The 230,686-nt window shown below is 46.9% G+C and carries 242 protein-coding genes, 1 pseudogene, 1 riboswitch and 1 other annotated feature (2 of these 245 cut by a window edge); of the genes and pseudogenes, 217 read left to right on the top strand and 26 right to left on the bottom strand.

Going from position 1 to position 230,686, the window contains the following annotated elements:
* A protein-coding gene (locus AC3ITG_RS21750; protein ID WP_163755094.1) for a YitT family protein crosses the window boundary here: on the top strand, positions 1-173 show its 3' portion. 550 nt of this gene lie to the left of the window's left edge; the window shows 173 of its 723 coding nt (coding positions 551-723); its start codon lies beyond the left edge, outside the window; the stop codon is at positions 171-173.
* Between the two features lie 189 nt (positions 174-362).
* Here AC3ITG_RS21750 and AC3ITG_RS21745 read toward each other — a convergent pair whose 3' ends face one another.
* Entirely contained in the window at positions 363-836 is a 474-nt protein-coding gene (locus AC3ITG_RS21745) for a DUF2188 domain-containing protein (protein ID WP_489251332.1), read from the bottom strand.
* A gap of 227 nt (positions 837-1,063) precedes the next feature.
* Here AC3ITG_RS21745 and AC3ITG_RS21740 point away from each other — a divergent pair, with 227 nt between their 5' ends.
* Positions 1,064-1,864, top strand: a complete 801-nt coding sequence (locus AC3ITG_RS21740) for a lipid II flippase Amj family protein (RefSeq protein ID WP_163755090.1) — start codon at positions 1,064-1,066, stop codon at positions 1,862-1,864.
* A 320-nt stretch (positions 1,865-2,184) separates the two neighbouring features.
* Here the strand turns inward: AC3ITG_RS21740 and msrA are convergent, their stop codons facing one another.
* Both msrA and AC3ITG_RS21730 read right to left on the bottom strand, forming a co-directional pair.
* Complete coding sequence (gene msrA / locus AC3ITG_RS21735; RefSeq protein WP_163755087.1) at positions 2,185-3,147, bottom strand: peptide-methionine (S)-S-oxide reductase MsrA; 963 nt, start codon at positions 3,145-3,147, stop codon at positions 2,185-2,187.
* Positions 3,148-3,275: 128 nt separating this feature from the next.
* Positions 3,276-3,887 carry a TVP38/TMEM64 family protein gene (locus tag AC3ITG_RS21730; RefSeq protein ID WP_489251331.1) on the bottom strand — a complete coding sequence of 204 codons (612 nt, stop codon included), beginning with the start codon at positions 3,885-3,887 and terminating at the stop codon, positions 3,276-3,278.
* Between the two features lie 200 nt (positions 3,888-4,087).
* Here AC3ITG_RS21730 and AC3ITG_RS21725 point away from each other — a divergent pair, with 200 nt between their 5' ends.
* Together AC3ITG_RS21725 and AC3ITG_RS21720 are read left to right on the top strand one after the other, a co-directional pair.
* Positions 4,088-5,026, top strand: a complete 939-nt coding sequence (locus tag AC3ITG_RS21725) for a Gfo/Idh/MocA family protein (protein WP_489251330.1) — start codon at positions 4,088-4,090, stop codon at positions 5,024-5,026.
* A gap of 83 nt (positions 5,027-5,109) precedes the next feature.
* Positions 5,110-5,424, top strand: coding sequence for a hypothetical protein (locus AC3ITG_RS21720; RefSeq protein WP_379441304.1), 315 nt, complete (start codon positions 5,110-5,112; stop codon positions 5,422-5,424).
* A 41-nt stretch (positions 5,425-5,465) separates the two neighbouring features.
* Here the strand turns inward: AC3ITG_RS21720 and AC3ITG_RS21715 are convergent, their stop codons facing one another.
* Positions 5,466-6,284: an AraC family transcriptional regulator gene (locus AC3ITG_RS21715; protein WP_489251329.1), complete on the bottom strand. Its 819-nt coding sequence runs from the start codon at positions 6,282-6,284 to the stop codon at positions 5,466-5,468.
* Positions 6,285-6,472: 188 nt separating this feature from the next.
* Here AC3ITG_RS21715 and AC3ITG_RS21710 point away from each other — a divergent pair, with 188 nt between their 5' ends.
* The 8 genes from AC3ITG_RS21710 to AC3ITG_RS21675 all read left to right on the top strand — a co-directional run bounded on the left by AC3ITG_RS21710 (position 6,473) and on the right by AC3ITG_RS21675 (position 13,780).
* On the top strand, positions 6,473-7,585 hold the full coding sequence (locus AC3ITG_RS21710; protein WP_489251328.1) for a Gfo/Idh/MocA family protein: 1,113 nt from the start codon (positions 6,473-6,475) through the stop codon (positions 7,583-7,585).
* Between the two features lie 27 nt (positions 7,586-7,612).
* A complete protein-coding gene (locus AC3ITG_RS21705; protein WP_413372446.1) occupies positions 7,613-8,377 on the top strand; it encodes a sugar phosphate isomerase/epimerase family protein in 765 nt (254 codons plus the stop codon).
* Entirely contained in the window at positions 8,370-9,452 is a 1,083-nt protein-coding gene (locus tag AC3ITG_RS21700; RefSeq protein WP_489251327.1) for a Gfo/Idh/MocA family protein, read from the top strand. The genes AC3ITG_RS21705 and AC3ITG_RS21700 overlap by 8 nt, the downstream gene beginning before the upstream one ends.
* 180 nt (positions 9,453-9,632) lie before the next feature.
* Positions 9,633-10,601, top strand: a complete 969-nt coding sequence (locus AC3ITG_RS21695) for a sugar phosphate isomerase/epimerase family protein (protein ID WP_024631039.1) — start codon at positions 9,633-9,635, stop codon at positions 10,599-10,601.
* A 24-nt stretch (positions 10,602-10,625) separates the two neighbouring features.
* Positions 10,626-11,354 (top strand): ThuA domain-containing protein, encoded by a 729-nt coding sequence (locus tag AC3ITG_RS21690; RefSeq protein ID WP_091001546.1) that lies wholly within the window; start codon positions 10,626-10,628, stop codon positions 11,352-11,354.
* A 319-nt stretch (positions 11,355-11,673) separates the two neighbouring features.
* The gene (locus AC3ITG_RS21685; protein ID WP_148661829.1) at positions 11,674-11,970 is read left to right on the top strand and encodes a winged helix-turn-helix transcriptional regulator; all 297 of its coding nucleotides are present in this window, start codon (positions 11,674-11,676) and stop codon (positions 11,968-11,970) included.
* A 167-nt stretch (positions 11,971-12,137) separates the two neighbouring features.
* Positions 12,138-12,869 carry a hypothetical protein gene (locus AC3ITG_RS21680; RefSeq protein WP_489251326.1) on the top strand — a complete coding sequence of 244 codons (732 nt, stop codon included), beginning with the start codon at positions 12,138-12,140 and terminating at the stop codon, positions 12,867-12,869.
* Positions 12,870-13,066: 197 nt separating this feature from the next.
* Positions 13,067-13,780 (top strand): hypothetical protein, encoded by a 714-nt coding sequence (locus AC3ITG_RS21675; protein ID WP_063565665.1) that lies wholly within the window; start codon positions 13,067-13,069, stop codon positions 13,778-13,780.
* Between the two features lie 80 nt (positions 13,781-13,860).
* Here AC3ITG_RS21675 and AC3ITG_RS21670 read toward each other — a convergent pair whose 3' ends face one another.
* The gene (locus AC3ITG_RS21670; protein ID WP_076291848.1) at positions 13,861-14,577 is read right to left on the bottom strand and encodes a Crp/Fnr family transcriptional regulator; all 717 of its coding nucleotides are present in this window, start codon (positions 14,575-14,577) and stop codon (positions 13,861-13,863) included.
* A 430-nt stretch (positions 14,578-15,007) separates the two neighbouring features.
* Here AC3ITG_RS21670 and adhE point away from each other — a divergent pair, with 430 nt between their 5' ends.
* The 17 genes from adhE to AC3ITG_RS21585 all read left to right on the top strand — a co-directional run bounded on the left by adhE (position 15,008) and on the right by AC3ITG_RS21585 (position 40,176).
* Positions 15,008-17,620, top strand: coding sequence for a bifunctional acetaldehyde-CoA/alcohol dehydrogenase (gene adhE / locus AC3ITG_RS21665; protein WP_489251325.1), 2,613 nt, complete (start codon positions 15,008-15,010; stop codon positions 17,618-17,620).
* Positions 17,621-18,392: 772 nt separating this feature from the next.
* Positions 18,393-20,651, top strand: coding sequence for a formate C-acetyltransferase (pflB, locus tag AC3ITG_RS21660; RefSeq protein ID WP_489251324.1), 2,259 nt, complete (start codon positions 18,393-18,395; stop codon positions 20,649-20,651).
* A gap of 90 nt (positions 20,652-20,741) precedes the next feature.
* Positions 20,742-21,491 carry a pyruvate formate-lyase-activating protein gene (pflA, locus tag AC3ITG_RS21655; RefSeq protein ID WP_489251323.1) on the top strand — a complete coding sequence of 250 codons (750 nt, stop codon included), beginning with the start codon at positions 20,742-20,744 and terminating at the stop codon, positions 21,489-21,491.
* Between the two features lie 413 nt (positions 21,492-21,904).
* The gene (locus AC3ITG_RS21650) at positions 21,905-23,269 is read left to right on the top strand and encodes an extracellular solute-binding protein (protein WP_489251322.1); all 1,365 of its coding nucleotides are present in this window, start codon (positions 21,905-21,907) and stop codon (positions 23,267-23,269) included.
* Positions 23,270-23,432: 163 nt separating this feature from the next.
* Positions 23,433-24,317 carry a carbohydrate ABC transporter permease gene (locus tag AC3ITG_RS21645; protein ID WP_489251321.1) on the top strand — a complete coding sequence of 295 codons (885 nt, stop codon included), beginning with the start codon at positions 23,433-23,435 and terminating at the stop codon, positions 24,315-24,317.
* The gene (locus tag AC3ITG_RS21640; protein WP_413372438.1) at positions 24,317-25,147 is read left to right on the top strand and encodes a carbohydrate ABC transporter permease; all 831 of its coding nucleotides are present in this window, start codon (positions 24,317-24,319) and stop codon (positions 25,145-25,147) included. Before AC3ITG_RS21645 ends, AC3ITG_RS21640 begins: the two co-directional genes overlap by 1 nt.
* Positions 25,148-25,178: 31 nt before the next feature.
* Positions 25,179-27,020, top strand: a complete 1,842-nt coding sequence (locus AC3ITG_RS21635; protein WP_489251320.1) for a cache domain-containing sensor histidine kinase — start codon at positions 25,179-25,181, stop codon at positions 27,018-27,020.
* On the top strand, positions 27,017-28,651 hold the full coding sequence (locus AC3ITG_RS21630; RefSeq protein WP_489251319.1) for a response regulator: 1,635 nt from the start codon (positions 27,017-27,019) through the stop codon (positions 28,649-28,651). Before AC3ITG_RS21635 ends, AC3ITG_RS21630 begins: the two co-directional genes overlap by 4 nt.
* Before the next feature lie 13 nt (positions 28,652-28,664).
* Positions 28,665-30,326 (top strand): beta-N-acetylhexosaminidase, encoded by a 1,662-nt coding sequence (gene nagZ, locus AC3ITG_RS21625; protein ID WP_489251318.1) that lies wholly within the window; start codon positions 28,665-28,667, stop codon positions 30,324-30,326.
* A 286-nt stretch (positions 30,327-30,612) separates the two neighbouring features.
* A complete protein-coding gene (locus AC3ITG_RS21620) occupies positions 30,613-32,874 on the top strand; it encodes a stalk domain-containing protein (RefSeq protein WP_489251317.1) in 2,262 nt (753 codons plus the stop codon).
* A gap of 389 nt (positions 32,875-33,263) precedes the next feature.
* A complete protein-coding gene (locus AC3ITG_RS21615) occupies positions 33,264-33,728 on the top strand; it encodes a Fur family transcriptional regulator (RefSeq protein WP_063565677.1) in 465 nt (154 codons plus the stop codon).
* A 2-nt stretch (positions 33,729-33,730) separates the two neighbouring features.
* On the top strand, positions 33,731-33,982 hold the full coding sequence (gene yidD, locus AC3ITG_RS21610) for a membrane protein insertion efficiency factor YidD (RefSeq protein ID WP_024631022.1): 252 nt from the start codon (positions 33,731-33,733) through the stop codon (positions 33,980-33,982).
* 391 nt (positions 33,983-34,373) lie between these two features.
* Positions 34,374-36,443, top strand: a complete 2,070-nt coding sequence (gene metG, locus AC3ITG_RS21605) for a methionine--tRNA ligase (RefSeq protein WP_489251316.1) — start codon at positions 34,374-34,376, stop codon at positions 36,441-36,443.
* Between the two features lie 313 nt (positions 36,444-36,756).
* Positions 36,757-37,746 (top strand): metal ABC transporter solute-binding protein, Zn/Mn family, encoded by a 990-nt coding sequence (locus AC3ITG_RS21600; RefSeq protein WP_413372431.1) that lies wholly within the window; start codon positions 36,757-36,759, stop codon positions 37,744-37,746.
* A gap of 55 nt (positions 37,747-37,801) precedes the next feature.
* On the top strand, positions 37,802-38,560 hold the full coding sequence (locus tag AC3ITG_RS21595) for a metal ABC transporter ATP-binding protein (protein ID WP_053784393.1): 759 nt from the start codon (positions 37,802-37,804) through the stop codon (positions 38,558-38,560).
* 50 nt (positions 38,561-38,610) lie between these two features.
* Positions 38,611-39,414 carry a metal ABC transporter permease gene (locus AC3ITG_RS21590; RefSeq protein WP_489251315.1) on the top strand — a complete coding sequence of 268 codons (804 nt, stop codon included), beginning with the start codon at positions 38,611-38,613 and terminating at the stop codon, positions 39,412-39,414.
* A 48-nt stretch (positions 39,415-39,462) separates the two neighbouring features.
* Positions 39,463-40,176, top strand: coding sequence for a cytochrome c biogenesis CcdA family protein (locus AC3ITG_RS21585; protein WP_024631017.1), 714 nt, complete (start codon positions 39,463-39,465; stop codon positions 40,174-40,176).
* Positions 40,177-40,319: 143 nt separating this feature from the next.
* On the opposite strand, the gene splB is transcribed toward AC3ITG_RS21585, so the two are convergent.
* A complete protein-coding gene (gene splB / locus AC3ITG_RS21580; protein WP_413372429.1) occupies positions 40,320-41,390 on the bottom strand; it encodes a spore photoproduct lyase in 1,071 nt (356 codons plus the stop codon).
* A gap of 231 nt (positions 41,391-41,621) precedes the next feature.
* Between splB and mntR the strand changes: the two genes are divergently transcribed.
* The 3 genes from mntR to AC3ITG_RS21565 all read left to right on the top strand — a co-directional run bounded on the left by mntR (position 41,622) and on the right by AC3ITG_RS21565 (position 44,941).
* A complete protein-coding gene (mntR, locus tag AC3ITG_RS21575) occupies positions 41,622-42,050 on the top strand; it encodes a transcriptional regulator MntR (protein WP_063565683.1) in 429 nt (142 codons plus the stop codon).
* A 207-nt stretch (positions 42,051-42,257) separates the two neighbouring features.
* Entirely contained in the window at positions 42,258-43,856 is a 1,599-nt protein-coding gene (locus AC3ITG_RS21570) for a family 10 glycosylhydrolase (protein ID WP_413372428.1), read from the top strand.
* A gap of 83 nt (positions 43,857-43,939) precedes the next feature.
* Entirely contained in the window at positions 43,940-44,941 is a 1,002-nt protein-coding gene (locus tag AC3ITG_RS21565) for a patatin-like phospholipase family protein (protein WP_413372426.1), read from the top strand.
* A 68-nt stretch (positions 44,942-45,009) separates the two neighbouring features.
* Here AC3ITG_RS21565 and AC3ITG_RS21560 read toward each other — a convergent pair whose 3' ends face one another.
* Entirely contained in the window at positions 45,010-45,342 is a 333-nt protein-coding gene (locus tag AC3ITG_RS21560; RefSeq protein WP_413372425.1) for a hypothetical protein, read from the bottom strand.
* Positions 45,343-45,347: 5 nt separating this feature from the next.
* Entirely contained in the window at positions 45,348-46,340 is a 993-nt protein-coding gene (locus AC3ITG_RS21555) for a DUF1385 domain-containing protein (protein ID WP_413372424.1), read from the bottom strand.
* A gap of 215 nt (positions 46,341-46,555) precedes the next feature.
* On the opposite strand from AC3ITG_RS21555, the gene AC3ITG_RS21550 reads away from it, so the two are divergent.
* The 5 genes from AC3ITG_RS21550 to AC3ITG_RS21530 all read left to right on the top strand — a co-directional run bounded on the left by AC3ITG_RS21550 (position 46,556) and on the right by AC3ITG_RS21530 (position 51,010).
* A complete protein-coding gene (locus AC3ITG_RS21550) occupies positions 46,556-47,134 on the top strand; it encodes a YqhR family membrane protein (protein ID WP_489251314.1) in 579 nt (192 codons plus the stop codon).
* 77 nt (positions 47,135-47,211) lie between these two features.
* Complete coding sequence (gene aroQ / locus AC3ITG_RS21545; RefSeq protein WP_076291868.1) at positions 47,212-47,655, top strand: type II 3-dehydroquinate dehydratase; 444 nt, start codon at positions 47,212-47,214, stop codon at positions 47,653-47,655.
* Between the two features lie 39 nt (positions 47,656-47,694).
* Positions 47,695-48,768 (top strand): M24 family metallopeptidase, encoded by a 1,074-nt coding sequence (locus AC3ITG_RS21540; protein ID WP_413372422.1) that lies wholly within the window; start codon positions 47,695-47,697, stop codon positions 48,766-48,768.
* Positions 48,769-49,006: 238 nt separating this feature from the next.
* Complete coding sequence (gene efp / locus AC3ITG_RS21535) at positions 49,007-49,564, top strand: elongation factor P (protein WP_053784402.1); 558 nt, start codon at positions 49,007-49,009, stop codon at positions 49,562-49,564.
* Between the two features lie 192 nt (positions 49,565-49,756).
* Positions 49,757-51,010 (top strand): aspartate kinase, encoded by a 1,254-nt coding sequence (locus AC3ITG_RS21530; protein ID WP_489251313.1) that lies wholly within the window; start codon positions 49,757-49,759, stop codon positions 51,008-51,010.
* Between the two features lie 79 nt (positions 51,011-51,089).
* Here the strand turns inward: AC3ITG_RS21530 and AC3ITG_RS21525 are convergent, their stop codons facing one another.
* Positions 51,090-51,839, bottom strand: a complete 750-nt coding sequence (locus AC3ITG_RS21525) for a 2-phosphosulfolactate phosphatase (protein WP_413372419.1) — start codon at positions 51,837-51,839, stop codon at positions 51,090-51,092.
* Positions 51,840-52,115: 276 nt separating this feature from the next.
* Here AC3ITG_RS21525 and spoIIIAA point away from each other — a divergent pair, with 276 nt between their 5' ends.
* The 26 genes from spoIIIAA to AC3ITG_RS21395 all read left to right on the top strand — a co-directional run bounded on the left by spoIIIAA (position 52,116) and on the right by AC3ITG_RS21395 (position 75,350).
* Positions 52,116-53,120, top strand: coding sequence for a stage III sporulation protein AA (gene spoIIIAA / locus AC3ITG_RS21520; RefSeq protein WP_413372417.1), 1,005 nt, complete (start codon positions 52,116-52,118; stop codon positions 53,118-53,120).
* Positions 53,113-53,631: a stage III sporulation protein SpoIIIAB gene (gene spoIIIAB / locus AC3ITG_RS21515; protein WP_063565694.1), complete on the top strand. Its 519-nt coding sequence runs from the start codon at positions 53,113-53,115 to the stop codon at positions 53,629-53,631. The genes spoIIIAA and spoIIIAB overlap by 8 nt, the downstream gene beginning before the upstream one ends.
* A gap of 29 nt (positions 53,632-53,660) precedes the next feature.
* A complete protein-coding gene (gene spoIIIAC / locus AC3ITG_RS21510) occupies positions 53,661-53,864 on the top strand; it encodes a stage III sporulation protein AC (RefSeq protein ID WP_017687585.1) in 204 nt (67 codons plus the stop codon).
* Positions 53,865-53,896: 32 nt separating this feature from the next.
* A complete protein-coding gene (gene spoIIIAD / locus AC3ITG_RS21505) occupies positions 53,897-54,286 on the top strand; it encodes a stage III sporulation protein AD (RefSeq protein WP_017687586.1) in 390 nt (129 codons plus the stop codon).
* 21 nt (positions 54,287-54,307) lie between these two features.
* The gene (gene spoIIIAE, locus AC3ITG_RS21500) at positions 54,308-55,498 is read left to right on the top strand and encodes a stage III sporulation protein AE (protein WP_489251312.1); all 1,191 of its coding nucleotides are present in this window, start codon (positions 54,308-54,310) and stop codon (positions 55,496-55,498) included.
* Between the two features lie 30 nt (positions 55,499-55,528).
* Entirely contained in the window at positions 55,529-56,407 is an 879-nt protein-coding gene (gene spoIIIAF / locus AC3ITG_RS21495; protein ID WP_489251311.1) for a stage III sporulation protein AF, read from the top strand.
* Positions 56,408-56,422: 15 nt separating this feature from the next.
* Positions 56,423-57,061 (top strand): stage III sporulation protein AG, encoded by a 639-nt coding sequence (spoIIIAG, locus tag AC3ITG_RS21490; RefSeq protein WP_109998546.1) that lies wholly within the window; start codon positions 56,423-56,425, stop codon positions 57,059-57,061.
* A gap of 66 nt (positions 57,062-57,127) precedes the next feature.
* Positions 57,128-57,967 carry a SpoIIIAH-like family protein gene (locus tag AC3ITG_RS21485; RefSeq protein ID WP_489251310.1) on the top strand — a complete coding sequence of 280 codons (840 nt, stop codon included), beginning with the start codon at positions 57,128-57,130 and terminating at the stop codon, positions 57,965-57,967.
* A 139-nt stretch (positions 57,968-58,106) separates the two neighbouring features.
* A complete protein-coding gene (gene accB, locus AC3ITG_RS21480) occupies positions 58,107-58,571 on the top strand; it encodes an acetyl-CoA carboxylase biotin carboxyl carrier protein (RefSeq protein WP_024630998.1) in 465 nt (154 codons plus the stop codon).
* Between the two features lie 55 nt (positions 58,572-58,626).
* Positions 58,627-59,970: an acetyl-CoA carboxylase biotin carboxylase subunit gene (accC, locus tag AC3ITG_RS21475; protein WP_064636739.1), complete on the top strand. Its 1,344-nt coding sequence runs from the start codon at positions 58,627-58,629 to the stop codon at positions 59,968-59,970.
* Positions 59,971-60,196: 226 nt separating this feature from the next.
* Positions 60,197-60,607 (top strand): Asp23/Gls24 family envelope stress response protein, encoded by a 411-nt coding sequence (locus tag AC3ITG_RS21470; protein WP_024630996.1) that lies wholly within the window; start codon positions 60,197-60,199, stop codon positions 60,605-60,607.
* Positions 60,608-60,754: 147 nt separating this feature from the next.
* Positions 60,755-61,294 (top strand): alkaline shock response membrane anchor protein AmaP, encoded by a 540-nt coding sequence (amaP, locus tag AC3ITG_RS21465; RefSeq protein WP_076291879.1) that lies wholly within the window; start codon positions 60,755-60,757, stop codon positions 61,292-61,294.
* A 14-nt stretch (positions 61,295-61,308) separates the two neighbouring features.
* Entirely contained in the window at positions 61,309-61,542 is a 234-nt protein-coding gene (locus AC3ITG_RS21460) for a DUF2273 domain-containing protein (RefSeq protein ID WP_053784412.1), read from the top strand.
* A 195-nt stretch (positions 61,543-61,737) separates the two neighbouring features.
* The gene (nusB, locus tag AC3ITG_RS21455) at positions 61,738-62,190 is read left to right on the top strand and encodes a transcription antitermination factor NusB (RefSeq protein ID WP_063565701.1); all 453 of its coding nucleotides are present in this window, start codon (positions 61,738-61,740) and stop codon (positions 62,188-62,190) included.
* A 48-nt stretch (positions 62,191-62,238) separates the two neighbouring features.
* Complete coding sequence (gene folD / locus AC3ITG_RS21450; RefSeq protein WP_053784414.1) at positions 62,239-63,096, top strand: bifunctional methylenetetrahydrofolate dehydrogenase/methenyltetrahydrofolate cyclohydrolase FolD; 858 nt, start codon at positions 62,239-62,241, stop codon at positions 63,094-63,096.
* A gap of 10 nt (positions 63,097-63,106) precedes the next feature.
* A complete protein-coding gene (xseA, locus tag AC3ITG_RS21445; RefSeq protein ID WP_413372409.1) occupies positions 63,107-64,471 on the top strand; it encodes an exodeoxyribonuclease VII large subunit in 1,365 nt (454 codons plus the stop codon).
* Entirely contained in the window at positions 64,461-64,718 is a 258-nt protein-coding gene (gene xseB / locus AC3ITG_RS21440; RefSeq protein WP_063565703.1) for an exodeoxyribonuclease VII small subunit, read from the top strand. The genes xseA and xseB overlap by 11 nt, the downstream gene beginning before the upstream one ends.
* The gene (locus tag AC3ITG_RS21435) at positions 64,711-65,616 is read left to right on the top strand and encodes a polyprenyl synthetase family protein (protein ID WP_489251309.1); all 906 of its coding nucleotides are present in this window, start codon (positions 64,711-64,713) and stop codon (positions 65,614-65,616) included. The genes xseB and AC3ITG_RS21435 overlap by 8 nt, the downstream gene beginning before the upstream one ends.
* A 281-nt stretch (positions 65,617-65,897) precedes the next feature.
* Entirely contained in the window at positions 65,898-67,805 is a 1,908-nt protein-coding gene (dxs, locus tag AC3ITG_RS21430) for a 1-deoxy-D-xylulose-5-phosphate synthase (RefSeq protein ID WP_489251308.1), read from the top strand.
* Between the two features lie 68 nt (positions 67,806-67,873).
* A complete protein-coding gene (locus tag AC3ITG_RS21425) occupies positions 67,874-68,719 on the top strand; it encodes a TlyA family RNA methyltransferase (RefSeq protein WP_413372406.1) in 846 nt (281 codons plus the stop codon).
* An 81-nt stretch (positions 68,720-68,800) separates the two neighbouring features.
* Positions 68,801-69,289, top strand: coding sequence for a hypothetical protein (locus AC3ITG_RS21420; RefSeq protein WP_413372405.1), 489 nt, complete (start codon positions 68,801-68,803; stop codon positions 69,287-69,289).
* A 125-nt stretch (positions 69,290-69,414) separates the two neighbouring features.
* Positions 69,415-69,864, top strand: coding sequence for a transcriptional regulator AhrC/ArgR (gene ahrC / locus AC3ITG_RS21415; protein WP_489251307.1), 450 nt, complete (start codon positions 69,415-69,417; stop codon positions 69,862-69,864).
* Between the two features lie 57 nt (positions 69,865-69,921).
* Entirely contained in the window at positions 69,922-71,640 is a 1,719-nt protein-coding gene (gene recN / locus AC3ITG_RS21410) for a DNA repair protein RecN (RefSeq protein ID WP_489251306.1), read from the top strand.
* Positions 71,641-71,760: 120 nt separating this feature from the next.
* Positions 71,761-73,092 carry a SpoIVB peptidase gene (spoIVB, locus tag AC3ITG_RS21405; RefSeq protein WP_489251305.1) on the top strand — a complete coding sequence of 444 codons (1,332 nt, stop codon included), beginning with the start codon at positions 71,761-71,763 and terminating at the stop codon, positions 73,090-73,092.
* Positions 73,093-73,284: 192 nt separating this feature from the next.
* Positions 73,285-74,094 (top strand): sporulation transcription factor Spo0A, encoded by an 810-nt coding sequence (spo0A, locus tag AC3ITG_RS21400; RefSeq protein ID WP_489251304.1) that lies wholly within the window; start codon positions 73,285-73,287, stop codon positions 74,092-74,094.
* A gap of 308 nt (positions 74,095-74,402) precedes the next feature.
* The gene (locus tag AC3ITG_RS21395) at positions 74,403-75,350 is read left to right on the top strand and encodes a tyrosine-type recombinase/integrase (protein ID WP_489251303.1); all 948 of its coding nucleotides are present in this window, start codon (positions 74,403-74,405) and stop codon (positions 75,348-75,350) included.
* 520 nt (positions 75,351-75,870) lie between these two features.
* Here the strand turns inward: AC3ITG_RS21395 and AC3ITG_RS21390 are convergent.
* Positions 75,871-76,350, bottom strand: a complete 480-nt coding sequence (locus tag AC3ITG_RS21390; protein WP_489251302.1) for a DUF3102 domain-containing protein — start codon at positions 76,348-76,350, stop codon at positions 75,871-75,873.
* 133 nt (positions 76,351-76,483) lie between these two features.
* Here AC3ITG_RS21390 and AC3ITG_RS21385 point away from each other — a divergent pair, with 133 nt between their 5' ends.
* The 3 genes from AC3ITG_RS21385 to AC3ITG_RS21375 all read left to right on the top strand — a co-directional run bounded on the left by AC3ITG_RS21385 (position 76,484) and on the right by AC3ITG_RS21375 (position 78,462).
* Positions 76,484-77,116 carry a hypothetical protein gene (locus tag AC3ITG_RS21385; protein ID WP_489251301.1) on the top strand — a complete coding sequence of 211 codons (633 nt, stop codon included), beginning with the start codon at positions 76,484-76,486 and terminating at the stop codon, positions 77,114-77,116.
* A 50-nt stretch (positions 77,117-77,166) separates the two neighbouring features.
* The gene (locus AC3ITG_RS21380; RefSeq protein WP_489251300.1) at positions 77,167-77,727 is read left to right on the top strand and encodes a hypothetical protein; all 561 of its coding nucleotides are present in this window, start codon (positions 77,167-77,169) and stop codon (positions 77,725-77,727) included.
* A 348-nt stretch (positions 77,728-78,075) separates the two neighbouring features.
* The gene (locus tag AC3ITG_RS21375; RefSeq protein WP_489251299.1) at positions 78,076-78,462 is read left to right on the top strand and encodes a YhjD family protein; all 387 of its coding nucleotides are present in this window, start codon (positions 78,076-78,078) and stop codon (positions 78,460-78,462) included.
* 54 nt (positions 78,463-78,516) lie between these two features.
* Here AC3ITG_RS21375 and AC3ITG_RS21370 read toward each other — a convergent pair whose 3' ends face one another.
* Positions 78,517-79,641, bottom strand: coding sequence for a DUF4062 domain-containing protein (locus AC3ITG_RS21370; RefSeq protein ID WP_489251298.1), 1,125 nt, complete (start codon positions 79,639-79,641; stop codon positions 78,517-78,519).
* Between the two features lie 75 nt (positions 79,642-79,716).
* The gene (locus AC3ITG_RS21365) at positions 79,717-79,944 is read right to left on the bottom strand and encodes a helix-turn-helix domain-containing protein (protein ID WP_489251297.1); all 228 of its coding nucleotides are present in this window, start codon (positions 79,942-79,944) and stop codon (positions 79,717-79,719) included.
* Between the two features lie 190 nt (positions 79,945-80,134).
* Between AC3ITG_RS21365 and AC3ITG_RS21360 the strand changes: the two genes are divergently transcribed.
* The 37 genes from AC3ITG_RS21360 (at position 80,135) to AC3ITG_RS21180 (ending at position 109,304) form a co-directional block, all read left to right on the top strand.
* Positions 80,135-80,437, top strand: a complete 303-nt coding sequence (locus AC3ITG_RS21360; protein ID WP_489251296.1) for a hypothetical protein — start codon at positions 80,135-80,137, stop codon at positions 80,435-80,437.
* A 111-nt stretch (positions 80,438-80,548) separates the two neighbouring features.
* On the top strand, positions 80,549-80,761 hold the full coding sequence (locus tag AC3ITG_RS21355; RefSeq protein ID WP_489251295.1) for a hypothetical protein: 213 nt from the start codon (positions 80,549-80,551) through the stop codon (positions 80,759-80,761).
* On the top strand, positions 80,761-81,141 hold the full coding sequence (locus AC3ITG_RS21350; RefSeq protein ID WP_489251294.1) for a hypothetical protein: 381 nt from the start codon (positions 80,761-80,763) through the stop codon (positions 81,139-81,141). The genes AC3ITG_RS21355 and AC3ITG_RS21350 overlap by 1 nt, the downstream gene beginning before the upstream one ends.
* Entirely contained in the window at positions 81,134-81,466 is a 333-nt protein-coding gene (locus tag AC3ITG_RS21345) for a hypothetical protein (protein ID WP_489251293.1), read from the top strand. The genes AC3ITG_RS21350 and AC3ITG_RS21345 overlap by 8 nt, the downstream gene beginning before the upstream one ends.
* Positions 81,467-81,628: 162 nt before the next feature.
* Positions 81,629-81,964, top strand: a complete 336-nt coding sequence (locus tag AC3ITG_RS21340) for a hypothetical protein (protein ID WP_489251292.1) — start codon at positions 81,629-81,631, stop codon at positions 81,962-81,964.
* Positions 81,965-82,633: 669 nt separating this feature from the next.
* Entirely contained in the window at positions 82,634-83,143 is a 510-nt protein-coding gene (locus AC3ITG_RS21335; RefSeq protein WP_489251291.1) for a hypothetical protein, read from the top strand.
* A gap of 245 nt (positions 83,144-83,388) precedes the next feature.
* Complete coding sequence (locus tag AC3ITG_RS21330; protein ID WP_489251290.1) at positions 83,389-84,363, top strand: BRO family protein; 975 nt, start codon at positions 83,389-83,391, stop codon at positions 84,361-84,363.
* 64 nt (positions 84,364-84,427) lie between these two features.
* Positions 84,428-85,423, top strand: a complete 996-nt coding sequence (locus tag AC3ITG_RS21325; protein ID WP_489251289.1) for a hypothetical protein — start codon at positions 84,428-84,430, stop codon at positions 85,421-85,423.
* 320 nt (positions 85,424-85,743) lie between these two features.
* Entirely contained in the window at positions 85,744-86,244 is a 501-nt protein-coding gene (locus tag AC3ITG_RS21320) for a hypothetical protein (RefSeq protein ID WP_489251288.1), read from the top strand.
* The gene (locus AC3ITG_RS21315) at positions 86,237-86,458 is read left to right on the top strand and encodes a DUF5659 domain-containing protein (RefSeq protein ID WP_489251287.1); all 222 of its coding nucleotides are present in this window, start codon (positions 86,237-86,239) and stop codon (positions 86,456-86,458) included. The genes AC3ITG_RS21320 and AC3ITG_RS21315 overlap by 8 nt, the downstream gene beginning before the upstream one ends.
* On the top strand, positions 86,421-86,894 hold the full coding sequence (locus tag AC3ITG_RS21310; protein ID WP_489251286.1) for a helix-turn-helix domain-containing protein: 474 nt from the start codon (positions 86,421-86,423) through the stop codon (positions 86,892-86,894). Before AC3ITG_RS21315 ends, AC3ITG_RS21310 begins: the two co-directional genes overlap by 38 nt.
* Positions 86,895-87,278: 384 nt before the next feature.
* Entirely contained in the window at positions 87,279-87,665 is a 387-nt protein-coding gene (locus AC3ITG_RS21305; RefSeq protein ID WP_489251285.1) for a hypothetical protein, read from the top strand.
* 739 nt (positions 87,666-88,404) lie between these two features.
* A complete protein-coding gene (gene terL / locus AC3ITG_RS21300; RefSeq protein WP_489251284.1) occupies positions 88,405-90,177 on the top strand; it encodes a phage terminase large subunit in 1,773 nt (590 codons plus the stop codon).
* Complete coding sequence (locus tag AC3ITG_RS21295) at positions 90,140-91,642, top strand: phage portal protein (protein ID WP_489251283.1); 1,503 nt, start codon at positions 90,140-90,142, stop codon at positions 91,640-91,642. The genes terL and AC3ITG_RS21295 overlap by 38 nt, the downstream gene beginning before the upstream one ends.
* Positions 91,642-92,463: a phage minor capsid protein gene (locus AC3ITG_RS21290; protein ID WP_489251282.1), complete on the top strand. Its 822-nt coding sequence runs from the start codon at positions 91,642-91,644 to the stop codon at positions 92,461-92,463. The genes AC3ITG_RS21295 and AC3ITG_RS21290 overlap by 1 nt, the downstream gene beginning before the upstream one ends.
* An 82-nt stretch (positions 92,464-92,545) precedes the next feature.
* Complete coding sequence (locus tag AC3ITG_RS21285) at positions 92,546-93,154, top strand: scaffolding protein (RefSeq protein WP_489251281.1); 609 nt, start codon at positions 92,546-92,548, stop codon at positions 93,152-93,154.
* A 54-nt stretch (positions 93,155-93,208) separates the two neighbouring features.
* The gene (locus AC3ITG_RS21280) at positions 93,209-94,135 is read left to right on the top strand and encodes a major capsid protein (protein WP_489251280.1); all 927 of its coding nucleotides are present in this window, start codon (positions 93,209-93,211) and stop codon (positions 94,133-94,135) included.
* A gap of 18 nt (positions 94,136-94,153) precedes the next feature.
* Complete coding sequence (locus tag AC3ITG_RS21275; RefSeq protein ID WP_489251279.1) at positions 94,154-94,378, top strand: hypothetical protein; 225 nt, start codon at positions 94,154-94,156, stop codon at positions 94,376-94,378.
* A gap of 16 nt (positions 94,379-94,394) precedes the next feature.
* Entirely contained in the window at positions 94,395-94,778 is a 384-nt protein-coding gene (locus AC3ITG_RS21270; protein ID WP_489251278.1) for a hypothetical protein, read from the top strand.
* A complete protein-coding gene (locus AC3ITG_RS21265; RefSeq protein ID WP_405153130.1) occupies positions 94,778-95,098 on the top strand; it encodes a hypothetical protein in 321 nt (106 codons plus the stop codon). Before AC3ITG_RS21270 ends, AC3ITG_RS21265 begins: the two co-directional genes overlap by 1 nt.
* On the top strand, positions 95,098-95,502 hold the full coding sequence (locus tag AC3ITG_RS21260; RefSeq protein ID WP_489251277.1) for a hypothetical protein: 405 nt from the start codon (positions 95,098-95,100) through the stop codon (positions 95,500-95,502). Before AC3ITG_RS21265 ends, AC3ITG_RS21260 begins: the two co-directional genes overlap by 1 nt.
* Positions 95,502-95,876 (top strand): minor capsid protein, encoded by a 375-nt coding sequence (locus AC3ITG_RS21255; protein ID WP_489251276.1) that lies wholly within the window; start codon positions 95,502-95,504, stop codon positions 95,874-95,876. Before AC3ITG_RS21260 ends, AC3ITG_RS21255 begins: the two co-directional genes overlap by 1 nt.
* A gap of 57 nt (positions 95,877-95,933) precedes the next feature.
* Positions 95,934-96,464 carry a hypothetical protein gene (locus AC3ITG_RS21250; protein WP_489251275.1) on the top strand — a complete coding sequence of 177 codons (531 nt, stop codon included), beginning with the start codon at positions 95,934-95,936 and terminating at the stop codon, positions 96,462-96,464.
* 59 nt (positions 96,465-96,523) lie between these two features.
* The gene (locus AC3ITG_RS21245; protein WP_489251274.1) at positions 96,524-96,919 is read left to right on the top strand and encodes a hypothetical protein; all 396 of its coding nucleotides are present in this window, start codon (positions 96,524-96,526) and stop codon (positions 96,917-96,919) included.
* Between the two features lie 77 nt (positions 96,920-96,996).
* Complete coding sequence (locus AC3ITG_RS21240; protein WP_489251273.1) at positions 96,997-97,206, top strand: hypothetical protein; 210 nt, start codon at positions 96,997-96,999, stop codon at positions 97,204-97,206.
* A 444-nt stretch (positions 97,207-97,650) separates the two neighbouring features.
* Positions 97,651-98,340: a phage tail tape measure protein gene (locus tag AC3ITG_RS21235; RefSeq protein WP_489251272.1), complete on the top strand. Its 690-nt coding sequence runs from the start codon at positions 97,651-97,653 to the stop codon at positions 98,338-98,340.
* Positions 98,341-98,389: 49 nt separating this feature from the next.
* A complete protein-coding gene (locus AC3ITG_RS21230; RefSeq protein ID WP_489251271.1) occupies positions 98,390-99,169 on the top strand; it encodes a PDDEXK family nuclease in 780 nt (259 codons plus the stop codon).
* A 178-nt stretch (positions 99,170-99,347) separates the two neighbouring features.
* Positions 99,348-102,848 (top strand): phage tail tape measure protein, encoded by a 3,501-nt coding sequence (locus tag AC3ITG_RS21225; RefSeq protein ID WP_489251270.1) that lies wholly within the window; start codon positions 99,348-99,350, stop codon positions 102,846-102,848.
* Positions 102,848-103,633, top strand: coding sequence for a phage tail domain-containing protein (locus tag AC3ITG_RS21220; protein WP_489251269.1), 786 nt, complete (start codon positions 102,848-102,850; stop codon positions 103,631-103,633). Before AC3ITG_RS21225 ends, AC3ITG_RS21220 begins: the two co-directional genes overlap by 1 nt.
* Before the next feature lie 17 nt (positions 103,634-103,650).
* Positions 103,651-104,793, top strand: coding sequence for a hypothetical protein (locus AC3ITG_RS21215; protein ID WP_489251268.1), 1,143 nt, complete (start codon positions 103,651-103,653; stop codon positions 104,791-104,793).
* Positions 104,794-104,805: 12 nt separating this feature from the next.
* Positions 104,806-105,036, top strand: coding sequence for a hypothetical protein (locus tag AC3ITG_RS21210; protein WP_489251267.1), 231 nt, complete (start codon positions 104,806-104,808; stop codon positions 105,034-105,036).
* Positions 105,037-105,066: 30 nt separating this feature from the next.
* The gene (locus AC3ITG_RS21205) at positions 105,067-107,214 is read left to right on the top strand and encodes a phage tail protein (protein WP_489254509.1); all 2,148 of its coding nucleotides are present in this window, start codon (positions 105,067-105,069) and stop codon (positions 107,212-107,214) included.
* Between the two features lie 51 nt (positions 107,215-107,265).
* A complete protein-coding gene (locus AC3ITG_RS21200) occupies positions 107,266-107,820 on the top strand; it encodes a stalk domain-containing protein (RefSeq protein ID WP_489251266.1) in 555 nt (184 codons plus the stop codon).
* 66 nt (positions 107,821-107,886) lie between these two features.
* Positions 107,887-108,069 carry a hypothetical protein gene (locus AC3ITG_RS21195; protein WP_489251265.1) on the top strand — a complete coding sequence of 61 codons (183 nt, stop codon included), beginning with the start codon at positions 107,887-107,889 and terminating at the stop codon, positions 108,067-108,069.
* 3 nt (positions 108,070-108,072) lie between these two features.
* Positions 108,073-108,381: a BhlA/UviB family holin-like peptide gene (locus AC3ITG_RS21190; RefSeq protein ID WP_489251264.1), complete on the top strand. Its 309-nt coding sequence runs from the start codon at positions 108,073-108,075 to the stop codon at positions 108,379-108,381.
* A gap of 1 nt (position 108,382) precedes the next feature.
* A complete protein-coding gene (locus tag AC3ITG_RS21185; protein ID WP_489251263.1) occupies positions 108,383-109,069 on the top strand; it encodes an N-acetylmuramoyl-L-alanine amidase in 687 nt (228 codons plus the stop codon).
* A gap of 1 nt (position 109,070) precedes the next feature.
* On the top strand, positions 109,071-109,304 hold the full coding sequence (locus AC3ITG_RS21180; RefSeq protein ID WP_489251262.1) for a hypothetical protein: 234 nt from the start codon (positions 109,071-109,073) through the stop codon (positions 109,302-109,304).
* 89 nt (positions 109,305-109,393) lie between these two features.
* Here the strand turns inward: AC3ITG_RS21180 and AC3ITG_RS21175 are convergent, their stop codons facing one another.
* Both AC3ITG_RS21175 and AC3ITG_RS21170 read right to left on the bottom strand, forming a co-directional pair.
* Positions 109,394-110,326 (bottom strand): hypothetical protein, encoded by a 933-nt coding sequence (locus AC3ITG_RS21175; protein ID WP_489251261.1) that lies wholly within the window; start codon positions 110,324-110,326, stop codon positions 109,394-109,396.
* 74 nt (positions 110,327-110,400) lie between these two features.
* Positions 110,401-111,432 carry a tyrosine-type recombinase/integrase gene (locus AC3ITG_RS21170; RefSeq protein WP_489251260.1) on the bottom strand — a complete coding sequence of 344 codons (1,032 nt, stop codon included), beginning with the start codon at positions 111,430-111,432 and terminating at the stop codon, positions 110,401-110,403.
* 141 nt (positions 111,433-111,573) lie between these two features.
* Here AC3ITG_RS21170 and AC3ITG_RS21165 point away from each other — a divergent pair.
* Positions 111,574-111,789, top strand: a pseudogene (locus tag AC3ITG_RS21165) (sporulation initiation factor Spo0A C-terminal domain-containing protein); the annotation flags it as partial.
* 498 nt (positions 111,790-112,287) lie between these two features.
* On the opposite strand, the gene AC3ITG_RS21160 reads toward AC3ITG_RS21165, so the two are convergent.
* Complete coding sequence (locus tag AC3ITG_RS21160; RefSeq protein ID WP_489251259.1) at positions 112,288-113,094, bottom strand: hypothetical protein; 807 nt, start codon at positions 113,092-113,094, stop codon at positions 112,288-112,290.
* Between the two features lie 194 nt (positions 113,095-113,288).
* On the opposite strand from AC3ITG_RS21160, the gene AC3ITG_RS21155 reads away from it, so the two are divergent.
* From AC3ITG_RS21155 to AC3ITG_RS21135, 5 genes are all read left to right on the top strand, one after another.
* Entirely contained in the window at positions 113,289-115,247 is a 1,959-nt protein-coding gene (locus AC3ITG_RS21155; protein WP_489251258.1) for an ABC transporter substrate-binding protein, read from the top strand.
* Positions 115,248-115,434: 187 nt separating this feature from the next.
* Positions 115,435-117,414, top strand: a complete 1,980-nt coding sequence (locus AC3ITG_RS21150) for an AraC family transcriptional regulator (RefSeq protein ID WP_489251257.1) — start codon at positions 115,435-115,437, stop codon at positions 117,412-117,414.
* A gap of 155 nt (positions 117,415-117,569) precedes the next feature.
* Positions 117,570-118,607, top strand: a complete 1,038-nt coding sequence (locus AC3ITG_RS21145) for an NAD(P)/FAD-dependent oxidoreductase (RefSeq protein ID WP_489251256.1) — start codon at positions 117,570-117,572, stop codon at positions 118,605-118,607.
* A 228-nt stretch (positions 118,608-118,835) separates the two neighbouring features.
* The gene (locus AC3ITG_RS21140) at positions 118,836-119,480 is read left to right on the top strand and encodes a hypothetical protein (RefSeq protein ID WP_489251255.1); all 645 of its coding nucleotides are present in this window, start codon (positions 118,836-118,838) and stop codon (positions 119,478-119,480) included.
* A gap of 537 nt (positions 119,481-120,017) precedes the next feature.
* The gene (locus AC3ITG_RS21135) at positions 120,018-120,494 is read left to right on the top strand and encodes a hypothetical protein (RefSeq protein ID WP_024630975.1); all 477 of its coding nucleotides are present in this window, start codon (positions 120,018-120,020) and stop codon (positions 120,492-120,494) included.
* 223 nt (positions 120,495-120,717) lie between these two features.
* On the opposite strand, the gene AC3ITG_RS21130 is transcribed toward AC3ITG_RS21135, so the two are convergent.
* Positions 120,718-121,311, bottom strand: coding sequence for a thymidine kinase (locus AC3ITG_RS21130; RefSeq protein ID WP_413372395.1), 594 nt, complete (start codon positions 121,309-121,311; stop codon positions 120,718-120,720).
* Between the two features lie 184 nt (positions 121,312-121,495).
* Between AC3ITG_RS21130 and AC3ITG_RS21125 the strand changes: the two genes are divergently transcribed.
* The gene (locus AC3ITG_RS21125) at positions 121,496-121,708 is read left to right on the top strand and encodes a hypothetical protein (protein WP_064636776.1); all 213 of its coding nucleotides are present in this window, start codon (positions 121,496-121,498) and stop codon (positions 121,706-121,708) included.
* 8 nt (positions 121,709-121,716) lie between these two features.
* Here the strand turns inward: AC3ITG_RS21125 and AC3ITG_RS21120 are convergent, their stop codons facing one another.
* Positions 121,717-122,064, bottom strand: coding sequence for a potassium channel family protein (locus AC3ITG_RS21120; RefSeq protein ID WP_024630972.1), 348 nt, complete (start codon positions 122,062-122,064; stop codon positions 121,717-121,719).
* Positions 122,065-122,249: 185 nt separating this feature from the next.
* Positions 122,250-122,573 carry a DUF2627 domain-containing protein gene (locus AC3ITG_RS21115; protein WP_063565720.1) on the bottom strand — a complete coding sequence of 108 codons (324 nt, stop codon included), beginning with the start codon at positions 122,571-122,573 and terminating at the stop codon, positions 122,250-122,252.
* A gap of 244 nt (positions 122,574-122,817) precedes the next feature.
* Here AC3ITG_RS21115 and lpdA point away from each other — a divergent pair, with 244 nt between their 5' ends.
* The 5 genes from lpdA (at position 122,818) to lipB (ending at position 129,044) form a co-directional block, all read left to right on the top strand.
* Positions 122,818-124,242, top strand: coding sequence for a dihydrolipoyl dehydrogenase (lpdA, locus tag AC3ITG_RS21110; protein WP_489251254.1), 1,425 nt, complete (start codon positions 122,818-122,820; stop codon positions 124,240-124,242).
* A gap of 140 nt (positions 124,243-124,382) precedes the next feature.
* Positions 124,383-125,411 (top strand): thiamine pyrophosphate-dependent dehydrogenase E1 component subunit alpha, encoded by a 1,029-nt coding sequence (locus AC3ITG_RS21105; protein WP_413372393.1) that lies wholly within the window; start codon positions 124,383-124,385, stop codon positions 125,409-125,411.
* Between the two features lie 2 nt (positions 125,412-125,413).
* Positions 125,414-126,400: an alpha-ketoacid dehydrogenase subunit beta gene (locus AC3ITG_RS21100; RefSeq protein ID WP_024630968.1), complete on the top strand. Its 987-nt coding sequence runs from the start codon at positions 125,414-125,416 to the stop codon at positions 126,398-126,400.
* Between the two features lie 316 nt (positions 126,401-126,716).
* Positions 126,717-128,171, top strand: a complete 1,455-nt coding sequence (locus AC3ITG_RS21095) for a dihydrolipoamide acetyltransferase family protein (protein ID WP_489251253.1) — start codon at positions 126,717-126,719, stop codon at positions 128,169-128,171.
* A gap of 165 nt (positions 128,172-128,336) precedes the next feature.
* Complete coding sequence (lipB, locus tag AC3ITG_RS21090; protein WP_413372391.1) at positions 128,337-129,044, top strand: lipoyl(octanoyl) transferase LipB; 708 nt, start codon at positions 128,337-128,339, stop codon at positions 129,042-129,044.
* 27 nt (positions 129,045-129,071) lie between these two features.
* On the opposite strand, the gene prli42 is transcribed toward lipB, so the two are convergent.
* Positions 129,072-129,173, bottom strand: coding sequence for a stressosome-associated protein Prli42 (gene prli42 / locus AC3ITG_RS21085; protein WP_090810668.1), 102 nt, complete (start codon positions 129,171-129,173; stop codon positions 129,072-129,074).
* An 83-nt stretch (positions 129,174-129,256) separates the two neighbouring features.
* Here prli42 and AC3ITG_RS21080 point away from each other — a divergent pair, with 83 nt between their 5' ends.
* The gene (locus AC3ITG_RS21080; protein ID WP_489251252.1) at positions 129,257-130,390 is read left to right on the top strand and encodes a M20/M25/M40 family metallo-hydrolase; all 1,134 of its coding nucleotides are present in this window, start codon (positions 129,257-129,259) and stop codon (positions 130,388-130,390) included.
* Between the two features lie 127 nt (positions 130,391-130,517).
* Here AC3ITG_RS21080 and AC3ITG_RS21075 read toward each other — a convergent pair whose 3' ends face one another.
* A complete protein-coding gene (locus AC3ITG_RS21075) occupies positions 130,518-130,652 on the bottom strand; it encodes a Z-ring formation inhibitor MciZ (protein WP_090810664.1) in 135 nt (44 codons plus the stop codon).
* Positions 130,653-130,773: 121 nt separating this feature from the next.
* Between AC3ITG_RS21075 and AC3ITG_RS21070 the strand changes: the two genes are divergently transcribed.
* From AC3ITG_RS21070 to sigF, 11 genes are all read left to right on the top strand, one after another.
* Entirely contained in the window at positions 130,774-131,349 is a 576-nt protein-coding gene (locus tag AC3ITG_RS21070; RefSeq protein WP_489251251.1) for an NUDIX hydrolase, read from the top strand.
* A complete protein-coding gene (locus AC3ITG_RS21065; RefSeq protein WP_489251250.1) occupies positions 131,349-132,569 on the top strand; it encodes an endonuclease Q family protein in 1,221 nt (406 codons plus the stop codon). Before AC3ITG_RS21070 ends, AC3ITG_RS21065 begins: the two co-directional genes overlap by 1 nt.
* 190 nt (positions 132,570-132,759) lie before the next feature.
* Positions 132,760-133,389, top strand: coding sequence for a stage II sporulation protein M (spoIIM, locus tag AC3ITG_RS21060; RefSeq protein ID WP_076291903.1), 630 nt, complete (start codon positions 132,760-132,762; stop codon positions 133,387-133,389).
* A 108-nt stretch (positions 133,390-133,497) separates the two neighbouring features.
* Positions 133,498-133,965 (top strand): ferric iron uptake transcriptional regulator, encoded by a 468-nt coding sequence (gene fur / locus AC3ITG_RS21055; RefSeq protein ID WP_063565729.1) that lies wholly within the window; start codon positions 133,498-133,500, stop codon positions 133,963-133,965.
* A gap of 157 nt (positions 133,966-134,122) precedes the next feature.
* Positions 134,123-134,365, top strand: coding sequence for a DUF4227 family protein (locus AC3ITG_RS21050; protein WP_024630960.1), 243 nt, complete (start codon positions 134,123-134,125; stop codon positions 134,363-134,365).
* A 74-nt stretch (positions 134,366-134,439) separates the two neighbouring features.
* Complete coding sequence (locus AC3ITG_RS21045; protein ID WP_489251249.1) at positions 134,440-135,330, top strand: tyrosine recombinase; 891 nt, start codon at positions 134,440-134,442, stop codon at positions 135,328-135,330.
* A 178-nt stretch (positions 135,331-135,508) separates the two neighbouring features.
* A complete protein-coding gene (locus AC3ITG_RS21040; RefSeq protein ID WP_489251248.1) occupies positions 135,509-136,333 on the top strand; it encodes a purine-nucleoside phosphorylase in 825 nt (274 codons plus the stop codon).
* Between the two features lie 304 nt (positions 136,334-136,637).
* Positions 136,638-137,759, top strand: a complete 1,122-nt coding sequence (locus AC3ITG_RS21035; protein WP_489254508.1) for a D-alanyl-D-alanine carboxypeptidase family protein — start codon at positions 136,638-136,640, stop codon at positions 137,757-137,759.
* A gap of 143 nt (positions 137,760-137,902) precedes the next feature.
* The gene (gene spoIIAA, locus AC3ITG_RS21030) at positions 137,903-138,256 is read left to right on the top strand and encodes an anti-sigma F factor antagonist (protein ID WP_036663380.1); all 354 of its coding nucleotides are present in this window, start codon (positions 137,903-137,905) and stop codon (positions 138,254-138,256) included.
* Entirely contained in the window at positions 138,253-138,708 is a 456-nt protein-coding gene (gene spoIIAB / locus AC3ITG_RS21025) for an anti-sigma F factor (RefSeq protein ID WP_053784445.1), read from the top strand. The genes spoIIAA and spoIIAB overlap by 4 nt, the downstream gene beginning before the upstream one ends.
* A gap of 14 nt (positions 138,709-138,722) precedes the next feature.
* The gene (sigF, locus tag AC3ITG_RS21020) at positions 138,723-139,478 is read left to right on the top strand and encodes an RNA polymerase sporulation sigma factor SigF (protein ID WP_024630954.1); all 756 of its coding nucleotides are present in this window, start codon (positions 138,723-138,725) and stop codon (positions 139,476-139,478) included.
* 88 nt (positions 139,479-139,566) lie between these two features.
* Here the strand turns inward: sigF and AC3ITG_RS21015 are convergent, their stop codons facing one another.
* Positions 139,567-140,499 (bottom strand): DMT family transporter, encoded by a 933-nt coding sequence (locus AC3ITG_RS21015; protein WP_413372386.1) that lies wholly within the window; start codon positions 140,497-140,499, stop codon positions 139,567-139,569.
* 110 nt (positions 140,500-140,609) lie between these two features.
* On the opposite strand from AC3ITG_RS21015, the gene AC3ITG_RS21010 reads away from it, so the two are divergent.
* The 26 genes from AC3ITG_RS21010 (at position 140,610) to AC3ITG_RS20885 (ending at position 171,233) form a co-directional block, all read left to right on the top strand.
* A complete protein-coding gene (locus AC3ITG_RS21010; protein ID WP_489251247.1) occupies positions 140,610-141,521 on the top strand; it encodes an AraC family transcriptional regulator in 912 nt (303 codons plus the stop codon).
* 413 nt (positions 141,522-141,934) lie between these two features.
* On the top strand, positions 141,935-143,113 hold the full coding sequence (locus AC3ITG_RS21005; protein ID WP_489251246.1) for an IS110 family RNA-guided transposase: 1,179 nt from the start codon (positions 141,935-141,937) through the stop codon (positions 143,111-143,113).
* Between the two features lie 626 nt (positions 143,114-143,739).
* Positions 143,740-144,396, top strand: coding sequence for a stage V sporulation protein AA (locus AC3ITG_RS21000; RefSeq protein ID WP_413372384.1), 657 nt, complete (start codon positions 143,740-143,742; stop codon positions 144,394-144,396).
* On the top strand, positions 144,383-144,805 hold the full coding sequence (locus AC3ITG_RS20995; RefSeq protein ID WP_489251245.1) for a stage V sporulation protein AB: 423 nt from the start codon (positions 144,383-144,385) through the stop codon (positions 144,803-144,805). The genes AC3ITG_RS21000 and AC3ITG_RS20995 overlap by 14 nt, the downstream gene beginning before the upstream one ends.
* An 82-nt stretch (positions 144,806-144,887) precedes the next feature.
* Positions 144,888-146,498, top strand: a complete 1,611-nt coding sequence (locus tag AC3ITG_RS20990; RefSeq protein ID WP_413379739.1) for a spore germination protein — start codon at positions 144,888-144,890, stop codon at positions 146,496-146,498.
* A gap of 104 nt (positions 146,499-146,602) precedes the next feature.
* Complete coding sequence (lysA, locus tag AC3ITG_RS20985; RefSeq protein WP_063565739.1) at positions 146,603-147,934, top strand: diaminopimelate decarboxylase; 1,332 nt, start codon at positions 146,603-146,605, stop codon at positions 147,932-147,934.
* A 222-nt stretch (positions 147,935-148,156) separates the two neighbouring features.
* Positions 148,157-148,588 carry a peptidylprolyl isomerase gene (locus tag AC3ITG_RS20980; RefSeq protein WP_301246431.1) on the top strand — a complete coding sequence of 144 codons (432 nt, stop codon included), beginning with the start codon at positions 148,157-148,159 and terminating at the stop codon, positions 148,586-148,588.
* 147 nt (positions 148,589-148,735) lie between these two features.
* A riboswitch (FMN riboswitch) is annotated at positions 148,736-148,899 on the top strand.
* Positions 148,900-149,257: 358 nt separating this feature from the next.
* Positions 149,258-150,361 (top strand): bifunctional diaminohydroxyphosphoribosylaminopyrimidine deaminase/5-amino-6-(5-phosphoribosylamino)uracil reductase RibD, encoded by a 1,104-nt coding sequence (ribD, locus tag AC3ITG_RS20975; protein WP_063565740.1) that lies wholly within the window; start codon positions 149,258-149,260, stop codon positions 150,359-150,361.
* A 40-nt stretch (positions 150,362-150,401) separates the two neighbouring features.
* On the top strand, positions 150,402-151,070 hold the full coding sequence (ribE, locus tag AC3ITG_RS20970) for a riboflavin synthase (protein WP_413372382.1): 669 nt from the start codon (positions 150,402-150,404) through the stop codon (positions 151,068-151,070).
* Between the two features lie 51 nt (positions 151,071-151,121).
* Entirely contained in the window at positions 151,122-152,363 is a 1,242-nt protein-coding gene (locus tag AC3ITG_RS20965) for a bifunctional 3,4-dihydroxy-2-butanone-4-phosphate synthase/GTP cyclohydrolase II (protein ID WP_413372381.1), read from the top strand.
* 86 nt (positions 152,364-152,449) lie between these two features.
* Positions 152,450-152,917, top strand: a complete 468-nt coding sequence (gene ribH / locus AC3ITG_RS20960; protein WP_062324408.1) for a 6,7-dimethyl-8-ribityllumazine synthase — start codon at positions 152,450-152,452, stop codon at positions 152,915-152,917.
* Between the two features lie 102 nt (positions 152,918-153,019).
* Positions 153,020-153,820 carry a segregation and condensation protein A gene (locus AC3ITG_RS20955; RefSeq protein ID WP_024630942.1) on the top strand — a complete coding sequence of 267 codons (801 nt, stop codon included), beginning with the start codon at positions 153,020-153,022 and terminating at the stop codon, positions 153,818-153,820.
* Positions 153,789-154,451, top strand: coding sequence for an SMC-Scp complex subunit ScpB (gene scpB, locus AC3ITG_RS20950; protein WP_489251244.1), 663 nt, complete (start codon positions 153,789-153,791; stop codon positions 154,449-154,451). The genes AC3ITG_RS20955 and scpB overlap by 32 nt, the downstream gene beginning before the upstream one ends.
* A gap of 187 nt (positions 154,452-154,638) precedes the next feature.
* Positions 154,639-155,370, top strand: a complete 732-nt coding sequence (locus AC3ITG_RS20945) for a DUF2953 domain-containing protein (protein WP_489251243.1) — start codon at positions 154,639-154,641, stop codon at positions 155,368-155,370.
* A gap of 278 nt (positions 155,371-155,648) precedes the next feature.
* Positions 155,649-156,134, top strand: coding sequence for a GerW family sporulation protein (gene ytfJ / locus AC3ITG_RS20940; RefSeq protein ID WP_413372378.1), 486 nt, complete (start codon positions 155,649-155,651; stop codon positions 156,132-156,134).
* A gap of 130 nt (positions 156,135-156,264) precedes the next feature.
* Positions 156,265-157,452: a D-alanyl-D-alanine carboxypeptidase family protein gene (locus AC3ITG_RS20935; protein WP_489251242.1), complete on the top strand. Its 1,188-nt coding sequence runs from the start codon at positions 156,265-156,267 to the stop codon at positions 157,450-157,452.
* Between the two features lie 18 nt (positions 157,453-157,470).
* On the top strand, positions 157,471-158,097 hold the full coding sequence (locus tag AC3ITG_RS20930) for a nucleoside recognition domain-containing protein (protein ID WP_489251241.1): 627 nt from the start codon (positions 157,471-157,473) through the stop codon (positions 158,095-158,097).
* Between the two features lie 6 nt (positions 158,098-158,103).
* A complete protein-coding gene (locus tag AC3ITG_RS20925; protein WP_063568317.1) occupies positions 158,104-158,637 on the top strand; it encodes a spore maturation protein in 534 nt (177 codons plus the stop codon).
* A 65-nt stretch (positions 158,638-158,702) separates the two neighbouring features.
* Complete coding sequence (locus AC3ITG_RS20920; RefSeq protein WP_489251240.1) at positions 158,703-159,521, top strand: S1 family peptidase; 819 nt, start codon at positions 158,703-158,705, stop codon at positions 159,519-159,521.
* Between the two features lie 221 nt (positions 159,522-159,742).
* Positions 159,743-160,492: a pseudouridine synthase gene (locus AC3ITG_RS20915; RefSeq protein ID WP_489251239.1), complete on the top strand. Its 750-nt coding sequence runs from the start codon at positions 159,743-159,745 to the stop codon at positions 160,490-160,492.
* Between the two features lie 131 nt (positions 160,493-160,623).
* Positions 160,624-161,151 (top strand): redoxin domain-containing protein, encoded by a 528-nt coding sequence (locus AC3ITG_RS20910; RefSeq protein WP_063568320.1) that lies wholly within the window; start codon positions 160,624-160,626, stop codon positions 161,149-161,151.
* 14 nt (positions 161,152-161,165) lie between these two features.
* Positions 161,166-162,839, top strand: coding sequence for a cytochrome c biogenesis protein ResB (resB, locus tag AC3ITG_RS20905; RefSeq protein WP_489251238.1), 1,674 nt, complete (start codon positions 161,166-161,168; stop codon positions 162,837-162,839).
* Positions 162,836-164,098, top strand: a complete 1,263-nt coding sequence (gene ccsA / locus AC3ITG_RS20900) for a cytochrome c biogenesis protein CcsA (protein ID WP_489251237.1) — start codon at positions 162,836-162,838, stop codon at positions 164,096-164,098. The genes resB and ccsA overlap by 4 nt, the downstream gene beginning before the upstream one ends.
* Positions 164,099-164,241: 143 nt before the next feature.
* A complete protein-coding gene (locus AC3ITG_RS20895; RefSeq protein ID WP_017687664.1) occupies positions 164,242-164,958 on the top strand; it encodes a response regulator transcription factor in 717 nt (238 codons plus the stop codon).
* On the top strand, positions 164,927-166,411 hold the full coding sequence (locus AC3ITG_RS20890; RefSeq protein ID WP_489251236.1) for an ATP-binding protein: 1,485 nt from the start codon (positions 164,927-164,929) through the stop codon (positions 166,409-166,411). The genes AC3ITG_RS20895 and AC3ITG_RS20890 overlap by 32 nt, the downstream gene beginning before the upstream one ends.
* A gap of 196 nt (positions 166,412-166,607) precedes the next feature.
* On the top strand, positions 166,608-171,233 hold the full coding sequence (locus AC3ITG_RS20885; RefSeq protein ID WP_489251235.1) for a BclA C-terminal domain-containing protein: 4,626 nt from the start codon (positions 166,608-166,610) through the stop codon (positions 171,231-171,233).
* Between the two features lie 102 nt (positions 171,234-171,335).
* Here the strand turns inward: AC3ITG_RS20885 and serA are convergent, their stop codons facing one another.
* A complete protein-coding gene (gene serA / locus AC3ITG_RS20880) occupies positions 171,336-172,931 on the bottom strand; it encodes a phosphoglycerate dehydrogenase (protein WP_413372370.1) in 1,596 nt (531 codons plus the stop codon).
* A 200-nt stretch (positions 172,932-173,131) separates the two neighbouring features.
* Positions 173,132-173,362, bottom strand: a binding site (T-box leader).
* A gap of 346 nt (positions 173,363-173,708) precedes the next feature.
* On the opposite strand from serA, the gene AC3ITG_RS20875 reads away from it, so the two are divergent.
* From AC3ITG_RS20875 to AC3ITG_RS20865, 3 genes are read left to right on the top strand one after another with little or no spacing between them, the layout of a single operon-like run.
* Positions 173,709-174,302 (top strand): CPBP family intramembrane glutamic endopeptidase, encoded by a 594-nt coding sequence (locus AC3ITG_RS20875; RefSeq protein ID WP_064636826.1) that lies wholly within the window; start codon positions 173,709-173,711, stop codon positions 174,300-174,302.
* A complete protein-coding gene (locus AC3ITG_RS20870) occupies positions 174,299-174,751 on the top strand; it encodes a hypothetical protein (protein WP_413372369.1) in 453 nt (150 codons plus the stop codon). Before AC3ITG_RS20875 ends, AC3ITG_RS20870 begins: the two co-directional genes overlap by 4 nt.
* Positions 174,739-175,548, top strand: a complete 810-nt coding sequence (locus tag AC3ITG_RS20865) for a metallophosphoesterase (RefSeq protein WP_413372368.1) — start codon at positions 174,739-174,741, stop codon at positions 175,546-175,548. Before AC3ITG_RS20870 ends, AC3ITG_RS20865 begins: the two co-directional genes overlap by 13 nt.
* 122 nt (positions 175,549-175,670) lie before the next feature.
* On the opposite strand, the gene AC3ITG_RS20860 is transcribed toward AC3ITG_RS20865, so the two are convergent.
* Positions 175,671-176,606 carry a polysaccharide deacetylase family protein gene (locus AC3ITG_RS20860; RefSeq protein WP_413372367.1) on the bottom strand — a complete coding sequence of 312 codons (936 nt, stop codon included), beginning with the start codon at positions 176,604-176,606 and terminating at the stop codon, positions 175,671-175,673.
* 94 nt (positions 176,607-176,700) lie between these two features.
* Between AC3ITG_RS20860 and AC3ITG_RS20855 the strand changes: the two genes are divergently transcribed.
* The 18 genes from AC3ITG_RS20855 (at position 176,701) to AC3ITG_RS20770 (ending at position 190,000) form a co-directional block, all read left to right on the top strand.
* Positions 176,701-177,057, top strand: coding sequence for a hypothetical protein (locus AC3ITG_RS20855; protein ID WP_413372366.1), 357 nt, complete (start codon positions 176,701-176,703; stop codon positions 177,055-177,057).
* Positions 177,058-177,243: 186 nt separating this feature from the next.
* Entirely contained in the window at positions 177,244-177,858 is a 615-nt protein-coding gene (locus AC3ITG_RS20850) for a genetic competence negative regulator (protein WP_413372365.1), read from the top strand.
* Positions 177,859-177,901: 43 nt separating this feature from the next.
* Complete coding sequence (prsW, locus tag AC3ITG_RS20845) at positions 177,902-178,597, top strand: glutamic-type intramembrane protease PrsW (protein ID WP_413372364.1); 696 nt, start codon at positions 177,902-177,904, stop codon at positions 178,595-178,597.
* 117 nt (positions 178,598-178,714) lie between these two features.
* A complete protein-coding gene (locus AC3ITG_RS20840) occupies positions 178,715-178,885 on the top strand; it encodes a hypothetical protein (protein ID WP_167666101.1) in 171 nt (56 codons plus the stop codon).
* A gap of 121 nt (positions 178,886-179,006) precedes the next feature.
* The gene (ypeB, locus tag AC3ITG_RS20835; protein WP_489251234.1) at positions 179,007-180,353 is read left to right on the top strand and encodes a germination protein YpeB; all 1,347 of its coding nucleotides are present in this window, start codon (positions 179,007-179,009) and stop codon (positions 180,351-180,353) included.
* 155 nt (positions 180,354-180,508) lie between these two features.
* A complete protein-coding gene (locus tag AC3ITG_RS20830; protein ID WP_413372362.1) occupies positions 180,509-181,162 on the top strand; it encodes a flagellar brake protein in 654 nt (217 codons plus the stop codon).
* Positions 181,163-181,231: 69 nt separating this feature from the next.
* Positions 181,232-181,447 carry a hypothetical protein gene (locus tag AC3ITG_RS20825; protein ID WP_489251233.1) on the top strand — a complete coding sequence of 72 codons (216 nt, stop codon included), beginning with the start codon at positions 181,232-181,234 and terminating at the stop codon, positions 181,445-181,447.
* A 112-nt stretch (positions 181,448-181,559) separates the two neighbouring features.
* Complete coding sequence (gene cmk, locus AC3ITG_RS20820) at positions 181,560-182,264, top strand: (d)CMP kinase (protein WP_063566751.1); 705 nt, start codon at positions 181,560-181,562, stop codon at positions 182,262-182,264.
* The gene (locus tag AC3ITG_RS20815; protein WP_090807401.1) at positions 182,261-182,848 is read left to right on the top strand and encodes a lysophospholipid acyltransferase family protein; all 588 of its coding nucleotides are present in this window, start codon (positions 182,261-182,263) and stop codon (positions 182,846-182,848) included. The genes cmk and AC3ITG_RS20815 overlap by 4 nt, the downstream gene beginning before the upstream one ends.
* Positions 182,849-182,992: 144 nt before the next feature.
* The gene (rpsA, locus tag AC3ITG_RS20810) at positions 182,993-184,207 is read left to right on the top strand and encodes a 30S ribosomal protein S1 (protein WP_413372360.1); all 1,215 of its coding nucleotides are present in this window, start codon (positions 182,993-182,995) and stop codon (positions 184,205-184,207) included.
* Positions 184,208-184,391: 184 nt separating this feature from the next.
* On the top strand, positions 184,392-185,714 hold the full coding sequence (gene der, locus AC3ITG_RS20805) for a ribosome biogenesis GTPase Der (RefSeq protein ID WP_063566754.1): 1,323 nt from the start codon (positions 184,392-184,394) through the stop codon (positions 185,712-185,714).
* 11 nt (positions 185,715-185,725) lie between these two features.
* Positions 185,726-186,349: a glycerol-3-phosphate 1-O-acyltransferase PlsY gene (gene plsY / locus AC3ITG_RS20800; protein WP_076288925.1), complete on the top strand. Its 624-nt coding sequence runs from the start codon at positions 185,726-185,728 to the stop codon at positions 186,347-186,349.
* On the top strand, positions 186,342-187,382 hold the full coding sequence (locus AC3ITG_RS20795) for an NAD(P)H-dependent glycerol-3-phosphate dehydrogenase (RefSeq protein WP_489251232.1): 1,041 nt from the start codon (positions 186,342-186,344) through the stop codon (positions 187,380-187,382). The genes plsY and AC3ITG_RS20795 overlap by 8 nt, the downstream gene beginning before the upstream one ends.
* A 99-nt stretch (positions 187,383-187,481) precedes the next feature.
* Positions 187,482-187,757 (top strand): stage VI sporulation protein F, encoded by a 276-nt coding sequence (locus tag AC3ITG_RS20790; protein ID WP_301246466.1) that lies wholly within the window; start codon positions 187,482-187,484, stop codon positions 187,755-187,757.
* A 171-nt stretch (positions 187,758-187,928) separates the two neighbouring features.
* Positions 187,929-188,108 (top strand): DUF2768 family protein, encoded by a 180-nt coding sequence (locus AC3ITG_RS20785; protein WP_053780676.1) that lies wholly within the window; start codon positions 187,929-187,931, stop codon positions 188,106-188,108.
* Between the two features lie 83 nt (positions 188,109-188,191).
* Positions 188,192-188,809, top strand: coding sequence for a hypothetical protein (locus AC3ITG_RS20780; protein ID WP_489251231.1), 618 nt, complete (start codon positions 188,192-188,194; stop codon positions 188,807-188,809).
* 16 nt (positions 188,810-188,825) lie between these two features.
* A complete protein-coding gene (locus AC3ITG_RS20775) occupies positions 188,826-189,179 on the top strand; it encodes a 2Fe-2S iron-sulfur cluster-binding protein (protein WP_489251230.1) in 354 nt (117 codons plus the stop codon).
* Between the two features lie 35 nt (positions 189,180-189,214).
* Positions 189,215-190,000: a hypothetical protein gene (locus AC3ITG_RS20770; protein WP_489251229.1), complete on the top strand. Its 786-nt coding sequence runs from the start codon at positions 189,215-189,217 to the stop codon at positions 189,998-190,000.
* A gap of 138 nt (positions 190,001-190,138) precedes the next feature.
* Here the strand turns inward: AC3ITG_RS20770 and AC3ITG_RS20765 are convergent, their stop codons facing one another.
* Positions 190,139-190,528, bottom strand: coding sequence for a tautomerase family protein (locus AC3ITG_RS20765; protein ID WP_413372353.1), 390 nt, complete (start codon positions 190,526-190,528; stop codon positions 190,139-190,141).
* A 456-nt stretch (positions 190,529-190,984) separates the two neighbouring features.
* On the opposite strand from AC3ITG_RS20765, the gene spoIVA reads away from it, so the two are divergent.
* The 5 genes from spoIVA (at position 190,985) to AC3ITG_RS20740 (ending at position 196,881) form a co-directional block, all read left to right on the top strand.
* Positions 190,985-192,463, top strand: a complete 1,479-nt coding sequence (spoIVA, locus tag AC3ITG_RS20760; protein ID WP_489251228.1) for a stage IV sporulation protein A — start codon at positions 190,985-190,987, stop codon at positions 192,461-192,463.
* A gap of 217 nt (positions 192,464-192,680) precedes the next feature.
* A complete protein-coding gene (locus tag AC3ITG_RS20755; protein WP_489251227.1) occupies positions 192,681-193,778 on the top strand; it encodes a sugar ABC transporter substrate-binding protein in 1,098 nt (365 codons plus the stop codon).
* Positions 193,779-193,887: 109 nt separating this feature from the next.
* The gene (locus AC3ITG_RS20750; RefSeq protein WP_489251226.1) at positions 193,888-195,405 is read left to right on the top strand and encodes a sugar ABC transporter ATP-binding protein; all 1,518 of its coding nucleotides are present in this window, start codon (positions 193,888-193,890) and stop codon (positions 195,403-195,405) included.
* The gene (locus AC3ITG_RS20745) at positions 195,402-196,388 is read left to right on the top strand and encodes an ABC transporter permease (protein ID WP_024630671.1); all 987 of its coding nucleotides are present in this window, start codon (positions 195,402-195,404) and stop codon (positions 196,386-196,388) included. Before AC3ITG_RS20750 ends, AC3ITG_RS20745 begins: the two co-directional genes overlap by 4 nt.
* Positions 196,389-196,608: 220 nt before the next feature.
* Positions 196,609-196,881 carry an HU family DNA-binding protein gene (locus AC3ITG_RS20740; protein ID WP_413372348.1) on the top strand — a complete coding sequence of 91 codons (273 nt, stop codon included), beginning with the start codon at positions 196,609-196,611 and terminating at the stop codon, positions 196,879-196,881.
* 66 nt (positions 196,882-196,947) lie between these two features.
* On the opposite strand, the gene AC3ITG_RS20735 is transcribed toward AC3ITG_RS20740, so the two are convergent.
* Positions 196,948-197,109, bottom strand: coding sequence for a hypothetical protein (locus AC3ITG_RS20735; protein ID WP_413372347.1), 162 nt, complete (start codon positions 197,107-197,109; stop codon positions 196,948-196,950).
* Positions 197,110-197,256: 147 nt separating this feature from the next.
* Between AC3ITG_RS20735 and mtrB the strand changes: the two genes are divergently transcribed.
* The 32 genes from mtrB to AC3ITG_RS20575 all read left to right on the top strand — a co-directional run bounded on the left by mtrB (position 197,257) and on the right by AC3ITG_RS20575 (position 225,468).
* Positions 197,257-197,478, top strand: a complete 222-nt coding sequence (gene mtrB / locus AC3ITG_RS20730; RefSeq protein ID WP_024630669.1) for a trp RNA-binding attenuation protein MtrB — start codon at positions 197,257-197,259, stop codon at positions 197,476-197,478.
* A gap of 98 nt (positions 197,479-197,576) precedes the next feature.
* Positions 197,577-198,128 (top strand): hypothetical protein, encoded by a 552-nt coding sequence (locus AC3ITG_RS20725; RefSeq protein ID WP_413372346.1) that lies wholly within the window; start codon positions 197,577-197,579, stop codon positions 198,126-198,128.
* A gap of 101 nt (positions 198,129-198,229) precedes the next feature.
* Positions 198,230-199,093 carry a heptaprenyl diphosphate synthase component 1 gene (locus AC3ITG_RS20720; protein WP_413372345.1) on the top strand — a complete coding sequence of 288 codons (864 nt, stop codon included), beginning with the start codon at positions 198,230-198,232 and terminating at the stop codon, positions 199,091-199,093.
* 15 nt (positions 199,094-199,108) lie between these two features.
* On the top strand, positions 199,109-199,837 hold the full coding sequence (locus tag AC3ITG_RS20715; protein WP_489251225.1) for a demethylmenaquinone methyltransferase: 729 nt from the start codon (positions 199,109-199,111) through the stop codon (positions 199,835-199,837).
* Positions 199,830-200,696, top strand: coding sequence for a UbiA-like polyprenyltransferase (locus AC3ITG_RS20710; RefSeq protein ID WP_413372343.1), 867 nt, complete (start codon positions 199,830-199,832; stop codon positions 200,694-200,696). Before AC3ITG_RS20715 ends, AC3ITG_RS20710 begins: the two co-directional genes overlap by 8 nt.
* 2 nt (positions 200,697-200,698) lie before the next feature.
* Complete coding sequence (locus tag AC3ITG_RS20705) at positions 200,699-201,316, top strand: UbiX family flavin prenyltransferase (RefSeq protein ID WP_489251224.1); 618 nt, start codon at positions 200,699-200,701, stop codon at positions 201,314-201,316.
* Positions 201,317-201,655: 339 nt separating this feature from the next.
* The gene (locus tag AC3ITG_RS20700) at positions 201,656-202,630 is read left to right on the top strand and encodes a polyprenyl synthetase family protein (RefSeq protein ID WP_053780687.1); all 975 of its coding nucleotides are present in this window, start codon (positions 201,656-201,658) and stop codon (positions 202,628-202,630) included.
* Between the two features lie 191 nt (positions 202,631-202,821).
* Positions 202,822-203,265, top strand: a complete 444-nt coding sequence (gene ndk, locus AC3ITG_RS20695) for a nucleoside-diphosphate kinase (RefSeq protein ID WP_489251223.1) — start codon at positions 202,822-202,824, stop codon at positions 203,263-203,265.
* A gap of 23 nt (positions 203,266-203,288) precedes the next feature.
* Positions 203,289-204,083 carry a CheR family methyltransferase gene (locus AC3ITG_RS20690; RefSeq protein WP_489251222.1) on the top strand — a complete coding sequence of 265 codons (795 nt, stop codon included), beginning with the start codon at positions 203,289-203,291 and terminating at the stop codon, positions 204,081-204,083.
* A gap of 246 nt (positions 204,084-204,329) precedes the next feature.
* Entirely contained in the window at positions 204,330-205,499 is a 1,170-nt protein-coding gene (gene aroC, locus AC3ITG_RS20685) for a chorismate synthase (protein WP_489251221.1), read from the top strand.
* A gap of 1 nt (position 205,500) precedes the next feature.
* Complete coding sequence (gene aroB / locus AC3ITG_RS20680) at positions 205,501-206,595, top strand: 3-dehydroquinate synthase (protein ID WP_489251220.1); 1,095 nt, start codon at positions 205,501-205,503, stop codon at positions 206,593-206,595.
* A 5-nt stretch (positions 206,596-206,600) separates the two neighbouring features.
* The gene (aroH, locus tag AC3ITG_RS20675) at positions 206,601-206,978 is read left to right on the top strand and encodes a chorismate mutase (RefSeq protein WP_053780692.1); all 378 of its coding nucleotides are present in this window, start codon (positions 206,601-206,603) and stop codon (positions 206,976-206,978) included.
* A gap of 514 nt (positions 206,979-207,492) precedes the next feature.
* Complete coding sequence (gene trpE / locus AC3ITG_RS20670) at positions 207,493-209,064, top strand: anthranilate synthase component I (protein ID WP_489251219.1); 1,572 nt, start codon at positions 207,493-207,495, stop codon at positions 209,062-209,064.
* 86 nt (positions 209,065-209,150) lie between these two features.
* Complete coding sequence (trpD, locus tag AC3ITG_RS20665) at positions 209,151-210,173, top strand: anthranilate phosphoribosyltransferase (RefSeq protein ID WP_489254507.1); 1,023 nt, start codon at positions 209,151-209,153, stop codon at positions 210,171-210,173.
* A complete protein-coding gene (gene trpC, locus AC3ITG_RS20660) occupies positions 210,163-210,954 on the top strand; it encodes an indole-3-glycerol phosphate synthase TrpC (RefSeq protein WP_413372336.1) in 792 nt (263 codons plus the stop codon). Before trpD ends, trpC begins: the two co-directional genes overlap by 11 nt.
* On the top strand, positions 210,951-211,688 hold the full coding sequence (locus AC3ITG_RS20655; RefSeq protein WP_489251218.1) for a phosphoribosylanthranilate isomerase: 738 nt from the start codon (positions 210,951-210,953) through the stop codon (positions 211,686-211,688). Before trpC ends, AC3ITG_RS20655 begins: the two co-directional genes overlap by 4 nt.
* On the top strand, positions 211,685-212,884 hold the full coding sequence (gene trpB, locus AC3ITG_RS20650; RefSeq protein WP_063566776.1) for a tryptophan synthase subunit beta: 1,200 nt from the start codon (positions 211,685-211,687) through the stop codon (positions 212,882-212,884). Before AC3ITG_RS20655 ends, trpB begins: the two co-directional genes overlap by 4 nt.
* Positions 212,881-213,687, top strand: coding sequence for a tryptophan synthase subunit alpha (gene trpA / locus AC3ITG_RS20645; RefSeq protein ID WP_489251217.1), 807 nt, complete (start codon positions 212,881-212,883; stop codon positions 213,685-213,687). Before trpB ends, trpA begins: the two co-directional genes overlap by 4 nt.
* Before the next feature lie 86 nt (positions 213,688-213,773).
* Positions 213,774-214,874, top strand: a complete 1,101-nt coding sequence (gene hisC / locus AC3ITG_RS20640) for a histidinol-phosphate transaminase (protein ID WP_489251216.1) — start codon at positions 213,774-213,776, stop codon at positions 214,872-214,874.
* Between the two features lie 27 nt (positions 214,875-214,901).
* On the top strand, positions 214,902-215,996 hold the full coding sequence (locus AC3ITG_RS20635) for a prephenate dehydrogenase/arogenate dehydrogenase family protein (protein ID WP_489251215.1): 1,095 nt from the start codon (positions 214,902-214,904) through the stop codon (positions 215,994-215,996).
* Between the two features lie 730 nt (positions 215,997-216,726).
* Positions 216,727-217,320, top strand: coding sequence for an RNA polymerase sigma factor (locus AC3ITG_RS20630; RefSeq protein WP_489251214.1), 594 nt, complete (start codon positions 216,727-216,729; stop codon positions 217,318-217,320).
* Positions 217,317-217,952, top strand: coding sequence for an anti-sigma factor family protein (locus AC3ITG_RS20625; RefSeq protein WP_489251213.1), 636 nt, complete (start codon positions 217,317-217,319; stop codon positions 217,950-217,952). The genes AC3ITG_RS20630 and AC3ITG_RS20625 overlap by 4 nt, the downstream gene beginning before the upstream one ends.
* A 40-nt stretch (positions 217,953-217,992) precedes the next feature.
* Positions 217,993-218,592 (top strand): histidine phosphatase family protein, encoded by a 600-nt coding sequence (locus tag AC3ITG_RS20620; protein WP_489251212.1) that lies wholly within the window; start codon positions 217,993-217,995, stop codon positions 218,590-218,592.
* 416 nt (positions 218,593-219,008) lie between these two features.
* The gene (locus AC3ITG_RS20615) at positions 219,009-220,127 is read left to right on the top strand and encodes a hypothetical protein (RefSeq protein WP_489251211.1); all 1,119 of its coding nucleotides are present in this window, start codon (positions 219,009-219,011) and stop codon (positions 220,125-220,127) included.
* A gap of 44 nt (positions 220,128-220,171) precedes the next feature.
* Positions 220,172-220,678, top strand: a complete 507-nt coding sequence (locus AC3ITG_RS20610) for a gamma carbonic anhydrase family protein (protein ID WP_489251210.1) — start codon at positions 220,172-220,174, stop codon at positions 220,676-220,678.
* 23 nt (positions 220,679-220,701) lie between these two features.
* Positions 220,702-220,881 (top strand): IDEAL domain-containing protein, encoded by a 180-nt coding sequence (locus AC3ITG_RS20605; protein ID WP_024630643.1) that lies wholly within the window; start codon positions 220,702-220,704, stop codon positions 220,879-220,881.
* Positions 220,882-221,044: 163 nt separating this feature from the next.
* The gene (locus AC3ITG_RS20600; protein ID WP_413372322.1) at positions 221,045-221,467 is read left to right on the top strand and encodes a DUF2487 family protein; all 423 of its coding nucleotides are present in this window, start codon (positions 221,045-221,047) and stop codon (positions 221,465-221,467) included.
* A 193-nt stretch (positions 221,468-221,660) separates the two neighbouring features.
* Positions 221,661-222,203: a QcrA and Rieske domain-containing protein gene (locus AC3ITG_RS20595; protein WP_063566786.1), complete on the top strand. Its 543-nt coding sequence runs from the start codon at positions 221,661-221,663 to the stop codon at positions 222,201-222,203.
* A gap of 15 nt (positions 222,204-222,218) precedes the next feature.
* Positions 222,219-222,890, top strand: coding sequence for a menaquinol-cytochrome c reductase cytochrome b subunit (qcrB, locus tag AC3ITG_RS20590; protein WP_017687726.1), 672 nt, complete (start codon positions 222,219-222,221; stop codon positions 222,888-222,890).
* A gap of 21 nt (positions 222,891-222,911) precedes the next feature.
* Positions 222,912-223,793: a c-type cytochrome gene (locus AC3ITG_RS20585; RefSeq protein WP_489251209.1), complete on the top strand. Its 882-nt coding sequence runs from the start codon at positions 222,912-222,914 to the stop codon at positions 223,791-223,793.
* A gap of 112 nt (positions 223,794-223,905) precedes the next feature.
* Complete coding sequence (locus AC3ITG_RS20580) at positions 223,906-224,532, top strand: DUF1405 domain-containing protein (protein ID WP_064640765.1); 627 nt, start codon at positions 223,906-223,908, stop codon at positions 224,530-224,532.
* A 66-nt stretch (positions 224,533-224,598) separates the two neighbouring features.
* The gene (locus AC3ITG_RS20575) at positions 224,599-225,468 is read left to right on the top strand and encodes a sporulation protein YpjB (RefSeq protein ID WP_489251208.1); all 870 of its coding nucleotides are present in this window, start codon (positions 224,599-224,601) and stop codon (positions 225,466-225,468) included.
* Between the two features lie 107 nt (positions 225,469-225,575).
* Here the strand turns inward: AC3ITG_RS20575 and AC3ITG_RS20570 are convergent, their stop codons facing one another.
* Positions 225,576-226,445 (bottom strand): YitT family protein, encoded by an 870-nt coding sequence (locus AC3ITG_RS20570; protein ID WP_063566789.1) that lies wholly within the window; start codon positions 226,443-226,445, stop codon positions 225,576-225,578.
* 173 nt (positions 226,446-226,618) lie between these two features.
* Here AC3ITG_RS20570 and AC3ITG_RS20565 point away from each other — a divergent pair, with 173 nt between their 5' ends.
* The 6 genes from AC3ITG_RS20565 to bshA all read left to right on the top strand — a co-directional run.
* Positions 226,619-226,948 carry a nucleotide pyrophosphohydrolase gene (locus AC3ITG_RS20565; protein WP_024630636.1) on the top strand — a complete coding sequence of 110 codons (330 nt, stop codon included), beginning with the start codon at positions 226,619-226,621 and terminating at the stop codon, positions 226,946-226,948.
* Positions 226,949-227,000: 52 nt separating this feature from the next.
* Positions 227,001-227,525 carry a tetratricopeptide repeat protein gene (locus AC3ITG_RS20560; RefSeq protein ID WP_236703321.1) on the top strand — a complete coding sequence of 175 codons (525 nt, stop codon included), beginning with the start codon at positions 227,001-227,003 and terminating at the stop codon, positions 227,523-227,525.
* Positions 227,526-227,613: 88 nt separating this feature from the next.
* Complete coding sequence (gene dapB, locus AC3ITG_RS20555) at positions 227,614-228,417, top strand: 4-hydroxy-tetrahydrodipicolinate reductase (RefSeq protein ID WP_053780709.1); 804 nt, start codon at positions 227,614-227,616, stop codon at positions 228,415-228,417.
* An 11-nt stretch (positions 228,418-228,428) separates the two neighbouring features.
* A complete protein-coding gene (mgsA, locus tag AC3ITG_RS20550) occupies positions 228,429-228,869 on the top strand; it encodes a methylglyoxal synthase (RefSeq protein ID WP_024630633.1) in 441 nt (146 codons plus the stop codon).
* Positions 228,866-229,567 carry a bacillithiol biosynthesis deacetylase BshB1 gene (gene bshB1 / locus AC3ITG_RS20545; RefSeq protein ID WP_489251207.1) on the top strand — a complete coding sequence of 234 codons (702 nt, stop codon included), beginning with the start codon at positions 228,866-228,868 and terminating at the stop codon, positions 229,565-229,567. The genes mgsA and bshB1 overlap by 4 nt, the downstream gene beginning before the upstream one ends.
* 96 nt (positions 229,568-229,663) lie before the next feature.
* A protein-coding gene (bshA, locus tag AC3ITG_RS20540; RefSeq protein ID WP_413372314.1) for an N-acetyl-alpha-D-glucosaminyl L-malate synthase BshA crosses the window boundary here: on the top strand, positions 229,664-230,686 show its 5' portion. It continues 138 nt past the right edge of the window; 1,023 of the gene's 1,161 nt are visible here — the first part of the coding sequence; the start codon lies at positions 229,664-229,666; the stop codon falls past the right edge of the window.

Raw genomic sequence — 230,686 nt, 5'->3', positions numbered from 1 at the left:
TATATACCATTCTGGCCGTATGGATTGCCAGTAAGGTGATTACGTACATGGTCAGTTTCCCGGCTCGCCGGACGGTTACGACCTCAGCTGTGAAACTGCCCGTGTCGACTGCAGCCAAAGTAGTCAGCGGTGCTACACAACGAGCTCCGGTGGCTAGAGGTGTTTCGCATTAAACGTAACGACCACCCTATTCGAAATGAATGTTGTTTGAATAAGGTGGGCTGGCCTCATACCAAACACAAAGCCCTTTTGCATGCTTGATGGGAATCATTCCATTAGCGGCGAAAGGGCTTTTTTGCTTGCCTTCATTAAAAAAATAACGTAATACATTCACGATATATCCTATTTTAGAACAGATTCACTTAAGGCTTAAGGGAAGAGGCAATTTGCCCATCTTCATTATGGATAATAGCCCGAATGTTCTGTTTTTCACTCTTTTCTTTGGCAGCATCCACAGCTTCGGCTTTGGTTCGGAACGTAGCTAGAGATTTGGATTGACCTTCTTCCTTGATGGCCCAGCCGGAGTCAGTAGGAACGACATGAATGTTATCATGGCTTTTGGAAGAAGAGACGGGCTCGGAATGACGGCGTGGAGAGGAAGACTTTCCATGCTCCGATTTGCTGTCTGATGAAGTATGTTTTGTAGCCTGCTTCGAATTCTTCGATGGGGGATGATTCTCATCCCATTCTTCCGCTTTGGCAGTCGCGATTGCAATGGAGCGTCCTTCCTCATAACCGTCGTCCAGCAATGCATTGGCAATCTCAATGGCCTTATGTCTGACACGAGGCTCCAGATTTTTCATAGAAACGGGATAATCCTGTTTGTTCCACGGCATATTGATTCCCTCCTGTACAATATAAGTTATTGTATATTACCCTTTACCTGGTTGAATAAACGATTATTGTGGAGAACCTTGAAGCATATCATGTAGTTTTGGTGCATTTTACTGTTCAGCTTCTCTGCCCTTTCTATACTTTTATGTGGATGAGGAGTATAATGCTTCCATACTTGAAATTACAATAGAAGCATAATGAGAAAAAGAAAAGATAAGGAGATTTACATATGTTTAGTTTGAGCCTAGCCATTCCTATGTTGTTTACGATGCTTATTCATGCGGCTGACAGTCTGTCCTATGCGCTACGCCTTGGAGGATTACGTACTCGCAGAATAGCGCTGGCCTTATCTCTGTCTGGAATTTTGCTACTGGTGTCGCGTACCTCCAATATGGCCCAAGGGCCGATGGTAGGTAATCTCGTGGATACTGCGACGAATGGAGGGAATCCCCACTTTGCAGCACAACTGCACTGGCTAATGGGTGCGGCTACGGTAGGAACAGCCCTGGCTATTCTAAGTTTTCCAACGATGGTCAAACTCGCTTCCCGAATGGTCGTTCATTTTGAGGCGGCAGGATCGATTCCATCCATGGTTCGAGGTCTAATGAAGCGCAGCAAGCTCAAAAACGCGATGTATTATATTACCCCGCCATCATGGAAAATGGCAAAGTTATTGGTACACAACGGAATGCCCAGACGTCTAATGACGTTGAACATAGCGGTGACAGCAATCTATACGACAGGAGTTCTATCCAGTCTGTACGCTGCTTATCTTTATCCGGGGCAGGCTGTAGCTGCTTCGCAATCCACCGGACTCATTAATGGAGTAGCAACCATTCTGTTAACCATCCTGATTGATCCTCGTATTTCGTTGCTTAGCGACAAATCTCTGCGTGGTGAAATCCGGCTGGATCGAATGAATCAGATCTATGGCTGTATGCTTGTATCCCGTTTATTTGGCACATTGTTAGCGCAGTTGTTATTGATTCCATTTGCTTACTGGATCGGCTGGATTGTGAGTACGATGTAAGCTAATTCCAATCTATATACAAAAAAAAGAAAGGGGACTTCCCATGCGTCATGAAGATGACGGGAAGTCCCTTTTTTAGTCTTAATTAATGTCTAACGAACGGAGCACAAGTTAATAGCTTCAATTGCCTCAAGTTTGTAATGTAACGAATCGGAGAGACGTTATTTCATCGCTTTACACGCTGCTTCAGGCTGTTCCGCAGTTTTCACCGGAATAACGTGACTGAAATTCTTTAAAATTAGCATTTCAAGTGAATTGTCCTCTTAAGAGGCGGTCGATTCGCTAGCGCTTCTTAAATACGTACTTCAATGAACCATTACTTAATTAAACAGTACGGCGTATTCGGCATATCCTTCTTTTTCAAGATCTTCTTTGGGTACAAAACGAAGGGCTGCGGAATTGATGCAATAACGCATTCCACCAGCTTCGGCAGGGCCGTCGTTGAACAGGTGACCCAGATGGGAATCCCCTTCACGACTTCTCACTTCGGTACGAATCATGAAGTGGCTGAGATCCGTTTTTTCCTTCACATTGTAGTCACGTAGTGGACGGGTGAAGCTTGGCCAGCCGCAGCCTGAATCGTATTTGTCGGTGGAACTGAACAATGGCTCACCGGATACGATGTCCACGTAAATTCCGTCACCGTGGTGATCCCAGAACTCGTTATGGAACGCTGGTTCGGTTGCGTTGTTTTGGGTAACTTCATATTGCAGCGGCGTCAGACGCTCCTTCAGGCCGTCTTTATCCACTTTGCCGGACCAGTTACGTTCGATAAAGTCTTCACGTCCAGAACCTTTACGGTACCGTTTGTAGTGCGCAGGGTTTTTGTGATGGTAACCTTGGTGATGCTCCTCTGCTTCATAGAACGTTTTCGCTGGCAAAATCGGTGTGAAGATTGGTTTGTCAAAACGTCCGCTTTGTGCCAAAGCTGCTTTGGAAGCTTCTGCGATCTGGCGTTGTTCTTCACTATGATAGAAGATGGCTGTCTGATAAGATGATCCACGGTCATGGAATTGTCCACCCGTATCTGTTGGGTCGATCTGTTGCCAGAACAATTCAACGAGTTTCTCATATGGGAAGATGGCAGGGTCGAACGTAATTTGAACGGCCTCTACGTGACCTGTCGTTTCCGAGCAGACCTCCTCATATGTTGGATTCTCCGTATGTCCTCCTGTATATCCCGATACAATCTTATGAATACCGGGTAGTTCCTCGAAGGGGGATACCATACACCAGAAGCACCCGCCTGCAAAAGTTGCTTTTTCACTAGTATGTTGTTCCATGCTATAGTCACTCCATTTCTGATGAAGAATGATATTTTGGCTTACTCTTCTATTATATCCCGAATTGGCAAGCCAACCAAGCAGGATCGTAAAGAGGATGAGTCTGAAATGTTTCTGACTGTTCCGACTTAGACTTTTTTACGAGAGCGTAAGCGAAACAAGAGCAATATTATCGTCATGAACACCAGATAACCGGCAAGGATTAGCAGGCTCACCCAGATTGATGTTTCTGCTTGTGCACCCGCATAGGCAAAAACAAAAATCGCAGGCAGTTTGCCAATCGCCGTCGCAACCATGAAGATCCAGAATGGGGTGTAGGTAATGCCCGCATAGATATTAACCGCCATTTGGGGAACGATGGGCAGCAGTCGCATAGACACGATACCCATGAAGGGATGAGCCTCCATCCATGTTGTAAACCGATTCAAACCCCGAATGCGTTCGAGATAGGATCTGGCCTGATTTCGGAATATCGTTCTTGCTCCGGTGTATACCAGCAGTGCAGCAATCGTGGTCCCAAGCCAGCATATCCAGGCTGCTGTTGCGGTACCGTAACTATAGCCAAAGGCAATAATGACGATTTTGTACGGAATTACGGGTATAAGAGCAAACAACGTCGCCATAGCGAGTAGAATTGGAATGGACTGATGCAGATCGGTCCAGGCCAGTAGTTCATATCTGTAAATAAACGTGACTCCGGCAAGTAAAACATATAAGAGGAGCCATACCCATTTTCGCAAAATCCCAAACGCTCCTTTCAGACCAGGAAGGTCTTACTGTATCCCAATCCGTATTGCTTTCTCTCTAAAGTTTACCACGTTCAACCAAAGGATGGACAATTCGTGCCGGTTCTAGCTGCAATCACTGGCATGTTGCTGTCTGAAGGGTTACACTATAGGACGTAGAAATATAGAACTCATCTGAAGGTGGAATGATCATAATGGAAACAACCAAGCGAACCCGTGCTGCGATCATCGGACTCGGGGATATTGCACGTAAAGTATATTTGCCGCTGTTGACTGCCCACTCGAACGTGGAAATTGCGGGGATTATGAACCGTTCTCCCGAGCCGGTCAAGGAAATACAGCATACCTATAGATTAAACAATGGAACAACGGATATGAAAGAATTGTTGTCCTGGGATCTGGATGCGGTGTTTGTACATACAGCGACAGAAGCTCATTTTGACATTGTTATGCAATGTTTGGAGCGCGGGCTGGCAGTATACGTGGACAAACCTCTGTCCTATACGTTGCGGGAGTCGGAGGAAATGACCGCTTTTGCGGAAGCACAGGGTCTTCTTTTGGCGGTAGGTTTTAACCGGAGATTTGCACCGTTGTATCAAAACGCGAAGGAATGGATGCAGGCGGGACAAGGATTTGAATCGCTGACAGTTACTAAGCATCGGACTGGTATTCAGGATCGTCCTGCTGCGGAAACCATCTATGATGATCTGATTCATATTCTTGACCTGATGTTATGGTATTCGGATCACAATGTGCAGTTGCTCCATCAATGGATACGTAAAAATGACTTGGACCGACTGTTGCATGCGGCTGGATCAGCCAAGCTGGGCAGAACGGCATTTGGCAGATTCGATATGGTACGCCAAGCAGGAGCGGATTTGGAGAAGCTTGAGCTGTATGGCGGAGGAAGATCGGTAGAAGTGCTGAACATGGAAATAGCGAAGTATGAGGAACGCGGTGCACAGGAACGCAAGGAAACCTTTGGCAGCTGGGAAAGTATTTTGACCCGAAGAGGATTCACGGGAGCGATTGATCAATTTTTGGGAAATCTTGAAACCCCGGATGACTGTGCCATAAGTGCAAGTCACGTCATGGACAGTCATGACCTGGCCGAACAGCTTATTCGCGGTTAATCTTGCAGAAGGTCGTGCGGGAGTGTAAATGAAGCCTTCCGCACCAATGATTCATTAAACGATATTGGAGGAAGAATAATACCATGGATGAATATGAAAAAGAACGGAACAAACAAATTGAGGAAGCTGTAATTGAGACGTATAAACAGGAAGAGGAAATGATGATTCTGGTATTTGCCCAGTGGTGTGTCAATCATGGACTGGATCCGGAAGAGATGTACCGGCAAGCCTACCCGGAACAACTGAGCAATGAGCGTTTGCAGCAGGTGCTGAAGCTAGTTGTATCCAAGGAGGAAGCCGGTGACATTCCTGACGACACTGTATTGGGTGTGCTATCCATGTTTGGTAATGAAGACCTGGCTATGGTTGTATCCGAGGCGATTGCCGCGCGCAAATAGGTTTCGGTTACGAATAATACGTATACGTATTAATGAAGCGATTACATCTGTTCCCGGTGAATGACGCGGAATTCTTTGGGCGACATGCCGAACCGGGAGCGGAATACCCGGTGGAAATACGTATAATTGTTAAAGCCGGAAGATTCGGCTACATGTTCAAGTGTCATTGGACTGAAAATGATCCGTTCCCTGGCCATGTTCAGTCGTACATCCAGTGTATATTGCATAATACTTTTACCGAACGCTTCTTTGAAGAGATGAACTCCCCGTGAGACACTGATTCCAATATGGGTAGCTATATCTTCAAGCTTGAATAGAGAAGAAGCGTTCTCCTCGATGTAACTTTTAATCTCATATGCCACATAGTTGGTATTGGTATTCGTCGGATGCTCCGAGAGCATACGATCCACTTCAAGACAAAGAATTCGCATATAATAACTGGCGATTTCAGGGTAAGGATTGGAAATACGGCGCTGCTCCAGTACGAGCTGTCGAAACAGGGTAAGCAGGCTTTCGGTCAGCTGCACCTTGATCCGGTTCGGCCTCTTGTGATGTTTCCACCACTCATCCACCCAGTCCCCATTGAAGAAAATATGGTAATCACCACTCTCCACTAGTCGTTCGCCCATCGGATTTTGCTCTTTGTCTATTCTCAGTTCATATGGCTCATCCGGACTAAACAGAAGCAGATCACCCGCATCAACAAGCGACATGGTGCCGTCTACACGGGCTCGGCAACGTCCGTCCGTCTGGAGCCTCATCAGGTAATTCTTTACTCCCTCAGGATGCAAGCCTATATAAGGTTTGCGATGAAACGAGAAGCCTGCTGTAAGAACCTGGCAGGAATAATCAGTCGGCATTGGCATACTCCTTGCAATTTGAAAATTATGACCAGATAGTTCATGTTTCGATCATATTATTCATTTTAATTGAAGCCGAAACGGAATACCATAGTATTAAATTCAAGTGCAACAATTAAGCGCAAAACCTTCAATTACAAATATGCAAGTTACAGGTTCTCACCACTCATAAGGAGATGAACACCACTGTGGAGAAAATGAAAGCGGGCATTATTGGTTGCGGTAACATTAGCGCCATTTATCTGGAAAATTTCAAGGATAATCCTCTCATTGAAGTGGTGGCTGTTGCGGATTTGATCCGTGAACGGGCACAAGAACGAGCTGATGAATTCAATATCGCAAACGTTTACAATGTAGATGAGTTGCTGCAAGATAACGAGATTGAGCTTGTGCTAAACCTCACGGTTCCTGGCAGTCATGCCATGACTGATCTGGCTGTGCTTGAAGCAGGCAAACATGTGTATGCCGAGAAACCACTGGCAATCTCTCTTGAGGATGGTCGCAAGGTAATTGAACTGGCTGAGGAAAAAGGGTTGTATGTCGGTTCAGCACCGGATACCTTCCTTGGATCGGGCATTCAGACTGCGCGCAAGGCCATTGAAGAAGGACAGATCGGCAAGCCGATTGCAGCAACTTCATTCTTCATGGGTGGAGGGCCGGAGGCTTGGCATCCGAATCCGGAGTTCTTTTATGTCGCTGGTGGCGGACCGATGTTCGATATGGGCCCTTACTATTTGACAGCTCTGATTACCCTCCTTGGACCGATTCGCAGAATTAGTTCCTCAGCAGGTGTACAGATCACAGATCGCGTTATTGGTTCCGGACCGAAGGAAGGTACACCTCTTGAGGTACAGACACCAACACATCTGGCAGGAACGATTGATTTTGAGGAAGGTGCCATTGCAACAATGATCACCAGCTTCGATATCCGGGGCGCTTCGGATTTGCCACGAATTGAAATTTACGGTACCGAAGGCACATTGAGTATACCGGACCCGAACTTTTTTAATGGGGAAGTGAAGCTGCGCAGATTCGGTCAGGACACATGGGAGACTGTGACGCCTGCTTTTGAAAGCAGACAGAACGAGCGTGGAATCGGCGTTACCGAAATGGTTGAATCCATTCGAGCCGGACGCGAACACAAGGCCAGCGGTAAGCTCGCCTACCATGTGCTTGAAGCTATGCATGCGTTCCAGCGCTCCTCGCTTGAGGGCAAACACATCCAGCTGGAGAGCACTTATCAAGCAGGAGCAGAAAACAATACAGATGAAAATCAGTCAGAGGCTGTACAGTCACACTAATTGATTTCGGATGAGGTGAACCGGTAAATGTTGAAGGTTGGATTACAGCTATATACGGTACGTGATGAACTGGAGCGCGATTTCAAAGGTACACTCGCCAAGGTTGCAGAGCTTGGATATCAAGGCGTAGAGTTCCACAACTTTTACGGGCATAGCCCGGAAGAAGTAAGGGCCATTCTGGATGAATTCGGTCTGGAGATCGTGGGTACCCATGTTCAGTACAATAGTCTGCTTGAGGATCTCGATGGCGTGATCGCTTATCACAAAGCCATCGGAAACAAAAACCTGATTGTCCCTTATCTGTCGGAAGAACAACGGCAATGGGATAACGTATTTGCTTCCCTGAATGAGATTGGTGAGAAATGTGCAGCGCAGGACATGGTGTTAATGTATCACAATCATGATTTTGAATTTACAGAGCAGGTTGAGGGTCAGCCGGCGTTATACGCGATGTATGATACCGTAACCGCTTCCCACCTGCAAGTGGAGCTGGATTCGTGTTGGGCTCACGCCGCAGGATACCCGCCAACTGAAGTCATCGCGAAGTATGCGGGACGTCTGCCACTGGTCCACTGGAAAGACATGCGTCGTTCAGAAGGTCAAGTCCTGACAGTGGAATTTGGCCAAGGCGAGGTAGATCTGGGGGCTGTAGCTACAGCGTCAGATCAGGCGGGAGCCGAGTGGCTTGTTGTGGAACAGGATGTATGTCAGAATCCTCCACTGCAAAGCATCGAGAGCAGTATGAACTGGATTAGAAAATATGCCGCTAATGGAGGACTTGTTCATGTCTAAAGTACTTAATATCGCCATCGTAGGTTGTGGCGGAATCGCCAAAGGTAAACATATGCCCAGCCTGTCCAAACAATCTCAGGGCCGTATGGTCGCTTTCTGTGACATTGTGAAAGAACGTGCGGAGGAGGCAGCAGCCGAATTCGGTGCTGAGGGAGCCAAAGTATATACGGATTATCACGAGATGCTGAAGGATGAGAGCATTGATGTGGTGCACGTGTGTACACCAAACGACTCCCATTCCGTGATTACAGTCGCTTCTCTTGAGGCGGGCAAACATGTAATGTGTGAAAAGCCAATGGCGAAGACGTCTGCACAAGCGCAGGCTATGCTGGAAGCCGCACAACGTACAGGCAAAAAGTTGTCCATTGCGTATCAGAACCGATTCCGCAATGACAGCCAATACCTGAAACAAATGTGTGAAGAAGGCGAGCTGGGCGATATTTATTTCGGTAAGGCGATTGCACTTCGCCGCCGTGCTGTACCTACCTGGGGGGTGTTCCTTGATGAGGAAAAGCAGGGCGGAGGACCGTTGATTGATATCGGTACGCATGCATTGGACCTGACTCTTTGGCTGATGGATAATTACAAGCCGAAGAGTGTAATGGGCTCAACTTTCCACAAGCTGGGTCAACGTGAGAATGCGGCCAATGCTTTTGGTCCGTGGGACCCGGAACAATTCAAGGTAGAGGATTCCGCATTCGGCTTTGTGACGATGGAGAATGGGGCTACAATTATCATCGAGTCCAGCTGGGCGCTAAATGTAGCTGAGTTCGGCGAAGCGAAATCACTGCTTTGCGGAACAGAAGGTGGCGCGGATATGCAGGATGGTCTGCGTATCAATGGAGAGAAACGCAGCCGTCTGTTTGAAACTAAGGTAGATCTGGACGCAGGCGGGGTTGCTTTTTATTCCGGTAGTGCAGAAAATGAAGCGGATCGTGAAGCTAGAATGTGGCTTGAAGCGATCATAGAAGACAAAGATCCAGTTGTAAAACCTGAACAAGCCATCGTGGTTACTCAGATCCTTGAAGCGATCTACGAGTCTGCTCAGACAGGCAAAGCGGTTTATTTCGACTAAACCGACCGGATGTCATTTTCAATGAAATAACCAGTATTCTTACGTTTATTTTCAGGATAGAAAAGCTCTTGATTTTCCACAATAATGATACAATCATGTGATCTGAACGGTATATTTATGCAGTTCATGGTTCATAAAACCAGCAATTAATATGATATTTAATCTAGGGAGGAATCGCACTTGAAACTCGGCGTATTTTTGGTACTATTCGGAGGACGTAAATTGGAGGATGCACTCGACTATGTTGCATCCAAAGGCTTGAAAGCAGTAGAAATCGGAACTGGTGGACATCCAGGGAATGCTCATTGTAAACCGGATGAGCTTCTGAGTAATCCGACAGCATTGAAAAACTTCAAAAATGCAGTAGAATCCCGTGGTCTGACTATCAGCGCATTGAGCTGCCACGGTAACCCGCTCCATCCACAAAAGGATATTGCGAAAGGATTCCACGATGATTTTGTTAAGACGGTAGAACTGGCTGAGAAACTGGAAGTGCCTGTTGTAAACACATTCTCCGGTTGTCCAGGAGACCATGAGGATGCCAAATATCCAAACTGGCCTGTTGCACCATGGCCAAATGACTTCCAAGAAGTTCTTAAATGGCAATGGGACAACAAAGTTATCCCTTACTGGACAGAGTGGGGCAAGTTCGCTGCAGATCACAATGTGAAAGTGGGACTGGAGCTGCACGGTGGATTCTCGGTGCATACACCAGCTACCTTGCTGAGACTGCGTGAAGCAGCAGGCGAAGTGATTGGCGCCAACCTTGACCCAAGCCACATGTGGTGGCAAGGTATTGATCCGGTACAAGCGATCCACATTTTGGGACGTGAAGGCGCGATTCATCACTTCCATGCGAAAGATACAACTATTGATCCAATTAACGTGAACAAATATGGTGTAACAGATATGCAGGATTATACAAACATGCTTGATCGTGCTTGGCAATTCCGCTCGGTCGGTTATGGTCACGATAACAAGACTTGGGCTGATATTATTAGCGCTCTGCGTCTGGTTGGATATGATTATGTCGTAAGTATTGAACACGAAGATGGTCTGATGTCGGTAGAAGAAGGATTCTCTAAAGCTGTGCAAAATCTCCAACAAGTATTGATTGAAGAGCCGCTGGGAGATATGTGGTGGGTTTAGAGTTACACTAGGGGGAAATTGAATATGATTAACGTCACCATTTGGAATGAATTTGTCCATGAGAAAATTCACGATGAAGTAAAAGAAGTCTACCCAGACGGTTTGCACATGGCGTTGGCAAACGGACTGGGAGGCGAAGGCTTTGCCATTCGCACTGCAACACTGGATCAGCCTGAGCATGGATTAAGTGATGAGGTGCTGAATTCTACAGATGTGCTTATATGGTGGGGACATATGGCGCATGATCGCGTGAGCGACGAGATTTCACAGAAGGTTGCACAGCGGGTCCTGGATGGTATGGGGTTGATTGTGCTGCACTCCGGTCACTTCTCCAAGCCATTCAAAGCGCTGATGGGCACAAGTTGTGATCTGAAATGGCGTGAAGCTAATGAGCAGGAGATTATCTGGTGTGTGAATCCATCCCATCCGATTGCCGAGGGCATCAATAGCAAGATTATTCTGGAAAAAGAAGAAATGTACGGGGAATTCTTCGATATTCCAGTGCCGGATGAGCTGGTGTTTGTAAGCAACTTCCAAGGCGGAGAGGTATTCCGGAGCGGATGTACGTTCCTCCGCGGTTCAGGCAAAATCTTCTATTTCCGTCCAGGTCATGAAACATACCCGACCTTCTACAATCCGGAAATTTTAAAAGTGATCAGCAATGGAGTGAAGTGGGCATATCCTACGCGCAACGTTAAGCCGGAATTTGGCTTCAGCGAACCTGTAAGATCACTTGGTAACGTGCTGGTTTAAGCTGCAAATTGGCTGTGTGAACGCATAAAATAAGCGATATACCAGAGAACCCTTCTCCAAGTCAAGTATGACTGTGGCAGATGGGTTCTTTTTGGGTAAGATAGCTACATGGGAGTTAGACGATATTTTCCCATGGTTCCGTTGTCCCATGTGATGTATACTGAGTTGTATCATCGAAGTTGAGTTATGCCTCTAAAATTTTAACTTTTTAGCGGCAGACGTTTTCTTTGAGACTTAAATATGTTATTATGAAATATACTAACTAAACGTAAGTTGGATCTCTAAAGAGGTGATTAATGTGGAAGGCCAAGATCTGCGGATGTGTCCGCGCTTTGAGACGGCGTTTTCTTTTCTGGGTAAGCGCTGGAACGGTCTGATTATTCAAACGTTGATGAGTGGTTCGAAGCGATTCAAGGATATCTCGAACCTGATTCCATCGATGAGTGATAAGATGTTGTCAGAACGGATGAAAGATCTGGAAAGCGAAGGAATTCTGATCCGTCATGTCTATCCGGAGACGCCAGTTCGTATTGAATATGAACTGACAGAGAAAGGCAAGGCGCTACAGCCCGTTATGAATCAAATTCAAGACTGGGCAGAGCAGTGGGTTGAGTAGTAACAGCTTCCCCGGCTCAAACTAAGTGAACTGATGGGATAAAGGCTCTTGATTTCCAGTGGAAATCAGGAGTTTTTGTCTTAAGGGTCCTGCACATGTTGTCGCGAGTTGTAGTATAATTGTAAATAAAATGGCCGCAGGCGGCCGGAGCGAGGAGGCCACTTGTCATGAGAGAAGAAAGCTTATCCCGTGAAGTACGCTACGGCAAGCAAGATATTGCAGAACTTGAGAGCGCATCCATCCAGGTACATTTAATCTACAAAAAAGCTGCGGAGCTATTTAAACGAACCTCATATTCCCCGTCGGTTAAGGATGATGTTGCAGGAGGGAAGACTCATTCCACGAATAGCAATGGTCAGGTAATGGCTCCGGCGGTACTGCAAAAATGGATTCAGACAGCAAGAGGCTGGAAATGTATTGGATGTGAACTGAGACAACCCGATTCCATCGGGGTTCAGGCCGAAGCCAACTTTCATGAAGAACGAGTGTATCTGGATGTGGGCGAAGGGCGTTTTGTTCAAGCGGAGATGCTGATTCAGGCGATTGTATGGTCACAATATGAGAAGATCCGCATGTTCGCGCCTTGGCTGGGTGATGACACCTTCTACACTGTACAAGAGCTGGATGTGATTGCGCGTTATATTGTACCTACCTATTTCTCTGAACGGCCGCTGCACGAGCAGGGCAAGGTATCCAAGGTACACCATTCATCTGGTCAAATTCCGCTCTACCAGGAATATGTGGATGCACCTTCGTTCTGTGTACAGGTGGACGGTGGATTACTTGAAGGGCGTTTGCTGACAGGCGTTTATGTGTCGGAGGAACAGTTCTTTGGGCTCAACCCGTATCTGAAGGATGGAGACGGAGGCCGTACCTACATGCAGGCTTGTGTTCAGTAACCATGCTACTTAATAGACCTTAATGATAATTAGGAGCCAAAGGGCCTGCTTGCAGGCTCTTTGTGTTGTACAAACCAGTTATGGACGCTGCTGGATGAAAAGTAACGGCATTGACACTTTTTTTGCATGAATTTTGTGCCATAATAGAGGTTATGGACAACAGGGTGAATGATTTTACGCAGGGTGGTGTTACCTACATGAAGAAGAGAATCCCCGGTTACATAGGTATATGTCTGCTTATTCTGGTTATATTAGCCGGGTGTAGCGAGACACAGCCTTCCGAACAGCCAATCGTCAAAGAGACCGAATCGCAGAATACTATTACTGTGGCAGTGGATGGCAGTACTTTTTTGCCTGACGCAACGAAGTCCATTAAGAGAGATTTTAGTGAAGGTCTGACGCTCAAGAAAGCACTATTGAACAGTGGACTTGTCGATTTTACAGCAGATGGCAAGCGGATCCAATCCGTGGGGGAAGTTTCTCTGGACTCCTCACTTAGCTGGGCGGTCAAACTGAATGGCAAGGATATTGACCCGGAAAATTGGGACATGGAGCTTCATGTCAAAGATGAAGTGATCATATATGTAAAAGCCGCTGACAGTGGGGGAGACGATGTTGTTTACCAAACAACATTACTCAAGGTGAGCGGTGGAAATATTATGCCAAATCTCAATCGTCAATATGCCGGGGTGTATGTACAGGAATGTACTGTGCGTGATGTATTGAAGTCCAGTGGGATTGTAAGAATGTCGGAGAACAACAAATTCGTTGTTTCCGTTGAAAATGTAATTCCCCGGATGAACCAACGCTGGATGATCATGGTGAATGACAAGGAACTGATGGAAAACGGTTTGGACATGAAGTTGAATCCACGTGATGCAGTAAAGCTCGAGTTGACTACTGTATCTTAAGTATAATAAAAGCCCAATCTTCATTACAGAAGATGGGCTTTTTCATTTGCATTTTAAGTGATTACAAGACTGGGAAAGCGTCAGATTCGGCAAATCTCGTTAGGACACAATTCGCAGTGGCAGATGCCCTGCAGCATGTGCAGATCCTTGATGACAATCATGCCGTTATCGTATTCAATGGCGTCTTTTTTACGCAGATCGCTTAACATTCGGTTGACACTTTCACGGGTCGCTCCAATCATATTGGACAGATCCGTGTGTGTTATTTTTTTATGAATCATAACATGCTCTCCATGAGGCTCGCCATAGGAATTGGACAATCGAATTAGCGTGGAGCAGAGTGCGCCTGGTTTGCCATATAACATCAGATCACGGAATTTGGTCTGGGTCAAACGGTGATGGATACCCATCCATTTCATAAAGTCGATCGCAAAGTCACAATGTTGGCAGATCAGCATCTCCAGGTCTTTATGCTCCAGTACACCGATTTCACTATCCTCAAGCACTTCCGCCGAAAAGCTGTGTTTCGATCCGAAGAACGGATCAGCCTGCCCAATCATATCACCGGATTGATACATGTACATGATCAGTTCCTTGCCTTCATCCGTGGATTTGGTGATCTGGGCACGGCCTCGTTTCATATAATAAAGTTTGTCTGAGACATCTCCTTCCCAATACAGATGGGTTCCCTCCGGATAGGTTCTGTCCTTCATCGTTACGAGCAGATGGTTGAAATTCGCTTCCGAGAAACAGTTGGTATTTCCGCGTTTTTCCAGTACACTCAGTTGTTCTCTCATAAGTCTATCTCCCCTTTGTGTCCATCGGACGGCCTTCTGCAGCTTGGACTGGCCCCCGTGGTTCGCCGCAAACCGTTGCCGTCCTGATCAGGGTCATCTCTCGGCCGGGAAGGACGGTACAAATTGCGGTGGTTCAATTTTTAAGTTCAGTATATACCTTATCTTGCCGTTTGAGGGGCGTGGAAAGGGGGCAAAAATGACGAAATTTCAAACATTGTGATTAAATTCACTTTCGAAAGGAGAGGATGAATTTTACAGCCCTACAGTTTAAATAGGAAGTGTAAATGGCTAAGTGAGTGACACTAAAAAACTTAAATTAAATTTGTTATACTTTGTGAAAAAAATCACATAATTAACTCTTTCCCCATGGTACGATGTGAATGTAAAGAAGAGAGACAAACCAATACGAACCTTTAGGAGGATGAGGGAGATGGCTGTAAAGAACGAAGTCGCCCCAGTAAAAGAACCGACAGCAGGTCAGTATATTCAAACGTTAATTGACAAAGCGAATAAAGCACATGCAGCATTCATGTCCATGGATCAGAAACAGATTGACCGCATCGTGCAAGCGATGGCGCTGGCAGGTCTGGACAAACATATGATGCTCGCCAAGATGGCCGTAGAAGAAACAGGCCGGGGTGTGTATGAGGATAAAATCACCAAAAATATATTTGCAACAGAATATGTATATCATAGCATCAAATATGATAAAACAGTAGGTGTTATTGAAGATAATGAGTACGAAAGCTTCCAGAAAATTGCGGAGCCTGTCGGTATCATCATGGGGATTACCCCAGTAACGAATCCGACTTCCACCACAATGTTCAAAGCATTAATTTCCATCAAAACGCGTAACCCAATCATCTTCGGTTTCCACCCATCTGCACAGAACTGTAGCCGGGAAGCTGCCAAAATCCTGCTTGATGCTGCAGTGAAGCATGGTGCTCCAGCGGATTGTATCCAGTGGATTGATGATCCTTCCATGGATCGCACGAACGCACTGATGAATCATAACGATGTGGCGCTCATTCTGGCAACAGGCGGATCAGGCATGGTGCGGGCCGCTTACAGCTGTGGTAAACCGGCACTGGGCGTAGGGCCAGGGAACGTACCTTGCTTTATTGAGAAAAGTGCAGATATCAACCAAGCGGTAACGGATCTGATTTTGTCCAAATCGTTCGATAACGGCATGATTTGTGCTTCCGAGCAAGCAGTCATCATCGAAGAACCGATCTTCGATCAAGTGAAAAAGAAAATGATCGCGAACGGCTGTTACTTCGTCAACAAGGATGAGGCAGCCAAACTAACCGCAGGTGCGATTAATGCTGAGAAATGTGCAGTAAACCCGGCAATTGTTGGTCAATCAGCAGTCAGCATTGCGCAAATGTGCGGTATCGAGGTCCCTGCTAACACCAAAATTCTCGTAGCCGAGATTGAAGGGGTAGGTACAAAATTCCCGTTGTCGGCTGAAAAACTAAGCCCGGTACTGGCTTGTTACAAAGTGAAAACGGCAGCTGAAGGGATTGAGCGTGCAGCAGAAGTGGTTGCTTTTGGCGGCATGGGTCACTCCTCTGTTATTCATTCGACGAACGAAGAAGTCATTGGAAAATTCGCAGATCGCCTGCAAACCGGACGGATTATCGTGAATTCGCCATCCACACACGGCGCCATCGGTGACATCTACAACACCAACATGCCGTCACTGACATTGGGCTGCGGATCGTATGGACGTAACTCGACTTCTTCCAACGTAACCGCTGTAAACTTAATCAACGTGAAAAGGGTGGCTCGCCGTACCGTGAATATGCAGTGGTTCAAAGTGCCGAACAAAGTCTATTTCGAAAAAGGTGCAACACAGTATCTTGCCAAAATGCCGGACATCACACGCGTAGCCATTATTACAGATGCGATGATGGTCAAACTCGGTTATGTGGAAAAAGTAGAGCACTATCTGCGTCAACGCCAAATGCCGGTAGCCATTGAAGTGTTCTCTGATGTAGAACCCGATCCGTCCACAACAACGGTAGACCGCGGTACGGAAATGATGCGCCGCTTCCAGCCAGACTGCATTATTGCACTCGGCGGGGGATCACCGATGGATGCTGCCAAAGCGATGTGGCTGTTCTATGAATATCCTGACACGGATTTCAATGACTTGAAACAAAAATTCATGGATATCCGCAAACGGATCTACAAATATCCACGTCTCGGCGTGAAAGCGAAATTCGTAGCGATCCCGACAACCTCGGGCACAGGTTCGGAAGTAACATCGTTCGCAGTTATTACAGATAAAAATCAAGGCAATACGAAATATCCACTGGCAGACTACGAGTTAACACCAGACGTGGCGATCGTCGACCCTGAGTTTGTATACACGCTGCCTAAAACAGCTGTCGCAGACACAGGTATGGACGTACTGACGCATGCGATCGAAGCGTATGTATCCGTTATGGCGAATGATTACACGGATGGTCTGGCGATCAAAGCGATTCAACTGGTATTCCAATACCTCGAGCAATCTGCGCTGCAAGGTGACAAATTGGCTCGTGAGAAAATGCATAATGCTTCGACGATTGCCGGTATGGCTTTTGCCAACGCATTCCTGGGCATTAACCACAGCTTGGCACACAAATGGGGCGGTCAGTACCATACAGCACACGGACGTACCAATGCGATCCTGATGCCGCACGTCATTCGCTACAATGCGAAAAAACCGACCAAATTTGCATCGTTCCCGAAATATTCGCACTTTGTTGCAGATGAGCGTTATGCCGAAATTGCCCGCATTCTGGGATTGCCTGCACGTACGACAGAAGAAGGGGTTACCAGCCTCATCAATGCCATTCGCAAACTGAACAAAACATTGGGTATTGAAGAGTCGTTCCAGGAAATCGGATTCGACGCCAAAGACTTTGAGGCACATGTGGATTATCTGGCAGACCGCGCATTCGAGGACCAATGTACAACAGCCAATCCAAAACTGCCGCTGGTGACTGAGCTGGCAGATGTGTATCGCAATGCATTCTACGGCAAGTTTGAATAACAACTAAAGCAACAGCAGGATTTAGGCAGATATAGTCAGGGTTCCCCGTGAGGGGAGCCCCGATTGCCGTCTTTCCTGTAAAAAAGGTATAACGTAATCTTTGAAGTTGTCTTTTCTAAAAGAGGTTACACGGAATCCGTGATGTTACTTTTTGAACCAGGTATTCACACCATAACGAAGAGGGAAGAAAAAAACTGAAGAAGCGAAGTGTTCTCTTTCAAGCACGATTTCAACCTTCTATGCTATATAGTTTGAATCATAAATGTACACGATAAGGGAGAGGAGAGAAAAAACCTGAAGAAGCGATAGCGCTCGCCTTTATCCCCGGATTTTCCCTTTTTAAAAGGGAATCAAAAAAATCTGGGGGTAACAGCGATCGGAAGGTTGTTCTATCCTTGGAGTGGCCAGTGTACATATCCTTTCGTTCAAATTATATTGTTCAATTGGGGAAATCGGGTTTGAACATTGATCGGAAGTTGTTCTGTCCGCGCAGTGGCTAAATGTGAATAGTTATAAGGTTCACTTTGACACAGCACAGGTGAAGTGAGGATGGTCACAAACTTTGTGATAAAAATCACAGATGATGAAAGAACGAAGACGTATACTGAAAATGTAAGAAAAACATTCATCCGCGGTTCCGGTTCCCAAGTAGAGAGAACATGTTCCGGCTTACATGTGAAATTTATCACATTAATCGCGGCTCTGGGCACAGATGAGACGAGTGAAGCATCCTGTCATGTGTCCGGAAATCCAAATTTGTGGAGGGATTACTATGTCGGTGATCGAAAAAGATGTCAAACAACAAACAGGTTGGAGAAACTTTACCAAAGGAACATGGACGAAATCCGTAGATGTGAATGATTTTCTAGTACGCAACTTATCACCTTACTATGGCGACGAAGCATTTCTTGCAGGTGCAACTCAGAATACGAAAGAATTATGGGATATCGTATCCGATCTGACAAAAAAAGAGCGCGATAACGGCGGGGTACTCGATGTTGACGTAAACACGCCAGCAACGATTGTTTCTCACCAACCAGGTTATCTGGATAAATCCAAAGAACAGATTGTTGGTGTTCAAACGGATGCTCCATTCAAACGTTCCATTCAGCCATTCGGTGGAATTCGCATGATGATTGATGCTTGTGAAGCTTATGGTTTTGAAATGCCTCAAGGCGTCATTGATATATTTACGAACATCCGTAAAACACATAACCAGGGCGTATTTGATGCTTACACATCTGAAATGCGTGCAGCACGTAAAGCAGGGATTATTACCGGTCTGCCTGATGCTTACGGCCGTGGCCGGATCATCGGTGACTATCGCCGGGTAGCTCTGTATGGCGTGGACTTCCTGATTCGGAATAAAAAAGGTGAACTGAATGCACTTGAAGTCGATGTGATTGATGAAGATGTCATTCGCCTGCGTGAAGAACTGTCCGAGCAGATTCGTGCATTGCAAGAATTGAAACAACTGGGCGAAATGCACGGTTTCGATATTTCCTTGCCAGCCACAACCGCAAAAGAAGCGTTCCAATGGCTCTACTTCGGTTACCTGGCTGCGATCAAAGAGCAAAATGGTGCAGCAATGTCGCTTGGACGTGTTTCTTCTTTCCTTGATATTTACATTGAACGTGACTTGCAAGAAGGCTTGCTAACTGAAGAACAGGCTCAAGAACTGGTTGACCATTTTGTTATGAAACTGCGGATCGTCAAATTCCTGCGTACGCCGGATTATAATGAATTGTTCAGTGGAGACCCAACATGGGTAACTGAATCCATCGGGGGCATGTCCGTAAATGGAGAAACCCGTGTTACGAAAAATAGCTTCCGTTTCCTGCACACTCTAAACAACCTTGGCCCTGCACCTGAGCCGAACCTGACTGTACTCTGGTCCACCAAGCTTCCGAAAGGTTTCAAACAATACTGTACGAAAGTATCCATCGAAACGAGCTCCATCCAGTATGAAAATGATGATCTGATGCGTCCGATCTACGGAGACGATTATGGTATTGCTTGCTGCGTATCTGCGATGAAGATCGGGAAACAAATGCAGTTCTTCGGCGCTCGTGCGAACCTGGCAAAAGCATTGCTGTATGCAATCAACGGCGGTCGTGATGAGAAATCGGGAGCACAAGTTGGACCGGAGTATCCGGCGATCACAAGCGAAGTGCTGGAGTACAATGAAGTTATGAAACGTTTCAAACCGATGATGGAATGGCTCGCCAAACTGTATATGAACTCACTCAACGTCATTCACTACATGCATGACAAATACAGCTATGAGCGTATTGAAATGGCCCTGCATGACCGTGACATCGTACGTACGATGGCTTGTGGTATTGCTGGTCTCTCGGTTGCAGCAGATTCTCTGAGCGCAATCAAGTATGCGAAAGTCAAACCGATCCGCAACGAACAAGGCATCGCAATTGATTTTGAAATTGAAGGCGACTTCCCTTGTTACGGTAACAATGAAGACAGTGTCGATAGCATTGCAGTTGAACTGGTGGAGAGCTTCATGGGCATGATTCGCAAACACAAAGCGTATCGTAATGCGATCCCAACACAGTCTGTACTGACGATCACATCGAACGTAGTGTATGGCAAAAAAACAGGTACAACACCGGATGGCCGTAAAGCAGGCGAACCGTTTGCACCAGGAGCGAACCCAATGCATGGTCGGGACAAAAAAGGTGCACTGGCATCCCTTGGCTCAGTAGCCAAACTGCCATATGAACACAGCCTTGACGGGATCTCTAACACATTCTCCATCGTGCCTAAAGCACTGGGAAAAGAGTCAGACACACGTAAATCAAATCTGGTTGCCATGATGGACGGTTATTTTGGTCAAGGGGCACACCATCTGAACGTGAACGTATTTGATCGCCAGCAGTTGATTGACGCGATGGATCACCCGGAAAACTATCCGCAGCTGACAGTACGGGTATCCGGTTACGCGGTTAACTTCATCAAACTGACACGTGAGCAACAACTCGATGTCATTAACCGGACCTTCCACGGTTCGATGTAACTCGGGCTTAGCTCAACAGTTCATAGGAGATAGGAGTAGAACCTCCATATTAAACGCACAGCGGATGCGATACAGGAAGGAAGAGGCAGCATGGTTAATGGACATATTCACTCACTCGAAACTTTCGGGACGGTTGACGGCCCAGGCATCCGCTTCGTGCTTTTTATGCAGGGATGTCTGCTCAAATGCCAGTATTGTCACAATCCGGATACATGGGCACTGGATGGTGGCAGGGAAATGAGCGTGGAGGAGGTACTGGCTGAAATTGAGCCGTACTTGTCCTACTACCGCAGTTCCGGCGGAGGACTTACGGTATCCGGCGGGGAGCCAACATTACAGGCTCATTTTGTAGCCGAAGTTTTCAAAGAAGCGAAACGCCGCTGGGGATTGCATACTACGCTGGACAGCAACGGTTTCAATGAACCGGATCGAATTCATGATTTGTTAGATAACACAGACCTGGTTTTGTTGGATCTGAAGCACATCAATGATGAGAAACATATCAAGCTGACAGGCAAATCCAACGAGAGAACATTGCGCACCGCACAATGGTTATCGGACAATGGACGAAAAATGTGGATTCGCCACGTATATGTGCCAGGGATTCACAATGAGGAAGAAGACTTGCTTAATCTGGGGCGGTTTATTGGAACGCTAAATGGAGTCGAGAAGTTCGAAATCCTGCCTTATCATCAGATGGGTATTTACAAATGGCAGGCGCTGGGGAAAGCCTATCCGCTTGAAGGTGTTCCTTCTCCGAGTGATGAGGAAGTAGAACGAGCGTATCGTTTGATTGAACAAGGTCGTACGGAAACAGCGGGCATGACTTGCTCCAAATAAGTAACAACAGTTATGTACATGACCCAAATAAATTGAACTAACTATTTACACGAGAACGTAGAGGACAGAAATAAGCTGGAGAAGCGGAGCGTTCGCCTTTATCCCCAGATTTTCACCTTTGTAAAAGTGAATCAAAAAAATCGGGGGATAACAGCGATCGGAAGGTTGTTCTGTCATCGGAGTGGCAAGTGTAAATATTCTTTAGTTCAACTTATTTCCAACCAAGCAGTCTTTGCGAACATGTTTCGCAGGGGCTGTTTTTTTGCTGTTATCAATTGTAAATGCAAGATTATTTGTCCAGTGAAGGATTTTATCCCTCTATTGATGAATTGTCATCCTTACGATGTAAGCTACAACTTTTTATAATCAGAGTGTAAAGCCAAATGCTCAATATCTTGAGGGGGGTCATACGAATGAAAAAAGGAATGACATTACTGCTTTCATTATTGCTTATCGCATCATGGACATTGGCAGGTTGTTCGAGCTCAACTAACGAACCACAACAGGGAGCAGGCAATACGCCTGCGGAGCCAAGCAAGGAACCGGTTGAGATGCTTCTCCGTCACACTCAGGTGGGTGCCGACAAACAAAAAAGGCTGGCCATTCTGCAGGACGTTGTGGCCAAAGTGGAGAGCGAAGTACCTAACCTGACCTTTACACTGGACGGAGTTGAATCCGATGTAAACCGTAAGGAGAAGCTTCGTGGTGAGATGGCAGCAGGCAATCCGCCGGATATCTTCGAATTGTTCGGTAGTCCGGACTCCAAAGTATATGCCAAGGAAGGCATGTTGTTAGATCTCACGCCAATCTTGCAAGAGCTGGGCATCCAGGACCAATTTTCATCACTTGAACCATTCACCTATGAAGGTAAAGTGTACGGACTGCCTATTGGCGGATCGGGTGAAGGATTCTTCTACAATAAAGAGTACTTTACGCAAAAAGGTTGGAAAGCGCCTTCAACAATGGCTGAGCTGGATAATATGCTCGCTGAGATCAAGGCTGATGGCAAGGTGCCACTTGCTTCTGCTTCCAAAGCAGGCTGGGTTCCACTCATGTTAACGAACCATCTGTGGTCCCGTTACGCTGGACCTGATATTACGGCGAAGTTTGCTACAGGCGAAGCCAAGTGGACTGATCCAGGCGTTGTCGCAGGATTCGCGAAGCATAAGGAATGGGTGGATAAAGGTTACTTCAAAAAAGGCGAACTTGGTTATGAATATGCTGAATATACGACTCAATTTACGAGCGGTGAAGCGATTCTGATGTATGACGGAACGTGGAAATCGTCTGTATTCAAGGAAGGACAGAGCGGGGAGTCGCTCATTGGCAAAGTTGGTTTCTTCAATATGCCTCCGGTAGAGAACGGTGTAGGAGATCAGACAGCCCTGATGCGTGACGTCAATAATGGATACGGTTTCTCTGCAGCGGCTGCGGATGACCCGCAGAAACTGGCGGCTGTTAAAGCCTTTATCAAAAACTTCTACAACGAAGATATGCAAGTACGTGGGCTCGTAGAAGACGGTGTGTTACCAGCGATGAAACTGGATGAAAAAGTGCTGACTGACAGCATCACCGACGATTTGATGAAAGAAATCGTAGCTGTTCTGAATGCATCGCAGACTTCGTTCCCGGCATTTGATGCACTCGTTCAAGCTGATGTTACGACAGAGATCGGCAACCTGCAAATTCAGAAGCTGGTTGGTGGACAGACGACACCAGAGAAAATGGCCGAAGAATTGCAAAAGGTTCAGGAAGAGGCTAATGCTTCAGTAGAATAACGATCTTTCAAGCAAAGAAGAGTACCTGCTAACACCATGCTGGTTTACCCCGGTTGGAACACTGCCGGGGTAAAACCCTTGGTCCTATCTAAAGAATTACACTGCTAAGGAATCTGCTCTATATATGAGCATAAGAAGTTGAAGTCACTGAAGGAGGTAGATCATGAATACTTCACTCCGCAGCCCGCTGATCTATACGTTGTTTGTGTTGCCGGCACTGACCTTGTTTATCATGTTTTTCCTGTATCCCATCGGCAGTTCACTCTATTACAGTCTGACCAGTTGGAACGGTGTATCCGCAGAGCCGCGTTTTGTGGGACTGTCCAATTATGCTAAGGCATTGACAGATGAACGTTTTTGGATTTCTACTCGCAATAACGGTTTCTTTATCGCATTTTCTGTTTTGATCCAGGTACCTCTCATTGTGCTGTTTTCCCTGCTCATTGCGAACGTAAAGAAATTGAAGGGATTGTACAAAACAGCCGTCTTTTTGCCGTCCATTATGTCAACGGCCGTCATCGGTATTCTGTGGGGATTCATCTACGAGCCTAACATCGGCCTGTTGAATCAGTTACTTGAAACCGTAGGTATTTCGCCGGTCTATTGGCTGTCCGATAATCGATTCGCAATGATATCCATTCTCGTAACCAATGCTTGGCAGTGGACCGGATTCTATATTGTCATGGTTTTGGCGGCCATTCTGGCTATTCCCAAGGATCTGGATGAAGCGGCAGCCATTGATGGAGCAACAGCCGTACAAAGAGCATTCAAAATTACATTGCCACTAATCAGACCTATCATTTCCGTCGTCATCATGTTGTCCATTGCCGGTGCGATGAAGGCAGCAGATATTGTTCTGGTTATGACCAAAGGTGGACCCGCAGGCTCTACCGAAGTGCTTGCCACGTATATGATCAAATATGCGATTACCAATTTTAAATACGGTTATGGCAATACGATTGCGGTTCTGATCTTTGCTCTGACGCTTGTGCTCACCGCGGTATATCAGTTGCTGGTGGCGAGACGCAACGAAAGGGTGGAATATTGATGGCAAAGAACATAAAAGGCAGTATACCTCATGTTTTGTTGATGTTGTATCTACTTGCGATTCTGTTTCCCTTTTTATTCGTAATCTTTTCTTCATTTAAGCAGGATAACAACGAGATTGCACTGAATCCGTTCGGTCTGCCTTCCACTTGGGTGTTTAATAACTACGTGGAGGCCTGGGTAAATGCCAAGATTGGAACGTATTTCTGGAATAGTATGTACATTTCGGTCTTGTCCTCAGTCGGAACCATTGTGCTTGGTGCCATGTTTGCCTTTGCTATAACACGGATGAGACACCGCAAATGGAGCATGTTGCTGTACAGTCTCATTCTGGCGGGAATGCTGATTCCAAACAATGCGCTCATGCTGCCGATTTATTTACTCGTCCGCAAGCTTGGCATTTTGGATACTCATTTGGCGCTGATCATTCCTTATGTTGCGAATGCAATTCCGTTCACGATTATTATTTTGGCTGCTTTTATGCGGTCGCTCCCTGGAGAAATTGAGGAAGCCGCGGTTATGGATGGGTTGAGGGCTCCGGGTATCTTTGCTAGAATAGTGATACCCCTTACAGTTCCAGCCATTGTTACGGTGTTTATCGTAAATTTCCTCGGTAACTGGAACGAATTTTTACTCGCCAATTATTTCTTATCCACCGATAAACTGCGTACACTGCCTGTCGGCATGGTCCAGTTTCGTGATCAGTATCAAATGAATTATGCCCAGATGTCAGCAGGCATTGTATACAGTGTTGTACCGGTTGTTGTGATCTACGCCATATTGCAGGAGAAAATTATTGAAGGCGTAACAGCAGGTAGTGTTAAAGGTTAATTAACGATGCGTTATATAGGGAGAACGGGAAATGAACTTGCGGATGAAGCTGGCCATGGCATTTCTGTTGCTCATCATTGTACCGATGTGCACGCTTGGAATCGGCATGTTCTTGGTCACATCACATACGATTGAGAAAAAATACAACCAGCAGTCTGAATATGCACTTCAGGCGATTAGCTATAATATCGAGAATGTCTTTCAGCAGATCAACAATGTCACGGACAACGGCATTGCCACATCGGTATTCCAGATGGCTTTGAACGCCAAAGATCCGAGCAAACAGGATCTTGGAATCGGTAATCAATTGTCGCTGAATGCCAGCCAGCGTAATTTCCGTTCCCTTTTATACAACTACCCGTTCATCAGTTATGCCTTCTTGTATGATTTGCGTCCGCGTTCGTCTCAGGATAACCAGATTGTTTCTATATTTACGAAAGAAAATTTTCAAGCGCTTCCTTTTCAACAATTTAAAGTTCATCCAATATTCAAAGAAATCAAGGAACTCAACGGCGTGCCCAAATGGCTGGCTCCTCTAGAATATCCTGAACTGACGGGGGGAGAGCCTGTCTTTACTCAGATTCGGTTAGTTAAGGAACTCAGTTATTTTCAGAATATTGGGGTCCTTGTCGTTCAGATTAAAAAAGGGGAGATGGACCGCATCTTCCGCCATCTGCAGATAAGTGATCCTGCACAGGATACTTCGTTCCTGCTGATCAATGAAGAGGGTCTGATCGTATACGATCCTTCCGGACGCTACAGCGGAGAGAAGATGGAGAATCTGGGTGTGCGTTCTGGAATTTACGGACCAGGGTTCAGCAGCACCAGAGCAATGTTCGATGGCAGTGAAAGCATCATTTCACAATATCATCTGAAAAACTATAACTGGAGTCTGGTCAGTGTCGCTTCATGGGAAGCGTTATCGGCAGAGACGAATGTGTTCGCAGGCTGGTCGATTATTATCATTCTGCTGTGTCTGCTTGCTGCGATGGTTTTCAATGTGTTCTTCATGAACCGGATTACCGGCAATATCGCGGTACTCGTGCGATTCATGAGGCGTGTAGATGACGGGGATTTTAATGCCCGGGTCGAAGGAAGTGGCTTTGACGAGATGCAATTACTCGCCCAAGGATTCAATGAATTGCTGGATCGGATCGGTGGTCTGTTCCGACGTGTGCGTGCTGAGCAGGAACAGAAGGCTAAGGCAGAACTGCGCGTGCTTCAAGCCCAGATCAAACCTCATTTTCTATTTAATACGCTGGAATCCATTAACGGACTAGCCATGAGGGGAGAAGGGCGTAAAGTAAGTGAAATGGTGACACGTCTTGGCAATATGTTGCGGATCAGTATTCAGGATCAGGAGGAGATTTCGCTCAGTGAGGAGTTAAGGCACTTGCAGAGTTATCTTGAGATCCAGCATTACAGGTTCAGTGATTTGTTCCGGTATGAGATCGACATTCCATCTCATCTGTACAACTCATCCATACTCAAGCTTACCCTCCAACCTCTTGTGGAAAATAGTATTCAGCACGGGTTTGAGGGAATTGAATATCAGGGTGTACTTCGGATCAGTGCATTTGTGGAAAGGAATAACCTGATGCTGCGAGTTGAGGATAATGGGATCGGTATTCCCCAGGAAATGTTGGCTCGATTCGAATACATGGCAGAAGACCCGCCTGAATACATCATGGCTGAGGGAACGAAGCCACTGTCTTCAATGGCAGAGCGTCGAGGGCTGGGTTTAAGAAGTGTTGCAGATCGGATAAGGATTCAATATGGGGCCGGATACGGGGTGTTTATATGTTCATCTCCGGGGCATGGCACTATCATTCAATGTATTATTCCACAATATGAGCAGGGGGAAGATGAATGAATCTAACCGCGTTGCTGGTTGACGATGAGCTGCCGATTTTGGAGAATTTGAGTTTTATTTTGCCATGGGAAGACATGGGCATTGAAATTGTGGGTACGGCTAGAAGTGGGTCAGAAGCACTGGATAAAGTTGCAGAATGCCACCCTGACATCATGTTATGTGATATTCGTATGCCCTCCATGGATGGTCTGGAACTGATTCGAATATTGCGGGAACAAGGTGAAACTTGCGAGATTATTTTGCTGACAGGATATCAGCAGTTCGAGTATGCCCGTACGGCCATTCGTTACAATGTCCATGAATACATATGCAAGCCAATCGATTACCTGGATCTGGAACATAAATTGCGTGGGCTTGCTAGTCAGATTCAGAAGAAACGGTTGGAAGTGGAGGCTGAACGCCACCGCAAATCGGAGATGGAAGTATGGGTAAAGCACAAACATATCATTGACCTGATGCGAAAAGAGGAGGACTCGTTATTTTCTTTTCCTCCTTCTTCCCCGGAACAACATGCATCCTCGTTACGGTATATCCTGCTGCTTATCGATGTTTCGGGGTATTTTAAGCATTCGATTGGATGGTCAGGGGCACGGCACCAAAGCTGGCATGGAATGATCCGTTCTAGGCTTAGGGAGATTACAGACCGGATCTGTGAAGGAACTCTTCTGATTTCGGCCCGTAAGGGAGAATGGTGCATGTTGGTGGAGGCATCAGATGAATGGAGACTGCGGGCAGATGCATTGGCTCAACAGGTTCAGTTGGAATTAGATGCGACATTTGAGCCCGGTTCAGGTATGAAGACAAGGGTCATTCAGGATGTTATGCCTGTGAAACTGGACGATGAGATGGCTGAGCGATACCGGCACTGTCAGCGATTGCTGATCATGAATGATTCTAATCAGCGCAGCGATGAGCTGGGAAAAGATTCTGCTGATCACTTAATAGAGTCATCTAAAGAACCTTCCAGAAGGGCAACGATGTGGATTACAAAAGAGGATTTGGACTTGATCACCCGCTGGATCAGACAGGGAAATAAACAGGGATTGATTGACCTGCTCGTTATGCTCAAACATCGGATGAGCGAGCATAAGAGTGCGCTGGATGGCGTAGCCGAAAACAGCCTGCGTTTTCTGCTTGTACATATGCTTCGTGAATTGCGCGAAGTACATGTCATGGCTGAACAAGACGAAATGCACTTCTGGAGTGCATTGCACTCAGCAACCTCCATCAAGGAATTAATCGAACTGGCGGAGGCACTTGCTTATGTTTGTCATGATAAGAAAAGTGTGCCTCGCCCTTCTGTGTCTGAGCTGATCAGTTCTGCGTGCGAGTATATGAACGCCAGACTGGAATGTGATCTGGGTATTGATGAGGTAGCTGATTGGCTGGGCATCAGTCCGGGTTACTTTTGTCAGCTGTTCAAAAACCAGATGGGCGTAACCTTTGTTGAATATATGACCCATAAGCGGATGGAGAGCGCAGCCTTATTATTAAGTACAACGGAATGGAGTATTACAGCCATTGGAGAAGCGACGGGGTACAAGGAGCGGCGATATTTCTCCAAAGTGTTCCATAAACATTTTCAAATGAAACCATCAGAATTCAGGTCAAACCAAAGAGCAGGTTCATAATGGGGAGGAAAGCATGCGTATGAATTCGATCGATCAGCTTTCGTTGGAACAGCGGGTAGGACAGATGTTTATGTGTGGATTCCATGGACAGCATGCGGATGAACAGGTCAATCGACTGATCCGTGATTATCATGTCGGAGGCGTCATTTATTTCAGACGGAATGTGGAAAGTGTAGACCAGATCAATCGACTGTCTGCCGACTTGCAAGCAATTGCCGCTGAAGCCGGGGATTTACCTCTGATGATCTCCGTGGATCAGGAGGGCGGGATGGTGGCCCGGATTGACAAAGAGGGAGTGACCCAGGTACCTGGAAACATGGCGCTTGGAGCAACGGGTAATCCGGACTATACCCTTGAATGCGCACAGATTCTAGGTCAAGAGTTAAAAAGCATCGGTATCGATATGAACCTCGCTCCAGTGTTGGATGTGAATAATAACGCTCTTAACCCGGTCATCGGCGTGCGCTCCTATGGCGAGAATGCGGAGAGCGTAGCTTCTCACGGTGCAGCAGCCATCAAAGGATATCAATCCCGAGGCGTTGCTGCAACAGCCAAACATTTTCCCGGACATGGAGATACAGCGGTGGATTCACATCTCGGTATGGTCACTGTACCTCATGAACGTAACAGGCTGGATCAGGTGGAACTTCTGCCGTTCCATCGCGCTATTGAGGCCGGAGTGGATGCCATCATGACTGCTCACGTCATCTTCCCGGCGATTGAACCGGAGCCGATTCCAGCTACATTGTCCCGTAAAGTGTTGACGGGGCTGTTACGCGAAGAAATGGGCTTTGACGGCATTATTATTACAGACTGTCTGGAAATGCATGCGATATCCAAGCCATATGGTGTGGCCGAAGCAGCCATTCGTGCCGTGGAGGCAGGTGCTGATCTAATTCTGGTCAGTCACACACTGCAAGATCAAATCTCTGCTGTGGAAGCCGTTGTGGAAGCCGTTCGCACTGGGCGAATTGAAGAAGCTACCATTAATCAGGCATTGGAACGTATTATTTCTTGGAAGACAGCGCGTTGTGGTCAGTGGGTGCATACGTTTGTTTCCATGGAAGAAGATGATGCTGGACCTGATGGATCTGATGAGGATGGGAGCACTTTCCCAACAAAAGAGAAGGATGAGTTATCAAGGTCGCTGGCCTCCATCGAATCCAAGTTGGATGAGATTGCCTCCAATAGCATTACTGTGGTTCAGAATGATGGGTTGCTTCCCTTAGACCCTGAGAAGAATGTCTATGTCATCTGGCCTGAAGTTGTGCAACGGACAGAAGTGGATGAACCATGGTCTCACACAGATTCACTTGGCGTGGCGTTATCGAAGCTTAGAGCCGGAGTTCGGGAGCACAAAATAACGACACAGCCGTCTTATGATGAAGCGGACGAGATACTGAAGAATGTGTCGGAGGAAGATCAAATCATCGTATGTACTTACACTTCGGCAGGCCATCTTCCGAAAGGGCAACATCATTTGGTTCAAAAACTTAGTGAGAAGTACTCCCTGATTGTAGTTGCTCTGCGTAATCCATATGATCTATTGGAGATTTCGACGCCGGGAAGTTATATATGTACGTACGAGAACACTCCTGCAGTGGTTCGTGCATTGTCTCTCGTCTTAACAGGTGAATTGCAGCCAACAGGACGCTTGCCCGTCAGTTTGCGTTAAGCAAATTCGAAAACTCTATATCTCTAAATCTCTCTGTGGCATGGTGCTTATTCAACCATGTCTTGGAGGGATTTTTTTATTGTGATTTGCGGCGGATTTTAATACAGCTTGCACTCCAAGTCGAAGGTGTAATAGATAACTATTTTCATAGTATTTTCGCTCTATTAAATGTTTACAATTCTTATCAAATATTTTTAGCAACTTTTCCCGGTAGTAAGCGTCTAATAGTATGACTTTTTGAGGGGGATATTTATAAAATGGGAGCAGAAGGAGCCAAAGACAAAGAATGAATTTGAAGAAGAAATTATCCATACTTACCGCTTTAGCTGTATTCCAAGCGTTTGCAGCGATTCCAGCGAATGCACTAGCAGCCGATCAAAGTGATACAACAACAACAACAAATACAGCCAATGTTAAATCCGTGGAGGTTTTGAAGAAAGAACAAACGATCGCGGAATCGGATGTAAAGTCCGGGTCAGATACAAAACAGCCTGATAATAATGCAGTCGAAGGAACAAACCCGGTAACAGATGAACCTACAGGTACAGATGTTACTCCGGTTGACCCTAATACAGACCCTGCTGATGAAGAGGATGCAGGCGAGGAAACAACAGTTCCAACGGCTCCAGTTGAGGTTGAGCAACCATCTACAAGCGGTCAATCTATAGCCGGAAGTAAAGGCGGAGATCTGACACTTTATATGAACAGCAACAAAATGGTGCAAGACGGCAAAACATATCTTGCCGGACAGCCGATGGCTGTTAAAAATGGCGTATCTTATGTAGCGATCCGCGCACTGGTTGATCGGGTTGGTTATGAAGTGAAATATGACAATACAACCAAAGAAACCATTATTATTAGTGGCGAAGATGAGCTTCGCTTCAAAACGAATAGTAGCATTTACACTGTTAACGGTGAATCCAGAACGATGAAGGGCCCTGCCTATCAACAAAAAAATACGTTCATGGTGCCACTGACGTCGATTACTCAGGCACTCAACATTACTTATAAAGTTAATCAGTCTGCCAAGACTGTTGTACTGAACTTGAATACCAAACCGGTAGCCAGCTTCACGGTGCAAAAAGAGATTTTTGCAGGAGACACGGTGACATACAACACTAAATCCAGCTCTCCCAAGGGACTGGACATCGTAGATGAGCGTTGGACTGGCCGTCAGGATTCGTTTGACCAACCAGGTACATATACGGTTACGTATGCTGTCCAGGATTCGAGCGGACAATGGAGTGACCCTTACTCTGTAACGATTCAGGTACAAAAACCAAATCTCCCTCCTGTAGCGATGTTTACGACAGACAAGGAAGAGTACAAAATGGGTGAAAAGATCACGTACATTGATCAAAGCACCGATGATGAAAATGCCATTGTGAAAACCGAATGGGAAAACAATGCTCTGGCATTCTTTGTTCCAGGACCAAAGACAGTAACGATTACCGTTACGGACAAACATGGTGCTAGTAACAGCTATACCAAGAATGTCAATATCACAAATGAAACACTGTATACTATCTCTGATTTTAATCAGTTGTTCACGCCGGTAGGTGATAAGTTCAGCTTCAACGGCAGTGAAGTTCCTGCCATTGAGAAAGTTCCGTACACTTATTACGATGAGCAAAGTGTGCTGATTCGCAGTAACAGCCCGGAAACCGTTAATTCGGAAGGGATTGTGTATAAAGAATCTTCAATCGGTCAGACCCGTTTCATGATTCACCATGTAAATAACACCGGCAAAAACGTGAAAATGTACGTTGTTGCTACGAATAATAATATGTACGCAGCAACATTAGAGCAGCAAAATATGGGCTTCGCGGGTCCTTCGCCATTCGCAACAGTAGCCGGAAGGTTATCAATTGAGCGTTGGTTCCAGTCCATGCAAGATGGCACTGGAAAGTTGAATGTTGTGCTGCAGCCAGGAGAGAGCAAATTGATTCTTACTGAACTCAATGCTCTTCCTATGAAGCAAGGGCAAGTTATTTCACTGTATTCTGATGCTTTCAGCGACTACAGGCTGGATTACAACATTATCATGATCGAAGAAAATAAAGATCCGATGGCTGTATGGTCCACACTGCCTGTTCTGGATCGTGATGGTGTGCACAACCGTGGTACGTATCCGAATGCAACACGTGTCATTACGTATGACCAAGAAGTAGGTTCGAAGCCTGCTCGTCTGCCACTTGGGGATAATGCAAGTGACCCGAATCTGGTCGGCACAGACCCTATGGCCTATACGGAAGCTTCTAACGCGGGTAACTTCGGCGTACTTTACAAAATTACACTGAACAATGTGGCTCCGCGCACGCTGATCTCATTCAACCCTCGTGGGGGTAGATACTCGGGTGTGGCACTCGTTAATGGTCAAGTTGTGCAGATTTCGAATGGCAGCAAATCGTTAAGTGCACCAAATGAACAAAGTGTACTCTATCGCACAGGTTCGTACGGCGAAGCTGTAACGATTGTGTTCTCGGCGGCACCTGGAAGCAATCTTCCTGTCAACTTGCTGTTCACACCGCTTCCGACAGAGAAGTAATTGTTTCACCTGTCACCTGGAACGGACGGTTTGGTGTGAAGTTATATGGTATTATCCTGTCACCCCCAAAGTCGCCCGAAGGATTGATCATCTGAACCGTCAGAAGATGGAGTTGTCCCCAAGTCATGCAATTGACGGGGACAGCTCTTTTTTTGTCCAGCTTGTAATTAGCGGTATCCAAGCGCTTTCGTTGACTATGAACTTCATTTGAGGCATTATTAGTAGTATATAAATCAAGCATAAGTATCAGCATTTTGCATAATTTGATCCACAGGCTAACGGGTACAATACCTAGACGAATAAAACCATTTCGATCTAAGTATTGCTGAATTGAAGTCGCTCTTTGGGATTTATGCAGAATGCTCGAATGACAGGAGGTGCTTTAGATCATGCTGTCGACAGAACAGATTATTACTACCATGTCCTCGCAGGGGCTCCGCATTACGGATCAGCGGAAGACACTGGCCCGGTTATTTGCCGAATCCCCTGGGTATTTGACACCCAAGGACGTCTATGAATATATGGGTAAAACTTACAGCGGACTGAGTTTTGACACGGTGTACCGGAATTTGCGTGTCATGCAAGAATTGGGTGTGCTGGAGCAGGTCATCTTTGAAGATGGGGTGAAGTTCAGAGCACATTGCAGCGAGGATCACCATCACCATCATATGATTTGTCTGAAATGCCAGAAGACATATCCAATCGTTTTTTGCCCAATGCAGCTTGCAGATGCGCCTGAGCAATTCCAGGTCGTCGATCATAAATTTGAAGTTTTCGGGTACTGTAAGGACTGTGCCGAACATGTGCCAGCCAAAGTGTCATCCGGACATCAGCACACTCACGGGAAGCACTGACGATGAAGTTATCTCGCAGACTGGTTCAGGCTCCCATTCGGGTGTATCGCAGCTATATCTCTCCATTGAAGCCGCCGACATGTCGTTTCTATCCTACATGCTCGGCGTATGCGATGGAGGCGATTGAGGTGCACGGTGCGTTCAAAGGATCGCTGCTTGCGGCAAAACGTATTGCGAAATGTCATCCGTTTCATCCAGGCGGAGTGGATCTGGTGCCACCGAAGGCTGAAAAGTCTGTCATGGTATCCGATTAACGATCCAATGGTCGTTTTTGCCGGTTTGAGTTGATTTAAGATTGCTGTCCACTTGACAAAGGAGGCAGTATTTCAGTATATTTTTCGTATAATGATTTCCAGTGAAGGGATAAGTACAGACACACCCCCAGTGCAGAGAGCCGGATGAGCTGAGAACCGGTCTGGGAGGAGGATGGAATATGGTCCCGGAGGAACCTCTTTCGAGCGTGCAGACGTTGATTAGAACGGCTGTCGTAAGGCTGAGGCGTGATCCAGCGTTAATGGGCGGTCGAAGGACCGGCAGAGCCTGTGGTTTGTGAAAAGCACGGGGAATTTGGGTGGTAACACGTGAGAGCAACTCTCGTCCCATATAGGGACGGGAGTTTTTTGTGTTCTTTTTTAGACAAATGCAATGAAAAAGCAAGACCATATGAAGGAGGAGAAGTCATCTATGGCTGATCAAAAAACATTTTATCTGACAACACCGATTTATTATCCGAGTGACAAACTGCATATCGGGCACGCGTACACGACTGTGGCGGGTGATGCCATGGTTCGTTACAAACGTCTGCGTGGTTATGCTGTTCACTATCTGACAGGAACCGATGAACATGGGCAGAAGATTGAGCGCAAGGCACAAGAGAAAGGGCAGTCACCGCAGGCTTTTATAGACGACATCGTTGTTGGAATCAAGGAACTGTGGAACAAACTGGACATTTCCAATGATGACTTCATTCGTACGACGGAGGAGCGCCACAAAACGGTGGTTCAGGATATCTTTGACCGTTTGCTGAAACAAGGGGATATCTACAAGGGTGAGTACGAAGGCTGGTACAGTATCCCGGATGAGACCTATTACACGGAAACCCAGCTGGTTGATGTGGAGAAGAATGACAAAGGCGAGATTATCTCGGCTAAAAGTCCGGATAGCGGGCATCCGGTGGAACTGGTAAAAGAAGAATCCTATTTCTTCCGGATGAGCAAGTATGCTGATCGTTTGCTGAAATATTACGAAGAAAATCCCGGTTTTATTCAGCCGGAGTCCCGCAAAAATGAAATGATCAACAACTTCATCAAGCCAGGTCTGGAAGATTTGGCCGTATCGCGGACAACTTTCGAATGGGGCGTCAAAGTTAAAGGCGATCCGAAACACGTTATATACGTATGGATTGATGCGTTGTCTAACTATATTACAGCTCTGGGCTATGGATCATCCGACGAATCGCTTTACAACAAATTCTGGCCTGCGGACGTGCATCTGGTAGGGAAAGAAATTGTTCGATTCCATACGATTTACTGGCCGATTATGCTGATGGCGCTGGACCTGCCTTTACCGAAGAAAGTGTTCGCTCACGGTTGGCTGTTGATGAAAGACGGCAAAATGTCCAAATCAAAAGGCAATGTCGTTGACCCGGTAACCTTGATTGACCGTTATGGTCTGGATGCACTGCGTTATTACCTGCTCCGTGAAGTTCCATTTGGTTCAGATGGTACATTTACTCCAGAAAGCTTTGTAGAACGTGTGAACTCCGACCTGGCAAATGACCTTGGAAACCTGTTGAACCGTACGGTAGCCATGGTGGACAAATATTTCGAAGGCAAAGCGCCTGAGTTTACTTCTGGTGTGACCGAATTTGATGCATCTCTTGAAGAAGCGGGTCTTGCTGCTGTGGAGAAAGTGGAGCAGGCAATGGAAAATCTGCAATTTTCCGTAGCGTTGACAGCGATCAGTCAGTTTGTTAGCCGCAGTAACAAATACATTGACGAGACTCAGCCTTGGGCTCTGGCTCGTGATGAAGCGAAACGCAACGAACTGGCATCGGTAATGTCGCATCTGATTGAAAGCTTGCGGATTGCTTCCATCCTCTTGCAACCGTTCCTAACACGCGCTCCGCGCAAAATCTGGGAACAACTCGGCATTCAGGAAGGTGAACTGACGGCTTGGGATTCAGCGAAGCAATGGGGTGTTATTCCGGCTGGCAACGCTTTGCAGAAGGGTGATCCGATCTTCCCACGTCTGGACTCTGAACAGGAGATTGCTTATATTGCTGAAGCGATGACTGGAGGCAAAAAAGCTGAAGCGCAGCCTGAGGCAGCTCAAGCTGATGCTGGAGGCTCTTCTGAAGCCGCTCAACCCGTCTCAGCCCCAGAAGGCAAAGAAGAGATCGGTATTGATGATTTCGCCAAAGTGGAATTGCGTGTCGCTCAAGTTATTGCCTGTGAACCGGTCAAGAAAGCCGATAAATTGCTGAAGTTGCAGCTGGATCTGGGCTATGAGCAACGTCAGGTTGTATCGGGAATCGCGAAGTTTTATTCACCTGAAGATATGGTTGGACGCAAAGTCATCTGTGTTACTAACCTCAAGCCTGTGAAATTGCGCGGTGAACTGTCCCAGGGCATGATCCTTGCAGCATCCCATGGCGACCAGCTTACACTGGCAACGGTACCGGATAATATGCCTAATGGTGCACAAGTGAAATAAGACTTTGAACGTGCAACCAAGGATTTGATTTATATAGTTGTAATAGAAGGTGGCTCGATGAGAATCGGGTCACTTTTTATTTTGGGATGAAATCGGATCTGATGTGAAGAAAACAAGCATATATTGTTATGAACTCCGTGCTCAAGGAAAGAATGAATAGGACAGAGTGGCTTGACAAGTTCGAGCAGGTTACCTATAATTCTTTCAGTAATGTTTACGATTAAGAGATGCGGAGTGAATACTAGTGAAACTTTATAATGGAAGAAATCTAGACCAGGTAAACCGGACTCTAGCGACAAGTAGAAGAAGGCATATGAAATTGTTGCTAAGCGGTCTGCTTGTTCTTAGTTTGCTCATATTGTCGGCATGCGGTCAGAATAATTCGGAGAGTGCCAAGCTGGTGGAAGGCAAAGTGAATGTGATTACGAGCTTCTATCCTGTCTATGCTTTTACTTCGACAATTGGCGGGGAAGATGCGAATGTCATTAATTTGCTGCCAACAGGTGTTGAACCACATGACTGGACGCCGAAGAGCCAAGATATTGTGAATACATCCAAAGCGCAGTTGTTTCTATACAATGGTGCAGGTCTGGAAGGATGGGTCCCCAACTTCTTGAAGTCACTGAATAGTGATACCAAGGTGAAGTCGGTTGCAGTAAGCGAAGGGGTTACTCTATTGACTGCTGAAGGTGATGATGGACACGGTCATGGTGAAGAACAGGTGGATGAACATAGCGACGAACATGCAGATGAAGCTAACGTAGAGGACATCGCAGACCATCATGTGGACCCTCATACGTGGGTAAGTCCAAAATCGGCAATGGTAATGGCTGAGAATATCAAAAACAGTCTGGTTGAAGTAGACCCTGCACATAAAGAAGGATATGAACAACGTTACGAAGAGCTACGGACCAAGCTGGAAACACTGGATCAGCACTTTACGGATGAATTGTCCAATGTACCCAACAAGGAAATTGTCGTATCACACCAAGCCTTTGGGTACCTTGCACGTGATTATGGGTTGACCCAGCATGCCATTATGGGACTTTCTCCAGATGCGGAGCCTACAGGTCAAGATATTGTGAAGTTGGCCAAGTTGGTGAAGGATGAAGGGATTAAATACATCTTCTTCGAAGAGCTGGTATCTGACAAACTGGCGAAAACCCTTGCCAATGAGGCGGGTGTAGAGACTATGGTCCTGAATCCGGTAGAAGGTTTAACCAAAGAACAGGCTACCAACGGGGATGATTATTTCACCCTGATGGAGAAAAATTTGCAAAATCTGCTGATCGCATTAAAATAAGATAGACTGAAGGATTCGTTTGCAATCCTTATATATAATGAAGGGCGGCTTTGCCATGCAGCAAATCATGCCATTGTGTCATGATCCAATCATAGAGATCGAGAAACTATCATTTTCCTACGGTGACCAGCGAGTAATTGAAAATCTCGATTTTATGGTCCAGGAAAGGGATTTTGTCGGAATTATCGGTTCAAACGGGGCGGGCAAAACGACATTGCTACGGATGTTGGTTGGACTCTTGCCTCCAGCCGAGGGAGATATCAAGCTATTCGGACAATCGATCCGCCGATTCAAGGATTGGGAACGGATTGGTTATGTTCCGCAAAAAAATGCGTTCAACCCATTGTTCCCTGCGACGGTACGGGAAGTCGTGATGTCCGGCTTGTACAATAACAAGAATATGTTCCGCCGAATGTCTCGTAAATGTCAGCAGCAGTGCACAGATGCCCTACAAGTGATGCGGATTGAGGATCTGGCGAACAAACGGATCGGACAACTGTCCGGCGGACAGCAACAGCGTGTGTTTTTGGCACGGGCGCTTATTAATCACCCTGATCTGTTGATTCTGGATGAACCGACGGTGGGTATCGACGCTGAATCCCAGGCCAGTTTTTTCGAACTGATTACCCATATGCATGAACACCACCGGATGACATTCCTGATGGTATCACATGATATGGACCGGATGGAGAGTTATCTCGGTTCCAAAGCAGCGGTGACAAACGGAAAAATTCATTTCCATGTCCGTCATTCCCATGAGGTGGAAGATTGTGCAGAGACTAATTTGCAGCATACCACCACCCAGGTACGTTAGACGCGAGTGCGCAACCAGATTAGAGCAAGGCCGAAGGAGTCGTGTGTGTTTTGGAAATTTTAATGAGTGATTTTTTTCAGCGGGCGCTGGCGGGGGGATTACTAATCGGCATCACCGCACCGTTGATCGGATTGTTTCTGGTGCTGCGCCGTTTATCCATGATCGGGGATACCCTGTCTCATGTGACTATTGCCGGGGTTGCACTCGGATTCCTGATTGAAGTTTATCCGATTGCGGTGGGGCTTATTTTCGCCGTGCTCGCATCATTTGCGATAGAGAAATTACGTAAGGCGTACAAGAGTTACGCCGAGTTATCGATCGCGATCATCATGTCCGGTGGAGTAGCGCTGGCTTCGTTGTTCTTTACGCTGGGCAAAGGATATAATACAGATGTTATGAGTTACCTGTTCGGCAGTATTTATACACTGGACTCTACGGATTTGAAGCTGGTTGGTGTGGTCACGTTGATCGTGGTCATCGTTGTAGCGCTGTTACATAAGGAGTTTTTCCTGCTCAGCTTTGAAGAGGATGCCGCAGCGGTTACAGGGTTGCCTGTGAAATTGCTTAACATGCTGATTACGGTGATGACAGCCCTTGTCATTAGTACGGCGATCAAAATCGTGGGCGCATTGCTGGTATCGGCATTGCTTACCATTCCGGTAGCTGTAAGCTTGCTGATGGCACGAAGTTTCAAATCGGCGATTATATTGTCCGTGGTGGTTGGCGAAATTGCCGTGGTCATTGGACTGGTTGTGGCCGGGATATGGAACCTTGCACCAGGAGCAACAATTGTACTTTTGCTTATCATGATGCTGATTCTTACGATGATTGGAAAAAAAGGGTTCCGAGCCTAAGTCTGAACGTGAGCAAGTGAGCCCCCAGGGAAGGGAGACATCCGCTTCATGCCTGATGTTAATGTGTGGCTGGCTTTTGTAGCAGGATTAGCTTCGTTTATATCACCATGCTGTCTTCCGCTGTATCCTTCGTATCTTTCCTACATTACGGGGATGACGGTACAACGGTTGAAGGATGAACGCAATCAGCGTGAAGTTCGCTTCAAGACATTGACTCATACGCTGGCGTTTATTTTGGGCTTCTCGGCTGTGTTTTATTCGCTCGGGCTGGGAGCCGGATTGTTTGGCCAATTTTTCAATGATAACCGTGATCTCATTCGTCAATTATCCGCGATCTTGATTATGTTAATGGGTTTATTCTTGCTTGGTTTGTTCAAACCTCAGTTTCTGATGAAAGAGCGCAAGATGGATATGAAATGGAAACCAGCGGGTTACTTGGGCTCATTTATTTTTGGTATTGGTTTCTCGGCAGGTTGGTCGCCTTGTATTGGACCGATTTTGACAGCCATCATCGCGATGGCTGCGAGCGAACCAACAACCTGGTTGGCTTTGATTACAGGCTACACGGCCGGATTTGCGTTACCGTTTTTCATTCTGGCCTTTTTTATCGGTTCTACACGATGGATTTTACGTTATTCCAATATCATGATGAAAGCCGGGGGCGCATTAATGTTGTTCCTCGGAGTGCTGTTATTCACAGATCAAATGACGAAAATTACGATCTGGCTACAGCAAATTACACCAGACTGGATGATTATATAGCACAGCAACGAAGCTTTTTGTTTTACTCAAGGGTTATTTTAAATAAGAACAAAGCAGGCTACATGGAAACCAGAATGATTCTGGGCTCATGTAACCTGCTTTTTTAATCAATGGCTCTTTAATATAAGGTGTCATCCCTACGCTTAAGTGAAGTAATCAATGTTGGCTAGTGGGAAATGCTCAAAAATGCGCTCAGTAATAAACTCGCGCAGGGCATCCTGCTGATCATCCTTATACACATATTTGTACTGGCCCCAGCGGCCCCATTTCATTTTCCGCTTTTCGATATCCATCTCCAGCTTGGTTTTGGGGTAGCGCTTCTCAATGGTGGCTTTTGCCGTTTTGGTAAAACGGTGCTGGATCATTTCAAAGGTTAGATTCTTGGTTGCTTCTTCAGGAAGTGTATCGGCAAGCTTGTGTAAAAGCTCGCTATATCCTTCTTCCCATCCGTCGTACCACATAATTGGGGCAATAATGAATCCGAGCGGATATCCGGCATGAGCTATTTTGCCTGCGGCTTCAATACGCTCTTCAAACCGTGAGGTGGCTGGCTCAAAATTTTTGATCACATAATCGGAATTCACGCTGAAACGGATACGAGTGTGTCCGTTATGCTTGATGTTTAATAAAGGATCTACATGATGGTATTTGGTAACAAAGCGAAGTCGTCCGTGCTCCTCATCCGCCATAAAACGAATTAGGTCACCGAGATTTCCTGTAATATGCTCCAGACCTACGGGATCAGATGTACAGGCTGCTTCAAAACGGGTAAGTTCAGGTGCACGTTCCTCAATGTATCCCTTGGCGGCCTGAATGATTTCTTCGGTGTTTACATATACACGGACATAAGGCTTGGCCCCAAGTGTCGTTTGAAGATAACAATAATGACAGTGGCCCATACAGCCCGTGGAGATAGGAATGGCATATTCGGCCGAAGGCTTCGATTGGTCAAACTTGAGTGTTTTACGCACGCCGACGACAAGGGTACGCTTGGCCATTCGGTATTTTTCCTGTTCTGTTTCACCAGGGAGATTGGTGATTCGATTATGGGATGTCGTCATCTGATATGGAATATCCCTAGAGGTAACCCATTCCATAATCTGTTTACCTTTCTCATATTCCAACGCACCGGGTTCAAAATACACCAAATCGGGAATAAAAGGTTTAGTGCCTTTTGCTTTGCGAACGGGTGGATGTGCGACACTTGTACTCACGTAATCACTCCTTTCATACGGAACCATGCTTAGTTTGCCTCGTTTCGGGATAAGTCACCATTGCCAATACTTGCGTAATGGAAATGGTATTTGAGCCCGGAGAAGTGTTTTATGGAGAGTAAATAGTGAATGAATTGTGCAGGACTTGCCAATGCGTATTGATAACATGTATCATTATAAGATAGGGATCAGGCAAGAATATTGCCGGTCAGAGAGAAGAGAGGGAAGCAGATGCCAACGCCCAGTATGGAAGATTATTTGGAGCGTATATACAAATTAATTGATGAAAAGGGCTATGCTCGTGTGTCTGATATAGCTGAAGGTTTGGAAGTACATCCTTCATCGGTGACGAAGATGATCCAAAAGCTGGACAAAGACGAGTACCTGATCTATGAAAAGTACCGCGGGCTGGTGCTTACGCCAAAAGGCAAAAAGATGGGCAAACGATTGATGGAGCGCCATCATCTGCTTGAACAATTTTTGACGACGATTGGTGTTCAGGAAGAAAATATTTACCAGGATGTTGAAGGGATTGAACACCATTTGAGCTGGGATTCCATTACCTGCATCGAATCTTTGGTTGAATATTTCCGCCAGGATGAGAATCGATTGCGTGATCTTAAAAGTATACAAGATGTCATGAGCAATACAGAATCTTAAGTTTTCAAAGCCAGACTCACCTGAAAAATTACAATGAATATCCATTCAAAATCAGAGGATGCACCTGCCGCTAAAACGGTAGGGAGCGTCCTTTTTCTTTTTTTGACCAAAATTTGGCGATTATTCGCAACTTAACAATCATTAGGAGCGTCTATTAAACTAGCAGAATTTGCCGCGAATTTATAATTATTTTGGAGGATTGCACTGATGAAGCTTCGTAAAGGATTCATCCTGCTGCTCATTTTTGTTCTGGGTTTACAAACATCAGGACTGACGGCGCAGGCAGCTAGTCAAAAGGAAATTGTTATTTATTTGGATGGTCAGCTTTTGGAGTCGGATGTTTCACCTTACATTTTGCCCAAAGTAAATGTAACGATGGTCCCCCTACGTGTCATTAGCGAAGGACTGGGGGCATCTGTGCTTTGGTCACAGGCTACACGCACGGTTACAATCAAGAAATCCGATTCAGTCATTACAATGACGAGTGGACGCCAGCAGGCAACGGTGGATAGTGCCGTGGTTGATCTTGATGCATCGGTAGAACTGAAGCAAGGCCGTGTCATGGTACCGATTCGATTCGTCAGTGAGAACTTGGGTATCCAGGTCACCTGGAACCAGTCTGAGCAGACGATTAATCTGACCACTGGTAATGCCCCTAATCCTACTCCAGTGACACCAGCAGAACCTGGAGGAACGGGAACTACGCCAAATACGGATGAGATGCGAGGAGCCTGGATTTCGACCGTAAACGGAGACTGGCCTTCATCTAGTGCCAAAGGAAATGTAGAAAAACAAAAGTTGGAGTTCATTCAGCAGCTTGATACGTTGAAGGATATGGGTATCAACGCCGTATTTGTTCAAGTGCGAGCCAGCGGTGATGCAATCTATCCATCAGGTCTTGTACCGTGGAATAGTGTGCTGACAGGTACACAGGGGAAAGATCCCGGGTATGATCCACTTGCATTTATGATCGAGGAAGCTCACAAACGTGGCCTTGAGTTCCATGCCTGGTTCAACCCGTTCCGGGCTACCAATTCGGCAACTACAACCGGGCTTGCAGCCAATCATGTATCCAAGCTTCATCCGGACTGGATTGTTAATGCATCAGGCAAACTGTATATTAATCCAGGCATTCCGGAAGCGAGACAGCATATTATTGATTCCATCATGGAAGTGGTTAATCAGTATGATGTTGATGGGGTACATTTGGATGATTACTTCTATCCTTCCAATGTAACGTTTAATGATGATGCGGCTTTCAAAGCATACAATACGTTGAATACGAGTGACCGTGCAGAATGGCGCCGGGACAACATCAATCAATTCGTCAAGCAGCTCGGAGAGAGCATCCACAAGGTAAAAGCTGGCGTTCAATATGGCATTAGCCCATTTGGTGTATGGCGTAACAAATCGGTTGATATGACAGGTTCTGATACAAAAGCCGGAGTAACCGCTTATGACAGCATGAATGCGGATGTGCGGACGTGGATCAAGCAGGAGTGGATTGACTATGTTGCACCCCAAGTGTACTGGAGCATGACACTAAGCGCAGCACGATATGACAAGGTGGTTGACTGGTGGGCCAATGAAGTGGCTAATACTGATGTGAAATTGTACATTGGTCACTCGCCTTATAAGCTTGGCACACCGGAAATTGGGTGGCAGACATCCCAGGAGATCATTGATCAGCTTATATATAATGAGAAATATGATACGGTGAAAGGGGATATTTTCTTCAGCTCACAATACCTGACGAAAAACCCGCTTGGCTTGATTGCCAAATTAAAAGCCTATTATGGACTGTAAACATTTTAACGTAATATGACCAACCCCTGTTCTCATACAGTGGCAGTAGTAGCATGGACTGCCTGGAGAACGGGGGTTTTATTGTGTTGATTAATGGAGTATTTGAAGGTGGCGGCGTAAAGGGAATTTCGCTTGCTGGCGCCGTAAAGGGTGCAGAGGATCACGGTGTTGAGTTCAATCGCGTGGCGGGCACGTCATCGGGTTCCATCGTAGCTGCTTTGCTGGCCGCGGGCTATTCGGCGGAAGAGATGAAAGGCATTATCGAGAATACGCCATTTGCTTCGTTGCTGCGACGTTCTCCCATATTTGATACCAAGTGGATTGGACCCGCAGCAAGGCTATTTTTGAAGAAAGGACTATATTCCGGGGAAGCGCTGGAATGCTGGATTCGGGATATGCTGAAAAAAAAAGGGGTGCGGACGTTTGCTGATCTGCCTCCAGGTAAGTTGCTAATCATTGCATCCGACATTTCCAATGGCACCATTTTGGTGCTTCCAGACGATATCAAACGATTCGGAATTGATCCTTCGAAACTGGAAGTAGCCAAGGCCGTACGTATGAGTTGCAGTATCCCCTATTTCTTCGACCCGGTTGCCATTCGCAAATCCCCGATCCTGTCCAAAGGATTACGTTTTGCGGACCAGTTTGTTTACATCGTCGATGGAGCATTGCTGAGCAATTTTCCGCTCTGGTTGTTTGATGGAGAGCGTACAGAACGTGGAGGAGATCTCATCCCTGTAGTCGGTTTTAAAATGGTTGGAAAAACCGAAGGAGAGCCAGCTAGAATCAGAGGGCCTCTAAGTATGCTTCAGGCATTGGTTGAAACGATGCTTACTGCTCATGATGAGCGATATATCGAACAGGTTAATCGATTCCGTACTGTGAAAATTCCTACCCTTGGAATTAAACCTACAGAATTTCACCTTTCCGTACAGGACAGTACAGCTTTATATCAATCTGGGGTAACCGCCGGTACTGAATTTTTCAGTGGATGGAATACCAAGATATATGGTGAGCAGCTGGACAAACAGAGACGAGAACTGAGAAAGAAACAAGCGGAAACACCACCTCTGACTCCTGTATAAAAATGAAAAAGCAATTCTCCGCATGTTTGGAGAATTGCTTTTCTGTGTGTTTCGCCGATATCAGCGCTTTAGTGATACTTAGGTACGTCTTCATCACTTTTACCCTTTTGTCCCTGAATCACTTGGAAAGGATAATCTTTGCGTTTTTTGGAAGAACCGCTACTTTTTCGGGCACCAGACTGTGCATTAACTTTAGCCATGGTTTTAGCCGATGGTTTAATCTTCGGTGATGATGTCTTGCGTGCCCAACGGCGGGGCGGATATTTATAGAGCAGGAACACAACTCCGAACACGACGAGGGGGATGATAATTTGGGATAAACCTCCACTTCCCAGCCTAGTCAAGATTCCAATAGCAGCGAGTGCGATGAACGTCCAAAATAGGATTGCCTGCTTCTTCATATCATTCACCCTTTCACAGGATCAAGTGTTGCAACAGGAACTTCCGACGTGGCCGAAACGTTTGCGAGTTTGGCATCCAATTCACGCATACGGTTAAACGAAGCAATGGATACTTCTACCTGTTCATTCGTTGGCTCTTTGGTTGTCAGCAATTGCAGCCACAACCCTGGGTATCCGAGATAACGAAGTACAGGGATGTCACGTACCGAGTTGGTCATCTTCAACAATTCGAATGAAATACCGAGTACTACTGGCAACAACAGTAACCGCTGTCCCATACGTTCCCAGAGGTTATCGTATGTGAAGAGCGAGTACAAAAATATGCCGATAATGACAGTCAGCATAATAAAACTGCTTCCGCAACGGTAATGCAGACGGCTATACTTCTGCACATTCTCTGGTGTAAGTTCTTCTCCGGCTTCATGAGCACTAATGACTTTATGTTCTGCACCGTGGTATTGGAACAGCCGTTTAATCATCGGTGTCTGGGAAATCAGCCACAGATAGGCAAGCAACAGAATCAGCTTAATTCCGCCTTCCAGTAAATTATGCAAAAACTGATTGTCGAATGCATTTTTGAATAGAAAATTCTCAATAACAACCGGCAACAATGTAAGCACAATTTTACCAAAGAGGAACGAAAGGATAGCTACTGCGGTGACGCCGATAATCATGCTAAGGCTCCAACCTGAGCCTTCTTTTTCTTTTTGCTTTGTTTTTTCTTCGGGTTCCAGTTCATCATCAGCATATGCGTCAGCAGAATAATTGAGATGTTTGCTTCCTTTGACGCTCGAATCTATAATGCTGACAATCCCGCGCAGTAGTGGAATCCGCCGCAATTTCATGACCCAGGACTTGTCTTGCTTGGGAACTTCCAGATACGTAATTTCGCCGTCTTTTCTTCGCACAGCTGTAACGTTGACATGTTTACCGCCGAACATTACGCCCTCAATGACAGCTTGCCCCCCGTAGCTGACAGGCTTGGATTGTTGAGGCAAATTATTCACCTTCCTATTCTGTTCTAGGCCTTCATGGTCGAAGGCAGTTTAATAACCCTATTGTATCGAATTTTGAGAGCAATTTCTAGTTTACGAGTCGATCCAAGTGCGATGTTGTTAACTTTGTCCTGATTTGTACATACTACCCGGTAGAGTTAGGACGAAAATGGAGATTTATTCGCAGTTTTGCAAACTGAACGTGAAGGAGAATATCGATGACAGAGCACACGAGTGAACGCACATCCCATAAGGAAAATCAGCGTGCTGACAAAGGAGAGCAAAAGGAGCGGGGTAGACGTCCTACCCAGCGACAAGGCCAGGCACATTATTTCACCAAGCCGTTCCCTTTTGCAGTGGAGCTAGGTTTTTTCGCAGGTTTTATCTGGGGAGGTTTGCATTGGCTGTTCTATCTGCTTCATTTTACGATTGTGCCATTGGGATTTTTAGCTGAACCGTTTTTTAAACATAATTTCATCTATACTGCAGCAGGGCATTTGACTGGCTGGTTGTTTTTTATAGTCTTTTCGGTCCTCGCCTCCCTGATTTACACGTTCACTTTGAAAAAATGGGAAGGCCCGCTTCCAGGCATGGGTTACGGGATTTTTTGGTGGCTCATTATCTTTGTCCTGGTAGGTCCCAAACTGGATATGGTGAAGCCCTTAAACCGCTTAACATGGGATTCAATCATTACAGAAGTTTGTTTCTTTTTGCTATGGGGACTGTTTATTGGCTACACCGTAGCCATGGAGTTCACGGATGAACGGAAACGTGAGCCAGAGCAAGCGGGAGCATAGCCGCAAAAAAGCTTCTCAATCCGGCAATGGCTGTGTTAAAATAGCAGATGGTTATTTGCAGAAAGGGTGGAGCAGCTATGAAACGGATTGTTGTAATCAATGGCCCGAACCTGAACATGCTCGGAGTACGTGAACCCGGCATCTATGGAACGCTTAGTCTGAAGGATATTGAGGACAAAATTCGCAGACAGGCGGAGGAGCTGGGCGTCTCCATCGCTTTTTATCAATCCAATCACGAAGGGGACATCATTGATCGAATTCATGCAGCGATGGGCGATGCAGACGGAATCATGCTGAATGCCGGAGCGCTTACCCATTACAGCTATGCTGTGCGTGATGCCATCAATGCCGTAAAAGTTCCTACAGTAGAAGTACATTTATCCAACATTCATGCACGCGAAGCGTTCAGACATCATTCAGTAATTGCTGCAGAAACAATCGGGCAGATTGCCGGATTTGGCGAAGTAAGCTACGAACTGGGGCTGCTGGCTCTCGTGCGTCATCTGGACAAACAAACCTGAGCCGGGGACCCGGGAATGTGAGAGAAAGAAGGGTTACCGATGGAAAACAAACGAGTAAATAAGTTGCGTGAGGCCATGCATGAACATGAACTCACGGCTATGCTGATTACAAATCCGATTAACCGTCGTTATATGACGGGCTTTACAGGCTCTGCAGGATATGTGCTGATTACGGAACAGGAAGCTTATTTGCTTACCGATTTCCGTTACATGACACAGGCGCCGCAACAAGCCAAAGGATTTACCGTTGTGGAACATGGACCAAAACCGTTGGAATCCGTACGCGAATTGCTTGCATCGGCGAATATCAAACAGGTTGGCTTTGAGCAGGATCATGTCACTTATGGCACGCATACTGCTTATGCTGAAGCACTTCAGTCTATTGAATTGAAAGCTGTATCCGGTATAGTGGAGCAACTTCGCATGTTCAAGGACGAAGATGAGATCGCTGTAATGCAAAGAGCTGCGGATCTGGCAGATGCAACATTCAGTCACGTTTTGCAATTCGCAAAAGCGGGTATGACTGAACGTGAAGTGGATTTGGAGATGGAGTTCTTCATGCGCAAACATGGAGCAACTTCCTCTTCGTTCGACACCATTGTGGCATCGGGTGAACGTTCTGCTATGCCTCACGGGGTAGCAAGTGGCAAAGTCATCGGACAAAATGAGTTAATTACATTTGACTTTGGTGCGCTTTTGGATGGATACTGTTCAGATCTGACACGTACCATCGCAACGGGCACACCTGTACCTGAACTGCGTAAAATTTACGATATCGTACTGGAAGCCCAGTTACATACGCTGGCGAACCTGAAACCGGGCATGACCGGACGGGAAGCAGATGCATTGGCACGTGATATCATTGCAGGGCACGGATACGGAGAGCAATTCGGACACAGCACGGGTCACGGTCTGGGTATGGAAGTCCATGAGGCTCCTCGTTTGTCCAAGCTTAGCGACGATGTATTGAAACCGGGCATGGTGGTAACCGTTGAACCGGGTATCTACATTGACGGTCTTGGCGGCGTGCGTATCGAGGATGACGTTGTGATTACCGAGACGGGTATTCACATTTTAACGAAATCGGACAAGAAGTTCACCGTAATCGGCTAAATTACAGCCAACGGTGATATAAGGCGATTTTTAATTTATAGGTACAGGTTATTGCTGATTGTTCTGGACCATTGCAAAAGTAGTGAAGGGAGCGGAATCGATTCTGAAGAAGCGGAGGAACGATCCGAACCGGTAACGGTCACGTCGCACATGGTCATCAATTCAGAATGAACCCACCTTTAAATTAAGACATCGTCTTATATCACCTACTTTTCAACCATATCAGGAGGGATTTTTTGTGATTTCAGTAAACGATTTTAAAACAGGCTTAACCGTACAAGTGGACAACGACATTTTCACTGTAATTGATTTCCAACATGTTAAACCAGGTAAAGGCGCTGCCTTTGTACGTTCCAAACTGAAAAACCTGCGCAACGGTAACACAGTTGAGAAAACATTCCGTGCAGGTGAAACCATTGGCCGTGCCATCATCGAAAACCGTGGCGTGTCCTACCTGTATGCTAGTGGTACAGAGCACACATTTATGGACAACGAAACATATGATCAGTTCACACTGACAAGCGACCAACTGGAGTGGGAATTGAACTTCCTCAAAGAAAACATGAACGTAAAAATCGTTAGCTACCAAGGTGAAATCCTCGGAATTGACTTGCCTACAAGCGTTGAGTTGAAAGTTATCGAGACAGAGCCAAGCGTAAAAGGTAACACAGCACAAGGCGCTACTAAAAACGCTAAAGTTGAAACAGGCTTAAATGTACAAGTGCCATTATTCATCAACGAAGGCGATGTTCTGCTGATCGATACTCGTGAAGGTAAATACTCTTCCCGTGCGTAACGTTCACATGGTGTAAGCTAAATAAAGCGTTAATTCAACCCTTTGCCATTTCTATGGCAAAGGGTTTTTTTCGAAAAAAGATTAGCCTATCAGGCGCTTTCGTAATATACTGGGTTAAAGTCATTTTTCGGAGAGAATAATGACGGTGGACATCAATTATGCATACTGCACAAGGTAGGGAGTGGATTTGCGTTGTCATTGTACGTCATGAAATTTGGGGGCAGCTCGGTCGGAGATACAGAGCGCATGAAGCGTGTAGCCGGACGTGTTGTAGAAAAAGCGGATGAAGGACATCAGTGTGTAGTCGTGGTTTCGGCCATGGGAGATACCACGGATGATTTGATTGATCAGGCGAAACAGCTGAACAGTGAACTGCCTGCACGTGAGATGGATATGCTTTTGACTACGGGAGAACAGATCTCGATTTCATTGTTATCCATGGCGATACAGGCGCTGGGACGCAAAGCCATTTCATTTACAGGCTGGCAAGCGGGATTCCGGACAGAGCCGGTACACGGCAAAGCGCGGATTAACGATATTCATCCGGAACGGGTGAATCAGGCGTTGGCAGAAGGCAACATCGTAATCGTTGCTGGCTTCCAGGGAATGACTGAAGAAGGCGAGATTACGACACTTGGCCGCGGCGGATCTGATACAACGGCAGTAGCCCTGGCAGCGGCTATCAAGGCGGACGCTTGCGAGATTTACACGGATGTAGACGGGATCTATTCCACCGACCCGCGAATCGTGAAGGTTGCACGCAAGCTTAAGGAAATTTCGTACGATGAGATGCTGGAACTGGCTAACCTGGGAGCAGCGGTATTGCATCCGCGTGCAGTTGAATACGCGAAGCATTCCGGTGTGCCTTTGATTGTAAGATCCAGCTTTAACCATAATGAAGGAACGGTTGTGAAGGAGGAAGCAACAATGGAACAAGGCGTGGTAGTTAGTGGAATTGCCTATGACAAAAATGTGGCTCGCATCAGTATTCTGGGTGTACCAGACGAACCGGGGGTTCTCGCTGAAGTATTTGGTGCCCTTGCATCAGAACAGCTGGATGTTGACATTATCGTTCAGAGCGGTGTGATGGACGGTAAAGCAGATTTCTCGTTCTCTGTTGCGCTGACTGATCGGGAGAACGCACTGCGTGTCATTGAAGCCCTTCATAGCCGCCTGCCTTACCGTGAAGTTACTTCCGAAGAAAACCTTGTTAAAGTCTCGATCGTTGGTGCAGGCATGGTTAGCCATCCGGGTGTTGCTGCGAAGATGTTCAAAGTCATCTCGGGCGAAGGCGTTAGCATTAAGATGGTCAGCACTTCCGAAATCAAGGTATCTTGTGTAATTGATGGAGAGAAGCTTCATGATGTAATCAAGGCTCTGCATACAGCGTATGATCTGGATACTGCTGAGCAGGCAGTCATTGGCGGACCGCAAGTTCGCAGATAAAAAACGATATAGTGTAAAGACACACCAAAGGTGTACTGTGTATTCCCATTCGGGATCGCAGTACACCTTTTTAGATTGTTCACAGCAATTTAAACAGCGGTTCCTTACGCGTTCCTCTGAATGGTTGCATCCGGTTCCCTTCACCCATCTCCGGAACGCAGTCCAGCAAGTTCAATTGGGTACAATACGTTACGTCATGCATCCTCCCTAACCTCTCCAGCCTTCGGCCACCAGCGGATACTCTAACCAGATCGGGTAATTTGTCCTCGGCATGAGTGGCAGCCTGATGGAGCGCCAGGCCCAGATCGTTCAGCATGATTGGGAAAGGGGATTGTCGGTACAGCTCCTCGATAATGCTGCCTGCACATAAACCATCTTCCAGCGCGAACTCATCCTGATCCCCGGCGCATAACAATAAGATATCCCGGCGCAGCTCGCACAGAACAGCCGCCACAGCTTTCACATTGAGGAATGAGCCTGCAAACACATGTCTAGCCTTGGATGCCTTGATCAGGGCGCGTGTTCCATCTGTTGTAGTCAGAATAATGGTTTTCCCCGCAACATTCGGAGTCATATATTCATAGGGGGAATTGCCCACCTCGAATCCTGTAATTTTTTTATCAAAACGCTCCCCGCCACGAATGGCATCCTTCACGTTCAATTGTTTCGCTTGAGGAACAGTTTCTACAGCAATGACGTCTGCTGCATCGTATGCCAGTGCCGTAACAATCGTACTGGTTGTTCGCAACACATCGATTACAACCACACATCGTCCTGCAATATCCATTCTTCGAACTTCATTCACATTGCCTACCACATCGACTCGCACTCCCTACAACTCCTTTCTATATTTGAGGATAGTTGTTTCTGTCCTTTTTTATCCCGGAATGAATATCACCTGTCTGCAAGCACTATATGCACTTGGATCTAGACGGGTGCCTAGAACTGGAACAGTTGACTGATCTATGATTTTTAACTCTCATCCCTATTTTGAAGAAAATGATAGATTTCAGCGTCATAAAATCAATGTACACACATAAACTTGAGATATGAACAAGCACCAGGAACGCAACAAAACCGAATTCAAGGTTGGAGGGGCCTATTCATGATGGTGAACTGGAAGGATATCTTTCCGGAACCGATTCGAACCATTCTGGGAAGAATGCCGCCCGCTTTATTAGATAAAGTGGAGGAAGTACGTATCCGTGAAGGAAGACCGCTGGAAATCAATGCAGGAGACACCTATCACTTCCTCACACCCCAGGGCAGTCCGACTTCGAAGCCTGATGAAGCCTATATTCCCTTAAAAGAGGTAACACACAGGCTGCTGGATCTGATCAGCAATCATTCGCTTTATACATTGGAAGAGGAACTGCGTAAAGGGTTCATCACTATTCCTGGCGGGCATCGAATCGGACTGGCTGGCCGGACGGTGTTAAGTGGAGGCCGCGTCGAATACTTGCGCGACATTAATGGATTTAATGTCAGGGTAGCCAGAGAGATTCACGGAGTCGCTGATCGGATTCTGCCTTATCTGCTGGACATGAAAAGTGGACAGGTCATGCACACCTTAATTCTTTCACCTCCGCAGCAAGGCAAGACCACATTACTGAGGGATCTGGCAAGACAGATTAGTAGTGGAAGCAAACTTACGGGTGTCAATGAACTTGTTCAGGGCATACGTCCACGTCTAAAGGTTGGCATCGTTGATGAGCGGTCCGAAATCGCTGGAAGTTACAAGGGCGTACCTGGATTTGATGTGGGACCTCGCACCGATGTCATGGACGGTTGTCCAAAGGCTGAGGGAATGATGATGATGCTTCGCTCCATGTCTCCCGATGTCCTGATCGTGGACGAGATAGGCCGACCGGAAGATGCGGAGGCGGTGATGGAAGCACTTCACGCAGGCGTATCTGTCATCGCTACTGCGCATGGTCGTGATTTGGCTGAGCTTTCTTCCAGACCTGCGCTGAGAACCCTGATCGTCGAGCAGATGTTCCAACGCTATGTACAGCTGCAACGGACGAGCCGGGGCATGACCTTTCGATTGGCAGATGGCAAAATGCGTGGTCTCCAGCAGACAGAAGTGGGAGGTGAGGCATTTGGTTAACATGCTCGGTGCAGTCATCATTCTGCTGGCCAGTACCCTCGCCGGATTCTACAAGGCAAGGCAGTATGCCTTGAGGCCAAGACAACTGCGAGAATTAATCGCCGCTCTCCAGCGGTTGATGACAGAGATTAACTACGGGCTGACTCCGTTACCTGATGCCATGGGGAAAATGGGAGCCCAGACAAAAGAGCCTGTTCGGACGCTGTTCCTCCACGCAGCCAGGCAAATGGAACCACCTCATGGACATACTGCTCGTGAGAGTCTTCAGTCTGGTATAGAAGAGGCGTGGGGAAGATCAGCCATGAAGGCGGACGAGCGGGAAGTCATGCTGCAATTGAGCTTCAGCCTTGGCACCAGCGATCGTCAGGATCAGACCAAGCACATCTCGTTAGCCATTCAGCAACTTATGCATGAGGAATCCCGTGCCCAAGCCGATCAAATGAAATATGAACGAATGTGCCGCAGTCTCGGGATGCTTGTCGGAGCGTTAATCGTCATTCTGATCTTCTGAAATAGCCGGGATAGTGAGGTGCCAAGGTCATGAATTTAGAAGTGAACGCAATCTTTCAAATTGCGGGCATCGGAATCATCATTGCAATGATTCATACGGTGCTGAAACAAATGGGAAAGGAAGATATGGCTCACTGGGTGACCGTGATCGGATTTGTCGTTGTATTGTTCATGGTGGTCCGAATGCTGGACAGCCTGCTGCAAGAGATCAAATCGATATTTCTTTTTCAATGAAAACGGTCATGAAGCCGGGATGGTGGTGACCTGTGGAAATTATCCAAGTTGTAGGTCTGGCGCTCATCGCAACGGTTCTCATTCTAGTTATCAAAGAACAGAAGCCCATGTTCGCTTTTCTGATTGCTGCTGCCACCGGCATCGTGATCTTCATGCTGCTGATTGGCAAGATTGGCGCGGTGATCGAAGTGTTGAAACGGCTTGCCGAGAATTCAGGCATGGAGAGCATTTATCTGAAAACTGTACTGAAAATTATAGGCATAGCGTACATTGCTGAATTCGGAGCACAGATTGTCAGGGATGCAGGCCAGGAGAGCATTGCTTCCAAAATTGAACTTGCTGGCAAGGTGCTGATCCTTGTACTCGCGATACCGATCATCAGCATTATTATCGAAACCGTCATGAAGCTGATGCCGGTGTAGAGGGAGGCGTGCGGACTTCATATGAAAATGATGCATCACAAGCCGCAGTGGCGCCTTACCTTCGTGCTGACGCTGTGTTTTCTGTTTGCGATCATGGGACAGGTATTCGCTGGTTCTCCCTCGGGAGAGTGGATGCAGCAGCAGGCTGACCAGCTTCCCAAGGATCAGGTGGAAAAATATTGGGACCAACTCATGCAACAATACGGTGGTTTTTTCCCGGAAGGAAAAACGCCTTCCTTTATGGATATGTTAATGCCCGGCAATGAAGGGTTCAGCCTGAAGTCGGTGTTTATAGCGATTGGGACCTTCATGCTGCATGAGATTTTATATAACGGCAAACTTCTGGTCACGATTGTGATGCTGAGTGTGCTAAGTATGATTTTGGAGACGTTGCAGACCGCTTTTGAGAAAAACAATATTAGCAAAATCGCTTACTCCATCTGTTACATGGTCATTATCATCATCGCCATAAACAGCTTCAGTGTGGCGATTGGATACGCCAAGGATGCCATAGCGAGCATGATCAACTTTATGATGGCCATGGTGCCCCTGTTGTTTACACTGCTGGCTTCAATGGGAAATGTCATTACCGTTTCTGTGACCCATCCGCTTATCATTTTCATGATTCATCTGGTCGGTACATTGATTCATATGTTGGTGTTCCCATTACTCTTTTTCTCAGCCGTATTACATCTCGTCAGTTCCTTATCCGACAAGTACAAGCTTACACAGCTGGCAGATCTCTTACGGAACATTAGTGTTGCTCTGCTCGGTATACTGCTTACGATGTTCCTGGGCGTAATTTCGGTGCAGGGGGCATCGGGCTCCGTGGCAGATGGTGTCAGTCTGAAAGCGGCGAAGTACATCGCAGGCAACTTTGTCCCCATTGTCGGCAGAACGTTTGCGGATGCAACCGACACGGTTATCACAGCGTCACTGCTGGTGAAAAATGCAATCGGACTAACGGGTGTCATCATCATCTTGTTTTTATGCGCTTTTCCCGCACTTAAAATTCTGACGCTAGCCCTGATCTACAACATAACTGGCGCGATCATGCAACCGCTAGGGGATACGCCGATTGTAGGATGTCTGCAGGCGATAGGCAAAAGCATGATTTACGTATTTGCGGCACTGGCTGCCGTTGGACTGATGTTTTTTCTGGCAATCACGATCCTGCTAACCGCAGGCAATCTGACCGTCATGATGAGATGAGGGGATGCTCGAGAGAAAGGGGCTGGAAGGATGGGGTGGCTGAGCAGCTGGCTCCGGGAATTGATCATGATCGTTCTGCTGGCGACTTTCGTGGATATGCTGTTGCCCAATCGATCCATGGAACGCTATGTCAAGCTTGTGCTGAGCCTTCTTATCCTGCTGACCCTGTTATCGCCCATAACGAAGCTCTTGAAAAGTGATCCGGTTGGCGAGCTTAAGCGAGCGATGACCGCCATGGATTCGCCATCTGATGGAAATGCAACACTTGAACAGATTTTGGCTCAGGGCAAGCGGCTACAATCCAATGAACAGGAACAATCGCTGCAATGGACAGCCAAAGAACTGGCTAACGTAATGAAAGGTCAAATTGAAGAAACAACCGGGGAGCGAGTGCAGTCTGTTGAGGTAAAGCTCGTCATGGATACAAGCAAGCCGGAGACGGATTTGGCCTCTTCGGTGGAACTTCCGGTGATCCAGTATGTTTTGGTGGAGATGGCAGGTGAGACAGCAGCCGGGAAAGTCAACTCCAATACAGCTCAACAGGAAGCAACGGCAACTACAAAACCGATATTCGACTCTGACCTTGAATCCGAAGCCACTGAATCTCCTCCAGTACAGGAGCCAATCCAGATTGATCAGATTGATGTCCCGGATGTACAGATTGAGGTGAACAGCGGCAGTAATCGTGAAAGTAGCGTGGGTAAGGGTAACTCTGGCGAACCGAAAAATGGACAGGAAGTTGACTCCACACCTGTGTCGGGTGAGCAGGCAGAGACAAACTCTCAGCAAGGACAGACGTCCTCCCGATCTGAACGTGCAGTACAAATTATTACGCTATTGACAGAGAAGTGGGATATTGATGCAAACAAAGTACAGGTGAAAGAAAAGAAAAGCGCTTCGGCGCTTTAAGAAGGAGGGTATCCGATGAGGCAATGGCTCAAAAAGATGGAAAGCTGGCTCGGCGGAGGAGAAGGTGGGCAACGGCGCAGTCAAACCTTTCGCTGGCTGATTATCCTTGGTTTGATCGGAGTCGGAATCATGTTGTTCAACTCCTTCGTCAATGTCAAAAAGATTGATTCCGAAAATATCGGTCGTGAGCCTCCTGATCCAGCTACATCGATGGCATCCATACAGACGGATCCGACGGATCAGAATCCATTTCAGGCGATAGAAATCGCATTTGAGGACAAGATCAAGGGTGTGCTGGAAAATATCGTAGGTGTTGGAACTGTTGATGTGATGGTTACCGTGGATTCTACAGAGGAGCTTGTTGTACAGCGTAATGTGAAGGATTCGCAGCAGCTCACCGAAGAAACGGATGCAAACGGGGGTAAGCGACATATGACGCAATATACCCGGGATGGTGAGATTATTACGTATGAAATATCAGGGGATCAGACACCGATTGTCACGAAAAAGCTCAAACCGCAGATCCGGGGCGTGCTTGTCGTTGCCAGAGGTGCAGAGAACAAGGTTGTGAAGGACCTGATTACAGATGCTGTGGAAAAAGGGCTGAATGTTGCGGCCTACCGAATTTCGGTTGTTCCGCGCAAGCAGGATTAGTCCGGAACCATGAATCACAAGATTTGATTGTCATAAGAATGAAGCCAATTCGAGGAGGAAGTTCTAATGAATAACAAACGTCAAACGGTATGGCTCGTATCCATGCTGAGTCTGATGGTCATTTTGTCCGCCTATTACCTGTTCACTGAAGATTCCGGTCCGGTTAATACGCCTGTAGCTGAGAGCACGCAGGTGGATGGTATGAAGCAGGGAGATGCGAAGGAAACGGCTGGAATCCTTGATCCGACAGAAGGTCTGGTTGTGAATGAAGTGGTCAATGGCGGTGAAGTTACAGGGACTGAAGGAGAGCAAGCGGCAACTGAATCTGTTGATAATCCTGCAGTTGTAGACGGTAAAGAAGCTGGAGACACCGAGAAATCACCGGCTGCGGAATCGGGAGAGAAACAAGGTGAAGCGGGTAAAGGCAGCGAGAAAGGGACAGACAAAGGCGCAGCAACCACTCCTGAGACAAATGCCGAAACAGAAGGCAGTGCAACGAAAACCGATGAGGACGTTCTCAAGGAAATGGAAGAGCAGAATACGGCGGCGTCCGCGAGCAGCCAGTTCCAGAACTACCAGTGGCAGCGTGAAGAGAGCAACAATCGCAAGTATGAAGAACTCATGACCGTTGCGGGCGATCTGAGCAAAACGCCAGAAGAAAATGCCAAAGCAACAGAGCAGCTTCGTACGCTGGAAGAAAAAGAAGCCAAAATCAATGGCATTGAAGAAACTTTGTCGCAGCAGTTTGCTAATGCCATCGTTCAAGAGGATGCCGACAAGTATAAAGTCGTTGTTCTCAGTGATAAACTGGATGTAAAACAGGCGGTTTCCATTGTGGATCTGGTTATGAAAGAACTGGCTGTATCACAAAATAAAATCAGCGTGCAATACGTGACAGAACAGTAATCTAAAATATGGAAAAGTAGCCCCGAGAGCTGGATTAGATCTCGGGCTCTTTCCATTTTTAACGATTATGATATAATACATAAAGCCATATGACCGTCCTAGTGAGACTGGCATGATGCCGAAGGAGTGAATAATGGAAATGTTTAAATTGAGTGAGATCAAAGAGCTGATCAAACTGGTAGATGAAAGTTCCGTTCAAGAGTTGGAAATTGAAAACGAAGGATCACGGTTGTCGATTCGCAAACCGGGTAAAACCGAGTATGTTCAGGCAGCTGCTATTCAACCGCAAATGATTGCTGCACCACAGGTGCAACCGGCTGCAGTTGTAGCTGAGGCTGCTCCGCAAGTCGATACTACAAGTCATTTACATAAAATTGTATCTCCGATGGTGGGTACTTTTTACAGAGCTTCCTCGCCGGAAGTAGGTCCTTTTGTAAGCGCTGGTGATAAAGTTGTTGAGAAAACAACGGTATGTATCATTGAGGCGATGAAGCTGATGAACGAGCTTGATGCTGACATCAAGGGAGAAATCGTTGAAGTGCTGGTTGAGAACGGACAGCTGGTTGAGTATGGACAACCCCTGTTCCTGGTGAAACCGGAATAACGGTGATAACCGCATAACGGCAACTGCATGAGCTTCGAAGGAGGACAATAACGAAATGAAATTTCAAAAAATACTGATTGCGAACCGTGGCGAAATTGCGGTACGTATTATTCGTGCCTGTCGTGAAATCGGCATTTCGACGGTAGCAGTCTATTCGGAAGCGGATAAAGACTCTCTGCATGTTCGTCTTGCAGATGAAGCGTATTGTATCGGGCCTACGCTTTCGAAAGACAGTTATCTTAACTTCACCAACCTGATGAGTGTAGCTACACTGACGGAATGTGATGCGATCCACCCAGGCTACGGATTCCTGGCAGAGAACGCTGATTTTGCAGAAATCTGTGGTTCCTGCAATATTACGTTCATCGGCCCATCTCCGGAAGCCATTACCAAAATGGGTGACAAGGCTGTTGCCAAGCAAACGATGAAGGATGCAGGTGTACCTGTAATTCCGGGATCCGACGGTTTGGTTGAAAATATGAATGAAGCCATTATGATTGCTAGAGATATTGGATATCCTGTCATTATCAAAGCTACCGCTGGTGGTGGAGGTAAAGGGATTCGTATTGCTGAAGATGAAGAGACGCTGATCAAGCAAATTACAGCTGCCCAGCAGGAAGCACAGAAAGCTTTTGGCAATGCCGGAGTATATCTGGAGAAATTCCTGACAGGCATGAAGCACGTGGAGATTCAGATCATTGCAGACAAACATGGAAATGCAGTGCATCTGGGCGAGCGTGATTGTTCCGTTCAGCGTCGACGTCAAAAGCTGGTGGAAGAAGCGCCTTGTCCAATCATCTCTGAAGATGTGCGTACATTGATGGGAGATGCCGCAGTACGGGCAGCGCTTGCCGTGAATTACTCGGGAGCAGGTACACTTGAGTTCTTGCTCAGCCCTAACGGTGAATTCTATTTCATGGAAATGAATACACGTATTCAGGTGGAACACCCTGTAACGGAAATGGTTACAGGAGTGGATCTGATCCGCGAAATGATCTCGGTAGCTGAAGGCAATCCGCTCTCTTTCCGTCAGGAAGATGTTGTGATCAATGGCTGGTCCATTGAGTGCCGTATCAACGCAGAAGATCCGGACCGTAACTTTATGCCGTCACCAGGCAAAATTGGTTTCTACCTTGCACCAGGAGGACCGGGTGTACGTGTAGATAGTGCAGCTTATCCGGGCTACACGATCTCTCCTTATTACGACTCCATGATCGCCAAATTGATCGTATGGGGAGCAAACCGGGAAGAGGCTATCGCGAAGATGAAGCGTGCATTGGCTGAGTTTGCGATTGAAGGCATCTCCACAACAATTCCTTTTCATCAGAAATTGCTGGAGCATCCAACGTTCGTTCGGGGTGACTTTGATATCAAATTTCTTGAGGAAAATGAGATTTAAAAGGTATATTGGGCTTGTTTGTCATAATGTAGCCCAAATGATATAGTATGTAATAATAAGAGCGCATGTCTCCTGCAGAGGATAAGCCGCCGCACATACGCGGATGAAGGTTGCAGGAGTTCCGGTAAAGCCGGACCGGAAGGGTTCTGAAGGCCAGATTGGCCTGAATACCAGTGCCCTGACGGATGGCCGCAAACTTATTTCGCGAAAGGTGTGTTGAACAGTTATGAGTACACTGCCGACAGAATTTGAACGAACGGATATCGGTGAAATCCAGATCGCACCTGAAGTTATTGAAGTGATTGCTGGACTGGCTACAGTTGAAGTGAAAGGTGTTGCAGGCATGAGCGGCGGATTCGCTGGCGGATTTGCTGAATTGCTTGGTCGCAAAAACCTTTCCAAAGGCGTTAAGGTTGAAGTAGGTCAGCGTGAAGCTGCAGTGGATGTTTCCGTTATTATTGAATATGGTTACCGTCTGCCACAGGTGGCTACCGAAATTCAACAGAACGTGAAGCGCTCCATCGAGAACATGACAGGATTGAATGTGAATGAAGTTAATGTGCACATTCATGACGTTCAGTTCAAGAGCACCGAGAAAGTAGAAGAAATCGACCTGAACAGTCAGCGCGTAAAATAAAAGAAGACAGATTCCCCCGGCATCACTGCCGGGGGTTATCCCGTCTTGGACAGGTCTTCATAAAAAGCGGAAGCTTGCACCTGAGGATCACCTTTTGCCAATGGGCAGGTTAAGCAATGTTAGTGAGCAAGGGAGGCTGTGCAGTTCGTGGCTAAAATACTGGATCGGCTTCTGTTGTTTATATACAGCATAAGCGTTGGAGCAATATCGGCAGCAGTCATACTTCTTATTAGTGGTGTGCTGCCTTACGAATTGAATTACCAGCAGGAGCAAAACGTCATTATTGCGGCGGTTGTTGCAGCAGCGATTTTGTTTATCCTGAGTTTGCGATTTTTCTACATCTCGGTTCGGCGTGATCGTGCTTCATTGCCGTCTGTAGATCAGCGTACCGAGTATGGTGATGTGCAAATTTCGATGGAAACGATTGAAAATCTCTGTCTCAAAGCAACTTCCCGTTTCCGGGGAGTACGTGATGTCAAAGCTCGTATTCGTGTGGTTGAATCAGGACTGGAGATTATGATTCGCGCAGTAGTGGATGGCGAGACGCCAATCCCGACGCTGACAGCCGATCTGCAGAAGGCAATACATGATCATGTACAGGAGATTACGGGTATCCCGGTTTCTTTTGTCACCGTGTATATTGCCAACGTTACCCAGTCGCCTAACTACAAGAGTCGAGTGGAATGAGGTGAGTTTCACTGATGCTGTGGAGAGAGATTTGGGATAGTCACAGAGGCCGAATTACCGGAATTGTCGGCGGCATCTTTTTTGGATTTCTTTATGTATGGATCGGTTTTTGGGATATGTTGTTCTTTGCACTCTTGGTGTTCATCGGTTATACGTTAGGCAGACGAAGCGACTCGAAGCTGGGCTCGTTCATTCCCTGGAGGGAATGGGGGCAATGGCTCGGCGATCGCTGGCGTCCCTTTAAGTGAGCCACCTGAACCCTGCAATATGTTTCTTCCGAAAATAGAGCTGTAGTTTAGGTTGCCCGTTTTTTGGAGGAAACGATTGCAGGTTTTTTTGTGAAAAGGGATAACAATATAATAAGATCTCTGATTCCATCAAAGATTTTATATTTTAAAATAAGCATGATGACGCTCCACAGGGAGCGCTGCAGGAGGCAGGACATGAAAAGACGTTTGGCAAGGGAAATTGCAGTACAAAGTCTGTATCAGATGGAAATGAATGAAGTGGGCGCAGCTGAAGCCGTGAATATGTTGATCAATGAAGCCGCTGAAGACAATGAAACCGAAGTGGTTATTCATGATGCAGATGTAATGCGTACCTACGTGACCGAAATGGTACAGGGCGCATGGAACAATAAAGAAGCGATTGACGGATTACTCGTCGATTATTTGAAAGGTTGGCAGATTAGCCGTCTATCGCGTGTAGACCGCCAGATCCTACGGCTTTCAACGTATGAAATGGTGTTCCGTGATGATATTCCGGCAAAAGTATCTGTCAATGAAGCGATTGAATTGTCCAAGTATTTTGGTACAGATGAATCCGGTAAGTTCGTTAACGGCGTACTTGGGCGCATGATTCAGGAAGTCAGCACCATCAAAGCAAAACTGTCTTAATTTTGTGAGTCACTTAATTATATGTTCACATAAGGGAGAGAGAGTACAATGACAGCATCTATTATTAACGGTAAAGAAGTATCCCAAGAGATCCGCGCAAGCATGACGACAGAAGTAAAACAGCTTAGCGAACAGGGGGTAGTACCTGGTCTGGCTGTTGTGCTCGTCGGGGAAGATCCGGCATCCCAAGTATATGTGCGTAATAAAGAAAAAGCATGTCACGACCTCGGGTTCTATTCCGAAGTTCATCGTCTGGATGCAAGCACCTCCCAAGAGGATCTACTCGCGCTGGTGGACAAGCTGAACAAACAGGAATCCATTAACGGCATTTTGGTTCAGCTCCCATTACCGAAGCATATCGAAGAGAAAGCTGTTATCGATGCGATCGCCGTGGACAAAGACGTGGATGGATTCCATCCGGTTAACGTGGGTAATCTCGTCATTGGTGACGATAGTCTGTTGCCATGCACCCCTGCGGGCGTGATCGAGCTGATCAAGCGTACCGGTCTTGAAATGTCAGGCAAACATGCCGTAGTTATCGGACGTAGCAATATTGTCGGTAAACCGGTATCCTTGCTGCTACAACGTGAGAACGCAACGGTAACGATGTGTCATTCCCGTACAGCGAACATGAAAGAGATCACGCGTCAGGCAGACATTCTTGTGGTTGCAATCGGACGTGCAAACTTTGTGGATGCCGATTTCGTCAAACCGGGTGCCGTTGTAATCGATGTGGGGATGAACCGTCTGGATAACGGAAAACTGGCAGGAGATGTAGATTTCGAGAGCGTGAAGACGGTATCTGGCCCAATTACTCCGGTTCCTGGAGGCGTTGGCCCAATGACAATCACTATGTTAATGCAAAATACACTGATCGCGGCCAAACGCGCTCACGGATTGGCCTAGGTAACTGTCTGTGGCAGATCAAAAAATTTACTCCATCAAAGACCTGAACCGATACATCCGGATGAAACTGGAATCGGATCAGGTACTGTCGGATGTATGGCTGCGCGGAGAGATCTCCAATTTTACACATCACTCCAGCGGTCATATGTATTTTACATTGAAGGACAAGGACAGCCGAATTAAGTCCATTATGTTTGCTTCCCATAATCAACGATTGCCCTTTGTACCGAAGGAGGGTGCAAGGGTTATTGCTCGTGGTAATGTCTCGGTGTATGAGCGGGATGGACAATATCAATTCTACGCTACACACATGCAACCGGACGGTATTGGAAGTCTGTATTTGGCCTATGAGCAGCTGAAAAAAAAGCTGGAGGACGAGGGACTGTTCTCTACATCACGGAAAAGGCAGATTCCCCGTTTTCCACAGACGATTGGTGTGGTCACTTCACCTACAGGTGCAGCGGTAAGGGATATCATGATTACATTGCAACGCAGATATCCTTCTGCCCAAGTGATTCTGTATCCTGTACTCGTTCAAGGAAAAGGTGCGGCTCCTTCCATTGTGAAGGCCATCAACAACCTGAACCGAATGGGCGAAGCCGATGTGCTGATTGTCGGACGAGGCGGCGGATCACTGGAGGAGTTATGGGCTTTCAATGAGGAGATCGTGGCAAGAGCGATTGTGGGTTCGGCCATTCCTGTGATTTCAGCGGTTGGGCATGAAACGGATTTTACGATTGCCGATTTTGCTGCTGATCTGCGTGCGGCAACGCCTACGGCTGCTGCCGAATTGGCAGTACCCAATCGAGCTGAGCTGCTTGATCAGATCGCTCAGCGCCAGCGTCAACTGCAGCACAGTTTACGTCAGCGTGCTGTTCATAATCGGGAGCGACTGGCCAGATTGCAACGCTCACCTGTGCTTGTGCATCCCAGACGAACCTTAATGCAGCATACGGAGCGACTGGATATGCTGCAACAGCGTCTTCTGCGAACTGTAGATACACGTATGAAATGGACAACCGAGAAACAGGAGCGTTTGCGTGCAGCGCTGCAACGATTCAATCCTCGTGAACAGGTGAATGCAGCAAGACGGGAGAATGCATCAGCCCGGCGTCAACTGGAGGTTGCAATCCGATCTATTACGAGAGCGAAGCAGCAGCAGTGGAAATCAACTGTGCGACATCTGGATGCGCTTAGCCCGCTCAAAGTCATGTCACGCGGATACAGCCTTGTCTATGACGAACAGGAACAACGATTGATCAAATCGATGAAGGATGTACAGCCTGGAGATTCGATAAAGATTAAATTAACAGACGGACAGCTAGACTGTCAGGTTTGGGGAATGAAGGAGGACGATAATACCCATGGCGAATGAACCGGAATTGAATTTTGAAGAGGCAATGGCGGCATTGGAAGACATCGTAGGTCAGCTTGAACATGGTGATGTTCCACTGGAACAGGCTATCGATTTGTTTCAGCGCGGAATGAAGCTTTCCCAACTTTGTGGTTTGAAGCTGGAACAAGTGGAACGTAAGATCGAGATGATCGTAGAAGAGGATGGGGAACTTCGCAAAAAACCGTTCGGCGCTGCCGTCGACGAAAGCGGTGAAGTCAATGAGTGATCGTCCTTCGTTTGAAACGTATCTTGAGGAAGTCACAGCTGAAGTGACGGGAGAGTTGAAGCAGACTCTTCCTGTTCACTGGGATGTGCCTCAGTCACTGGCTGACGCGATGCAGTATTCACTTATGGCCGGGGGCAAACGCCTTCGTCCACTTCTGGTCGTTGCTGCGGCGGAAGCCTTCGGTGCACAGCGTACAGCTGCATTGCCGGTAGCCTGCGCCGTGGAGATGGTTCATACGTATTCGTTGATCCACGATGACCTACCCGCCATGGATAATGACGACTATCGCAGGGGAAAATTAACGAACCACAAAGTATTTGGTGAAGCGACAGCAATATTGGCTGGCGATGCACTGTTAACGCATGCTTTTTATAGTATTGTTCAGTCAGGTCGTCGCAGCGGTGTGTCTGCAGATGCATTGTTGTCCATTGTGGAGGAGTTGTCCGAACTGGCTGGAGCAAGAGGCATGGTTGGCGGACAAGTAGCTGATATGGAAGGCGAGCAGGGCATGACAGATCTTGCCCAATTGCAATACATTCATCTGCACAAGACCGGAGATTTAATTGTGTTTTCCCTCATTGCGGGCGCACGTATTGGTGGTGCGACAGACGGACAGTTGGAGGCGCTACGCGTATTTGGCAGAGACCTGGGGCTGGCTTTCCAGATTCAGGATGATATTCTGGATTTGACGGGTGACGAGCAGAAAATGGGCAAGAAGACGCAAAGTGATGTGAATCAGCAAAAGGTCACATACCCTTATTTTATTGGTATGGATGCATCTCTTCAAGAGGTGAAGTCCCTTACGCAATCTGCGAAAGATGCACTCGGCAGAGCTGAGTTACCTGACCCTTCCAGACTGATGGAGATCGCAGATTATCTGATGAGTCGAGATCATTAGTTCCGGGTGCGCTTCGCTGTTTCAAATCACTCAAAATCGTGTAATCAATTTAATGTGCTTTTTCTGGGCTTTATGAAGAGAGTCTGTTCCAAGTGGGTTTGGGAATACATATTGAGGAAGATCATACGAACCTTGCTGGCGAAAATGCTCGTTATCTGGAGTATAGTGCAGTAAATTATGATTCTTGTTCTTTTATGTTATAATGTTTTAATGTCATTTAATAAACTATGTATATATGGATTACACCAAATCAAACAATCTAGGAAAGCGGGGAGATTCTCGTGCTGCTTCCACAAATTAAACAACCCAGTGATCTAAAGTCGATGTCTCAGGATGATCTCGTTCTTTTGTCGGCAGAGATCCGGCAGTTTCTGATTGAGAAGCTGTCCGTTACAGGGGGCCATCTCGCACCCAACTTAGGAGTGGTTGAGCTCACGGTAGCCCTGCATTATTGCTATAACAGTCCGGTGGACAAAATGATTTTCGATGTAGGGCATCAGGCTTATGTGCACAAGGTTCTTACGGGGCGGATGGATCGCTTCGATACACTTCGTCAGCATAATGGCTTGTGTGGATTTGTTAAACGTAACGAGAGTGAACATGATGTATGGGAGGCCGGTCATAGCAGTACATCGTTATCTGCTGCGATGGGCATGGCGCTTGCCCGTGATCTCAAGGGTGAAGACAATCAGGTTATCGCGATGATCGGGGATGGAGCGCTTACAGGTGGTATGGCCTTTGAAGCTCTCAATCACATCGGTCATGAACAGAAAAAGCTGATGGTTATCCTTAATGATAATGAAATGTCCATTGCTCCGAATGTCGGGGCTATGCATAAATATTTGAGCAAAATACGTTCGGATCGCCATTATTTGAAAGCCAAGGATGACGTGGAAGGAATGCTCAAAAAAATTCCTGCCATAGGGGATCGCTTGGCCAAATCGGCGAGCTGGATTAAAGATAGTGTCAAATACATGATGGTTCCAGGAGTTCTGTTCGAAGAGCTGGGTTTCACCTATTTGGGACCCATTGATGGACACGACATTCCTAAATTGATTGAAACGTTCAAACAGGCGGATAACGTGGATGGTCCTGTAATGGTTCATGTACTGACAACCAAAGGTAAAGGCTATCAGCCAGCTGAGGCCGATTCACACAAATGGCACGGAATTTCTCCGTACAAGATCGAATCAGGTCAAGTGCTTAAAGCTGTAGGCAAACCGATGTATACGGAAGTGTTTGGTAAAACGTTGATTGATCTTGCCAAGCAGGATAAACGAATTGTAGCGGTAACTCCAGCCATGCCAACAGGTTCAGGTCTCATTCCTTTCAGTAAGGAATTCCCTGATCGCATGATTGACGTGGGTATTGCCGAACAGCATGCAGCAACCATGTGTGCAGCACTGGCAATGGAAGGGTTGAAGCCGGTATTTGCCGTCTATTCGACGTTTATGCAACGTGCGTATGATCAGATTGTACATGATATTTGTCGTCATAACGCCAATGTCATGTTCGCCATTGACCGTGCCGGATTTGTTGGTCCAGATGGTGAAACACATCAAGGTGTGTACGATGTGGCGTTTATGCGTCATATTCCGAATATCGTTTTGATGATGCCTAAGGATGAGAATGAACTACGCCATATGATGAAGACAGCGCTTGAATATAATGAAGGCCCTATTGCTTATCGTTATCCACGAAACAATGTTGTAGGCGTGCCTCTTGACGAGGAACTCATTCCGATTCCAATCGGTACATGGGAACAACTTCGTCCATCTGAAGGTTATGCTATCATCGCTTCGGGATCGATGGTACAGCTTGCTGAAGAAGCTGCAGAGACCGTTAAAAGAGAAGGTATTACGGTTGGCGTAATTAACGCCCGTTTCCTTAAACCGCTTGATGAGCAGATGCTGCGCGATCTCGCAGTTCGAGGCACGAAGTTAATTGTGCTTGAAGAAGCATCACAAGCAGGCAGTATGGGCAGTGCAGTTCTGGAGTTTTACGCAGAACAAGGGCTGCATGATGTTCATGTGCAACTGATGGGCATTCCGGATCGATTCATTGAACATGGCAGTATTGAGGAACAAAGAGCTGAAGTAGGACTCACGGTTGAGAATGTGAGCTCGGAGCTGCGCAGTATGGCAGCCCAATCTTCATATGGTATGTCCAGAACTCGGTTCCCTTCATAACTGGAACAATCAGAGAAACTGGAACACATTATTAATTAATTAGGATTACTACATGATAGGAGAAAGACATGTCACTCCCGAAAGAACGAATTGATGTTCTGCTGGTTGAGCAGGGATATTACGAAAGTCGTGAGAAGGCAAAAGCTGCAATCATGGCTGGACTGGTATATGCCAACAATGAGCGGATTGAAAAAGCGGGCATGAAGATTCCACGGGAAGCCGAACTAAAAGTAAAGGGTTCAGTACATCCCTATGTTGGTAGAGGCGGATTAAAGCTTGAAAAAGCGATCCGTCACTTCGATCTCGATATGAATGGACTTGTGATGCTCGATATCGGTTCATCCACTGGCGGTTTTACCGATTGTGCCCTACAACATGGTGCATCTCATGTATATGCCATCGATGTAGGTTATAACCAGCTGGATTGGTCACTTCGTAATGATGAACGGGTTACTGTAATGGAAAGAACCAATTTCCGTTATGTGACTCCGGAAGATCTACATGGACCTGTGCCGAATTTTGCCAGTATCGATGTATCCTTTATTTCGCTGAGAATTATTTTGCCGCCATTGCTGGCACTTCTGAAGCAACCGGCAGACATTGTAGCGTTAATTAAACCTCAGTTTGAAGCAGGCCGTGAGAAAGTCGGCAAGTCTGGCGTCGTTCGTGATACTAAGGTTCACAAGGACGTTTTGCAGACGATGCTTCGTTTCGCCAATGAGCTTGGATTAAAGCTAAAAGGTTTAACATTCTCGCCGATTACAGGCGGAGAAGGAAATATCGAATTTCTCGCTCACTGGCGTCTGGAAGAACCAGAAGCAACACAACATGAGAACGTTCAGGCTTCACTTGATGCACTTGCAGATCAAGTTGCAATGGAAGCTGCCCATACTTTTACAGGAAACTCATCATAGGATGGGTTTCTTTTCGCTGGAAAGGTGACATTCTAAAAGGAAATCGGTTGTCGAATCTCGAATATGTCTTCGAGGTGAGCGATGATGGATGGGCAATATGACACAATTGTTATTGGTGTACTTGCTGTCTGCTTGATTTTATGGCTGTTCTTTGGCTTTCGGAATTGGGTTAATCGTCCGATTCCAGTAAGCTTGTCGGGTATACAACTGAATTTAGAAATTCAGGATTCACCGGCAGTGGATCTGCTTGAAGCGGAAGGATATGAAGTCATCGGAGGTAAAATGAAAATTCCTTTAGCCTTTGAAGCGGATGAATCCGTTTATTACAGCAGGCTGTTCATTGATTATGTAGCAGAGCGTGATGATGAGAGGTATCTGGTGAAAACGTCCCGTCGCAGGCAACCTCTTGAACTTACTGGGCCATCCCTGCGAGATCGCTTCCTGTATTATTTATTGTTATATCCCGGCTGTGAAGGATTGCTGTATGTGGATATGGAGGAATCGGATATCAAGGTAATCAGGCTCATGGACTATCAGGAAGACGTGTACGATGGAGATGATCTGGACTAAGGGTATGTATGAAACCTGAAAGTTGTTTATATAACGAATGAACGAATTGCAGGATGGCAAACGTTATGGAAATTAGAATTTGCCGTTTTATTGCAATACATTGAACTTTTTAACTGGAGGCATGTATGAAAGGACAACGACACATTAAGATACGTGAAATCATAAGTCAAAACGAAATTGAAACCCAGGATGATCTGGTTGAAACTTTGCGTAAATCCGGATTTCAGGTGACTCAAGCCACTGTATCACGGGATATTAAGGAGCTTCTTTTAATCAAGATCCCCATGGACGATGGACGATATAAGTATTCTTTGCCTACAGACCAACGATATAATCCGATTCAGAAACTGAAACGTGCCCTCGTGGACAACTTCTTACACATCGATCATACAAACAATCTGGTCGTGATGAAGTGTTTGCCTGGCACAGCTAACTCCATTGCAGCTTTGCTCGATAATATTGAGTGGACGGAAGTGATGGGCACCATCTGTGGAGATGATACCATACTCATCATCTGCCGGACGGAAAGTAACAGCGTGACCGTAATCGAGCGGATTATGGGTTATATTTCCTAGAATATAATGGTTCAAAAACATAATTTCTGAGTGAGTCATCCGGAGGTGTTTTTGCAGATGTTAGTTACATTATCGATTCGTAATCTGGCTGTTGTAGAAGAAGTTGATGTTGTTTTCCACCCGGGATTCCATGTCTTGTCTGGTGAAACAGGAGCGGGTAAATCGATCATTATTGATGCCTTGGGTCTGATTGCTGGTGGACGAAGCTCGGCCGATCTGATCCGTTATGGATGTGAGAAGGCCGAGATGGAGGCTCTGTTTGAAATGGAGCCAAGCCATCCGGTATGGGAAACGCTGGAGAAGCTTGGCATCCATTGTGAGCCGGAGGAGCATCTGGTGATTCGCCGTGAACTGAATATCCAAGGTAAAAGTACATCTCGTATTAACGGCCAATTGGTCAATTTGACGATGCTCCGTGAAGTCGGAGAAAAATTAATTAATATTCACGGCCAGCATGAACATCAAAGTTTGTTGCGCGCAGAAAGTCATCTGGGGCTTCTGGATACATACGGGGCAGCAATCATCGGTCCAGTCAAAACGGAATATCAGGAACGCTACAGTAAATTTATTACGGCGGAAAAAGAACTGCGTGCACTTCAGGAGTCCAGTCAACGTGCGTATCAATTGCTGGACATGTATCGCTTTCAACTTGAAGAGATTGCAGCTGCTTCTCTAACGCAGGGTGAAGATGAATTACTCGGAGAAGAACGGGTCAAACTATCCCATAGCGAGAAAATGATGGACAGTGTTGCTGGTGCATATGATTTGCTTAGCGGTCAACGTGGGTTAGAAGCTGTAAGTATCGCGCTGTCACGAATTGAAGATATATCGGGATATGACAGCAAAGGGCTGCAGCCTATTGTTGAACAGCTGCAGTCTGCATTTTATCAGCTGGAAGACGCGACGTTTCAGTTGCGTGATTATCGGGAGAAGATCGAATTTAACCCGGGGAGATTGGAAGAAGTAGAACAGCGACTGAATCTTATTTCTGGCCTCAGACGGAAATACGGCGACAGTGTGGAACTTATTTTGAATTATTATGAACAAATTAGCCATGAAACCGACCAGTTGGAGAACAAGGATGAACGTCTGGAGAAACTGCGTAATGAACGTGACAAATTGCTCAAATTAGTCATGGAGTCTGCCGAGGAACTCAGCCGCGTTCGTAAACAATGTGCAGAGGAACTTGCAGCACAGGTGGAAAGTGAGCTGAAGGATCTCCAGATGGAGAGAACGACGTTAAGAGTTCAGATTACTCCTTTTGAAGATTCAAAAGGGATTGAATGGAATGGGCGTCGCATTCGTCTTACGCGTCAGGGTGCAGATAATGCGGAATTCCTGATTTCTCCGAACCCAGGTGAGCCTTTACGTCCGCTCGGCAAAATTGCTTCCGGTGGTGAGTTGTCCCGAATGATGCTCGCGATGAAAAGTATATTCGCACGTCATGACCGGATTCCGGTGTTGATTTTTGACGAGGTGGATACGGGGGTAAGCGGAAGAGCAGCACAATCCATTGCGGAGAAATTATATCGTCTGTCCTCCACTTGCCAAGTTTTCTCTATTACTCACTTACCACAGGTTGCTTGTATGGCGGATCATCAGTATCTCATCGAAAAGCATGTTTATGACGGGCGCACGATGACACAAGTGGAATCGCTGTCAGACGAAGGCAGAGTGAAGGAATTGGCACGTATGCTGGGCGGTGTGGAAATTACAGAAAAAACACTGCATCATGCACAGGAAATGCTGAATTTGGCGGAAGCCAAAAAAGGGTGAAACGAGCGGCTGGCGTAATGATTGACAGTAATAAAAGCCTGGGGGCGAGGTTATCTTATAGGTACGCAATTGGCGACCACCTTTCGTCAAGCGAAAGAAGCAAAGGGAGTGTGACAGCCATTGAATTCCCCCCTCAGGAAGAAATTGCTAGGTCTTTTATTTGCCTTCTTTCTATGTGTGATCAGCCAGGCCATTCAGCCTGTGCAAAGTTATGCTTCATTGCCTGATGAACTCCAGGTATTTGCAGGCAGGCAGGCTGACGTTCATCTCGCTGTACCGGCTGCTTCAAGCGCTGTTGTGGATCGTCCTGACATCGTTGGTTTTGATGGAAAGGAAACTGCGGTCCACGTAACGAAGCAACAACCTTTGCATCTTCATCCCCAGCAAACGGGACATGCCAAATTAACGTTGAAGTTGTGGGGCAAAATTCCGGTAAAAACGGTTAACGTAAACGTGATTCCGGATTTGCGTGTAGTACCCGGGGGTCAAACCATTGGCGTCAAAGTAAAATCTGCAGGCATTCTGGTTGTAGGGCACCATCTGGTTCGTTCTGGACAAGATGAACGTGTATCCCCTGGAGAATCAGCAGGCATCAAGCTTGGGGATCTGATTACCCATATGGACGGTAAACGCCTTGATGGTGTAACGGGTGTAGCTGAAGCTGTTGAGCATGCAGGCAAGAGCAAAAAAGGAATAGATGTTGTATTAAAACGAGGCAAAGAAACAGTTAAGACGCGTTTGACACCGGCTTATGATGCGGAAGATAAAGCCTGGAGGCTTGGATTGTACATTCGTGACTCCGCTGCAGGTGTAGGGACATTAACCTTCTACGCTCCGGACCAGGGCGTATATGGCGCACTGGGCCATGTCATTACGGATATGAACACGCAGACCTCCATCGTCGTAGGCAGTGGTCAGATCGTTCAGTCCAATGTAACATCGATCTCCAAGAGTGAATCCGGTGATCCGGGTGAAAAACGAGCTCATTTTCTGAAAGAAAGCAAAATTTTGGGCAATATTGAACGTAATACGGCTTTTGGTATCTTTGGTAAAATGTCCGGTAATCCTGAACATAGTTTGTATTCAAAAGGCATTCCCGTTGCGTTCTCCCATGAAGTAAAAGAAGGTCCTGCAGAAATTCTCACAGTCGTTGAGGGCCAGCAAGTGGAACGTTTCTCGATTGATATTGTTCACGTAGCAGATCAATCCGAACCAGCAACCAAAGGTCTGGTGCTTCGTATCACAGATCCGAAGCTTCTGGATAAGACCGGAGGCATTGTACAAGGCATGAGTGGCAGCCCCATTGTGCAAAATGGAAAACTGATTGGTGCCGTGACCCATGTGTTCGTCAATGATCCGAAATCAGGTTATGGCTGCTTTATTGAATGGATGTTACAGGATGCAGGAGTCATGATGAAAAAGGATAATGCAAAAAACCTTAAGGCGGGTTAACCTCCTTAAGGTTTTTTTGTCGAATGGAAACATATAATATCGGATAATGAAATAAATTATTTATTATATAGCAACGCGAAAAAAAAATAAAGAAAAATAATTTTCGACAGAAGGAATTTCCTCTCCTGTGTCGAAAATTTAACCTGTAAGGAAATGTACGAAACGATGTTTAAATTAAAGGAGGATACCGTTTTGCAAAAAATTGAGGTATTGCTGGCCGATGATAATCGTGAATTTACGAATTTGCTTGCCGAATATATATCCGAACAGGAAGATATGGAAGTAACCGGAATTGCTTACAATGGAGAAGAAGTGCTGCAGTTGCTGGAGCAGACTCGCGATGTACCGGATGTACTGATTCTGGATATTATTATGCCTCACCTGGATGGACTGGGTGTACTGGAGCGCCTGCGCAACCTGAATCTGTCTCCACAGCCCAAAGTCATTATGCTTACGGCTTTCGGACAAGAGAATATCACGCAGCGTGCCGTGCAACTCGGAGCTTCTTATTACATCCTGAAACCTTTTGACATGGAAGTGCTCGCGAATCGTGTACGTCAACTGGTTGGCACGCAAACCACGATATCCACTGGTGGCGGTTCATCGATGTTTATGAACAAGTCCAACGTGGTGCCGATGGGTAAACACAAAAATTTGGATGCAAGCATTACGTCCATCATACATGAAATCGGCGTTCCTGCGCATATTAAAGGATATCAGTATTTACGCGAAGCCATCACCATGGTGTATAACAATATCGAAATTTTGGGTGCTATCACCAAAACGCTGTACCCAGCGATTGCCGAAAAGTTCAAAACAACGCCGTCTCGCGTCGAACGAGCCATTCGTCATGCTATTGAAGTGGCTTGGACACGTGGCAACATCGACAGCATCAGCCACCTGTTTGGTTATACGATCAACATCAGCAAGTCGAAACCGACGAACTCTGAGTTCATCGCGATGGTTGCTGACAAGCTGAGAATTGAGCATAAGGTGTCCTGAAAGGATCAGGATCAACGTTTTCAGACGATGACTAGAACGATTGTTCGCGTAAACTTATCGGCCGTTGGTCGCGAGATTCCGATAAACTATGCGGACGTTGTTCCGGTAAACTGTCTGATTCCCCGCGCAATTTTAGCGTAAACTTATCGTTCATTTAGCTGATAAACATAATAGCGCATATAATGAAAGAATACAAACGCATGTCTCTTCGGAGGCGTGCGTTTTTCTGCATTTTGATTCTAATTGTTCTGTTTTTAGCTGACGGGATGTGTTAGCGTAATTCTTAATACAGCGAGGAGGTTAACATAATGGACTACAAGGAAAAAAGAAAGTTGATCTTAGAGATGCGGCAAGCTAAAGATGAGTTGGATATGAAGTCAGCTATTAATATGTTTTTGAACTCACGTAAGTTGAAAAACTTGACAGAGAATACTATATCATCATACTCTCAATCCTTAGAAAAACTCAGTGTCTTTCTTGAAGAGAATGAGATTATTAAGGTCAATAAGATAATTGTAGAGGACGTCCAAGAATTCATTCAAACAAGAATGGAGCTTGGCAATAGCGCCCCTACTGTGAATAAATATATAAGGAATTTAAGGGCTTTCTTTAATTACTTATCCAGTTCTGGTTATTTAACAGAGAACCCAATGGAGCCAATAGATAAGATGGTCGAAGAGAAGCGGGTCCTCCGCACGCTGAATCGCGAGCAGGTTACTAAATTGTTGGACGTACCCGATCGCGCCACACCTGCAGGGTTTCGCAACTACGTTTTTATTTTGCTTATACTCGATACAGGTCTGCGCATAGAAGAAGCTATGTCTTTTAGAGTTGACGATGTTCACTGGAAGGAGCAAGTCATACAGGTTTTCGGTAAAGGACGCAAGGAAAGACTCGTTCCATTTAGCGCTACTCTTGCCGTCCATCTACGCGAATACCTAGAGTTACGCGGTGAAACGGACACATCCGTATTCTTTGTTAATATTGACGGACTTCCTCTCAAACGCCGGACTGTTCAAGAGGAGATATCAGACTACGGACAACTCGCGAAGATAAAAGGTGTCCGCGTCTCTTGCCATTCATTACGTTATACATTCGCTCGCAATTACATTCTAAACGGCGGAGATATCGTAAGTCTCATGAAAATTTTGGGCCATAAATCGCTTCATATGGCGCAATTATATAGTGAGATGTTCCAAGTTGATATTTCGAAGCAACACGGTAAGTTTTCTCCCGTAAACTCGATCTTTAATTAACGCGTAAATAGACCGGATAGCTCACGTAGCCGTCCGGTTTTTTTTTTTCGGATTTGCACTATTATACATACGATATCTATCCGTTACTTCCAGCCGCCATCCCACGCGTCAGAATTTGCGCTCCTTTGATCTTCCCGCGAAATCCACGTGAAATTGCGGCGTTTATACGCTTACCCTAACGAATACCCTCGTGCACTATTTGAACGGCTAAATCCACGGCAATTTTACGGAGATTTCACGGCGCCGATTCGGAGGGTTCGGTGGAGGAGGGCAGCGGGGCGGAACATATTGTTTTATTCTTTGTTTCTGCCGCGCAATTCCATGTGTGATGCCCATCTATCCGTCACGATCACTTGTTATCGGGGCGTACGAAGTTATGAACGTAGTGAATAACTGAGTAAAAGATCTTAGATCTTTAAAGTCTTTAAAAGATCTTATATTATACACACGGCGGCGAGGAAGTCAATAGGGTGCGATAAATTAATTGCGCGGCATCCGAAATTGGTAACGTTAATTTGTACTATAATACATACTCGACTTGCGGCGGCTGATCGCGCATCGATTCGAGAGTATCGCGGACGGTTTCGTAGTCGGATTCCGCTTTTTCCCGCGCTTCCCTCTCCGCTTTGAGTGCGGCTTTAACTTCGCGCAGTTCGCGTACGGTCATTTCGTCTACCGTTTTGGTTTCGCCAGTTGACGGGATTGCGTGCGGCGAGGTGACGAACTCGTTGCGGTCGATTTCGGATGGGAGCGAAAGCATTTCGAATATTTTTCCGACATCGAAATGGTACGACGTCGTACCAAACTGTTCGTAAGATTGGATAGCGCGTGTAGAGGTTTGCCGCGTAAACTCAACATGACCCTCAAGCCATCGTATCCATCCGCCGGCATCTTCGCGTTGTTGTGCGAGCTTCCGTTCCTCCGCAGTCTTCCCATCAATCTTAGCGTCGCGTACCGATTTGAGACGCTTGCCAATTTCGAATATCGCTTCGCCGGCCACACGTTTGTACGCGTTGATTTCTGCGGTTAGTATAGGGAGATCGGATGAGAGCGAGGTTCATTCACTGTCTTTTTGAAAGGAAAAAGGCTCTTAGTGTCGAATAATAGATAAATAGGATGAAGGAGGGGAATTTATGGGCAATTATGGCATATCAAGGGTTTCTGCTAGAGGTTGGGTGGATATTAGCGAGCAGAAACTTCGTAATCAGCTTACCACGAAAAGAGTTATCGTTGAATCGTTAGATGAAGAAGGCAATGTTATCTCGAAAAGTGAGCTTTCTTCAGTCGATACAGATGTTGTTGTTGCAGCGCTATACGCAAAGTACGGAGCGAGATGGATAATTGAAGAATCTTATCCAGGGGTATTCCGAGAGGATGAGCTAAAAACAGTAGTAGATTTAATTGAATTAGAATACTCGGTAGTTCCCACGCAAGAAGATATTATTTCGGTAAAAGAATTATTCGATAATTATGGCTATACAAGGATAAAGATGGCTTTAGATATGAGCATGAGTGGCCAGTTTGGTGGGCAATGTTTTTATGTTACGCCTCAAAGCCCCTATTTCAGCAAAAGATTTGATTTTAGAAACGCGCTAGAATTTCTTGCTAATCGAAAAAGGTTCTATTATGCCGTCAATTCGGAAGGTGAGAGAAGGTACGATTTTGTTGATGAGCCGACTAAAAAACAAGTTACATATCAAAAAAGTAAGAATGGGAATGCCACAGTTTTTCTTGATTTAGACAACGGGAAAGAATACAACATTTAAATTTGCTAATCTTACACTAAAAAAATGTGTTGAGTCTGAGGGAGAGTTGTATGATGAATGATAATTCTGAAATTAATGCTACAGTTGCAAATCGAAGCTATATGGCTGAGATGCATAATGACGGGTTGTATTTTTTGGAACAAGCTAGGGAGGCAACAGATGAGTTTGTAAAAAGAAGGTTCCTTAGAGCGTCGATTATATATTTCTGCTCATCAGTAGAAGCAACTATGTCTAAGATAGTATTTGATAAAATTTCGATTTCCGAGTTTGAGCCTGGACATAGGTACAATACATTGAAAGCGAGGCTCAGTGACCCAAACGCTACTCCACCAGGGTTCTTTAAATCAATTGATGGAAAAATAGAGGTTGTCGAAGATTTATTTGAATCAATGATCCCGCAAACAATTAAGGATGACTACAAAAACTTAACGTTATTACGAAATAAAATCATTCACTTTTCTGTCTCATATTCAGATGAGTTGTATGCTACCGATGAGGTTGAGAGGGTCGCTTATGATGCTCCAGAAGTAGTGGATGAAATCCTTAGTGTATTGTTCGGATACCTCAATCTGTTTAACGGATTTCCCAAAAATCGATCTTCAAATTATTAAACTTAGGAGCGCTGAGTTGGCCCTTCAATGAGATGGTGAGTGAGCAGGGTAATTCCTTCCTACTCAGTAGTTAATAAAAAAAAGCCTCTTATGTTTCGCAAACGCCTGCAGCGGATATCATTTCCGTTCGCGGGCTTTTTTGTCGTTTATGAGGTACGTCCAATTTTGGACACACCCCTGAACCATTCGTTCACTCAGCAACTTTGCGCAATCTAAAACGGACGACGTCGTCCGTTATCAACGCGCTTGTATAATCCGCCACTCCCGCGTTATACTAAGAACAAACGTTCCGCTCTCGCGGATTCAAACGCACTATAACGGAGGAGAAAGCGAGGTGCCTCCCCGCACATGATCGACATTACGCCGGAAGACCGCGCGCTCATCAAATCGCATATTATACTGCCGCGTGTCCTCACCGCATTCGAACGAGATATCGCGCTCATCAACACGACGCTCAAGACGCCCGGCCCGTACGTCGACGTCATTGCGGAAGCTCAGCGCAAGGTCACCGCAGACATTTACGAGATCCGCAAGCAATTCCGTCAGCGCGGCATTAAAGTCTACGAAGAGGTAACGGACGATGACGGAGTGACAGCGCGCTATAAATGCCGGGGCTATGAATCGGAGATGAGGCTGCGGTGGTCATCGATGGCTCCGCAGGCGGCGGTTGTGATGCGGAAGTATCTCGGACTGAATGAGGGAACGCGCCCGTTTGTAACGGTTCCTCCGAAGTAAACAGAGAAAAGACGCAGCTTGGAATTGACTGCGTCTAAACTATTATCGGATAAGTTATTTTTTTGGTGATGACACCAATTTAAGTCCCAGTTTTTCTTCGAAGGTACTGATTACATTTTCATCCCATAGCTCTATCCTAAACATTTCTTTATCAGTAATTTCTTCAATTTTTAATGCATTAGCTATGAAGGTATCGCATATCTCTTCTATCTCTGGATGTTCACCGGCTATAGCCAATACAAAGCGGAAGGGAACCCCCTCAGCATGTTTATACTTACGTATCAGGATACGGATTCTAGCTAATGTGGCGTCCAGCTCATCTAGCTCGATTTCATTTACTATCAAGAATTTGTCGTACGTCCCGTCTATGTCTAGAATATAGTAAGGATCAAATTCCGAGGGATACTCTAATTCTATTTCCTCTAAATTTCCTTTTTCGTCGACATTCTCCCAACTTAATCCGTCTCTTCTCGTAATATATTTCGCTTCCAATAGTCCGAGAATATTTTCTAGTCGCTCAGAGATATCGGCAGGAGCGTGTAATTCTTTCTCCTTTTTCTGGAATTCCATAGTCAGTTTTTGAAGTCGCTCATTCTCCAACTTGGCTTTCTTAAGTTGTTTGGTTAATTCTAATACCGAGGCTGCCAGGTCTTGTGAGTTAGTTGTATTTTTCCCAGAAATCCAACCGTCAAGATTTGGATCTTTAGACAATTCACTCAATGTTTGCATGATAGTAAGTTGTATATCCTTGGTATCATCAAAAAATCTAGAGATCTTATTCAGTACCTGTTTCTTAAACTCGCGATACTTTCCTACGTTTTCTAGTTCCATGACAGAAGGGCCAAATGTTTTAACCTTAGAGTCCAACAATGACTGAGACATGACTATTGAAAAGCGAGGTTTCCCCAGTTCACCGGCTAAGTCGTATTCCCAATGGGTATAACTATTTCCGCTAGTTTCCTCAATGGTTCCATACCTTCCTCCGAGTATTAACAAATATACATCAGATTCCTCGATCCATTTTCTTATTGTATCCTTCTGTGACTGATCTCCAGAGCGAAATAATTCCATCCCAGCCGGTATGTGCGAAGCTTTTAGAATAGCTTCAACCGCGGCTTGTCTTTCCTCTTCCAAATCGGTGAAAGTAGATGAAACAAAAACTTGTAGTTTCTTTGTCATTTGGACTCTCCTTATGTATTGGATTTTACTTATAAACTAAAAAGGACCTCCAACTATCAAAGGGTCCTCTATAGATTATTTCTCAATATCGCGATCTCTATCGGTTATATATTCGATTAAGTCGCCAGGTAGCACGCCTAACTTTTCGCATAAGGTATTGAGCGTTGGGAAATCTATCCGCGCGTTGGCGTTCAACGCGAGCGCCTTTACAGTATTGCGATTTATGCCGGTAATTTGAACGACATCTTTCTGTTCAAGTCCGCGTTCCTTCATTATCTTATCAAGCGAGAACCGGATAGCCACAAAAATTCCTCCAAAAATAATGTAGTAAACTAGTTGACAAGATAACAACACGGATGTATAGTTGTAATCAAGTAAACTAGTTGACAAGATAACCTGTTAACATCTTATACGCATATCGTAACAAAAGGTTTCATCATTATCAAGCAACATCGTACCGGTCTGCATAAAATCCCGCAAGGAGGAATGAATTATGTCTAACATTACTGTAGTCACCAAGGTCGACGACTTTGACGGACCATTCCGTATTGAGTACGCCGGCACACTTATAGATGATAACCACGCGATTTACATTGACCCTGATTACAATATCGCAGTTATGGAGAGGGTCGATTTCGATGGGACAGAGTACGTTACGTCATACGGCGAACCTACTATTTTCGACCTGACGGTTGAGGACTTGAACTTCATTGATAACATCCGCAATATGAGCGCGATAGAACTACTAACTAAATTTATCCGTAAAGGGGATACGCAACATGCAACTAACCGTTAATAATACGAAAACTACACCTAACAACATTGAATCGAGTAAATATGGCCGAAACTTCATCCGTATGCTCAAGTTCGTCTATGCTCTTGTTCTTATCGCGAGAGAGGTACTAACATGAGCCGCCGCCCTGTACACCTTTACCGTTGCGTCGTCAATTTCACGCAATCAAACCGCATGTTTTACGTTAACAGCGTCCGCCAGCTCTCAGACGTAGAGGTTCGTTTCCGCGCAGTTGAGAAGGGCGTCAGTAACGCCAATGTTTCCGGGCTTAGCGTAACAGCGGCCGACATCGTAGACATCGACTTCGTTTATCGCGGGGTGATGTGATGAGCGCGCAAGACCGTTTCGAGTTAGCATCCGTTGCGATCGGGCCATTTGACAGTGATGACGAATTTTATGATTACGCAGGATGTGCACTGAACGAACGTTACATGTTCTTCTTCGATGCAGGCGCGCTATGGGTTCGCTCAGTTCACCGAGATCCGGAGCAACCGCGCCAGTACATAGACGGAGAAAGCGGAGGTATGGCGATCGGCCTTGAAGCACGCGGCGACATAATGGATATCACGGCTCAACTCGTAGCTAGACTGCGCGGCATGGATGCGCTCGATTTCCTGACGCAAATATTACTGTTCACGCCTGGACGCGGTGATTTTAACCTGCAGCTTGATGGGCTCATTACGGATAGGAGGGAGCCGCGTGGATAAAGTGTTCATCTTACACGTATGGGAAGAGAAGGCGGAGGACCACACAATAACTCCGGCCTGGCTCGTAAATAACAACACCGCAATTTACCTATCGAGCTGCACCGTATTTCTGGTCCGCGTCATCCCGATCAGACTCGGTTACCTAACGCGCTATTACGTTGAGGATACGGCCACATGCGGCATTCACCTCGCGCAGAACGTCGATGGCGATCCGGAATTAATCGTAACGAGGATTATCGAAAAGCTCCGAAGTCGGACCGCGCTTGATTGGCTGGCGGATGATGTACTCGGAGGAATGACGGGATTGTTCGAATTTCAAGTATAACCGCCTGATGAGCGCCTGTCTTAGCGGAGCAGGACGAAACCTACGGGCCCAGGTCCGGACGGTCGCGGTCATCCGCATGTATCACGTAACAACGTACTGTAACGATATTTATTTGCTTTCTAACTAATAGTCACGCGGACTAAAAACGCTAGGAGGTTATTCATGGCACAAACGACACCGTATCCAACTTGCACGGTAAACCACATCATTATCCCCGAAGATCCTTACACGTTTCCCGCAATCCTCGCTACACCTGACACTGCCGTTCTTTATGATCCTGAAAGACCTGGTTTCGTAGAAATAGCCCGCGTCAAGCCGACGCAGGCACCAAACGTATACCTTTGCAATGACGCTACAATCGTCTTTCAGTGGACCGAAACTCCCGCCGAATTTGTTGATAAAATCCGCAATATGAGCGCCTTCGAATATATGGCCCATGTGTTCTATAAATCTTACGATGTCCCGCCCGTCATGCCGTCACCTTCTGCGGTAGCTTAATGACGCGCTATGTCTGTGGTAAACGCATCGACAAACGTCTCTACGTCCGTACAGCGGGCGGTAATTGGATTGATATACGACTACTAATCGCTTGATTTCTTATGTCCGTATCATCAGCGCTAACTGATGAATCGCTATGCGGACGTTTAACACTGAGTAACGCCAATTGCTCGGTACATTTCGCCGGTCTAGCGCCAACTATTCCGGCTTTCCTTAGAATATCCCGCGGCACGGAGGCGGCAACCTTCGTTCAGGCAGCGCGTTCACATATATCGAGTGTAAGCGGGAACTTACGCTCTGAATCACTTTTACAATGACGGAGGGAGCGGCGATTGGCTATCGTGTGGCGCGCTCTTTTCCGTTGTTATATCCAGTAATACGCAAGGTAACGGACAAGGTTTCGTTTTTGAGTAAAAAAGATTTACGGAGGTAATTCAACATATGAGCAGCGGAATTGTACGCGTATCGAAGAGGGACAGCGGTTATATGATTGTGGATCCGTATTTTCTCTCGGACAGGAGACTGTCCTGGAAGGCGAAAGGGCTGCTTTCGTATTTGCTGTCTAAGCCGTCTAATTGGCGCGTATACGTGAGCGACTTGGTAAAACGGTCTAAGGACGGCAAGGACGCGGTATACTCGGCCTTACGTGAATTAGAGGGGTCAGGGTACGTGGATAGGACTCGCGTAAGGGACGAAGAGACGCAGCGGATCACTGGCGTAGAAACCGTTGTATATGAGCGGCCTATTACGACAGATGAGCCGTCGGATATTCCACAAACGGAAATTCCCGATATGGCTAACTCGGATAGGGATAATCCGCCCCAAGTAATTAATGATTTAAGTAATTATGATTCTAAGAAGAAAGAAGTAGAGAGCACGGAGGAAATTTTACAAACGTTGTCTCAAACACTTCGAAAGATCCCGCTAAACGATACGGCTACACTTTACGATCACCACTTCGAAGATATTTACGCGATGCTAAGCAGGAGGGTAGGCGATGATATTCGGTGCAGCACGATAAAGGCGGCAGGTGAACGATACTTCTTCCGCGTAGTTGATTTGCAGACGGGATTACCGAATCCGGAGCTATACAGTCCGATCGGGATGTTTTACGAAGCGTACAAGGAGGCAGAAGCGGAGAGGAAGGCGCGAGAGTTTAGAGAAGGTAAACCCTATTAGAAAAAAAACAAAAAAAAAATAGACAAACCTCTTGCATAGCTGAAAAAGTGTGCTATACTGAGACTTAGACTCTATTTTTGTCTAAAAATATTACAATCATATCACCTTACACTAATAGTGTACCGCGTATCTAACCTAAAGTCAACCCCTGACGCGAAATTAGGCAATATCCAATAATATCGGCCTCGCGCCGTTAACATATAGCACTACGTTAACACCAAACTAAACGAATGGGAGAGATGTACATGTTAGCTAACCAACCGAAGGTATTCGATCACGAGATGTTTGGAAGCATCCAGATTGTCACTATCGAAGGTAAAGAAATGTTCGGAGCTACTCAGGTTGCCTTGGCGCTCGGGTACTCAAATCCCCATGATGCCATTGCAAGACACTGCAATAAAGATGGGGTCGTGATTCACGAGGTCATCGACGCTCTTGGCAGAACACAGCAAATGAAATTCATTTCTGAGGGGAACGTGTATCGTCTCATTGCTCGATCCAAACTTCCCGGCGCGGAAACGTTTGAGAAATGGGTTTTCGATCAGATACTTCCGTCCATCCGAGAAAATGGAATGTACGCTACAGACTCGCTACTAGACGATCCGGAATTGTTACTTAAAGCGGTAACCAAGCTCGCGGAAGAACGGAGAGCACGCGTGGAGGCCGAACAGAGGGCCGCACTCCTGCAGACGGAGACAGAAATTCAAGCGGAAATAATCGAAGATCAAGCGGAAGAGCTCGTTTATCTTGATGAAGTCATCCGTCCGGACGGAACGCTGACCGTGCTGCAGATCGCGGGCGACTATAGTATGTCCGCGCAACGATTGAACAGCATTCTAAGTGGCGAGAGAGTTCAGAGGAAGTCTCGAAAACAGTGGGTGCTATACGAAACATACAAAAAGAAGGAGGTAAAGGGCGAGCGTATCGTTAGGTCAGTGACGAGTCCTTATACGAACCCGAAAACAGGCCTTAAAGAAACGGCGACTAAAACGGAGTGGACGCAGGCAGGCCGCATGTTCATTCATGAGTTTCTGCTCGAACGGGGATATATCCGGGAGACGAACGCAGGCTACGTAGACACACGGAAGCTGCCGCCATCCCAAACCGCCCAGCAACGGAAGCCTGCGGAGGTAATTGAGTTTCCGCGCCAAACCGCACAGAGCTCATATAAACCTTGGACTCCGAAACTAACGCTCGATCTTCGTCCAGAAGCGCAGTAATCCACATTCAAGGCCGTACTTTTATCGTGCGGCCCCGTTTTTCCTACTATAAAGGAGGCGCAATATGAAGCTAAAAGACGGAATCGCAGCGTATCAGCAAAACGGAGACCTCACGATCGTCACCCGCATTATGGAGGACGCGGACGAAACGGATTTCCTCGGCAATCCAACGCGCCGTTACAGATTCGTAGAGGGAAACGATATCTCCATAGATCTCGCGCATCCTCACCAATATATAGCGTACCGAATACGTGCGATCCGTGAAAAGGCGGTTAAGCATGCTTGGTATGTTCGTGATCCCATCCGCTGGGCATATGACGAGCTCAACCGGCAGCTTTCGATTTTACACATAGATATGGGCGTTAGAATACCGTTCGAACCAGTAGACTGGGAGAAACACATCTACAAATACGACATTAATCCGGAGCTACTGGAATGGCTGCGTAAATCAGACGATGAGATCACGCGGTCATACCACGAGCTCGGAACGGTTGCGAATTACCGTCTGTATCGCGGTGTATTGTCGCTGATTGAGCCGACAGAGGAGGCCGCTCGCCGCGAAGAGTCGCAGATCAGATCCGAAGTGATGGTCGATATGGAGGCGGCGCTAAAACATGTTCTTCAATATGTAGACGTCACGCGTTCGGAACTTGAGATTATCAAATACGTCAATCTATCGCTCATGACTCGTTATTATGACGCGCAGGCCAAGAGGAATGGGTTACGTAGACTTCGGAAAGGTGGCGCGGATCGAATGGTACAACCCAATTTTATGACTCCGCTCGGAACAGTTCTAGGCGCAGAGGTTGCGGAAGAGACCGTATGGCAACGGGTAGGCGGATGCCAGGCTGATTTCTTGCGTAAACTGGTCGAAGCTGCGGAAAAGGATATGATTGCGGGCGAGATGACAAAGTACGGATTGACGAAAGATAGTTGTTACGTGATGACCGGCGAGCGGGCTAAAGAGATTAGTGGACTATCTTACGATGCTGCGAGAAGGAGACTAACGCGGATTAGAAAAAAAGTTTACACTCGGAGTCCATTAAGTGTCGCGCGTTGACGGTATATTTAGAACTTATACAGGGGAAGTAAACGGAATATCCCATTATTATTTTACATCATAATTTCACTCAAGTAAAGCTAAGCTAATGCCGCGCTTTCAGAGGCGGTATACCCTTTGGGTAAATATTTTCCCATTAAAACGTCAACTTTTACCTGAGTTCGCGGGCAATAAGGGGAAAGTATTTTTACAAACGACCCTATATTTTTCGCTATTTTGTGGCTATACGTTATGAGGAAGTAAATCCCGTCAGGGGAACGAACGATGCGGGTATACTCCGCACGCCCTTACGTTAATCCAACGTTAAGGAGATGGCACTTATGGCCGATGTCAGACGATTGTGGATGCACATTGAGTTTTATGTTAAGAAACGCGTAGATTTCAAAACACTGGACCGGTTGAGTCCGGAAAGCTACGAGAAGTTTCTCACAAGAGCAGCGATCGAGGTATCGCGCGAAACGTTTCCCGCTAAAGTTTTCGGTATTTCACGTGACGAACTACGCGAGATGGTTCGCGATGTTATCGTGGATATTAGAGCGGAAAAGCGAGTTCGCCCCGCGGCGGATAAAGTTTATTCTTACATTAATAGCATCGGAGAGACGATCGTAGTATACGCGAAGACTAAGAAGGAAGCCGGCGAGCTTATGGCGCTAGCATCGTACGTAAATCCCCTTTACTGGGGTCAAAAGAAGACGATCAAACGTATAATGCAGGTCTCCGAAAGCGGCCGGGCCGAGTTGGATAACGGAGAATTTCGCCAGATCCCACACAGCGGACAATTCATAAATCTTTACGGGCATGGAGGTGTAGCGAGTGCATAACGATTTCGTAGTGATATCGCAACGTGTCGCGGGCCACTTGATGATGCGCGGCTTCGTCCTGAAAAGGCTAGGCCAAAATCGCAAGTATCCGGAACGGAACGTGTTTATCTTTAATAATACGGAATCTCTTCGCCAAGCGATCACGGAATACACCACAACAAATGGAGGACAAACAAATGACAACGGAGCAGAGAAGCGGGCGGAAGCCGTTTGAACCTACGCGAGATTTCACGATTGTACCTAACTCAATATTTCGACTGTACACGCGTCTGCCGGACTTCAAAGCGGAGCACGCGCTTCTCTATGCGTACCTCTGCTCCCAGTACAACGTAGACTACGGTTACGCATTTCCGTCATCTGAGGACATAGCGGTTGCTCTCAACTGCAGCGAGCGTACTGTTACGAAGGTGAAGGCGGTCCTTGCTGAACGGGAATTGGTCGAGATAGCGCGCCATCCCACGCACGGTAATGACGTGTATATCGTTAAGTCTGCGATAACGGAAGAGGATACGTTCTTTGAGCGGTTCCCCGAAGCGAGAGAGCACGTAGAGACGAGACAGAAAGCGACCAGCCAGCGGAGAGAAGCGAGTGCATTACGCAAGCGACTATTCGAAGAGCGGATACGTAACGGAAAAAGTTGCGGTTCGTAACGGAAATAATTGCGGATCGGTATCGGCAAATATTGCGTTGTATATATACTTACGGTATTAAGACTTACCAATACAGATTTATAAAACATTACCGCTTCGGTTGATTTTGCTTCGCAAACTAAACCTCGCGGGGCGGATAGGATTGTATACCTTTATGCGCGTTATTAATTCAATAAGATACAAAGTACTGACAAGCAGGTGCGATCATCGAAAGATGTGAGCGCGAGGGCGGAAGCCTGAGCTTGTCTTTTTGTTTGTGCTTATACATGAAGATAACTCGAAGAAGAGGCTCATGTAGGCAATATCAAAAGAATAGCGCGGTATCTCTTACGCCTTGCCTGAGCGTAGGAGGCACGTACTATTCACGTAAAGGAGACGGTACGTATGGCACTTAAACGCCTAGAGACGCATCACCTTATCGCGTTGAGTTATATCGCGCAACCTAAACGCGCAGGTCTTACGATGGAGCAGATCGCAACAGAAGCCGGAGTTAGCCGCCAGGCGCTGTATGACTGGATGAAAGACCCGTTGTTTGAACGCGAATTAAAGAAACAGATCACACGTAATGTACTCGATCGGATACCGGCAGTGACTGACGCGATGGCGCAAGCAGCTATCGAAGACAGGAACGCAGCAGCCGCAAAGTTGTTACTCACTATGACGGAGATGCTTACGGAGAAGATCGACGTTACCAAGACGGATGCTACTACGCTTGACCGCGAAGAGCTGGACCGTAAGCTTGCGGAGTATCAAGCAAGACGCGGAGTGTAAAGCGGATAGATGGCGTGTGTTTGGCGCGTCATTATATGAAGGAACGCGATGGAGTGCGTATGTACTGCGGTTGACAAGACGTCAATTACATCTACTGCGACCTCCTGGCGCGTGACCCTTCGGAAATTTTCGTTTTGCCTTCACAATTCACCACGTCACCGTAACGCAGGTTATTCACTCCTCAGTGAATGACGCTGCATAACCACCGTATAAGTACTGCCAGACCATACGGGAAATGACCGTATATCCTTCCAGTTGCTAACGGGCATAATCCGCATAGCACCGCGGGTTGTACGCGTTAATAACTGGAAGTGTATATGCGATGTATAAGGCGCGTTTATGCAGCGGAAATAGACGTAGGCGGGGCGCGGGTTTGCGGAGCGGACTATTGCACCGTATACGGGATTTTGTGCACATGTCCGTGCATATCCGTGATTAAACGGGATCGTTACGATTATGCAGTGCGGATGAATAAACGGAGTGGTTGCGGAAGGGTCAGCGAATGAGAGGGCGGCCCACCCCCCTCGACCCCTCAGCGCCGCCGCAACTGGTGCCGGAAAAATCCGCGGAGAAAAATTAACTTTGGACTTTACGCAAGCAGGCTATCGGAATGTTCCCGTAGTTTTACCGTGGTTTTAGCGTGCATTTAGCGCTTTTAACCAAGCCCGAGTGTATTCGGTAGGGTCACGCAACAACAGCGTTATTCCACGCTGAATATTAGCGAAGAGGAGGCGGAGTCATGGCGTGGGTAAACGATCGGTGGGTCGATAGAGATGAGCGCGAACAGATTATCGATAGATTAGACGCGTTAATTCACGCGATGACTGCGGAAGGTGTTCCGGAGTTGCTTACGAGTGAAGAAGAAGCAGAACTGGCGCAGTACCTCGACGAATCTAAGCGATTGTCGCGTATTCATAGAGCGGAAGCTGACCTCTTATACTTCGCGCTCGAGTACTTCTCGGAGGTACATAATCCAGGCAACGCGGGTAACTGGGACGGATTCGACGTCGAAAGTGTCGATGATTCACCGTCATTTCACCGTGAAATCTGCGAGACAATGGACGATGTATCAATGCGGGAGATAAATGCTAAGGTTGTTCGTGCGGCGCCTCGTTCTCACGCAAAATCATCGTACTTATCAAAGGCGTTCCCACTACGCGAGATCGCGTATAGACACCGTAAGTACATCATCAATATATCGGAAACACCTGCGGTATCTACCGGTAACCTTGAGTGGATTGCGAATCAGCTCAAAAGCAACGCGAAACTACGGGCCGACTTCGGTCCTCTACTCAATCCGAAACAACAGATGAACCCGAAAGATAACTCTTCGGAGTTTGTTGCGTGGGAGCCTACCGCGGACGGCGGACAGCGTCAGTTAACAAAGATGGAGGCGGCATCCAGTAACCAGGCATTGCGCGGACGTAACTGGGAAGGTGTCCGGCCGGATCTGATAATCTGCGATGACCTGGAAGATATACGATCTAACGCGGCCACTCCGGAACTGCGGCAGAAGATGCGCGACTGGTTCTCACAAACGGTTGTACCGCTAGGAGATCCGAAAGGTAAGCGGACGGCTTTCGTATATATGGGAACGGTTGTACACGCGGAGTCGCTGTTACGAACGGTTATGAAGCGGTCTGACTTTAACTCGAAGCTATACAAAGCGTTGATTGAAGACCCGGAGCATACGGAACTATGGGAAAAATGTCGCGCAATATATCTGAATCCTGACGTTGAGGATCGTGTTAAATCAGCGCGGGCCTTCTACGAAGCAAACCGAGAGGAAATGGACAGAGGAGCGGTCGTACTTTGGCCGGAAGTTCAGCCATTGTGGGCATTGATGACGTGGAAATGGGCCAACGGATCCAAAGCGTTTAATACGGAATATCAGAATACGCCGATTGATGAAGAATCGATGATATTTAACCCGGAATTATTCCGGTATTACGATGAATCTGACCTTATTGATACATTCGGCCGAGAACTTCCGCTTGATTATTACGCCTTCTGGGACATTGCGCAGGGCAAAAGCTCGCGTTCCGACTATAACGCGATCGTAACGGTCGGAATAGACCGGAACACTCGTGTAATGTATGTAATTGATGCATGGGCGAGGAAATGCGCAGCTCATATAGCGTTGGAGCAGGCGGTTGAGATTATCAAACGCTACGGACATAAGGCTTTTGCGGTCGAGACGGTCGGCGCACAGCACGATATGTATCGGCAATTGAGCGAAAGGTTACGCAAGGAGCGCATCGGAAGCGTACGTCTTAAGGCGGTTGTGTCTCGTACAAAGAAAGAAATACGCATTGAATCATTGGAGCCGCTTATCGAGAGCGGTTTTTTGCGTTTCAACAAATCGCATAGGTTATTACATGAGCAGATGGAGCAGTTTCCCTCGGGAACTCACGACGATTTACCGGATTCCCTTGCCGGCGCGGTTGAGGCTGCGGGAGGCGGCATAGGAAGACGTGGTAGAACATGGAGTAAAAAACCAAAAGGTCTATAAAGGAGGCGTCGCATTGTTTGAGGTTGGTAAGATGTATCCGCCAAAAGAACACAAGGAACGGGTAGACCGATACCGGGAAAACGCGGAGCTTGTCAGATGTAACGCTAATTTGATAAAGAGGCTGAGCGAAGAAATAGAAGTTGAGCCGAAACGCTATATCTACGCTAATTACGCGGGGCTGATATGCAAGAAAGCTGCCGATTTGCTATTCGGAGACTCACCGATTTATAGCGCGGGAGAAGAGGCTTCCACAGAGCAAACCGCGCTGGACCGGATAGTCAAAGACAATACGCTTAATACGACAAACTACGAAATGGCTCACGGAAATGCTTATCGCGGGGACTCGTTTTATAAGATCAAATGGGCGCAAGAATATCGCGGAATCTTACCGGAGTCACAAGATCCTTACCGCGCCGTAATTGAATCACAGAATGCAGCCTACGTTTTTCCCGAAACAGTGCCCGGTAATGCTAAAAAAGTCGCGGCATACCACATAGCCGTTCCGATTGCCTTTCCCGAAGAAGGACGAATTCGATGGGAGCTACATGTTGAAACGCATGTTCCGGGAGAGATTACGTTTTCCAAGTTCGAAATGACCGCTCTGACTACGCGAAATGATGAAGTTACTTCTTGGACTATTACTGAGGAGTTGGAAGGCGTTGAGGCTCCGCTGAAAACCGGGGTGCCCGCGCCTCTTATCGTACACGTCCCGAATTTCTCTTTCGATGATACATGGAGCGGATTGGACGATATAAGCGAGCATAAGGCTCTGTTCCGTGAGATTAACAATCGGTTGACTCAAATTGCATCAATCTTGGATAAGCACGCGGACCCAATATTAACTGTTCCGTCAGGCGTTTTGGAAGACGGTCCGGATGGGGTGCCTCAACAAAGAGCCGCATACGCTAAAGTTTTCGAAGTTGTAGATTCTGGTTCCGTTGTTCCTCAATATGTTACCTGGGACGGCCAACTTGAGTCAGCATTTAAGGAACTAGATAAGCTCATAGACACGCTCCTCACTACATCAGAGCTCCCACCTATTGCGTTAGGTAAAGAAAATGCAGGCACTAGCGGCGCGACAGGACTCGCCGTCAAGTATCGCATGAACCCTTTACTTTCTAAGATAGCGCGTAAACGACAGTACTTTGATAAGGCACTCACAGAGGCGCTTTTTATCGCGCAACTCCTTGAACAAGCACAATCGAATGGTGACGTAGGCTACACCCCAACAAAACCGCACATTATTTTCTCTGACGGACTGCCTACAGATGACCGCGAGCAGGCCGAAATAGCGCAAATACGTACCGGAGGCAAACCGACTATGTCCGTACGTGATGCTGTTAAACGCCTTGACGGGCTGACCGACGAACAGGCGGAGCAGGCGATGAGCCGCATCGACGACGACGATAAACGTATTAACGGAACGGTCGACGGATCGATATTTAATAACGAGGTCGTCGTATAATGGCGATCCTACCCGACCCGAATTACGACCGCGATATCAACCGTTTAGTCGATGCCTATAAACGCGGAATCCTCGCAATCGCAACGGAGTTATCCCGCTTAGATGTATCCGACATATCACGCGCACATGCAAAGGCCGCTCTCGCTGAGATTGCGGCTGTTTTGCGTGATCTGAACGCGGAGTCGGCCGCCTGGGTTACGGAGTATATTCCGAAATCAGCAACGGATGGGGTAGCGCGGGCAATCGTTGAACTTGGCGTCGCGAGTACGTTGGCAGACGCGGAGAAGGTCGTTAAATTTAACCGGATCAACCGCGAGCTTGTTGCGTCGGCAATCGCGGATACTCAGGCGGATCTGCTTGCGGTTACGCAAAACATCGACCGACGAGTTCGCCAAGCCGTCCGCCAAGCGACTGCGGAGTCCTTCCGCGCTAACATGGCATCGGGAATTAACGGGCGCCGTACGATTAACGCGGACATCCTCGCAGGAATCCGCAAGACACTCGGCCAGGCGACAGACACCGGTATTATTGACGCGGCAGGCCGGCGCTGGAAACCGGAAGTATACGTCGATACCGTAACAAGAACGAAGCTTAACTCCGCGCACCGAGACGCAACGATAAACGAGGCTCTCGGACGTGGCGCTTTTTACGCCAGGATATCAAGTCATGGCGCGAAAGACGACTGTCGCAACTGGGAAGGCCGCATTGTCAAATTAACACCGGATGCTCCCGGAGATTATCCGTATGTAGGCGATCTACCTCGACGAGAAATATTCCACCCACGCTGCCGTCACGTACTGTCTCCGGTAAGAAACCCTTAAACGATATGTCCGAACGTACAAGACACTAAACTGCTACGGATACTATGCGCTACGCGGCGCTAAAACGCGGGAGGATACGACCATGAAAACCGAACATATTCGCACTAAGTTTCCGATGAATCTGCAGCTCTTTGCGGAAGGAGATCCGGAACCGACACCGCAAGAACCTGAGAAGACATTTACGCAGTCTGAACTAGACGCTATTGTCCGCGAAAGGCTCATGCGAGACCGTAAAGGACGCGAGGATTACGAGGACATTAAGGCTAAGTTAGCTGAGATGGAGGTTAAGCAGCCGGAATACGCGGCGGAAAAAGAAGCCGCTGAGAAACGCGCACAAGAAGCCGAGGAAGCTCGAAACAACGCATTAAAAACCGCGAATGAGCGCCTTGTCAAAGCAGAGTTTAAAGCTCTGGCGGCAACGGGCGAGCAAAAGATTCGCCTAGATGCGGTTGAAGATGCGTTTAAGCTGGCGGATATTTCCGGAGTTACGATCGATGATTCCGGCAATGTTGCGGGCATGGTTGATGTCATAAGCGCGCTGATCTCTTCAAAGCCGTATCTAGCGGAACAAAGCGTGGGATCACGTCAAATTGGCGGAGAGACCAACGGAGGTAGCCGTAAGATTGATACTTCCGGGATGAATCCACGCGTGAAGATGGCTCTCGGTTACTCAAACACGGGCAATAAATAAGAACCTTAGCGGTTCTGTTTCTATTTCAACTAAATAATAGGGGGATTTTTAACAATGGCATTGACACTTTTGGAATCTGCAAAACTTTCACAGGACACACTTCAACAAGGCGTTATCGAAACATTCGTTCAAAACGCTCCAGTCCTTCAATACCTGCCGTTTATGGAGATTCAAGGTAACGCTTATGCATACAATCGCGAAGCTTCCTTGCCTGGAGTAGCTTTCCGCGGAGTGAACGAAGGTTACGTGGAGTCCACAGGTGCGGTGAACCAACTGACTGAATCTCTGTCCATCATGGGCGGTGACGCTGACGTCGATAAATTCATTCAGCAAACACGCTCCAATGTTAATGACCAACGCGCAATTCAGACTGCATTGAAAACAAAAGCGGCGGCTTTCAAATTCCAAGATACCTTCTTCAATGGTGATATCGCTACTGACTCCAAATCCTTCGATGGATTGAAGAAACGTCTTACCGGTTCTCAGGTGATCACAGCAGCTACAAACGGCCTAAATATCGAGGACGTTGCTAACTATGACTTGTTCCTTGAGGCACTTGAAACGTTGCTGTATCAGACGCGAGGTCGTGCGGATGCACTTTACATGGACTCCAAAACTAAAATCCGTTTGAGTACAATCGCAAGGAAACTCGGATTCCACGAAAACAGTGTGGATGTATTTGGCAGACCGGTAACTGCTTTCAACGGCGTGCCAATCTTCGACGCAGGAGATAATGCTGCCGGCGATAAGGTAATCGGTCACAACGAAACTACCGGCACAGCTTCAAACACAACTTCTATCTACGCGGTAAAATTCGGAGCAGACGAGTTTACCTCCGGCCTGACAAACGGCGGCGTGATGGTAACTGACCTGGGCGAAGTGCAGGATAAGCCGGTTCTGCGGACGCGTATCGAATTTTACACTGGTATGGCGCTGTTCGACGGTAAATCCGCTGCTCGTCTGTCCGGTATCATCGTCTAATAATCGGGAGGTGCGCAGATGTTCGTAATCAAAACGCCGAATCCGAATTATGACGGAGTTACGTGCGGCGTAAAATTCGAAAATGGCACGGCCGTAGTTGAGGGCGAAAACCTGCGCAGGGTTCTCGTTAACGACTACGGCTATTTGTCCGAAGCAAAACCGGAGGAAAAGCAACCGCAAGAAGAGGCCGCGCTTAAAGCATCTAAGCCTCGGAAAGCAGCAGCCAAACCCTCCGCTAAATAAAACGGAGGTGTGAGGCATGGCTCTAACAATAACTGCAGCAGACGCGTACATCGGCCTTAACGTGATTGACACGGAGGGGTGGGAAGATTCAGACGCCGCCAAAAAACAACGAATGTTAAATGTGGCCGAGCGAACACTGAATCGTCTCTACTCAAAGTATACGATTCCGGACGCGGCTGTGTACGAGTTCGCTGCGGCCTTATCTGTCGTCTTTAGCGATACGATGGTGCAGGCACAGCGTGGCGTCCAGTCGACAGCAATAAGCGGAGCGGTTTCAGTCTCGTTTGGTGTTGGCGAAAGGAAATTAACGCAATTAATTCCGCAATCATGTCGCGATATTATTGGAGACGAGAATGGCGTTAAGCTTTCTGCGCAACGCTTCGGGAGGTTGATTCCTTAATGCCAGCCATCCCGCTGCGTCAGACCGTCATCATATCGCCTTTTCTCGGCAATGATCCGGATTACAACGAGCCAATTTATGGAGACGATTACGAAGCGAAATGCCGCTTTTCCGAAGGCGTTAAACTCGTACGTAATAGCCGCGGAGAAGAAGTCGCCAGTGTTGGCGCGTTCCTTTTCGATAAGCTTCCGCGCATTGATATCTCCGACAGACTCACGTACACCGACGAAAACATGCGGACGATAACGTACACACCCATTTCGATAAGTGTAAAACGGTGGTTCGGCGGTAAGCCCGCATTAACGGAGGTGAACGTGTAATGTCGCTGGAGTTCGATATGGGCGGATTCTTTAAAGCGCTGGACTTTTCGAAAGATAACGTTCAGGCTGCGGCGGTTCTCGGAATGCATGACGCGACTGACTCGTTGCTTGAGAAGGCGCGGGAAGAAGCTCCGCTCGACAAAGGTACGCTGAGGGAAACGTCAGGCAAGCGCGTAACCGTAAGTCCGACCGGAGTTACCGGTGAGGTTTATTTTAACGCAACTGAGCGAGGTAGTAGCGGGGATCGCGTTAACTACGCGCTAATAGTCCACGAAATGGATACGTTCAAGAATCCGACGACTCCCGGAACCAAGCCGAAGTATCTCGAAGATCCCTTAACGCAAAACGCATCGAATTATCAACGCATGATTGCGGATGCGATTCGGAAGGGGATGGCGGAATAGTGGCGATTTTAGGAGTGCCGGATATCACTGCGTATCTGCGCGTAGCTATCCCGTTTACTTACGTAGCTAACGAGTTCGCGGCAGGCAATCCGGACGACTGCGCATATGTGCGTATGAGTGGCGGATATGAGCCCAGCGAATGGACGAGTAAGCGAAGGCCCGCGTTTCAAGTGCTGGTGCGCGCCAAGTCATCGGCTAAGGCTACGCAAATAGCTGACGCGATATACGAGGATATGGCGAGTAAAGGCGAATTTCACTTCGGGAATGTCCGCGTAGTTAAATGTCGCGCGAATCAGTCCTCTCCGATATATCTCGGCAAAGACGCGAACGATCGCACGATGTATTCATTAAATTTCACATTGACAACGATTTAAGGCGGCTCTTAGTGGGCGGCCTTTTTGCGTTGTCCAAATACGAGGAGGAACTTATTAATGGCACAAAACTTTTCCAAGATCGAACTCGGCCCAGCCATCGTTGAGTATGGTGATGGCGTTGGTAAGGTGACGTTCGAAACTACAATCGGTGGTGTATCGTTTACAACTGAAACGACTTACCGAGATCAACTGACGGACCAAACGGGCGAGACTGTCGTAGGTAAACGGATCACCGGCCGTAACTGCAGCGTTACTATCCCATTCGCGGAATATGAGCTATCCGTTATTCCGAAAATCATGACCGGAGCTACTGTCGTAACGGATGGTACGGATTCGAAGATTGAAATTAAAACGGGTGTCGGTATGAACTTGATTGACACCGCCAAAAAAGCCGTAATCAAACCTCTTGCGAAGATTAACGATCCGAACTTCTGGGTTACACTACCACTCGCGTACTCCGAGACGGACCTGAGCTACGCGTACGATAACGAAAACGAACGGATCACTAACGTCACTCTACGGTCGACTCCGGACGAGGACGGCGTAGTTGCGGTACTGGGCGACGAAACAATTACAGCAACACCGTAATAGAGCGATATAACGGGCGGTCCTTCGGGGCCGCTTTTACTTTAACGGAGGCGATAATATTGCGATTAATCGGCGCGAACAAATACAAGATCGGCGGCAAGACGGTAACTCCGCGCAAGATCACGATTGCACAATGGCGCGACCTATTCGATTCCATCCACGCAGTACCGCAACTCATCGTGAGCGTAATGACCGCTACTCCCGAGGAAAAAGCGACTTATTTCGTTACTGCAGTACGCGAATCCTTCGATGATATCGTGCGCGTGACGGCCGTCCTGACGGGCATTGACGAGGAGTACATTGAGCAACACGCGTCATTCGACGAGCTGGTTGCGTATTACGGTGCGGTCGCGAAGGCGAACAATTTCGGTGAATTGTTAAAAAACGGGCGGAGCGTCTTGAGTCTGGCGGGGATAAACGCGGTACCAACTCCGGACGCAGCGAGCGAAATGTAACAATAGATGAGTTTTTCATAGAGTGCGCGGTACGTCTCGGCAAATCCCAAGTCGAGTTCGAATCGGGCTATTTCGTCATGGACATTTTTACCGCGCTGGAAGCAAAACGCAAAGTAGATGCGGAGGACTGGCTGACGACGTTATCGGTGCAGCACGCGACCGGCGACGACATGAAGAAACTCGTAGGAAGCCTGCGGGAGAGAGCCGGCATGAATACCGCGAGCAAAGCGGAGTTTGACGAATCAGGATTCGAAGCCATGCGGAGGCAGTTACGGCTCGGACAATAACGAGAGGTGATAACGATTAGTACGGTAGATGTCGGCGGAATACGCGCGAAGTTAGAACTTGATGTGTCCGGGTACAGTGCCGGAATTGCCAACGCAAAGGTTAAAACGATGGAACTCGGATCAGCCGGTAAACAAGCAGCTACGGAGATTGAACGTATCAGTGACGCGCGTTCTAAAATCGCGCAGCTTACTCCGGTTCTTGAGAATGTCAACTCGCGGATCGAGCTACAACGCAAGAAGCTCGCGGAACTCAAAGCGTCATATGCAACGACGTTTGACTCAACCAAGCGCAGTAAGCTAGAGGCGCAGATAGTCAGTACAGAGGGCGCGTTACTAAAGCTGACGCAATCCTCAGATACTACCGCGAAGAAAATATGGTCGCTTGAAGATGCGATCGACAATTCCGGCAAGCTGGCCGCGGTATCTTCCGCGAGTTTCAAGGATATGGGCGATAAGCTCCGCCAAATGGGCGCCAGTTCTTCGAGCGTAACCGCGATTGAGCAGTCGCTTAAGCGCGCTAATCCCGAGGTGTTAAGGCGGGAACTTACCGAGATTACGGCGGAGATGAAACGACTCGGCGCAAGCGATACGGATATTGAGAAGGTAACGCGGGAGATTGAGAGAAGCGGAAAGTCAGCGTCTGGTACTCGCGCAGAGATAAGGCAGCTTGGCGTGGCTTACCTCGCACTTGCCGCGGCTATGACCGTTGTCATTACGAAGGCTGTACAAACAGCGGCCGGGTTCGAGCAATCCATGGCGAAAGTCAAGGCGATTTCCGGAGCAACTGCGGAAGAGTTCGCGAAGCTACGTCAACAATCGATCGATCTGGGTGCTACAACGGTGTTTACCTCGTCGCAAGCCGCGGACGCCCAGGCATTTTTGGCCCAAGCGGGATTTAAGACGAACGAGATTATGGCGGCGATGCCTGGCGTACTTAACCTCGCAGCGGCGGGCCAGTTAGAGCTCGCAAGGACTGCAGATATCGCGTCAAATATCCTAACGGGATTCCAGCTTGATGCGGAACAAACCAGTAGCGTCGTTGACGTAATGGCGAAAACGATGACGAGTTCGAACACGAATATCGAACAATTGGGTAAAGTGCATTGCCCGGTCGCGAAGAAACTCGCGGCATAAACCACTAGGTGAATTCGGTGAAACCTTAAATATCCAAAGGAGGCTTGTGATGACAACGAGACGAAAGTCCTCAGAGGGCTTCCGTAATGAAGTCGCGGAGCTTACTAAAGGTGATTACGTAATCATTGGGGATTACACAAACAATAAAACAAAGATTGAAACAAAACACGTTACGTGCGGTAGCGTGTTTTTTGTTACACCTCACTCTTTATTGAACTGCTATAAAGCTCGAAAAGGAGGATGTCCGGTTTGCGCGCTAGAGCGGACAAGAAATGCAAGGCGCGGAGATAAGCACGAAGAAGAGACTCGCATCCAAACTCTTCTCGGAACTGACTATCGCATTTTGAGTGGGTATGTCAATTCACGCACAAAGATTAGAGTTGAGCATTTGGAGTGTGGAACAGTTTTCGAAGCTACTCCCAATAATATTATCAGCAAAGAGAGCAGGTGCCCTTGTAAAAAGAGGTCTAAGGGAGAGGCGCGTGTAGAGGCTTATCTCACGCAACTTAATTTGACTTTTGCACGAGAGTACAGGGACAGACGTTGTCGGGCTAAGAATACACTACCTTTTGACTTTGCCGTATTCGACCAAGAAACTCTTTCGCTACTTATCGAGTTCGATGGCGAGCAGCACTTTAACGCGAACTCATTCTTTGGGGGAGCGGAGGCATTGGTTGTTCGTAAGAGAAACGATAGGATCAAAACGGATTTCTGCCGCATCAACAGTATACCACTGTTGAGAATTCCGTATTGGGAAATTGATAATATCCCCGAAATGATTGACGCTAAACTGATGGATATGATGGCAATACCGAGCGAAGCCTGTTGAGAAATCGCAGGAACGTGTAACGACTAGGCGGAGTACTCTAAGTCTTCGGATATGAGGAAACGCCCACGAGCGCCTAGCACCGTACTGCAAAGAGGCAGCGGTGAAGAGATAGTCTGAGCTTACGGGAAACCGTAAGAAGCAGAGGATAAAGAGCCTTTGCGATAACAATCTGTATGCAATGAAATACGTAGCACCAATCGCAGCTAATCTCGGAGTTAGTGTAGAAGAGACGTCCGCAGCGGTTGCGAAATTGTCCGACGCCGGTATCCAGGGCGAAATGGCCGGTACTCAGCTCCGTGCAATTATGCTAAGACTCGCGAATCCAACGAAGGAAGTCGCGTATGTAATGAAGCAGCTCGGCGTCAGTGTTACGGATGCGGCCGGAAACTTCTTACCGTTTAACCAGATCATCGGGCAGTTCGAACAAGGCTTCGGTAAACTTACGGAAGCACAACGCGCTCAGGCGGCTAGTATCCTCGCGGGCCAAGAGGCGGCATCCGGATTCTTAACGCTAATCAAAGCGGGACAGGCGGACCTTGAGTCATTTACGGAAGAGTTGAACAACTCAGGCGGCACCGCGGAACGGATCGCAGAAGTCCAGATGGATACGTTGAATGGCGCGATTCAAGAGATGCAATCCGCGATGGAAGCGGTCGGAATCACGGTCGGCGATAAGTTTGCACCGGCAATCCGTAAAGGTGCGGAAGAAGTATCGCGCATGCTCCTTGGATTCAACGAGCTGTCTCCGGGAATGCAGACGGCAATCATCGCGTTTACGACGGTTACGCCTCTTATTGCAGGCGCGGTTGTAGCTATCCGGACGCTTACCGTAGCACTTGCGACATTGCAGGTTTCGGTGCCGGTATTGGCCGCGGTATCTCTCGCTATCGGCGCGTTGGTGGGCGGGTTTGCGCTGTACTCATCTAACGCTAATGCTGCAGAAGAGTCTGCGCGGAAGTTTGCAGATGCCCAACGTACACTGAACGAGCAACTCAGCGAATCACCTTTGCGGCGCTCCGTTGAAGAGGTCCAAGAGATGCAGACGGCTGTCGAGGAACTGACTAAGGCGCTTGAGTATCGTGCATCTATCGAGGAACGGATCAAAGAGATTCAAGCTTCCGGTGGGGAAGGTGAACTTCTCGGTGGAGTGGTTAGCGAGCTGGACGTCTTTACGGAGACTCTTACGAAAGCTGACGAGAAGCTGCGCGAACTGGGCTACGGCAGTGTTCCGGACGCTGAGGCGGCTATCGAGAATATGAACGAGGCCATTAAAGAGTCTACTCCCGCGCTACTTGCGATGAGAGAAGCCGAGATCCAAGACCTTATTGCGAAGAAAGAGAAGACCCAAGCTACCGAGCAGATGGTCGCAAGATACCGCGAGTTGGCGGAATCGCAGAATCTGGATGCCGCGCAGAAACAAGAACTCTCAAACCTAACCGCAGCTTTGCGTAAGGAGTATCCGGACCTCATCGCGCAGATAGATTCGGAAGGAAACGCGCGCTTAACCAATATCGGGATCATCGACGATCACATCTCCGCAGAGCGTAGTTACGTCGACGAGGCTATCCGACTAATGAACGTACAGATCGACGGAATGGCGAAGGTGGCCGAAGCTAACCGGAAATCAATCGCGGCTCAGATTACGAACTATCAGGCGTTATTGCGGACGATGAGCGCGGTGGCCGGAGCAGCCTCAGGCATGAAGCAGCAGGTAACGGCAATCGGCGGGATGTCCGTCAATCCAACCATCGAAGGGCATATCGAAAGTAACGCGGATAAATATGTTACCGACATCCAAAAACAGCTCGGTGGTTTGTCGAAGGACTTGTACGATGCGTCCCAGCACGAGAAGGAGCTCGCGCAGCTTAAGCAAGGACTAACGGACGGCTCAGCGTTAACTCGCGCGTCTGGTGCCGGCGTAGGTTCCGGAATAAATCTCGTAGAGGATAAAACCAAGAAAGCAAAAGACAAGAAGGCGAAGTCTCCGAAAGCCAAGAAAGAGAAGTCCGCAGCCGAGATCGCTAAGGAGATGCGCGACAAAGCGTATAACGCAGACCTCGCCACAATCCGTTATCAAGCGGATATGTACGATTGGTCTGCCGATCAGCAGATTAAGGCGTACGAAAAGTTGCGTAAGGCGCACGCGCAGCACCTTAAGGAAACGGTTGAGGACGCGCGGACACTCAATTTGCAGCTCAAGCGCCTGCAGGAAGACAGCGTTAAATCGCGCTATGACTTCTCGATGACATGGATTGATAAAGAGGAGCGCCGCATGGAGGATTCCGGCAAGTCCGAAGTGTCCATCGCGGAAATGAAAATCGCCGCACTAACTCGCGTAAGGGATCGCTATAAAAAGGATTCCGACCAATACAAAGACGCAGACGAGGCGCTGTACAAAGCGCGGAAAGAACTCGTTAAGGCGAACGAGAAAGCGGTAGCCGACGCGTACTCAGCCTCCGAAAAGTGGATCGGTAAGGAAGAGCGCCGCATGGAAACCGCCGGCAAATCCGAACTCGAAATCACGCAGATGAAGATTGACGCATGGACGCGAGTACGCGATCGCCACGCGAAGGATTCGGAGTACTACGAGAAGGCGGAGGACCAACTGTACAACCTACGCAAGAAGCTCGTTACCGAAACGCAGAAGCTCGCGGATCAGCTCCTGAAAACAGAGAAGACGAATATTGACGCCGCGTTGAAAGCCGATCTCGCTGCGATTGACGAGCGCAAAAAGGCGTACATTGCGGAAGTTGACGAGAAGATTGCGGCGATCGACCGGTTACTTGCGAAGGAGCAAGAGCTCAACGTTGACGCGGACTGGGAGACGCAGCGTTCCGAGAAATTGGCGCGCATTGACTTGTTATCATCCGCAGTTGGTCCGGAAGGTATCCAAGAGCGCGAAGACCTCATCAAAGAGGTAGCGCGCATGGAACTCGAACACGACCGCGAACTCCGCAAGCGCGAACTTGAATCGCAGAAATCCGCGCTGCAGGACGAGAAGGATACACGTACTTCCGCCTTTGACGCAGAGAAAACGGAGACGCAGCGCCAGTACGATAACTTGAAAGATGCGTTCGAGAATCACGCGGATGACGTCAAGTTTATTGAATCGGCAATCTCGGAGTTCCGGACGAATGCCAACGCGGAAGCTAACGCCACGATCTTATCTTCGCTTGACTCGTTTGTCACACAGTACAACGCAAAAATGTCTACGCTCAGTACCGGAGTTCCGACCGCCGGCTCTAACGTTGACCTCACGGAATACAACGCGAACAAAGACGCATGGGCTGCGGCTAAGGCTTCCGGAGACACGGCTGAGATGGCGCGATTAACGGCCCGTAACGAGGAGCTGCGTAAGCTCTATGGTATCGACAAAGACACCGGAAAGTTACAGCAATTCAAAGTCGGCGGAGTTGTTCAAGGCGCGCCTGGTTCCGCAGTTCCGGTAATCGCGCATGCTGGCGAAATGATCCTGAACGACGCGCAAATCGGCAACCTCTTCCGTATGATTGCGGCAGGTCCATCGGATACAGGCGCAGCTCCTACGCAGGTTATCAACCAGTTCGACATGTCCGTTAATGACGTGACTCTCACGGATCGCGCGGATACTGAAACGCTGTATGACGAGAGAGCACGCGCTGTCCAACGATTACAAACGCAAGGGGTGAAGACGCGCTAATGACGGAATGGGGCATAAAGATTAACGAGATTGACCTCGAAACGATCGGCTTCGCTTTAACCGAGCGGAGCCTACCCGTTCTTCCTGAAACGGAGGACAATACGGTTAAACTTGCGGGATCTGACGGCGTTATTGATTTCGGATCAACGTTTGGTCCGCGCGTAATTAACGTAACGCTATACTGCTTCGCGCAGGACTATCACGCAGCGCTTGCACAATTGGCGGCTATGATGAGCGTACATGGTCCGCAGATATACGTTGAGTTTCACGATTTGCCCGCGAAGAGATATCCAGTAGTTTATAGCGGGACACTATCCGTACAGGCAACCGGAAGTCGGACGATTAACCTCCCGCTCAAAATGAACGATCCGTGGCCGCAGTCCTTACGTGATACCGCGGTCAATGAGTACGGGCAAGGACTTTCGTACGGGCAAGGTTACGTATATTCGGATTACGCGCAGTTCTTTAACGCGGTTGGAACGATGCCGGTGCGGAACGAGGGAACATTACCGCAATCGCCCGTTATAAAGATTAGCGGCGCGTTTACGAATCTTACGATATCTAACGGTAGCCAAACGATAGTAATCAACGCAACAAGTACCGCGTCCGATACGTGGGAAATTAACTGCGAAAAATATACGGTTAAGAAGAACGGAGTCAACGCCTACGGATCGAGCAATGGCGTATTTTTTGCGTTGAATCCCGGAACAACGACGATTACGGTCGGAGGCGCGGGGCTTGCGGTATCACTTGCGTTCGTCTTCCGTTACAAATACCTCTACTAACGAAGGGAGCGCGGACAATGGCATTTAACCCTCAAACGATCAATAAAGAACTGGATATGGCGAACCTCGCGAAGCATAACGCGAACTATTCCGCTATCAAGACGGAGCTCGATACGCAGTCTTCGGCATCCTCTACACACGTAGCCTCACAGACTGCGCACGGGTCTACGTCGGTCGCAACCGCAGGCAAGATTATGCAACGTGACAGCGCGGGACGGGCGAAAGTAGCCGCGCCAAGTGCTTTGGATGACATCGCGCGGAAAGCGGAAGTTGACGCAGTTCAGGCGGGACTTGACGCACACAAAGCGGACAGTATTGCGCATTTAACTAGCGTTGAACATACGAAGCTGGCCGGAGTCGAGGAAGGCGCGGAGGTTAACCAGAACGCATTCGCGCAGGTGAACAACGTCGTGGCTGGCGCGGAATCCGATGCGTTGACTATCGCAGGTGGTATAGGAATTACGGTGTCCACTAATCCTACTACGAAGACGGTAACGGTAACGGCTACCGGAGAAGCTACGCCAGGTGCGCACGGACCATCGCATAATAACGACGGGGCCGATCCGATTCCGGATTTGGTTACGTTAAGAGACGAGTTCGATGCGCTGACGCCCGCGGGGATTGGCGCGGAGACGCCTACAGGTGCTCAGGCCAAGGTTGACGCTTTGGGCGCGGCGATTGATACACAGTTGGGGGAATCATCAACGGCAATGGAGACTCACAAAGCAGAATTAGTAACTGACATAAACGGCGTTCATGGACTAAAAATAGAAAGCGGAGTATTTACTCCTACTTTAGTAGGCTCAATTGCCGAAGGAACCCATTTTTATTGGGCACAGCTCGGATACTATGAAAAAATAGGAAAAACAGTTAACTTCCACTTGTACGTAGAGATTACCGAAAAGGACGCAAACATGAGTGGGAGTGTTAGTATTACTGGACTACCCTTTGTAACGGTTAACGACAATCGCAGATTTATCTCATGCTCGATTTCACATGCCGTTTTAACTAAAGGCACTAAACAGCTATCAGCCAGAATTAACCAGATGTCAAACAGCGTCGATCTATTATTTATAGAGGATACGACGAGCAACGTTGCCGCTTCAGCGATACTAAGTAACTCAGCTTTTATGATTTCGGGGACATACCAAACATTTTGAGGAGGCTAATCTATGGAAAAAACATATCTAGACATGCTTACGTCGGAGAGCGTAAGCCTGCGAAAGCAAAGTTTTGTTACAATTGACGGAAAAGACTACCCAATTGGCAACCCATGGCGCAGGGCATACATTAATAATTCACAAGGCAGAACTCAGGTTAACAGTGAGATTACTGAGCCTTATAGGGACGTTATCATGCTAATGTGGGGAGATGCACCGATGGGCGAGCCTCAACCAGAATAGGGCCAGCACGTACAACATTACGGGAGGTGAATTGTAATCTTACGCATATACGATAAATCACGCAATCCCATCGGAGTCCTCCCGTCCGCATACGATGTCCAACGCCAGCGCCGTATTAACTCGGATTACACGCTGACGTTCAATATTCCGATGACGTCCGATGAATATCGCGAACTCATAACGCTAAAAGGTCACGTTCAAGACGAACGCGGCCAACTTTACGTTATCAACTCGCGCAGACGTAACCGCGAAGGTAAAACGCTAACCGCGCAAGTAACGTGTTCCCACGTAATGTTTAAGCTCGCGGACTATAAAATGCCGTACTCTTCGTATATTTCCGAGGCGTACGGCGTTCATATTTCGCGGCTTACCGATTCGATTAGCGCAGCAACGGGCGGACGCTTTACGTTCTCAATCGACGATACGTTCGATCTATTCGACGTTAAGGACTGGGGCCGTACGAACGCACTCGAAGCGCTGAACGCGGTAATATCGATGTACGTTGCGGAAGTCGATCCGGATAATTTCGTCATCCACTTACGTAAGAAAATCGGCGGCGATTTCGGGCATCAGTACCGCATTAATAAAAACATCGTATCATCCTCGTATGGTGACGACGGTAGCGCACTTGTCACACGCATGTACGCGCAGATGAAAGACGGCCGCACCTGGATCGGACGGCCTGCGACTATACTAAACGCAGATGAGCGCGCAAGGTTGGCGGCAATTCCGGGTGCGATCGTTAACGGCGTGCTGCAATCGAATTACCTCGTGTCGCAATATGCCGGCGCTTGGGCTACGTCGGACATCGCGTACTATGACGGAGAGATTATCGAGCAGAATATCACGGATGTTGCGGAGCTCATACGGAAGACGCGTAAAGCTCTCGCAGATAACGAGGTGCCGGCGCTAGAGCTTTCCGTAAGTGCTGCGGACATCCACAAGATTGACGCGTCCGAATCGACCGTTGCGCTCGGTGACGTCGTGTACTGTTACGATCCGGAAATGGGACTCGCGAATATTACGTCACGCGTAACGGAGCTAACTGAGTATCCGTTCGATCGTGATAAGCATACGCAGGCAACGGTCGCTAACGTAATGACGCGTGATTTCAGCGACATCGTTGCGGATCTCGACCGAGCCAAGCGGATTGTTAACGATATTATGAGCGCGGGGACAATTCGGACGGAGGTGTTTGAGAGCTTCGCGAAGGCTGCGGTCATTGACGTGAATAACTCGAAGACTGAGATCATTTACGATACACGCGGTATCACTCTTCAAGATAAAACGGACGCACGGAACCAAGTCATTATGACTTCGAATGGTCTCGTACTAACTACAGACGGTGGCACAACTGCTCGGACTGCAATCAATGCGCGCGGCGTACTTGCGGAATCAGTCGTCGGGCAGTTCGGTAGCTTCGTCTCTATGCTCATCGGTTCCGGTAATAACGTAACCCAAATCAACACGAACGGGATAGCAGCCGGACACGCAACGTACAGCCTGGCCCCATTCCGCGTTGATATGCAGGGTAATACGACGATGAACCGCTTGACCGCAAACTCTGCGAATATCTTCGAGTCGAACCTTAACGCGTCAACATGGAAAGACGGAGTGTTCTCCGGAAACATCACGGCTCAGGGCGAAATCACCGGAGGTACGTTAACGGGTGCGTTGATTCGAACGGCTACGGGCGGTCGGCGGATTGAATTGGATTCGCAAGGGCTCCGAAGTTATGACGCGTCCGGTACGAGCCGCATACGGATTAGTACGAGTTCGGATAACGGAATGGCGGCGTTATCTTTCTTCGGGACGGGCGGGGCGCTGGCTGGCGAGATCAATTCGTACCAAAACAGCGGGCAGCTTACGATATTTAGTAACGACGTGTTCATCGGGTCGAATAATACCGGGAATCCTATACGGTTGCAGGGTGCGCCAATTATCGCGGGGCCTGCGGAGTTTAGGAGTAGCGCTCAATTCAACGGAGCAGTGACAGGGTTACAAATCTCTATATCTGATGTTGTCGGACTACAGAATACTTTAAACTCGATGTGGACCGCTATTAACGGAAAGGCTTCGCTAGGGCACACACATACTGTATCTGTACCAAATCACAACCACGGCAACACGCAAAACCAAACATCTGGTGGCGGAACCTTCACAACCTCGTCCGCGTAATGTTAGTATAGGAAATATGAACCAATTACTAGATTCGCGGAGGGGTTATGCATGAAAAAAGTAGCATACATTGCCGGAGGTATATTGATTGGATTCGTTCTTTCGACATCCACCGGCGCATTTGCGGACAGCGTTAAGTCACTCGTCGGTAAGAAGGTCACCGGAGAATACACCGTAATTGTAGACGGACAGAAGCTCGCGGATAAGGGCGCGATTATCGACGGGAAAGCTAACGTACCTGTTCGCGGAATATCTGAGGCGATAGGAGCGGATATCAAAGTGAGCGGAAAAACTATTACAGTAACTACGTCGGACAATGCTGTAATGCAGTCCGAAAATACTGAGATTTCTTCTGAGAACAAATTTGCTGGTCAATCTAAAGCGAGTATAGAGTCATCACTTGAAATCTTACGGGAGAGAATTCTAGCACCTACACTAAAAGGGCGCGAAGAGATAGTCTCTGAGATAGATCGGTTAACCAGCGCGGGAGCAGAAGCTAGTGTTATCCAGTCACGCAAGGATCAGCTCGCGTTGTATGACGCAGACATAGCGCAAGCCAACGCAGACATCGCGCAAGCCGAAGCCGCACTCGCCGCGCTTAAATAAACGAATAAACTACGCAAGGGTCTCGCCAACATCGGCGGGGCCTTTTTGCGTTAAAGGGGAATCGCGATGAAATCACGCACGTTACTCGAATGTACGATAGACCTGGCGCAACCTGTTCCGGAATTGTCCGCAGTAATCTCCGCAATCCTCGCTTATCATCCGGACAGCCAGGCGGAAATACTCCGCGCAATCGATCACGAAATTGGCTCCGCGCTGGCGCAGATAGAGGCGGAAGAGGAGGTGGATTAGTCGATGGAGCAAGCGGTATTTAATAGCGCGATTAAGGAGGGCCTATTTGCGGTCCTTTTCGTCGTTGTCGGATTCCTGCTTTGGCGTCAGATGGCGCGGATTCAAGACGACGGTAAGGCGCGGGAGGACCGTATGTTAGTTGCGGCCAAAGAGCGCGAGGATCAGATGTATTCGGACGCGCTACGTAGGGAGGAACGTCTTATGCGGTTGGCCGAGGATTTAACGGGACGATTCGAAACGTTGGCGTCTCAGTACGAAGGGCTATCGCTGGATGTAACGGAAATCAAATCCGTAATGAAAGGGGAGCGCTAATATGAATTACCGCAAAGATTACATCCCGAAAGGCACCGCGAATAATAGACGGCCATCTCTCGCTATGAACGCGACGACTATTACGATACACAATACGGGAAACGAAAAAAGCTCAGCGGCTAACGAGCGCGCGTGGCTAACGAATCCGACTAATACGCGTACAGCGTCGTTCCACATCGTAGTTGATGAGCGCGAGGCCATCGAGTGTATTCCGCTGAACGAAAACGCATGGCATTCCGGAGATGGCAGCGGAGCAAGTTCTGGCAACCGTACGTCAATCGGTATCGAAATCTGCGAGTCCGGTAACTACGCTAAGACGCTAGATAACGCGGCTACTCTCGTTGCGTCGATGCTTAAGGAACGCGGATGGGGCGTGGATAGATTGCGCCGTCACTACGATTGGTCCGGTAAAATCTGTCCGCGCCTAATGTACGATGGCGGAACATGGGCCGGCTGGGGTCTGTTTAAAGCGGCGGTGCAAGCGAAATTGAACGAAAAGGTGGCGGATGTTGACGTGAAAAAGGACGTAATTGTTAGCGTAGTAGTCAACGGCAAGAAAGTGACGGAGGGCGTGCTTGACGGAGGAACTACGTATACACCTGCGCGTGCAGTAGCGGAAGCGTTAGGCGCGAAAGTAACGTGGGACTCGAAAACTAAAACGGTGACTATTACGAAGGAGGGCGTATAATATGTACGAAATTGGCGTAGTGGTTGCGGTGATTATTGCGGTGGGTGAGTTCGCTAAGTTGTACGTACCGGCGAAGGTCATTCCGCTGCTATCGATGGTGCTCGGGCTAGGCGCGGGGCTCTTTTACATTCCGGTGGATTCCGTGGCTGACGGGATTATGACGGGGATCATGACGGGACTGGCCGCGTGTAAGTTGTATGATATCGGGGCAAGGGCGATTAAGAAAACGGAATAATACGTAACAAATAGGCGTAAAGTCGACGAATGAAATGAGGCGCAGTTCTCGCGGATTAAGTTCCGTTGAGGGCTGCGCCTTTTCTGCGTTTATTCGAGGCTGTTTTGAGTACGTAGCTGTTCTTTTGCCAATTCAAGTTCCTTTAAGAGTGAGCTAGTTCTTTCATGAAGTGTGGGGAGATATCTATCAAATAAATCGGCGTACTTAGTAGAGAGATAAATGAAGGATTTATTATTAATAAACACTGTAGCTCGAATGTTTGAATTAATCCGTTTAGTCATACAAGCATGGTGAAGCACATAATTAAAAATTGATATCTCTTCTAATAAATTTATTAACATTGCTGGGTAAGCAGTAGTAACATTTCCGAATTCCTTTAAAGGAAGCTCTCCTCTAATCGTAGGAGTAAAGTAAGTTGCAAATGCAGCATTAAAAGAAGAGTGTAATGATTCCGACAAGAACTTTTGCTGTGTTTTTCTTTTTTCATTGTAAAAATTGAATTGATCTTCTGTTCCACTTGCATCTGTAAACATTTTATGTATCTTAGATTTGATTCGGTCATACTTAGCATTCTTATACCAAAACTCATTATTATCATACATCTCACTTATATTCCCATAAGCTTGTCGAAAATCAGTGTCAACTAAACATACATAAAAAGTATCAAAAGCCTCAGTCAATGGCCTGAACAAACACTTAAAAGCGTCAGGCAGACCAGCTCGAAGTATTTTCCTCAAGGCAATCAAAAGATTCGTTATCTTAGCTGATAGTATCAGGTAGGGGAGTTGATCTTGATCGGTTGGAGTAGTTGCCTCGAGTATTGAGCGCACCTCAATAGTTAGATTTAACCCTACATCAAAGAGCTCTAAATAATCATCGAATGAAAATTCGTTCATTGTAGTAAGTATTTCCTTTTCAGAACTTTCAAGTATCGCATCAAAGTCCCTTCTTATTTGTATTCCAGTAGAGTATTCGAAATTCCTATCCCCAGTAATTGACTCATTTAAAAGATTAGGGTTCATTAAGTAACCTCCTATAAATAAAATCTCCTCTCTATTATATTAGAAAGGAGAAGTTTGTATATATTGGGAGGTAATTATCTGAATATTCGTTTACCGCGCTTCTTCTCGTTACCTTTATCGATCAAGCTCGAAATTGGACTTGCCTTATCATGCTGTTCCCGTATGTCTGTTCCGGTGAACTTCGCGTATACCTGAGTCATATTAAGCGAAGTATGGCCTAAAATACGCGCCAAGGTCAACGCGTCGCCGCCTTCGCGCAAGAACTTAACCGCAAAATAATGCCGGAACGTATGCGGAGACACCCGCGGTCTAGTGACGCCGACGCGCTTTGCGTATAGCTTAAGCATTTTAGCGAAGGTGTCGCCATAGTAGCGTTCGCCGAACTGCGTGAGCCATAGAGGATCGTCCTCGCTTACGTCCATATACGAGATTAGGTTCTCAAGCTCACGGGCGGTCAGCGGAGAGATCGGAACCACGCGAGTCATATTCGTTTTTGACGTTTCAGCGCGGACTATGATTTGCCGCGTTTTAAAGTTAACGTCAGACACGCGTAGATTCGTCAGCTCTTTAATACGGAGACCAGTGTCACAGAGAAGAAGCATCATGCAGTAATCCCGTCGGCCCGTATACACTCTTCGATTAGGTGCACTGAGTAGCTTGACTACTTCGTCGTCCGTGAATATATCGAATGTATCTTTGGCCTCGGCTTGGTACTTAACTGCCTCCATCGGGTTGTACGTGATAACTCTTTCTTCTATTAAGTAATTGAAGAAGATGCGCATATTACGTATGACGTTGTTTATTGTCCGAGGCGATAGTCCTTTTGCACCGTTTGGACTCGTCGGATGATCGTCCCATCGAACCTTCCCGAATGTAAGATATTCGATGTACTCACGTAGTATCTCGGTGGTGATTTCGTCATACTCGCGCCCATTATACCATTTCTCAAATTGATGTAAGACCTGTGCGTACGCGCTAATCGTCTTTGCTGCGCGGCGCTCTCTGTGCTTAGTATCGAGAAATTGCGCAATGCGATCTCCTAACGCAAGCTTAAGCGGCTTACCCTCTTTTGATACAAACGTAAACTTCGGTGTTTTCTGCGCCATTTATCAGCGCCTCCTTTAGCGATAAATTCACGCTAAATGTTCCGATAAAGCTGCGAAATCTTTATCGCTATAGCGACAGACTATTTCGCGTATGTTCACGCTAAACTTTGCGTCACGTTGACCGTTTAAACTAGCGGATTTCTGTACCCAGCGATTGCCGAAAAGTTCAAAACAACGCCGTCTCGCGTCGAACGAGCCATTCGTCATGCTATTGAAGTGGCTTGGACACGTGGCAACATCGACAGCATCAGCCACCTGTTTGGTTATACGATCAACATCAGCAAGTCGAAACCGACGAACTCCGAGTTCATGGCGATGGTTGCTGACAAGTTTAGAATTGAGCATACGGTGTGCTGAAAGGATCAGCAAGAAAGTGGTACGATGTACCACTGACAAGATCCACATTATAGGTATATAAAGGATGAATGATATGAAGAGAACGACTTTTCTCTATGCATACAAAAACGAACTATACAATTCTCTGAGATATGTACATAAATCCCTTCAATAATCATTCTTAGTTACAGACAATTCACCGGACTGCAAAAAATTAGCTAATTTGTACATGGGACGTCCTGTGGAAGATCAGCTTATTCAAGCCACAGCTAATCTGCTCCGGAAGCTTTTTTGTTTTTCCAGAACTGTATGAAAATATTGATCAAATTTTGAGTGAGGCGACCCGGATTAAAAAAGTATGTAAATCGGTGAAGGGCAGCATTATTTGTGGGAATGAGGAGCTATATAACCATAACTGTGGGAGAGATTGATTATATGGGAAAAACCGTTATTTATCAGGGGAAAGTGACCTGTAAATAACGGTTTTTTATTGAGAATACATATCCTTTATGTAACTGGTTAAACCCGAATGTCGAGTGGAGCATAGGAAGGAGCAGGGGAAGCATTTGATTGCGTATCTTGAATTTTTCCTGGGTCTTTATCAATCTGCTCACCCTTGGAAATCTTCGATTTATTTTCAGCCTTATTTCCCTCAATGACTTCCTGATTTTCCTTTTCCGCAGAGGATGAAGGTGCAGGAGACGAAACAGATTCTTTTGGTTCAGGCTGATGTATCTCTTTCATCAGTTCTCCAATCTTCTGACCTACTTTGCTCATTTGGGAGCTGATGTCTTGCACGATTTCTCTTTTTTTCTGGAAAACGGTACGTTCAGCATTTTCAAGCATCATCGATTTGCCAGCATCATTTCCAGCATTAATCTCCAGAACCAGTCGGTCAAACTTGGTTTCACCTTCAATGGTCTGAATGGAGCTATTCAGGCGATCTCGCAACCCGACCAGTTTACCTAACTGATCATAAGTCTGACTGTGCTTTATTAGATGGTCCATGGATGGGGTTTGAGCTTCGTCATTGCGCTGAGGCTGTTGTTCTTTGGGTTGCTCAGGCTGTTTTAATTTGTTCTTTTCCTGCATTTCCTCGGCTTTGATCTGGGCGATCTGGGTGTCGATTTGCGTAATGGAACTTGTTAATGATTTGATTCGTGCTGCCTTGGTTTTGGTGTCCAATTCATCATTGGATTTTACTGCTTGTACTTCTTCATTAAGCCTAACCTTCTGCTGCATAAGTCCCTGAATTTCCTTATCTCTGCTGGAGACTTGGCTCCCGGGGGTGAAGCTGCTTTTGGAGGCAGGTGAAATTGAATTCATGGTCTTTTCCCCTTCTTCGTTATATCGTGGATATACTTACATATATCGGATGTTATGAGAAGCAAATGAAGATACGTTGGCTAATAAGTTCACTTTCACTTGTGTGTTGCTTACTTGCTGATAATAATTGATAATGGTTATCAATGAGTGAGGACTGTTTAGTCAATCTATTTAGACGGAGTTGGGTTAGTGAAATGTGGAATAATTATTACATACTCTGGAACTATGCTGCTGTGAGTATTGCGGATATACGTTATATGGAGTTAGGTCCATGTGAGGAGCTAACATATAAATTTCCTGCGAGCACGTTTGTGTTCACCATCCAGGGTAAAGCCTATGTGACCATAAACGACCAAAAGCATGAAGTGAGTCGTTTTTATGTTCTCCATGGTGGAAAGGGAAGTGTATTTCATATTGAGGCTGGACAATCTGGATTGAACCTGTTTTACCTTATGTACAAATCAAGCTTGCCAAGTGGAGGAAGAACCGATTTGGCTAACATGATGGAGCATATGAATCCATTTCAGCTAACCTATGGTTTTGCCCCCAAGTCACCAGTTGTGCTGTATGAGCAAGTAAAACAGATACACGCTTTATGGAATCAAAAGAACCCCATACATCATTTTCAGGCAAAAAGCCTGTTTTATCCTTTCGTAGAGCAAGTATCAGCACAGATTCCTCATGCTGCAACTCGCTATTCCATTACGAATCAAGTCAGCGAAGTCATCGAAATTGTGGAATCCTCTTATGCTGAGCCCCTAACGTTGCATGTTTTGGCAGAGAAGGTCGGCAGCAGTCCCAGAAGTTTATCCCGCAAGTTCAAACACGCAACGGGTTATAGTCCAATCGACTATCTGATTCAGTTTCGTTTGTTCAAGGCCAAGGAGATGCTGCTGCATACCGACGCTACATTGGATGAGATTGCAGCAGGCATTGGTTATCCGGACGGATATTATCTGGGACGTATGTTTAAAAAACATACAGGCGTTTCTCCGCTTCAGTTCAAGGAGAAAACATCTGAACCTCTAAAATGGCCTGATCTGACATCGGCCCTGGCGCGAAATGACATTTCCAGTGGCAGAGCCGGAAGGTATGTTTATAACGATGGTGATAATCATTATCAATATAAACACGGAGGGTCATTGTACATGAATAGACAGACAAGAACGGGAATGCTGCTTAGTATTTTATTAAGTCTCACTTTACTGCTGAGTGCCTGCTCGCCAGGGGCAACTAGTAATGCTGGGGGAGAAACAGCGGGAAGCAAAGGGACTTCGAGTGCCACCAGCACAGTAACGGCCGATAGCCAATCAAACAATTCGGAGCCTCGGATCATCTCGACGGTCAAGGGAGATATCACGGTCCCGGCTAAACCCAAGCGAATTGTGGTTGATTTATATTTGGGAAGCCTGATTGCTTTGGGAATCAAGCCAGTCGGTACACCGGAAATGAACCTGAAAAATCCCTATTTTATCAAATCACTTGAGGGCGTAGAGAATATTGGTGAATACGAAACCATTTCTCTTGAAAAGGTGTTGGAACTTCAACCAGACCTGATTGTCACAGGTGACCCTGATTTGTTTGATTCTTTTAGTAAAATTGCTCCTACTCTTGTTGTTCCTTATGGAGAGTTGAAAAACACCCATGAAGAGATCGCTTATTTCGGTAAAGCGTTGAACAAAGAAAAAGAGGCTGAGTCATGGTTGGCCGATTACGACGGACGAATTGCGGACGCCAAGAAGCGTGTAAGTGAAGCAATCGATGCAGATGCAGAAGTATCAGTTATGCAATTTTACGATAAAGCACCTTTAGCCTTTGGTGATAATTTTGGGCGTGGAGGTCAGGCTGTGTATAGTGCTCTCGGATTAAATCCTCCAGCAGACAAAAAAGAGATACTAATGAAAGATCAGCTTGTTGAAGTCTCGTCCGAATCCATACCCGAATTTGCCGGTGATTACATTATTCTTACGGCAGACAACCTGACTGTAGAGGAATTGAAGTCCAAGCCGGTATGGAGTTCGCTTGATGCCGTCAAGAATGACCATGTGTTTATTTGGAGTTCGGATCGTTCATGGTATTTTGACCCCATTGCAACGTTGGATCAGACCGAGGAATTGGCAGCTTGGTTCACGAAGACAGCAGATCAAAAGTAAATCTTTCGGATCATTAGTTGGTGAAATTGAATCCTGGTCAAAATACAGTTGATAATGAAAATTATTATCATCTATAATGAAGGAATAATAGTGAACCACTATAACGTTTCGGTTAGAGGATGGTTTGCAGAATAATGACCTGTACAAGGTCTATGTTCCTGGTGAGACTGGGATTGGAGAGTAATCGATGCAATTAAACGAACAGATGCAATGCTGGAATCACGCGGCTATTAAAATTCTGGATATACGTCGGATCGTCATGGAGGCAGGAGAGATACAGGAATCCTATTTGCTTCCGGCAAACGCTTTTATATACAGCATTCGGGGTGCAGCTCAATTTAAATTGGATGGAAAAACACATGAAGCACAGCGATTCTGTATTCTGCATGGTGGTAAAGGATCATCACTGGATATTCGGGTGAGCGAAAAGTTTGAATATTATTTGCTGTTCTACAGGGCATTCCTTGCGTTCCCAACTCATCGTAAAACATGGCGGTTGTCACAACCTCCTCAGGTTGCTCCGTTCTCTTTGCAATATGGATTTACGCCGAGTGATCCTCTTGCTTTATTGCGCTATTTTGGTGAACTGGAGAAAGCGTGGGATCAGGCGAGCAGACTGGACTTGCTGCAAGTAAAAAGTTTGTTCTACCAATTTATTCATGAGCTGTTGTTTCAATTGGCAGAGCAGGAGATCAGAACAGTGCTACCAGACCCTATTGAGCAAACACTTCGCTACATACAGGAACATTATAGGGAACAGGTGACTCTGGATTTTCTGGCTGAACAATTCAACTACAGCTCCCGTCATTTATCCATGCAATTTAAAAGAAAGACAGGACACAGTCCGATTGATTATCTCATTCAAACGAGACTGACCAAGGCCCGGAATCTGCTTGTGCGATCCGATGCAACCCTGCGCGAAATCGCGGCAGAAGTGGGATACACGGATGTGTATTATTTCAGCCGTATTTTCAAAAAACATGTGGGCCTGTCCCCCACACTCTATCAGCGGAAAATAAGAGACCAGACCCTTGCAGAGGATCGTCCATTACAATTCTCCGAATCGTCCATTGGCTGGAGATGGATGCGAGGATATATTGATTATGAGAATCATTATCAATATATAGACGGAGGGTCTACATCAATGAAAAGAAGAAAAACAAGCTCCAGCATGATTTTGGTTGCACTTTTAAGCATCACAATGCTTTTATCGGCATGCTCCGCTGGCTCTGCAACAACGACAGCTACGGGGGAAGGCACGAATACGAACTCATCTACGAGCACAGCCGCATCTTCATCATCAGATTCAGGTAGTCAAACGAACAACGAAAATGGAACGCGCACGGTCTCCACGGTTAAAGGTGATGTTGTTGTCCCGGCAAATCCTAAACGGGTTATTGTACTTTATCTTCAAGGAGATGTTGTAGCGCTTGGAATTAAGCCTATTGCGACGTCTGACGTATTTGATGGGGCTGCATATAAGAATGAGCTTGAAGGTGTAAATTCTCTGGGCACCTGGTTTGAACCAAACCCAGAAGCTGTCATTGATCTGGACCCGGATTTGATCATTGTTCCTTCGGAAGAGACCTACACGCTATTAAAAGATATTGCACCAACTGTTTATGTCCCATATGAGAAATTGACAACGGAAGAAAGACTTCATAGTATAGCTAGCATTTTCGGCAAGGAACAGGAAGCAGACGTTTTAATCGACAATCTTAACAGCAAAGTCGAAGAGAGCAAGAAAACACTTGCTGATGCAGGCATACTGGACAAAACGGCCTCCATCGTCGAGGGTGGGCTGAAAGAGATGGTCATTGTAGAAAGTAAGCAATACGGCAGAGGATCTCAGGCTATATACGAGTACTTGGAAATGAAAGCACCTGAAGCGGTCCAGAAAAAAATTGACGTCATTTCCGACGCGGCAGGTTCGACCTTGTCCATGGAAGTTCTTCCTGAGTATATGGGAGACTACGTGTTTCGTTCGGTATATGAAGGGGCAGATAACCTTAACGATAATCCAATCTGGAATAGCATACCCGCTATCAAAGAAGGCCGTCTAATCGAGATTGATTTTGATTTCTTCTACTACTCGGATATCTATTCCATCAACAAGCAAATCGATTTCGTTGTCGAGCATCTACTGGCAGCTCCCAAAGTTAAGTAATCAACAAATAAATAACGATGTAGTTTTGTATAAGAAATGTTTGAATTTTAGCCATTGTAATTTGATAAGTTTCCCATTAGACTAGGGAAAGAGTGATAATGAGAATCGATATCAAATAGTCGAGCGCTTTGGATCGAACTGATGGAGGTAACTACATGGATCAGCATTTGGAATTATATGATGTAACAATTATCGGCGGGGGACCTGCCGGCATGTATTCTGCATTTTACAGCGGGATGCGTGATATGAAGACCAAGTTGATTGAGGCGCGGGATAAATTGGGTGGTCGCATGCTCTTTTATCCAGAGAAAATGATCTGGGACGTTGGCGGCGTCACTCCGATTCTGTGTGAAAATTTAATTAAACAGCTGGAAGAACAGGCGAGAACATTTGAGCCAACGATTGTGTTTGAACAGCAAATTGAAGGATTCGAGCGACAGCCTGATGGCACGATTCTACTGACATCGAATACAGGAGAACAACACTGGACACGTACCGTCATATTGGCGATCGGGTATGGTATATATAAAATGGCCAAGCTGGAGCTTGAAGGTGCTGACCGTTATGAGGTAACCAACCTTCACTACACAGTACAGGAGCTGGAACCTTTCCGTGGCAAACGGGTACTAATCTCTGGTGGAGGTGACTCCGCCGTGGATTGGGCTAATGAGCTTGAAGCACTGGCAGAGCAAGTGACGGTTGTGCATCGTCGTGACCGCTTTGGCGGATTGGAGCGCAATGTACTGCGGATGAGAGAATCCTCAGTGGATATTCGTACACCATACGCCGTTGATACCCTGCATAGTCAAAGTGGTGAGATCATCGAACAAGTGACGATATCCCATGTTGAGACAGGTGAGAGTGAAGTCCTTGAGGTGGATGCGATTATCGTCAACCACGGCATGAAGAGTGATTTTGGCCCCCTCCGGGACTGGGGACTTGATCTTGGTGAATGGCATGTCAGCACAACAGAGAAGCTGCAAACGAATATTCCAGGCGTCTTCGCTGCAGGAGACTTTGTAGATTACGGAAGTAAACTGTATCTGATTGCTGGTACATTTACGGATGCAGCCCTCGCGGTAAACAGTGCAAAACTGTATATGGACCCAGAGGCGGAGAAAGTGGCCTATGTGTCTTCCCATAACAGCCGTTTTAAGGAGAAAAATAAAGCACTTGGTGTTGTGGAAGAATAGAAATCTCTTCATATTAACTTCAACTCCAATTGTTCAAATCAAACGAAGTAGTTCTGGCTAATGCCGGAGCTACTTTTTTAGTTTCCATTTTCGGTATGAACCTCCTCGAATTGCACAACATAGAACAGGCACCGGAATTGAACATGCATCATCAACTGTCTATAATGAGCCTTAAAAGTGAGGAAAAACATCAAGAAACGTCAAACAGATTAGAGTGGAGTGCAGAATATGAAAAAAGAATCTCAACGTATATCCACATTCATTCATCGGTGGTTCAAAGGCCCTGAGAAAAAACGTATCAAATGGTCGGAAGTCTATCTCGCTGTTGCTGGTAAAATGCACTGTCTACTGGTGGAAGGCCGGCGCGCACGTTCAGCGGCCAGAAGACTGCATCAGGATTTACCTATTATCGCTTTAGGCCAGATGAAGCTGGAGCCGGGAGATATTTTATATACGCCAAGTTCGGAATCGACCTATTACGCCGGGCATATGGGGATTATTGGACTCGACGGTAAAGTGTATCACGTACACCCTTACGGACCTGTGTTTGCCGATTCCTTGGATTGGTACATCACCCGCTTTTATGAGGGAGATCGTTTCATTGTATTTCGCTCCCGTTTGAATCAGGCTGGTGTGAAGGCAGCACAGTGGGTACAAGATCATTATAAGCAGGTGAAATTCTATCGATTACAGACGAATCTGCGCAGCATCGAACGAAACTATTGTTCCAAATTTATATATCAGGCATACCAATTTACATCTGGAGTTGATCTGTGGAGTCGCAAGTTTGTGAAGCTGAATCAGGGATATATCTATCCGTTTCGAATTGAGCGCTCACCCGCGCTGGAGGTTCTTGGAACGTTTTATAAATAAGGCAAGTTAACCGACGGAAGTTCCTTTCTTTTACAAGAGGTTGGGACAGATTCTGTCGGTTTTTTTGTATGTGTAGAGATTAAAAACAGGAAAAAGGCTCAAAACGTCGAATAGATTATGAGATAGGCATGCACAACTTGGAATCGTATACATAACCAATGCAGGATCAATTTTTGCCCAAGCATAAGCAATTCACCCCTTAGAAGGCAAACAAGGAAGAGAGAGAAAGAGATGAAATGGCTGAACTTTGTGCGCAGGTTCAAATCAAACTCAAACGTAGTAAACCTATCCGATTACACTCCCAGGAAGGAAAGGAGGCAATATTGTTCCATCTGTAGTAAAAAAGTGAAGTCCATCGTGCATTATGCGTCTTCTCAGGGAAATGTTTCAGGTGTATGCAGTTCTTGTAAATCAGTGGCGGAACATCGAGGAATGTTACCCATTTAATAAGGAAGAGATACGCTCAGGAAATAACATTGCTTTGATTTATGAGCGTTTTTGTAGTACATTAGCAAATGTATTCGAAGGAGGATTCTAATGTACTCAGGTAGACAAGACGATACTTTATACATCATGACCTACACCTTAAACAGCGGTATCAAGGGTACGGTTCCACTGTCAAATAAGCAGATTATTGAGTGGCTGGATTGCTACAGAAATGAGAAGCGCTTCGTGACCGAAATCGGCAAGGAGTTTTTTGGATTGAATGCAGGATTGGTAGCAGATTTCAAAGTTCAGAATCATTTATCGGATTATCAGCAGACAATTATGCCTACACAGCAGCAGGATAACATGGAACGCTTGTCCAGCGCATATAAATCAACCGAGTTATTAATGAAGATTGATTGCAAATGTGGTACGGCATATGTGACGGAATCTCCATATAAGCGCACCAAATGGTACTGCACCAAGTGCAAAGAGATCGTATTTTTGGATGCCAAAAAAGGAATGGTAGAAACGTCGCGTGGCGACGCTTACTACATGACCAACAAATATTTTGTTTCCCGGGACTAGCGGGAGATGACGAATGGGAAGCATCGCTGTGAGGCGGTGCTTTTTTGTTTGCACAGAAAGAGCTAATGACGAAGATAAGAAGAGGTATATTAAGGGCATGCTGGTAAAAAGGAGTTATAATAAAAAAAGCCCTCAGGGGCTTTTTTTGAAATCTCAGGAAAACTGTAGCAGCAGATACCGCCGATCAGAACCTATAGATTAATCATTGAAAAGCTGAGTCAGCTCAGCATTCAACTTTGTGAGGAGGAATGAAGCAGCAGCGACAGCGCGGCTCATAAGCTTCTGAATCGCCAATCATGACGACAGGTCCAAGCGTCACAGGCTCTCCATTAACGATACGCTGGGTGAAAGCCGCATCCGGGCTTCCGCATACGGCACAGAATGCTGACAGTTTCTCAATGTCATCCGCCATAGCGAGCAAACCGCCTACATATCCAAATTCCTTGCCACGGTAATCCATATTTAGTCCATCCACAATGACATGTTTGCCACAGTAGGCAAGCTCGGAGACCAGTTCCATGATGGCACTGCTGAAAAATTGTACTTCATCAAATGCAACAATATCAGCATCTTTAGTCTGAGTCAGGATCATCTCTACGGATTCCGGGGTCAATTGCCGGGGAATGGAATGGGCAGGCAGACGATAGCCGATTCGGCTAACAATCTCGTCTTGGGCAAACCGATCATCTTCAGCAGGTTTGTAGGCAACGACCTTTTTACGGCCAAATTGAATTAATTTCTGACAACGGCGAATGAGTTCACCGGATTTTTCACTAAACATAGGTCCTGTAATTACGGTAATTCGTCCTGTTTGCACAGTTCTGCTACTCCTCTCACATACGGGATTCAACAAAAAAAAGCGACCATTACAGAGTACCACAAAATCTTTAGTAAGAGCCAGAACTAATCTGAGCAGCTTTGTGTTACTATATGGATTGTTAAGCTGTTGGTTACGGCAGTGTAGTGCATAAGCCAGGAGCGATTGAAAAGAGGTGTTAACGATGAGTGAAGCATTATCCGAATTACAAGAGCGATATGAACGTTTGAAAGGACAGTCAGTCCTTGACGAAGCTGCGCAGGCGTTGTTTGCAGACTTGTTCGCTGAAGCGGAGCGGCTGCAAGCCAGTAATCTGACGTTGCGCAGAACGATTCTGAAGTCCTCTTCCAAAGAGTCGCGCATGTCTACCAAGCTGCGGGATGCATTATACGAATAACCCGGAGACTACTCCGGGTTCTCTTCTGTTTGCAATTTGCGGGGAAATAGAATACCTGCTGTAATTCTGGCAATCATGGCGAAGGTGAGGCCGATACCTGCAAACATATAGATGACCGTAAATGCCTTGCCGAATCCGGTCGATGGTACAAAATCCGGATGCCCCACCGTCGTTAGAGTTACTGCGCAGAAGTAGAGGGCATCAATCCAGTGCAGACCTTCAACGCGAGTATAGAATAACGTGCCCGAGAGAAGTGTCGCCGCAGTTAATACAAACAGAGCCAGGAACTTCTGGTCCTTGAAGGCATGAAAAATGCCTTTAAGCAATCTTTTTAGCGTAATGATAAACGAGACCATGTTGATCCATCCTGTCTATGGAAGAGTGGGCATTGTGCATATTCAAGATGCTAACTCTGAATTTATGCAAAATACGTGTTTGAATAAATAAGCATTATACTTGATCGAGTACCGTATATAAAGGCAGATGTAAGGTTCGGATGTTGAAATTATGCGGAGCCAGAAAAATGACAAAAAGCCCGGACTCAGGAAGTCGTACCGGGCGTCTCTGCTTTGTCGGCTGAGGGTGCGCTTTTTGAACGAAAACGGGGTCCTACATAATTACGCTTGCGGTCACGGAACAGAATCCAGCCTCCCAGAAAACTCATGCCTGCGGCGAACAGGACAAGTCCTCCGCCAAAGGAGAGCCATTGAAAACCTGGTGAGATCTGCTCGTTCCCATGCTCGGCATAATACAGGAAAAGGGCGTCCTTCATCATTAGAAAACCCTTCATTGCCATTAACCCGGGAATGACCAGAACAATAATCGCCACAAATCGTGCAAAGACCAGTCTAGTATTCATCACCATTAAACTCCTTCTGCCTGAGGTTGACGTAAAATAAAGGTTGCGCTTACAGGTCATACCTGATTCCATCATAGCTTGGTTTCCAGAAGCTGTCCATGCGTTTCAGGGTCAAATTTTGAGTTGACTGCTCAAGGGGAGTACAATGGAATATAGATAACGTCTATGAAAAAGAGAATCATTTGAATCATCATTTTACAAATATATTGAAATTGTATTGAAATTATATGGATAGAGGAGAACATTAAAGATGCCAATTACATGTGATGTTGCCATTCTTGGAGGAGGAACGGGAGGGTACGTTGCTGCCATCCGTGCCGCACAGTTAGGCAAACAGGTTGTTATTATCGAGAAGGATAAGCTGGGAGGCACCTGTCTGCATCGTGGCTGTATTCCGAGTAAGGCATTGCTTCGAAGTGCGGAAGTATACGCAGAGATACAAGAGAGCGAAATGTATGGGATTGAAACAGCTGGAGCAACACTTGTATTTCCGAAGGTTCAGGCGCGCAAGGATGCAATTGTGGAGCAGCTTCATCAAGGTGTGCAGTATTTAATGAAAAAAAATAAAATTCAGGTCGTACACGCCAAAGGGCGAGTGATCGGACCTTCTATTTTCTCTCCACAGAGCGGTGCAGTGGCTGTCGAATTTGAAGATGGCGAGATGGATACGGTTGTGCCAACCAACCTTATTATTGCTACCGGGTCTCGCCCACGGGTTTTGCCAGGTCTTGAGCCAGACGGCCGGTACATCATGAGCAGTGATGAGGCTTTGCGAATGGACGAATTACCGGCATCCCTGATCATTGTTGGTGGTGGCGTGATTGGCCTCGAATGGGCCTCCATGCTGAATGATTTTGGCGTCGAAATTACAGTTGTTGAAGCCGCTGCTCATGTATTGCCAGCAGAGGATGAAGATGTAGCGAAAGAAATGCAGAGATTGCTTGGGAAACGCGGTGTTCGCTTCCTGACAAGCGCCAGCATTCTGACAGAGACATATAGCAAACAGAAAGACGGTATTCAGATTGATGTCAAGCTGGGGGACGATAAGCAAGAGACCCTGAAAGCGGACAAGATGCTGGTGTCAGTTGGTCGTCAGGCCAATGTGGAAAATATCGGACTTGAAAATACAGATATCAAACTTGAACGCGGATTTATCGCCGTGAATCAACATTTGCAAACCGGTGAGGGACATATCTATGCAATCGGCGATGTCATCGGCGGATTACAGCTGGCGCATGCAGCGAGTCATGAAGGCATTTTGGCAGTAAATCATCTGGCGGGTGAAACGGTACATGCCGTCGAATCACATCGAATCCCACGCTGTGTCTATACTCGTCCGGAAGCAGCGAGTATCGGATTTACGGAGCGCGAGGCCAAAGAGCGTGGTTATGAAGTGAAGACAGGTAAGTTCCCGTTTCAGGCCATTGGAAAATCTTTGGTTCATGGAAGTCGGGATGGATTCGTGAAGGTAATCGCGGATGCCAAGACGAATGATATATTGGGAGTACATATGATCGGTACCCATGTGACGGAACTGATCGCTGAGGCCTCCTTGGCTCAGATGCTGGATGCCACACCTTGGGAAGTGGGACAGACGATCCATCCTCACCCTTCTTTATCAGAAATCATGGGTGAAGCCATGTTGGCAGTAGACGGAAAATCGATTGGAATGTAAGCCGGACAGGCTTATGAGAAAGGTCCTTTCCTTTTTTGGGCAAATGGGATTATAATAAGGTTAAGCCAAGTCTTAGTACCAGGTTATAAGATCGGGTAGTAAGACAGGCACAAGGCTCTGATTAAAAGGAGGTACCTCATATGAGTTCAAAAGGTACTGCAGACGCGGTCCATCGGCATGAACAGCTGGGACTTAGCGATGGTGAAGTATTGGATATGTACAAATACATGCTGCTCGCACGCAAGTTTGACGAGCGTTGCTTGCTCTTACAGCGGGCCGGCAAAATTAACTTTCACGTATCTGGTGTAGGACAGGAAGCTGCGCAAGTAGGCGCTGCATTTGGTCTGGACCGGGATCACGATTATTATTTACCGTATTATCGCGATTATGGCTTTGTACTGGCGGTCGGCATGACTCCACGTGAGCTGATGCTGTCTGCTTTTGCGAAGGCGGAAGATCCGAATAGTGGCGGCCGGCAAATGCCGGGTCACTTCGGTCACAAAAAGCTGCGGATTGTAACGGGCTCCAGCCCGGTTACCACACAGGTTCCGCACGCTGTAGGATTTGCACTGGCTGCCAAAATGAAGAAGAAAGAATTCGTTTCTTTTGTAACTTTTGGCGAAGGGTCAAGCAATCAGGGCGATTTCCACGAAGGTGCCAATTTCGCAGGTGTTCATAAACTTCCTGTGATCATTATGTGTGAGAACAATCAGTATGCGATTTCTGTACCAATTCACAAACAGTTGAGCGGCAAAATATCCGATCGTGCACAGGGATACGGGTTCCCCGGACTGCGTGTAGATGGTAACGATGCATTAGAAGTATACGCTGCGGTGAAGGAAGCGCGTCGCCGCGCCATAGCCGGGGAAGGCCCGACACTTATTGAAGCGATGATGTATCGGTTGTCACCTCATTCCACTTCCGACAATGATCTGGCTTACCGGACCAAAGAAGAAGTTGAGGAGAACTGGAAGAAAGATGGCGTCCCTCGCATGAAAAACTATTTGATCGATTGTGGCATCTGGGACGAAGCCCGGGATGCGGATTTGGCTTCCCAGCTTGCGCTGGAAATGAAAGAAGCAACTGAATATGCAGACAACGCGCCATATCCGAAACCTGAGGACACTCTGACGCACGTTTATGCGGACAGCGAAGAAGGGGGACGGTAAACATGGCGGTTATGGAATATATTGATGCAATCCGTCTCGCGATGAAAGAAGAGATGGAGCGGGATGAAAATGTTTTTATCCTTGGTGAAGATGTTGGAGTCAAAGGCGGCGTGTTCACTACAACCAAAGGGTTGCAGGATCAGTTCGGCGAAATGCGTGTCATGGACACACCTTTGTCCGAATCAGCCATTGCAGGTGTAGCCATTGGCGCTGCGATGTATGGCATGAAACCTATTGCCGAGATGCAATATTCGGATTTCATGCTGCCTGCAACGAATCAGATTATTAGTGAAGCGGCCAAAATTCGCTATCGCTCAAACAATGACTGGAGTTGCCCGATTGTTATTCGTGCGCCGATTGGCGGCGGTATTTTTGGTGGGCTGTATCACTCCCAATGTCCAGAATCGATCTTTTTTGGCACACCAGGTCTGAAAATTATAGCTCCATACTCAGCATACGATGCGAAGGGACTGCTCAAAGCAGCCATTCGCGACCCGGACCCGGTTCTCTTTTTTGAAAATAAAAAATGTTACAAGCTGATCAAAGAAGATGTGCCAGAGGATGATTACATCGTTCCAATCGGTAAAGCTAACGTGCTTCGCGAAGGAGCAGATATTACGGTTATCGGTTATAGCCAGCCACTTCATTTTGTCATGCAGGCTGCTGAGGAGCTGGAGCGTGAAGAAGGCATTACTGCCCACGTTCTGGATCTGCGCACATTGCAGCCACTTGATCGCGAAGCCATCATTGCATCCGCTCGTCTGACAGGCAAAGTGCTGATCGTGCATGAAGACAATAAAACTGGTGGTGTAGGAGCGGAAGTTGCGGCTATCATCAGTGAAGAATGTCTGTTCGAACTGGATGCGCCGATTCAGCGTCTCTGCGGACCGGATGTACCAGCAATGCCGATTAGCCCAACATTGGAGAAATTCTATATGCTGAGCAAGGATAAAGCCAAGGAAGCGATGCGTACACTCGCCGAGTATTAATTTATTAAAATAGTATAAGTATCTTTTGTGGAATTGATTTTTTATAAAAAATCTAGAATTACACGATAACGGAGAGTGCAGGACCAATCTGAAGAAGCGAAGTTAAAAGCTTTCTGGAAGAAAGCTGCTTCGTAAGCAAATGCTTCGCCTTTATCACCGGATTTTACCTTTAATTAAAGGGGATTGAAAAAATCTGGGGATAACAGCGATCGGAAGATGGTGCTGCAATCGTAGTTGTAGAGTGTTATTTCGTTAGTTGTTTTTATAAGTAAATCCCCATAAAAGGTTAAAAGCAAAGTTTGGAGTGATATAACCAATGAGTATGAAATGGATCGAGGTCATTATGCCGCAGCTGGCGGAATCGCTGGTCTCGGCTACCATTGCCAAATGGTTGAAAAAACCGGGTGACCGGGTTGAACAATACGAACCGATCTGTGAAGTAATTACGGATAAAGTCAACGCAGAGATTCCATCAACCGTTGATGGAATTATGGGTGACCTGTTGGTCGAAGAAGGTACGACCATTGCGGTTGGCGAAGCCATCTGTCGCATGCAGGTTGCTGCTTCTGATGAGGAAGCAGCAGAGCAAGTAACACAAGCTTCGCAGCAACAGAATGGTGATCATGTGCATGTGCAACAAAGTGCGAATTACGCATCTGCTGCTGGTGCAGCGAGTACAACAGGCCATGATCCCAATCAGCCGATGCGTAACCGCTATTCTCCTGCGGTTCAATCCCTTGCAGCCGAACATGGTCTGAACTTGCAGAGCATTCAGGGCACTGGAGCAGGGGGACGGATTACACGTAAGGATGTACTGGCAGTGATTGCACAGGGTGGAAACGCGGGCGCAGCGTCTGCACAGTCTTCTACTGTAGCAGGACAGCATGCCTCTTCGGGAGTACCTTCAGGTTCTCCTTTCAGCGGATTGAATCGGGGGAATGCAGACTTGGGCGCATCTGCGGGAGAAACAGTTCCAGCAGCCGACGCAGGCGTTCCTGTGAGACATTCAGGCATACATCTGACCGAAAGTCCGAAAATCCCGCAAATCGAAGTAGAGGGCGGCGGACAGGGAAGATCCGAATACTTCATCGACGTTACTCCTGTTCGCAATGCCATTGCTCGTAATATGCGTCAAAGCGTATCGGAAATCCCTCACGCGTGGACGATGATTGAAGTGGACGTGACAAATCTGGTGATGCTGCGCAACAAACTCAAGGATGAGTTCAAGCGCAAAGAAGGCATCAACCTGACGTACCTGTCCTTCATGATGAAGGGTGTCGTCAATGCCATTAAAGACTATCCAATCATGAACTCCGTCTGGGCTGTCGATAAAATTATTGTCAAACGGGATATCAACCTGTCCATGGCAGTGGGTACAGAAGACTCTGTACTGACACCGGTGATCAAACATGCCGATCAGCGAAATATTGCAGGTCTGGCCCGGGAAGTGGATGAACTGGCACGTAAAACACGTGAAGGTACTCTGAAGCTGGACCATATGCAGGGCGGAACGTTTACGGTCAACAATACGGGGTCATTTGGTTCGATTCTGTCGCAACCTATTATTAACTACCCGCAGGCGGCGATTCTTACATTTGAGTCGATCGTTAAGAAACCCGTGGTCATCAATGACATGATTGCTGTCCGTTCCATGGCGAATCTCTGTCTTTCCCTGGATCATCGTATTCTGGATGGGGTCATCAGCGGACGTTTCCTGCAACGTGTAAAAGAGAATCTTGAAGGATACACCATGGAAACGAAAGTATATTAAGTGAGAGCATATGCATCATTTCAATGAGTTACTAATGATGCCAAGTGCTGAATAGGTGGATAATGGGAAAGTGTATGTGCCAATGGCCGTGCACTTTTCCCGTTTTCTTCAATGAATGCTCATCATCATACAATGAACATTGAAACAGAAGGGTGTGGGGGAATCATGAGCAAGCCACTGGATGTTATGTACATACCGATGCTTGATTATGAAGAGGCTTGGAACCGCCAGAAAGCGATTGTGCAGCAACTGGATGAGGGAGAAGGTGCGGAACAGATGCTGTTGCTCCAGCATCCGCCGACGTATACGATCGGTTCACAGAATCACCCGGAGCACCTGCTTCTCAGTGAAGACGAACTGCGGGAGCAAGGCATCTCCTTGTTTCAAATTGACCGCGGCGGTGATATTACTTATCATGGCCCTGGCCAGTTGGTAGGGTACCCGTTACTTGTGCTTGGACGAGATGAAGCCTTGGATTTACATGGCTATTTACGTTGTCTGGAGCAGATGATTATTGATTATTTGGCTGATCAGGGTATTGAAGCGGGACGTAAAGAGGCTTACACGGGTGTATGGATCGGAGATCTGAAAATTGCTGCCATAGGCGTAAAGTTCAATCGGTGTAAACACCGGCGCGGCTTCGTGACGAGTCACGGATTTGCTTTTAATATCACCTCCGGCATTCAGCACGCGGGTTTTCAGGGGATTATTCCTTGCGGAATTGAACAGTATGGTGTGACCTCGCTGGAGGATATTACAGGCAAGACCTACACTGTGGAACAGGTTGCGCAGGAGATCATTCCATACTTTAACCGGATTTTCCCGTATGAGATTACCTGGATTACAGAAAAAGAAGCCCTTCCCCGTCTGTAAATCAGACAGTCAAAAGGCTTCAGGTTTCTATCCGAACAATAAAGGTTCGAGCGCAATGAAAAGGGTGGACCCAATCATGGCGAGCAGCATGAGATAGATAATGATGCGGAACCATTTCTTTTTTTGCATGATGAGAGAACTCCTTTCAACAAATGAATAAACAGACCATAGTAATTGTATTGTACCGTATCGACGAAAGGTAGGAAAGTCCTATGATAAAACAGCAGCGTGTTATTGATCAGTTTATGGAACTGGTGCAGATTGATAGTGAAACAACCCATGAACAGAATATATCAAAAGTGTTAAAAGAACAGTTTACTCAGCTGGGCCTCAGTGTATATGAGGATGACACAATGGAGAAAACCGGACATGGCGCTGGTAATCTCGTGATTACCTGGGAAGCGGAGGGTGCGGAAGAAGCTGCGCCAATTTTTTTCACATGTCATATGGATACCGTAACGCCTGGACAGGGGATTAAACCTGAGCTGGGTGAAGACGGCTGGATCCGCAGTGATGGCACGACGATTCTGGGTGCAGATGACAAGGCGGGGATTGCCGCTTTGTTTGAAGCGATTCGAGCTATTCAAGAAAACAACATACCGCATGGGAAAATTCAATTTGTGATTACCGTTGGGGAAGAGTCGGGTCTGGTTGGTGCACGTGCAATGAATCCGAACGATATTGAAGCCGAGTTCGGTTATGCCCTGGATTCCAACGGGGCTGTGGGTACAATCTGTGTAGCAGCACCGGCGAGAGCAGAAATTCAAATGAACATCTATGGGAAATCCGCACATGCGGGCGTGAATCCGGAAGACGGCATCAGTGCCATTCAAGTGGCGGCCAAAGCAATTGCGGCGATGAAGTTGGGACGAATTGACGATGAGACTACGGCGAACATCGGCAAATTCCAGGGCGGATCAGCACTGAACGTCGTCTGCGATTTTGTGCAGATTGAGGCTGAGGCCCGCAGTATTGTGCAGGAGAAGGTAGAGCTTCAAGTGACCCAGATGCGTGAAGCACTGGAAACGACATGCCGCAAATATGGTGCAACCGCTGAATTCCGCAGTGAGATTCTATATCCTGCATTTGGCTTCCATGATGAACACGAGGTTGTTCAACTTGCACAGCGTGCCATTCGGAGCATGGGGCTGGAGACTAGCAAGTTTGCCTCCGGTGGTGGCAGTGATGCCAACATCTTCAATGGGTTTAACATTCCTACGGTCAACTTGGCTGTAGGCTATGAGGACATCCATACGACGAAAGAACGCATCCGCGCCGAAGATATTGTGAAACTATCTGAAGTGGTTGTGGCTATTATTCAGGAAACGGCTGCAAGTAAAAAGTAATCCAAAGAGACTGAGGGTGAAACTTCCCCATGCTTCAACTGAAAAGTCCGAATCCGGTACAAACCGAGTTCGGACTTTTTGGCAAAACCATGTTATATTTCATGGGTATTGCAGACCAAGAACAGTATCATTTACGTCCAGCGAGCATATCGATTAATTTGGCATCTGGACCCCACTCACGTACCCATTGTTTGAGTATGAGCTGGACTTGTCTGGCTTGTCCGACCACGTGTACGGATTGCGGTGTTAAATAACTGTTCATTGGTTGTCCCCCTGATTCGCTATATTTATTTGAAATCGCTATAAGCTCACCATATGCCAAAAAACAGAGGTTTATACGTATAGAGAGAACCAAAATTCGAAGAAGTGGAGTTGAAGAACAGATGAACCCAACCAATCATAAGCATCCTGCCAATCCAAAACTTGACGAAGAGACGATATCTACAAATCCCATCTTCGAGGGCAAAGTCATTTCTCTTCAGGTGGACACGGTCAAGCTACCTAACGGTCAGACTGCTACCCGTGAGATCATCCGTCACCCTGGAGCAGTAGCTGTCCTCGCGCTGAATGGCGATCGTATGCTGGTCGTTGATCAGTATCGTCAGGCCATGGGACGTACAGAAGTCGAGATTCCGGCAGGCAAACTGGACCCGGGAGAAGAGCCTGAAGTGGCAGCAGCGCGTGAATTACGCGAAGAGACCGGTTATGTAGCTAAATCACTGCGGCATCTGCGTTCGTTTTACACCTCGCCAGGATTCGCGGATGAGATCATCCATTTATATATCGCCGAGGAGCTCCAAGCAGGGGACATGTCTTTGGACGAAGATGAATTTCTTGAAGTGTCTGAGATTACAATTGAAGAGGCTTATCAGTTAATGGATCAGAATCGGATCAGTGATGCCAAAACGATGATGGCAGTGTATGCATGGGAGCTTTACAGAACGACAGGACGGTTTTAATGATGAATGAGCAACAGGCAGCGTCTGCAGTGTGTGAGCCTTGTTATGCAGACCTTCATATTCACATTGGACGAACTTCGCGCGGTGAAGCTGTTAAAATCAGTGGCAGCCGTGATCTGACATTCGAGAACATTGCTAGAGAAGCTTCGGATCGCAAAGGAATTCATCTACTCGGCGTCATTGATTGCCACTCTCCAGTTGTGCAGATGGACATCGAACAGCTGCTCGAGAACGGCACGATGTCCGAGCTTGATGGAGGGGGCATTGCGTATCAGGACACAACCATCCTGCTGGGTACGGAATTGGAGCTGCGCGAGCCAGGGATGCGGGAGTTCCATATGCTGGCCTACTTCCGTGATCTGAAAACCATGAAGTCCTTCACGGACTGGATGAAACGTTATATGAAAAATGTAAACCTGAGCTCACAGCGGGTGTATGTACCCGCGCTTGAGATGCAGGCCGAGATAAAGGCGCGTGGCGGGCTTATTGTGCCAGCGCATGCGTTTACCCCGCATAAAGGCATATATGGCAGCACAGCCCCTCGTATGGCTGATGTGCTGGATACTAGCCAGATCGATGCCGTTGAGCTTGGGCTAAGCTCCGATTCATCCATGGCCAGTTATATTCGGGAATTGGATCAGGTTCCCTTTCTGACCAACTCGGATGCTCATTCTCTGGGCAAGATTGGACGAGAGTACAACGAGTTGCAACTCGCGAAGCCTTCCTTTGACGAATTCAGCATGGCACTTAAAGGACAGGCAGACCGAAGCATTACAGCTAACTACGGTTTGGATCCGAGACTTGGCAAATACCACCGTACCTACTGTGCATCCTGTGGGAGCATTATGGACGAGCATGCGATGTCGGCAGAACGCTGTCCACACTGTGGCAGTGTGAAGCTTGTGCAGGGTGTACTCGATCGTATACTGGCAATCGCGGATCGGGAGAGTCCGCATGTTCCAGCAAACCGACCTGCTTATCACTATCAGGTACCGTTGGAATTCATCCCGGGTTTGGGAAAAGCCAAACTGCGCCAGTTGCTGGACCGCTTTGGTACGGAAATGAACGTGTTACATCGTACTAGCGAGGAGGAACTTGCAGGGGTCGTTGGACCGGTTCTCGCAGGCCTTATCGTTGCGGCGCGGAATGGTCAACTGGAATTGTCATCTGGTGGTGGGGGCACTTACGGAAAGGTGTCCAGCAAGGAAAGATCAGAGTAGAGAAGAAGTTTGCGGTATGAGAATAAAGTGAGTTAGCATCATTTGGTGCGGGAATGGCTACTTGTCATGGTGAAGGAATTGGAATCTGGACAAGAAGTCATACGTGTGCATTCCGGTTCATAAGAATGACTATAAGGATTTCACTCGATATCCTTGCAGCATGATAACCGGAAAGGGGACCCGTACCTGTATGCGTTCTGCCTACTTCACATTCAAAGGCCAAACCTCTTTATATGTATTCGTGGCTGTCTTGTTTTTAGTGGGTGTCATTTTTGGCGCCCTGATGGTTAATGCCCTATCCCTTGAACAGCGCCAGGATCTGGAGGGATACCTCGGTAACTTTTTCATGACGGTACAGCACAGCGGACAAGTGATTGAGACCGGAACCTATTGGGACATTGCCATGCTTCATCTAAAGTGGGTTGGCCTGATCTTCATTCTGGGCTTATCGGTCATCGGCCTGCCCGGCATATTGGTTCTGGATTTTTTGAAAGGTGTGCTCATTGGTTTTACAGTGGGTTACCTTGTGGGACAATATTCATGGAAAGGGCTGTTGTTTGCCCTGGTTTCCGTTGCGCCTCATAATTTATTCGTGATTCCGGTACTGCTAATTTGCAGTGTGTCGGCCATGACCTTTTCCTTATACATTATTCGGAACCGTGTTCTGATGCAGCGGACGCCAGGCCGTCAGAAGCCTTTTGCTTCATATATGGTGTTAACTCTCGTTATGGCAGCGCTGCTGTTAGGGGTTGCGTCATTTGAAACATGGGTTACACCTGCGATGATGCGCTGGGTCACACCGATGCTACTACCTGCTTAGCTTTGCGCGTGATAGTGTAAAATGTTGACTTTAATTATGTACTCCCCCTATAATGAAAGAAGTGGGTTAAGTTGCAGTGTGCAGTGATTTCCTAGGGGGAGGGAGAAAATGGAAGCACGGATCGATAAAATTAAGCAGCAACTACAGTCCCAAGGATATAAATTAACGCCCCAGCGGGAAGCCACCTTAAGAGTACTTCTTGAGAATGAAGAAGATCATCTGAGCGCAGAAGACGTATTCATGCTCGTGAAAGAAAAGGCTCCCGAAATCGGTCTCGCAACCGTGTACCGTACCCTCGAACTGCTGAGTGAGCTGCATGTTGTAGAGAAAATCAACTTCGGCGACGGTGTAGCGCGTTATGATCTACGCGGAGATACATCCAAGCATCACCATCATCACTTAATCTGTGTTCAATGCGGAAGTATGGATGAAATACGTGAAGACTGGCTTGGACCGCTTGAAGAGCGACTGGAGCGGGAATTTAACTTTTCGGTAGTAGATCACCGACTGGATTTCCATGGGATTTGTTACCGTTGCAAAGCTAAAAATGACCAGAAGCCCAAAGATGAAGAATAACATAGCATATCTTCAAGCTCTCACCGGCGGTTTTGACGGGAGAGCTTTTTTGGTCCAGCGTGTGATGTGAGGTTTACCCTGAATGTCATATTCCTGTGTTCGTTAACATACCCTGATTCTAGACGAGTCGGATTCGAACCAGAAAGGGGTACAACCCATGATTATATCGCTGCGGAGAGGACTCCGTTTTATTCGATTTATCGTATTTTTTGCTGCATTAGTTTATCTGTTCTATCATGTCCTGGATTTGTTCAACGGATGGATCTCACCTGTGGACCAATATCAGATGCCAACAGGAAATGCGGTTAAAGTATTTCAGGAAACGGTTTGGCCAAGTAACGGGGAAGGGCGTCCTACAATGGCAGAGCGTCTCCGTTTATTCTATTGGTACGGAGAGTAGCTGGACTAGCCAGGGATGCAAATACGGAAGCAGGTTGCCCATGTGGCAATTCTGTCAGATGAGGAGCGTTGTGCATGAAGCAGACGATACACGCCTATGCCTTATACTTGGAAGAGGACAAAGGGATGTCGAGCAGCACGCTGGAATCGTATCTTCGGGACGTGGACAAGTTCATCGAATTTGCGGATAAAGAATACGGTATCCGGGAAGCGGAGCAGGTGCGCCGGACGCATGTTATCCTGTTTGTAGGTCAGCAGAAACAGGCAGGACGTGCGAATGCAACCATCGCCCGCAGCGTCGTATCCCTGCGCTCCTATTTTCATTTTTTGATGCGGCGTGGTGAGATATTACAGGACCCCACATTTGACGTGGAGGCTCCAAAAGCAGACAAGACACCACCGCAGGTGTTAACCATTCAAGAGATTGAATTGCTGCTCGCGACCCCTGATACCCGTTCACCGCAAGGGGTGCGTGACCGGGCCATGCTGGAACTATTGTATGCGACAGGCATTCGTGTATCCGAACTGATTACGCTGGATGTTCGTGATGTACAGCCAGGCATGCGCTTTATCCGCTGTGGAGGTGCCGGTAAAGAACGGATTTTGCCAATAGGTGCGCCTGCAGCAGAGTGGGCAAGTGTTTATGTGAACGAGTATCGCAACCTGCTAATTAAAAATGACATGGACGAGCAGGCTCTCTTTGTCAACGTATCAGGCAGACGATTAACCCGGCAGGGCTTCTGGAAGCTGCTCAAAAAAGCAGCGATGGATGCGGGAATTTCGGGCGAAATCACACCACATACGCTGCGTCATTCCTTTGCCGCTCACCTGATTGCCAGTGGGGCAGATACGCGCGCGGTGCAGGACATGCTTGGTCATGTGGAGCAGCCTGGGCAACAGTATGGACATCATGGTCGCAAAACGATGAAAGAGATTTATGAATCTCATCATCCGCGGGCTAAATAGTTTGTATATGCGTAAAATCTGCAAAAAAAAGCGGAACAATAGTCCGATTTAGGATAAAATAAATTGAACACATCTAAACGCCGTTATACATAAGCAAATGCATCATTTCTGCGTGTAGTTTCGATTGATGCCATTTGCGGATACAGACGGATCGTTTCAACTCAAGGGGGAACATCTTATGACAGCATTAAACCAACAGATGATTTTGGAAGCGGCATCTTACATCCAAAGCAAAAGTTCCATTAAACCGGAAGTCGGTTTGATTTTAGGTTCAGGACTTGGCATTTTGGCAGAACTGATTGAAGATGGCGTGAGCATCGCCTATCAGGATATTCCGCATTTTCCGGTGTCCACAGTAGAGGGACATGAAGGCGAATTGCTGGTAGGAACCATCAAAGGCCGTCCGGTCGTCATGATGAAAGGTCGTTTCCATATGTACGAAGGATATGGTCCGGAACTGACTGCCTTCCCGGTACGTGTCATGAAAGAGCTGGGCGTAACTTCTCTGCTCGTAACGAACGCAGCAGGTGGCGTGAATACCTCATATGAGGCGGGTGACCTGATGCTGATCTCGGATCATCTGAATCTCACGGGCAAGAATCCGTTAATCGGACCGAATGACGCCGCGCTGGGTGTGCGCTTCCCGGATCTCTCCGAAGCGTACAGCCGCCGTCTGCGTGCACTGGCGAAGGATACGGCCGCTTCACAAGGTTTTGATGTACGTGAAGGTGTATACGCAGGTATGCTTGGTCCAAACTATGAGACACCGGCTGAGATCGTGATGCTGCGAACGTTGGGTGCGGATGCTGTCGGCATGTCTACCGTTTCTGAAGTAATCGTGGCACGCCACGCTGGCCTGGAAGTACTTGGTATCTCCTGTATCAGCAACATGGCTGCTGGCATTCTGGACCAGCCGTTGTCGCATGATGAGGTTATGGAGACGACAGAGCGTGTTCGTGAATCATTCCTGGCCCTTGTGCTGGCTGTTATTCCACAAATGTAACTGATCAATAAGAAGAGGCGATCTACCCTAATGTGATTCATTGGGGCAGGTTGTCTTTTTTTTATTTTCCTTAACGGGCCGCTCTCTCATCCAGTAGTTCAGGCTCGTTTTTTGGTGTTTCACACGGATTACATAAAAAGTTCGGGAAATCATTCTTTACATGGAATAATTTACTTCAATCGGGCCGACAATGATTAGCAGTACATGCATGGAACATGCAGTAAGCAAGTCATTTGAGGAGGTAACCCTAGTGAAGAAACGAATAATGGCATCGTTCATGACCCTTTGTATCCTGCTGCCCCTGATGGCATCAACCGCGCTGGCTGAAGAAACTCCCAAAGCAGCGGGAGGAACAGATTTGGCCCCGTCGGCACGCTCCGCTATTTTGATGGATGCTGATACGGGCACCGTCATTTTTGAGAAAAACAGTCATGATCAGCTGCCTCCGGCGAGCATTACGAAGATTATGACCATGCTGCTCACCATTGAAGCGGTCGACTCTGGCAAGTTGAAGCTAACGGATAAAGTGAGAACGAGTGAATATGCCGCATCCATGGGTGGATCACAGATTTTTCTGGAACCTGGGGAAGAGATGACGGTCGACGATATGTTAAAAGGGATTGCTATGGCTTCCGGTAATGATGCTTCTGTAGCAATGGCTGAGAAAATTGCCGGTTCGGAGGAAGCCTTTGTACAACTGATGAATGAGCGGGCGAAGGAACTCGGAATGAAGGATACTCATTTTTCCAACTGTAACGGCCTGCCGGTGGATAACCATTATTCTTCGGCCCATGACATTGCGGTCATGAGCCGTGAACTGCTGAAGCATCCGGGGATTACGAAATATACCGGTGCATACCAGGACTACCTTCGTAAAGATAGTGAGAAGCCATTCTGGCTGGTGAATACGAACAAGTTGGTTCGTTTCTACTCCGGTGCCGATGGGTTGAAAACAGGATACACTTCCGAAGCCAAATTTTGTCTCTCGGCTACAGCGATGAAGGATGGGCTGCGTACGGTCGCGGTAGTTCTCGGAGAACCAAATACCAAAACACGGAACAGTGAAGTGTCCTCAATGTTTGACTATGCTTTTGGACAATACACGATGAAGGCTCTGTACAAGTCAGGGGATCTGCTGGGAAGTCTGGAAATTGAAAAAGGTGAAGTAGCCGAATTGCCGCTGAATGCAACACAAAATTATAGTGTGCTGATGCGCAAAGGTGCGAAATCGGATGAGATCCGTCATGAATTGCTGATGGCAAAAGAAGTGAAAGCTCCGGTCAAAGCAGGTCAGAGTGTAGGTAAGCTAGTCGTCTACCAGGGCAATGAAGTCATCAAGGAATTCGACATTCAGGCTCCGCAGGATGTGGACAAGGCTGGCTGGTGGAAGCTATTCAAACGCACAACCTCCAAACTGTTCGATTAAACGGCGATTTATGCAGGTTGCGTACATCCTTTGAACGTATTTTGTAGTTAATTAGGGGTTTTCTTCTAGTTTTGTCGGGGGGCAGGAAAAGCCTTCGGGAACGTAGAAATCCTTGTTTAAGACAGGGAGGAGAGTGAGCAAACGTGAACTTGCATGTGGAAATGGAACATCACCGCGGGATTCTGATTGTGCGATTATCCGGGGAGCTGGATCACCATACAGCTGACATGGTACGGATGCAGATGGATGAAGCTATCCAGCGCAGACAATGCGAGCATTTGGTACTCAGCCTGAAAGATCTGCAATTTATGGATAGTTCGGGTCTGGGTGTCATTTTGGGAAGATACAAGCTCATTAAGAATAAAGGCGGCAAGATGGTTGTCTGTGATGTCAATCCGCCAGTGTATCGTTTGCTGGAAATGTCGGGTTTGTTCAAGATTATGCCGATATACGAAAATGAGGGAACTGCTCTCTCGGGTCTGGAGGTCGTCTCATGAATGAAGGAACGGGGACAAATTTCATGAATCTGCAATTCGCGGCCAAGTCGGAGAACGAATCGTTCGCACGGGTGACGGTTGCTGCCTTCATCTCCCAGCTTGATCCTACGATGGACGAGCTTAGCGATCTGAAGACGGTTATCTCGGAAGCCGTAACGAACAGCATCATCCACGGTTACAACAACAATGCGGAAGGTGTCGTGTCCATTCAAGCCGAGATTCGGGATGACATGATTACTATCATTGTGGAAGACCGTGGTGAAGGCATCGAAGATCTTGAACTGGCCAAACAGCCGCTGTATACGTCCAAACCCGAACTTGAGCGCTCGGGCATGGGCTTCACCATTATGGAAAACTTCATGGATGAATTCGAAGTCAGCAGTGAGCCCGGCAGAGGCACCTCCATCAAGATGAAGAAAAGGATTGAATCCAAGAAAGCATTGTATAATTAGGGGTTGGTGGTCTTATGGATGCTGAAGTGAAACAGTCTTCACAGACCTATTTGGACGATGCCGAGGTCAAACGGCTGATTGCGCTCAGTCAGTCGGGTGACCATGTCGCACGGGATACGCTGGTGAACTGCAACATCAGACTCGTCTGGTCCGTCGTACAACGTTTTATGAACAGGGGATATGAGCCGGAAGATCTGTTCCAGATTGGTTGTATCGGGCTGCTCAAATCGGTGGATAAATTCGATCTCAGTTATGATGTGAAATTCTCCACCTATGCTGTCCCAATGATTATCGGAGAAATTCAGCGCTTCCTGCGGGATGACGGCACGCTTAAGGTCAGTCGTTCACTCAAGGAAATGGCGAATAAAGTCCGCAAAAAAAGGGATGAGCTCTCCAAACACCTCGATCGTCTTCCAACGATTAAGGAAGTAGCCGCGGAGTTGGGGGTAACCCCGGAGGAAGTTGTATTTGCTCAGGAAGCCAACAAACCGCCGACCTCCATACATGAGACGGTGTTTGAGAATGACGGCGATCCGATTACACTTATGGACCAGATTGCCGACGAGTCTCAGGAACGGTGGTTCGACAAACTGGCGCTAAACGAAGCGATTGGCGGTCTCAGTGAACGGGAACGGCTGATTGTGTACCTCCGGTATTACCGGGATCAGACCCAGTCCGAGGTCGCCAGCAGGCTGGGCATATCCCAGGTGCAGGTGTCACGGCTGGAGAAAAAAATACTTCAATCCATTCGTGACCAGATCGCACAGTGATTTTGGATTGCAGACAACAATATTGGTGCTAAACCAACAATATACGACAACTAACAACCTTCTATCGCGCCTTAATATGCGAAGAAGGTTATTTGTCGTTAACCTGGATGGGTTTGGGGCGATTCGACTGCAACAATAATATCAATCCAATGATACACGCGGTTCCCAGCCATTGAAATAAACCAAAGGGTTCATGCAACCAGATAACAGTGGTGCCAACGGCAGCAAGAGGCTCCGCACTTCCCATTAGACTCGTTTCCTTTGCTGTCAGGCTTTTTAAACTTTCGATATAGAACCAGAATGCAATCATCGTCCCTAAAATAATGGTAAATGCCAAATATCCGTAGGTTTCCAAACGCAAGCTGGCAAAGTCCATTTTCCATGGTGGGTGGATGATACTCAGTGCAGCCCCTCCGATAATCATTGCCCAACCTACTACAACGAGTGAATCATTATTCTCAATCAGTTTCACGGCGTAAAGGGTATAGAAGGCAGCGGCAACTCCGGATAACAGCCCCCACAATACTGCGGGTAACGCCACAGACAATTGGGAGAGGGAACCATTTGTAAGCAAGAGAAAACACCCGCTCAGAGCCAAAATTGCCGATGTAACATCCTTTCTGGTCAGAACAGCCTGTTTTCGCCAGATCATATAGACCATGATCATGACTGGTGAAAGATATTGAAGTAGTGTGGCTACCGCGGAGTTGCCATGTTGAATGGACGCCATGTACGTATACTGAACAGCCAGCATCCCGAATAGTCCGAAAATGATTAGTTGCAAGGCTGTTTTTTTGCTCTTCCATATATCAAAAATTTGCGAGCGCCTTGTTGTGAAGGATTGCACTCCAAGAAGCAGTATGCCGGCAATCAGCAATCGTACCGTTACAAACCAGTTGACTTCGATTCCGTATTGTTGAAACAGTTTTTGTGAAACCGTTCCGCCAATGCCCCAGCATATCGCTCCTGTAAGAACGAAGAATATGCCTGATTTTCTAGATCTTTGAATAGATGTTTTCATGGATAGCGGCCCTCACCTTAAATATAAGAATAGTGCTATATTAAAATGAAATAGGCTATAATAATATCAATATCGCACAGATAAATATAATTATATTGAGATGAGAAAATATGCTTAAGACAGAATTTAGGATTGATCAAAACGGGAGGGAACTGACGGAGCATCGTACGGTTACATTACCTATTGCTTGTTATGAAACCACAATTGTACGCAATGTTCATGGGCATATTCCTTTACACTGGCATGATGAATTGCAGTTTGTTTTGGTTATCCAGGGAGAAGCTCTTTTTCATGTGAATGATCTAAAGGTCGTTGTGCCACAAGGTGACGGGTTGTTTATCAACAGTGGTTGCATGCATATGGCGGAGGAACAGGGTAAGAACGATAATTGTATTTATCTCTGTCTGAATATCTCTCCTCATTTTGTTGTGCCTTCCGAGTTATATTTAAAGTATGTTCATCCCTATATCTCAGCGACCAATTTACCTTATCTTCATATCAAAGGGGAAATTTCCTGGGGAGCTCAAGTCCTTGACGCCATCCGGCATGTTAAAAAGGATCTGGATGAGCAGCCTCCATTTTACGAAGTGAATGTGGCTTCAAGCCTTTTGACGATATGGAAACAACTGATTACAAGCGGATACGCGCTGGAATATGATCCATCAGAAATCATCAGAAGCAGGCGAATGAAGGACATGGTCGAATGGATTCACCTGCACTTTGCTGAACCAATCAAATTGGAGGACATTGCAAGGGCCGGTCAGTTAAGTCGATCAGAGACCTGCCGTTATTTCAAGCAAATGTTGAAGACAACACCCATGCAGTATGTTACCGATTATCGCATCCAAAAGAGTGTGGATCTGTTGCAACTCCAGGAACGCAGCATTACCGAGATTGCTTATGAAGTTGGTTTTAATAGTACGAGTTATTTTATTAATCAGTTTCGCAAAACCATGCAAATTACCCCGCTAAAGTTCAGAAGAGAAATGGAGTTCAGGAATAAGGAGGGTATTGAACATTGAACAAAAAAATGAAGGTATTGGTATCCGTCCTGCTGATGATCACCGCTTTTGTTTTTGTGTACATGCGTTATTTCCATCTGTTCTCCAAAGATACCTAATCCCCAAGTTACTTACCAGTCAATCCATAAGATTTTCTCTTCTCAATAAGTCGCTATATTAGCGGCTTTTTCGTATTATCAGGTTAGCCAGTAATTACTGGTTGGCTTTTTTTGTGGTCGTTTTACGATGGGGGGAGCCGGGAGAACGTGGCGGCTTTAGGGGACATGACCCCGTAACAAAAACTGTTCTCCCACGACCTCCAAAAGACCATGTTTGAGCTGGTAGGGGCGATTGACCCTGTATAACAAGCGAAGCTATGGGTTTGGAACCATCGTGGAAAGGACCGGCGAAATTCAAGACAAGGAGTGAGGAGATTGGAACCTGTTGTTGGTGTAGATGTCGCTAAAGGTTCAAGTGTGGTGCAGGCGTTTCGGAAAGGAAATGAGCCGTATGGCAAAGCGGTGAACATTGTGCATGAACAGAATGGGTTTGAACAATTCGCAGAAATGCTAGGAGAGCTTCAAGTTGAAACAGGGCTGGCTCCAGTAGTGGTTCTGGAAGCGACAGGACATTACCACCGCGCATTGGTTTCTTACCTGGATCGGAGTGGTTACACCTACTATATTGTGAATCCGTTGCAATCCAAACGAGCCAGAGGAACGCAGTTACGCAAAGTGAAAACGGACACCTCGGGCGCTTGGCATCTGGCTGAGATGTACTACCGCGGCGACGTGAGGCCACACCGAACCTGGGATGAGACGTTTACGGAGCTGCAGCATTTGACCCGGCAGCATGAGTTCGTCACGGGCATTTTTGTGCAAGCGAAACTGAACAGCAGAGCCTTGCTGGAGCAAGTATTTCCGGTATATGAGCAAATCTTCTACAACGTGTTTTCGGTAACGTCATTGAGGGTACTGGCCCGTTGTTTAGAGGGAGATACAGAGGATTGGATCGAAGTCATTCAAGAAAGCACGGGCAGATCCCGTTCCAGACGATGGTCGAATGAAAAAGTCGGGAAACTGGAGGAAGTGCTGGCTGACTGGAGAGAAGCTGGGCGTAGTCCGTCTCTAAGCAAAGCATTGCACGGGATGGTCACTTTATTGTTAACGATGATCGGGCAGCTGGACGGACTGGAAAAACAAATGGAAGAAATGGCGGCAGACCTGCCTGAAGTCGAACTCGTGAAGAGTATTCCGGGAATTGGCACCAAACTGGCAGCAGCCATTGTAGCGGAAGTGGGCGACGTCGGGCAGTTTAGTGATGCCAAGCAACTCGTGGCGTTTGCGGGGCTGGACCCTGGGATTTTCAGTTCCGGGAAGTTTACAGCGACAAGCACACGAATAACGAAACGAGGCTCGAAAAGGCTTAGACGTTCTCTGTATTTGGCGGTGCAATGCGGGATGCGAAAAAACGCAAATGCAAGAATTCGTGCGTACTATGAGAAAAAAAGAAAAGAGGGCAAGCCCTACAAGGTGGTTGTGATTGCCTGCGCAAACAAGCTATTGCATCACATTTTCGCCATCTTGCAGAAAGGGCAGCCCTACCAAATTTAAACCATATTTAACCAAAACCTCCATAGCCGTGGAGGTTATTCAGGTTGGTCGGAAAAAGTATAACACGAAAAGAGAACTCATCCAACTTGAAATGCTTGACAAACATTAGCTGGTTTTTGTTTGAGTAACAAAAGGATTATGACAAAATAAAGTCCAAATTCACCAGCTTATAAAATCTCCTACTACAGCCGCCTAGCATATTTATTGCAGGTCTTTGGAAAAAAGGGAGCCGTGCAGCGGAGGGATGGAATCGGACAAAGAAGCGAAGCCTCGAAGGTATATTCTAATACACTAGCAACGCAGGCGGCAGATTAGACCTGAAGAAGCGAAGCGTTCGCCTAAAAGCTTTCTGAAAGAAAGCTACTTCGAAAGCATACACTGTCTCCGAATTTCTACACTAGTAGAAATCAACCAAGAAAATTTGGAGACAACAGCGATCGGAAGGTTGGTCTGCTGCTGGAGTGCCTGCGTGTAATTCCCCTACTAACCTGAGAGCAACAGCGACCGATGGCCGATCCATCCCGAAGCGCCTGCAGGGTCCGCATAACCTTTTTCCAACCAGAATGTAATAAATTTGCACATTCTTCAAATACTAACCTAAATTACGCAGTAAAGGAGTGTTTCGGATGTCCCTGACACCCACTCCAACGGTCTATGTTCGTTTGCGCAGCCGTATTCGTATCCAAAGGGGTCGAAGTGTCAAGCTTGGGGATGTAGCTCACTTGCTCACCTCTCCCGAGGAACAGGAAGGCAGGTTGCTTGAGCTTGAATTGCTGCGCCCCGGACCGGAGGACGGCAATCTGATCCTCGTTGATATATTGCAGATCATTCCCCAGATCCGTCGGGCCTTGCCAGGTGTCACTGTTGAATTGATCGGATCGGGTCACACGCTTGTTGAGGTGGTTGTGGGAAGTGGCAAGCCTTCCAAATCTCTGTTCATCCTGGTGTGGCTGCTGCTTTTCTTTGGATCAGCATTGACCATTATGAATTTTCATGCGGACGTAAACATGCAGGAAGTTCAGATTCGAATTGTTGAGATGATTACAGGTCGCCGGGATGAGCATCCGTATCTGTTTCAGGTGGCGTATTCCATTGGGATCGGGTTTGGCATGGCCGTGTTCTTCAATCATTTATTCAAGAAAAAGTGGAATGAAGAACCTACCCCTTTGGAAGTGGAAATGTTCCTATATCAGCAAAATGTAGACAAGTATGTGGTGATAGAAGAAACCGAACGTATGCATGAAGAGGAACGCAGGGAGATGAATGCGGATGAGCGTTCTTAACGGAGCAATCAGCATTGTGCTGGGCATTGCGGGGGGAATCGCCGTTGGAAGCGGTGTGATTGCGCTTATTCTAGTGCTTGATATGATTCCCAGACTAGCTCAGCTTACGCGAACCTATGACAAAACCCATTGGTATGAAGGGGCATTGATCGGAGGTTCGCTGCTCGGTACCGTTGCGGATTTTTGGCACTGGAAGATGCATGGAGCGCTGTTGCTGAGCCCAATCATCGGACTGTTTTGCGGTGTGTTCATCGGTCTGCTTGCTGCGGCACTGACTGAAGTGCTGAATGTACTGCCAGTGCTGGCGAAGCGACTGGGCATGAAATCTTATTTATTTGGATTGCTGCTTGCCATGATTTTGGGGAAGATGACAGGCTCTCTGTTTGACTTCTTTGTATACCAGCGTTAAAACGTTAGGCCTAAGGAGGATGGAAATGGACGTAAGATCGGACAACGACGGGCATGAATCCAGCGAAGCAACATCCGAAGAGATGATGCATAAATCTCCTTATGAGATTCAGGAGGAAGAAGAAAAGAAGGCTTACGAAAAAAAGAAGCAAAATGAAATGTCTGACAGTATTGAGGAATCGGTAGAATATTGGCAGGAAAACGACGATATATCCCCTCGCATGAGTGATAACAAATATACGCTTCAGCAAGTGTTGGGACTTGGGGAGTCCTTTGATGTGAATATGAGGGAGATGGTCTTGGGCGGCAAACACGTTGGATTGTTGCTGCTAACTGGATTTGCGAAGGATGAGATTCTGCTTGAAGTGTTAAAAAGGTTAACCTATCTTACACCGGAGCAAGTGTCCGGACATGCGTTGAAGTCGTATTTCGAATGTTACATTCCTCATATTCAAGTTGAGCGAGTGGAGAAAATGAGCGCCGTTATCAACAAGGTCCTCACAGGCATGAGTGCCATGTTTGTCGAAGGGGATCGTTCCGTTATTATTATGGATACCCGTAGCTATCCGGTACGTTCCCCAGAGGAACCTTCGCTGGAGAGAGTGGTGCGTGGTTCAAGAGACGGATTCACGGAGACACTTCTGACCAACGTGGCGTTAGTGCGCCGAAGAATACGGGACCCAGGATTAAAGTTTGAAATTATGCAGGTCGGACGGAGATCTCAAACGGATGTCTGTGTTGTATACATTGACGATATCGTGGACAAGGTTCAGGTGGATTCCGTTCGTGAAAAAATTAAACGAGTAAATATCGACGGTATCCCTGCTGCCGATAAGCAGCTTGAAGAAGCGATTATTAACAAGGGCTGGCACCCATATCCGTTGGTTCGTTATTCGGAACGACCGGATGTGACAGCTTCCCATCTGATGGACGGACGGGTTGTTGTTTTTGTAGACACTTCACCCAGTGTGATGATTCTGCCCACGACCTTTTTTGATCTGTGTGAGCATGCGGAAGAGAACAGACAGACCGCCTTTATGGGAACCTATCTGCGCTGGGTACGATTTGGGGGTATTCTGATTTCGCTTTTCCTGTTGCCGCTGTGGTTGTTGATGGTTATTGACCCTGCCATTAAGCCAGCAGGAATGGAGTTCATCGGTCCTCACGAGAATGCCCAGCTTCCGCTGATTCTGCAGTTCCTGCTTATTGAATTCGGGGTCGATTTATTGCGGATGGCAGCAGTCCATACCCCGACGCCACTCGCTTCGGCCATGGGTTTGATTGCAGCCATTTTGGTCGGGGATATCGCCGTGAAAACAGGCTATTTTGTGAATGAAGTTGTACTTTACATGGCGATTGCCGCGATAGGTATGTTTGCAACACCCAGTTATGAGCTTGGTTTGGCGAATCGATTGGTCAGGTTGTTTTTGTTGGTTGCTGTGGCGATATTCAAGGTTCCCGGCTTCGTTGTTGGGACGACGTTCATTATAGTGGCGCTTACCTTGCATCGCTCCTACAACTCTTCTTATCTCTGGCCATTCATACCGTTTAATGCAAAGGCTTTGGGTAACTTTTTGTTCCGTTTGCCACTGTTGGAAAATAAAAAACGTCCTTCAATCAACAAAACGCGTGACAATACCAAAATGGATGAAGACCCGGATGGTGAACTGCAAAAAAGTAAAAAACACAAATGATCTGCCGAAAAATCCATTCTTCTCATTTTCTAATTTGATATACTGGTGTAAAATCATTGGAATAACAGTTGTTCCAGTATATAAAAAAGTGAGGAATGCAGATTATGTATTTACATGGTACAAGTAAAATAAATGCACAGGGACATCTGGAAATTGGCGGAGTCGATACAACCGACTTGAAAGAACAATTTGGAACTCCCCTGTATGTTGTGGACGAGCAATTGGTTCGTGAGCGCTGCAGAGAGTACATGGAAGCGTTCCGTGCTTCAGGCCTGGGTTTCCAGGTTGCTTATGCAAGTAAAGCATTCTGCGTAATGGCAATGTGTGCCCTTGCTGCGGAAGAAGGACTTTCCCTGGATGTTGTATCCGATGGTGAATTGTTCACGGCACTGCAAGCCGGGTTCCCGGCAGAGCGTATTCATTTCCACGGCAACAACAAAACGCTGGAAGAGATCGAAATGGCGCTTGATGCAGAGATTGGCTGCTTTGTTGTGGATAACTTCAATGAATTGCACTTGCTGCAAGCTGTAGCCGCAGACAAAAATCGCAAAGTTAACATTTTGCTGCGTGTGACGCCTGGTGTTGAAGCGCATACGCATGAATATATCTCGACAGGACAAACGGATTCCAAATTTGGATTCGATATCGGAAACGGAACGGCATTTGAAGCCATTGAATTGGCTTCCAAGCAGTCGAACTTAGTTTTACTCGGTGTGCATTCACACATCGGATCACAAATTTTTGAAGTTGAAGGATTCCAAATGGCAGTTCAACGCGTTGCTGAGTTTGCAGCAGATGTGTATGAGCGTCTTAACGTGGCATTCAAAGTGGTTAATCTGGGCGGTGGCTTCGGTATCCGCTATATTGATGGAGATACACCGCTTGAAGTTTCACAATACGTGAAAGCCATCACGGATGCGGTGAAAAATCACTTTGCTCAAATCGGCTATGCTGTGCCTGAGATCTGGGTTGAACCAGGCCGCAGCATCGTAGGTGAAGCAGGAACAACGCTCTACACTGTTGGAACAAGCAAAGATATTCCAGGAGTTCGTAAATACGTAGCTGTGGATGGTGGAATGACAGACAATCCGCGTCCAGCACTGTATGAGTCGAAATATGAAGCTGTATTGGCAAACCGTGCAAATGAGGCTGCTCAGGAAACGGTATCTGTTGCTGGTAAATGTTGTGAGAGCGGCGATATGCTGATTTGGGATCTGGACCTGCCTAAAGTGCAAAGTGGCGATCTGCTCGCAGTAGCTTGCACAGGCGCGTACAACTACTCCATGGCAAGCAACTACAACCGGATTCGTCGTCCGGCAGTTGTATTTGTCAAAGACGGTCAAGGGGATGTTGTCGTACGCCGTGAGACGTATCAGGACATTATCCAGAATGATCTGGTGCCTGAACGCATTGCTAAACAGCCGGTTACCCGTTAATTTAAGGACATCTAGCTGAGCTCTATATGAAGAAGACAAAAAAGGACACTCCTTTTTTGTCTTCTTTTGCATCTTTAGGGCTGGATTTTGAAAAAATCTTGCTGATTATTTTGCGATCAATCCATTTTCGGTGTACACTAAGAAAAGTGCTTTAAAGCTTGGCCCAGGGTCATGCGTTCTGGCACCATTAACGATGGTCAATACGAAAGGAGTCATTTACATATGGCGAAACAAGCGAAAATCAAAATGGCAAACGGCGGAGAAGTTGTAATCGATTTGTTCGATCAAGAAGCTCCAAACACAGTAGCAAACTTTGAGAAACTGGCTAACTCCGGTTTCTACAACGGTCTTGTATTCCACCGTGTTATTCCGGGCTTTGTAGCTCAAGGCGGATGCCCTAACGGTTCCGGTGCAGGCGGTCCTGGTTACACAATCAACTGTGAAATCAACCCGAACAAACATGAGCGTGGAACATTGGCTATGGCACATGCAGGCCGTAACACAGGCGGAAGCCAGTTCTACATCTGCTACCAACCGCAACCACATTTGGATGGACAACATACTGTATTTGGTAAAGTAACCAAAGGTATGGAGTTCGTGGACGCTTTCGAAGGTAAAGACAAAATGGAGACTGTTGAAGTTGTAGAAGCTTAATCAGTATTTCCGTATGCAGCCGTTTCGCCATTGGCGAAGCGGTTTTTTATTACACTTAAGCTTATTAAAAGTTAGTATGTGACAAAAAGGAACAAAAAACAATTGATTTTTTGGCATTAAAGTGCTAACATCCAATTAATAACGCAACGAATCCTTCAGGGCAGGGTGTAATTCCCTACCGGCGGTGATGCAGTATGTGAGGATATCTATCCAGCATTGATGCAAAGTCCGTGACCCGTCTGCCTCTGGCAGATGGCTGATCTGGTGTAATTCCAGAACCGACAGTATAGTCTGGATGGGAGAAGGAGAGGGTGCAGTCCTTACGGGCCGCATTCCGCAGAAGTGTTGCTGTACAGTTTTTGACGAATTCATTTCCTGTGCAGGGAGAAATCCGGTTACTTCCGGCAATCTTCATACATATGCCACATCATAGAAGCTCTTTACCTGTAATTGAAGTTCATTAAGGTATGTGTCTGCTTTCACTTGCCTGAAATGAAGTTTTGGGCGATGTGTTGTTGGCACTGTATCAATAGTACTGCTGGTGACACATGTCTCTCATCATCCCCATCGAACGGTTTGTTCGACGGGGATTTTTTATTGGATATGGAACATGCCTCTCTGTTGGAAGGGAGGTATATAACTAAGATTTTAACCGTGGGGTGAACGGACTTGGAAATGATTAATGATGAATTTTATATGGCGCTGGCACTGGATATGGCAGAGCGGGCACAAGGACAGACCGGAATCAATCCGGTAGTAGGTTGTGTCGTGGTAAAAGAAGGACGTATCGTGGGCCTCGGAAGTCATCTCAAACGCGGAACCGGTCATGCAGAGGTTCATGCGCTGAACATGGCAGGCAGTGATGCTGAAGGCAGTACAGTGTACGTTACGCTCGAACCCTGTAGTCATTATGGAAAGACCCCACCATGCAGCGAACGTCTCATTCATGAGAAAGTGAAACGTGTCGTCGTATGTTGCGAAGATCCGAATCCGCAAGTCTCCGGCAGAGGTATCAGCATGCTGCGTCAACAAGGGATCGAAGTTGAGGTTGGAGTGTTGCGCGAGCGCGGAAGACGGATGAACGAGAAATTCATTAAATACATCACAACAGGTCTCCCCTTTGTAACTTTAAAGACGGCCTCTACACTGGATGGCAAAATCGCTACGCGTAGCGGTGACAGCAAATGGATCTCTAACGAGTCAGCTCGCGAGATCGTACACGCGCTTCGCCATCGCCATCAAGGAATTATGGTTGGTGTGGAAACGGTCATTGCAGACAATCCCGAACTCACGACTCGCTTGCAAGTGGAAGGGATCAGCCCGGTACGAATCGTGGTCGATTCCAAGCTACGTCTGCCTGTAGGCGCCAAAATGGTCAAGGATGGCCTTGCCCCAACCTGGGTGCTTACAACGGATGAGGCGAGCCCTGAAGCGGCTGAGCGGCTAGAAGCCTATGGGGTGGAGATTATACGTTGTGGTCCAGGACCACGTGTTGATCTACTGAGTGCACTCAGCAAGCTCGGTGAGCGTGAGATTGGTTCGATTCTGCTTGAAGGCGGGGGCACACTGAATGGGTCCATGCTGGAAGCACGGTTGGTAGATCGGCTGCTCATGTTCATTGCTCCGAAAATTGTCGGAGGATACGAAACACCAGGCAGTTTCCGCTTTGAGGGTGTAGAGCGCATGAGTCAGGCGATTCAATTACATCAGCTGGAAATTGAGCAAGTTGGAGATAATATCAGCATTGGCGGAATTCCGGTTTGGCCTGAATAAATGAATTAACGATAACGAAATAAATAAAGGAGGCGGTAGCATGTTTACCGGTTTGGTGGAAGAAGTCGGTCAGATCCGGCGGATAGGTCGGAAAGGCGAAGCGATGGTCCTGAATATCGGAGCTTCCGCCATCATGAACGACTTGAAGATTGGCGATAGTGTGGCTGTAAACGGGGTATGCTTAACTGCGACAACCCTGGAGGGTGGCGGATTTACTGCCGATGTGATGCCCGAGACATATCGACATACCAATCTTAGTCAATTGCAATCCGGCAGTAAAGTTAATCTGGAGCGAGCCATGCTGTCAGGTGGACGTTTTGGCGGGCATATCGTTCAGGGCCATGTCGATGGCACTGGGGTCATTGGCAGCATTACACGTGACCAGAATGCAATTGTTTTCGAGATCAAACCTGATGATACGCAGCTGTTCAAATATCTGATACCCAAAGGGTCTGTAACCCTGGACGGAATTAGTCTGACCGTTGTGCATTCTTCACAGACCGCATTTACTGTATCCATTATTCCACATACCATTGGTGAGACCGTATTAAATGTGAAAAAGACGGGAGATACCATCAATATTGAGTGTGATATTTTGGGCAAATATGTGGATCATCTGCTGCACTATGGTAAAGGACATCAGGAGACCGGTGCGGGCAAGCCGAGAAGTATCAGTGAGGATTTCCTCGCTAATCACGGATTTGCTTAACTAATTGAATAACCACAAATATAAATTGAAATGGAAACTGGAGGGGGACCTATGTCAGCAGAGCAATCCATTCTGAATCCTATTGAGGAAGCCATCTACGATCTTATGCAGGGTAAACCCGTCATTGTGGTGGATGATGAGGATCGGGAGAATGAAGGCGACTTTATCGCTTTGGCGGAAAAGGCTACACCTGAAGTGATCAATTTCATGATTACCGAAGGCAGAGGTCTGGTATGTGTTCCCATTACGCAGCAACGTGCCGATGAACTCAACCTGAAACCTATGGTTCAGCAAAATACGGACTTTCATGGGACGGCCTTTACCGTCTCTGTAGATCATAAAGATACCACAACGGGCATCTCGGCTCATGAACGCTCCATTACAGTTAAGGGTCTAATCGATCCCGAAGCGAAAAGCGGAGATTTCCGCAAGCCGGGCCACATGTTCCCACTTATCGCTAAAGATGGCGGTGTGCTACGACGCGCGGGCCACACGGAAGCGGCTGTAGATCTCGCTATTATGTGCGGTTCCTATCCGGCAGGTGTAATCTGTGAAGTGATTAAGGAAGATGGCACGATGGCGAGACTTCCGGATCTGCAGGAGATCGCCCGCAAGCATGATCTGAAGTTGATCAGCATTCAGGACATGATTCGGTACCGAAATGAGAAGGAACAGTTGGTTAAACGCGAAGTAGCTGTACGTATGCCAACGGACTTTGGTGAATTCCAGGCGGTTGCATACACAAATGCGGTGGACAACAAGGAGCATGTCGCTTTGGTTAAAGGCGAAATTGACGGATCGAAGCCTGTATTGGTCCGCGTACACTCTGAATGTCTCACTGGGGATGTATTCCATTCTCATCGATGCGACTGTGGTCCACAATTCGATGCAGCATTGAAACAGATTCATGACGAAGGCAATGGCGTCTTGCTCTATATGAGGCAGGAAGGACGAGGCATTGGACTGATCAACAAGCTCAAAGCCTACAAACTGCAAGAGGAAGGTCTGGACACCGTAGATGCCAATCTGAAGCTTGGGTTTGCTGCCGATCTTCGAGATTACGGCATTGGTGCCCAAATTCTCAAAGATCTTGGCGTTCGTCAAATCCGGTTGTTAACCAATAATCCACGCAAAATTAAAGGGCTTGAAGGCTACGGACTTGAAGTGGTGGAACGAGTTCCGATTCAGATGGAAGAGAACGAGGATAATACGGTCTACTTGCACACGAAGCAGGCGAAGCTCGGCCATATGTTAAAGTTCGACGATATCGAGCAGAATGAAGAAAAAAACTGAGTAGCTTTTCTGAGGTTAAACAGGATGATATATTCGCCGAAGATCAGCTGCGTACATCATATAATACAATTAGGGAGATGACTTGAATGCCACACTTTTTTGAAGGACATTTGGTATCAGAAGGATTAAAATATGGAGTGGTTGTAGGACGTTTTAACGAATTCATTACAAGTAAATTGCTCAGCGGAGCACTGGATGCGTTCAAACGTCACGGTGTACAAGATAATGAAGTGGATGTAGCCTGGGTTCCAGGAGCCTTTGAGATCCCGTTGATTGCCCAAAAAATGGCTGAAAGTGGAAAATACGATGCTGTCATTACGTTGGGGACGGTTATCCGTGGTTCAACAACACATTATGATTATGTGTGTAATGAGATGGCTAAGGGTGTAGCCGCAATTAACCTTAAAACAGGCGTACCTACAATCTTCGGCCTGGTTACAACAGAGAATATTGAACAGGCTATTGAGCGTGCTGGAACAAAGGCAGGAAACAAAGGCTGGGATGCAGCTACTGCCGCTATTGAAATGGCGAACTTGACGAAACAGCTAAAATAGTGCTTATTTAATATAGTGCCCTGCTCAGCGCAGACGAAAACGGGAGACCGGATTCGGCGGCTTAGCGGGGGTTTTTATTTTTCTGGCGGGAGGATTCGTCTAGTGACGGTAGTTACATACAAACTGGAGACTTTTGAAGGGCCTTTGGATCTGCTGCTTCATCTGATCGATAAGGCAGAGATTCATATCCAGGATATTCCCATCAGCGATATTACCGATCAATATATGGCGTATCTGCATTCGATGCAGGAGCTGGAGCTGGATATTACAAGTGAATTTCTGGTAATGGCGGCAACACTTCTGTCGATCAAGAGCAAACTATTACTGCCCAAACCACCGGTAATCGAGGATTTTGAGGATTATGCATATATGGAAGATGAAGATTATGATCCACGTGCAGAACTGATTGCACGTCTGATTGAATATCGCAAATACAAAGGAATTGCGCGTCACTTGCACGAACGGGAGTGGGAACGCAGCCTTATTTTCTCTAAAGAGCCCGAGGATTTGCGACCGTATATGCCTGTAGAAGCACAATCGAATCCGGTCGAAGGTTTGCATACCTCGGATCTGATTGCTGCCTTCCAGAAGGCGCTGCGCAAGGCGGAGAAGCGGACAACCGTAACTCGGATCCAGCGGGATGAAATCTCGGTTAAGGATCGTATTCGCGATGTCATCGGCGCGTTGGAAAGTATGGGACCGGGAGGCAGGCTGTTATTCTCCAAGCTGCTTGATAACCAAATTTATCGGCACGAGATTGTTGTAACTTTTCTGGCGGTGCTGGAGCTGATGAAGATGAAGCAGATTGTTTGTTATCAGGAGCGGATGTTTGAGGATATCGTTATGGAGTGGAGAGGGGAAACAAAGAATCATGGATTTTCCGAAATTGAAATCGATTATTGAAGGCCTGCTGTTTTTGTCCGGAGAAGAAGGTCTGAGCATCAAACAAATCGCCGAAATCGTGGATCAGCGAACCGAACTGGTGTCGGATGCGATTGAGGAAATGATCGCTGAATTTGCCAAGCAGGGACGAGGCGTACAAATTCTTAAAATTGCGGGGGTAGTCCAACTGGGTACCTTGCCGGAACATGCGGCTTATTTTGAGAAATTGGCTTATTCACCAGCACGGACCTCTTTATCCCAGGCGGCTCTGGAGACACTCGCTATTGTGGCGTATCGTCAGCCCATCACGCGGGTGGAGATTGAGGAGATCCGTGGCGTAAAGTCTGAACGTGCCCTCCATACACTTGTGAATAAGGATCTCATTCAGGAAGTGGGACGAGCTGAGGCGATTGGACGCCCAATTCTATATGGGACTACCAAGTCTTTCCTAGACTACTTTGGTCTGGCTTCGCTCAAAGATCTGCCTGAGCCAGGGTTGTTTGAAGATTCCGAAAACCTGGAGGAAGAAACACAGTTGCTCTTTGAAAAATTGGATGTGCAACATGTGGACCTGGACCTGGACAGTACAAATCTCGAAGACGATGCAAATGCAAACGATATAAATAATGAAGATGATCCTTTGAATTCATAACTTTGGAGTCTGGATCGATCCCAAACCGGTACCCCGTCGGGGTACCGGTTTTTTGACATCGTAGCGGAATGGATTGCAAGGGAGTGGTCCAAAGATTAAATGGAATTTTCAGGTCAGACGTGAATTTTTTCCTATATAGAGTGCCATACTAGACGAGAAAAGAATTGAGGGCTTGGAGGTAAGGCCTGTGTGGATTTGGCTTGGAGGAATCGGCTTGTTGATCGCACTGCTTCTTGTCGCAGTCCTCATCTCGTATGTTCATGTGCATTTTACATTCAGGAAACACAATCATGATGATTATGCCAAGATTACGGTTCGTCTGCTATATGGCATTGTGCGTATTAACTATGAAATTCCTAGTATTGTCTTTCGTAATATGAAGGAAGGTTTTCTGGTGAAAACGGAGCAGCGAATGAATCATTCGAGGGGAGAAGCCCAGAGCAGCGAGCGTGTTAACAAACGTAAAGTAAAAAAATGGGCTAAGGATGTAAAAATCATGCTCAGGGCAACGGAAGCATTAAAGCTCTGGATCAAGCAAACACTCACTCGTATACATATGACTCATTTGTCCTGGTCTACCCGTGTTGGCGTAGGCGACGCGGCGTATACGGCTGTTCTCATCGGCTGGGTGTGGAGTATCAAGTCGATAATTGTTGGATATCTTTCATATCAGATCCATCTTGAACGAACGCCTGTCCTGCAAGTTGTGCCGGTGTGGGAAGACGAGATGGAGTTCCAAACCGAGCTGGATTGGAAAATAAAAATCCGGACTACAGCAGTCATGGTTGCAGGATTTATGTTGTTAACACGTGTGCTCCAAGTAGAGGGAGGATGGCGGATGTGGTTCAAACTCTTACAAGAACAACGGCGCAGACGCAAGCTAAAGCTCAAGAAACAACACAGTAAATCGCAAATATAAGTGTATGTATTGTCCCCATGTTATATTGATTTCATGAAGATGACTGCGGGTGGTGGGTGGAACTATGCGCCTTACCTAGATCTATTCGGTAATTAAGAAGACACCGAGTATACGGGAATTTTCCACAGTTTTTTTGCAACTGCGGGTTTTATTTTGCCGAGTCAGCGGTTTGAAGTATTGAGGTTTAGTTAAATGGCTGGCTTACATAAGTCCCTTCAAGTTTGGGGATGATATGGTTAGATCAAACCTAGCTTAAAATGAAACTGGAGGGAATATAAATGTCAGATCATCCAATTCAAGGCTTAATGGAAACCGCAATGGAAAATATCAAGGCCATGGTGGATGTCAATACAATCGTAGGCGATGCGGTTGAAACACCTGATGGTACCGTGATTTTGCCGATCAGTAAAGTGGGATTCGGATTCGCTGCGGGTGGCAGTGATTTTCATGTAAGTGATGGAAGCAGCAAAGGTGGAAGCGGCGGAAGTAGTACCACTGAACATGCCAGCTCCTCATCGGTTGCTTCACCATTTGGAGGCGGAAGCGGGGGCGGCGTATCCATTCGTCCTATCGCGTTCCTGGTAGTTGGCAAACAGGGTGTTCACATCGTGCCGCTTGACAACTCAACTCATCTTTTCGAGAAATTGATTGATTCCACACCGTATGTGATGGATAGAATCCAGGACATGTTCCGCAATCGTAATACAGCACAACCTGCGGAGTCCGGCATTCCTGTTACACCTGATCCTTCTACGTACAGCTAAATGATTCGGTTAAATCCCTTCCGCAGCACATGCGAGAGGGATTTTTTCTGTTTTCTAACACTGGGACATACTTCGGGTTGTCCTGTCATAAGCTAGTACAAGATTCCAAGTGACCCGGAGGAATGAATCGATGCGAAAATTAATGAAATTTATGGCATGTATGCTTGTACCTTTGTTTCTATTTCCCTCATTTGGGCTTGCTGAAGCCCAGGGAACCATACCTGGCCCCTCAACCCATGCGCAAAGCGCTGCTCTCATTGATGTGACGTCGGGCCGAATATTGTACAGCAAAGATGGGGATAAGGAACTGAGAATTGCCAGCTTGACCAAAATCATGACGGCGATTGTAGCGATTGAACACAGTAAACTGGACGACAAAGTAAAGGTAACTTCTTCGGCTTTTGCCAAAGAAGGCTCGTCCATCTATCTCAAACTGGGTGAAGAAATGACGCTGGAAAACATGCTGTATGGACTGATGTTGCGATCAGGCAACGATGCGGCCTCAGCGATTGCTGAACATGTCGGTGGATCTGAAGAAGGTTTTGTCCTGTTAATGAACAAAAAGGCAGAGCAAATTGGTCTGACCCATTCCCATTTTATGAATCCCCATGGACTTGACGCAGACGGTCATTACTCCACCGCCAATGATCTGGCACGCTTAACCGCGTACGCGCTCAAGAATCCGGTATTCAAACGTATTGTAGCTACAGAGAACAAGTCGGCTCCAAATCCGAATGAGAGCTGGGAGTACTCCTGGCAAAACAAAAATAAAATGCTGCGGTTGTACGAGGGAGCCGATGGCGTGAAGACCGGATATACCAAAAAGGCGTTCCGTTGTCTGGTCAGCTCTGCTACTCGCAATGGGCAACAGCTTGCTGCAGTAACCCTGAATGACGGCGATGACTGGAATGACCATGCACGTATGCTGGATTTCGGTTTTGAAAACTTCCCTTTGGTGGAAATTGCAAAAAAAGAACAGCTTGTACAAAACACGGATGTGGTCACAGGCCGCGGGTTCACCTATCCACTGGCGAAGAGTGAGACATCCTCGTTGACGAAAAAGCTGATTTTACTCGAAAACCGTGCACAGGAGAGTACAGAGGGAGATGCAAAAAAGACAGATCCTTCTTTTGGACTGGCCGGCCGAATTGATATGCAGCTTGACGGGAAACTTGTGGGTTCAATTCCTGTGTATCGCAAAGGAAGTTATATTCCGCCAGAGCCGAAGACAGAGGATGCAACTCTGGGAGGGATCGGTGAGATTTCTACCTGGGCTTCCGCATGGCGCGCAGTATTAAGCCATTTGTTATCTCCATAATGAGGGGAGGGTTATCCTTTGATCAATTTAATCTGGCTTCTCATGATCCTAACCGGATTTGCTTTTGCAGCAGCACAAGGCAAAATTGAAGTCGTTACGCAAGCGGCTTTTGATGGAGCAGCAACCGGAGTAACGGTATGTTTTGGGCTGATCAGTGTGCTCGTGTTTTGGATGGGTATGATGAAAATGGCTGAGGATGCCGGGCTGCTGGGACGAATCGCGAAGCTACTGGGTCCGGTTGTTGGCTTTTTGTTCCCGGATGTTCCGCGGAATCATCCAGCCATGGGCTACATTTTATCGAACATGAGTGCCAATCTGCTCGGCCTAGGCAACGCGGCAACCCCAATGGGGATCAAAGCCATGCAGCAACTGCAAGAGCTGAATCCGGATAAACAAACTGCGTCCCCTGCCATGTGCACTTTGCTGGCTCTGAATACAGCGAGTATCACCATTATTCCGACAACCCTGATAGCCATTCGACTTAATTATCATTCTGCGAATGCCACGGAAATTGTAGGCACCACGCTAATGGCAACCATTATTGCGACATTTGCAGCTATCGTAGCCGATCGCTGGTACCGAAACAGGGCACTTCACAGGCCGCCGCGTGTACATAAAAGTGACAATCCCGGTATGAAAGGATGAGCAACGTTGTTAACCTTCATCAACTGGATTTCCGTCTGGGCCATTCCGGTTATCATCGCGTTTGTTCCATTATATGCGTTTACCAAAAAGGTCCCGGTCTACGAATCTTTTGTTGATGGGGCCAAAGATGGCTTCTCTACGGCAATCAGCATTATTCCCCATCTGGTTGGCATGATGGTAGCGATCAGTGTATTCCGTGCTTCCGGTGCATTGGATTATGTGATCAGCCTATTCGCACCACTTGTGTCCTGGATGGGGGTTCCGGGAGAAGTATTGCCGCTCGGTATTTTGCGTCCTTTGACCGGGACAGGCTCGCTTGCCTTTACGACTGACCTGATCAAAACCTATGGACCTGACTCTATGATTGGTCGCATGGCATCCACGATTCAAGGGAGTACGGATACAACACTATATGTATTGACTGTTTATTTTGGAGCCGTAGGTATACGCAATGGTCGCTATGCGCTCAAAGTAGGGTTGTTTTCCGATCTGGTTGGATTCATTGCTGCCTTGGTTATTTGTTTAATTGTATTTGGATAAAAAATATGCCCTCTCCTTCCGATATACGAATTATGCTAGAATGATAGCGGAGGAGAGTGAGAACCATGCAAAAGAGTTGGAAAAGAATGCTCCGCTTTGGGATATCAGGTATGCTTGCCATTGCGTTGCTTGCAGGACAGACGGGACTGGCTGCGGCTCAAGCCATTAATACGATTCATTTTACGGGTTACTTCGATAAACAACTACGTGCTCAGTTGGCCGTTACAGCGGATTCTTTTCCAGTTGTGAACGTACGTCTGGTCAAACAGGATGAACCCGATACAGTATATTATGATGTAGGTACATCCATACTGATCGCCAAGGATGAGGTGCTAACCAACTATCATGTCGTTCAGGATTATGCTGAACTGTCTGATGGGGATGAAGGCACACTTACTGTAGCAAGCCCAGGTCATCTGGACAAGCCGGTTAAAGCGAAAATCGTTAAAACAGATCCGGTGACAGATATGGCATTGCTGAAGCTGGACAAAGAAATCGACGCACAACCGGTGACGTTTGCAAATGCGAAAGATAATCAAATCGTCTATACCATCGGTTTTCCTAAAAATTCCGCCGGGGAACTTGTGCTGTTGGACGAAGATTTCCCTTCAACTTATAATACAATCGCCAAGAGCCGAGTATTTAATTCACAAGATTCTGATGTTCCAGGCAAGAAGGGCATTGGCAGTATCGTAAAATCAGTGGCACAAGGCAATTCAGGTGGCCCTGTTCTGGACCAGAACAATCGGGTTATTGGCATGATGACCTTTGTATACGGAGGACGTACTTATTATATTACTTCCAAAACGTTGCAATCCTTCATTAAAGAAAGTGCAACCCCTACGAAAAAACAGGTCGTTGTTGCTGGTAAAGTAGCCAATTAAACTTATTCATGTTGCAGTGGTTACATATGGTTGAAATTGAACGGCTCACCTTAACGCTCCTGTCGCATACCGGCATTGAGAAGGTGAGCTTTTTTGGCCTAAATTCATAGATAAATGCAGCTCAAAAGGTGTTTACAACCTCTGCGTTAACAAAATCGATGGATTATCCTTGTGATTTCCGGCCTTGATGGGTATCATTAGTGTGAGGTGACATGACAAACATGGAAAGATTACAAAAAATTATCGCACAGGCAGGCATTGCATCCCGCCGCAAGAGCGAGGAACTGATCCTGTCCGGCAAAGTAGAAGTTAACGGGGAGGTCGTAACCGAACTGGGTACGAAAGCGAACCCCGAAGAGGATATGATTACGGTTAATGGTAAACCGATCCGCAGTGAAAAGAAAGTGTACATGATGTTGAACAAACCGAAGGGTGTTATCACAAGTGCTTCAGACCCGGAAGGTCGGAAAATTGTATCCGACTATCTTAAAGGTGTCAAGGAACGGGTATACCCAGTGGGTCGTCTGGATTATGACACAGAAGGATTGCTCATTCTGACCAATGATGGCGAGTTTGCGCATTTGTTGACGCATCCGAAGCATCACGTACCCAAAACGTATCATGCAACCGTTAAAGGTGTTCCACATGGTACGGCTCTGGAGAAATTAAAGACAGGCATTATGCTGGACGACGGTATGACAGCTCCGGCAGAGATTGAGTACAAAGATGTGGATACTGCAGCAAATGAATCTGTTATCTCTATTACGATTTACGAAGGGCGTAACCGTCAGGTTAGACGTATGTTCGAAGCGATTAACCATCCGGTAACACGTCTGAAACGGATTTCGTTTGGTGGTATTTTGCTTCAAAACCTGAAACGGGGACTCACACGCAATCTAACCAAAGAAGAAGTCAACAACCTGATTACGCTCGCAAAATCAGAACCCGCCAAAAAAATGAAAAAAAGGTAATGTGAGGACACATAATTTTCATAAAAGCGCCGCAGTTTTGTGACGAAATTCGCTATAATTGTTCATAGGATGTTCACAGTTGTCCAAGACCGTTATATGCGAATGCTAGTCACTTAAAAGGGGAGCAGCACATGGGGAAATCAAGAAGAGCGGTGCAAATCGTCATTTTGTTATTGATCCTGGTGTTGGGCGGATATGCGATTACTACATCGGTATCCGGCTCGAATGGCAAGCCAAAAGAAGGGGACAAGGCTCCTTCTTTTGAACTGCTGGGCCTGGATGGACAAGTTCATACGTCTGAGGAATACAAAGGCAAAGCCATGGTGATCAACTTCTGGGGAACATGGTGTGAGCCTTGTGTCAAAGAGATGCCTGCGCTACAAGCGCAAGCAGACAAATGGAAGGACCAGGGTGTGCAATTTGTAGGTATCAATGTTGGGGAAGACCAGATGACCGTGGAAAATTTTGTTCGACAAGTGGGCGTTACGTTTCCGATTATGCTCGACCGTGACAAAAACTCGATCCGGGATTTTGGCATATCTCCGATGCCAACGACATTTTTTGTCTCCGATACGGGCAAAATCTCCACCATTCATATCGGTCAACTTGATTTGGACACACTTGACGCTCAAATTTCACAACTGGCGAAACAGCCCTGACAGGAGGTCTAGTCGTGTTCCAAAATACGAAGTGTGAGTGCGGACACCAGAATCCGGTGGGCACTGTGCTGTGTGAAGCATGCGGCAAGCCGCTGCTGGAGGCCGAGGTCAAATCGGATGAAGTATTGGAAATGCGTTATGATGGCATGGCGCGTCGTTCGCAGCGTTTGAATCCCAAAATTATTGACCGCATATGGAACTTTTTCTCATCGGTCAAAATTGCTGTTTACATGATTGTGTTTACACTTGTAGGTTCCATGTTGGGCACGATCTATCCACAAGAAAGTACATTTCTGAATATTGATCCATCCGTATATTACAAGGACACATACGGTCAATTGGGTCACATCTATTATCTGCTGGGTCTGTCCCATACATACGAATCCTGGTGGTTTATTTTGCTACTGGTGCTGATCGGTGCCTCACTGGTCATATGCAGTCTTGACCGGGTACTTCCACTATACAAAGCGCTGAATAAACAGAAAATACGCAAACACATGCAGTTTCTTACACGCCAGCGACTGGTGTACCAAGGTTCCATAGCTGAGGCATCAGAAGACTGGATTAAGAAAGCGGTTACGCCGCTTAAAAAGAAAGGTTATCGCGTGCATACCGAGGGTACTGCATTGCTGGCTGAGAAACATCGATTCAGTCGCTGGGGGCCATATGTTATCCATATCGGATTGATTATCTTTCTGCTCGCAGTACTTGCTCGAGGACTTCCCGGGCTGAATCTGGATGAGCATGTTGCTTTTCCCCAAGGGGAAATCAAAAAAATACCGAATACCTCCATGTATTTGAAAAATGAACAGTTTAATGTTGAATTTTACAATGAAGATGAGGTTCCAGAACAGTTCCGTAATTTGAACAAAACCGTTCCAAAACTATTTGAAACCAAAGTGGTATTGTACGAATGTACGGCAGATTGCTCGGATCCTTCGAAAAAACCTCAATTGACCGAGGTGGACCGACATGATGTTCGAGTGAACCATCCACTGAATTACCACGGATTAAAAGCATATCAATTTGATTATGATCTGACACCAACGATTCGTTCGGTAACGCCTGATTTGGTCAATGCCCAGACGGGTGAGAAGTATGGAGCAATCCAAATTGCTATGGTGGATACGCAGCGAACGTTTGAAGCTGGACCCTATAGTCTGAGTGTTAAAGAAAAATATATGGATTTTGGGCTGGATGAAAATGGAGAACCCAAATCAAAATCTCCTTCACCGAATGCGCCTGCCTTTCTTTTTAACATCAAGGGACCCAATTTACCTGAAGCGGGAATGCAGTATTTATATTTTGCGAAGCAGATAGATAAACAGCGTTTTCAACAGGACGCAATTAACAAACAGCTGAATGGAGGAGAAATTCCTTTGCAGCTAGAGGTTGACAGCATGGATAAGGTGGACATCATTCAATCCGTGAGTTACCTCAATATCCGTATTGATAAGGCCATGCCTTTTGTATGGGTTGGTGCAGGAATCGTTATGTTGGGTCTGGTTATGGGCTTTTACTGGCACCACCGACGTATTTGGATTCGGATTGATGATGGACAGCTCACCCTAGGCGGCCATACGAACAAAAACTGGTTTGGATTTAGGCGTGAGATTGCAGCTGTGTTAAAACATATGAATGTGGAAGTGGATGAGAAGTCGTTGGATAACGGGGGGAACCAAACATGAGTTTATTGGATTTCAGCAGCGACGCATTTATCGTATCTTTTTTTCTATATTGTGCTGCATTTATGTTATATGGCGTTGCCGTCATGGGCAAGAAATGGAGTAATCGTGACCCGCAAGCTCATGTAGAACGCTGGGGGAAACGAGCCTTTATTGCATCAACTGTTGCACTAGCTGCACATCTTATCTTCTTTGGTACACGCTGGGCTGGAGCAGGCCATATACCAGTAAGTAATATGTATGAGTTTATGAGTTTTCTTTCCATGATGATTATGGTGGCATTTATTGTAGTTTACGCCATATATCGCAAGTCGTTGCTAGGATTATTTGCATTGCCACTAACCATCATTATTATGGCATATGCAGCCGTATTTCCTCAGGAAGTACAGCCGCTGATCCCTGCATTGCAATCGATATGGCTCAAGATCCACGTGACGTTGGCTGCACTTGGCGAGGCATTCTTCGCCGTAGGCTTTGCGGCAGGATTCATGTACTTGTTACGCACAGTCGATTTCAGTGGCAAGGATAAGTCATCCATACGCCAGCGCGGTTGGGTTGAGTTTACATTAATCACTATCGTCATTGTGGTTGGGTTTATCGGGTCGGTATTTGCTTTCCGTGCATCCGGATATGAGGCGGTTTTTGTTCAGAAAACCACTAGTATTGACACAGAGGTACAGGAAAATAGTACAATAGAGAAAGTGATTTATCGCATGCCTCCTATATTTGCACCTTATAATAGCGAAGTGGAGAGCATAAAACCGTTTCTTGGCATGAAGGAACCTTTGCTCGAGACACCTTCCTGGATGAACGGAGTTAATGCTGGACGAAAACTGAATACGGTAGTCTGGTCTTTGATTGTAGGGCTGATCTTATATGGACTTATTCGTTTAATTGTAAGAAGACCGCTTGGACAAGCTCTGCAACCGATGCTGGATGGCATTGATGCCGATGATCTCGATGAGATTAGTTATCGGGCAATTGCTATAGGATTTCCTATATTTACATTAGGAGCATTAATTTTCGCTATGATCTGGGCCCAGATTGCCTGGAGCCGCTTCTGGGGATGGGACCCCAAAGAGGTCTGGGCTTTGATAACATGGTTATATTATAGTGTGTACCTGCATTTGCGTTTGTCCAGAGGTTGGCAGGGCCGCAAGTCTGCATGGCTTGCAGTACTTGGATTTTTGGTCGTTATGTTTACGCTCGTAGGTGTGAATTTGATCATCGCCGGGTTGCATTCTTACGCAGGGGCAGACTAGGATAGGTAGTTTCGTGAAGTTCCCGAGAGAAATCCATGAAACACATACGTAAGCCCCTACGTCCAATGGGGCATTCAAATATTGTTCGCCAGATCGAACATAATAGAAGTGATGAGGAGTTATTGCAAAGGGGCTGGAGTGGAATGGCTGAACATGAGAACCGTATACTAGTCGTGGATGACGAGGAAAGAATCCGACGGCTTTTGAAAATGTATCTCGAAAAAGAAGGTTATGAAATCGATGAAGCAGAGGATGGGGAAACTGCGCTACGAAAAGCAACTGCAGGTGACTATGGTCTGATTTTGCTTGATGTGATGTTGCCGGGCATGGACGGCGTTGAAGTATGTACCCGTTTGCGTCAGGTAAAATCAACTCCGGTTTTGATGCTTACTGCAAAAGGCGAAGAAATTAACCGTGTTCAGGGGTTTGAAGTTGGAGCAGATGATTATGTCGTTAAACCGTTCAGTCCACGTGAAGTGATTTACCGGGTGAAGGCGATTCTGCGCCGTTCTTCTGCGACAGCTTATCTGTCTAAGGAGAGTAATTCAAGCAACAATATTGTGTTTCCTCATTTGGTCATCGAACATGATGCTCACCGCGTAACCGCAGGTGGGGAAGAGATCAGTCTAACACCGAAAGAATATGAACTGTTGCATTATCTCGCGACATCTCCAGATAAAGTTTTCTCCAGAGAAGAGCTGCTGAAGGATGTATGGAACTATGAATTCTTTGGTGATCTTCGTACTGTGGATACACATGTGAAGCGTCTTCGCGAGAAGTTAAACAAGGTTTCGCCAGAATCAGCGGCGATGATTACGACGGTGTGGGGTGTGGGTTATAAACTGGAAGTACCGAAGTAGTTTTAGTTTCTGGAGATCGCTGGTTGGGAAGTTATGGATTACGATTATTTGCCTTGTGGGCTGTGTACTCATAGCATTGGGTCTTTTTTTGCTGCCGTATATTGATACGAATTTTGCGGAGTCTGAGTCGAGAGATATCAAACGTTTGTTCACGTATGTTTGTATTATCGGTTTCAGCTTGACGACTTTTTTTGCGCTGTTTCTTTTTACGAAAATTACGCAGCCGATGCAGCAGTTAATTCAGGCAGCTAATGCGATTCGGAAAGGAAATTACGGTACCCGTCTCTCCCTTGTAACGAGCGATGAGATTGGAGAATTGGGTAATACATTTAACCACATGGCTGCACAGCTGGAAGATAACATTCGCAACCTTAACCATGAGAAAGAACATTTGGCGAGCGTGCTCCGAAGCATGACCGATGCGGTAGTTACATTCGATGGGGAGGGGAAAGTTATTTTGACGAACCCCCCTGGAGAGAAAATCATGCAGGCTTGGTGTGATTTGGACTGGGCACAGATGGGCGAGGGACAGGATTCAGAGAGTTCAGTGAGTTCTTCACGAGATGTGCCGGAACCACTCGTTCCTTTGTTCAAAATGGTGATGGAGCAAGGCGGCGATCAGAACTCTAACGTGCATGTGCAGCAGGGAGTCTGGTCTGTTCAGATGGCGCCTTTATACGCAGATAGTGTCGTACGGGGTGCTGTAGCTGTGCTTCGTGACGTAACGGAGGAAGTACGACTGGAGAAGATGCGTCGTGATTTTGTCGCAAACGTCTCTCACGAAATACGTACTCCGCTATCCATGATGCAAGGGTATAGTGAAGCTCTTTTGGATGGGATGGCGGCTTCTCCAGAAGAAAGTGAAGAATTAATTCAAGTGATTCATGATGAGTCTTTGCGTATGGGCAGATTGGTTAAAGATCTGCTTGATCTTGCCCGAATGGAAGCGGGTCATACGGATATGGCTGTGAAGGAAGTGGACCTTGTTGAACTATTGGAACGAGTATACAGAAAGTTCTCGGTACGTTCCAAAGAACAGGGTATCCACCTTCGGTTTGAGTGCAGACAGACTTCGATTGAACTTCACCAGGCTGATGAGGACCGGCTTGAACAGGTATTTACAAATTTGCTGGATAATGCGTTTCGGCACACTCCATCAGGCAAAAATGTTGTCATATTGGCAGAGCTGTTAACCGATATCCGGACACCTGTAGCTAAAGTGACTGTAAAAGATGAGGGCGTAGGCATTCCGTCTTCTGATTTGCCTTTCATCTTTGAACGATTCTACAAAGCAGATAAGGCTCGCGTTAGGGGTGAAAGTGTCGGTACAGGACTTGGGCTCGCAATTGTAAAAAATATTGTTGATGCCCATCATGGTACCATTATCGTTAATAGTGTACTTGGCGAAGGTACAGAGTTTATTTTACAATTTCCTGTGGATTCTTCGAAATAGCCCGATTTCATACAAAAAGTGCGAAAGCACCCTCATGCTGAGGGTGCTTTTTTTGTTGAACAGTACCGTTTAATCTTGTTCAACGTGGAACAGTATGTTCACATTTTTTGCATCAAATAATGTGTCCAAGATAATTTTGCCTCTCATGAAACATAAGCTTGAAAAGCGAAGAGGTTAAAGGAGGAGTGGATTAGGCATGTCTGATGAAAGAAAACGGGTCAATATTAAGGCCTTTCTGGAAGGAAGATCTTTTCGAGCGGGATCACCGTTTATTCCAATAACATCAAGTGAAGTGGAGCAGTTTCAGTCTACTTTGAACTCTCTCGCAGTGACTATTCCCGCAGCAGTCAGCCAGCCTACTGCGGCCAATATTTTGGCTTTGCAAAACAGTTTACGGAATTTACTCCATTTCGTTAATACTTCCGGTTTCCGAGCTGGGGTGAAAGCAGAACTGCAAGGGGTTCTGGAGCTAACCATTGCCGGATCTGAGGTTGTGCCTACGGCCTTAATTAATTTGGCGGGAAATCTGCAAAACTTACTGGATGATTTGTTAAGTGTGACATTGCTTTTGGAGGTTCCACCACCAGAAAAAGATAAACTTATAGGGTTGATTCGATCCATATCCGTATCATTGAGTCGAGCTACAAGTTCGTTCGGTACATCGGGAACTCCAGGCCCTCCAGGCCCCCCGGGAGTACCAGGGGTTCCGGGTGTACCCGGAGTGCCAGGTCCAGCCGGGCCAGGAGGAGCAGTTGGGCCAGTAGGTCCTGTAGGTCCTCTAGGGCCCCAAGGCGTACAAGGCCCGCAGGGGGTGCCGGGAGTTGGACTGAATGATATTTCCGTTTTTGATCCCACTCAGGCACCTAGCTATGTGCAAGGTCAAGTAGTTTCGTATAACGGCAGTCTTTATGTTGTTAATGTGAATGGAGCCACGGGTGTACCGGGGAGTTCTCCAGACTACACGTTGTTTTTGTCAGGCGGAACAACCGGAGTAACAGGGGGAGGTTTAACGGGCTCTGTTCCATTCGATCCGGCGCTTGCACCAGGTTATCCGGCAGGACAAATTATAACATTTGGCGGTAGTACCTACATTACTAATGTGGCATCGCCAACGGGAACACCTGGCAGTTCACCGGATTATACTTTGCTAGCAGCGGCCGGAGCCACCGGGGCAACAGGTGTGGGACTCGGTGGTTCCGTTCCGTTTGATCCAGCAGTAGCACCAATGTATCCAGAGGGTCAGGTCGTAACATTTGACGGAAGTACTTATATAACAAATGTGGCATCGCCAACAGGAACTCCTGGTAGTTCGCCGGATTACACACTTTTGGCGGGGGCAGGACCTACAGGGGCAACGGGAGCCAACGGAATAGGTTTAAGTGGAATATTACCGTTTGATCCGACGGTAGCACCAACCTATCCAGCGGGTCAAGTTGTGACATTTGACGGTAGTACCTATATTACCAATGTAGCTTCACCCACTGGAACCCCAGGTACATCACCAGACTACACCTTGCTTGCTGGTGCAGGAGCTACCGGTGCAACCGGAGCAACAGGCGTGGGCTTGAATGGAGCAGTTCCATTTGACCCAGCAGTGGCCCCAACATACCCGGCCGGTCAAGTCGTAACTTTCGATGGCAGTACGTATATTACAAATGTGGCATCGCCAACGGGAACGCCGGGAACATCCCCGGATTATACATTGCTTGCAGGCGCAGGACCAACGGGGCCTACGGGTGTAACGGGAGCGACTGGAGTAGGTTTGAGTGGGATCGTCCCATTCAATCCAGCGGTAGCACCAACGTATCCAGCGGGTCAAGTGGTGACGTTTGACGGCAGCACGTATATTGCGAATGTGGCATCACCAACGGGAACACCAGGTACTTCACCAGACTACACTTTGCTTGCGGGTGCAGGTGTTACAGGTGCAACCGGAGCAACAGGCGTGGGCTTGAATGGAGCAGTTCCGTTTGACCCAGCAGTAGCACCAACGTATCCGGCTGGTCAGGTCGTGACATTTAACGGAAGTACTTATATAACAAATGTGGCATCGCCAACGGGAACGCCGGGAACATCCCCGGACTATACATTGCTTGCAGGCGCAGGACCAACGGGGCCAACGGGTGTAAAAGGAGCAACTGGAGTAGGTTTGAGTGGGATTGTACCGTTTGATCCGGCGGTAGCGCCAACGTATCCAGCGGGTCAAGTGGTGACGTTTGACGGCAGTACGTATATTGCGAATGTCGCATCACCAACGGGAACACCAGGCACATCCCCGGATTATACGTTGTTGGCAGGCGCGGGAGCCACGGGTGCTACAGGGGCAACCGGAGTTGGTGTAACCGGCGCAACAGGAGATACCGGTGCAACGGGAGCCACGGGTGCAGGCCTGACGGGCGTTGTCCCATTCGATCCGGCAGTAGCCCCAACATACCCAGCGGGTCAAGTCGTTACGTTTGATGGCAGCACGTATATTGCAAATGTGGCATCACCAACGGGAACGCCGGGAACATCACCGGATTACACGTTGCTTGCTGGCGCGGGAGCCACGGGTGCGACAGGGGCAACCGGAGTTGGTGTAACCGGTGCAACAGGAGATACCGGTGCAACGGGAGCAACAGGCGCAGGCCTGAGTGGGATTGTACCGTTCGATCCAGCGGTAGCGCCAACGTATCCAGCGGGTCAAGTGGTGACGTTTGGAGGCAGTACGTATATAGCGAACGTGGCATCGCCAACAGGAACGCCGGGAACATCCCCGGATTACACATTATTGGCAGGTGCAGGAGCTACGGGAGCAACAGGAGCAACCGGAGTTGGTGTTACGGGCGCAACCGGGGATACCGGTGCAACGGGAGCCACAGGTGCAGGCTTGACAGGCGTTGTCCCATTCGATCCAGCGGTAGCACCAACGTATCCAGCGGGTCAGGTGGTGACATTTGACGGCAGTACGTATATTGCGAATGTGGCATCGCCAACGGGAACACCAGGAACGTCCCCGGATTACACGTTGTTGGCTGGCGCAGGAGCCACGGGTGCAACAGGTGCAACGGGAGTTGGTGTAACGGGCGCAACAGGAGATACCGGTGCAACGGGAGCCACTGGTGCAGGCTTGACGGGCGTCGTCCCATTCGACCCAGCGGTAGCACCAACGTATCCAGCGGGTCAGGTGGTGACGTTTGACGGCAGTACGTATATTGCAAATGTGGCATCGCCAACGGGAACACCAGGAACGTCCCCGGATTATACATTGCTTGCTGGCGCGGGAGCCACGGGTGCGACAGGGGCAACCGGAGTTGGTGTAACTGGAAGTACCGGAGCGACAGGTGATACGGGTGTAACGGGAGTCACTGGGGTTACCGGCGATACAGGAGCTGCGGGAGTAACTGGAGCCACGGGTGTCAGTATAACGGGAAGTACCGGAGCGACAGGTGATACGGGTGTAACGGGAGTCACTGGGGTTACCGGCGATACAGGAGCTGCAGGAGTAACTGGAGCCACGGGTGTCAGTGTCACCGGTGCAACAGGAGAAACCGGAATAACAGGAGTGACGGGAGAGACAGGAATAACTGGGGCCACCGGGGTTACGGGATTAACGGGAGCCACAGGGATCGGTGTTACAGGATCGACAGGGGCCACCGGAATAACGGGAGTCATCGGAGCGACGGGAATAACCGGGGTCACCGGGGTTACGGGATTAACGGGAGCCACAGGGATCGGTGTTACAGGATCGACAGGGGCCACCGGAATAACGGGATTCACCGGAGCGACAGGAATAACTGGGGCCACCGGGGTTACGGGATTAACGGGAGCCACAGGGATCGGTGTTACAGGATCGACAGGGGCCACCGGAATAACGGGATTCACCGGAGCGACGGGAATAACTGGGGTCACCGGGGTTACGGGATTAACTGGAGCCACAGGGATCGGTGTTACAGGATCGACAGGGGCCACCGGAATAACGGGATTCACCGGAGCGACGGGAATAACCGGAACAACCGGGGTTACGGGAGTAACTGGAGCAACAGGAATAACTGGGGCCACCGGTGTCACTGGAGTAACGGGTGAAACCGGAATCGGAGTCACTGGAACAACGGGAGCAACGGGAATAACTGGAAGCACCGGGGTTACAGGAATAACAGGTGCAACAGGAGTCGGTGTCACTGGATCAACAGGAGCTACCGGAATAACGGGTGCAACGGGCGTAGCAATTGGAATCACCGGAGCCACGGGTGTGACGGGAATTACAGGGACTACGGGAGCAAGCGGAACAACTGGGGTTACCGGGGCAACAGGAGTTACTGGAGCAAGCGGGGCAACTGGAGCTACCGGAGCAACTGGAGTAACGGGTGCCACTGGGGTGAGCGTTACAGGAGCAACAGGCGTAACAGGAGTCACCGGGGGTACAGGTGCAACGGGAACCTCTGTAACCTCTAACTCGGCTTACGGTGAGAACACAAGTGGAACCATCGTTGTTATTTTGGGCGGAACACTAATTCCATTGCCAAATAACCAAAATATAGGCACAGGCATAACCATCAATGGAACGAATGACACCTTCACTCTAGCCAATGCAGGGCGTTACTATATCTCTTACAAAATAAATCTGACAGCCGCACTTGCTATTCAATCCCGTATTTTACTTAACGGAACAGCAATTCCGGCGAGTGTAGTTTCACCATTACTTTCCCTCAGTCAGTTGCAGTCTGACTTTATTGTGACGGTAACTGCTGGATCAACAATCCAGTTCCAATTATTTGGGCTTGTTGCTACAGCTGTCCTCTCTCCACCAGGCGCTACAATAAACATTATTCAATTAGCTTAATGCATGAATTACGCTATTAAAAAGGAATTTTGATTTTATAAAAAAGAGACGAACCGGATAAGGGTTCGCCTCTTTTTATCTTATAAGTGATTAGTCCGTCAGTTAATTCAATACAATTTCAACGGCTGTATTTATTTCTTGAAGAGCTGCGAGTTGCACAAGCACATCTTTTGGAACTTCTTTGTCAACAGTCAGAATCATGATAGCTGCTCCACCAATGATTTTACGTCCAACCTGCATAGAGGCGATGTTAACTTCGTTCTCTCCAAGCAAAGTCCCAACACGTCCGATAATACCCGGTTTATCATTATGAGAAATCAGAACTTGGTGACTTTCTGGAGCAATATCCACTGGGAATTTGTCCAGACGCACGATCCGCTCTCCATAACCTGCAAGCAGTGTGCCCGCAACACGACGTTCCTCGGCATCCTGAGTCGTCACAAGTGTGACGGTAATCAGATTTGTAAATCCTTTAGTGGCCGATGTTTGGCTAACCACTACGTTGAGATCCCGCACTTTAGCCAAATGCATGGAGTTGACAATATTGGCTTCTCCGCCTAAATGTCTTGCCAGAATACCCTTTACAATGTAACGAGTCAAAGGAGAAGTATCCACTTCAGACAGATCTCCAGCGTAGTCGATCCGAATTTCCTGAACTGCATTTTGAGTAATCTGAGCTGCAAAGCTACCCAGTGTTTCACCCAGTTTAAAGTACGGCTGCAATTTGTTCATTACAGTTGGGGCTACTGCAGGCATGTTAACTGCGTTTTTGAACGGTTCATTGCGCAGAATATGCAGGACTTGCTCGGATACGTCGATCGCTACATTTTCTTGTGCTTCTACTGTGGATGCACCAAGATGAGGCGTTACAATAATGCTAGGATGATTCAGGAACGGGTGATCAGCAGCTGGTGGTTCGCTCTCGAATACGTCAAATGCTGCACCAGCAACGATACCTTCATCAATTGCTTCTACAAGTGCCATTTCGTCAACGACTCCACCGCGGGCACAGTTGATAATACGCATGCCTTTTTTCATCACTTCGAATTGTGGACGGGAAATCATATGGCGTGTCTCAGGTGTTAATGGTGTATGAACGGTCATGAAGTCGGCATTGCGAATGATGTCATCCACACTAGCCAGCTTAACTTGAAGTTTTTCTGCTCGATCTTGAGTGAGGAACGGGTCATAAGCTAGAATATCCATTCCGAATGCTTTGGCACGTTTAGCTACTTCGCTACCGATTCGTCCCATACCGAGCACACCCAGCGTTTTATTTCTTAACTCCACACCCAGGAAGGTTTTACGATCCCAAGTACCTTGAATCGTTTTGGCATATGCCTGAGGAATATGTCGTGCCAGTGCCATCATCATGGCAAATGTATGCTCACATGTCGTAATCGTGTTACCGTCAGGGGCGTTAATAACAATGATACCGCGTTGGGTAGCAGCTTCCAAATCAATGTTATCTACGCCTACGCCAGCACGTCCGATGACTTTAAGGTTTGTACCTGCCTTCATAATACGATCCGTTACACGAGTCTGACTTCGAACTAGAAGGGCATCATAATCGCCGATAATTGCAACAAGCTCATCTTCGCTAAGACCTGTTTTCTTCTCAACTACAACATCATTTGCATCCACCAGTTGCTGGATTCCCAGATCACTAATGGGGTCCGACACTAACACTTTGTACATGGTTTCTTCCTCCTTAGGTATGTGTATCTATATCGTCAAGGTCTCACCTCACGAAAGAGGCATTCCTTAAAACCGTTGAAACTCTTCCTCCCAACAACGCGGTGTCGCAGCAGAGGAGGAGGGTGTAACAAATAGGGCGATTCCCACGTTTGTACTCTAAAATAAATCAAAAAACTCTCAATCCACATACTGCTTGCGCAATAAGGGACGAGAGTTGTCGTGGTACCACCCTAATTCACCGCCGTTTCGCAACGACAGTCTTAGCGGTCAATGAAGACCGAAGAGGATAACGGGTCTAAACCGATTGCACCTACTCCAATTTCAATGCAATAACTCAGGAGCGCTCAAGATCATCTGCCTGCCACCGATTTACACCATCCATCGGCTCTCTGTAAGACAAAGCAACATCTTTTTTCCATCATCGTGTTTAACGTGACTAATTTTTTCATAATGTATCATGGCTGACATGAGCATGTCAATAGGCTTAAATGTTTTAATTCGATTTACTAATGTCATTTTCTTCAGTGGAGGAGAAGGCGTATAGATGTTAAGAATTGACTTCCTTGATCAATTAAAATAGCTCGATTACAAGCTGTTTTGTGAACTGGATTTTAACACATTAATGAACTAATTCATTGGATATGGCTTCGCTGAAAAACCGGGACTTGGGGCAGGCCTTGAACCTATTTGGTTTTTTGGCTATCATTTAGTATACTATCCGATTGGAGAACGAACTTGTTATCCATCAAATATAAGTCAAGAGGACAGACACAGGCGATGAAAAAATTAAAGTTTCCCAAGTTCAAGATTCAGAAGGCTGAACCACAGCAACTTACCGAGCGTTTGCTTCTGATCAATCTATACTTTACACAAGGGTTAACTTTGATCATTGGGGTTGTATGGATTTTATTGCAGAAGAGAAATCTTTTTGATGTGCTTGCGTGGCCTGACAGTTACCAGTTTATTTGGTGGGGGCTTGGTCTTGCTGGCATTATGCTTGTTATGGACTTGGTTCTTTCTTATGTTATTCCTCAAGAAAGCATGGACGATGGGGGAATTAACGAGATGCTGTTTCGCAAGCGTCCAATCTGGCACATTGTATGCATAGCAGCCATCGTTGCTGTTTGTGAAGAATTGTTATTTCGTGGAGCCATACAGCATGCGTTAGGGCCTTACTGGACAAGTATTTTATTTGCGGTCATCCATATACGCTATTTGCGGCACTGGATTCCGACTGGTTGGGTATTTGTTTCGAGCTATGGATTGGGTTGGATTTACATGCAATCCGGCACATTATGGGCGCCTATATTATGTCATTTTATTATTGATTTGGTGTCTGGATTAGCGATACGTTTTCGGAGGGGATCATGAATCAGCAATTAAGTAGAATGAAGACATACGGCAGTCAGCGCCATCGTCACTCGGATAAGACAGAGACATCTGAGCGTCCTGAAACTTCTCAAGTAAATCTGGTTGTTGAACCAGCTGCTGCCTCAGAGGTGGGAGGACTCACACCAATTACCTCTGTCTCCATACCAAGATCACAACGCAAGTCTTTTACATCATCGCTAGAAAGTCCGGTACTTCCCCGGCGGGCTCCAGCACGTGCCAATAAAGCAGAAAAGTCAGCCGAAGAATCAGTTTCCGAAGCGGGCACACTCCCTACGCGGACTGAGCTTCATCCTTCTCGCCGTTTACGTCTAAGTAAACGATTTGTTAATTCGCTCATTTTTATATTTGTTTTGCTCACAATCAGTCTGGTTTGGTGGGGAATAAAAGGAGCGCCTCCTCTGGATACTTTCCTTCCATGGCCATGGTAATACTGGCCTGGTTCGTTGCCGTTATTTTGGCCGGGATTGCCTTGCTGGTTCATATGTGGCGTGAGGCGCATCTCCATCACATTGTTTCAGAAGAGGTTGAAGTTCCGAATTTGCCCTCTTCTTTTGATGGCAGCAAAATCCTGTATTTATCTGATATCCATAAACGCAAGCTGAAAAAGAATGATCTGGAACATCTTCGAAATCAGGTGGACTGGGTTATCATTGGGGGAGATGTGGCGGAAAAAGGAATTTCATGGCCCATCGTCAGACATAATATGAGCTTATTATCGTATATTGCACCTACCTTTACGGTGTACGGTAACCATGATAAAAGAGCAGGGACTGTGCATCTCGAACGTATATTCCGAGATACGGGCGTTCAACTTTTACAGGATTCTACCGCCTACCTTCGTAAAGGCAAAAGCAAATTGTGTCTGGTCGGAGTTGATTATCGTTCACGGCGAGGGGATTCGCTGCTTGCAGAATTGAACACCAAAGATTGCAAGATTGCCATCGTGCACGATCCCTTAGAGGCTCTTCACTTGAATGAACCTGTTGATCTGATATTGAGTGGTCACACCCACGGTGGACAATTGGTATTTCCGGGCTTCGGCCCCGTCTTTCTTAACAAAGCGTACCGCTCCGTGTCTAGCGGGTGGTTCTCTCTGAAAAAGGATGGTAATGATACCGAGCAAGAAGGCAAAATGCTGGTTAGCAAAGGATACGGAACAAATCATTTGCCGTTCAGACTTTGTTGTCCCGCGGAAATGCATATCATCACTTTGCGAATGCTCTAAAACAAACAGCCTTGATCCTATTCGGATCAAGGCTGTTTGTTTTAACTTTGTGTGTTCTTTTATGTCAATTCCAACTCATCAATTATTGAGATTAAGCCGAATATCAGGAAAATAATGAAATTTCAACGTGCATCTAGTTCAATGGAGCGAGGGTCGACAAATGTGTAGCCTTTCTTTTCGAGTTTGGTTAATAACTCATCCAACGCTTCAACCGTCCATGGCAACTCATGCATCAAAATATTACTTCCGGGATTTAATTGATCTAGCACATTCTGAATAACTTTATCCGGTTTGTTTTTGGTGCTCTTATCCCAATCCAGAGAGCCATTGGACCATGTCATATATAACATGCCGTTTTTCTTGACTGTGGCCTTTAGTGCATCATTTCCAGAACCGAACGGCGGGCGGAAGAACTGAGGTTCCACGCCAATCGTGTCTTTCACAATCTTTTGCACATCGGTTACCTGTTTGGCGGCTGCCGTGGTGGACATTTTTTTCAGATCTTCATGATCCCACGCATGATTTCCTACCACCTGACCACGTTCATGGATGATCTTGAGCAACTCGGGATGACTTTTCACGCGGTATCCGTTAACAAAAAAAATCGCTTTCGCGTCATGTTTGTCCAAGGTGTCGATTAATCCGTTAATCATTTTTTCTTCTTTGGGCCCATCATCAAATGTCAACAAAACAACATTGCTTTCGCTTGTTTTATCGTTGGGTTTGATGTAGTAATTGGCGTTCATATGATAAGTTTTTTCAATATTAACTTCGGCTGCTTGTGACCCGGAAGTGATATCAGTTTCTTCTTTTTCTGTCGAAGATGTTTCGTCATCACTTGGTGATTCTTGATCCGAATTCGAGTCCGTTGAGGATGGGGATTCCGTGGTTTGCTTTTCGCTTGTGCCAGTGGAAGTTGGCTCGTTCTGCTGCTCCTGCGTTGAAGTATCCGATTCATTGCTGGACTTCGTGGATTCAGGTGTTGTTTCGACCTTGGTTCCACAAGCTGACAACAGCATGCATGCGATCATAATTAAGGCGGTGGTGTGTCTAATCATGCTTTCAACTCGCTTTCCTGTATTTATGCGGAATGAGATGAGGCACTCCCGCAAACACTAGTTGTGATTTTAACATTAAAAGGAGGTTGGTGTAATGAAGGCGTCATCCTTTTTCTGGGGTGTTGTAATTGGCGTAGCAGCCAGTTCTTGGCTGTCCAAAGGTAAAATGTCAATGCTGTCTTCCGGTTCATCCCGCAACATGATGAATCAGGCCAAACACAAAATGATGGAGATGACGTTCCCAGGCATGGACGGATTCAGCTCCAAGCCAAACGAACAGAGCGGAGATTCCCACAAAAGCACGCATAAAAAAAATGCAAAGCCGATCACTCCGCAGGAAAAAGAAGAGAATATGAACATGCTCAAAGATTTTATTCGCACCAATCCGGATGTTAAACATGAAGTTGAGCAAATTTTAACTCAAACAAACACAACAGTACCGGGTTTATAAACACAAACTCCCCATTAGAATCATCCACAGTCCTGTTTGATGTGGAATGATTCTTTTTTTGTCGATTTTACTTCGTGCATTTGCAGGTATAAAATGATAACATAACTACATAGATTTATTTTCAGCACATATTGTTTTGTGCTTCATAATCTGTTATAAGACTTGCTTATAAAGGGGAGATCCTGTATGAAAATAGAACGATTAAGTCACGATAAGATACGGATTTTCCTGACCTTTGACGATCTGAGCGAGCGCGGAATACAAAAAGAAGATATGTGGCAGGAAATACCTAGAGTTCATGAACTGTTCACTGAAATGATGGACCAGGCCTATTCCGAACTTGGATTTGATGCTACAGGTCCACTTGCTGTCGAAGTATTCGCACTTCCCGCTCAAGGGATGGTTGTCATTGTCACCCGGGGGAAATATGATCCGCAACAATATGGTTCAGGTAATGAGGATGATCTGCCTGAAGAAGTATATGAGATGGAAGTTACACTTGAGCAAAGCGATTCCATTGTCTATGCATTCAAAGATTTTGAAGTGCTAATTGAGGCTGCACATATGTTGCGTCAGCACGTAACGGATGCTGGAAGACTCTATTCCTATAAAGACAAGTGGTTTTTGCATTTTGAACCGGATGACTTGGATTCCACCAAACATGCAGCATTGATTGCGTTGCTTGCTGAATTCGGTGAAGGATCTTCGGTTACCCCTGCCGTCATGGAAGAGTACGGAAAGGTTGTTATGCCTGAGCAAGCGGTTGAGGTTATTTGCACCCACTTCAAGCGTCAGGAGTAAGCTCTAGTTGTAATCGCGCCTTTAGTCAGAGGAGGGAATTTCGGTGCTTTTGTTTTCGGTTTTAGCGGCAGCAGTAGCTCCGGGTCTCGCCTTGTTAACATACTTTTATCTGAAAGACCGTTATGACTCTGAACCTCTTCACATGGTATTTCGAGTCTTCCTCATGGGGATTCTGATGGTATTGCCTGTGATGATTATTCAGCGTGGCATGATGATCTGGCTTGGAGATAATCCTTATGTTGAAGCCATCCTGATTTCAGGTGGGGTTGAAGAGTTCGTCAAATGGTTTGTGATATACCATATTATCTATAACCATACCGAATTTGACGAACCTTATGATGGGATTCTATACTCCGTTGCTGTTTCACTCGGATTTGCTACGGTTGAGAATGTGTTGTATGCCTTTGCGGGGAACGCTTCTGTCTCAGCTATGTTCATTCGTGCTTTGCTTCCTGTATCGGGTCACGCCATGTTTGCAGTAATTATGGGTTATTACATGGGGCGGGCCAAGTTCACAGATGGCAAGAAAAAACGTTGGTTTCTTACGCTTTCACTCGTTTTGCCGTTCTTCTGGCATGCACTTTACGATGTCATTATGAATACCATGGTGAATCATTGGTTATGGTTCATTGCGCCGTTAATGGCAGGATTATGGTACGGAGCGATGGGCAAGATTACAAGGGCCAACAATCGTTCTCCTTTTCGTTTTGTGAAGCGTGAGGAAGAGATTAAATTATAAAAATACGGACACACTGGTGGACATGGAGCGCGACCTGCGCCTGATGCCCCGGTGTGTTTTTTTTGTTGCAACAATAAAAATTCCCGGGGAAAGACAAATAGAAACGGGGAAAGCGTGATGAGAATCAAAATTAAAATCAGATGCAAACAATGTGGAGAACGTTTTACGCTGCGAGGCAAGAAGGAACGAGGGAGAATTGAGACTGGTTTTAAACAGTGTTTGTGTGATAACCGGGATCAGTTCGAAATTGAGGAAGATGGCGGCACAACCTGGGTGCAATTGAATTAAACAAGCGATTTGGACCATGCCTGATAAGCCCGTCATTGGACAGACTGGAAATCGCATGCATAAGAGGTCTTTCTTCGATCCACAATAGAGGTAGTGGCTTAGAAGAAAGGAGACTCAACCGATGTATAAACGTTTAAGTTCAGTTATGTTTCCGATATTTGCAGTTCTGCTAGTCGGTGCTCTCGTATGGGGATACCAAGAGAACCAGGAGAAAAATGCCATTCTGATCAAGGCAGAGAATCAATATCAGCGTGCTTTTCACGATTTATCTTTTCATATGGACAAATTGCACTCGGAGATTGGGAATACACTGGCAGTTCATGCTACGTCCCAAGGGATGCATCGCAAAGGTCTGATGAATGTATGGCGACTTACCAGTGAAGCGCAGAATGAAATTAACCAATTGCCGCTTACGATGCTGCCCTTCAATGAGACGGAAGATTTTCTCTCCCGCATCTCCAACTTTGCTTATCAGGCGTCCATGCGTGATCTGACGAACGAACCTTTAAGTGAAAAAGAAATGGGCAACTTGAAAAAACTGTATGCGAATTCATCCGAGATCACTAAAAATCTGCAGGATGTACAGCAGAAAGTCATTTCTGACCGTTTACGCTGGATGGATGCCGAGTCAGTTATGGCAACGGAAGAGCAAACGATGGACAACACCATCGTGGATGGATTCCGGACAGTCAACAAAAAGGTACAGGAATACCCTGAACTTGACTGGGGTCCTTCAGTCTCCAGCATTTATGCCAAACGTTCGGTGAAAAAGCTGGATGGCTTACCGATGACCAAAGACCAGATCCAAACTAAAGCTGCAAAGTTTTCCAATGCTGAACACGGCAAGATTCAAATACAGGAAAATGGTAAAGGTACAGATTGGGAATCGTACACAGCCACGATTGATCAATCCAAAGACAGTAAATTGAGTATGGACTTCACCCGTAATGGCGGTCTGCTCATCTCTTACAGTGACACTCGCCCAATCGGGACGAAGAAAGTAACACGTAAGGAAGCCATGTCAAAAGCGGATCGATTCCTTTCCAATAAGGGTTACAAAGATATGAAGGCAGTCAATTATGATGAGTTTGGCAATCTCGGTAACCTGACCTATGTGCGCAAACAAGGCGATACACTGATTTATCCAGAAAAAATGTCTGTTCGGGTGGGCCTCGATAATGGGGATGTTACCGGCTTCCAGGCAAGTGATTTTGTATATGAGCATCAGAAGAAGCGGGAGATTCCAAAAGCTGCGCTCACTGTTGAACAGGCCCGCAAAAAGCTGAATCCGGAATTCAAGGAGAGCTATGCTCGTAAATCACTCATTAAGAATGATTACAGCAAAGAAGTTCTGTGTTACGAATTCGGTGGACGCATCAATGGTGCAAAATATAAAATTTACATCAACGCCGATACAGGTATGGAAGAAGCCGTTGAGGAAATCAAACCGGTGAATGAGACCACATAACATCAAGAAACCGGTAGGCTGTTAAATTGCAAATAGTTAACTGAACAGGCCACGCAGTGGTCTGTTTTTTGTTGTCCACTATGAGAAAGGTCATGGTATAATAGTCCTTGTACATACGATTACGAAGATAAAAAGCTAAGGTGGCGGTGAACAGCTTGTTTCCCAAAATAAATGAAGTTTTATACATCCAGATTGCCTCTGCAGATGAAAAAGAGGAAAGCAAAGAATATAAATCACGTATAGCTGATGTGGATGACAATAGTTTCCTGATCGAAGTTCCGATGCAACAGGGAAGCAGTCGGTTGAAAAGGTTGTTTTTTGGTGAGGAATTGTCCATTTCTTATATTACGGAAGACGGGGTTCGTCATTATTTCAACACGTATGTGACCGGATTTGAAGAAGATGTAGTTCGGCTTGTACGAATTCGCAAGCCCTTGCCGGACGACATTACCAAAATCCAGCGTCGCAGTTTTCTGCGTGTTCATGCAAACCTTGAAATGGCCATCCAGGGTGAAGATCTGACCCGTGCTGTGGGCTTGACTGAAGATATTGGCGGCGGGGGATTGTCCATTTATGGGGAACCCAGTTTTGCTATTGCGGAAGGACAGAAGCTGAAATGCTGGTTGCTTATTCCTTATCGGAATGCAGCGATTGAACATGCGAATTTTGAAGCTGAAGTGGTACGGATCAAAACACTGGAAACAGGCAGACAGCTATGCATGTTAAAGTTTGTGCAGATTACGGATTCGGAACGACAGAAGATCATCAAGTTTTGTTTTGAAAGGCAATTGGATTATCGAACGAAATAAAGATGGTGATTGTCTGGGATAGAAAGGGACAATGGTGGGCACTGTAATGGAAAAACGGAGGATTAGGTTGTGAACAATCGCCATGCATCCCGCAGATACGAGCGACTATATTATGTTTTATCCAAGCGAATGGAAAGAAGAGCTTTGATGCTGATTACAGTTCTTCTTATTCTGCTTGTGACCTATCAGTTATTACTTCTTGTACCTGATATGAAAAAGAATATGACCTCCATTGATCGTCTGGAAGGAACACCAATTCAGATGCAAACGGTACACGAACAATAGCATCACTGATTTGTCTGTTTTTGCATCCATGTGTATAGTGTGGTATAATTTTGACGATGCAGGCAATGCCTGTTTTTTTATTGAGGCTTATCGTTTGAGGAGGAATGCCCCGTTGGCAAGCCAGAACACATCAGAGAACGGGAAGATGAACGTCGCAATTGACGGACCTGCCGGTGCCGGGAAAAGCACGGTGGCCCGATTGGTTGCAGAGGCGCTCGCGTATATATACGTCGATACAGGCGCAATGTATCGTGCGGTAACCTTGCATATGCTTCGAAAAGGTATTTCACCGGAAGATGTGCCAGAGGTGCTTCAGGAAACCCAAAAGCTGGTCATTGATTTACAACCGGATCCCGACGGACAGAAAGTGTTCTGTAATGGGGAAGATGTAACCTCGGAAATCCGCTCCCGTGAAGTGACGGGAATCGTGTCCCGATATGCGCAAATCGAGGGGCTGCGTACGCAATTGGTGGATACACAGCGGCAAATGGCTTTGCGCAAGGGCGTCGTCATGGATGGACGCGATATCGGAACGACAGTATTGCCCGACGCGGAAGTGAAAATCTTCATGACTGCCAGTGTGGAAGAGCGTGCACTTCGCCGCTTCAAAGAACTGGACCCCTCAGAAGGACTGACGTTGCAGCAACTTGAGCGAGACATTGCCACCCGTGACAAACTGGATGAAAGTCGGGAAATATCCCCGCTTCGTTGTGCTGAGGACGCTACTGTGCTCGATACAACCGAGATGAGCATCCATGAAGTGGTTGACAAAATCGTGTCTTATTGCACAATGGTCAGAGGAGAGATCGGTCTATGATTTACACATTTTGCAGCACATTACTGCGGATCATTTACACCATTCTTTTCCGCCTGGAGGCAGTTGGACGGGAGAACATCCCGAAAGAAGGCGGCGTACTTTTATGTTCTAATCATATCAGTAACTTTGATCCTCCAACGGTTGGTATCAAGATTCGTCGTCAGGTGCGTTTCATGGCCAAAAGCGAATTGTTTGATATTCCGGTCTTAGGCCGAATTATTAAAGCCGTAGGCGCTTTCCCCGTTAAACGTGGAGGCGTCAGCAAGGAATCCATCAAGACCTCACTCAACATTTTGCGTGGTGGTGAAGTGCTTGGCATTTTTCCTTCGGGAAGCCGACACAATGATGGTGGCATCGGCAAAAAAGGAGCAGCGAGCTTCGCTCTCCGAAGTGGTGCTACAGTTATTCCTACTGCTATTATCGGTAACTACAAGGTTTTTCGTAAGATGAAAGTTGTGTATGGAGCACCAGTGAATTTGGACGAGTTCAAGGAAGATCCTTCCGGCGATGCGCTGGAAAGAGCGACGGAGAAGATTATGTCCAAAATTAATGAAATGGTGCAAACAGGCGTACCGAGCAAGTGAGTAAGGTGGCGTCGGACAACTGAGTGCATGTTTCCATTTTTTTGAGGGAAGCTATGCTATGCATTCAGTTCTGAAAGTGTTTTGAACTCTGCTACAGGCAGGTTTGAATATAATGGGGTTTTTGAATTGAGGAGGGTATTTGACATGTCGGAAGAAATGAAAAATCAAGAAGCAACCCAAGATGAGTTGGATCAATTCGTTTCCTTGAAAAAAGGAGATACCGTAAAAGGAACCATCGTCAAATTGGAAGATAACCAAGCCTATGTGAGCATTGGATATAAATATGACGGTGTAATTCCAATTCGTGAACTGTCTTCCCTACACGTAGACAGCGCGTCTGATGCAGTTGAAGTTGGACAAGAAGTTGAAGCTAAAGTACTTAGCATCGACGACGAGAAAGAAAAACTCGTTCTGTCCAAACGTGCAATCGACAGCGAAAACGCTTGGGATCAATTGCAAAAGCATTTTGAAGACCAAGACGTATTCGAAGTTGTTGTAGCTGACGTTGTTAAAGGCGGTCTGGTAGCAGACGTGGGCGTACGCGGATTTATCCCGGCTTCCATGGTAGAGCGCCATTTCGTTGAAGATTTCAACGATTACAAAGGACGCACATTGCGTGTTAAAGTGAAAGAGATCGACCGTGAGAACAACAAAGTGATCCTTTCCCAAAAAGACGTACTTGAGCAAGAATTCGAAGCAAACAAAGCTACTGTTATGGCTGGTTTGCAAGAAGGTCAAGTCATCGAAGGTACGGTACAACGCTTGACTCAATTCGGTGCTTTCGTTGATGTAGGCGGAGTAGACGGATTGGTTCACGTATCTGAGCTGGCTTGGACACACGTTGACAAACCATCGGACGTTCTGTCTGAAGGCGATAAAGTAAACGTAAAAGTGCTGAAAGTTGATCCTGAAAAAGGTAAAATCAGCTTGAGCATGAAAGCTGTTCAACCAGGTCCTTGGGAAACAGCTGGCGACAAATTCAACTCTAGCGATATCGTAACAGGTGTTGTAAAACGTCTGGTTGACTTCGGTGCTTTTGTTGAAATCGCTCCTGGTGTTGAGGGACTTGTGCATATCTCGCAAATCTCACACAAACATATTGGCACTCCGCACGAAGTGTTGAAAGAAGGACAAGAAGTTCAAGTTAAAATCTTGGACATGAATCCTTCTGAGCAACGTGTAAGCCTGAGCATCAAGGAAACTGAAGAAGCTCCTGCTCAAGCGCCAAAATCAGAAAGACCTGCAAGAAACAATGCTCCACGTGAAGAAATCAACAACCCGAACGTTTCCTTGAGCAATCAAGGTCTGAGCATCACGCTCGGCGAGCGCTTCGGTGACAAACTCAGCAAATTCAAATAAGTTATACATGCATGGTTCTTAGTTATATACTGCATATTTTGCTGAACAATAAAAGCAAGATCGGCGAGCCCCAGCGGGTTCGCCGATTGTTTTTATTGCGAGTATAACGGCATGAAACGTTAGCCAAGACAGGTGTTTTTTGCTATGATGAGTATCGTAAGTATGGACAGGAGGAGTGGAATGTATGGCAAGACCCGTTGTGGCAATTGTCGGGCGACCGAATGTGGGCAAATCCACCATTTTTAATCGGATCATCGGCGACAGATTGGCCATTGTGGAAGACAAGCCGGGCATTACCCGTGACCGTATCTACGGAATCGGCGAATGGAACGGTAAACCATTTAGCATTATCGATACAGGTGGTATCGAAATCGACGGCGAGGACGTCATTTTAAAATCAATCCGGATGCAGGCAGAGCTCGCCATTGAAGAAGCGGATGTTATTGTATTCATGTGTGATGCAAAAGCAGGGATTACGCAATCTGATGAAGAAGTCGCAGAGATGTTGTACCGCTCAGGCAAGCCTATCGTTGTAGCCGTTAACAAAGTGGATAATATCGGGCGCAGTGAGCTCATTTATGAGTTTTATGGATTTGGATTTGGTGATCCAATCGGAGTATCGGGAAGTCATGGTACAGGTGTAGGTGATTTGCTCGACGCCATCGTAGAGAAATTGCCTGAACTTGAGGAAGAGACTTACGATGACGATGTCATTCGTGTAGCTCTGATCGGACGTCCTAACGTGGGTAAATCTTCATTGGTGAACGCCATTTTGGGCGAAGAACGTGTTATTGTCAGTGATGTTGCTGGAACGACGCGGGACGCGATCGATACACCGTTTGAAAAAGACGGTCAGCGCTATGTGCTGATTGATACAGCAGGTATGCGTAAACGTGGTAAAGTCTATGAAACCACGGAGAAATACAGCGTAATGCGTGCGATGCGTGCCATTGAGCGTGCAGATGTTGTTCTGATTGTAATTAATGGCGAAGAAGGCATTATTGAGCAGGACAAGCATATTGCAGGTTATGCATTCGAAGCAGGTAAAGCTTCCATGTTTGTTGTGAACAAATGGGACGTTGTAGAGAAGTCTGATAAAACAATGAATGAGTTTGAGAAAAAAATTCGGGATCATTTCCTGTTTATGACTTACGCTCCGGTTGTATTTTTGTCAGCCAAGACAAAACAACGCTTACAAAAATTATTGCCTGTTGTGCAACGTGTAGCACAGCAGCATACTATGCGTGTTCAGACGCATCTGCTTAACGATGTAGTATCTGATGCAGTCGCGATTAATCCGCCACCAACGGATAAAGGGCGCAGAATGCGAATCAACTATGTGACTCAGGTTGCAGTTAAACCTCCGACCATGGTTATTTTTGTGAACGATCCGGAATTGATGCACTTTTCTTATGAACGTTACCTGGAGAATAAAATCCGTGCAGCGTTTGATTTTGAAGGGACGCCAATTCGCATATTTACTCGGAGGAAGTCCGACGAAGGTTAGGGGAGAAGTTTGTGATTTTACAAATCGCAGCGATTGTACTGAGCTATCTGCTCGGTTCAATCAGCTTTAGTGTCCTCCTTGCAAAAGCACTACGGGGGATTGATATCCGTCAACACGGAAGCGGAAATGCAGGAGCTACCAATACTTTGCGGATATTGGGTAAAGGACCGGCAATTCTGGTACTGCTGTTGGATGTACTCAAAGGTATTGCGGCCGTTTGGATTGGGGTTTGGTTCAGCAATGGTTCCGATTGGATTCCTGCACTTAGTGGTATAGCTGCCATTGCAGGACATAACTGGCCGCTGTACTTCCGTTTCCGTGGAGGAAAAGGAATTGCTACAGCGATCGGTGTGCTCGTAACTCTTGCACTTATTCCTGCGCTATGCGCCGGAGTATTTGCCATCCTGTCCATCGTATTGACACGATATGTTTCATTGGGTTCCCTTATTTTTGTAGCTTTGACACCGCTCTTCATCCTTGTGTTACCCGGATATTCGATGAGTATCTTCTGGGGAAGTCTGATTATTTGTCTGTTTGCGTTCTGGAGACATCGTACCAATATTGCGAAGCTCGCCAAAGGACAGGAAAATAAATTGGGATCGAAAAACCCTGGAGGGGGAAAACGCGTTGTCTAAAAAAGTTGCTGTTCTGGTTGCAGGTAGTTGGGGGACTGCACTCGCCAGTGTATTGGCTGCCAATCAGCTGGATGTGATCATGTGGACTCGTGGTGAAGACCAGGCCGCAGAGATCAATAATAAACATACAAACCAACGCTTCCTTCCCGATGCAGAACTGTCACCCCGTATCCAGGCAACAACGGATATGGCAACGGCAGTTGAAGGGGCTTCAGCTGTGTTAATTGTTGCTCCTTCATCGGCGATGCGTTCGGTTGCTCATCAGCTTAAGGCCTATTACAAACCGGAAATGTTAATCATTCATGCAACCAAGGGATTTGAGACAGAAAGCCTGAAACGCATGTCCACGGTCATTTCGGAAGAACTTGATTGTGAAGAAGGACATATCGTTGTACTTTCTGGTCCAAGCCATGCGGAAGAAGTGGTTAAGCGTTGCCCAACAACGGTTGTTGTGGCATCACTGGATAAAGCTTCTGCCGAGGCAGCCCAAGGTTTATTTATGAATGCTTATTTCCGTGTGTACACGAATCGAGATATGATCGGTGTAGAACTGGCGGGAGCGTTCAAAAATATTATCGCGCTGGGAGCAGGTATGTCAGACGGGCTTAACTTTGGTGACAATGCCAAAGCAGCGTTGCTAACACGTGGGCTGGCCGAGATCACACGCATAGGTGTGGAGATGGGAGCGAATCCGCTCACGTTCTCCGGACTTGCAGGGATCGGCGATTTGGTCGTGACCGCGACTAGTCAGCACAGCCGTAACTGGAGAGCCGGTTCCTTGCTGGGCAAAGGACAGAAGCTGGACGATGTTTTGAATTCCATGGGCATGGTTGTGGAAGGAATTCGGACCACGCAGGCTGCCCACTTTATTTCTCAGAAATACGGTGTGCAAATGCCGATTGCAGATCAGCTTTATCATGTTCTTTTTCAGGAGAGACAGCCGCGGGATGCGGTTGAAGCCTTGATGGGACGTGATCCCAAGACCGAAATGGAAGTCATGACGCTTGAAACTTGGGAACAATGGCATTCCTGATGGTAGCGTAGGCAGCTTTCCCGAAATGAGAAGCTTATTCACCTTTTTTGCGGTGCACTCATATTATACACATGAGTATTGCCGGAGGAGGGGAGACGAATGGCTAACAACATTTCCAAGGAAGCGCTGAAAGCGATCAACAAAAAAGCAGGGAAATCGATTACGGAAGGTGCCGTCAAGAAATTGGCGAGTACAGTAAAACCGTCCACCATGCAGAATGAAGCTCAGTTGCGCCAACTGATCAAGCAAGTATCCGCCATGGCAAAAGTGCCGGTATCTGAGGATACAGTTCAGGATATCGTGAGTGCCGTCAAAAAAAGCGGATTAAACCCAAACAGTATGGAATCATTAATGAAAATGATGATGAAAAAATAATAGATCGCGCCTGCTATGCAGGCGATCGAGCAAGACAAAAAGTCGAGTCGGCATCTGCCGGCTTGCTTTTTGTCTTTTTTTTGGAAATCTGAGCGATGTTTCGTGTTATAATAGTTGCAATTGTCACAGTGTCAGTGATGAATAACGGACTGAAGGGGAGAACTCTGGATTATGAACGCGATGGACAAGATGTGGCTTTCATTGGTCGCAATCCTCATTATGGGACTATCTGTATTCCTGATTACGTTTGCTCGATCCAAAACGAAAGGCATTGTACGTGGGATTCTTTCTTTAATTGCTTTTCTCATTATGCTGATTGGCTTTTTCGGCGGAATAGCTTCTCTGACCTGATCTTTCTCGCCTGAGAGATAACATCCGCATAAACACATCATAAGAACTGACACAACGAAAACGGATGAAGGGAAGGTGAGCCGATGAGGCCGCATGAAACGGAGGATCGTACAGAGCGCTATCCGGAATTACACGCGGCTTTGCTGGAAACGGCGAAAGCCTGGGATACAGAGCCTTATACGTGGTTGCTTGGGGGAAGCTGTGGGTTGTTGCTACAACAGGTGGAATTACAGCAGGCTCCCAGAGATATTGACATTTACGCTGATATCACCGCTGCGAAGTTGCTGCATAAATCTGCGCCTGGAATGATGCTGGACGAGCCTGTCGTAGATAAGACTGGACCTTATGCCTCGCTACTCAGTCATTATCAGGTAGGGACTTGTGCCTTGGAACTGGTTGGGGGTTTCGAAGTATGGTCACGTAAAAGTTGGTACCGCATTGAAATTGAGCATGTATTGGCCGAGTATGCACCTGAAGCCAAAGTAGGTTCTTACACATTACGTCTAATGCCGCTTGCTCATGAGCTGTTGTTCAATCTGATGAGAGGCCGTGCTGATCGTTATGAACCCATTGCAAGACAGATTCGGCAGATGCCCGAAGTACATCAACCTCTAATGACTTTATTGGGGCAGCAAAATATATGGACAAGCCGATTCAGAGCAGAAGTGGAAGAGCTTGTTGGCTTCGACTGGCCTCAGTAGGTTGGGAGGAAGAGTTATGGATTACAATATTACATTTTTACCGCAAAATAAAACGATTCGGCTAAAGCCAGGGGTAACGCTGTTAAACGCTGCACGCCGTGCAGGGGTGAAGATAGCAACGCGATGTGATGGAAAGGCAGCTTGCCTGATGTGTAAGGTGAAAGTGGATTCGGAACATCTTGCAGCGCTGCATCCACCAACAGATGCGGAGAAACGTAAGCTGGGTTCCCTGCTGGATGAAGGCACCCGGCTGTCATGTCAGGCGAAGGTACGGGGATCGGTGACGGTTCATGTTCCAGAGGATCCCCTGAAGGCAGCGATTCGTAAACAATTGGAACGTCAGCAGCAGGAAGAGGACGATTGGTTCTAAGAATACCTGAGTGGAACGATTCAAGGAGGATACGGATGAACGAGAACATGACGAAGAACGTGAAACCAAGAGGGAAGAGGCGTCACTTGCAGAAGATGTCTTGTCTACTCTTATTCCTATTGTTTGCTATTACAGCAACGGGGTGTATGTATCAATCCCAGAGTAATCCCGATCCCAAAATAGCTTATAGGGAAAGCGTAAGCCGTATTCAAACTGCGGTAGAAGCATTCCAACAGGATCAGGGGATTTTGCCCATGGTCAATGCAGATATGGAAACACCTAAATATGAAAAATTCAGAGTCGATCTGTCCAAGCTGAAACAGCAGGGGTATCTGGATGAAATACCGGGCACTGCGTTTGAGAGTGGTGGGAGCGCTTACTTTCTCATTCAGGATGAAGAAGTGAAGCCAACCGTCAAAGTTATGGATCTTCAAACCGTGCAGAAAGTAAATGATGTTCAGCGAATGGTCAACCAGTACAAGTCCGTACATAACAATCAGCTGCCAAGTGGGGAAGAACTGTATCCAGGTCTATACGCGGTAGATATGGAACAAGCCGCACAGGCTGGTGCCCCATCGGTTACACTGAATAGTGTATATTCGGGTCAGGAGCTGCCGTTCATGATGGATGACGAGGGCAATGTCTATGTGGATTATGCTTTTGACATTATGCAGGCTATAGAGAAGTCAGATAGTCTTCCAACGAAAATGGAAGATATGCGTGAATTCTTGCTGGAGCATTCTTACTTTGTCCCTGTAAAATCGGTCGCCTACACCTGGCAGAATAACACCCCAGTTGCAAAAAGTAATAATGAGAGTTAATTCGATCGAGTGTTACGCAATACAATGATTGGCCTTAAGATTAAAAAAGAGATATTCCGCATCATGGGATATCTCTTTCTTGTATATTGGTTTATAGTCACATCATATGGTCCATAAGCTACATTTAGATTACTTTGTTTAGACCTCCACTTTATAACTCAAGTCAAGTTCATCGCCGCGTAATCCCCGAATACCCCAATGATTGCGAGGTGTTTCAAATATGGTAATTTCCACATCATTGGGCGACAATTTCAACTGTTCATTCATTCGTGTGAATAATTGCTGAATGAGTTCTTTCTTGACTTGATCTGTTCGGCCTTCGAACATGCTGATTTCAATAATGGTATAACCAGCTGAACGATCGGAGGGAAAGAGAAAATCATCCGTGTCCATGGGAAAGTAACGATGAAACTTCTTGTTCTCCGGTAATCCCACAACATCCACCATAACGGAGTGTATGACTTGTGAAAGCTGCGCTTTCAATGGGCTCAGATGCTCACCTAGTCCATATACTTTAATCTGTGCCATGCTCATCTCACCTTTCTCAGCTCGTTATCTCTGCTCTTCTCTGCTAAAAAAATGCCTTACCCTCACAGTATACCTCCTGAATGGCTTGAACGGTACCACGAAAACCAAATCAACGAACCGGCATAAAAGCTTCGTCACGCTCATAAAGTAGATTGAAATAAAGACGCGCAGTCCGAGAGCGGGGCGATTCTCTTAAGGCAACTACCTTGAGAAAAAAACAAAAATACGCGTCATAATGCTGCATACGGATACATAAGATGATACTAGTCCAATTGCATGTACGAGTTAACGCCGCTTTCGCCGGTTTCATCAGAATGCAACGTTCGGCGGCGGACGACTTCCGGGCACTCACAAAGGCGGCTCTACCGTTGCAGGGATTTCAGTCTTCTGATTGAAAAAACGAAGCGGATGCTCTTTAGCATTTTTCCTTCGGAGTAATTTAGGGAGGGGATTTCATTGGAGAAAGTGGACATTTTTAAGGACATTGCCGAGCGGACCGGAGGGGATATCTATCTCGGGGTTGTCGGCGCAGTCCGGACAGGTAAATCAACATTTATCAAACGTTTCATGGAAACAATCGTCTTGCCGAACATTACAAATGAGGCAGACCGTGCGCGGGCAGTGGATGAACTCCCGCAAAGTGCGGCAGGCAAAACGATCATGACTACGGAACCGAAATTCGTACCCAATAACGCGGTTCAAATCAAGGTTGCCGAGGGACTGGATGTCAATGTGCGCCTTGTGGATTGTGTAGGTTACGCGGTGGAAGGAGCGAAGGGATACGAGGACGAGAATGGTCCACGTATGATCTCCACACCATGGTTCGAAGAACCCATTCCGTTCCAGGAAGCAGCCGAGATTGGCACACGCAAAGTCATTCAGGAGCATTCCACGCTGGGCGTTGTGGTCACAACTGACGGTACGATTGCGGAGATTGCCCGGAGTTCCTATGTTGAATCAGAGGAACGTGTCATTGCCGAACTGAAGGAAGTAGGCAAACCGTTTGTACTAGTGATCAACTCGACTCGCCCTCGCAGTGAAGAAGTGCTGCAGTTGCGCAGTGAGCTTGCTGCTAAGTATGACATTCCGGTCATGACACTCAGTGCAGCTACAATGACAGAAGATGATGTGACAGGTGTGCTTCGCGAAGTGCTGTATGAGTTCCCTGTACATGAAGTGAATGTGAATCTGCCGAGCTGGGTGATGGTGCTGAATGAAAACCACTGGCTGCGCAGCAACTACGAAAATTCCGTTCGCGACACGGTTAAGGATATTCGCAGGCTGCGTGACGTGGATCGGGTTGTTGCTCAGTTCATGGAATACGAATTCATCGACCGAGCCGGTCTGAGTGGTATGAACATGGGGCAGGGTGTGGCAGAAATCGATCTGTATGCACCGGATGAATTATACGATCAGATCCTCGTGGAAGTTGTTGGTATTGAAATTCGAGGCAAGGATCATCTGCTGCAGTTGATGCAGGAATTCTCCCATGCGAAGAGGGAGTACGATCGCTTCGCTGAGGCGCTGGAGATGGTCAAAACGACCGGCTACGGTATCGCAGCTCCATCCCTCGCCGAGATGGCACTGGATGAGCCAGAACTCATCCGGCAGGGTACCAAATTCGGCGTCCGTTTGAAAGCAACCGCACCATCCATTCACATGATCCGGGTCGATGTGGAATCGGAGTTTGCACCGATTATCGGAACGGAAAAACAGAGTGAGGAACTGGTGAGGTACTTGATGCAGGACTTCGAGAACGATCCGATCAAGGTATGGGATTCAGATATGTTCGGTCGTTCGCTGCATTCCATCGTGAGAGAAGGAATTCAGGGTAAAATTGCGATGATGCCAGATAACGCACGATACAAATTGCAAGAGACACTAGGACGTATCATTAACGAAGGTTCAGGTGGATTAATCGCCATAATTCTGTAAGTCCAAAAGGCCGTAGGGGTACCCCTCGCGGTCTTTTTCTTATTTTATTTTCATGATTCTGGATGAACTGGATAAGATACTTTAGTTTCGAATAAAAACTTAGCGAGTTTTAGCTTTAAATTACTAAAACCCATTTACATACTAGGGATTAGCCGTTATATTAATATTCAACTATTGTGATCGAGATCACAGAGAGTGTGAACAGGGGGAGAAAGAGATGAGAGGGAAAAATACAAAATGGGTATGGTTGAGTGTGTTGCTTGTATTTACACTAGCGCTGTCTGCTTGCGGAATTAAAAAAGAACCTGCTTCAACTGCAGCTTCCGGCGCAGCAGAGGACAAGCCTCAAACCGAAGCAGTAACAGGTCCACTCAGTGGAAAGCGAATTGCACTGATTATGGAATTTAACACAGGTACGTTCTCACAACAATACGTGCAAGGGGTTAAAGAAGAAATCGAAAAATTCGGAGGACAACTGACTACGTTTGTCGCCGATAATGATAAAGCCAAAATGGTATCGTTGCTCGATAGCGCAATTAACCAGAAATTCGATGCCATTCTAACGGATCATGGGGATTCCTTGCTGACGCCGGGCGTGAAAAAGGCAGTAAAACAAAACATTCCGGTTGTTGTGTTCGATGCAGACATTAGTGTTCCGGGAGCAACAGTGTTGTCCCAGGATGATCAAAAGATGGCTGAACTTACGCTGGAGCAAATGAAAAAAGATATTAACGGACAAGGAAATATCGTAAAAGTATGGGTTGCCGGCTTTGCACCAATGGAACGTCGTCAGGTTGCTTATGGCAAGTTCCTGAAAGAGAACCCGGACATTAAGGAGATTGCAACGTTTGGTTCAGCACAGAACCCGGCGCTGGATACACAAGCCAAAATGGAAGCGATTCTGAAGCAATATCCAAAAGGTGAAATTACAGCGGTATGGACTGCATGGGATGAGTTCGCTAAAGGTGCAGCACGTGCCATTCAGCAAGCAGGACGTGACGAGATCAAGGTATATGGTATTGACATGAGTGATGAAGACTTGCAGATGATCCAAGATCCGAAAAACCCTTGGGTAGCTTCTGCAGCGGTTGATCCAACAGACATTGGGCGTGTTCAAGTTCGTTATGCATACCAGAAGCTGAATGGGGATGAGACAGAGGATCAAGTGGTTCTCAACCCGGTTTATGTACAGCGTGATGCGCTGCCTGACAAACAAATCTCTACTTCAGAGCTGTCCGAGTATGTGGAGGGATGGGGAGGAAGTACACAGGGAATCAAGGATTGGATGTCTGAATACGGAGTTACTGCTAAATAAAACAGCGTAACGGAGGCGCGCCGCAAGGCGCGCTTTTTCCAACCATGATGGAATATAACTATATGAGAATAGTGATACTCCCGGAGGGGAGCGATTGGAGGTTGGCGTCATGAGTACTGCACCGATTCTGCTTCAAATGGTACATATCCACAAGCAGTTTGCAGGCATTCCTGCACTGAAAGACGTGGAGTTCTCCGTCAAAGGCGGGGAAATTCATGCGCTGCTTGGTGCGAATGGTGCCGGCAAGAGCACATTGATGAAAATTCTGTCTGGTGCCTATCAACTGGATCAGGGCAACATCCAATTAAGTGGGCAAACGCTTCATCTGAATTCACCAGGCGATGCCAAAGCGAGTGGTATTCACTGTGTATACCAGGAGGTGGATGCTGCGCTGGTTCCCCAATTGACAGCTGCCGAGAACATTATGCTGGATCAATTGGCATCGCCTGGCGGAGGTTGGTGGAAAAGTCCGCGGAAACTGCAACAGCGTGCGGCTGAAGCTTTGCAGCAATTAGGAGCGAGTATATCCGTTCACAAAAAAGTAGCTGACCTGACGCTTGCGGAGAAGCAGATGATTCTGCTTGCACGTATTCTGATCCAGGATGCCAAGGTCATTATTTTTGATGAACCAACTGCACCGCTGAGCCAGGAAGAAACGGACGCTTTTTTCCGAATCGTTCATTTGCTGAAGGAACGCGGAGTGGCATGTATTTTCATTACGCACCGTCTTCCTGAAGTTACAAGTCACTGTGACCGCGTTACCGTGATGAGAGATGGACAACATGTGTTTACGGGTGAAGCAAAAGAGCTTACGATCAATGATCTGGTGACGCAGATGCTCGGAAAACCGTTTGAGGAAGAGTTCCCCAAGACAGAAGCACCGGTAGGTGAAGTGTTGCTGGAAGCGAGAGGACTTCGGCGTGGAGTCCGAGTCAAGGGGGTGGACCTGTCTGTTCATCGAGGAGAAGTACTTGCTGTGGTGGGTCTTGTAGGTGCGGGGAAAACGGAATGTTCCCGCTTGTTGATTGGTGCAGATCGGCTGGAGAGTGGAGAGATTCGGCTTAACAATCGAGAACTTCACCTTTCCCAACCTGCTGATGCTGCTGCTCTGGGCATTGTCTCAGTGCCTGAGGAACGGCGGAAACAGGGGATTCTGATTGAGGAAAACGTGGAACGCAATTTGAGCCTGCCTTTGCTTGGACGTCTTAGTAGATTAGGTTTTGTAAGTCGAAAGCGAGAGCGTGAGAATGCGGAATCTTTAGTGCAGCAACTGGGTATCAAAACATCGTCAGTGCGGCAGGAAGTGAAGTATTTAAGCGGTGGCAATCAGCAAAAGGTGGCCATTGGCAAATGGCTGAATGCGGACGCAGACGTCTTTATCTTTGATGAGCCGACAAAAGGTGTGGATATCGGAGCCAAAAGTGACATTTTTCGCATCATTAACGAACTGGCTTTGGCGGGTAAAGCTGTTATCTACTTCACATGTGAACTGGATGAAGGATTGGGCATTGGTGACCGGATTGCAGTCATGTGTGAAGGGACTATCGTTAAGGAATTCAAACGGGGCGAGACTAACCAAGAACAGCTGCTATACTATGCAAGCGGTGGACAAGAGGTGGAAGCATGAAGGATAAATCATTGGATTTTGCGTTCCGTTATGGGGCGATTATCGTTATTATTGGTGTTATAGCATTTTTCGGTATTAAATTGCCTTATTTCTTCACGTACAGTAACTTGACCGATATTTTGGGTTCAATCTCTATCGTGACATTTGTGGCGATTGGTGTTACCTTATCTCTCATTGTCGATGGATTTGACCTTTCGGTGGGGGCAACGGTCTCACTAACTACTGTCGTTACCGCTTCATTAATGATTTGGTATCAGCAGCCGCTGGCAGTTGTCATTATCGTTCCGCTGATTATTGGGGCTGTGATTGGTTGGCTTAATGCCTTGCTGATCGTGAAACTCCGTATCCCGGATCTGCTCGCTACACTTGCCACGATGTACATTATCGGTGGAATTCACAAAACGTATGCTCAAGGGTACACGATCTATAACCATATGCAGTTTCCAGACGGAAGCAAGGCTGCCGGAGAGATGGACCCCACATTTCTGCAGCTTGGGCAAGGAAAATGGCTGGGAATGCCGATTTCGGTCATCCTGCTGCTCATTGCGGTTATCGGTGTGCATATCTTTTTGACGTATACGAAGTATGGGCGCCAGATGTACGTTACTGGGGGGAATGAGGAGGCGGCACGTCTATCCGGAATCAAGGTAAAAAAGGTGCGTACACTCGCCTATGTAGCTGCTGGAGTGTTTGCTGCAATCGGCGGTATTATCTATGCATCCAAAGTGGGTTCTGGACAAATTGATGCGGGTTCTCCGTTGTTAATGGAATCCGTGGCCGCTGTATTTGTCGGATTCTCCGTATTTGGTGCAGGTAAACCAAACGTGATTGGAACATTCATTGGCTCGGTTCTGATTGGTGTACTGGTGAACGGTTTGACTATGATGAATGTTCAATATTTCACACATGATATTGTAAAAGGCGGGGTGCTCGTGCTTGCCCTGGCGGTTACATTTTACGTGTTAAACCGCAACCGCACTTGAAATTGTGTGCTGTCTGTATTAGTATAAAATTTGTTCGGCGTCTGAAACAACCTTTGTTTCAGGCGACATTCAGCCAGAAATGACTGTTGACCGCAGGCCGAGATTTCTGTTCATCACGCTCAAGATGTACGTAGATTTTTTGTGTATGAACGTATATTTCGCTATAAAACGGAAACACAGTATAACATTCAGGACATTGATTCAGGAGGTGAAAAAACAAATGAACAAATCAGACTTGATTACAAACGTGTCTGAAGCGACTGAATTGTCCAAAAAGGATGTAACGAAAGCGGTTGATGCCGTATTCGAAGCAATCTCTGAGGCTCTTCAAAGCGGAGACAAAGTACAATTGGTTGGTTTTGGGAACTTCGAAGTTCGCGAGCGCTCTGCACGTAAAGGACGCAACCCGCAAACAGGTGAAGAAATCGAAATTCCTGCGAGCAAAATTCCTGCATTCAAACCAGGTAAAGCGCTCAAAGACGGAATTAAATAAGATTTCTACATATTCCATATGTCGACAAAAAGACCGTGACTTGTTCACGGCCTTTTCTTTTGTCCTTTAATCATTTTTCTTCCTGCCATCTAGCGACTCCGGGTCATCCGGTTGCTGCGCATAGGCAATCAGAATAAGTTCTTCTCCAGCGGCTGAGGACAGATGCTGTTCGGTTTCTTTTAACTGGTGAATATGCTCGTCTGTCAGTGCTGCGGGAATGTACTTCATAAAGACTCTCCTTTCTGTGGCTGGATAACTTGTAGTATGACCTGGGAGTAACAGATTATTGCGCTCCATTCACATAAGGGCTGGTTGACAAATGAAACAATCTTTATCATCATTAACGCTATTGAACAAGGAGAGGGGATGTGCGTGATGGATCATCCAACCGGCAGTGATTATATCGTAATTAAGGCGGAGGAAAATGGTGTTCAGGTGATCGGCCTTACTCGAGGTCAGGATACCCGTTTCCACCATACGGAGAAGCTGGATAAGGGAGAAGTCATGTTTGCCCAATTTACCAATCATACTTCCGCCATTAAAATCCGTGGAAAAGCCACGCTGATTACTAAGCATGGACAGATTCAGTCGGAATAATGAAAATTGCAGGCATAGCCTGCTTTTTTTCATTGTACAATGAGGTATGAGCCTTTACCGGACAGACTACACTAACAGGTAAGGGCAGGGAGGCATTTATGAAACCGCGGATGATCGTGACTGCTTCACTGCTGGCAACGGTTGCGGCGGTCCTTCTGCTTGTTGCCATACAAACCTTACATATGCGTACCTGGGGCGGTGAAAACGTACAGCCCGTTTCTGCGACGCAGCATCCAGTTCAGCTAACGGAAGACAATCTGGTGGACGTGCTGAGCACCATGAAATTATCGACACCCATTGCCAGGGTGGAGTGGAAACAATCCATTTTGACGCTCGATCTAAAGGTTACCGGAACCAGCACAAGTTACACTGAAATCTATGGTAATATGGCTGCTGTGGCAGATCTGGGATTTCGAAGTCTGGATAACGTGGAACGGGTGATGCTGCGTGTTATGGCAGAGGACGAATGGCTTCACAAAAGACATTTATTGCTCGCTGCCGATTTTCGACGTGGGGAATGGCCGATGTATGCAATCGAAACGCTTCGAGACTGGAACAGTCCGATCCTCTCGAACGAATTAAAGGACTGGTTTCACATGATGGAGACCGAACTTTGGAAGAAGCAATTCGAAATGTCAAGTCAGAGGTAATAGAATAGCATGATTCAGTGCGTGTCCGATAAACATATGCTATAATATATAAGATTGTAGTGCAGAAATGGTTTAACAATGTAAAGGCTCGGAGGCTGAGAATGAATTCATATCGCGTACCCCAACTAGCAAAGAAATATACGGATTACGACATGATTCGACAACATACGGAAATCCCATCATTTCCGGATAGCCGGGCTCGTCTGCTGCAGGTATTTGTGGGCCGCACAGACGAAAAGGTGCATGATGAGCTATACGCTCTCGCAACCTCGCTCGTTCAGTTGGCCATGGATACGCATGATCGAATCGATACGATATCCGGAGAGCGTAGAGAACTGGAGATGCGTTCACGCCAGCTGAACGTGCTTGCCGGAGATTATTTCAGTAGCCGTTTCTATCAGTTGCTTGCCCATGCAGGCAAAATTGAAATGATCGGTAAACTTAGTGGTGCTGTTTCCGAAGTGAATGCACGAAAGATGACGCTGTATGAACGGATGAAAAAGCTTCTCGTTTCGGCTGAAGAATACTTGCGTGAAACAGTACAGCTGAAGATGCAGCTGTTTCTTTCTTTTACAGGCATGATCCGCGATAACGAAGCATCGCTATGGAACGACCTGTTGGCCGAATTCAGCTATTGCGAGGCAATTATGGAAGAGCTGCATCGGATGAATGACGAACAGAATTTTTATCACAGTTATGCTTTCTGGCATATTTACGAGTACGGTAATGACGATGAGCGGAATATGCTGCGTCAGCCGGAGCCGGATACAAGAGCATGGAGTGGTATGGTGCTGAAGTATCGGATCGGCGAGTTTTTGCTGGACAAGCTTCGTGAGTGTACACGCCGTATACAACTGTTGCTGCATGACGAGGAAGATCAACTGGGCCTGCATGAGATCAGTGCAATCCTGGAGCCTTACCTGACGTATTTGCAGCCTTCACATGCGGCAGTAAGGGAAGATTGAGGGGGAGACAGACGAATGGGGAGCGGAGAGACCAAACCTAAAGAAGAATTTGTCCATTCTGTTTTTCAGAGTATAGCCGGTAAATATGACGTCATGAATGATATTCTGAGTTTCCGCAGGCACAAGGCTTGGCGTAAATTTACCATGAAGAAGATGAATATGTCCAAAGGCGATACCGGTCTCGATTTGTGCTGCGGCACGTGTGACTGGACACTCGCCATGGCCCAAGCAAGTGAAACGGGTCACATGCATGGACTTGATTTTAGCAGCAATATGCTGGAAGTTGGACAGACCAAGGTTGATGCTGTAAACCGTCAGAAACAGATCACGCTGATTCAAGGCAATGCGATGTCACTTCCCTTTGAAGACAATTCATTTGATTATGTCACGATTGGATTTGGACTGCGCAATGTACCGGACCTCAGACAGGTTCTGTCAGAGATGAAGCGTGTAGTGAAACCGGGAGGCATGGTAGTTTGTCTGGAGTTGTCTAAGCCGACATGGCAACCATTTAAAGCTATTTATTATTTTTATTTCGAACAATTATTACCGAACATTGCCAAATTGTTTGCCAAACGTTATGAGCAGTATAAATGGCTGCCGGACTCACTGGCACTTTTTCCAGGAAGGAAGGAACTGGCCGACATTTTCGCAGAAACCGGATTGCAGGAAGTGCAGGCCTACCCTCTGACCGGAGGCATCGCGGCACTGCATATTGGAACCAAGGAGAATCAGCATGTTTAGGAAAATTCGCATCTTTTTAGAAATGATCAAGATTGAACATACGCTTTTCGCATTACCTTTTGCATTTATGGGAGCTATCCTCGGTTCCATGGTAGTGAAAGATACATTCCCTACATGGATGCAGATTATGTGGGTATTACTTGCGATGATTGGTGCACGGAGTGCGGCATTTGGTTTGAACCGCATGATTGACCAAGCAATAGATAAGAAAAATCCACGTACTGCAATGAGAGCAATCCCTGCCGGTTTGTTAAAAAACGGTGAGGTAGTTATTTTTGTCGTGGTATCATTTGTATTGTTGTTCTGGGCCTCTTCTAACCTTAATGTGTTATCCATGCAGCTGTTGCCGATAGCTGTATTTATGCTGGTATTGTATTCATATACCAAACGTTTCACCTGGTTGTGCCACGTAGTGCTCGGTATGACCATTGGTCTGGCTCCACTTGGGGGTTGGGTAGCGGTAACGGGTACGATGGATTGGACAGCGATTGTACTGTACGTTACGATTGTGTTCTGGACTGCAGGGTTCGATATCATCTATGCATGTCAGGATCTGGATTTTGATCAGGGCGAGGGTCTTCATTCCATACCTTCCCGTTTTGGTCTTAACAAATCATTGCAGATCGCAAAGTTCTTCCACGTGATTACCGCAATCGGTTTTCTAGCTTTGTTATTGTTGACCGATCTGAGTTGGTGGTATGGTGCCGGAATGCTGATTACTTATGGTATTCTCTTCTATGAGCACTATATTGTATCGCCAAATGACATGAGCCGGGTGCAGACCGCATTCTTTACAATGAACAGTGTGCTCAGCCTGGTTGTATTTACGTTTACTTTAATTGATCTGGCGGTGAAATAAAGATGCAGCAGCCGGACAATAAACGACTAGTTGTCGGAATTACCGGGGCCAGTGGAAGTATATATGGCATCAGATTAATTGAAACGCTGCTTGATCTTGAATACACCGTGCATCTGGTGATCTCCAATGCCGGGTGGCGTGTATTAAAAGAAGAAATGGACTGGGATGTTACGAATCGCGACCGTGTGCTGGAAGAAAAATTCGACGGCCGTGCGGGTTCCCTGATCTATCATCCCGTTAGTGATATTGGTGCCTCCATCGCAAGTGGTTCTTTCCTGGCAGAAGGCATGATTATAATGCCATGCTCCATGGGTACTCTTTCATCCATTGCACAAGGGTCGTCGGACAATCTGATGTCCCGGGCTGCTGATGTCATGATGAAAGAGGGGAGAACGCTGATTTTGGTGCCACGTGAGACGCCACTGCATGCAATCCATTTGGAAAACATGCTGAAGCTCTCACGGCTTGGTGTCCGAATGATACCGGCTATGCCTGCTTTTTATTACAAACCCCAAACGATGGACGAGTTGATTCTATTTCTGGTGGGTAAAGTGCTCGATAGTCTGCGCATCCCGCATCAACTGTTTACAAGATGGGGAGAACCGGATGAACGGGGATAGCTTCTTAGCTTCCTGCAATTTTGAATCTGCTATCCGAATTGCAGGGACAACTTGCTGTCCCCAAATCCCGGGGTATTGGTGAGCGCTGATGGTGATGTTTGAATGGAACCACAGCCTTGACCCATGCTCCGGCAACTTCTGTACTTATGTTTCAGAACAAGTCGCAGAGTTTAATTCCCGGATGTCGGCCTTGACATTCGAAGAAGATTAGTACGTCTCAGAAGAACACAAGCAGGAAAGGCAAGCCCTGGTTTTTCGTTATGCCTGCAGGCCCGACTTGCTGGAGGGGAAGGTAAGCATGGATTTATGGACTGACAATACGCTGACACGGGTGAACGAATGAAACTATTGGATATTTTCGGGTTGTTAAAAAAAGACATGGACTACATTGAAAAAGAGTTGTATCGCAGTGTTCAGGGAGAACAGAAGCTGCTAAGCGAAACGTCACTTCACCTGCTCAAGGCAGGGGGTAAGCGTTTGCGTCCGGTATTTGTGTTGCTCGGCGGGAAATTTGGTACATACGACATTGAACGTCTGAAGCTGGTTGCGGTTCCGTTGGAACTGATTCATTCGGCTTCTCTGGTTCACGATGATGTTATTGATAATGCGGCGACACGCAGAGGTAAACCAACGGTGAAGTCCAAATGGGATAATCGGATTGCCATGTACACCGGAGATTACATTTACGGCAAGGCGCTTGAGATGACTGCGGGCCTGTCCGATCCGGCGATACACCGTATTCTGGCCAAAGCGATGGTGCAGATGTCCATTGGTGAAATGGAGCAAATTCGTGACTTTTTCAATACGGGACAAAGTGTACGTAACTATCTCTTGCGAATTCGTCGCAAAACGGCGCTTCTTATTGCTGTCAGCTGCCAGCTGGGGGCGCTTGCTACTCGTGCGCCGGAACATGTATCTTCGTTGCTGTACACCTACGGTTACAACGTGGGTATGGCGTTCCAGATTCAAGACGATGTACTTGATCTGGTTGGCACCGAGAAACAACTGGGTAAGCCTCCAGGCAGTGATATGAAGCAGGGGAATATTACGCTGCCTGTACTTTATGCATTGCAGGAACCTAACTTGCGTGAACCTTTGCTGGAGGAGATAACCCGCGTCCAGCACGAGGAGGGACGGGCGAGTGCATCAGATGCGATTGGAATGATTCGCCAAAGTCAAGGAATTGCTAAAGCAGAAGCCCTGGCTGACCGATATATGAAGAAAGCGCTCGATGCTCTGGATCAACTGCCTAACATCAAGACCACCAAAAACTTGCGTGATATCGCCCATTTTGTGGTCAAACGTACGCATTAATATGTTTGAACATTACTCTGCTATGAACGGGAATCTTTTCATCAATGCAGTTCCTTGTTTAGCTGTTCTCACTCAAGAAATAACGTTCATGTGATATTCCTCATTGGGAGGATTTGGACATGTATGTTACAATCGAAGGGATTGCGTTTACATAATGAAATAACTTTGAACCGTGAGTGAGGAGTGAGCCTATGGATCGTACATTTTTGATGGTGAAGCCGGATGGTGTGCAGCGTGGTTTGATAGGGCGTATCGTTAGCCGTCTGGAAGACAAAGGATTTAAGTTGGTGGCAGGCAAGCTGGTGCAGATGTCTGAAGATCAGGCCAAACGCCACTATGCTGAACATGAGGGGAAACCGTTCTTCGATGATCTGGTTCGTTTTATCATATCTGGACCTGTATTTGCTATGGTCTGGGAAGGTGACGACATCGTGGCGCTTTCGCGCATCGTAATCGGGAAAACCAATGTAAAGGAAGCGGCTCCGGGCACAATTCGCGGAGATTTCGCCAGCCACACACCGCATAATCTGATTCATGGGGCGGATTCACCGGAAAGCGCCACTCGTGAAGCAGCAAACTTCTTTGCTCCGGATGAGCTGGTAACGTACGACAAGAGCATCGCAGCCTGGTTGTAATTTTTAGCCAGAAGGGTGATACGATGCTGGAGCAGGAACAACTACTAGACCCGGATTACGCCGGATTTATTCGGAAAATCAAAGAGAGCACAGGCATTGATCTTGCTCAATACAAGGAAGGCCAGATGAAAAGAAGGCTGACCACACTTCGTAACAAAAACGGATTTCATACGTTTTCTATCTTTTTTGATGCCATGCAAAAGGACAAGTCCTTGTTTTATGAGTTTCTGGATCGCATGACCATTAACGTCTCGGAATTTTGGCGTAACCCTAATCGCTGGGAAGTACTGCGGGATGAAATCCTGCCTGATTTGCTGGGTCCGAAGCGTGGCTTTAAAGTGTGGAGTGCCGCTTGTTCCACAGGCGAAGAACCTTACACTCTGGCGATGATTCTGGATACAATGGGCATTCTTAAGGGAAGCTCCATTACGGCAAGTGACTTGGATGAAGGTGCTCTTGCCAAAGCCAAGGAAGGGCGTTATATGGAACGCTCGCTAAAAGATGTACCGAAGGAAACAGCAAATCGATACTTCAAGCAGGATGGCTTGGTGTACCGTATTGATGAACAATTGAAAAGTTCGGTCAAGTTCATGAAGCAAAATCTGTTGCTGGATCGTTTTGACGAGGGGTATGATCTGATTGTATGCCGAAATGTCATGATCTATTTTACCGAGGAAGCCAAAAACCTGTTGTATCACAAGTTTGCAACAAGTTTGCGTCCAGGCGGTATTTTGTTCGTGGGCAGTACGGAACAGATTTTTTCCCCGGGGCAATATGGTCTGGAAACAGCGGAAACATTCTTTTATCGCAAAAAATAATTTCAATTATTTTATAACCGTCTGGCGTGCACATGTATATGTGTCCAGGCGGTTATTTGCATAATGGATGAATGGATATTTCTCACACATGTCGGAATCTCAATCAATCACCACTCGAGTCCAATCCATTTTAGGACAAGAAACGACCGACTTTCTTGTCAAAGCCGGTCAGCTATACTATAATAAGCAAAGAAATTATGGGATTTTAGCAATGTGAAGTTTAACAGTTTAAAGGGGGAACGTATTATGAGTTTACGCTATTTAACCGCAGGGGAGACGCACGGACCCCAATTAACCGCAATTATTGAAGGATTGCCAAGCAATCTGAATATTGACTTTGAAGAGCTGAATTTTCAGCTTCACCGCCGCCAGAAGGGATATGGCCGTGGACGTCGCATGCAAATTGAGAAGGATCAGGCCAATTTCGTTGGTGGTATCCGTCACGGATATACAACGGGTGCTCCTGTAGCATTGGTTGTTCAAAATAATGACTGGAAACACTGGCAGAATATTATGAATATTGAGCCGATTGAAGGCAGTGACGAAGAGAAACGTCGCGTTCATCGTCCACGTCCGGGACATGCCGACTTGAATGGTGGGCTCAAATATAACTTGAAAGATTTGCGTAATGTACTGGAGCGTTCAAGTGCCCGTGAGACAACGGTGCGTGTAGCATGTGGTGCTATTGCACGTCAATTCCTTGCTGAATTCGGAATCAAAGTAGCTGGACGTGTGTTGCGTATCGGAGAAATCGAAGCTCCTTATCAAGATCTGCCGATCGATGAACTGATCGAAGTGACAGAAGCTTCCTCCGTTCGTGTAACCGATGCAGAAACCGAGAAGAAGATGGAAGCCTACATCGACCAGATCAAACAGGAAGGCGACTCCATCGGTGGAATCGTTGAATGTATCGTTGAAGGTGTGCCTGTGGGTCTTGGTAGCCACGTACAGTATGACCGCAAACTGGATGCACGAATCGCACAGGGTGTAATGTCTATTAACGCATTCAAGGGTGTGGAAATTGGTATTGGGTTCGAAGCCGGAACGATTCGTGGTTCTCAGGTGCATGATGAGATCGTGCATAGTGAAGAGCGTGGTTACCACCGAGCTACCAACCGTTTGGGCGGATTCGAGGGCGGAATGACTAACGGCATGCCAGTTGTGGTACGTGGAGTTATGAAACCTATTCCTACGTTGTACAAACCACTTCAAAGTGTGGATATCGATACAAAAGAAGCATTTACAGCTCAGGTTGAGCGTTCTGATGCATGTGCTGTTCCGGCAGCTAGTGTCGTTATGGAGCATGTGGTAGCCTGGGAAATTGCAAAAGCTTTCCTCGAGAAATTTGGCGGAGATTCTATGGAGGAAATCCGCACGAACTTTGCCAACTACAATAATCAACTGGAGAATTACTAAGATGCGCCAGCTGACAGTGCAGTTGGAGGAACGCTCTTATCCAATTCTGATTGGCAGCGGCCTGTTGGCTCAAGCGCCTCAATATTTTGAGCAATATGGCTTAACCAAAAAAAGCCCGCTACTCATTATTACAGATGAGCATGTGGCATCCAAATACTTGTCCGATCTGGAACAAACGCTGCGTACGGCTGGTTTTACAGTCGTCTCAGCAGTTGTTCCATCTGGTGAAACATCGAAATCCCTTTCGGTATATCAGGAGATGATGACTGTCGCCATCGAAGGCAAATTGGATCGCAGTTCGGCTATTATTGCTCTAGGCGGGGGTGTAGTAGGGGATCTGGCTGGTTTTGTTGCTGCTACATATATGCGTGGAATCAAGTTTGTACAAGTGCCTACGACGATCCTGGCGCATGACAGCAGTGTTGGCGGGAAGGTAGCTGTCAATCATCCGCTTGCTAAAAATATGATCGGTGCATTCCATCAGCCAGAGTTGGTACTCTATGATGTGGATACTCTTCAAACCTTACCGCCACGCGATGTCTCGGCTGGTTTGTCAGAGATGTTGAAGCACGGACTGATTCGGGACGAAGCTTTTGCATATTGGTGTGAAGAGCATGCGGATGAGCTGCTTGCCCTTGATCCGGAGGCTCTGGGATATGGCTTGGAACGAGGCTGTGGTATCAAGGCAGAGATTGTATCACGTGACGAGCGTGAAAATGGAGAACGTGCATTGTTAAACCTGGGTCATACGATTGGTCATGCTATTGAAGCGATTGCCGGTTACGGCGAATTTTTGCATGGTGAAGCCATCTCGATTGGTATGGCGGGCTCGGCAATGCTCGGCGAGAAGTTGGGAGCCCCAGCAGGACTCTATGACGATACGGTTCGCATGTTGCGTTCATTGCGCCTTCCGGTGACGATGCCAAAACATTTGGATACAGATGCATTAATGGATGCAATGATGCACGACAAAAAGTTCCGTGAGGGCCATATGGTCTTCATTATTCCTGACCGGATCGGTGCTGCCAGAATTGTAAAGGATGTACCGGTTACGGCAGTACGCGACGTCATTGAAATGCTCAAGAAGGGAGATTAAAAGCGATGGTTACTCGGGGAATTCGCGGGGCTACTACGGTCACGCATAATAACGAAGAACATATTTTGAAAGAAACGGCTGTACTTTTGCAGGAAATCGTGGATCGTAACGAGATTACACCCGAAGATATTTGCAGTGTTTGGATTACGATGACTGGAGATCTGGATGCAGCTTTCCCAGCAAAGGCAATTCGCCAGTTGGATGGCTGGGAGCTTGTACCCTTGATGTGTGCGCTGGAAGTTCCGGTTGCAGGTGCCTTGCCACAGTGCATCCGTTTTATGGTACATGTTAACACTGCAAAAGGTCAGAATGAAATCAACCATGTGTATCTTAACGGTGCACAGTCTCTGCGTCCCGATTTGGCGGCACCTTCCAATTCGTAAGATTAGAGTGGTTGTCAAATCATTCGGAATGATGTATAGTGAGAACCAGTTGAGTAGAGTAGAGATTGAGCTGAGAGCAGCTGAGATGAGTGGAGTATATAGCAGAGTCCAGCGGGTGGTAACCGGAGCAACAGAAGCCGGTCAACTGATTCGCGGTACGTCGTGCTACGGAATTATTAGAAACAGGATGAAGGAATGCAAACGTGTCTAGCGACATCGTTTTGTTTAGGTATAACACGACCGATACCCTCATGCACATGCATTTCATGATGAATGAGTGCTATGGGTGAGAATTAGTGTATGCCGGTACAATTCCTTTGTAATTGATGAATTTATAATTCATCCATACAACAGCCTGTGTGATAATTCGGTAAGGATGCATGTATAGGGACTTGTTATTTATGAAGCAGCAACCTGTTGAAACAGCTTATAACCAAACCTCTACCTGATGGTAGAGGTTTTTTTGTTGTATATTTTACTTTTTCGTCTACCTAATTTGAAAGGACGTGATCTGATGATAACGCCAAATGTTAATCAAGTACTGAAAATGTCGAATGAATATAATCTGATTCCGGTAGTCAAACGGATTCTGGCAGACATGGAGACTCCGATTCGGATTTTCCGCCGTTATGCTGACAACGACCGGGCATTTCTGCTGGAAAGTGTGGAGGGTGGAATTCAATGGGCGAGATATTCCTTCGTCGGTACAGATCCGTTCCTGATGATCTCCGCCAAAAAAGGCCGTATTGTGGTAGAAGAAGCGGGACAGATTCGAGAACTGCCAGGCAAACCGATTGAAGAACTCAAAGCGCTGTTGCGTAAGTATCGCAGTCCAAAAGATGATGAACTGCCCCCATTTACAGGCGGGGCCATCGGATTCTTTGGATACGATCTGCTGCAATATTATGAGAAGCTTCCGGCCCACGCGCTGGATGATCTGAAAATGGATGATATTCGCTTCATGTTCTGTGACCAGATTATCGTGTTTGACCATGTGAAGCAGCAGATGCTGCTCGTGGGCAATGTACACGTGAAAGACGGTGCAACGGATGATGATATCCGTCAAGCCTATGCTTTAACTTCTGAGAAGCTGGAACAGGCGGCTGAACGCTTGCAGCAGCAAGGACCGGGGGAGAACCTGAACCCGCGTTCCATTCCAGGAGACGTGGAACTGGGGGATATTCGATCCAATCTCACGAAGGAACAGTTTATCGGGAATGTAGAACAGGCCAAAGAGTACATTCGGGCAGGAGATATTTTTCAAGTGGTATTATCCCAACGTTTCCATATTGATACCGAAGTTTCTCCGCTGCATGTATATCGCGTGCTTCGGACGTTGAATCCATCACCCTACATGTATTATCTGAAGATGGACGATGAAATTATTGTGGGCACTTCACCGGAAGCTTTGGTAAAAGTGGATGGAAACCGCGTAGAGACACGGCCGATTGCGGGAACTCGTCCAAGAGGAGCTACGGAAGCAGAAGATCGTGCATTGGCCGCAGATCTGCTGCAGGATGAGAAGGAACGTGCGGAACATCTGATGCTTGTCGATCTGGGACGTAATGATCTGGGACGTGTGTCTAACTTCGGAAGTGTGAAATGTGACATGTTCATGGAAATTGAACGATATTCCCACGTCATGCACATGGTGTCCAACGTTACAGGTGAGCTTAGAGAAGACAAAGATTTCTTTGATGCATTTCTTTCATGTTTACCAGCGGGTACGGTATCCGGTGCGCCGAAGCTGCGTGCGATGGAGATTATCGCGGAACTGGAAAAAGAAGCACGGGGTGCATATGCAGGTGCTATCGGTTATCTTGGTTTCTCGGGAAACATGGACTCCTGTATTACAATCCGAACGATTATTTTCAAAAAAGGAAAAGCTTATGTGCAGGCTGGAGCCGGAATCGTATGGGATTCGGTGCCTGAGAATGAATATGAAGAAACAGTAAATAAAGCCAAAGCGCTTCTGAAGGCGATTCGTACAGCAGAAGCGATGTTTCCTGCCAAAGAGAAGGATCACACCTTGAAACTTGCCAACGCCGATTATTTTGTTACCCCAGCCACGGCTGCACAAAACTGAGAGAGGAGAGACCGGAAATGAATATGAACCCAGTCATGAATGAAGAATCCAAGCGATCCGCAAATGAAGTTAGTCATGCGGAAGGCATGAAGAATGGCCTTGCCAAAATTTTGGAGGGAAGCCATCTGGAGCAGGCAGAAGCGCGCGACTTGATGTACTCCATCATGAGAGGTGAGGCCACTCCGGCTCAAATCGGAGGTTTGCTTATGGGCTTGCGGATGAAGGGGGAAACGGTGGATGAAATCACGGGGTTTGCCGAAGCCATGCGTGGACAGGGCGGACGGATCCTGACCGACGGCAATGGACTGCTGGACACCTGTGGAACAGGTGGTTCAGGTATTCATAAGTTCAACATTTCAACGGCATCGGCCATCATTGCTTCAGCAGTTTCTGTCCGGGTGGCGAAGCATGGCAATCGCTCTGCCTCAGGTAAGGCGGGCAGTGCGGATGTACTTGAAGCATTGGGCGTGAATATTCATCTGGACGGAGAGCAGGCGAGACAATGTCTCGATGAGATCGGAATCTGTTTTTGTTTTGCTCAGGTGTACCACCCTTCTATGAAACATGCTGCTGCACCAAGAAAAGAGCTGGGTGTGCGTACGATCTTTAACATGCTCGGACCTCTAACTAATCCTGCGGGAGCGGATCGACAATTGCTTGGTTTATATGACCGTAGCCGGACACCGATGATCGCTGAAGTGCTTAATCGTCTGGGGCTGAAAAGAGCTTTGGTCGTAGCGAGTCATGATGGACTGGATGAAATCAGCATCTCCGCACCTACACAAGTATCCGAACTGCGTAATGGTGAAGTGCATACGTATGACATTGATCCACATGACATGGGATTATCGTTACATCCGCTGGAATCGGTTCTTGGAGGAGATGCGGCTCAGAATGCCGAAATTATTAAAAGGATCTTCCAGGGAGAACGGAGCGCATACCGCGATGTCGTTTTGTTAAATGCCGGGGCGTGCATCTATGTATCCGGTCTAGCCAATACCATTGCAGAAGGTGTGTTGATGGCGACAGAAGCTGTAGACTCCGGCAAGGCTGCCGAGAAGCTTGAACAGTTAATTCATACAACGGAGGCGTACAGTCATGTATCTTGATCGAATCGTAGCAACCAAACATAAAGAAGTTGAAGTTCTCGCACAAACATTTCAGATGGACGATGCGCTGAAAAAGATAGAGACATTACCCAATACTCGTGGATTCGAACGTGCTTTATCAGAGAGACGTAACCGTAAGCTGGGTCTCATTGCCGAAGTGAAGAAGGCTTCTCCGTCCAAAGGACTGATTCGTCCTGATTTTCATCCAGTAGAAATTGCTTCCGCATACGAACGGGCTGGAGCAGATTGTATATCCGTATTGACCGACGTTTCTTATTTCCAGGGAAATAGCGAATACTTGCAGGCCATTCATGAAGCTGTGAACATACCGCTACTGCGCAAGGATTTTATTATAGATGAACGACAGATTGCCGAGGCGAGGCTGCTTGGCGCGGATGCCGTTTTGCTGATTGCGAGTATTCTGACACCCGAACAGATGCGTCAATATCTGACATTTGCTAAAAGTCTGGGCCTTGATGCATTAATTGAAGTCCATGACCGAGCTGAACTGGAGCAAGTACTCGATATTCCGCAGGCAACACTTGTGGGCATCAACAACCGCAATCTGAAAACGTTCGAAACGAGTCTGAACACCACGTTAGATTTGATGAACTTGATTCCGGATGGTGTAACATTAATCAGTGAAAGTGGAATTGACGGTCCTCAGCCATTGGAATCTCTTATTGAGGCAGGTGTGCATGGTATCCTTGTTGGGGAGCATCTGATGCGCAAGGACGATGTTGAGGCTGCGGTATATGAACTAATGGGACCAAAAGCATGAATGCAATCAATCATGACGGCACAAGCAGCAGAGACGTGAATCTGCGAAACCGGCCGGCAGCGGCTGTAAAAATATGTGGACTTCAGGACGTTGAAGTGCTAAAATCGATGATAAACTTGCCTGTGGATTACATTGGTGTTGTTTTTGCCCCATCCCGTCGCCGTATTACACCTGAACAGGGTGCCGAGCTAAGAACGGTTCTCTTGGACTGGACGATGTTCGGTCGGCCGAAGCTGGCGGGTGTTTTCGTGAATCCTACGCTCGAAGAGCTGGAAAGCATCATGCAGATTTCACGCCTGGATGTCATTCAGCTGCATGGACAGGAATCGCCGGAATTTTGTGAACAGGTGAAGCAGCACTTCGGTAGCGAAGTGTTCAAGGCTTTCTCTTTTCCCAAAGATGAAACAGGTTCATTAGCTGACGATACTGCCTTGCTGGCACTTGATCCATATAAAAATGTGGTGGACGCCATATTGCTCGATACGTTTGACCCGCTCTATGGAGGGGGCTCCGGTAAAACCTTTGCCTGGGAACGAATTCCTTTCTATGCCGAATGGGCAAGAAAACATGGAATCGCGTTGTTCGTGGCAGGAGGTTTACAGCCGGATAATGTGCAACAATTGATACAGACATATACACCGGATGGCGTCGATGTATCCAGCGGCGTAGAGTCCGAAGGTGTGAAGGATATTGCAAAAATTACAGCATTTGTAGAAAGGGTGAAGCAGGCATGACACATCAATTGCCGGATCAACACGGGCGTTTCGGTCCCTTCGGAGGCCGCTTTGTACCTGAGACACTAATGAACGCTCTGATCGAACTGGAGGAAGCGTATAGCCACTTCTCCGAAGACGAGGAATTCAACAAGGAACTGAATTACCTGCTAAGCGAGTATTCTGGACGGGAAACGCCTTTATACCATGCAGAGCAATTGTCCCGCCGCTTGGGTGGACCCAAAATTTATCTGAAACGTGAAGACCTGAACCATACGGGAGCTCACAAGATTAATAACGCTATTGGACAGGGATTGCTAGCCAAACGGATGGGGAAAAAGAAAGTCATCGCCGAAACGGGTGCAGGACAGCATGGCGTTGCCACGGCAACAGTTGCTGCATTGCTGGGGCTTGAATGTAAAGTGTTTATGGGTGAAGAAGATACGCAGCGACAACAGTTGAACGTATTTCGGATGAAGCTGCTTGGGGCGGAAGTCATTCCGGTGACATCTGGCACGAGGACATTGAAAGATGCAGGTAACGAGGCGCTCCGCTACTGGGTTAGTAATGTGGAAGATACCTTCTATGTGCTTGGATCGGTAGTCGGTCCTCATCCGTATCCAATGATGGTACGTAACTTCCAGCGAGTGATCGGTGATGAGACACGGCGCCAGATTCAGGAGATTGAAGGACGGCTGCCGGATGTGATTGTTGCAGCTGTAGGCGGCGGAAGTAATGCAATCGGCATGTTCTATCCGTTTATTGGCGATCAGGATGTGAAGCTTGTTGGTGTTGAAGCAGCAGGTAAAGGGGTGGACACCGAGTTCCATGCGGCTACGATGAGCAAAGGCACACATGGTGTATTCCAGGGTTCGATGAGTTATCTACTGCAAGATGAATATGGACAGGTTCAGCCAGCTCATTCCATTTCAGCGGGACTTGATTATCCGGGTGTTGGTCCCGAGCATTCCTATCTCAAAGATATTAAACGTGCAAAATATGTTCCGATTACGGACCAGGAGGCATTGGATGCCTTGCAGTTGCTGAGCCGGACAGAAGGCATTATTCCCGCTTTGGAGTCAGCCCATGCTGTTGCGCAGGTCGTCAAGCTTGCGCCTGAACTCAGCGCTGATGATATCGTTGTGATCTGTCTTTCCGGTCGTGGTGACAAAGACGTTGAATCCATTATGAAATATACAGGAGGGGACTTGGCATGAACCTGATGGACCAGACCTTCCAGCAATTGAAAGAACAGAACCGGACAGCACTTATTCCATTCCTTACGGTTGGAGATCCAGATGTGGACACCACGGTGGAAATCATTAAGGAATTGGAACAGGCAGGGGCGGACATTTTGGAGCTCGGTGTTCCCTATTCTGATCCGCTCGCGGATGGACCGGTAATCCAGCGTGCTTCCGAGCGTGCATTGAAAAGTCAGATCACCATTCGGACTTGTATGGAGACAGCAGCAAGAGCGCGTGCTGCGGGTGTAAAACTACCTTTTGTACTGTTCACCTACTATAATCCAGTGTTACAGACGGGACTAGATGTATTTTTTGACGAGTTGATCAAACATGAGATCAGTGGCATGATCATCCCAGATCTTCCGATTGAGGAAGCTGAGGATATGCGACGCCGTGCGGATGCTGCGGGTGTGCATTTGGTTCCGCTCGTAGCCCCTACGTCCAACGCGAGAATCGAGCGTATTGTCACGGGAGCACGTGGTTTCATCTATTGTGTCTCTTCTCTGGGTGTTACGGGAGAGAGAGCATCCTTTTTCGATGGGGTAGAGAGCTTCATTGAAACTGTAAAGAGCCTGACGGATCTCCCGGTCGCTGTTGGCTTCGGCATTTCTAGTCACGAGCAGGTAGCTCGTTTCTCCCGTATCTGTGACGGCGTTGTTGTAGGCAGTGCTATCGTTCGTCAGGTGGAAGAAGCCATACCTCTTCTTGGAAACCCGGCTACGCGTCAGGCGGGACTGTTGCAAATTCGCAACTTTGTGGCACAATTAAAAGGATAGGGATTCAATGATGTTACATCCCCGGGGCATGCTCAGCACAGGCTGAGGCATGTCCATAACTATTTCAATAACAGGAGGCGGTCGGGTTGAAACCGAAGTCCCAGATTGTCAATCTGCCTGTATATAAACCGGGCAAACCGATTGAAGAAGTGAAACGTGAACTGGGTTTGGAGCAAGTGATCAAGCTGGCCTCCAACGAGAATCCATATGGAAGTTCGCCTGCTGCGCTTGAAGCGATCACCAGAGAGCTCGTCAATGTAAGCATATATCCGGATGGCAGTTCCACGGAACTGACTGAAGTGCTGGCGAAGCATCTGGGAGTGGAACGGGATAATCTGATCTTTGGTTGTGGATCGGATGAGATTATTGCGTTGATCACTCGTGCATTCTTCCTCCCCGGAGACGAGAACATCATGGCCGACCAGACGTTCTCTGTTTACAAAAGTAACGCTGACATCGAAGGTGCTGTCAGCATTGAAGTGCCGCTCAAAGATGGAACTCATGACCTGACTTCCATGCTGGCGCAAATCAATGATAAGACCAAAGCAGTCTGGGTGTGTAACCCCAATAATCCAACGGGTACAATTATCTCTGAGCAGGAATTGACGGCATTCATGGATCGTGTACCTTCTCATGTCATGGTTGTGCTGGATGAAGCCTATTATGAATTCGTAACGGATGAGGCGTATCCACAAAGTGTTCCTATGATTGAGCGTTATCCTAACCTGGTTATTTTGCGGACATTCTCCAAAATCTATGGACTGGCTTCATTGCGTATTGGATACGGTATTGCACGCCCGGAAGTGATCGATCTTATCAACCGCGTGCGTGAACCGTTCAACACTTCACGTTTCGGTCAGGCTGCTGCGAAGGCTGCGCTTGAGGATCAGGCTTTTGTCCAAGAGTGCGCGGAACGTAATGCGGTAGAACGAGAATATTTGCAAAATGAATTCACGCGGTTAGCACTGCCGTTTTTCCCTTCACAGGGTAACTTCATCATGGTTAATCTGGACATGCCTTCTGCAACGGCGTTCCAGTCACTATTGAAACAAGGCATTATTGTTCGTCCTGGATTCCATGTATATCCAACATACATACGTGTGTCCGTCGGAACATCAGAACAGAATCGTGCGTTTGTCACGGCACTGGAGAACACGCTGGCTGAGAAGGCGGTAGCACGCCCTTAAATCTGGCGATGAAAAGAGTGAGGACCCATGAAACTAAAAATTGCAATGATCGGTGTAGGGCTCATCGGCGGTTCACTGGCGCTTTGCTTCAAAGGCAAGCCTGGTGTAACGGTGATGGGCTATGCCCATCTGCCTGAACTGAAGGACAAGTACATAGCGAGTGGTGTAGTGGATGATGCTACGCTCTCTCTGGAGGAAGCGGTACAGGATGCCGACTTTATTTTTTTGTGCGTACCTGTTGGGCTGCTCGAATCCTATTTTGAACAATTGGCCAAGCTTCCCTTGAAAAAGGGATGTATTATTACGGATGTAGGAAGCACAAAGGCGTCTATCGCAGCCTGTGCTGAGCATGTCCGCATGAGAGATGCATACTTTATCGGCGGTCATCCGATGGCCGGATCTGAGCGTGCAGGTGTGGATGCAGCCTCGGCAGTGTTATTCGAGAATGCATACTATGTCTTGACCCCTTCTGAATATGTACCTGAGGAAGCTTATGACAGGTTATCTGATCTTCTTGCGTATACACGTGCCCAGATTGTTCGTGTAGAGCCGCTGCTGCACGATGACATTGTGGGAGCGATCAGTCACTTGCCACATGTAATTGCAGTTGCGCTGGTGAACCAGGTGCGCGAATATAATGAATCGAACCCTTTGTATAAAATGCTGGCTGCAGGCGGTTTTCGGGATATTACCCGGATTGCCTCCAGTGATGCCATTGTATGGAGAGATATTCTGCTGAGCAACCGTGAGGTGCTGCTGGGCTTGCTGAAGGACTGGAACGGCCAAATGACGGCTTTCACCGAAATGCTGGAGCAACAAAATGGTGAGGGCATTGAGGAGGCGTTCCGTCAGGCACGCGAGTTCCGCAGTGTGCTGCCAGAACGACGGAAAGGCATGATCTCGTCGTTGTTTGATCTGTATACGGATGTACAGGATGCACCGGGGATGATCGGCAAGATTGCCACCGAGCTTGGGGCGAATGATATTAACTTAAGCAACATGGAGATTATTGAGAACCGGGTCGATGTGCCGGGAATTATGCGTTTGTCGTTCCGGCAGGAAGAAGAAATGGAACGTGCCAAAACGTTGCTGGATTCCCTGGGGTATCAAGTGTGGATTTAGGTTATTGGAAGGGGGCGAAAGCCCTCTTTCTTTGTGTTGAAAACCAGTTGTTACAGTACATAACCTAAAAAAGGACAAAAAAAAGACCGCTTACATAAGCGGCCATTGCTCACGTGGAGCAATACAGTTATTGGATAGGAGTGGAGAGAAACCATACTGTACTTTTATTATATGTATACGTTTTCATTTTGTCAACACTTTGAGTAAAATTGTTTGAAATAATTATAACTTTCGTAAATTAAGGAAATATAATCCTTGCATAAAGTGGGATAGATCTTCATTTGGACAATTGCTTGATGATCGGAAATAAGGTTGAATGGTGCAATTGAGAAAAATATATTATAACGAAATTCTTCTGAAATTTTAAATTAATTCTTTAATCGCACAAACTTTTTGAGGCCTTCGTTCGTCCAATATAAGAGTGGCTTCACAAAAGGGACCAAATTGAAGTCATGGACGAGAAAATAGCCGCATAATAATGACTGGTCGGGCTTCAATGGAAGCTATGGATTTGCCAGGATGATGCAGACCGTTGTACAATAAATACTGTTAATGTAGAAACGTTGGGGAAATTGCCATTACATAGGGGAATTTGGCGGGAAGGCCTGTTTTGGCGCTGAACGCTGTTTTATGCGGTGAAAACCGCAACTTTTTTGTGCCTGTTCGGTAATACATGGATAGAGTCGAACGGGGAGAAGCACATGGATGGGCGAGGAGGGGTCGCACTCAAATGACGGATTCCCAGTTGATTCGAGAGATCAAGGAAGGTAACCTGGAGTTATATTCCGAGCTGATGAGTCGTTATCAGCGTAAAATACTGGCTTTCGTATATCATATGTTGAAAAGTTCTAATATGGAGCTGCTTGCGGAAGATCTCTGTTCTGAGACTTTCTATAAGGCGTTCCGCAGTCTGCACTCATTCCGAGAGGTGGATGCCTCGTTCTCAACCTGGTTATATACCATTGCGAGAAATACGGTACTGAGTGAGCTTCGCAAACAGCGTACTGGGAGTGTTCCACTTGAAGAGAGCGGTTTTGTACCCATTGCTCCTTCTGAGAATGCGCCAGAGTATGCTGTTTTGCGCAGTGAGCGGGTGATGCTGGTTAGGGAGGCAATTAACAATTTACCGGAGAAGCAGCGTTCTGCCATTATACTCCGAGAGTATGATCAACTAGATTACCAGGAGATTGCAAATATTCTTGGGCAGAGCGTCAGTTCTGTAAAATCGTTATTGTTCAGAGCAAGGTCAAGCGTAAAAACTCAATTGGAACCTTATTTCTTCGAACCGGTCTACGAGCCATATGAAGGGATGAAGAACAGATGAATTGCAATGAAGCCCAGGAACTGTTTGCACTGGTCTGGGACTTACCGGAAGCTCATCCTCAGCGATTTGCATTTCATGCTCATCTCGCTGGTTGTGAAGATTGCTCGCAGCAATTTGAGGTTTGGGAAGAAGCTCAAATTCTGCTGCACAGCATACCGGTCCCAGTGACAGAACAACAGGCAGAGAAAGTGAACCGTAATGTTATGGACCGGATCTATGCGGAGTCTCCATGGCTATTGCCGGAAGAGGCAAAGGTTAATCGTTTCTCTGCTGTGATCCGCAAGCATATGTCTTTGTGGATTGCTGCGTTCCTGGCAATTTTCTTATGCAGCTTTCTGTACATGGCGATGTTTAAGCCAGATGTATCAGAAGCTGAGCAGACCAGCGTGGTCTCTACGGGTATTTTGGAGACAGGGGTAGCGGGCAGTGAGCCTTCTTCCTCCGGATTGTACAAGTACAACATGACGGGAGCGGACAGAGGGAGTATTATTGAGCCCTTTGTTGTGAGCATGGGCCCAGCGTATCCTCAGTACTGGATGGCGTTGTCATTGCTTGCAATAGGTATGGCTCTGTTCTCTCTTGGACGTATGCATCGTACAACGAACAAACGCAAACAAGGTGCACGTGCTTAGGTAAAGCTTTCGTTCACCGTATAGAGAAATGAGGGATGAGATGCGGATTGGGCTTATTCGTCACGGTCTAACCGACTGGAATGCGGCAGGACGTATTCAGGGACAGACAGACATACCTCTGAATGCGGAAGGTCGTGAGCAAGCTGAGCGCCTGGGTAGACGTTTGCTTACCGAAGAGTATCGCTGGGACCACATCATTACGAGCGGGCTGTCCAGGGCTCAGGAGACGGGAGAGATTATCTCCGGGCTATTGAATGTTCCTTTGCTGGAGCCGGATGCACGCTTGAAGGAGCGTGGCTTTGGTCAAATTGAAGGTCTGACATCCCAAGAGCGTGTTGCTCGTTGGGGCGCTTCCTGGGAGACGCTTGATTTGGGACAGGAACAGATTGCTGATATTCAGACACGTGCTTTGGGCTTTCTGGAGGATTTATGGGAGGCTCATCAGGACCAAAATGTGCTGATTGTGTCCCATGGCGCCTTTCTAGCCAATCTGCTGTCAGCTTTGTATAAAGACCGCTATACGGAACGAATTGGAAACCTGTCGCTTACGATCCTGGAGAAGGAACGTGAAGATTGGAGACCATTGCTATATAACTGTACACGACACCTTTTATTGGATCTGGCGAAACAACCTGAGTAATTAACTCAGGTTGTTTTTTTTGCGTTATAGCAATGTCTATAGAGATTGCTATAAACATTTAGACAAGAACGGAGAGGACAGAAATAACCTGAGGAAGCGGAGCGTTCGCCTTTATCCCCGGATTTTCCCCTTTGAAAAAAGGGGATCCAAAAAATCTGGGGATAACAGCGATTAGAAGGTTGTTCTGTCATTGAAGTGGCAAGTGTAAATATTCTTTAGTTCAATTTCTACATGATTTTGAACCTCTCATTCTTCTTCTGAGCAGGCAACTTCGGGCATAGTATGGTTAAAACATAAAAGATTTGCAAAAAAAGAGGTTTAGATCATGGGAATTCCGTCAACGATGTTTACAAAACCAAACTACTCCAGGCCCCGAATCAACAGCCAAAAAGTAGTCAAGGGCGAGGCGATGACCCATGAATCTAGCGGATATGCTTACTTTTGCCGATATCGGCCAGCTTAATCGAATAGCAGACTATTACCAGTGCGAGTGTAAGCCCAATTCCAAACATGAACTCATCCAGAGTATTCTCACTACATTGGGCAGCAGACCTTTTTTTGAGCAGCAGGTTCGCGAACTAAACCAGGTAGATCTGCGATTTTTGAACAATTTGCTGTTTGATGCCCGTCAATACTTCGGTATGGAGGAACTTGTCGCCATTGCTCGTCAATCGATGGATAAAAAAGATAGCGAGGCTGGAGCCAGTCCACGTGATCTTATCGTACGCTTCACGAAGAGTGGATGGTTGTTCAATGGCACAACTCAACAGACCAGATACCTGTATCAGGTACCCCAGGATTTGCAAATGAGATTTCGGGATGTGTTATCCACTCACCTGAAGGCAGGCATTGCACAGACAAGCGAGCCTCCCGTTTACAGGGATGAATACCATCTACTCGCTGATGATCTGAAACTGTTTCTACAATTTGTCCAGCAGCATGAAATAGCACTAAACGCAGAAGGCATGATGTATCGTCGTTCTCAGCAGCAGATCATGGAGCATTTGCATGTGAGTGAGGCGCTGGTGGGTAAGGCAGGATGGAGATTTGGTTATGGTCGTTCGTTCAAAGACTACCCCGACCGATTTGCGTTCATCTATGACTACGCTTTTCATCATCGTCTGGTCCGCGAGGAGCAGGGCACGCTGAAATTGTCACCTTCCGGTGAAGACAAGCTGGGGGCAGAGAAAACAGCCGAGATGATACAGCTATTTCGGTTTTGGTTAAGACTTTATAAAGGTGCTATTCCCAATCTGTCCTCCATTGTGTACTGGACAGGGGAATGTGCAGCTGGCTGGTCCACAGCAGAGTCTTTGTTCCGACAGATTGGTCCCTACATTCAGCCGTTCTATTATGACACTGCAGAGACGATTTATGACAACAGGATACTCAAAATGATGCTGCATCTGGGCATGCTTCGCATTGGAGAGAATGCAGATGGGCGTACAGTACAAATGACAGCATGGGGTTCACGCCTTGCGTCATCCTGTCGCTCGCTGTCCGGGGACATTACTCCCCTTATGTTTGACAAGTGAAGGACAAGTTGCTAAAATCACTCCCAAATTAAGGAGTGATACTTATGATAATTCCATACAAAGGTATGCATCCACAGTTACACCCTTCGGTATATATGGCTGAAGGCGCCAAACTTATAGGTGATCTGACAATGGGTGAAGAATCTACGATCTGGTTCAATGCTGTGCTGCGCGCCGATCTGGCACCCATTGTGATTGGACGGCGCTGTAATATACAGGATAATGCTGTTGGACACGTCAATACGGATCAACCTTTGATTTTGGACGACGATGTATCGGTAGGGCATTCTGCGATTATCCATGGATGTCGTATCGGAACAGGTTCGCTGATTGGTATGGGCGCTATCCTTCTCAATGGAGCCGAAATTGGTGAATATACGCTGATCGGGGCCGGTTCTGTTGTTACTGAAAATACTAAAATTCCGCCCTATACCCTTGCTTTGGGCACACCAGCCAAAGTGATACGTGAGTTGACTGATGCAGATCTTGAGCGGATGTCGAGAACTACACTAGGTTATGTTGCCAAAGGAAAGGAGTATAGGAGCTCTTAAATCCGTTTTGGAGGTGCATCCTATTGGATAAAATGAAAGTTACGTATGAAGTCATGTTGGGGCTGGCTGCTGAGATGGTGTGGGACGACGCGCTTCGTAAACAGCGCAGCGAGAAGCTGTATATGGAAATCGATAAGGCATTGGCTACCGGAGACGAAGTAGCTTTCCGGAATCTGACGGATGAACTGAAGGCCATAAACTGATGAGCATGTAAAATAAATATATAAGTCAGGAAATGCGTGAAACACGCATTTCTTTTTTGCGTTCACGACCATTCCTACACGGAAAAAGTATGAATCTCTGGATTTATAATATAAGCTCATATATAATATGGGAATAAAATGGATAGAGAGGGGAATTAGGGAATTGAAATTCAGTGAGATGACTCAAGACAGCTGGGCGGAACTGCAACTCTATCTGGATACATGCCTTATTCCATATACAGCCCTAACGGGCAAACAGTCCCCGGTTGAAGCAACTGAGGCGTTGGAGCGGCTTAGAGATTTTTTGGATCTGGTGGAGATTCCTTTTAAAGGACGTATCATGACTTACCCTGCATTCCATTATGCATGTCCGGATATGTCAATGGCATTAAATACCTTATCCGAACAACTCAAATCTTCCGGTTTCAAATATGTGGTTATAATGTCATCTGATGGTGTGCTGGAACAGACCCAAATTACTTCTGCAGATTTGGTATTAAGTCGTTCTATTTTAATTCAAGAGGTTGGAGAAGAAGGGATTTCGCGTTTTGTCGGGGAAAAAATCCGAGAGTTATGGAAAAGATGACCTACCTGTGACAAATGTGACAATTTACCAACACTTTTTTAATAACGCTTACAAATGAACCTTAAAAATGTGTGACAAATTCTTGACGGTGTTCTAGGGCTACTATATGATTATGTATGTTCTAGTAAGTCGTGGAATTTCTGATAATGAAAACGATTGAGAGAGTTGGCTGAAAAAGGGGGTTGGAGACAGTATGAGCAGTGAGCATGACCAGCACGAAGCTTCGATGAAATTGCCAAGCCGCATGGAAATGTCACGCAGGCAGTTTTTGACGTACACGCTTGGTGGAGCTACAGCCTACATGGCCGCCGGTGCAATACTCCCCATGGTCCGTTTTGCGGTGGACCCGATTTTGCAGCACAAGGGAGAAGGCACCTCTGTCAAAGTAGCGGAAATCAGCAAAATTACGAATGAACCTCAAGAATTTACGTTTGAAGTGAAACAGCAAGACGGTTGGTATTTGAGCAATGCTTCGTTAATCGCCTGGATCAGGAAAGATGAACAGGGCAAAATCTATGCGCTTTCACCCATTTGTAAACATTTGGGATGTACCGTAGGTTGGAACAGTGATAAGCAGTATCCCGACGAATATCATTGTCCGTGCCATGGTGCGCATTATACCAAAGAAGGCAAGAATCTTGCCGTAGCCCCGAAGCCGCTGGATGAGTATGTGGTTAAGGAAGATCAGGGTTGGGTTTATCTGGGCGACATTGTTCCGAACACCCGAGTCAAATAGGAGGCGTGAACGCAGATGTTTAAAAATGTCTATGACTGGATTGACGAGCGTCTCGATATCACGCCAATCTGGAGGGACGTTGCGGATCATGAAGTTCCAGAGCACGTAAACCCGGCTCATCACTTTTCCGCATTCGTGTACTGTTTTGGTGGATTGACGTTCTTTATCACTGTTATTCAAATTTTGTCAGGGATGTTCCTGACCATGTATTATGTGCCTGATATTATTAATGCTTACGCCAGTGTCGAGTATTTGCAGACCAAAGTAGCCTTCGGCCAAATTGTACGCGGGATGCACCATTGGGGAGCCAGTTTGGTTATCGTTATGATGTTCTTACATACGATGCGTGTATTCTTTACCGGCTCTTACAAAGCACCACGTGAGATGAACTGGGTTGTCGGCATGCTGATCTTTTTTGTCATGCTGGGTCTCGGGCTTACCGGGTACCTGTTGCCATGGGATAACAAAGCATACTTTGCAACCAAGGTTACTCTGGAGATTGCGAATACGGTTCCTTGGCTGGGGCCGATCATTAAGGAATTCCTGCAAGGCGGAACTATTGTAGGTGCGCAGACGTTAACACGGTTCTTTGCCCTGCACGTCTTCTTCCTTCCGGCTGTGCTTCTGGTGCTTCTGGTCGGTCACTTTATTATGATCCGCAGACAGGGCATTTCGGGACCACTATAATCTGAGAAGGGAGGAATCGACATGGCTCACGGACACAAGTCAGATGACCAGGAAAAGATTATCTTCGTCGGGGACTCACGCGTCCGTAAAGGAGCGGGGTTTATAACTCCACCGGATTACACGGCGTATCCCGGCAAATCAGAGGCTTTTATTCCTAACTTCTTGCTGAAGGAATGGATGGTTGGTGTTGTTGTACTGGTTGGTATTCTGGTATTAACGATTTCGGAACCTGCACCATTGGGCTATCCGGCCAATCCAAGTGCATCGGTTATCCCGATGCCAGACTGGTACTTCCTTTTTCTGTATCAGTATTTGAAATACCCATATGCCTCAGGTGATTATGTCCTGCTCGGGGTACTTGGAGTCAGTGGAGTTGCTTTCGGCGCTTTATTACTCGCTCCTTTTCTGGATACAGGCAAGGAGCGGCGTTTCTACAAACGTCCGATTGCATCATCGCTCATGATTCTATCGGTGATGTCCGTTATCTACCTGACCAATGTTGCGTGGACACACTATGAGCATGAGTTGGAAGCAAGTGGCCAGAAGCCGGAACATATTCAGCGTGAGGAAGAAGCGCGGGAGAAACACGCGCAGGGTCTGCCTACCTCCAATGCGCCAGGTCAAAAAGAAGAAGTGGCGATCGTTGAGAAGGATGATCCTGCAATGGAAACCTTCAAAAAGGCCGGATGTATCGGATGTCATGCGGCTGATATGAAGGGCGCAACTGGACCTTCGCTTCGAGGCGTAGGTAACAAACACAGCCAGGAAGAGATTCTGACCATTATCAAAGAAGGCTACAACGCAATGCAGCCTCAGTACAATAATGCCATCGCTCAAGGTGTTACGGATGAAGAGATCACTCATCTGACCGAATGGCTTGCGAAACAGAAGGCAGAACAGTAAAATCGAACTAAGCAATGAAACCTGATCGTTTATGCGGTCAGGTTTTTTTGAGGCGTTTTTCGCAAAACCTATCTTTGGAACGTAGAATCATATGATGGAAGGGGCAGAGCCTGTGGCTTTATCGTATTTTTGGAGCCGGGAATTTCTAACGAACCGTTATTTCCTGTGGCTTCTTTTTTGGTGTAACGCATTAGGAACAGTATATGGATACATATGGTACGGGGATCAATTGGAATATACGCTGGCACAGCAACCACTATGGCAAATTGTGTTTGTGCCGGACAGTCCGACGGCGAGTCTGTTTTTTACACTATCCTTGTTGTGGATTTTGTACAAGCCGAAATCGATGCTTCTGAATCGGATTGGACATGTCATACAGGCGCTTGCTGTGGTTACTTCGGTAAAATACGGCGTTTGGGCAGTCTCCATCATTTTTGCAGGCTGGATGCAGGGGGGCGCACAGAACTGGCAGGATTGGATGTTAATTGCATCGCATAGCGCCATGGCTATTGAGGCTCTGCTGTATGTGCGGTTCTTTGGGTTCCGTTGGGGTGCTCTGGTGATCGCTGCCTTGTGGACGCTGTTAAACGATACGATGGATTATACCTATGACATTTTCCCATGGCTGCCCGCATCGCTGATGGACCATCTGGATGGTGTACGCAACTTCACAGTGGGACTGACGCTAGTAAGCATTCTCTGTGCATGGCTTGCATTGAGACAGGCCAAACGGACCTGATTTCCTAATGTAAGCTTGTTCTAAGGAACTCCGGCCCGCCATACATTGATGGTGGGAGGGATGTCCATGAAGAGAACGTTCAGGATCAAAACTGGATTTATGGTGGTGTCGTTCATGACTCTACTGTTCTGGACGAACTTGTCATACAGCGTATCAGCGGAAAGTACAGGTGCGAACGGAAATACAGATCAGCAAGTATCAGCCAAAAATTCAATTCAGCAATTAAATGAAGAAGCGGCCCTGCTGTATCGACATGCCTTGGAGAATGATATTGAAGAGGTTAGAGGCAGTATTTTGCGAATCAGTAAAGGTCTGGAGCATATATCCTTTGAGGGTCAGACGACAGTAGAAGGCATTCATGCCCTATCCGAGACCATTGTTGAAGTGAAAGAAGCTGCGGTCAGGGTGAAAAGTGATGATGCATCTCTCCAGCAGGCCTCTGCCAAACTTCGACTTGCGGCAGACAGTCTCGCCAACCCGGCCAAACCTTTATGGCTCCAGTATTATAAAATCGTAAAAAATGATATTGATGCGCTATCAACCGCGGCAGATCAACAGTTAAGTTCGGCGATAATAGCAAGCCGCTACGCCTTGCTGGAGGAGCATTACGAGACGATCCGGCCTGCGGCGATGATCCGCCGTGAACCTTACGAGATCGCCCAACTGGACGCATGGTTGTCTCATACCAAGGGTCTGACTGCGGCCAAGCAGACTGACATCGCACAATTGAAGAGTATGGTAGCCCATGGTGAAGAGTTGGTGAACCAGTTGTTTGGTCGGGAAAAGGACGAAAGTGCCTTCGTACCGTTTGTTCAGGGTCCCAATCGCAGGGCAGCCGGATTGCTCATTACTTCCATAATCATAGCAACGCTAAGTTATGCGGGTTATCGTAAATATCGAGCACAGCAACAAGGGATTTTTCCTTTTCGGCGTTAAGCCATTACTGTTATCACGATATGATAAAGACCTCTGTCTACAAGGAAGGCCAACCGGTGGCTCTTCTCTTGGCGAGAGAGGTTTTCTCTTTTTGTACAAGTAAAAGGTCAACTTTCCTTAAATCCTTCTCCATGTACATCATGCACATCGCTAATAATAACAAAAGCTCTAGGGTCAACCGAACGCACAATCGTCTGCAAACGTCGGAATTCCTGCCTGGAGATGACACAGTAAGCAACGTGTTTGGCTTGTTTTGAATACGCGCCAATGGCTGGAATGAGCGTTACACCGCGGTCCATATCACGGGTAATCAAATCTGCAATCTCAGGTGCATGATCACTGATGATCATAAATGCGCGGGCCGAATAGGCTCCTTCCTGAATGAAGTCGATCACTTTAGAAGCGATAAACACAGCTACAAGGGTATACAGTATTTTTTCTTTGGGAATGTAGACGAGGGAGATACCAATAATGATGAAATCGATACCTAATAGTACACGTCCCATACTCCAGCCATATTTTCGATTAAGAATGCGGGCAATGATGTCAGAGCCGCCTGTCGTTCCGCCCCAGCGGAATACGATTCCAAGGCCTGCCCCCAGTGTAACTCCAGCGTAAAGCGCCGCAAGTAAAAGGTCATTCTGGGTATGTAGCGGTTCAATCCAGCCTAGATGAATCATTTTTTCAAATAACCACAGGAACACCGTAAGCGCTCCAATACCCACGCCTGTATAGATCATCTGTCTGCCGCCCAAAATCTTGAGCCCCACCAGAAAGAGTGGAATATTAACAACCAAGGTTGTAAGTGAAGGAGAGATGTTGAATGCATAATTCAGCAGGACTGTAATCCCTGTTACGCCGCCTTCCATGAGCTGGTTGGGGATGATGAAGTACAGAAGTCCAAAGGCATATAATGCCGTACCCAATAGGATGGGGAGAATCAATTTGAATTGAACCCAGGTTTTGGAAGTGCTCATAAGTTCCCTCTCCATTTTACAAATTAGAATGAGAAAGCAATCATTCCCATCTTAGTATACCTGTTTATTGATTCTTTAAAAATGATTTGTCGTTTATGATGGTGGAAGTGAATCTAAATAACTGATATATTAGGAACAAATACGACATAATTTCAAAAGGAGAATCCGTTCTCATGGAGAAAAGCATTGCAGAAATGCAGCGTGAGGTTGATCTGTATATTTCCCAGTTCAAAGAAGGATACTTCAGCCCGCTGGCCATGCTCGCCCGTATGTCTGAAGAGGTGGGAGAGCTTGCAAGGGAAGTGAATCACGAGTTCGGTGAAAAACCGAAAAAATCTTCCGAAGCAGACAATTCCATTGAGCTTGAGCTCGGGGACATTTTATTTATCACGATTTGTTTTGCTAACTCTCTCGGGATCGACCTGGCAGAGGCGCACGACAAAGTCATGCATAAATTTAACACACGCGATGCAAATCGGTGGACGCCAAAAAACACCGATTAGGCGTAGATTACATATGCTGTACCATCACCTCAATGGGGGAGGGACAGCTTTGATGATGAAACCGGAAGAGTATATGCAGCATGCTTACCGCTGTATTTTGCAAAATGATTTTGAGCAGGCGATTCGTTGGTTCGAATCTGCCATTGATGCTCACCCGGAACATGCGGAGCTCTATTATCGTTGTTCCATTACACATGCCCGCAGTCAACACTTGGCTCCAGCGCTTGAATATGCGCGTAAGGCTGTTGAACTGTCACAGGGGATAGAGGAATATGTTTTGCATTTACAGACCCTGGAAGCCAAACAGATAAGCCTTCAGGCCAAGGTGTTGCTTGAGCAGGCCGGAGACGGAACGCATGAACGATATGTGCAGGCGGCCGATCTGCTAAAACAGGCAGTTAAACTTGACCCGTTATATGTGGAAGCGCATATCATGCTTGCTCTTGCTTACAGCGATCTGAATGAGTTCGACCTTGCAACCCGGTCCGTTCGTGACGCATTGTTGCTGGACCCGCAGAATGATCAACTGCATCTATTGTTACAGGAAATTAAGCAGCGTATGAAATCCATTCAATAAGATGCCATTTCATAACGGGATGGAAATCGTTTGAACTGGATTCAACCAATTGAACCAAGAACCAACATAGTGAGGAGATGCAGTCAAGATGAGTGAAGTAATAAGAGTTGCCGTAATCGGAGCGGCTGGCCGGATGGGCCGTGAAGTAGTGAAACTGGTGCTTCAAGATCCTGAACTGGAGCTCGCCGCAGCGGTCAACCGCTCCGGAGTAGGCACGGATGCCGGAACACTTGTCGGTCTGCCCGAATGTGGGGTGCTTTTGACCGATGATATCGAGATGGCTTTTGCAGAGACTAAACCACAGGTTATGGTGGACTTCACAGTCCCTCAATATGCCTTTGCCCATACAGAGATTGCCATTCGTCACGGAGTAAGACCTGTTATGGGTGTTACCGGCTTTACGCCGGAGCAGATCGAACAGCTGGACAAGCAGTGTCAGGACAAAGGCATTGGAGGGTTGATTGCCCCGAACTTCTCAATCGGTGCTATTCTGATGATGAGATTTGCCGCACAGGCTGCCAAACATATGCCGAATGTGGAGATCATCGAATATCACGGGGATCAGAAGCTGGATGCTCCTTCGGGTACAGCAATTAAAACAGCCGAGCTAATTGCAGCAAACCGTGAGGAACTTCGTCAGGGCAATCCGAATGAAGAAGAGACGATCGAAGGATCGCGTGGCGGATATTATAATGGATTCCGAATTCATAGCGTACGGTTGCCGGGAGTATTCGCCCAGCAGGAAGTGGTATTTGGAGACTTTGGCCAATCCCTAAAAATTCGTCATGATTCCTATGAGCGTGCAGGTTACATGCCTGGTGTTAAGATTGGTGTACAGAAGGTTATGGAATATACAGGACTCATCTACGGATTTGATCACTTTATCGACTAAAGGAGATTGTCATGTTGAAAATTGCATTTATTGCCCATGATCGCAAAAAAGAAGAGATGGTTAACTTCGTGACAGCCTACGAAAATGTATTTACAGACCATCAACTATACTCGACAGGTACAACAGGTCTTCGCATTATGGAAGGAACCTCATTACAGATCCATCGGTTTGAATCCGGTCCACTGGGCGGGGATCAACAGATCGGAGCCTTGGTTGCACAAAATGAGATGGATCTGATTATTTTTCTGCGTGATCCATTGATGGCACAGCCTCATGAACCAGATATTAACGCTTTGCTGCGTCTGTGCGATGTACAGGGGATCCCACTTGCTACGAATATTGCAACTGCAGAGATTCTCGTTAAAGCGCTCGATCGCGGTGATTTTGGCTGGAGAGAGCTTGTACATAAATACAAGCCTGAGGGTGGATTGAATTCGGGTGATGCTCAATGAGTCTGGACATTCTCATATTTGGCGCACACGCGGATGATGCAGAGATTGGGATGGCAGGAACGATTGCCAAACATACTGCAGCGGGACTGAAAGTAGGCGTGTGTGATCTGACCCGAGCAGAGATGTCTTCCAACGGGACGGTAGAGCGCAGAGCCGAGGAAGCGGAGCAAGCCTCCCGCGTCCTCGGTCTTTCGTGTCGAAGCAACCTCGGCTTGCCTGATCGGGGGCTGTATATTACTCCAGAACACATCGAGGCTGTGACTGCCGAGATACGGCGTCATGCCCCTCGAATCGTGTTTGCGCCATATTGGGAGGATCGCCATCCGGATCATGTGATGTGTAGCAAGCTGGTGCAGCAAGCAGTCTTTAATGCCAAGCTTAGAAACTATATGCCAGACATGCTCGCAGTTCAGGTAAAAGAATTGTATTTTTACTTCATTAACGATATCGGACCAACGGATTTGATTGTGGATATTACGGAACACTATGAGCAGAAGGAAAATTCATTGCTTAGTTATCGTTCCCAGTTCGAATTGGGAGAAGGCTCAGTTGCCACTCCATTGACTCAAGGATATATTGAACGTGTGAAAGCCCGGGATTCTTTGCTCGGACAGCGGAGCCTTATTCCATTTGCAGAAGGATTCGCTAGCATTACACCTTATGTAGTTCATCAATTTGGCCAAGCAGCCAAGTCATAAAACGATCGAACTTGCTCGTATAAATCATTTATCAATTGCATTTCCGTTGCATTACATCAACCTGCACACGCGGGAGATTAAAGGAGCGTCCACCGGATGGATCAAAAGCTAAAAATTGGTATTACCTGTTATCCGTCCCTCGGAGGGTCTGGCGTTGTCGCAACGGAGCTGGGCAAATTGCTTGCCGAACAGGGTCACCAGGTTCACTTTATTGCTAATAGTATCCCGTTTAGACTGGGTAAATTTCAGAAAAATATTTTTTATCATGAAGTTGAGGTCAACGATTACTACGTCTTCCGTTATCCACCGTATGACCTGTCATTGGCCACGAAAATGGCGCAAGTAGCCAAAGCACAGCAACTGGATCTGCTACATGTACATTATGCAGTGCCACATGCGGTGTGTGCCTTTTTGGCAAAACAAATGGTTGGTGAGGATTTAAAGGTGGTTACAACGTTACACGGAACAGATATTACTGTACTGGCACAGGATGAGTCGTTGAAGGATTTGATTCGACTTGCCATCAACGAGAGTGATGCGGTTACGGCCGTATCCCAGGATTTGATTCGTGAAACGGTTGATTTGCTGGATATTAGGCGTCCAATCGATCTAACCTATAACTTTATTGATAAAAGAATCTATTATCCACGTGATTCAGCAAGTCTGCGTAGAGACTTCGCAGCACCTCACGAAAAAATACTGATGCATATCTCCAACTTCCGTCCTGTGAAGAGAACACAGGATGTGGTAGAGGTGTTCCGTCAGGTACAGGAGCAAGTACCTGCCAAACTGTTATTTGTTGGAGAAGGACCGGATTTGCCGAAGATTCAATGGAAGATTAATGAGCTTGGACTGAATGACAAGGTTCATTTCCTAGGTAAGCAGGATGATGTTGCTCAAGTCATTTCGATGGCTGATGTGCTTATGCTGCCTTCGGAGAAGGAAAGCTTTGGACTGGTGGCACTCGAAGCCATGGCTTGTGGTGTACCTACTATTGGATCACAGGCAGGGGGTATTCCTGAACTGGTATTGCACGGCAAGACCGGATTTTTGTCTCCAATCGGTGACACGCAATCGATGGCGGAGAACACGATTCGTTTGTTGACTGACGACCGTTTG

The sequence above is a fragment of the Paenibacillus sp. GL_099_B genome, from assembly GCF_057835695.1.
The sequence above is the reverse complement of the archived record's forward strand: the minus strand, read 5'-3'. Positions and strand labels throughout refer to the sequence as shown.

Excerpts from the sequence above, each read along its gene's own strand:
- AC3ITG_RS20635 (WP_489251215.1), top strand. The coding sequence starts at position 214,902 with ATGAAACTAAAAATTGCAATGATCGGTGTAGGGCTCATCGGCGGTTCA.
- AC3ITG_RS21325 (WP_489251289.1), top strand. The coding sequence starts at position 84,428 with ATGAAGCTAAAAGACGGAATCGCAGCGTATCAGCAAAACGGAGACCTC.
- AC3ITG_RS20615 (WP_489251211.1), top strand. The coding sequence starts at position 219,009 with ATGAATCTAGCGGATATGCTTACTTTTGCCGATATCGGCCAGCTTAAT.
- AC3ITG_RS20875 (WP_064636826.1), top strand. The coding sequence starts at position 173,709 with ATGAAAAAATTAAAGTTTCCCAAGTTCAAGATTCAGAAGGCTGAACCA.
- sigF (WP_024630954.1), top strand. The coding sequence starts at position 138,723 with ATGGATGCTGAAGTGAAACAGTCTTCACAGACCTATTTGGACGATGCC.
- AC3ITG_RS21140 (WP_489251255.1), top strand. The coding sequence starts at position 118,836 with ATGAAAAAAGAATCTCAACGTATATCCACATTCATTCATCGGTGGTTC.
- xseB (WP_063565703.1), top strand. The coding sequence starts at position 64,461 with ATGGCGAATGAACCGGAATTGAATTTTGAAGAGGCAATGGCGGCATTG.
- AC3ITG_RS21690 (WP_091001546.1), top strand. The coding sequence starts at position 10,626 with ATGATTAACGTCACCATTTGGAATGAATTTGTCCATGAGAAAATTCAC.
- terL (WP_489251284.1), top strand. The coding sequence starts at position 88,405 with ATGGCGTGGGTAAACGATCGGTGGGTCGATAGAGATGAGCGCGAACAG.
- AC3ITG_RS21275 (WP_489251279.1), top strand. The coding sequence starts at position 94,154 with ATGTTCGTAATCAAAACGCCGAATCCGAATTATGACGGAGTTACGTGC.
- lpdA (WP_489251254.1), top strand. The coding sequence starts at position 122,818 with ATGCCAATTACATGTGATGTTGCCATTCTTGGAGGAGGAACGGGAGGG.
- AC3ITG_RS21100 (WP_024630968.1), top strand. The coding sequence starts at position 125,414 with ATGGCGGTTATGGAATATATTGATGCAATCCGTCTCGCGATGAAAGAA.
- serA (WP_413372370.1), bottom strand. The coding sequence starts at position 172,931 with ATGTACAAAGTGTTAGTGTCGGACCCCATTAGTGATCTGGGAATCCAG.
- AC3ITG_RS21570 (WP_413372428.1), top strand. The coding sequence starts at position 42,258 with ATGAAGCTTCGTAAAGGATTCATCCTGCTGCTCATTTTTGTTCTGGGT.
- AC3ITG_RS21215 (WP_489251268.1), top strand. The coding sequence starts at position 103,651 with ATGGCATTTAACCCTCAAACGATCAATAAAGAACTGGATATGGCGAAC.
- AC3ITG_RS20920 (WP_489251240.1), top strand. The coding sequence starts at position 158,703 with ATGCAAAAGAGTTGGAAAAGAATGCTCCGCTTTGGGATATCAGGTATG.
- trpA (WP_489251217.1), top strand. The coding sequence starts at position 212,881 with ATGAACCTGATGGACCAGACCTTCCAGCAATTGAAAGAACAGAACCGG.
- AC3ITG_RS20855 (WP_413372366.1), top strand. The coding sequence starts at position 176,701 with ATGAAGGCGTCATCCTTTTTCTGGGGTGTTGTAATTGGCGTAGCAGCC.
- aroB (WP_489251220.1), top strand. The coding sequence starts at position 205,501 with ATGCGCCAGCTGACAGTGCAGTTGGAGGAACGCTCTTATCCAATTCTG.
- AC3ITG_RS21745 (WP_489251332.1), bottom strand. The coding sequence starts at position 836 with ATGCCGTGGAACAAACAGGATTATCCCGTTTCTATGAAAAATCTGGAG.
- AC3ITG_RS21035 (WP_489254508.1), top strand. The coding sequence starts at position 136,638 with ATGGCATCAACCGCGCTGGCTGAAGAAACTCCCAAAGCAGCGGGAGGA.
- AC3ITG_RS20775 (WP_489251230.1), top strand. The coding sequence starts at position 188,826 with ATGGATTACAATATTACATTTTTACCGCAAAATAAAACGATTCGGCTA.
- spoIIIAA (WP_413372417.1), top strand. The coding sequence starts at position 52,116 with ATGATGGTGAACTGGAAGGATATCTTTCCGGAACCGATTCGAACCATT.
- AC3ITG_RS21270 (WP_489251278.1), top strand. The coding sequence starts at position 94,395 with ATGGCTCTAACAATAACTGCAGCAGACGCGTACATCGGCCTTAACGTG.
- AC3ITG_RS21170 (WP_489251260.1), bottom strand. The coding sequence starts at position 111,432 with ATGGCGCAGAAAACACCGAAGTTTACGTTTGTATCAAAAGAGGGTAAG.
- trpE (WP_489251219.1), top strand. The coding sequence starts at position 207,493 with ATGATAACGCCAAATGTTAATCAAGTACTGAAAATGTCGAATGAATAT.
- AC3ITG_RS21145 (WP_489251256.1), top strand. The coding sequence starts at position 117,570 with ATGGATCAGCATTTGGAATTATATGATGTAACAATTATCGGCGGGGGA.
- AC3ITG_RS21600 (WP_413372431.1), top strand. The coding sequence starts at position 36,757 with ATGAAATTGTTGCTAAGCGGTCTGCTTGTTCTTAGTTTGCTCATATTG.
- AC3ITG_RS20785 (WP_053780676.1), top strand. The coding sequence starts at position 187,929 with ATGAACGCGATGGACAAGATGTGGCTTTCATTGGTCGCAATCCTCATT.
- AC3ITG_RS21420 (WP_413372405.1), top strand. The coding sequence starts at position 68,801 with ATGATGGATGGGCAATATGACACAATTGTTATTGGTGTACTTGCTGTC.
- spoIIIAC (WP_017687585.1), top strand. The coding sequence starts at position 53,661 with ATGAATTTAGAAGTGAACGCAATCTTTCAAATTGCGGGCATCGGAATC.
- ytfJ (WP_413372378.1), top strand. The coding sequence starts at position 155,649 with ATGTCAGATCATCCAATTCAAGGCTTAATGGAAACCGCAATGGAAAAT.
- AC3ITG_RS21225 (WP_489251270.1), top strand. The coding sequence starts at position 99,348 with ATGAAATACGTAGCACCAATCGCAGCTAATCTCGGAGTTAGTGTAGAA.
- AC3ITG_RS20610 (WP_489251210.1), top strand. The coding sequence starts at position 220,172 with ATGATAATTCCATACAAAGGTATGCATCCACAGTTACACCCTTCGGTA.
- AC3ITG_RS21720 (WP_379441304.1), top strand. The coding sequence starts at position 5,110 with ATGGATGAATATGAAAAAGAACGGAACAAACAAATTGAGGAAGCTGTA.
- AC3ITG_RS21540 (WP_413372422.1), top strand. The coding sequence starts at position 47,695 with ATGGAAAACAAACGAGTAAATAAGTTGCGTGAGGCCATGCATGAACAT.
- AC3ITG_RS20990 (WP_413379739.1), top strand. The coding sequence starts at position 144,888 with ATGATGCATAAATCTCCTTATGAGATTCAGGAGGAAGAAGAAAAGAAG.
- AC3ITG_RS21000 (WP_413372384.1), top strand. The coding sequence starts at position 143,740 with ATGTCCCTGACACCCACTCCAACGGTCTATGTTCGTTTGCGCAGCCGT.
- AC3ITG_RS21125 (WP_064636776.1), top strand. The coding sequence starts at position 121,496 with ATGAGTGAAGCATTATCCGAATTACAAGAGCGATATGAACGTTTGAAA.
- AC3ITG_RS21435 (WP_489251309.1), top strand. The coding sequence starts at position 64,711 with ATGAGTGATCGTCCTTCGTTTGAAACGTATCTTGAGGAAGTCACAGCT.
- AC3ITG_RS21360 (WP_489251296.1), top strand. The coding sequence starts at position 80,135 with ATGTCTAACATTACTGTAGTCACCAAGGTCGACGACTTTGACGGACCA.
- AC3ITG_RS20865 (WP_413372368.1), top strand. The coding sequence starts at position 174,739 with ATGGCCATGGTAATACTGGCCTGGTTCGTTGCCGTTATTTTGGCCGGG.
- AC3ITG_RS21460 (WP_053784412.1), top strand. The coding sequence starts at position 61,309 with ATGCTGTGGAGAGAGATTTGGGATAGTCACAGAGGCCGAATTACCGGA.
- AC3ITG_RS21485 (WP_489251310.1), top strand. The coding sequence starts at position 57,128 with ATGAATAACAAACGTCAAACGGTATGGCTCGTATCCATGCTGAGTCTG.
- AC3ITG_RS20710 (WP_413372343.1), top strand. The coding sequence starts at position 199,830 with ATGTTTAGGAAAATTCGCATCTTTTTAGAAATGATCAAGATTGAACAT.
- AC3ITG_RS21340 (WP_489251292.1), top strand. The coding sequence starts at position 81,629 with ATGGCACAAACGACACCGTATCCAACTTGCACGGTAAACCACATCATT.
- AC3ITG_RS21175 (WP_489251261.1), bottom strand. The coding sequence starts at position 110,326 with ATGAACCCTAATCTTTTAAATGAGTCAATTACTGGGGATAGGAATTTC.
- AC3ITG_RS21075 (WP_090810664.1), bottom strand. The coding sequence starts at position 130,652 with ATGAACAGTTATTTAACACCGCAATCCGTACACGTGGTCGGACAAGCC.
- pflA (WP_489251323.1), top strand. The coding sequence starts at position 20,742 with ATGGTTAATGGACATATTCACTCACTCGAAACTTTCGGGACGGTTGAC.
- AC3ITG_RS20750 (WP_489251226.1), top strand. The coding sequence starts at position 193,888 with ATGAGTACTGCACCGATTCTGCTTCAAATGGTACATATCCACAAGCAG.
- AC3ITG_RS21210 (WP_489251267.1), top strand. The coding sequence starts at position 104,806 with ATGGAAAAAACATATCTAGACATGCTTACGTCGGAGAGCGTAAGCCTG.
- AC3ITG_RS20735 (WP_413372347.1), bottom strand. The coding sequence starts at position 197,109 with ATGAAGTACATTCCCGCAGCACTGACAGACGAGCATATTCACCAGTTA.
- AC3ITG_RS20885 (WP_489251235.1), top strand. The coding sequence starts at position 166,608 with ATGTCTGATGAAAGAAAACGGGTCAATATTAAGGCCTTTCTGGAAGGA.
- rpsA (WP_413372360.1), top strand. The coding sequence starts at position 182,993 with ATGTCGGAAGAAATGAAAAATCAAGAAGCAACCCAAGATGAGTTGGAT.
- ribE (WP_413372382.1), top strand. The coding sequence starts at position 150,402 with ATGTTTACCGGTTTGGTGGAAGAAGTCGGTCAGATCCGGCGGATAGGT.
- spoIIAB (WP_053784445.1), top strand. The coding sequence starts at position 138,253 with ATGAATGAAGGAACGGGGACAAATTTCATGAATCTGCAATTCGCGGCC.
- AC3ITG_RS20625 (WP_489251213.1), top strand. The coding sequence starts at position 217,317 with ATGAATTGCAATGAAGCCCAGGAACTGTTTGCACTGGTCTGGGACTTA.
- AC3ITG_RS21135 (WP_024630975.1), top strand. The coding sequence starts at position 120,018 with ATGTACTCAGGTAGACAAGACGATACTTTATACATCATGACCTACACC.
- spoIIIAE (WP_489251312.1), top strand. The coding sequence starts at position 54,308 with ATGAAAATGATGCATCACAAGCCGCAGTGGCGCCTTACCTTCGTGCTG.
- AC3ITG_RS21375 (WP_489251299.1), top strand. The coding sequence starts at position 78,076 with ATGATCGACATTACGCCGGAAGACCGCGCGCTCATCAAATCGCATATT.
- AC3ITG_RS21195 (WP_489251265.1), top strand. The coding sequence starts at position 107,887 with ATGAAATCACGCACGTTACTCGAATGTACGATAGACCTGGCGCAACCT.
- AC3ITG_RS20770 (WP_489251229.1), top strand. The coding sequence starts at position 189,215 with ATGAACGAGAACATGACGAAGAACGTGAAACCAAGAGGGAAGAGGCGT.
- qcrB (WP_017687726.1), top strand. The coding sequence starts at position 222,219 with ATGTTTAAAAATGTCTATGACTGGATTGACGAGCGTCTCGATATCACG.
- AC3ITG_RS20565 (WP_024630636.1), top strand. The coding sequence starts at position 226,619 with ATGGAGAAAAGCATTGCAGAAATGCAGCGTGAGGTTGATCTGTATATT.
- AC3ITG_RS21725 (WP_489251330.1), top strand. The coding sequence starts at position 4,088 with ATGGAAACAACCAAGCGAACCCGTGCTGCGATCATCGGACTCGGGGAT.
- AC3ITG_RS20850 (WP_413372365.1), top strand. The coding sequence starts at position 177,244 with ATGAAAATAGAACGATTAAGTCACGATAAGATACGGATTTTCCTGACC.
- ndk (WP_489251223.1), top strand. The coding sequence starts at position 202,822 with ATGGATCGTACATTTTTGATGGTGAAGCCGGATGGTGTGCAGCGTGGT.
- AC3ITG_RS21395 (WP_489251303.1), top strand. The coding sequence starts at position 74,403 with ATGGACTACAAGGAAAAAAGAAAGTTGATCTTAGAGATGCGGCAAGCT.
- prli42 (WP_090810668.1), bottom strand. The coding sequence starts at position 129,173 with ATGCAAAAAAAGAAATGGTTCCGCATCATTATCTATCTCATGCTGCTC.
- AC3ITG_RS21740 (WP_163755090.1), top strand. The coding sequence starts at position 1,064 with ATGTTTAGTTTGAGCCTAGCCATTCCTATGTTGTTTACGATGCTTATT.
- AC3ITG_RS20965 (WP_413372381.1), top strand. The coding sequence starts at position 151,122 with ATGTCAGCAGAGCAATCCATTCTGAATCCTATTGAGGAAGCCATCTAC.
- AC3ITG_RS21425 (WP_413372406.1), top strand. The coding sequence starts at position 67,874 with ATGTCACTCCCGAAAGAACGAATTGATGTTCTGCTGGTTGAGCAGGGA.
- AC3ITG_RS20740 (WP_413372348.1), top strand. The coding sequence starts at position 196,609 with ATGAACAAATCAGACTTGATTACAAACGTGTCTGAAGCGACTGAATTG.
- mgsA (WP_024630633.1), top strand. The coding sequence starts at position 228,429 with ATGTTGAAAATTGCATTTATTGCCCATGATCGCAAAAAAGAAGAGATG.
- AC3ITG_RS21350 (WP_489251294.1), top strand. The coding sequence starts at position 80,761 with ATGAGCGCGCAAGACCGTTTCGAGTTAGCATCCGTTGCGATCGGGCCA.
- AC3ITG_RS21630 (WP_489251319.1), top strand. The coding sequence starts at position 27,017 with ATGAATCTAACCGCGTTGCTGGTTGACGATGAGCTGCCGATTTTGGAG.
- AC3ITG_RS21285 (WP_489251281.1), top strand. The coding sequence starts at position 92,546 with ATGAAAACCGAACATATTCGCACTAAGTTTCCGATGAATCTGCAGCTC.
- AC3ITG_RS21115 (WP_063565720.1), bottom strand. The coding sequence starts at position 122,573 with ATGGTGATGAATACTAGACTGGTCTTTGCACGATTTGTGGCGATTATT.
- AC3ITG_RS21080 (WP_489251252.1), top strand. The coding sequence starts at position 129,257 with ATGATAAAACAGCAGCGTGTTATTGATCAGTTTATGGAACTGGTGCAG.
- AC3ITG_RS21200 (WP_489251266.1), top strand. The coding sequence starts at position 107,266 with ATGAAAAAAGTAGCATACATTGCCGGAGGTATATTGATTGGATTCGTT.
- aroQ (WP_076291868.1), top strand. The coding sequence starts at position 47,212 with ATGAAACGGATTGTTGTAATCAATGGCCCGAACCTGAACATGCTCGGA.
- mtrB (WP_024630669.1), top strand. The coding sequence starts at position 197,257 with ATGGATCATCCAACCGGCAGTGATTATATCGTAATTAAGGCGGAGGAA.
- AC3ITG_RS21355 (WP_489251295.1), top strand. The coding sequence starts at position 80,549 with ATGAGCCGCCGCCCTGTACACCTTTACCGTTGCGTCGTCAATTTCACG.
- AC3ITG_RS20895 (WP_017687664.1), top strand. The coding sequence starts at position 164,242 with ATGGCTGAACATGAGAACCGTATACTAGTCGTGGATGACGAGGAAAGA.
- AC3ITG_RS21190 (WP_489251264.1), top strand. The coding sequence starts at position 108,073 with ATGGAGCAAGCGGTATTTAATAGCGCGATTAAGGAGGGCCTATTTGCG.
- AC3ITG_RS21620 (WP_489251317.1), top strand. The coding sequence starts at position 30,613 with ATGAATTTGAAGAAGAAATTATCCATACTTACCGCTTTAGCTGTATTC.
- AC3ITG_RS21045 (WP_489251249.1), top strand. The coding sequence starts at position 134,440 with ATGAAGCAGACGATACACGCCTATGCCTTATACTTGGAAGAGGACAAA.
- AC3ITG_RS21670 (WP_076291848.1), bottom strand. The coding sequence starts at position 14,577 with ATGAGAGAACAACTGAGTGTACTGGAAAAACGCGGAAATACCAACTGT.
- AC3ITG_RS20575 (WP_489251208.1), top strand. The coding sequence starts at position 224,599 with ATGAAGAGAACGTTCAGGATCAAAACTGGATTTATGGTGGTGTCGTTC.
- AC3ITG_RS21290 (WP_489251282.1), top strand. The coding sequence starts at position 91,642 with ATGGCGATCCTACCCGACCCGAATTACGACCGCGATATCAACCGTTTA.
- AC3ITG_RS21675 (WP_063565665.1), top strand. The coding sequence starts at position 13,067 with ATGAAGAAGAGAATCCCCGGTTACATAGGTATATGTCTGCTTATTCTG.
- ahrC (WP_489251307.1), top strand. The coding sequence starts at position 69,415 with ATGAAAGGACAACGACACATTAAGATACGTGAAATCATAAGTCAAAAC.
- mntR (WP_063565683.1), top strand. The coding sequence starts at position 41,622 with ATGCCAACGCCCAGTATGGAAGATTATTTGGAGCGTATATACAAATTA.
- AC3ITG_RS21685 (WP_148661829.1), top strand. The coding sequence starts at position 11,674 with ATGTGTCCGCGCTTTGAGACGGCGTTTTCTTTTCTGGGTAAGCGCTGG.
- AC3ITG_RS21585 (WP_024631017.1), top strand. The coding sequence starts at position 39,463 with ATGCCTGATGTTAATGTGTGGCTGGCTTTTGTAGCAGGATTAGCTTCG.
- AC3ITG_RS20585 (WP_489251209.1), top strand. The coding sequence starts at position 222,912 with ATGGCTCACGGACACAAGTCAGATGACCAGGAAAAGATTATCTTCGTC.
- AC3ITG_RS20780 (WP_489251231.1), top strand. The coding sequence starts at position 188,192 with ATGAGGCCGCATGAAACGGAGGATCGTACAGAGCGCTATCCGGAATTA.
- AC3ITG_RS21220 (WP_489251269.1), top strand. The coding sequence starts at position 102,848 with ATGACGGAATGGGGCATAAAGATTAACGAGATTGACCTCGAAACGATC.
- AC3ITG_RS21470 (WP_024630996.1), top strand. The coding sequence starts at position 60,197 with ATGAGTACACTGCCGACAGAATTTGAACGAACGGATATCGGTGAAATC.
- nusB (WP_063565701.1), top strand. The coding sequence starts at position 61,738 with ATGAAAAGACGTTTGGCAAGGGAAATTGCAGTACAAAGTCTGTATCAG.
- folD (WP_053784414.1), top strand. The coding sequence starts at position 62,239 with ATGACAGCATCTATTATTAACGGTAAAGAAGTATCCCAAGAGATCCGC.
- AC3ITG_RS20870 (WP_413372369.1), top strand. The coding sequence starts at position 174,299 with ATGAATCAGCAATTAAGTAGAATGAAGACATACGGCAGTCAGCGCCAT.
- scpB (WP_489251244.1), top strand. The coding sequence starts at position 153,789 with ATGGATTTTCCGAAATTGAAATCGATTATTGAAGGCCTGCTGTTTTTG.
- AC3ITG_RS21160 (WP_489251259.1), bottom strand. The coding sequence starts at position 113,094 with ATGAATTCAATTTCACCTGCCTCCAAAAGCAGCTTCACCCCCGGGAGC.
- der (WP_063566754.1), top strand. The coding sequence starts at position 184,392 with ATGGCAAGACCCGTTGTGGCAATTGTCGGGCGACCGAATGTGGGCAAA.
- pflB (WP_489251324.1), top strand. The coding sequence starts at position 18,393 with ATGTCGGTGATCGAAAAAGATGTCAAACAACAAACAGGTTGGAGAAAC.
- AC3ITG_RS21040 (WP_489251248.1), top strand. The coding sequence starts at position 135,509 with ATGACAGCATTAAACCAACAGATGATTTTGGAAGCGGCATCTTACATC.
- AC3ITG_RS21385 (WP_489251301.1), top strand. The coding sequence starts at position 76,484 with ATGGGCAATTATGGCATATCAAGGGTTTCTGCTAGAGGTTGGGTGGAT.
- AC3ITG_RS20910 (WP_063568320.1), top strand. The coding sequence starts at position 160,624 with ATGGGGAAATCAAGAAGAGCGGTGCAAATCGTCATTTTGTTATTGATC.
- AC3ITG_RS21380 (WP_489251300.1), top strand. The coding sequence starts at position 77,167 with ATGATGAATGATAATTCTGAAATTAATGCTACAGTTGCAAATCGAAGC.
- AC3ITG_RS21320 (WP_489251288.1), top strand. The coding sequence starts at position 85,744 with ATGGCCGATGTCAGACGATTGTGGATGCACATTGAGTTTTATGTTAAG.
- AC3ITG_RS20860 (WP_413372367.1), bottom strand. The coding sequence starts at position 176,606 with ATGATTAGACACACCACCGCCTTAATTATGATCGCATGCATGCTGTTG.
- AC3ITG_RS21560 (WP_413372425.1), bottom strand. The coding sequence starts at position 45,342 with ATGAAGAAGCAGGCAATCCTATTTTGGACGTTCATCGCACTCGCTGCT.
- AC3ITG_RS21700 (WP_489251327.1), top strand. The coding sequence starts at position 8,370 with ATGTCTAAAGTACTTAATATCGCCATCGTAGGTTGTGGCGGAATCGCC.
- AC3ITG_RS20620 (WP_489251212.1), top strand. The coding sequence starts at position 217,993 with ATGCGGATTGGGCTTATTCGTCACGGTCTAACCGACTGGAATGCGGCA.
- AC3ITG_RS20655 (WP_489251218.1), top strand. The coding sequence starts at position 210,951 with ATGAATGCAATCAATCATGACGGCACAAGCAGCAGAGACGTGAATCTG.
- AC3ITG_RS21265 (WP_405153130.1), top strand. The coding sequence starts at position 94,778 with ATGCCAGCCATCCCGCTGCGTCAGACCGTCATCATATCGCCTTTTCTC.
- spoIIM (WP_076291903.1), top strand. The coding sequence starts at position 132,760 with ATGCGTTCTGCCTACTTCACATTCAAAGGCCAAACCTCTTTATATGTA.
- AC3ITG_RS21705 (WP_413372446.1), top strand. The coding sequence starts at position 7,613 with ATGTTGAAGGTTGGATTACAGCTATATACGGTACGTGATGAACTGGAG.
- trpC (WP_413372336.1), top strand. The coding sequence starts at position 210,163 with ATGTATCTTGATCGAATCGTAGCAACCAAACATAAAGAAGTTGAAGTT.
- AC3ITG_RS21070 (WP_489251251.1), top strand. The coding sequence starts at position 130,774 with ATGAACCCAACCAATCATAAGCATCCTGCCAATCCAAAACTTGACGAA.
- AC3ITG_RS21645 (WP_489251321.1), top strand. The coding sequence starts at position 23,433 with ATGAATACTTCACTCCGCAGCCCGCTGATCTATACGTTGTTTGTGTTG.
- AC3ITG_RS21715 (WP_489251329.1), bottom strand. The coding sequence starts at position 6,284 with ATGCCGACTGATTATTCCTGCCAGGTTCTTACAGCAGGCTTCTCGTTT.
- accC (WP_064636739.1), top strand. The coding sequence starts at position 58,627 with ATGAAATTTCAAAAAATACTGATTGCGAACCGTGGCGAAATTGCGGTA.
- AC3ITG_RS20570 (WP_063566789.1), bottom strand. The coding sequence starts at position 226,445 with ATGAGCACTTCCAAAACCTGGGTTCAATTCAAATTGATTCTCCCCATC.
- AC3ITG_RS20935 (WP_489251242.1), top strand. The coding sequence starts at position 156,265 with ATGCGAAAATTAATGAAATTTATGGCATGTATGCTTGTACCTTTGTTT.
- AC3ITG_RS21370 (WP_489251298.1), bottom strand. The coding sequence starts at position 79,641 with ATGACAAAGAAACTACAAGTTTTTGTTTCATCTACTTTCACCGATTTG.
- lysA (WP_063565739.1), top strand. The coding sequence starts at position 146,603 with ATGTATTTACATGGTACAAGTAAAATAAATGCACAGGGACATCTGGAA.
- AC3ITG_RS21065 (WP_489251250.1), top strand. The coding sequence starts at position 131,349 with ATGATGAATGAGCAACAGGCAGCGTCTGCAGTGTGTGAGCCTTGTTAT.
- AC3ITG_RS21010 (WP_489251247.1), top strand. The coding sequence starts at position 140,610 with ATGCTTAAGACAGAATTTAGGATTGATCAAAACGGGAGGGAACTGACG.
- AC3ITG_RS21640 (WP_413372438.1), top strand. The coding sequence starts at position 24,317 with ATGGCAAAGAACATAAAAGGCAGTATACCTCATGTTTTGTTGATGTTG.
- AC3ITG_RS20560 (WP_236703321.1), top strand. The coding sequence starts at position 227,001 with ATGATGAAACCGGAAGAGTATATGCAGCATGCTTACCGCTGTATTTTG.
- AC3ITG_RS21240 (WP_489251273.1), top strand. The coding sequence starts at position 96,997 with ATGGACATTTTTACCGCGCTGGAAGCAAAACGCAAAGTAGATGCGGAG.
- trpB (WP_063566776.1), top strand. The coding sequence starts at position 211,685 with ATGACACATCAATTGCCGGATCAACACGGGCGTTTCGGTCCCTTCGGA.
- AC3ITG_RS21310 (WP_489251286.1), top strand. The coding sequence starts at position 86,421 with ATGACAACGGAGCAGAGAAGCGGGCGGAAGCCGTTTGAACCTACGCGA.
- AC3ITG_RS21120 (WP_024630972.1), bottom strand. The coding sequence starts at position 122,064 with ATGGTCTCGTTTATCATTACGCTAAAAAGATTGCTTAAAGGCATTTTT.
- AC3ITG_RS21150 (WP_489251257.1), top strand. The coding sequence starts at position 115,435 with ATGCAATTAAACGAACAGATGCAATGCTGGAATCACGCGGCTATTAAA.
- AC3ITG_RS20980 (WP_301246431.1), top strand. The coding sequence starts at position 148,157 with ATGGCGAAACAAGCGAAAATCAAAATGGCAAACGGCGGAGAAGTTGTA.
- AC3ITG_RS21615 (WP_063565677.1), top strand. The coding sequence starts at position 33,264 with ATGCTGTCGACAGAACAGATTATTACTACCATGTCCTCGCAGGGGCTC.
- aroH (WP_053780692.1), top strand. The coding sequence starts at position 206,601 with ATGGTTACTCGGGGAATTCGCGGGGCTACTACGGTCACGCATAATAAC.
- metG (WP_489251316.1), top strand. The coding sequence starts at position 34,374 with ATGAAAAAGCAAGACCATATGAAGGAGGAGAAGTCATCTATGGCTGAT.
- AC3ITG_RS21180 (WP_489251262.1), top strand. The coding sequence starts at position 109,071 with ATGTACGAAATTGGCGTAGTGGTTGCGGTGATTATTGCGGTGGGTGAG.
- AC3ITG_RS21230 (WP_489251271.1), top strand. The coding sequence starts at position 98,390 with ATGACAACGAGACGAAAGTCCTCAGAGGGCTTCCGTAATGAAGTCGCG.
- trpD (WP_489254507.1), top strand. The coding sequence starts at position 209,151 with ATGAAGAATGGCCTTGCCAAAATTTTGGAGGGAAGCCATCTGGAGCAG.
- AC3ITG_RS20630 (WP_489251214.1), top strand. The coding sequence starts at position 216,727 with ATGACGGATTCCCAGTTGATTCGAGAGATCAAGGAAGGTAACCTGGAG.
- AC3ITG_RS20915 (WP_489251239.1), top strand. The coding sequence starts at position 159,743 with ATGGAAAGATTACAAAAAATTATCGCACAGGCAGGCATTGCATCCCGC.
- AC3ITG_RS20840 (WP_167666101.1), top strand. The coding sequence starts at position 178,715 with ATGAGAATCAAAATTAAAATCAGATGCAAACAATGTGGAGAACGTTTT.
- AC3ITG_RS20815 (WP_090807401.1), top strand. The coding sequence starts at position 182,261 with ATGATTTACACATTTTGCAGCACATTACTGCGGATCATTTACACCATT.
- AC3ITG_RS20755 (WP_489251227.1), top strand. The coding sequence starts at position 192,681 with ATGAGAGGGAAAAATACAAAATGGGTATGGTTGAGTGTGTTGCTTGTA.
- AC3ITG_RS20595 (WP_063566786.1), top strand. The coding sequence starts at position 221,661 with ATGAGCAGTGAGCATGACCAGCACGAAGCTTCGATGAAATTGCCAAGC.
- AC3ITG_RS20995 (WP_489251245.1), top strand. The coding sequence starts at position 144,383 with ATGAGCGTTCTTAACGGAGCAATCAGCATTGTGCTGGGCATTGCGGGG.
- dapB (WP_053780709.1), top strand. The coding sequence starts at position 227,614 with ATGAGTGAAGTAATAAGAGTTGCCGTAATCGGAGCGGCTGGCCGGATG.
- AC3ITG_RS21185 (WP_489251263.1), top strand. The coding sequence starts at position 108,383 with ATGAATTACCGCAAAGATTACATCCCGAAAGGCACCGCGAATAATAGA.
- aroC (WP_489251221.1), top strand. The coding sequence starts at position 204,330 with ATGAGTTTACGCTATTTAACCGCAGGGGAGACGCACGGACCCCAATTA.
- accB (WP_024630998.1), top strand. The coding sequence starts at position 58,107 with ATGTTTAAATTGAGTGAGATCAAAGAGCTGATCAAACTGGTAGATGAA.
- AC3ITG_RS21015 (WP_413372386.1), bottom strand. The coding sequence starts at position 140,499 with ATGAAAACATCTATTCAAAGATCTAGAAAATCAGGCATATTCTTCGTT.
- AC3ITG_RS21250 (WP_489251275.1), top strand. The coding sequence starts at position 95,934 with ATGGCACAAAACTTTTCCAAGATCGAACTCGGCCCAGCCATCGTTGAG.
- AC3ITG_RS20765 (WP_413372353.1), bottom strand. The coding sequence starts at position 190,528 with ATGGCACAGATTAAAGTATATGGACTAGGTGAGCATCTGAGCCCATTG.
- AC3ITG_RS21330 (WP_489251290.1), top strand. The coding sequence starts at position 83,389 with ATGTTAGCTAACCAACCGAAGGTATTCGATCACGAGATGTTTGGAAGC.
- AC3ITG_RS21260 (WP_489251277.1), top strand. The coding sequence starts at position 95,098 with ATGTCGCTGGAGTTCGATATGGGCGGATTCTTTAAAGCGCTGGACTTT.
- AC3ITG_RS21280 (WP_489251280.1), top strand. The coding sequence starts at position 93,209 with ATGGCATTGACACTTTTGGAATCTGCAAAACTTTCACAGGACACACTT.
- ccsA (WP_489251237.1), top strand. The coding sequence starts at position 162,836 with ATGAGTTTATTGGATTTCAGCAGCGACGCATTTATCGTATCTTTTTTT.
- spoIIIAG (WP_109998546.1), top strand. The coding sequence starts at position 56,423 with ATGAGGCAATGGCTCAAAAAGATGGAAAGCTGGCTCGGCGGAGGAGAA.
- bshB1 (WP_489251207.1), top strand. The coding sequence starts at position 228,866 with ATGAGTCTGGACATTCTCATATTTGGCGCACACGCGGATGATGCAGAG.
- AC3ITG_RS21595 (WP_053784393.1), top strand. The coding sequence starts at position 37,802 with ATGCAGCAAATCATGCCATTGTGTCATGATCCAATCATAGAGATCGAG.
- nagZ (WP_489251318.1), top strand. The coding sequence starts at position 28,665 with ATGCGTATGAATTCGATCGATCAGCTTTCGTTGGAACAGCGGGTAGGA.
- AC3ITG_RS20705 (WP_489251224.1), top strand. The coding sequence starts at position 200,699 with ATGCAGCAGCCGGACAATAAACGACTAGTTGTCGGAATTACCGGGGCC.
- AC3ITG_RS21305 (WP_489251285.1), top strand. The coding sequence starts at position 87,279 with ATGGCACTTAAACGCCTAGAGACGCATCACCTTATCGCGTTGAGTTAT.
- AC3ITG_RS20715 (WP_489251225.1), top strand. The coding sequence starts at position 199,109 with ATGGGGAGCGGAGAGACCAAACCTAAAGAAGAATTTGTCCATTCTGTT.
- AC3ITG_RS21550 (WP_489251314.1), top strand. The coding sequence starts at position 46,556 with ATGACAGAGCACACGAGTGAACGCACATCCCATAAGGAAAATCAGCGT.
- lipB (WP_413372391.1), top strand. The coding sequence starts at position 128,337 with ATGAGCAAGCCACTGGATGTTATGTACATACCGATGCTTGATTATGAA.
- AC3ITG_RS20720 (WP_413372345.1), top strand. The coding sequence starts at position 198,230 with ATGAATTCATATCGCGTACCCCAACTAGCAAAGAAATATACGGATTAC.
- AC3ITG_RS21635 (WP_489251320.1), top strand. The coding sequence starts at position 25,179 with ATGAACTTGCGGATGAAGCTGGCCATGGCATTTCTGTTGCTCATCATT.
- recN (WP_489251306.1), top strand. The coding sequence starts at position 69,922 with ATGTTAGTTACATTATCGATTCGTAATCTGGCTGTTGTAGAAGAAGTT.
- AC3ITG_RS21680 (WP_489251326.1), top strand. The coding sequence starts at position 12,138 with ATGAGAGAAGAAAGCTTATCCCGTGAAGTACGCTACGGCAAGCAAGAT.
- fur (WP_063565729.1), top strand. The coding sequence starts at position 133,498 with ATGGAAGCACGGATCGATAAAATTAAGCAGCAACTACAGTCCCAAGGA.
- AC3ITG_RS21650 (WP_489251322.1), top strand. The coding sequence starts at position 21,905 with ATGAAAAAAGGAATGACATTACTGCTTTCATTATTGCTTATCGCATCA.
- AC3ITG_RS20790 (WP_301246466.1), top strand. The coding sequence starts at position 187,482 with ATGGCTAACAACATTTCCAAGGAAGCGCTGAAAGCGATCAACAAAAAA.
- AC3ITG_RS21155 (WP_489251258.1), top strand. The coding sequence starts at position 113,289 with ATGTGGAATAATTATTACATACTCTGGAACTATGCTGCTGTGAGTATT.
- ribH (WP_062324408.1), top strand. The coding sequence starts at position 152,450 with ATGCCACACTTTTTTGAAGGACATTTGGTATCAGAAGGATTAAAATAT.
- ypeB (WP_489251234.1), top strand. The coding sequence starts at position 179,007 with ATGTATAAACGTTTAAGTTCAGTTATGTTTCCGATATTTGCAGTTCTG.
- AC3ITG_RS20690 (WP_489251222.1), top strand. The coding sequence starts at position 203,289 with ATGCTGGAGCAGGAACAACTACTAGACCCGGATTACGCCGGATTTATT.
- AC3ITG_RS20745 (WP_024630671.1), top strand. The coding sequence starts at position 195,402 with ATGAAGGATAAATCATTGGATTTTGCGTTCCGTTATGGGGCGATTATC.
- AC3ITG_RS21095 (WP_489251253.1), top strand. The coding sequence starts at position 126,717 with ATGAGTATGAAATGGATCGAGGTCATTATGCCGCAGCTGGCGGAATCG.
- AC3ITG_RS20700 (WP_053780687.1), top strand. The coding sequence starts at position 201,656 with ATGAAACTATTGGATATTTTCGGGTTGTTAAAAAAAGACATGGACTAC.
- AC3ITG_RS20725 (WP_413372346.1), top strand. The coding sequence starts at position 197,577 with ATGAAACCGCGGATGATCGTGACTGCTTCACTGCTGGCAACGGTTGCG.
- adhE (WP_489251325.1), top strand. The coding sequence starts at position 15,008 with ATGGCTGTAAAGAACGAAGTCGCCCCAGTAAAAGAACCGACAGCAGGT.
- msrA (WP_163755087.1), bottom strand. The coding sequence starts at position 3,147 with ATGGAACAACATACTAGTGAAAAAGCAACTTTTGCAGGCGGGTGCTTC.
- yidD (WP_024631022.1), top strand. The coding sequence starts at position 33,731 with ATGAAGTTATCTCGCAGACTGGTTCAGGCTCCCATTCGGGTGTATCGC.
- spoIIIAF (WP_489251311.1), top strand. The coding sequence starts at position 55,529 with ATGGGGTGGCTGAGCAGCTGGCTCCGGGAATTGATCATGATCGTTCTG.
- AC3ITG_RS21235 (WP_489251272.1), top strand. The coding sequence starts at position 97,651 with ATGGGCGATAAGCTCCGCCAAATGGGCGCCAGTTCTTCGAGCGTAACC.
- AC3ITG_RS21050 (WP_024630960.1), top strand. The coding sequence starts at position 134,123 with ATGATTATATCGCTGCGGAGAGGACTCCGTTTTATTCGATTTATCGTA.
- AC3ITG_RS21105 (WP_413372393.1), top strand. The coding sequence starts at position 124,383 with ATGAGTTCAAAAGGTACTGCAGACGCGGTCCATCGGCATGAACAGCTG.